Source organism: Larkinella arboricola, from assembly GCF_003259745.1.
Taxonomy (GTDB): Bacteria; Bacteroidota; Bacteroidia; order Cytophagales; family Spirosomataceae; genus Larkinella; species Larkinella arboricola.
The window spans coordinates 575,913-806,598 of sequence record NZ_QLMC01000003.1; the positions used below are offsets into that span (position 1 = coordinate 575,913).

A 230,686-nucleotide genomic window follows, 5' to 3' on the forward strand; every position below is an offset into this window, starting at 1 on the left:
AGTTGACCGTTGCTCCTAAAAGCGCCGTTAGAAAGAACGTAAAAAAACTTTTTACCTCCTTTGTTTTACGTCCACGTTCTTTCACACTGATCACTTGGTGCCGGGATTTTTGTTTGTCTGAATATTCAAAGGTAAAGAACTACGCTCTTGGATCTTTGTTTACCAGACGTTTTCGAGTAAATGGCTCCGCTGAACTCATAATAAATCCTGGAATAGTCCTGGAATAAGACCTAAAACGATGGTGATAACGGTAGCCGCAATCAGAACAAACCGGTAAAAGGGTGCCACCTGAATACGGGTTGAGGTCCCTTCCCGGAAGTACATCGCAATGACAACCCGGAAGTAGTAATAGATCCCGACCGCCGACATCAGTACTGCCAGCACCAGAATCCAGACCATTCCTTTATCAATAGCGGCCGAGAACACCATGAATTTACCCCAGAAGCCCGCCGTAAGCGGAATACCAGCCAGCGATAACATTGAGACGGCCAGAACGAACGCAAGTAACGGATTTTGCCGAGATAATCCGTTAAAAGCCGTATACGTATCGTCGGGCCGTCCGTCAACCGTGCGCTGTTTGGCCACGATGAGCAGAATACCGAATGCGGCAATGGTGGATATCGAATAAGCCAGCGAATAAAAGACCAGCGCCGGTTTGGATTGCTGGCCCAAGGCCACCAGACCAATCAGCAGATAGCCCGCGTGAGATATACTCGAATAGGCCATCATACGCTTAAAACTGTTCTGGTAAGCCGCCGTCAGGTTTCCGATCAGCAGCGTCAGCGCCGTAATAGCCGCCAGAATGACCCACCAGAAACCGTAGATAGACTCGAATGTAAACGAGAGCAATTGCAGCAAAGCCGCAAAACCAGCCGTTTTTACCACCGTTGACATGAAAGCCGTAAACAAGGTGGGGGCCCCTTCGTATACGTCGGGCGTCCAGAAGTGGAAAGGAGCCGCCGATACTTTAAACAGCATACCGATCAGTACCATCAGAACACCCATATACAGCAGCAGCGACGGACGTCCCTGCGCCAGCATAACATAGGCTTTAATGTCGGTTAATGTAAATGAACCAGCCGCACCGTACAGCAACGCCATCCCAAACAGCAGGATCCCCGTTGCGAATGACCCCATCAGAAGGTACTTCAAAGCCGCTTCGTTCGACCGTAAGTTCCGCTTGTCGCTGCCCGTCAGGATGTACATGGATACCGACAGAATCTCGACGCCAACAAAGAGCATGATCAGGTTTTCGAATGCAATCATCATGATGGCACCCACAATCGAAAAAAGCAGGATGGCGTAATATTCCGCTGGCTGCGCTGCCTCATCTTCCAGAAAATCGCCGGAGAGCGATACCACCATAAACGCCGATACCAGAACGATGCTTGTAAACAAAATGGCCAGATTACTCATCAGCAGCATATCTCCAAAATAGAGATACGATTTGTTCCACTCCGTGAATACGGCCCCCAGCGCGATCAGCAGAGCCAGCAAGGTAGCCGGTAATAGAACCGCCCGGGATTTAAGGAAGCCCAGGTACAACAGCACGATTCCAAATACAGACAGGAGTATAATCGAAAGCATATTTTAGATCGTTTGAGCTATAAGGTTTACGGTTTAACGGGTAACGTCTGAAATCAAAACGGGAACAGTCCTGAACGGTACACCACTCCGGCAAGCCGGCGTAAACTTGACACTATTTTATAAACTGTAATAAATTAGTAACGGCGGGTTCGGTCAGCTTCAAAAAGGAGTTGGGTGCCAGACCAATCCAGAAAACCATAATGCAAAGCGGAATAAACACCCAGCTTTCGCTCCCGGATACGTCGCTGAAACCGGTTGTCAACTTGCTGGTTTGCCCGAACATGGCTTTCTGAAACATCCGCAGCATATACACCGCGCCGAAAATGATGGTTAGACCCGCGATGGCACCGAGAATCGTGTGTCGTTCGAACACGCCCGCCAGCAGCAGAAACTCCCCGACAAACCCGTTGGTTAGTGGCAAGGCTACGCTCCCCAGCAACAGAATCATGAAATAAACCGTCAGTTTTGGGGTTGTGCGGGTAATACCGCCTAACTGATCCAGAAAACGGCTATTTGTACGCGATGCGATGATGTCGGCAACGAAAAACATTCCGACAACATTAATACCGTGGGCCAGCATCTGTACCAATGCGCCCTGAATACCGTATGTCGTTTGAGAGAACACTCCAGCCGCCATCAGACCCACGTGGGAAAACGATGAGTAAGCAATCAGGCGCTTGATATCGCGCTGACGGATGGCAATAATGGCCCCATACACAATACCGATCACAGAAAGAACAATGGCCGTGGTTCCCCACAGGGCGACTCCTTCCGGAACAATGGGCAACAACAGGCGAATAACACCGTAAACACCCATTTTTAGCATGATTCCCGCCAGCAACATGGTCGCCGGAGTTGGCGACTCCACGTAAGTGTCGGGCTGCCAGGTATGGAACGGGAATACCGGCATTTTAATGGCAAAGGCAACAAAAAACGCCCAGAAAATCCAGGTTTGTTCGGTTGCGCTCAGTTTCAGGTTATACAGATCGGTGATGGCCGAGGAGTGAAGCCCCGTTGCGGACGAGGTCTGGAAATACAGATAAACCAGCGCCACCAGCATGAAAAGGCTCCCGAAAACGGTATACAGGAAGAACTTGAACGTAACCCGAATGCGGTTTTCGCCCCCCCACGAAGCGGCCAGAAAGTAAATGGGAATCAGGGCGGCTTCGAAAAAGAAGTAAAACAGGAAACCGTCGCGCGCCGTGAAAACGCCCATCAGCGCAGCCTGCATGAAAAGAATGAGGGAATAAAAAGCCGACGGCCGCTCATAATTATGCTGAAAACCCGACAGAATGATCAGCGGTGTCAGCAGGCCCGTCAGCACAACCAGCAGCAGACTGACCCCATCAATTCCGGCGCTGAAGCGGATGCTGCCCGCTGCCAGCCACGGATAATCGAAACCGAATTGGGAAGTGGCATCCGGAACAAAGGAAAAAAAGGCATAAGCCGATAGGCCCAGTTCGACCAGCGCACCGACGAAAGCGATTTGTTTAGCCTGTTTGCCTCCCACCGTCAGGACCAGCAAAGCCGCCAGAATTGGGAAGAGCAGAAGAGAAAGTGTAAGCATCGACAAACTTATAATGAGTGATTGTTAACCAACCCGCCTATTAACTAACTAAAACCGTATAAAAAACCGAAACCACAGGATGACGGCAATACTTACCGCCATTGCGAACACATAGAAACCAATCGAACCGGTTTGCAATTTCCGCAACTGTCCGGAGGTTTCTTTGACCACCCAGGCCGTAAGCGCGACAACGCCATCGATTATGAATTCGCCGAAACTATACAGCGCATCGGATAAACCCCGAATCGGCTTCACAATAACCGCATCGTAGAGTTCATCAATGTAGTACTTGTTGTACAGCACTTTTTGCAGGACCGGGCGCTCCACGGTATCCGCTTCGGGCAGATTAACACGTTGGATGTACATTACGTAAGCCACGATCAGAGCCAGAATAGCGACACCCGATGAAATGCCCATCAGCATGTATTCTTCACTATGAGTCAGCAGCGTTTCACCGAAGGAATGCGGGCTTACTTTACGCGACAGGTCAAAAATCGGGTTCAGGAACTGAGCCAGTTTAGCACTGCCGCCCAAGGCTTCCGGAATATTAAAGAAACCGCCGATAACCGACAATACCGCCAGTACCAGCAACGGTACGGTCATGGTAGCGGGCGATTCGTGCAGGTGTTCGCGGGTATGTTCTGAGCCACGGAACCGTCCGAAGAACGTCAGGAACAGCAGGCGAAACATATAGAAGGATGTCATGGCCGAGCCAATGACGCCCAGCACCCAGAGGATTTTGTTATGCTCGTAAACGTGCATTAAAATCTCGTCTTTCGAGAAGAAGCCCGCAAACGGCGGAATACCGGAAATGGCAATCGTGGCAATCAGAAAGGTCCAGTACGTAACGGGCAGGTATTTGCGCAGCCCGCCCATTTTCCGGATATCCTGCTCGTCGGACATGGCGTGGATGACGCTACCGGCCCCCAGGAACAGCAGGGCTTTGAAGAACGCGTGGGTCATGACGTGGAACATACCTGAGGTATATCCCATTACGCTTAAACCCAGGAACATATAACCCAACTGACTTACGGTTGAATAAGCCAGCACTTTCTTGATATCGTTTTGCACCAGACCGATTGAGGCCGCCAGCAAGGCCGTCGCAATGGCGATTCCGCCCATGATTTCCAGCGTAATCGGCGACAGGGTATAAAGCACGTTGGACCGAACCACCATATAGATTCCGGCCGTCACCATCGTTGCTGCGTGAATCAGGGCCGAAACCGGGGTTGGACCGGCCATTGCATCAGGAAGCCAGGTGTAAAGCGGAATCTGCGCCGATTTACCCATCGCTCCGACGAACAGCAGCATCGTAATGGCTACCACCGTGGGGTCGCTGATCGGGAAGCCCGCAGCCTGCTCGAACACCTCCCGGTATTCGACAGAGCCAAACGCACCCATAATCATGAAAATACCGAGCAGAAAACCCAGGTCACCGATGCGGTTCATGACGAACGCTTTTCGGGCCGCGTTGTTGTAGCTGGTGTTGGTATTCCAGAAACCGATCAGCAGGTACGAACAAAGCCCCACGCCTTCCCAGCCAATGAACATGATGACGTAGTTGGAGCCCATCACCAGCAGGAGCATGAAGAACAGGAACAGGTTCAGGAACGCCATGAACTTGCCGTATCCCTCGTCGTGGTGCATGTACCCGATGGAATAAATGTGGATCAGCGAGCCGACCCCCGTTACAATCAGCAGCATAATCAGCGAGAGCTGATCGATCTGGAAGGCAAACGGGATGTTGAGGTGGCCGATGGTGATCCAGTCAAATAAAACCGTATGGATGGGGTCCGTAAAACTGGTGAAGAGGAGAAGCACGCAGGCAAAAGCGGCCAGGGGGCCTGCACTAGCAATGATTCCGACCAGTCCGTTGGGCACTTTCCGAAATCCAACTCCATTAATAATGAATCCGATTAAGGGCAACAGCGGAATCAAGAGTATCAGTAAATCCGTCTGCATATTTGAGCTATAGCGATTGTTTAAATGATGGGTGATGAGGTATAAATGATGAGTTATGAATCAAATGCGTCAGGCTATTCATACCTCATCATTATAACTTACCACTTCAGTTTATTGAGCAATCCGATGTCAATCGAACGGGTATTGCGGTAAATCATCACAATAATGGCCAGTCCGACGGCAACTTCCGCAGCGGCCACTGCCATGATGAAAAAGACAAACACCTGACCGGTTGGATCGGCCCGGTACGATGAAAAAGCAATGAGTAACAGGTTCACGGCATTGAGCATCAGCTCAATCGACATAAAAATAATAATGGCATTGCGCCGGGTCAGGACGCCAATGATGCCGATTACGAACAGGGCCGTGCTGATAATGAGGTAATATTTCAAGTCGATCAGTTGAATGACTTCGGGAACTTGAAGCGGCACTTGGGTTGGCTGCATACTCTCTGAGGTTCGATTACTATTCGTTACGGTCTGATCGGGACATCTGCCCCTCTGCCGAAAAAAGACCCGACAAAGTTAAGTATTATTCCCGCTTACTCAAACGGTTTGGAAATTTGGAGTTCGTACAGGTAATCGGGTACGATTCTCCGGTTCTTTCACCGTTTGTTGAACATCCGGAGTTTGATCTCCGTCAGCTTCCGTTTGGTATCGAGCGGAAAATCACTCTTCAGAATCCAGTCGTAAAACGACGGTTCTTTTTGCAGCACATCGACCACCAGTGCGCCTTTGTGCTTTCCGAAATTGACCACTTCTTTACCGTCCTTGTTGTACACCATGTGCCCCCGCAGATCGACGTTATTGTTCATCATCAGCTTGTTAAGCACATCAATATCGTTGCCGATGATGATTTCGTTGCCTTTTTCGTCGGTAGCGATGGCCCCATCATAGCGAACCAGCATCGACTCCAGCACTTCAAACGTCGCTAATGTATCGGCTTCGGCGCTGTGGGCATTGATGAGCTCTTTGCCGCAATAAAACTTATAGGCGGCTTTCAGCGTACGCGGTTCCATCATGTGAAAAATCCGCTGTACATCAATCAGCCGCCGGTTTTTGAGATCAAAATCGACGTTAGCCCGCAAAAACTCTTCCACCAGCAGCGGAATATCGAACCGGTTGCAGTTGTAACCGGCCAGATCACAGCCGTCTAAAAACTGCGCCAGGTTCCGGGCTACGGTTTTAAAAGTGGGTTGCTCCTTGATATCCTCATCGTAAATACCGTGAATCAGGCTGGTTTCGATCGGAATCGGAACCGTGGGATTGATCCGCTGGGTTTTCACGACCACGTCACCGTTAGGCAACGCCTTGGCAATACTGATTTCAACGATTCGATCTTTCATGGGATCGACACCCGTCGTTTCCAGATCAAAGAAAGCCAGCGGTTTTTTAAGAAAAAGAGAATGCGTCATAGCCGGGTTACGTACAGTCGTACGTGGGTAAGGCTACAAAAATACAAGGAGTATGCTCTCTGTCTGCTTATGGGAAGTGAATTAATTCACTTCCCGGCAGAATACGATTAGTTTTCCCATCCAAATGATCGTTCAACGGCTTTTTGCCAACCCCGGTATAACCGCTGTTGGTCGGCTTCGGCCATTTTTGGCTCAAACGTCCGGTCGATTCCCCAGTTCTGGCGTAAGTCATCAAAATTACTCCAGTAACCGACCGCCAGACCAGCCGCATAAGCCGCTCCCAACGCCGTGGTTTCCGTCATTTTTGGCCGGATAACCGGCACCCCCAGCATATCCGCCTGAAACTGCATAAGTAATTCATTAACCGTCATTCCGCCATCAACCCGCAATGAACTAAGCTGAATACCAGCATCTTTCTCCATTGCCTGTACCACATCCAGCGTCTGGTAAGCCGTTGCTTCCAGCACCGCCCGGGCCAAATGCCCCTTGTTAACAAACCGTGTCAGACCGGCAATCACCCCGCGCGCATCCGCCTTCCAGTAGGGCGCGTACAGACCCGAAAAAGCCGGGACAAAATAGGCTCCACCGTTGTCGGACACAGTCCGGGCCAGCACATCCACTTCGGCGCTGCTTGAAATCAAACCCAGGTTGTCGCGCAGCCACTGCACCAGCGCACCGGTAATAGCCACGCTGCCTTCCAGTGCATACTGAACGGGTTGGTTGCCAAACCGGTAAGCCACGGTTGTCAGCAAACCATAGGTCGAATGGCGCAGTTCAGAGCCGGTATTCATGAGCAGGAAGCAGCCGGTTCCGTAGGTATTCTTGGCCTGCCCCGGTTCAAAGCACGTTTGCCCCACCAGAGCCGCCTGCTGATCGCCCAGGATTCCGGCAATGGGAACACCCGGTAAAACTTCGGAAATAACGTTGCCATACACTTCGCTGCTCGACCGGATTTGAGGCAGCATGGCCCGCGGAATATCGAAAGCCTGTAACAATTCGTCGTCCCAGTCGAGCGTTTGCAGATTCATCAATTGCGTACGGCTGGCGTTGGTTACGTCGGTAATGTGCAATCCGTTGTACGTACCGCCCGTCAGTTGCCAGATCAGGTACGTATCCATGTTGCCAAACAAGGCCATTCCCCGTTCGGCATCTTCCCGCACCTCCGGAACGTTATCCAGAATCCACTTAATTTTCAGGCTACTGAAATAGGTTGCCATCGGCAGCCCCGTTGCGGCCCGGAAGCGATCCTGTCCGTGTTCGCTGGCATACTTCGCGACCAGATCGCCGGTTCGGGTGTCCTGCCAGACCAGAGCGTTGTAATACGGTTTGCCGGTTTTGCGGTTCCAGACCACGGTGGTTTCGCGCTGGTTGGTGATGCCGACAGCCGCAATGTCGCTGGCCTGAAGTTGTGCCTTGATGCGGGCCAGGGCAATGACCTCCTGCGTATTACGCCAGATTTCTTCCGGATCATGCTCCACCCAGCCGGGTTGTGGATAGATTTGGGAGTGTTCTTTTTGTCCAATAGAAACAATGGTTCCCTGACGGTCAAAGACGATACAACGGGTACTGGTGGTGCCTTGGTCAATAGCAGCGATGTAGGAGGGCATAGGAATTAAAAGATGAATTCCCTGCAAATGTCAAAATTTTCTCAATAAAAGGCTGAGGTCGCCCGACTAATTCCGCGAAAAATACTGAACCAGAACAATCGTAAAGGAGGTAAACAAGGTACTGGCGAGGATTTTAACCATAGCCGGGAGAACAAGAAGAATGTTGTTGGCTTCGATCAGGAAGAGCGCAAAGTGATGGATAAAGGTGAGACTCATCACGTAATACAGAAAATCACGCACCCCCATTTCGCGAATGGAAAAAACGAATCGGCTCTCAAAGCCGTGCTGAGCCTCCTGAAGCCGGATGACCAACGGCCGGATGTAAGCCATCAGCACCGTCGCGGCTGCGTGCATGCCCAGCGTATTGTAAAATGTATCGACGATAATGCCTACCCCAAAAGCCGTCAGCAGCGTAGCCGACAAGCTCATTTCCGTGGGCAGCAGCAGAATACAGGCCACATAGATAAAGCAAAAGCCAACATCGAACAGCACCATATTCCGGACCAGCAGAATCTGCAAAGACAGGTACAGCAAAAATAGAAACGTAACATTCAGTATTTCGCGTAGCGTCATTGGTGTGGACTTTGGGCGTTTCGGGCAGTGACGGTGGTTTGCCGGTTTCTTTAACGGTTATTTTTTTTCAGGTTCGGTGGTCTGTTCGAGCTTTTCCTGTTCGCCCTGTAATTTATTCTCGACTATGTAAACAAAAGACAGGTTGTTAAAATCCGTTCCGATGGACAGGGTAACGTCATGAAACGTTTGAGACGGTGTTTCGCGAACGCCGATGACGCGGCCCACCAGAATACCCGAAGGAAACGTCGAGTTGTATTCCGATGTAACAACCGAATCGCCCCGGTACATTTTTGTGTTCCGCGAAATGTCCAGCATTTTCATCCGGGAGGGATTGATACCGTCCCACTTGGCCGACCCGATCACCCCCGCTTTCACGAGTTTCGAAGAAATCATGTAATTGGAATGCAGGATGGACGTAACGATGCAAAGGTGCTCGGAACAGCTTTTGACCTTACCCACCACGCCCGTCGGCGAAATCACACCCATACCGGGCCGAATCCCGTCGGCCGTTCCCTTGTCCAGCGTAATGTAATTATTGGGGTGCTGCGTCGTGTTGTTAATTACCCGCGCGACGGTGTACTTAAACCGGGTTGCAAAGATGGAGTCGGTTTTGTAGCTCGTCGGCGCACTCGGTTTCAACTGCTGAAGCTGGGTAACGAGCGCATTGAGCCGCCGGTTTTCTTCGGCCAGGTCGTTGTTTACCTGGCGTAACTGGGCGTATTGCTTCGCCTTGTTCGACCAGTCCAGCACCTTCGCCACGTAATAATTCGACGTGTTGAAATACCGTATACTCCAGTAGTTGTTATTATTGATGATGAAATAAAAGCTCAGCACCTCCAGCAGAACAAACAAGATAATGTTCCGGCTTTTGATGATGAACTGGACTAACTCAAACATAGAGGAGTTAAAAGTTAAAAGTTAAAAATTAAAAGTCAGCTGCCGCTACGACTCCTAATTTTCAACTTTTAACCGCACGGGCGGCCCCGTTTTAATTTTTAACTGATTAAGACAGATTTGTACATATCGAGGTTTTTGATCACCTCGCCGGTGCCTTTCACGACGGCTTTCAGCGGATCGTCGGCGACGTGGATAGGCAGTTTGGTTTTAGCGCCAATCCGTTTGTCCAGACCGTGCAGCAATGCTCCCCCACCCGTCAGGTGAATACCGTTCGTATAAATATCAGCCGACAGCTCCGGGGGTGAAATTTCCAGTGCTTTCATGACGGCTTCTTCAATTTTCGAAATAGACTTATCCAGTGCGTAGGCAATTTCGCTGTACGTAACCTTGATCTCTTTCGGAATACCGGTCATCAGGTCGCGGCCCCGAATTTCGTAGTCGGCCGGGGGCGCGTCCAGTTCCGGCAGGGCCGACCCCACTTCCATTTTAATCTGTTCCGCCGACCGCTCACCGATCAGCAGGTTGTGCTCCCGGCGCATATAATCGACAATGTCGCGCGTAAACACGTCACCGGCAATCCGGATCGACTGTTCACAGACAATACCCGACAGAGCAATGACGGCAATTTCCGTGGTTCCGCCACCGATGTCAACGATCATCGTTCCGTTCGGTTGCGTAATGTCAATACCGATTCCGATGGCCGCAGCAATCGGTTCGTGTACCATGTATACTTCCTTGGCTCCGGCGTGTTCGGCTGAATCCTTAACGGCCCGTTTTTCTACCTCCGTAATGCCCGACGGAATACAGATGACCATCCGGTGAGAAGGCGAAAACAGACGGCTGCCCGTATCGATCATCTTAATCAATCCGCGAATCATCAACTCAGCCGCCGTAAAGTCGGCAATAACACCGTCTTTCAACGGGCGGATCGTTTTGATGTTTTCGTTCGTCTTTTCATGCATCTGCATTGCCTTGTGACCAATTGCCAGGACCCGGCCGTTGACCTTGTCCATTGCAATGATCGAAGGCTCATCCACCACAATCCGATCCTTGTGAATAATTAGCGTATTCGCTGTACCGAGGTCAATTGCAATATCGCTGGAGAGAAAGTTAAATAGTGCCATTCGTTAATTTTGTGCAAGCACGGGGTAGCATCTGGTTTTTCGAGGTGCAAAAATATAGATAATTTGAGATAACTTCCGAGCAGTAAATACCTTTTTGTTACTTTTTATAGATGACTTTTTGTTCATGTCTTAGCTGGAAAGATCACGGGTAGGCCAAAACGACCACCGGTTTTCCGGAAGTTGGTTACACGGTATTGCATTCAGGCTACATTCGTTTAAAACTTGTTAACTTTGCAGGCTATGGGAATCCGATCAGTTTTGAGCAAACCACTGGCACAATTTGTCGTCCAGCGGCAGCAGGAATGGATGCACCGGCCCGGCGAAACGCAGCAACGGTGGTTCCGGGCCCTGCTCGACGGTGCTCAGCATACCGCTTTTGGCCGCGATCACCGGTTTAAAGACATTCGTTCATACGCCGAGTTTCGGCAGGCCGTCCCCATTCAGGATTACGAAGGGCTAAAACCGTATATTGAACGAATTCGGGAAGGCGAATCGGATGTGCTGTGGAAGGGCAAACCGGTTTATTTCGCCAAAACTTCCGGTACTACATCCGGCACAAAATACATTCCCATTACCAAAGAGTCGATTCCCAACCATATCAATTCGGCCCGCGACGCCCTGCTGAACTACATCCACGAAACGGGCAAGTCGGCTTTTCTGGACAAGAAACTCATCTTCCTGTCGGGCAGCCCGGAGCTGGTTGTCAAAAACGGCATCAACATCGGACGGCTTTCGGGTATCTCGAACCACCACGTTCCGGCCTACCTGCGGACCAACCAGTTGCCGTCGTACGAAACCAACGTTATTGAGGATTGGGAAACCAAGCTCGAAAAGATCATTGACGAAACCATCACGCAGCCCATGTCGCTCATTTCGGGCATACCGCCCTGGGTGCAGATGTATTTCGACCGGATTCAGGCCCGAACCGGCAAGAAAATCAAGGATGTTTTTCCGGACTTTTCGCTGTTTGTGTACGGCGGGGTGAATTTTGAGCCGTACCGGGCCAAATTATACGAATCCATCGGCCGGAAAATCGACAGCATTGAAACGTATCCGGCTTCCGAAGGTTTCATTGCCTTCCAGGATACCCAGACGGAAGAAGGGCTGCTGATGATGCTGAACAGCGGTATTTTCTTTGAATTTATTCCGGCCGAAGAGTATTTTTCCAGTAACCCCCGCCGGTTGAGCATCGATCAGGTTGAGCTGGGCAAAAATTACGCGGTGGTAATCAACAACAACGCCGGATTATGGGGTTACTCGCTCGGCGATACCGTCAAGTTTGTTTCCAACGACCCTTACCGATTACTGGTCACGGGGCGGATCAAGCACTTTATTTCGGCGTTTGGCGAACACGTCATTGGCGAGGAAGTGGAAAAGGCGCTGCAATATGCCATGAAGCAGCACCCGGGAACCGAGGTGGTGGAGTTTACGGTAGCGCCGATGGTGTCGCCCACCGATGGATTGCCGTACCACGAGTGGTTTATTGAATTTGCCACGCCCCCGAACGACCCGGAAGCCTTCGCCCGCACTCTTGACCAGCGACTAACTAAGCTGAACACGTATTACGACGATCTGATTTCCGGCAGTATTCTGCGCCCCCTCAAACTGACGGTTTTGCCCCGCGACACCTTCCGCAATTACATGAAATCGCAGGGTAAACTGGGTGGACAAAACAAGGTGCCCCGGCTGGCCAATGATCGGGTAATTGGGGAAGGATTGTTGCAGACTATGCAAACGGTATAGACTATGAAAATAACCGGACTTGAAATCGGCGACGCCCATCCAAAATATCAAGCTTGATTTTACGTATTATCCAAGAATGACTAATCCCCAAAAACGCCATATCGCCATCCTTGGCTCGACGGGCTCCATCGGAACGCAGGCTATCGACGTGATCCGGGCACACCCAGATGCTTTTGAAGTCGAGGTACTGGTCGCCAACACCAACGCCGACCTGCTGATCGAACAAGCCGCCCTGGTTCGCCCCAATGTGGTGGTGATCTGCAACGAAGACCGGTATGATCAGGTATTTGCAGCTCTCGATCCGCTGGGTATCAAGGTGTACGCGGGCGCCAAAGCCGTGGCCTCGGTTGTGCAGATGGACAGCATTGACATCGTGCTGACGGCTATGGTGGGGTACGCCGGTTTGCTGCCGACCATTAAAGCTATTGAGGCCGGAAAACACATTGCGCTTGCCAATAAGGAAACCCTGGTTGTGGCCGGTGAACTGATTACCAGACTGGCTCAGGAAAAGGGCGTCAGCATTTTACCGGTCGATTCGGAGCATTCGGCCATCTTCCAGTGCCTGGCGGGGGAATTTCACAATCCCATCGAAAAGATTATTCTGACGGCTTCCGGCGGGCCGTTCCGGGGCAAATCCCGCGATTTTCTGAAAACCGTCACAAAAGCTCAGGCACTCAAACATCCAAACTGGACGATGGGGGCCAAAATTACCATCGACTCCGCTACCCTGATGAACAAAGGTCTAGAGGTGATTGAAGCCAAATGGTTATTCGGACTGGAACCCGCGCAAATCGAGGTGGTGGTACATCCGCAGAGTATTATCCATTCGATGGTACAATTCCGGGATGGCAGTATCAAGGCCCAGATGGGTTTGCCCGACATGCGGCTGCCGATTCAGTATGCGCTGGCGTATCCAAACCGGTTAACGTCGGATTTTCCGCGGTTCGACTTCCTAAATTATCCGTCCCTCACATTCGAACAGGCTGATCGTGAAACATTTCGTAACTTGCAATTGGCTTTCGACGCGCTGGAGCGGGGCGGTAATGTTCCGTGCATCGTTAACGCAGCCAACGAGGTTGCGGTTGCGGCTTTTCTGCACGACGAAATTGGCTTTCTGGAGATTTCCGAAATCATCGAAGAAGGCATGCAGAAAGTCTCCTACGTTGCTCATCCGACGTACGAGGACTACGTCCGGACTGACGAAGAAACCCGGCGGATTGCTACGGCACGAATTAAAAGTCTTGTTTAATTGTTTTTTAGATAAACCACCATTAAATAGACAACTTGTCGGAAGTTTTTTCATCACTCATCGTTATTGATATATGGAATTCTGGGTTTGGTTTATCATCGGATTACTGATCGGTTTCCTGCTGCTGAAAGTCTTTAAGAAAAAAGTATAAGCATACGACCTCTGCGGATTCTGAAAATTTAATACAACAACTTATCAATTAAAAAAGCCGTCGGTTTACCGATGCAATCAGTTTAGACGAATGGAAATAGCAATCATGGCGGGACAGCTCATTCTGGGCCTGTCAATTTTAGTGGGTTTGCACGAATTGGGGCACTTGCTGGCCGCCAAAGCATTCGGGATGCGGGTAGAGCAATACTTTATCGGTTTTCCCCCAAAAATCTGGAGCATCAAGCGTGGTGAAACAGAATACGGCCTGGGTGCTATTCCCCTGGGCGGTTTCGTCAAAATCACCGGCATGATTGATGAATCACTCGATACGAAAACCATGCAGCAGGAACCACAACCCTGGGAGTTTCGCTCGAAACCCGCCTGGCAACGGCTGATTGTGATGCTGGGTGGTATTATCATCAACATCATTACCGGTATTGTCATTTTCGTTATCCTGACCTACAAAAACGGTGAAACGTACCTGGCTGCCCGCGATGCTGAATACGGTATTGTTGCCTACGATCTGGCTAAGGGAATCGGCCTGAAAACCGGTGATAAGATTGTTAAAATCAACGGAAAAGATTTCAACGATTTCAGCGATATCCGGAGTTCGGAGGTTTTCTTAGGTTCCGACAGCTATTATACTGTGGAACGGAAAGGACCGGATGGTAAAATTCAACAGATCGACATCGACATTCCGAACGATTTTCTGGACAAATTATCGGATAAAAAGAACGCCGGGCAATTTCTGGAAGCTGCTCAGCCCTTCCGGGTTGGGGAACTTGTGCCGGGAATGCCCGCCGAAAAATCTGGACTGAAAAAAGGCGACATTATTACCGCCGTCAACGGTCAGCCAACGCGCTTCTACCATGAGTTTCAGGCCATCGTGAAGGCCAACGTCAACAAACCGATTACGCTGACGGTCAATCGTCCGGGTGCTTCCCAGCCGGTTACGCTTAAAACGACCGTTACGGAAAAAGGCCAGATTGGTTTTGGCGCAGAGACACTGTTAAAGAAAACGCATATTGATTATACCTTCGGCCAGGCGCTGGTAAAAGGAACAGAACAGGCTTTTGGTGTTTTTTATGATACCATCAAGGGCTTTGGTAAAATTTTCCAGGGGAATGTGTCGGCTTCCAACGCCCTGAGCGGCCCCATCGGAATTGCACAAAACCTGTTTGGTGGCATCTGGGAGTGGAACCGCTTCTGGTTCGTCACGGGGCTGCTATCCATGTCGCTGGCGTTCTTCAACGTTCTGCCGATTCCGGCGCTGGACGGCGGGCACTCGACGATCCTGCTCTACGAAATTGTATCGGGCCGTAAACCGTCTGACCGGTTCCTGGAAGGAGCTCAACGGGTTGGGATGGTGATTCTGCTCGGATTGATGGCGTTTGCAATCTTCAATGATGTATTTAAAGCTGTTTTTTAAGTTGTTTGGGTTATTTGGTGAAGGTAAGCAGAGCTTGAAGAAGGTAAGCAGAGAACCGCTCCGCTTGCCTCTTCTTTACTCTGCAAAGCTCCGCCAAATAACTTTTTCGCTTCTTGTTCTTTTGGTTTTCGCAGCCGGGCGGCCCGCGCATCCGGTGCATACCAGCGTTACGCAGATGCAATTCAATGCCGCCGAGAAAACGTTTGAGGTGAGCCTGCGGGTGTTTACCGACGATCTGGAAGAAGCCTTAACCAGAGAGAATAACAACCAGCCTGTCCGGCTGAACGATAAAGACGCGAATAACCCACTGGTGGAGCGCTACATTCGCAAACATTTTGGACTGATTAACGCCAGCCGCCAGCGCAAACCATTTCGTTATCTGGGCAAAGAACAGGAAATGGACGCTACCTGGATTTACGTAGAGGTTCCTTACAGCGAACCCGTTGAAGGAAGTATTTTGCAGCAGTCGTTGCTAACGGAATTGTTCGACGATCAGATCAATCTGGTCAATGTGTCATACCTGTCACAAAAGAAAACCGTACTGTTCCGGAAAAGCAGTACGCAACAGGTTTTGACCTGGCAATAACGTATTATAAGATTGGCTCTGCCACGTTTTGAGTTTCATTTCCTTTTACGTTATTTGTAATCAGTACCGGTAGATCAGCCGTTTTTTATTGATAATCGTTTGGCACACCCCTTGCTCTATTTATAAATCTTTGTTTCTCAGCACCTCTTACAGCCTGTAGATGGCAATAATACTGCCACTTTGGCAGGCACCTAACTATGAGTATAAGTAATAGAAATAAATACGATACCCAATTATGGCTGGCTGAGTCGGATCTGGACAATCTTGAAATTGTTCCGCTGGGCTCAGCGGATGATGCCGACGAAGATTATATCGTGCCCAGCGACCTGTCCATCCTGCCCGTTCGGAATACCGTACTGTTTCCGGGCATGGTTATTCCCGTGACGGTTGGACGGCAGAAGTCGATTAAATTAGTAAAGAGAGCCTATAAAGGAAATCGCATCATTGGCGTGGTGGCGCAGTCGAATCAGCAGAAAGATGAGCCAACCGCCGACGACCTTTACCGCCTGGGGACCGTTGCGTATATCATCAAAATGATTACGCTGCCCGACGGGAATATTACGATTATTATTCAGGGTAAGAAACGATTTGAGATTATCAATTTCCTACAGGAAGAGCCGTATCTGACGGCCAACGTCCGGCAAATTGACGACCACTTTCCGAATCCAAACCGTAAGGAGTCAAAAGCCCTGATTCAGTCCCTGAAAGAATCGGCCTACAAAATTCTGCGTTTAAACCCGGAGATTCCGCAGGAAGCCCGCATTGCCCTGGATAACATCGAAAGCCCGATGTTTCTGATGCACTTTCTCTCGTCGAATATCGAGGGAGAAGTAGCTGATAAGCAGAAATTGCTGGAAACCACCGAAGGTGCCCAGCAGGCCACGCTTTTGCTGGAATTCATGCTGCGGAATATCCAGTTGCTGGAACTGAAGCGTGAAATTCAGACCAAAGCCAGCTCGGACATCGACCAGCAGCAGCGCGATTATTTTCTGCGGCAGCAAATCAAAGTATTGCAGGACGAACTCGGGATGGACAGCCCCGACCGCGATCTGGAAGAAATCCGGCTGCGGGCCGCCCGCAAAAAGTGGCCAGCCTCGGTTCATGCCCACTTTGACAAAGAGTTGAATAAACTCCAGCGGATCAACCCGATGGCCCCCGAATACCCGGTTACGATGAACTACATCGAACTGCTGGTTGAACTTCCCTGGAGCGAGTACTCGAAAGATAACTTCGACCTCAAACGGGCGCAGAAAATATTGGATACCGATCACTTCGGACTGGAGAAAGTGAAAGAACGGATCATTGAATACCTGGCCGTTCTGAAACTGAAAAATGACCGGGCTTACGAAGGCATGAAAGCCCCGATTCTGTGTCTGTACGGTCCTCCGGGCGTTGGTAAAACATCGCTGGGACGGTCGGTGGCCAAAGCGCTGGGCCGGAAGTATATCCGGATGGCATTGGGCGGGGTTCACGACGAAGCCGAAATCCGGGGACACCGGAAAACGTACATTGGCGCCATGCCGGGTAAAATCATTCAGAACATTAAAAAAGCCGACTCATCGAATCCGGTTTTTATCCTGGATGAAATTGACAAGGTGAGCTCCGACTTCCGGGGAGACCCGTCGTCGGCCCTGCTCGAAGTGCTCGATCCGGAACAGAATTCAACGTTTATTGACAATTATCTCGAAGTCGAATACGACCTGTCGAAGATTCTGTTTATTGCGACGGCCAACTCGCTTGACACCATTCATCCGGCCCTCCGCGACCGCATGGAAATCATTGAGTTGACGGGCTATACCGTGGAAGAAAAAATCCAGATTGCCAAGAAATATCTGATTCCGAAACAGCGGAAAGAACACGGTTTGAAGCCGAAAGACCTGATGGTTGATGATAAGGCCATTCAGCGCATTATTGAAGGCTACACCCGCGAATCCGGTGTCCGGTCGCTGGAGCAGAAAATCGGCGCACTCGTTCGTAAGATCGCTAAATCCATCGCGCTGGAAGAAGATTATCCGAAAACCATCAAACCGGCGGATGTTGCCAAAATGCTGGGGGCCGAAATCTTCGACCGCGATCTGTATTCTGACGACGACATTGCCGGTATTGTGACGGGCCTGGCCTGGACCCAGGTTGGGGGCGAAATTCTGTTTATTGAATCGAGCCTGAGCCGCGGCAAAGGCAACCTGACGCTGTCGGGCCAGTTGGGCGATGTCATGAAGGAGTCGGCCATTACGGCGTTGTCGTACCTGAAAGCGCATTCCGAGCAGTTGGGTATCGATTACAATGTCTTCAATCACTACGATCTGCACGTTCATATCCCGGCGGGGGCGGTCCCGAAAGACGGTCCTTCGGCGGGGATTACGATGCTGACATCCATGGCGTCGATCTTCACCCAGCGACGGGTACGGCCTTTCCTGGCGATGACTGGCGAAATCACGCTTCGGGGTAAAGTATTGCCCGTTGGCGGTATCAAAGAGAAAATTCTGGCGGCCAACCGGGCGGGCGTAAAAGAAATTCTGCTCTGCTCGAAAAACCGCAAGGATGTAGAGGAAATAAACCCAAGCTACATCAAGGATCTGACGTTCCATTACGTCGATACCGTCGATCAGGTACTGGAAACGGCTTTGCTGCCGCAGCAGGTTTCCAAGCCCATGAAGTTTGTTTTCCCGAAGGAGAAAGAAAAGGAAACCGAATCAACACCCGAGAAAATAACGGTTGTTTAAGCAACTCCTTTTAAAACTATACCCCCCGCCCGACTGGATAGCCAGTCGGGCGGGGGGTTTCTTTTAGGGAGAATAAGCCCCGTCATTTAATCCACATCCCAGAACAAACGGGTTGAGAAGACATCAACGGTTCCCTGAGCGCCGACGTTGGCGCTGTTTGAGCCAGCCTCGGTATTTGGATAGAAAAGCCGTACCGGGCGTTTGTCATCGTCGGGCACCTGAATGCTTTGCGGAGTAGCAGGCAGGTTTGTACGACGGTATTCCGTCCAGGATTCCAGACCGCTGAAATTCGTCAGGGCAATCCACTTCTGAATGGCGATGGCCGCCAGCTTATCCGTAGAGGCATCCCAGTCGTAGTTATTGATTTTACTGCCTTTGTAAGCAGCCGCACCGGCAACATTGGCTCCGAACGCCCGAAACGACTGGACAATTCCTTCTTCAAAATACGCTTTGGCCGTGTTAGGCAGCGTTACGTCGCTGTAGCGTTGCTTGGCTTCGGCCAGCAGAAACTGGACTTCGGCTGCGGTCATGATAATAAAGGGACGGTTATATTCACCTTTAACAATCAGGCTCGGTCCCAGCGAGGTCGTGTTGGCGGGCAGATAACCGGAGCTTACGCCAAAAGGTGTACCCGTGTAATTTGCCGAGATTTCCGGCAGGTTGCTCGTACCCGGCGCGGAACCGTTTTCACCGCTGTTGGCATACGCAATTCGCTTCATCCGCAGCGTATCGCCGGACGCTTTCAGGCTGTTAATCAGAAACTGCGTTAAACGCGGATAATTATTCAACGCTCTTTTGGCTCCGTTCGCGTCATATCCCCAACGATCATAAACGGGGTTTAGCTTTCCGGCCGTTGCCAGATAGAAGAAAGACCCGCCCGCGCCAACATCTTCGCCCGTGATGAACCCAGATCCTTCGGTTACAATCTTGTTGATCTCCGTTTTAATATAAGCTTCTCTGCCGGTAACCCGGGCCTGACGAATCAGAATCCGCATTTTCAGCGAATTGGCAAACTGCGCCCACTTGGTCGTATTCCCTCTGAAAACAATATCGGAACCGGTAAAGGCGCTGGCAAACGGATTGGCTTTTAAATCGGCAATGGCTTCATCAAGCAGTGTAATCAGCGATTCATAAATGGCTTTCTGATCATCAAACTTCGGGGCCAGTACCGTACCTCCTTTCAGAGCTTCCGTATAAGGTACGTTGCCGTAGAGGTCAACCAGTTGCTGAAACATCATGGCCTTCATGACCTTGGCGGGACCTTTCAGGTATTTCTGGTTGTTGGCGTCGGCGTTGTCGATCACGAACTGATAATCCTGGAGGTTATCGTAGTAGCTGTCCCAGTAATTAAAGTCTCCGTTGGTAAACTGGTAAGCAAACGTGGTGGTTGAAATGATATAACCGTTTCCCTGCGACCAGTGACCTGACCAGTACTCGCCGGTTTCGTTTACCGCCAGCATGTTGGTGGTCGTCGTATTGAGAGCATTCGTCAGCACAAAGCTTGGCGATGCCGTGGGCAGGGTGTTGGGGTTGGTATTGATGTCCAGAAAGGATTCCTTACAAGCCGTCCCAACCAGCGCCAGAAAAGCAAATACGAATATGGATTTTAATTTCATGTCAAGACAAGTTCAGTAATCTAGAAAGTAATGTTAAGATTGACGCCATACTGACGCACCGGCGGGGTCTGGCCCGTTGTATTGATACCAATACCGATGGCCGAGGTGGTGGTTGGGGTAGCGGTACTGCCCGGCGAAGCACTGCCCTGATAGCTAAATTCCGGGTCGGTGTAGTAATTCAGCTTGTCGACAATCGTAAACAGGTTTCGACCGTAGATGGCGATGCTAGCCCCTGAGATGAACCGGGTTTTGGCGAGCAGATTTTGCGGCAGACGATACGCCAGGTTTACATCCCGTAGTTTGATGAACCAGGCCGGAGTTACGAAGTTTTCGGAAATCAGCCGGTAGTTGTCAACCCACAGGGCGTATTCCGGCTCACGAATCTGAACGGTCGTATTCGGAACAACGGTTTTACCGTCCGTGTCCAGATAAGCCGAGTTTGGGAAAATATGCGGGGCACGGTTTTCGGTCCATTTACCGGTTCCGGTAAAGGTCATCTGGCGGCCCAAATCACTGAACATAACATTCCCACCGCGATATTCGAAGTTGAACGTAAAGCTAACGTTGCCGTAATCCATTTTTGAGCCCAAACCGGCAATGTGCCGGGGCAGCACACCGCCCCGCGCCGATAAGGTGGTCTGGCGCAACGGATAACCCGTGGCGGAGTTGACCAGCACGCGGCCCGACCCGTCAGAAGCATATTGATAACCGTCGGTTTTCAGAATGGGGAAACGTTCGCCTTTAATGACGTTGGTGTTTGCGTAGGCAAAGCCGCCGTACTGGAACTCCGTGATACCCGGATACAGGTCAATTACTTTGTTATCATTGAACGAATACCGCACGCTGGCATCCCAGGTAAACTTACCCTCTCTGAAGATCAGGTACTTCAGATCCGCTTCGTACCCCCAGTTTTTCGTTTCTCCAACATTGATCAACAGGTTATTGAAACCGGTCGAGTTCGGAATTTTAACGGTTATTACCTGCCCTTTTGAGGTTTGCGTATATGCCGACACGTCCAGGTTTATGCGGTTGTTCAGCAACTGGAATTCACCACCAATTTCGGCGGAGTAGACCTGTTCGGGCCGTAGGTTGGCATCCGGCAGGATGTTACCGACGGTCAGACCGACTGTATTGCCATACGGGAAGTTGGCTCCGTTGTTATACACCAGATCCAGACCGTACAGCGGAATGTTGTCGTTGGCATTTTTGTTTGCGTTCAACCGGATTTTCGCATAGTTCAAAAACTGGTTCCGTATGGTAGGAAAGGCGTCGGTCGGAATAAACGAGAGGGCTGCACCGTAATACGGATACGACCAGGTGTTGGCGGGGCGATCGGGCTTATAGAAGCGGGAAGTTGCATCGAACCGGAACGTACCGTTCAGAATCAACCAGTTCTTGTAATTCGTGGTCAAGTCGGCGTAGTAACCAAACCGGCGTTCCTGGGTGCTGATTTCCCCGCCCGTTAGTTCGCCCTGGCGGTTTGCTACGTTATACACATCCGGAACAACAATGGAGCTTGAGCCTACCGCAATGGCTTTGGTTGTGCGCTGGTAAACGCTGCTTCCGAGAATCAGCTTGTTCGAAAGCGGGCCCAAGTCTTTTGCCAGTTGAATCTGGAATTCATTGTTGACGACGTTTTCGGTACCGGAATAATCGGTTACCCCGCCCAGCACATCGGTAATGGCCCGGTAAATACCGGTACCGTCACCTTCGCGGAAGAAGGGCGCCGGAATAAAGGCTTTGGATTTGGCCCAGTCGCTGTATAAAAACTTACCGGTGGTGTTTTTTCCGGTCCGGGAGTTATTCATGATTCCGAGACGCTCGGTAAACGTCAGCCAGGTGGTGGGCCGGAAACTCAGGTTTACGTTTCCGTTCAGGTTAGCATCCTTGTACTTCATCCGGCTATTATCGGCATTGAAATACGGGTTGTTGTAATAATCGTTGTAATACCCGTTCGGGTTGGCAAACTGATCGGTTTGCCAGTCGCGCAGGTCGCTCAAGGGCAAGTTGGCGGGCTGGTTGAGTACATCGTTGTAGAAGTCCGACGAGGTGCGGTCGTAAGCCGCCTGGGTGTAAGCCGCATTGAAACCGGCAGTTACCTTTCCGTATTCTTTGGTAGCCGACAGACGAGCGCCCGTCCGTTCGCTCTTATCATGCGGCACAATTCCGCTGATTTTTTGATTCTCAACCGACAGATAAAACGAACTCGTTTCGTCGCCCCCCTGAAAACTGATCTGGTTGTTCATTGACACACCGGTATCGAAAGCCTTCCGGCGAGCGTCCTTGATCGCCGAGTACGGAAGCATGTATTGGCCGCCGGCTTCCGTGGTCCGGCCCTGCATCCGGATGGAGCCGTCGAAGGGGTCACCGTACTGCTGGTTTTCGTACGAGCGCCAGTTGTCTTTCATGCGCTCCAGATAGTCTGTCTTATAACCGGCTGCCCCGTACGACGTTGAGTAGTGCGATCCGGAGCCGTATTTATCCTGAATCTGCGGCAGGAAGCTAATCTGCTCAAAGTTTGTACTGTTGGAGTACGATACGCGCAGTTTTCCCTGTGCTCCTTTTTTGGTTGTAATAATCAGAGCCCCGTTGATACCGGCTGATCCGTACAGGGTAGCGGCCTGACCACCTTTCAGAATCGACACACTTTCAATGTCGTTTGGGTTGATGGTAGCCAATATGGTAGAGGTCGTCTGCATACCATCCAGTACCACCAACGCTTCGTTGTTACCGGTCAGCGAACGAAAACCCCGTAACACGACTTTTACGGCCGGGTCTACGCTGTTGTTCACATTATACACCGCCAAACCCGTCACTTTTCCGGACAGCGCCTGGGCGAGCTGGGGAGAGCGGCCAACGGTCACATCGTCTGTACTTACCTTGGAGTACGCATACCCAATCTCCCGCTGATTTTTCCGGATCCCCTGGGCCGTTACCACAATCTCCTGTAATTGAGAAGCGTCCGATTGCATGACAACGTTAATTGTCGTCTGGGCTCCGACCGTAACACTCTGGGTCACAAAACCGATAAAGCTATACTGTAAAACGGTACCTTTCGATACACTGATCTCGTAAGTCCCATCAGCATTACTGGTTGCTCCTTTGGTAGAACCTTTCACAACAATGTTTACGCCCGGAAGCGGAGAACCGTCTTCAGAAGCCGTTACCCGGCCAGACACGTTGATGTTCTGCGCCAGCAACGGCAAACAGAATACGAGCGACAGTAGCCAGCTACTGAGTAAAAGTTTTTTCATAGAAATGGTGACAATTAGTTTGGTTAATTCAGGAGTTGATACAGTCTGGTATTATTTTCTTATAGAGTAAGCGTGGCAACACCGGGAAGGAAGAGCAAACCGGGAAGACCGTTATTCAGAGTCGGCGGGGAACCGTCTTTACCCGAAAACCCTGTGCTGGAGAAGGGCCGTTTTGGGGCATAGAAAACTTGTTCGGATGTGCTGTATAGACACAACCGGCTAATGGGTACATGTTTATGCATAGGTAGCTTAGGTTAATAAATGCCACCTAAGTTAATCAAAACAAAATACCAGTCAATAAATGAAACTATAAAATTTTCTCCTGACTATAATAAAATATACGGTATATCGTACTACACATTTCCCAATATCCTACTTTTAACTAAATTTCTATAAACTATAGATTACATGGTCCTTATTTCATTTTAGCTGGCAACTAAACAAAAAAGCGCCCTTGTCTGACCGTCAGACAAGGGCGCTTTTTAAGAGCGATAGCTTAGCGTGCTTATTGCTTGTCCCACCAGACGCGGGTGTACTGCGTATCTGGACCCTGGCTGGCAATAACGGCGTTGTAATTAGTCGTGTTCAGCGTTCCTTCGGTTGTCACCGGATACGCTAACCGACGCGGAATAGCGGTACCCCCGTTCAGCGGGGCAGCCGCCGGTTTCAGGACCGGATATCCCGTCCGACGCCATGAGTTCCAGGCCTGCGTTCCCTGGAAGAACAGAGCGATCCAGCGTTGCGTAGCAATTTGCTCGATGGCTTTCGCGTCTGAATACGCTACATCGGGCTGAGCAATGTAAGCGGTATAGGCAGCATCCGTGTAAGCCGTTCCCATCCATTGTTGCAGCGAAGCTTTCACAGCCGATTCGTACAATGCCTTTGCATCGCCGGTAATCCAGCCTAATTTAGCCGCTTCGGCCTGCGCAAACAGGACTTCTGCATAGGTTACGACATTAACCGGAGCATTTTGCGCAGAAAGTGTTGTAGCTGCCAAAGAGAAGTTCTGAGCGGGTCCGGCCGGCGGGAAAGCAGCGTAAGGAGCACCCGCATAATCACCAACCTCATTTTTAGCCGCTATATAAGGCAAACGCGGGTCGTTTACTTTCTTCAGGTAATTTACAAACACATCACTGACGGCGAAATCTTTCCGGTTGCTGCGTACATAATTTGTATACAACGGATTTTCGTTGTTCGCATCTGCCAGGAAGGTATAGCGTACATTGTCAGCATTTGAAGCTAAGACGCCATCCGCCAGCGCAGCCGTAAACTCGGCTTTGCCTTTCGTCGGATCTACCTTCGACAGTTGCAGGGCCATCAGCATCCGCTGGGTAGCCGCAAATTTTTTCCAGTTGGTGGCATTACCGTTCAGCAAAATATCGCCTTTCACCGCGGTTCCGCCATCAAACTGAGCAGCCGCTTCTTTGAACTCCTTAAACAGGTCGTTGTAAATATCCTGTTGTTTGTCGAAGGCTGGTGAAAAGTTTTCGGCACCTTTCAACGCTTGTGAATACGGAATATCGCCCCAACGGTCCGTCATCCACCGGAAAATGTACGCTTTCAAGATCCGGGCAACCGCAATCTGGTTGTTGTTCGATCCGTACGTAGCCACGCTGGCTCTCGTAGCAGGGTCTGTATTCTGATCGATAATAGCCTGGAGGTTCACCAGCGGACCTGAGTATAAACCGTTGTAGCTAAAGTTGATGGTTTTGTAGCGCGAATCCTCGATATACGTAATATCACTGAACTGCTGCACGTACAAGGCCGGAGCAATGTTGAAGCCGCCCGGGCCTACCTGGCTATTGGTCGTACCAACGCCAGTCCGAATGGCAGCCGTAAACAAGCTAGCGGTGTTAGGCAACAACGGGCTGTTTGGGTTGACATTCATTTCTTCGAAGTTGTTACAGGCTACTGTAGACAACATCAACCCTGCCAGAATAAAGGGCTTATAAAATTTCATAATGTCTGTTTTTGAAAAAGTTTGTTGGGCTTTGAAAATCAGGATAGAAAGCTCATATTTCATAACGAAATTCTGAGCTTTTTCTATCCATAATTTCACATTTATTAGAGGCCAAGACGCAGGTTAACACCGAAGGAGCGAACCGGCGGCAACTGACCACCTTCATACCACAAAGTCTCTGATTCCGAGATGTCAATACCACCACCCACGGCGCTATAGATCAGGAGCGGGTTACGGGCAATCAGCGAAACGTTAGCCGATTTGATAAATTTCCCCAGCATGTTCTTCGGCAGGTTGTAACCAACTGCAATCTCACGCAGCTTGATGTACGTTTTATCGTAGATCCAGTACTCATTCAGCGCAAACAACCAGTTTTCATACAGGTTTTGAGTTTCAACCCGCGTCTTGTTCGGCTGGCCATCTTCGGTTACACCTTCCAGCAGAATACCACCACCGGCCGATACCGGATCACGCTTGGGCTTGCCCAGTTCGTTCAAACCAGCGGTTTCGGCACCCAGACCCGAGTAGTTATTGAACATTTTGGTCGTTGAAAAGAACTTACCACCCGCAATGAAGTCGGCGTTAACACGCAACGACAATCCTTTGTACGTAAAGGTGTTCAGGAAACCGCCTTTGAATTTCGGCAGAACCGAACCCAGGGGCACGTTTTCTTCCTTGATGTACAAGCCGGCGTTAGGACCGCTGCCATACACCATGCGATTACCATTGGCATCTTTCTTAATTCCCTGACCAACCAGTAAACCCCAGTCTTCACCTTCGCGGGCGTTCAGGGTCAGTGTCCGCCATTGTGATCCCTCCGGAATTTGGTAGTTTGTTAAACCGTCCTGCAGTTTAACCACTTTCGAGCGGTTGCGGTCCAGGTTGATATCAAACTCCCAGGTAAAACCGGAAGCGGACCGGACCGGTACTGCGTTGATGTGTAACTCCAGACCGCTGGTCTGAATCAGACCCGCATTAATAACGGCATTTGTATAACCACTGGTTGGCGTAACCGGGATCGGGATGATCTGATTCTTGTTGTCGTTACGATAGGCCGTAAATTCAAAACCCAGTCGGTTACTCAGGAAACGCAGGTCAATACCTCCTTCATACGATGATGAAAGACCGGGCTGCAAAGCAGCGTTTGGCAAGGTTGTTGGCAGCGTCAGGGTAGCGTTGCTTCCGTAAGCCGTACCTGAGTTATAGGCCAGGGCCGTTTGATAAGGGCCTATGTCGGTACCAACCTGTGCGTAACTGGCACGGATTTTACCATATGACAGGATGCTGTTCTGCGGAATCAACTCGGAGAACACAAGACCGGCAGAAACCGAAGGATACAGGTACGAATTGTTGGCTTTTGGCAAAGTAGAGGCCCAGTCGTTCCGGATCGAAGCTTCTACAAAGACGAAGTCTTTATACCCGATGCTGACGTTTCCGAAAAGGCTGTTTACCTGCCGCTCGTACAAGTAGTTATTTGATATAGGCCGGTTGATCGAAGCAGCAATGTTGTAGAAGTTCGGTGCAGAAAGCCCACCTACGGTTGCCTGGAACTGGCCACTGATGCGGTTATAGCGGATGTTACCCCCTACGTTTGCCACCAGTGAGAAATCTGCGATGTCCTGATTATAGCTTACCAGAGCTTCATAGTTGTTTTCCCGGGAGTTGGCGCTCAAAGTAGCATAGCCCCCCTGACCACCTTCATTCAGCGTTCCCTGTGCCACACGCGACTCCTGGCTAAAGTAGTTCTGATCGCGACGAACGGTGGCCGATGCTTTCAAGAAAGGCGTAAACTCATACGTTAAGCCAAAGTCCCCGAAAAGTCTGTCACTCCGGTTGTTGTTGGTATTTTCGTAAACCTGCGTATAAGGGCTATCCCAGTATTTCGGGCGTGGGTCTGTAGGGCCACCGATGTTCCAGCTCCGGAACGTTCCATCCGGGTTTTTATAGTTACGCAGATCATCAATGCTCAGCTGACGCTGGAACCATTGGTTAAATGAACCAACCGTTTGGTTGTATCCATTCAAGGTTGCGTTCGAAATACCCAGCGGGCTGTTTGAAGGCGTTCTACCACCGCTCGATCCGTAGTTATCAGCCGGCAGGTTGGTTGTCTTGAACGCCGTATAATTGATGTTCAGGTTAGCTGATAGCTTCTCGGCAAACTTGATTGTGTTTTTGGCGCTGACAAAATCCCGGGTCTGCGATGAGTTCGGAATAATACCGTTGTTGATAATGTGCGAATACGAGATCCGGCTCTGGAACGCTTCGGTACCGCGCGAGAAGGCAATGTTAGTGTTGTTGCTGATCGGCTTGGCAAAGAAGTCACGTACGTTATTCGGATTGGCCGAGTAAGGCGTTAGCTGACCAAATTGCGGTCCCTGCTGCCAGGAGGCCGCCGAACGGTGCGGTTGACCATCCAGCCGGGGGCCCCAGCTTTCATCGGCAGAGTAATCCAACATGCGCTGTCCTTCGTAACTGGCCCAGGAAGCCGGATGGATGGCGGGATTGAATTTAAAAGTTGCCCAATCCTGCGAGTAACCACCACCGTATTCGTTCTGGTATTTCGGCAGCATACCCACCATATCAAGCGTCGTGCTGTGGTTGATATCCAGGCGGGTTTCACCGGCTTTGGCGCGCTTGGTCGTGATGACGATAACCCCCGCCGAAGCCCGGTTACCGTACAGAGCCGTTGCGGAAGGTCCTTTCAGAACCGAAAGGTTTTCGACATCATCCATGTTCACCTGGCTCACGTCGGTCGGTGTACCGTCCACCACGTACAGCGGATCTCCGCCCGTCAGGGAGTTAACACCCCGAATCCGGATGCTCGGGCTACCGAATTTAGCTCCCGACTGACCCAGAACCTGCACCCCGGCGATTTTACCAGCCAGTGCGTTGGCTACGTTCTGATCGCGGGCAATGTTCAGTTTCTCCTGTTTCAGTTCCTGAACCGAATAGTTGAGGGCTTTCTTTTCCCGCGAGATACCGAGGGCCGTAACGACAATTTCCTGGAGTGTCGAAGCATCCGGTTGCAGTACAACATCAACGGTAGTGCGGTTACCAACAGAAACGTCAGTCGTTTTAAATCCAATAAAGGAGAACGATAAAGTTTGGGCATTGTCCGGTACACTGAGGGAGTAAGTACCATTGACATCGGATGTGGCTCCGCGGGAGGTTCCCTTTACCACAATGTTAACACCGGGAAGGGGCGAGCTGTCTTCACCTGAGGTCACCTTGCCAGTAATCGTACGATTCTGGGCATAAGTGATGCCCACTGTACCAAGCAGGCACAGCGAGGCCATCAGTAAACGTTTTAACATGTTTTTAGCTTAGGTTAATGAACAATGTAATCTTATTCAAAAGTGAAATTACTACAAAATTTTCTTTTGTCAATATCCAAAAAGCCAATAGGCTTCGGAAGGCTAGCCAATAAACGGCAAAAATACCACCCTGATTGTAGATTAAATTCTAATTAAATTACTGTTAATCAACAGCTTTATAAAAGCTAGAATAACGTAATAAATTGATAAAATTTTGTGCATTAAATTTTCACTCATTATTACTAAGAACTTCGTTAAATTATATTTGCCCAATGATTGATACGCTGTTACCCACGTCCTTCCGCCAGCAAATGCAGCAGCAATTGGGCGTCGACTACCCGGCCTTTCAAACCGCGCTGCAACAACCTCCTCCAGTAAGTGTTCGGGTCAATCCGCAGAAGAAAATTCTGTTGACGAATACGCTACAGTCCGTACCCTGGTGCGCTGAAGGATTTTATTTGCCCGAGCGCCCGGTTTTTACGCTGGACCCCCTGTTTCAGGCCGGTGCTTTTTACGTTCAGGAGGCTTCGTCCATGTTGCTGGCTGAAGCTTTGCGCCAGACGGTCCGGCTTCAGCGGCCATTGCGGGTTCTGGATTTATGTGCGGCTCCCGGTGGGAAAAGCACCCTGCTGGCATCACTGCTGAGTTCGGACAGTCTGCTGGTTTGCAACGAGGTAATCCGCAGCCGGGTGCCGGTTTTAAAAGAAAACCTCGAAAAATGGGGCTTTCCGAACGTAGCTATCAGCAACCACGACCCGGAAGATTTCCGAAATCTGAACGGTTTTTTCGATGTGGTGCTGGTTGATGCGCCCTGTTCGGGCGAAGGGCTGTTCCGGAAAGACCCCGAAGCCATGCAGGAATGGTCGGAAGAGAACGTACGGATTTGTGCGGCCCGGCAGCAGCGCATCTTAACGGCTGCGGCTCCCCTATTGTGCGACAATGGTCTGCTGTTCTACAGTACCTGTACCTATAATGATGCGGAGAATGTTCAGAATGCCCAATGGCTGACCGCTAACGGTTTCGAAAACGTCACGCTGGATTTGCCCGTTTCGTGGGGAATTGTGGATAAAGTTGTGGATAAAACCGTCGGCTACCAATGTTATCCACACCGGGTCCGGGGTGAAGGCTTTTTCCTGAGTATATTTAAAAAGAAGCAACGGTCCGGCACGGTCATGGCCGTACCGCGCGGATTCCGATCATTAAAACCCGTGCCAAACCGTCAGGAGAAGGTTTTGCAATCGTTTCTGAAACAACCCGGCGACTTCTCGTTTTACGTCAAACCAAACGGCGACATCTTTGCCCTTCCGGAAGCCCTCTCCGCCGATCTGCGGATTCTGGATACGGCTTTATTCAATAAAGGTTTCGGGCTGGAAATGGGAACGTTTAAAGGAAACGACTTCATACCGTCGCACGCACTGGCCCTGAGCACGGCCATCGCCGAAAACCTTCCCGCCGTTGATCTGTCAAAAGAAGATGCCATACGGTATTTCAAAAAAGAAAACCTGGTGCTGGCGGATTCTGTGAAGGGCTGGCTGCTGGCCCGCTATGAAGGATTGAACCTGGGATGGCTCAAGGGCGTTGGCAATCGGGTCAATAATTACCTGCCGAAAGAATGGCGCATCCGGATGGATATCAAAGAATATTAGCGTTGATCGCTAATGACACTATTCTACTGACTCAGAAGGGCTTTCCGAAAACAAACGACGCGGGGCGGCTGCGATACCGGTTTTTATGCCGTTGGTATTCCAGCAAAAAAAGTAGTTACTTTGCGCCCTTCCGAATCGATATAATCACCCCAAAAAGCAACTTTTATATTCATGGCTTACGGATTATTGAAAGGCAAGCGAGGAATCATTACCGGAGCATTGGACGAAAAATCCATTGCCTGGCAGGTCGCACTGAAAGCAAAAGAAGAAGGTGCCACATTCACGCTTTCAAACGCACCAATTGCGATGCGAATGGGTGCGATCAAACAACTGGCGGACCAATGCGAAGCCGAGATCATTTCGGCCGATGCCACGTCTTTAGAAGATATTGAAAATCTGTATACGAAGTCCATCGACGTGTTGGGCGGCAAAATCGACTTTGTGCTGCACTCAATCGGCATGAGCCCGAACATCCGCAAGAACCGTCCTTATGGCGATTTGAATTACGAGTGGTACCAGAAAAGCATCGACGTGTCGGCGCTGTCGTTCCATAAAATGATGCACGTGGCCGAAAAGCTGGATGCCATCAACGAATGGGGTTCGGTTGTCGCCCTCAGCTACATTGCCGCTCAGCGTACCTTCCCGTTCTATACGGATATGGCCGACGCCAAAGCCGTACTGGAATCCATCGCCCGGGGCTACGGCTACCGCTACGGAAAAGCCAAAAACGTCCGCGTTAATACCATCTCCCAATCCCCGACAATGACCACGGCGGGTTCCGGCGTTGGCGGCTTTGACGTTTTCTTCCAGTACGCCGATCTGATGTCTCCGCTGGGCAACGCAACCGCTGAAGACTGCGCCAATTACGTCATTACGCTGTTCAGCGACCTGACCCGTAAAGTAACGATGCAGAACCTGCTGCACGATGGCGGTTTCTCCAGCGTCGGTATTTCGGAAGATATGGCCGATAAAATGATTCAGTTGCAACAACAACAGCAGCAATAATTTCTGAACTGGGATTACACGGATTAACAGGATCGTATTAGACCGCCTAGCCGTCTTGGTCAATCTTTAAACCGTGTAATCCCAGTCCAAGACCGTTACAGTTCCAGAACTTTAATTTTGCTGTTTCCCTCCATTCCTTTCTCCACCTGAATCTGTACGCTGATCCGCTCCTTGATCTCGTGACGGTGGGAGATGATTCCGATTGTTTTTTTGCTATCGTGCTGGAGCTTTTCCAGCATGGCAATGGCCGTATCGAGCGCATCGGGGTCGAGGGTTCCAAAGCCTTCGTCAATGAACAGGCTCTCGATCTGGACGTTCTGGGAGGCCAGGTCTGACAGGCCCAACGCCAGCGCCAGACTCAGCGTAAACGTTTCACCGCCGGACAAACTGGAAACCGTGCGTTCGGTGCTGCCCTGGTACAAATCCACCACGTAGAGTTCGTCCTGCCCGTCGCGCGGCTTCAGGAGCAGATAACGGTCCGAGAGGTCTTTTAGCCGGCGGTTGGCCAGACCGATGAGTTGGGCCAGCGTCAGCCCCTGCGCAAACTTGCTGTAATCGTCGCCTTTCGCGCTGCCGATCAGCCGGTCCAGTTCGCGCCAGGGCCGGGCGTCGGCTTCGAGTCGGGTTAGCTCGCTGGCTAATTTTTTCTGGATTTTCCGGCTGTCCCTGTCGGAATCGATCTGGTTTTTGAAATAACCGACCCGCTCAATTTTCTGCCGTTCTTCCGTCTTCAATGCTTTCAGCTTCTCAGCGATTTCCTCCGCCGAATCCTCCGTTTTCCGGTTCTGAACTGCTTCCTGCCGTTTGCTGCTTTCCTCCTGCCGTTTTCGGCGGATCTCGTTCGCTTCGTTTTCCAGTTCCTTTTTCTGATCCTGCAACCGGCGCAGGGTTGCGGGGTCCAGCAGCCAGGCGCGGGCGGAGTCTACATCGTTCAATCCCCGTTCTTCGAGCGCCGGTTGAAGGGTATTGGCAGAAGCCGTATACTGCTGATCAAAAGCCGTAAAAGCCGTAACGGCATTGGTGAGCAAATCGGTTTGGGTCGCAATCTGCGTATTCAACCGACCGAACTGCCCCGTCAGACGTTCGCAGACCTCCCGAATGTCGTCGCCCGCATACAGTTTTTCTTTCTCCCGCTTCAACTGCTGCCCTTTGGCGGTACTTTCCAGCACCGTCTGCAAATCCGTTTCCAGTCGTTTCAGGGTGTCTTCCTGTTCCCAGAGGCTCTGGAGTGTACTCAGTTCCTCGCGCTGAATGCGGTTTAACTCCTGCTGATCGAGAATCTGCTCCGGCGTTAAACTGGCGTCCAGGGCCAGGGCCGTCAGATTTTGGGAGATTTCTGTTCGTTTCTGCGAATAGAGTTTTCGCAGTTCATCCCGTTGCTGGGTATACGATGCACAGTCCGACTCGGCCTGAATCAGCTTTTTATTTAGTTCGTCGTATTCTTTCTTTTTGGCTTCCCAGTCACGGGTTACCCATTGAAGCTGCAATTCCAGCGTTCCCATCTGATTGATGTAATGCTGCGCATAAGGATGTTCTACCGAACCGCAGAGCGGACACGGTTTGCCATCCTGCAAGGCTTTCCGGAGTTCTTCCAGATTGGCTTCCTGCGACAGCCGGACTTTCTGTTCATCCAATTGCTTCTTTTTGCCCTCCAGTTCCCCGAGTTCATCGGCCATCTGCTGACGCAACGGTTCCTGGTTTCTGATCAGTTCGAGCTGGCTTGTAATCCGGTCATTGAGGTTCATCCCGTCAAGAAGCCGGTCCTGCTGCTGTTTGAGGATGGTATAAAGGCCGGTCAGGTGGTTATTCTGTTCAATCAGCCGGTTTATTTCCGACCGAACGGTTTCGAGCGTCAGGGCCGGATAATCCCGTTCCAGTTGCACCAGATGTACGCCGATCTCCTGTTTCTTTTCCTTAACCTGCTGGTAGGTTTCGTCAATGTTTCTCGTATCAAGCGCCCGTAACCAGCCATGTTTAGCATCTTTAACGGTTTCTTTAATCAACTCGAGTGGTTGTCTGACTTTATCCCGTTCGGTATTGATTTGCTGCGTTACTTCCAGCACCCGACTGCGAAAGTGATCAACCTCCTCTACCAACGTTTGGGCAGTCAATGTCGGCTGGTGCGTCAGGATTTGCGCTTTTCCGACAAGCTCGGCAAGTTGCTGGTTCAGGGTGGCCAACTGCGCCTGAGCCGCCCGCTGATTGACGGCTTCCCGCTCCCGGTTTTTCTCAATATGCGTCAGATCAACCAGGTCTGTCGCCAGATCCGCTACCAGTTCATGGCGGTGCAGGCGCTTTGCTTCATCGGCAAAGGCGTTTTGTTTCGTTTCCAGAAGCTGTTCCCGCTGATTGAGAACGGCGAGCTGGCTCTCCGCTTCGGCCATTCTGCGAAGCAACGCATCCTCGGCGGCATAAAGCTCAATTTCGTTGGATACTTCCTTCAATCGTCGCTCAACGGCTTTCTGTTCCTGTTTCAGTTGCTCAACCTCCTCCTCGGTCAGCGTCTGGATCAGCCGTCCCTCTTTCTGTTTATCCGCAATTTTCAGTTCGTATTCCCGGTTCACCTGGTGCGCGCGCTGGCTTAGTTGCCGGTAAATTTCGGTGCCCGTAATCCGCTCCAGCATTTTGCTGCGCTCGGCGGCCCGGGCCTTCAGAAACTGGTCAAAGGCACCCTGGGCCAGCACAATCGACCGGATAAACTGGTCGTAGGTCAGGCCAATGAGTTCTTCGTTCTTCTTCGGAAATTCGCTTAAGCCTTTAATTGGTAACAACTGACCTTCGGTTTGCCCTTCCGGGAGAAAGGCAATTTCCATTTCGTAGTTGTTCCAGTTTCCGTTACGGTTTTTCTTGATCGACCAGCGCGACCGGTAGGCTTTGCCGCCCACTTCATATTCAATTTCGGCATAAGCCGCCGTACCGGGTTCCAGAGCCGCCTGCTGATTCACCAAAATGCCTTCCTCGATGATGCTGGAGTTGGAGATAGCACCCGAAATCCGCGGTACCCGGTTGAACAGGGCCAGCGTGATTACATCCAGCAAGGTTGATTTTCCCGCGCCCGTTGGCCCGGAAATGACAAACAGGCCGGTGGTACTCAACAGTCCTTCGTTAAACTGAATTGGCGGGTGCTCGCCGTAAAAGGAATTGATATTACGAAAGCGTATTTGTCGGATTTTCATGCAATTGTACGGGATGGGCCGCCTGTTCCGTAACCAGCCGATAGAGTTCTTTATAAGCTTCGACCAAGGTAGTCCGCTCCTCCCCTTCGACCAGCGAGGCATCGAGCCGACGGTTAAACACGTCGAGATACGAAAGGTCCTGTAAATTCGTGTCAGCCACGTACAGGGAATCCAGCCCTTTTAATTTGTTACGAAACGTCAGCCGGGATTTGGCAATCTGGAAAGGCGCACTGGTGTAGTCGCGCTGTAGTTTTTCGAAAAGCTGCCGAACGGCCAGGCTTTCATTTTCTTCTTCCACCAGAATTTCCACCAGCGTGGTCAGTTCGTCGTTTCCTTCTAATGTTTCCAGCGTCTCGCGCACGGCGTCCAGCGTTCCAGCCACCTGCCGCAATGACCGGAAGCGCGGCACTGCCACGGTTTCTACGGTATTGATTTTTCCGTTTTCGACGGTTATTTCCAGCACCTGATGCCGATTGTCGCGTTCGCCAAAGCTCAATGGAATCGGCGAACCGCTGTAACGCACGGTTTCCACCGCACCAATTCGTTGTGGAACGTGAATGTGTCCCAGCGCTACGTAATCGAAACCGGGTGGAAAATGCTCGGACGAAAAAGCCGCCTGTCCGCCCACCGCGTGAATCTCCCGTTCGCTTTCGGGCGAGATGGTCGCGCCGTTAACATACAAGTGGCCCATTGCCAGCACCGGAGCGTTCCGGTATTCAGTCTGGCAGTGATCAACAATGCGTTCGTAATGATTCCGGATGCCCATCCGCACGGCCTCAACACGGTCTTCGTAGGTCTGGCCGGAAATGGATTGGCGAAGATCACTGTCGCGGAGGTACGGAACGGCGGCCACCAGCAGATCGGTAGAACCGTTTGCCAGCCGGATGATTTCTTCGGTGCAGTCGCCGGTTGTGCAGCCGATGACGTGCATATTCAGATGCCGGAGCAGTTGGCGGGGCGCATTGAGTTTAGTGGGCGAGTCGTGGTTACCGCCGGTAATGATGATCTTCCGTTCCAGTGGCAGCATTCGGGTTAGAAACTGGTAATACAGTTGCATCGACCCGTCGTTGGGGTTGGTGGTATCGAACACGTCCCCCGAAATCAGCAGCACATCAATTTCCCGGCTTTCGATGGTTTCGGCCAGCCAGTCCAGAAACTGAACGTGGTCTTCCCGCAAATCGTGTTTGTAAAGCCGTTTCCCCAGGTGCCAGTCTGCGGTATGCAGAATTTTCATAGTTGCCAGTACTTCTAAACCGGAAGTTAGCTAAAATTTCCGGAAGCTGACAAGTTCTTTTGTCGGGAAAAGCCGGAAGTCAGTTGAGATAAATGGCGGGTAACGACGCTACCTTTTCCGGTTCACTGCTCTAATACAGCAGGTTTCAGCTACCGTTGTAATCTTCCAGCAGGGCGCCCGGCGACTGGGGAGCCGCCCGAATTCCTGTAAATCAGTTTGCCGAATGGCCGGGTAGTAAATAGGGCCGCCAACCGCGCCGTTGCGAATTAATTTCTGCCAGGTGTAGTACTTCAAAAAATCCGTTACTTCTTTTGCCTTCAAACCGCGCGTTCCGAAAGAGACATCCGAAATGACAATTGGTCGAAACTGGGTGGTGTGTTTCAGGTCCGGAACGACACATTAACGATGGTCGCTGTTTCCGCAATTTTACCGCGTTGCAAACTTTTTCGGACAGCTATGCGGTTTGTTAACAATACCATACTAGTAATTCAAGCAACATGGAGAATCCGGTTCTCATTTTTGGAGCAGGCAGTCTGGGCCTTACGGCGCTGGATATTTTTCAGCGAAACGGCGTGGTCGTCTACGGTCTGCTGGATGACGATAAAAACGTACACGGCAAGGAATTCGGCGATGTGTCGGTACTCGGCGAAACCGACGACGACGGTTTCCTGAAACTCATCGGTCAGAAATGCGAAGCGTTCGTGGCGCTGGACGATACGCGTGTCCGCAAAAAGCTGGTCAAAATGCTGAACGACCGGCGGCATATTCAGCCTGTCAACGCCATTCACGACACGGCCACGGTTTCAACACTGGCGAACATCGGCCACGGAAACCTGATTGCGGCCCGGGTGGTGGTAAACCCGTTTGCCGAAATCGGGCAGCATTGCATCATCCAGTCGGGCGCGGTCATTGATTCGCAGGCCAAACTGGGCGATTACGTCCACATCGGAACGGGCAGCTTCATTAACTCGGGTGCGACGGTTGAAGAGGGCGCTTTCATTGGTACGGGCGTAACCGTAGTAGCCGGGGTGACCATTGGAAAGAACGCCCGGATTGGGGCGGGTTCGGTCGTGATCGAGAGTGTGGCCTCCGGAACAACGGTGTTTGGCAATCCGGCGCAGAAAGTGGGATAAAGAAGCGGATAGTTTCGCGGAGTTAAGCGGAGGTTCATAGAGTTACGCAGAGGCTCTGCTTCGCTCTAAAAATCTCCGCTCAACTTCGCGAAATAACTTTTCAACGCTTATTCCACATACAACTCCTCATTCGCCAGGAAATCCTGGTAGGTCATTTCCAGACCGTCTCTCAGTTCGGTGCGGTGTTGCCAGCCCATCGCGTGCAGCCGCGACACGTCCATGAGTTTGCGGGGCGTTCCGTCGGGTTTGTCGGTATTCCAGCGCACTTCGCCTTCGTAGCCCACGACCTGCCGCACCTGATCGACCAGTTCGCGGATGGTTACGTCGACACCCGTACCAATGTTGACAAACAGCTCGTCGTTGTAGTTTTCCATCAGGAAAAAACAGGCGTCGGCCAGATCATTGGCGTGCAGGAATTCCCGGCGCGGTGAGCCCGTTCCCCACACTTCTACCGAAGGCTGGTCGTTCATTTTTGCCTCATGGAATTTCCGGATCAGGGCGGGCAGCACGTGCGAACTCTGCAAATCGTAATTGTCGTTCGGACCGTACAGGTTGGTTGGCATGGCCGAAATAAAGTTACAGCCGTACTGGCGCCGGTACGATTCGCACAGCTTGATGCCGGTAATTTTGGCGATGGCGTACGGTTCGTTGGTTGCTTCCAGAAAACCGCTCAGCAGATATTCTTCCTTCAGCGGCTGCGGGGCCAGTTTCGGATAAATACACGATGACCCCAGAAACAGGAGTTTTTTAACGCCCGTTCGGTACGCCTGATGAATAATGTTGGCTTCGATCAGCAGGTTGTCGTACAGAAATTCGGCCCGGTAGGTGTTGTTGGCCACGATACCACCGACTTTGGCAGCCGCCAGAAAAACATAATCGGGTTTTTCGGTAGCAAAGAAGTCTTCGACAGCCGCCTGATTGCGTAAATCCAGTTCAGATGACTTACGAACCAGCAGATTCTCAAACCCTTCCGCCTTTAATTTTCGAACAATAGCCGACCCAACCATACCCCGATGGCCAGCAACATATATTTTCGCGTCTTTTTCCACAATTCGTTATTTTTAAACGAATTTATGCACGGTTTTTGACAAAATAAAACGAGACGACAAGCGTTTAACTATAGGATTATACGGCTGGGCCGCATAGGCCGACTTTACTGCTGCATGAAACAAATCACATTAATCGGGGTATTGCTGGTAAGCTGGCAGGTGGGCACGGCCCAGACGACTACCTCGCCGGGGCAAAACTCCTTTACAACCTCACAAGCTCCCGTTACCGAAAAATCAGCGAAAGGCGATAAAAACGGTCCTTCGTTGGTACCATCCGGGGTCGAATCGCTGGTGGGCGAAACCTTGCCGGATCTGGGCCTGAAAGTTAAACAGTTCAAGAAAGACCAGAAAGATAAATCCGAACGGCGGAAAAAACAGAAGCTATTGCGGACGGAGTATGAAGGCATCCCGATTGTGGAGCAGTATACCAAGTTCGGCAGTGGCGACCGCACCATTATTGAGAAATTTACGGTATTGAAGCAATACCGCGACCCCAATCCTTACGTCCGCGAAACCTACTGGTTCGACCCTAAGGCCCAGCGCGTTTCGTCGTCGCTGATCAAGGATAAAGAAAAAGTAATGATTCTGCACGGGCCGTATAAACGGTATCAGAACGGTATTCTGCTCGAAGAAGGGTACTATTATCTGGGCTCCAAAGATGGCCGCTGGGAGAAGTACGACGCCAATTACATGCTCCTCGATAAGCAAAAATGGAACCGCGGTTTCCCGGCTGAATCCGAAATCACCTACTACGATTCGGCCCACACGAAAGTGAAGGAAGTGCTGCCCAAAGAGTACGGACAAGTACACGGACAATACCTGGCTTTCTACGAAGGCGGCCAACTCGCGGCCGAAGGCAAGTACGACCACGGGGTAAAAGTGGGCCGCTGGACCGAATACTACCAATACCGTCGGCAGCGCAAGAAAATCACCCAGTATGCCCGCGACCGCTGGACCGAAGAATTTGAACCGTATGTGATCAGCGAATGGGACGAAAGAGGCAAAGTCACCTACGAGCGTCCCAAGGCAAAAGAACTGGCCGAAGACAACGATCAGTAAATTATAGTAATTTCTTCACCACGGGCAGGGCTTTTTCTGCCCAGAGACGGTATTGTTTCCCCGAAAAATGCAGACCGTCTTCGGCAATTTGTGAGGCATCCCCAGCCGCCGTGCGGGAGATTGGCGTAATGTCGATGTACACAATACCGGCTTTCTGACATTCCTCCTGCGCGACGGCGTTAAACGCATCAATTTCCCGGGCAATCTGCTGGCGATCACGCCTGGAATTGGCGGCATACGGTGTCATGCCCCAGTCCGGAATCGACAGGACAAAAACCCGCCCCGGCTCGTCTGCGGCAAACCGGATGGCCGTTTGTAACAAATCCCGAAATTCGGTCCGGTAGCGTCCGGTATCCTGCCCGCGGTATTGGTTGTTGACGCCAATCAGCAACGACACCAAACCGTACGTCTTCTGATTTCCGCTTCGTTGAATGGCTTCCGTCAACTCGCTGGTGGTCCAGCCGGTGCGGGCAATCAGGTCGGGGTCGGCCACATCAACGCCTTCTTTTCGGAGCAGTTCGGCGAGTTGCACACTCCAGCGGTCACGGGCTGGAACGCTTTCACCAATGGTATATGAATCGCCCAAGGCGAGATAGGTGTGCGCATGGGCGGAAGCATCGGGATTGATTACCATACCGTTGTCCTCTGCACCGGGTCGGGCGCAGGCCAGGAGAAGAACAAGCAAAAAGAGATTCACGAAGCCTTGCAAGAGAAACCGTTTACGTAGACCGTGTTAACGACCGTTTTCATTAAAAACATCACGGACCTAAACATCAAACGTCGTCTTTATGTTGGCTCGTTATGCATTAAACGTTAAAAATCGCCGGAGTAGAACGGACTGAATACGTAATAACTACTGTCGCGCTGGGCGCGTTTGGGTGCGGTCTGAATAAAAAGCACATACCGACTTTGGCGCTTAACGTTCCGCAGCCATAGCGTGTACGGCCGTTCGTGGGTGTACAGGCGGGCTACTTCCCGCACATGAACGGTTTCTACGTCCTTGGGGTCAACCTGAATACCGTTGATGAAAACATCAATGTCCTTCGCAAACTCATCCATTAGCTTCAGGTGCTGGTTTTTCGTTCGCTTGACGAAGGCATCCCGGTAGCCAAAAAAGGTAGCTTCGAGCAGCGTGTTCATCGTATACGTGTGCGAAACACCCTGTGGGTGGTCTGTAATAGCGGCCGCTTCCAGCAGAGCGACGAATTGCGACCGGCCCGGCACGTCCTCCATCGCATTGCCACTAAGCTGAATCAGAAGGCGGTACGGTTTCGGATCGCTATAATCCATGCCTTCAAACTCGTGCAGCACAAACAGTTCCTGGATGTAATCCATCCGGAGTTTGGCCAGCAGATCCATAGAGGCTTCTTTGCCGTTCAGGTAGATTGTTGTTTGATCGCGGTACGATTCGGCCAGGCTGAGGGTCTCTCCTTTCAGACGGAGAATCAACGGATCGCCAAATTCTAACGCAAATACCGGTTTACCCTTACCGTTTTTTTGATAAAAGCTCAACAGCCGTCCCCAGGCCCCGCCGGTTTCGATTTTATCGACCAGCGCGCGGGTTGGGTTAATCATCGGGAAATTGCGTTGGTACACGGTTTTCGTCTCTTCCTGGTCCTGCCAGTTCTGGCACGCCATCACGAGTATGACGGTCAGGACCCAGAGCAGGGCATAGCGCCACCAGCCCGCGTCGGACGACTCCATATTCATCATTTGAATACGGTTTTTCAAGCCCGTGTATTCAAAGCGGTTGGTGAATGAATACTGGTGGGAATGGCGTTTCATGGCTGATTCATAAACAGTTGGACATACCGTTTTTTTCGACCTGATCCGGAAGGCCCATCCTGAATGTCTTTGACAATAACCGTATGGAGTTCCTTCGAATCAACCTGGGTGACCTCACTGGTATTCATTTCCCGCCCGTTAATCAGGAGAGTCACATTCTCCGGCTGGTAGAGCTGGAGACGGTTTTCGGTATTAATAAAAACGCCCAGTTCCTCATTCCGACGGCCTGGATTATCGCGCAGCCACTGGCCTATTATCTGTCTGCTGCTACCCGGCCCGGACAGTTCGTTCTTTAAAATAAAGTATCGCATCCGGTTTTGGGCAATCAGTCCGGCTACGGCTTTTTCATCTTCTTCCGCAACCTGTTTTAAAGCCGAAGGGGTCCCCAAATTATCCGCGCCACTTACACCACCAATTCCTAGCTCACCCCGTTCTGTCCGGGATAAATAGCCGCCAATCGACTTGATGGGTTCATCGCTCTCATCGCCTTCATCCGTTGACCCTGAGCCTCCTTTTTCCTTGTGTACATTCACCTTGATGGCATCAATGTATAACTGGAACGGATCGAACTTAATCTCCGTAAAATCAAACGTGTACCGCGTATCATTTTCAATGATCTGTTTCAACTCCGCCAATTCCTTGAACGACATTTTGGGCGTAATAACCCAGTAAATCCGGTCGCCTTTCCGCACAGCATAGCGGCTTTGTTTCTCAATATCGGTTACCGTTACTCCGGCCAGATTACGCACGGAATCCGGAACCGTTGCCGGCCTTTCGATTAACGTTATAACGGGTTTTTCGACGGTTTTGGGATCTTTGCCGGGCATGGCCTTTTTCGGAATTGCCGAGCGCGTGATTACTGGCTTTTCCACGGGTTTTGCGGCAACGGGCGCCCCTGTTTTTCTCTTCTGTTTCACCACCGCGGCCATTGTCGTCACCAGACTGACAAGTGCTAGCAGAAACACGTAGACGGGCCACGACCGCCGGTATCTGGCCGTCTGATTCATCATCCGAATCCGGTTTTTCAGAAAGCGGGGTCCGAAAGGATTGACAAAGCTAAATTGCTCCGGACGATGCCAAAAGGCGGGTTTCTTTTTCATGACCGTAGGTTTAGGGAAAAACGGTTTACTCCGCCAGCAACTGGCGTTTGGTGGTAACAACAACCAGAGCTTCCGTCGAAAAAGACGGTTTGACAATACCAGCCGTTTTACGGTCAAAAACCGCTACGGCCAGTCGATCCGCAACCGGTACCTGCCGGAATTGCGCGTAGGTTCCGGGCTTGCCATCAATTAAAAACGTCATAGTCCGCTGCTGCTGTACGGTAAGCGGCTGTTGCTTCCAGAGCTGACGACCGGTTTCAAGCACCGACGGCTGAGTCGAAAAGATGGCATCAACAATGGTTCCGTCAATGATTGTTGCACCGTATTTTCCGGCCTGACCAAACTGGCGCACGGCTTCCTGAGCCGTCAGGGAATTACGTTTGAAATCGGGCTGTGTGCCAAAACCAAGCGGCTGGCCCGGCCGTAATTTGAGCAGACGGCCATTCAGGACAATGACCGGTTTTTCGTGTTCCCATAAGGCATACAGGGTGTCGGGCAGCAACATCACCTGACGGTTTGTCTGCACGACCAGCGGTTGCGCCTTCCGGGTTTGGCGGGCGGTTAGCACAAACGGCGGAATTTGCCGGATTGCCCGCGCCACGACCTTTGTACCCTGTTTAACCTCTACGGAAATGTAGTCGATCAGACCCGCCATATTCGTATCGGCCTGGTACTGCATCGTCATGCCCTTTTCAGCGAAAGCCGCCCGCATCACTTCCAGATCCTGATAATGGGTAGCCGCCGTAATAAGACCAAACACCCCAAGCTGATTGGAGACCACATACTTGGAGACGTTTTTCGGAGCAATAAAGGCGGTACAGGAAAATAAAATAACGCAGCCAAAAAAGAGGTAGGACCAACCGCTTGTTTTGGCCGGAGGCCGGTTCATCATCCTGATCCGGCTTTTTAACTGCTGCTGATTAAACGAATTGCTGGCGGGCCGAATCGGAACATCCGTGGAGAGGCTGGCTTTCAGCAGGTAATACTGATAGGCTTTTTTTTCAACACCTTCCTCCAGCACCTCCCGGTCAACCAGATATTCGAGGTTCTCCTGCACCAGCCGCTGATGCCACCAGGCAAACGGGTTGAACCAGAACGTAATCCGCAGCAGTTCGGCGATCAGTATATCCAGACTGTGCCACTGGCGGCAATGAACCCGCTCGTGGAGCATGATCTGATCGAATTCGTCCGGCTCGTACAGGGCCGGATTGAGAACCACCCAGTGAAAAAACGAAAAGGGTGCGCTAACATTTTTGTTGACAACCAAGCAGACGTCCGTTTCACGGAACCGTTCCGATCGAAAAATTAAATGGCCGAGCGACCCCAGTTGAACCAGAAGCCGCCCGGCCAGAAAGATTACCCCTGCCAGATAGAGCCATAACACCAGTTGCCGCCAGTTGACGGATGCGCTCTCCGGCTGAACCGTCGCCGATGCACTGGCCGTTGACGGCTGGACCGGTTGACGCTCAGCAACGGATGATTTCGATTTAAGCCGCGACCAGTCCAGCACCCGCAGATTCGGAACGGTTTGCTGCACCAGATGCCGGACGGGTTCGGGCCGGAAGTCGGGCAATTCAACCAGCGGCAGCACCAGGGCCAGGGCCACGTTCAGCGCGAGCAAATACCGATTCAGGGCGAACCAGGTGGCCCGACGGAGCAATAACCGATAACAAAGCGTCAGCACCGCCAGAATCAGGCCCGCTTGCAGGAGGTAAATCAACAGGCTCATGGCTATTGCCCCTTCTCGATCATCGTAATGATTTCTTTCAGCTCATCCACCGAAATTTTATCCTTTTTGGCAAAATAGCTCACCAGGTTTTTGTAGGAGTCATCGAAATAATCGGACACCACTTTTTTCAGCACGAAGCGGTTCTGATAGTCCTCTTTACTGATGATCGGATAGTATTGGTGCGTATTGCCGTACGCCTGATGGCCTACGTAGCCTTTTTCTTCCAGGTTGCGGATAATCGTCGAAACGGTATTGTAATGCAGCGGGGGATCGGTGAAATACGGTAGCATGTCTTTAACAAAAGACTGCTCCACTTTCCACAGCACCTGCATGATTTCTTCTTCTTTCGCAGTTAGCTTTTCCATTGTGCCAGTTATAGGTTAACATATTTCAGGTTGCCGGACGGGACTCCGGATGACATTTTAACGAATATAAAACGATTTGACTAGTTTGCAAACTATTTTTGTAGTTTTTTATCGTAGTGAACCCCGGTGCGTTTCGTTTGAAACTTATGATAACGGTCGTAGTTTTGTAGGAAGACCACGGGATCAATGAAGAAATTACAGGTAGGAATGCTGGCCGGATTATGGTGGCTGCTCGTAAGCTGCGATGAAAAGGCCATTTACAAAGGAATTGACGACATCAAAGACGGCAGGTGGTACATCAAGAATGCGCCCGAGTTTACGTTTGAAATTGAAGACACCACCGTTACCTATTCGGTGTACTACAACATCCGCAATACCGTTTCGTATCCCTACTACAACCTGTACATCCGCCGTTACCTGCTGGATAGCGCCGGGACAGTGCTGGAATCGAAGCAGGATGAACTGACGCTGCTTGACCCCAAAACGGGCAAACCACTCGGCGACGGTTTGGGCGACCTATTCGATCACCGGATTAGCATGATGAAAAAATACCGCTTTCCCAAGAGCGGAAAATACACCATACGATTGCGTCAATACATGCGCCAGAACCCCCTGCCGGAAATTTACGGCGTGGGCGTGACGGTCGAAAAAGATCTGTAGCATGGAAATTTATCTGCCTCTCTTCCCGCTGAATCTCGTGGTATATCCCCACGAAGAACTTAACCTGCACATCTTTGAAGAGCGGTACCGGCAATTGATCAGCGAGTGTCTGGAAACCGGAAATACCTTTGGCATTCCGGCGTTCATCAACAACAAACTGCCCGGTTTTGGCACGGAGATGCGCGTACTGGCGCTGCACAAACGCTACGACGATGGCCGGATGGACATTAAAACGATCGGGACCCGTATTTTCCGGATTGCCACGTTTGAAAACCCGGCTCCCGGAAAACTGTATGCGGGCGGCCTGGTAGAAGCCGTTGAGAGCGAACCCGAAATGGGCGACGACCTCGACGAACTGGTGGGCAAACTAACGCAACTGTATCGGCTGCTTGACGTTAAATCAGAGATCGACAGAACAACACCCCTGCTATCGTTCCGGGTTGCCCACAAAATTGGGTTGTCGGTGGAAGATGAATACAAACTACTGACCCTGGAGCACGAAAACGAACGCCAGCGGTTTCTGATTCGTCACCTCGACCGGGTATTGCCGGTGGTGTCGGAGATGGAACGCACCAAAGACCGGATCAAGATGAACGGCCACTTCAAAAACCTCGATCCGTTGAAGTTTTAATTTCCAGATGGAGCTTTTCCTCTTTTTTGCTAGTCCACCAGATCTTTCACCTTCTTCGGTATTTTGTCCGTAATATCCTTCACATTCAGCGGTCTGGTTTTCTGGCGCTCGGCTTCACCCAGCAGGAAACCGTAGGGCTTGAGCGGTTCTATGGCGTCGAAAATTACCTTCAGAATAGCCGTCATGGGCAGGGCCAGAATCAACCCCGTGACGCCCCACAACTGCCCCCAGAGTAACAGGACAATGATGGCCGCCAGCGGATTGATACTTACTTTGGACCCGACGATGTAGGGGGTAATAAAATTTCCTTCCAGAATCTGCACGAACGAGAAAACGCCGATAACGCCCAGGGCGATCAGGGGATTGTCGTTGGTCAGGAGGGTAAACAACGCCGGCAGCAACGACCCGATCAGAATACCGATGTACGGAATCAGAATCATAAACGCACCCAGAAAGCCGAAAAATACCGCATAATCAATTCCTAAAATCAGCAAACCAACGGTATTCAGAACCCCCACGATGCTGATAACCAGCACCAGCCCGACCAGATAATCTTTCACGACGGTATAAATCCGGCCAAATACCACATCAATTTTCGCCCGCTTCGTGGTGTTGAACACTTTATAGAAAAAAGACCGGAAGAAATCGCGGTACAGCATCAGAAAGAAGATGTACAGCGGAACGATGGAGATAGTAGACAGCGTGTTGGTCGTAGCCAGCAGCGTTGAGGTCAGGAAAGAACCGCTTTCCCGAATCAGGTTATTGAAGTAGTTTTTGGCTTCTTTCGTGATCTCGGACCTTTTAATGTGAAACCGGTCTTCGCCAAACGTCTGAAGGCGGTCCAGTATCTCGTTGCCGCGTTCGATGAGCTTGGGCGCTTCCTGCGTAAAACTGGCTATTTGCAGCGAAATCAGGTAAAAAAGCAGGTATAAAAAGCCAATCACAATGACCAGGCAAACCAGAATAGCCGGTACGCGCGGCACACCCCAGCGCTCCAGCCGGTGGTTGATCGGATACAGAATCATGGCAAACAGCACCGAAAAAACCAGGGGAACCAACAATTCCTGAATAGCCGATAGCCAGTAGACCAGAATCGTTGTTATAATCAGGATACAGGCCAACCGGACGTAAGAAGGAAGATTTACTTCGGCTTGTTTGTTTTCCATATTTTTGAGAAATGGGAAGATAGACGGGAGAAATAAATGCTTCCGGACCGGTCTTCTTAATTTACAGCGTATACAATGACCTCTTTTTTACTCTTTTTATTTTCCCTCAAAGTTGCCTTCTGCTCCTGCCAGACCGAGAACAAACGCAGTGGTTTTCGGAGCGGGCGAGCTCAGTACACGGTTTCGCGGGTTGGGCGGCTGGCTGCGGTGGTCAACGAAAGCTCGGGCCTGGTTTACCGTGCTGATCGCAACACGTTCTGGACGCACAACGACAGCGGAGGCCGGCCCACGCTCTACGAAGTGGCCCGCGATGGTTCACTCGTTGATTCGATGGCATTACCCTACCTGAAAAACCGGGATTGGGAAGCCCTCACGAGTCAGGATTCGACGGCTTTATTCATCGGCGACATTGGTAACAACGCTAACGCGCAAACTCAACTCAACATTTACCGGATTGACCCCAAAGTACCTAACCAATTTCAGGCAATAACGTTTCAGTACGCCAACCAGCAGCATTTTCCGGCCACGAAAGATACGCGTAATTTTGACAGTGAAGCGCTGGTTTTCGCCAAAGATAGCCTTTATCTGATCTCTAAAAACCGTTCGCAGCCCCGGCGGTTTGTCAACCTGTATAGAATGCCCGCCCGGGCTGGTCATTATGCGGTATTGCCCGTAGACAGCGTTTTTCTGAAAAGCATGGTGACGGATGCAGCCCTGAGTCCCGACGGGCGGACGCTGGCGGTATTAACCTACGGCAAAATCTTTCTGTTCGAGCAGGAAAACCAGCAAATCGACTTCCGGCACCCAACGCGCTGCCTGCGGATTCCGCGCGGGCAAACCGAAGGTATCAGCTTTGTTAGCAACACGGATATGGTGATGACCAACGAAAAGGGGAAGATGTTTTTGATCCGGCGAAAATGACGGCAAGGCCCCTACCCTCTACGAAGCCGTATGCCCAGTTCCCGTGTCAGATGAACAAAATGAACCCAAAGAGAGATTATCGTTTGGCGGCCTTACCTCAACGCTCCAAGGCGTACGCAATACCGTTATTTTATGTTAAGGTTTTGTTAACAATGCAGTTACCTTCGTAAAATTGCTGACACAGCGCGTAACTTCGGATGTAAATTCCATCAACATACTTGCCGAATGAGTGCTACCAAAACATCGCAACAACTACACCGGGTACTGGTCGTGGATGACGATCCGGATATTGTCGAGATGCTGCAATACAACCTGGAAAAAGAAGGCTACGACGTTCGTACCGCCCCCGATGGTCGCAAAGCCCTCGAAACGGCCCGCACGTTTGTTCCCGAACTGGTGCTGCTGGACATCATGATGCCGCAACTGGACGGTATTGAAACAGGCCGCCAGCTTCGTACCATGCCCGATTTACGGCAAACCTATATTCTCTACCTGACCGCCCGATCGGAAGAGTATTCCGAAGTAGCGGCTTTCGAGATCGGGGCCGACGACTATATTACCAAGCCCATCAAACCGCGCGCCCTGATGAGCCGCATTAACGCCCTCTTCCGGCGCGAAGCCCAGAAAGCCGATCCGGGCACTAAAATCGAAATCGGCGGACTCACTATCAACCGCCAGAATTATACCGTTACCACCGGCGACAAAACCGTTATTCTGCCCAAAAAAGAATTTGAACTGCTGTTTTTCCTGGCCCTCTCGCCGAACAAAGTGTTTGGCCGGGAGGAATTGCTGCAAAAAATCTGGGGGGTTGACATCTACGTTCTCGAACGTACGGTTGATGTCCACATCCGGAAACTACGGGAAAAGATTGGTGAGAACTACATCAAAACCCTGAAAGGTGTCGGGTATATGTTTACGAATGAGGGGTAAGAATTTTACCTTTACTTCATGTTTTTCAGCCCCCGTCTCATCGCGTTTCTGCTGGCTGGCCTGATTTCGGGCCTGACGGTTGCGTTTCTGGCCTTTGTCGAAGGCGTTACGCGCAGTATGCTGTTTGTGGTGGCGGTTTCATCACTCATCACGTCGTTTTTCCTGATTCTGTTTGCCATCGAAATTCTGGTATTCCGCGAGGTCAACAAACTCTACAAGACCATCCACAAACTCCGGATGCGGGATTTTTCGTTTTCGCGCAGCACCATCGTCAAAAGCAACAACCCGTTTCGGAAACTCAACGACGAGATTTTTGTCTACGTGGCCCGCAAACAGAAAGAAATTGAAGAACTCCGACGGCTGGAACAGTTCCGACGCGAATTTCTGGCCGATGTTTCGCACGAACTCAAAACGCCGGTTTTTGCCGCGCAGGGTTTTATTCATACGCTGATCGACGGGGCGATCGACGACGAGAAGGTTCGGGATAAATTTCTGTCCAAAGCCGCTAAAAGTCTCGATGGTCTGGACGCGCTGGTGAAAGACCTCGTGGCCCTGTCGCAACTGGAAACGGGCGAAATCAAGATGAATTTCGGGACCGTCGATCTGTATCAGATGACGCTGGAAGTATTTGAACAACTGGAAAATACCGCCAACACCCGCCGAACCTCCTTAAAAATCAAAGCCAATCCGCCGGGTTCCGTACTGGTTAAAGCGGACCCCCAGCGCATTGCGCAGGTGATGACAAACCTGATCGAAAACGCCATTAAATACGGTAGCGAGGGCGGCAAGGTGCAGGTCAGCTTTGAGGAAGAGAAAAAGCAATATGCCGTTCAGGTGCGCGACAATGGCCCCGGCATTCCGCCTGAACACCTCAACCGCATCTTCGAACGGTTTTACCGCGTCGACAAAAGCCGTTCCAAAGAGCGGGGCGGTACGGGCCTGGGCCTCGCCATTGTGAAACACATCCTGAACGCTCATAAGTCCAAAATTACCGTCATGAGCAAACTGGACAAAGGAACAAGCTTCAGCTTCAAGTTAGACAAAGCAGATTAACTACTCATTTTTAATTGTCCCATAACGGTTTAGCCTCCAGCACTTTTGGGTAAACCCGACACTCCGCCGAGTGTGCGCCCGGGAGGTAACCGATGCTCATTAAAAACTCATTCACGATCTCGCCCCCGGTAAAACGGAACGTCTTTTTAAACAGTTTCACCCATTCTGCTTTGGTTTTGGGATGATGCCGTTCGAGCCATTTCTCAAATGAACCGTATTCCTGCTGTAGTTTCTGGATGGTTCTGGCATTTTCGATAGCGGCATTGATTTTGAGCCGGTTGCGAATGATTCCGGCATCGGCCATCAAACGCGCCCGGTCGGCGTCGGTATAAGCCGCTATTTTTTGCACATCGAAGTTGTCGTACGCTTTCCGGAAACCGGCTTCCTTTTTGAGAATGGTTTCCCAGCTCAAACCGGCCTGATTGATTTCCAGTACCAGCCGGGCAAACAGTTCGTTGTCGTCGTGGATCGGAAAACCGTAGTGATAATCGTGATAGGCCTGGTGCAGGGCCTTTCGTTCAGCCGTCATGGTTTCAATAGCGCGGCAGTAAGACATAGCGGTGGAGTAACGGAGTGTGTACTGACGATAGCATCAGTGCGTTGAAAACCGTCAATAGCTGCGCAAAGTTCGTGCTGGAGCCTTCAGGCGATTTTGAGTAGGATGGTCCAGACCGTAAAGACACCAGCGAGTTTATGCACAGGGAATTTTTTCGGTTTGGATAGCATTCTGTTATACAGGACATTTGTACTATGAAGCTGAATTTTGAAGACCTGATTATTTTTGAGGACGACGACTATATCTTAATTAATAAGCCGCCCAACATTGCCTCCCTCGACGAACGAAGCGCCGACAGAACGCAGAGTATCTTACGGATGGCCAAAGCGTATCATCCTGATGCCCAGCTTGGTCACCGGCTCGACAAAGGGACTTCGGGGGCTCTGGCTATTGCGAAAAACCCGGCGGCTTACCGGCACCTGGCTATGCAGTTTGAGCACCGCGAAGTGACCAAACGGTATCATGCCGTGGTAGACGGTGTACACGATTTCGAGGGAATTTCGGTGTATCTGCCCATTTCGCCCGTCAAAGACGGAACCGCCGTAAAAATCGACCGGCAGAAAGGAAAAGACGCCGAAACCATTTTCAACACCTTGCAGGTGTTTCGGCTGCATACACTCGTGGAATGCATTCCGATTACGGGCCGGATGCACCAGATTCGGGTGCATTTGATGTGCCTGAAAGCGCCCATCGCCAACGATCCGACCTACGGCGGCAAACCGGTTTTTCTGTCGGAACTGAAGCGAAAATTCAATCTGAAAAAAGATACCGAAGAGCAATCGCTGATTCAGCGCGTGGCCCTGCACGCCCGCTCCCTGACATTCGACCTGCTGAACGGCGAACGAACGGTTTTTGAAGCGCCCTATCCGAAAGATTTCGACGTATTGGTGAAGCAGTTGGAGAAAAATAGTTAGTTTTCAGGCTCAAACCCGTTCACTAAAACCGTACCGGCGAACCGGTCGCGACGACACGTATGTTTGTTCATACCGTTTTTTTCTGGCTTACTAACCCCGGCAGCGACGAAGATCGTCAGGCCCTGCGCGCCGGTCTTGAAACGCTCAAAGGCATCACGCATTTTGAAGCCCTGTACATTGGCAAACCCGCCGATACCCGCCGTCCGGTGATCGATCATTCCTACGACTGGTCGCTGACGTACGTTTTCCGCGATAAAGCCGCCCACGATGCCTACCAGGTAGACCCCATCCACGAAAAGTTTGTGGAAAACTGCTCCCGGTACTGGCAACGCGTGCAGGTATACGATGCGGTGGAATAAAAGCCGTTGCTACAAACAACAAAACCCGGCCTTACGACCGGGTTTTGTTGTTTATTAATCAGGAAGCTTTCCCTTTCTCGGGACGACCGTTCGAAGCCGCCGGAGCAGCGGCTGGCCCTGCGCCCGGACCTGCCGGTTTTTTCTTTTTCCGTTTTTTCTTCCGATCGCTGCGGTCGCTGAATTTTTTGTCCAGTTTTTCCAGATCGCTGTTCAGAGAGGTAAGTCCTTTGGCGCCTTCTTTCTTCTCAGCTACCGGTTCCAGCAAGTCGAACGATTCGGGTATGATCCCTTTTTTGTTCAACTCCTGAATCTGCATGACGCGCTCAACGGGCAGCGGATACCAGGTGCTTTCGGTGCTGTAACCGAACCACATGATCCGGCGGAAAATATCGGTTTTCTGGAGCGACGCCCGACCCTTCTGGGTTTCCAGCGGTTTTTCGACCTGCGGAATATCGCGTAACGCATCTACATACGTTTCCAGTTCATAGTTCAGACAGCACTTCAACCGTCCGCACTGGCCGGATAGCTTGCTGGGGTTCAGCGACAGGTTCTGATACCGGGCCGCCGAGGTCGTAATGTTTTTGAAGTCGGTCAGCCAGGTTGAGCAGCAGAGTTCGCGGCCACAGGAGCCGATACCGCCCAGACGCCCGGCTTCCTGCCGCAGACTGATCTGCCGCATTTCAACCCGGATTTTAAACTCAGCCGCCAGAATTTTGATCAACTCCCGAAAGTCAACCCGCTCATCGGAGGAGTAGTAGAACGTCGCTTTCGTGTTATCCGACTGATATTCCACATCCGACAACTTCATGTTAAGCTTCAGTTCCTTCACGACTTCGCGGGTGCGGTACATGGTTGTCAGATCGCGGGCGATGGCCTGCTCGTGCTTTTCCATATCCTTCTGCGAAGCAATCCGGTGAATCACCTTCAGATCGTCGGAAAAAGGAATATTTTTTTTCAGCATCTGCAACCGGACCAGTTCGCCCTGTAGCGACACACAACCGATGTGGTACCCCGTCTGCATTTCGCAAACCACGAAATCACCGGTCGTCAGGTCGAGTTGATGCGGATTCCGGAAATATTCCTTGCGCCCTCCTTTAAATTTTACTTCTACGGCTGCGTCGTACCGGCGGGTGGAGGGCGTCTCCATATTACTCAGCCAGTCGAAAACATTCATTTTATTACAACCGCCGGTGCCACAGGCCCCGTTATTTTTACACCCTTTCACGGCTCCGGCTGCATTTTTCGTACCGCAGCCACCGGTCGTGCATGATTTGCATCCCATAACTCTTATATATAGTTAAGAGTCAAGAGGTAGGAGTTAAGAGTTATAACCGGTCACTACCTGTTTGAATAAAAGCAACAGCAAACCTTATTTTATAAACTCTTAATTCTTATTTCTCAACTCTGTCTGAGCCCGATTCCGGATCACATTTCATATAGATCCTGGTTCGGGAATGAACAATTATAAAACCGTTAGCGTAGATAGCAACGGCCAAAAGATAATTCTTACCCTAAATTAATAAAAAAAGGGCACAACTAATTGCACCCTTTCATTCAAGCTCTGGTTTTCTGCTTTACGAATCAACACAATCCTGCCAGAAAATAGGTCCATATCATAAAAAATGCCGGGTTTTCGAACCCGGCATGCTGTACTCAATTCCTTACAGGGCCTTTCCTTTGAGCAACACCTGATAGGATTTAGGCTCCGGCTCTTTACTGAAATCAACCGTACCACCGTTATCCAAGTCAATCACATACAACAGCATACCAGCAACAAAGGCAATATTCAATTCTTCGTCCGAGTGATTTGCTTTTGTAACGTCTACGTTTCTGGTCGCTAGCTCAATAGCCGTATCAGAAAGAGTATTTACCGTCATATCAGTTGTGGTCTTATCAATGTCAATCAACGTCAACGTTTTGCCATCCCCTGATAACTTCCACGTGCCAGCCTCAATAACTTTTCCATCTTCTACGGTAGAATATGTATTATTCGTATTGAAAGTTATGGTGTTGTCTTCACCAAAAAAGGAGGCTTCATCAGAAGGTGGGATTGCATAAGTCTTCGCGTTCGTTTTAACGCTAACTTCACTAAAAGACCATTTACGGGTTAGCAGACTCGTCGTCTCCGGCTTTACATCATCTTTGGATTTAGAACAGCCGAACAGCGTTGCAACACTCAGCGTAACAAGAATGAGGTAGTGGTTAATTTTCATAAAAAAATGAACAGAAGATAATTAATAAATTAAAAGAGATTTCAAATCTACACGGGATTATTATTTACTAAAAATAGAGTAAGTATAAGTTATTAATCGGAGTACTATTTAGTTACAACATGAGTAATTATACCAATAAAAGTTCACCATAACCGATTGATTATAAACAAAAAAAACCGCCCTTAGTAGGGCGGTTTAGAATAGCGTAAAGCTTTTTCAATCCGGGTACCGGAGCAGGTCCAGCCCGATATCCTTTCGGTAATATTTGCCCTCAAACTGTACCGCCCGGGCCGCTTTCTGCGACTTCATGACGGCATTTTCGAGTGAATTAGCCAATGCCGTTAAGGCCAGTACCCGGCCACCGTCGGTCAATACGTGCCCATTAAAACCCGGTTTGGTTCCCGCGTGGAAGGCCGTTACGTCCTCCAGCGTTGCCAGTTCCGTAATAGACTTTCCTTTCTCGTAGGCATCAGGATAACCACCCGACACCACAACGGTTGTTACAGCCGTTTGAGGAGAAACCTGCAACTGAACTTTATCCAGTTCCCCATCGGCGGTTGCAATCATTAATTCAACAAAATCAGTCTGAATCCGGGGAAGAACCACTTCCGTTTCGGGGTCGCCCATCCGCGCATTGTACTCAATGACGTAGGGTTCTTCCTTGACATTAATCAGTCCTACGAAAATAAAGCCCTGATAACGAATGCCTTCCTGCTGCAAACCCGCCAGTGTTGGCTTAACAATCTTTTCCTCGACTTTCTGCAAAAATTTGCTGGTGGCAAACTTGACAGGCGAAACCGCCCCCATACCGCCGGTATTCGGCCCGGTATCCTCCTCGCCGATCCGCTTGTAATCTTTGGCTTCGGGCAGAATTTTGTAGTTGACGCCATCCGTCAGCACGAATACCGACAATTCAATTCCCCGCAGGAATTGCTCAATCACCACTTTATGACCCGCTTCGCCAAACCGGCCACCGGCCAGCATATCGTTCAGGACGGTCTTGGCCTCGGCGACGTTTTCGGAAATGATAACCCCTTTTCCGGCGGCCAGTCCATCGGCTTTTAAAACGATAGGCAGGGAATGACTTTCCAGGTACGTAAGCCCTTCTTCCAGCGTTTCGGCCGTAAAAGTTCGTGAGGATGCGGTTGGAATACCGTACCGCTGCATAAACTGCTTGGAAAAATCCTTGCTGCCTTCGAGTTGAGCGCCCCGCTGATCGGGTCCGACAATCCGTAAGTTCGCCAGTTCTTTCCGGAGCCGGAGTTTATCAACCAGCCCTTTCACCAGCGGTTCTTCCGGCCCTACAATCAGCAAGTCGATTTTTTGTTCCTGAACAGCCAGCGCAATGGCTTCCGTATCGTTAAAGGAAATTGGCAGATTCGTTGCAATCAGGGCAGTTCCGGCATTACCGGGGGCAACAAACAGCTTGTGACATAGCGGACTCTGTGCTATTTTCCAGGCAAATGCATGTTCCCTACCGCCCGAACCAAGAATGAGTATATTCATTATGAGTTAAGAATCAAGAGTGAAGCGTAAAGAAGCAAGAGTCATTTCGTCGCAACTCCTGCTTCTTCTCCTTTCACTCTTCACTTAATTAGCTACTTCCGATAAAAACTTAATTCGCATTAACCGTACTTCTTCTTCTGAGAAATCTTCACCCGCAAATTCCCGCATGGCCACCCCAATGTTGTCGGTTTCGGCCCGCATGAAATAATCGTAAATATCCGCCTGCCGATCGCTGTCCATGATCTGGTTAATATAATAATCGAGGTTCAGGCGCGTACCGGAGTAACAGATATGCTCGATTTCCTCAATCAGATCTTCCATCGACAGACCTTTTGCTTCCGAGATTTCCTCCAGATCAACCTTCCGGTCGATTTGCTGGATAATGAAAATCTTGACCTTCGACTTATTCACCATCGACTTGACTACCACGTCTTTGGCCGTCTCAATGTCGTTTTCTTCGACGTATTTGGCGATGAGGTCGATAAACGGTTTGCCAAACTTAACGACTTTTCCCATACCAACACCGTTGATCTGGGCCATTTCTTCCCGGGTTGTCGGGTAAGTAGTGGCCATTTCCTCAATGGACGGGTCCTGGAAAATGACGTATGGTGGCAGATTTTTCTCCTTGGCAATCTTCTTGCGCAGGGCTTTCAGAAGCCCGAGCAGGGCTTCGTCATAGGCGCCCCCCGATGAGGCTGTGGTTTCTTTGTCTTCATCATCGGCCTTTTCCTCGTCTATCTCATAGTTGTGATCTTTCGACAAGGTAACCGGATACGGGTCTTCAATGTAATTCTGTCCTTTCTGCGACAGTTTCAGAACACCGTAGTTATCCACGTCCTTATCCAAAAAGCCGTAGATCGTGATCTGCCGGATTAGCGAGCACCAGAAATCAACGTTTTCGTTAAACTCTTTTCCTTTCCCGTAGACGGGTAAGTTATGGTGTTCGTAGCTGGTAACATACTGGTTTTCAGTAGCCGTCAGCACATCGGCCAGGTGAGGAGTATCGAACCGCTGGTCGGTTTGCAGCACGGCCTGAAGCGCCAGCACAATTTCATCCTGGGCCTTGAACCGATCCGTCGGCTTCGTACAATTGTCGCAGAAACCGCAGTCTTTATCCTGATACTCACCAAAATAGCTTAACAGTTGCCGACGGCGGCAAACGCCCAGGTTGGCGTACGACACCATTTCCATCAGCAGATGCTTGGCGTTGTCGCGCTCCGTAACGGATTTGTCCTTGTTAAACTTCTCCAGCTTGACAATGTCATCGTAGCTGTAAAACATCAGGCAGTTTCCTTCCAGACCATCGCGACCGGCCCGGCCCGTTTCCTGATAATAGCCTTCCAGTGATTTAGGGGCGTCGTAGTGAATCACAAACCGCACATCCGGTTTGTCGATGCCCATTCCAAACGCGATGGTAGCCACCACCACGTCCACGTCTTCGTTCAGGAAGGCATCCTGATTGGCCATCCGCGTCTGCGGGTCCAGCCCGGCATGGTACGGCAATGCCTTGATGTCGTTGACATTCAGCAACTCCGAAATTTCTTCGACCGTCTTGCGGCTGAGGCAATAGATAATCCCCGACTTTCCTTTGTTGTTTTTGACGTACCGAATCAGTTGCTTTTTGGCATCCGTTTTCGGACGGATTTCATAGTAAAGATTCTTGCGATTGAACGACGTTTTATAAATGTGGGCATCCTCCATTTGGAGGTTTTTCTGGATGTCCTGCTGCACTTTGGGCGTAGCGGTGGCCGTCAGGGCAATCACCGGCAGGTTACCGATGTTGTCGATAATGCCCCGGATTTTACGGTATTCAGGCCGGAAATCGTGCCCCCATTCCGAAATACAGTGCGCTTCGTCGATGGCGACAAACGAAATATTGGCTTTCTTCAGAAAGTCCAGGTTCTCTTCCTTCGTCAGCGATTCGGGGGCAATGTACAGCAGTTTGAGCGTACCGTTCAGAGTATCCTTCTTGACCTTGTTCATCTCCGCCTTGCTCAGCGTCGAGTTCAGAAACTGGGCATTGATACCAAAAGCATTCATCTGATCGACCTGATTTTTCATCAGGGCAATCAGGGGCGAAATAACAATGGCCGTTCCTTCAGAAGCAATGGCCGGGAGTTGGTAACACAGGGATTTGCCGGCTCCTGTGGGCATAATTACAAATGAATTAACACCCGCTAGAATATTGTGGATAATGGCTTCCTGGTCGCCCCGGAATTGACTGAATCCGAATATCTCTTTCAGTTTCTCTTTCAGAGATACCTGTACTGTTGGGTCTAGCTGCGTCGTCATCTCAAAACTTCGGAAGGTTACTGTACACGTTATTTGGTTGTATCTTTGCCTTTATAAAATTAGTTAAAAACCGATTGACAAAAGCACATTGAAATTAGTAAAAAAAAATATTCAGTCGATGGCCCGGGAGGTTTTGCTTGCTGAATCGGAAGCGATCCGGCGAACTGTTGACTGTATTGATGAACAATTTGAACTAATTGTTGATACCATCCTGCAAACCTCCGGTCGGGTGATTGTTACCGGTATTGGAAAGAGTGCAATAATCGGGCAGAAAATTGTCGCTACCCTCAATTCAACCGGCACGCCCGCCATTTTTATGCATGCCGCCGACGCCATTCACGGTGATTTGGGCATGATTCAGGCCAGCGACGTGGTTATCTGCATTTCAAAAAGCGGCAACACCCCCGAAATAAAAGTGCTCGTCCCCCTGCTGAAGCGCACCGGCGTTACGCTTATTGCGATGGCTTCTCAGACGAATTCGTACCTGTGCCAGCAGGCCGACTTCGTTTTAAAGGCGTATGCCGAAGCAGAAGCCGACCCGCTCAACCTGGTTCCTACCACCAGTACCATCGTTGCGCTGGCCCTCGGCGATGCCCTGGCGGTTAGCCTGCTCAACGCCCGGGGATTTACCAGTCAGGATTTTGCCCGATTCCACCCTGGTGGTTCGCTGGGTAAGAAGTTGTACCTAAAAGTTAGTGATATTTATCCACATCACGAAATCCCGACGGTTTCTCCTCAGGCCACTATGCGCGAAGTTATTCTTGAAATGACCTCCAAACGGCTGGGCGCAACGGCCGTTGCCGATGGAAACGGTCAGCTCACGGGCATAATCACCGACGGCGATTTACGGCGGATGCTCAACCGGTTTGACACCTTGCAACTCGAACAGCTTTGCGCATCTGATATCATGACCCCCTCGCCCCTGTGCATTCACCCCGACGAATACGCCACCCACGCCCTCGAAATCATGCAGAACCGCAGCATTACTCAGCTGATCGTGGCCGTCGATAACCAGATCAAAGGCTTCATTCACCTGCACGATCTGCTGAAAGAAGGACTGGTCTAGAGTTATGAGTGAAGAATTATGAATTAAGAGTTGGCTGACGCGTTCTTTTTAACTTTTAATTCTTAACTCTTAACTTCTAACTCTTTAGCGTAAGCGGTTGGATTCCTGAACCAGTTTTTCGTCCCGGCGGATGAAACGGTTGGCCAGCATATTGAAAATCAGGGCAGCAACGATGGCATAAAAACCAATCCCAAAATTTCCCTGATCGTCCGGGTTAAAGAAATCTTTGCCTTTGTAAAGCGTTAGATATAGGACAAAACCCATGATGGCCGTTAGTAAAATGGCGTTGATGGCACACATACCCATTTGCAGCAGCCGGTTCCGGTACTTGAAAAGGGTAAATAACGCAATGAGGGCCACCGCAATCGCCATGACAGCGAGGTAATAGACCGGCGTGATTTGTGAGGAGATTCCTTTGGTGTAAACCAGTTGCAGAGCCGTCAAACGGACTGTTTCAGCAGAACTCAGGCCGATTTTTTCCCAAATCGGGAAGCCGAGCAGCACGCCCATCGACACGGCAATCAGGAACAGAAATATGGTTTGGATGCGTTGAAGCATAATATGAAATTTTTGAGTTTGCGAAGATACAATGGGGAATATTGAAAAGAAAACAGAATCACGCGTCGTTTTGACCGCTGACGGTTCCAGTTCGGTTTATAATTCTGAATTTGACCAGCATTATCACTCCATTTTTGGAGCTTTGCAGGAATCGCAACGGGTCTTTATTGAATTGGGGCTGGAAGCCGCTCTGGAGCGTTTCACCGAAATCAGCGTTTTTGAAATGGGTTTCGGCACGGGTTTGAATGCCTTGCTGACGATGCTGGAAGCCGAAAAAAGTGAGCGAGCGGTTCGTTATACGGCCGTGGAAGCCTTTCCAATCCCCTTAGAAGAAGCCCGGCTGCTCAACTTCGACGAGTTGCTGGCGAGCCATGCCCTGAATACCCTGCACGAAGCACCCTGGGACCAGCCCGTAACCATCACGCCGTTCTTTCAACTCCTGAAGTATAAAGGCCGTTTGCAGGATTTTCGGACCGAAGAGCGATTTAATCTGGTTTATTACGATGCGTTTGCGCCGGAAGCCCAACCGGAACTCTGGACGCCGGAAATTTTTGAGCAACTCGCCACCCTGATGCTTCCGGGCGGCCTACTGACCACCTACTGCTCGAAAGGATATGTCAGGCGCAACCTGCAAGCTGCCGGTTTTGAGGTCGAAAAGCACCCCGGCCCAGCCCGCAAACGGGAAGTTTTACGGGCCATTAAGCGGTGACCGGCGGATAAAAAATCAATGAGGTAACAAGGACGTGATGAGCGCGGCCACTTTCTCCAGTTGCTGCACATCGACTTCGCTAAAATCATTCAGTTGGTCGCTGTCCACGTCCAGCACCATAGCAACCTCGCCGTTCCGGTCAAAAACCGGAACAACAACTTCTGACTTTGACAGGGAGCTACAGGCAATGTGTCCCGGAAATTGCTCCACATCCGGCACCAGAATAGTTTCTTTGCGGGCGTAGCTGGTTCCGCAGACGCCTTTTCCAAAGTGGATGCGCGTACAGGCAATGGGCCCTTGAAATGGCCCTAGTACCAGTTGCTCTTCTTTTTTGAGATAAAAACCGACCCAGAAAAAACCGAAGGCTTCTTTCAAAGCGGCCGAGATGTTGGCCAGATTAGCCGTTACATCCGGTTCGCCATCGGTCAGCGCCTGAAGCTGCGGCAACAAACTTTCGTAAATTTCCCGACGGTTAGCCGTTTCGGGAAGAATCAGCGTTTCGGCCATCGCTTTAGGCGGCTGTTGTTTTAAAATACCGTTTCAGCCATGAATCTTCAGCTTTAATTCGCCAGTTACCGGCCAATTCAGCTTTGGTGGCTACCAGGTTGTTGAAAACCGTCGTTTCGGGCGTAATGCGTCCTTCAGTTACGGCGGCTTTGATTTGCGGCAACGCTACGGTTTCAATGGCACCCTCAGCCGTTACAAAAGCCGCTGACCGATCAAAGAAATCGGTTTTCAGGGCCAGCCCGATTTCCCGCACCCAGCGCACCGACGCATCAATGGAGCACCCGCTCGGCAGGTGATGACCTTCATCGACACCCACAATCAGAAACCGGTTGTGCAGCAACTGCGCCGAACCCAGCAACGGTGTTCCGTGAGCAGCCCAGTTATCCACGGCAGGCTGCAATTCATTTTCAATGGCCGACACTTCTGCATCGGTCAGGGGGCGGGCCGACTGGTAAATCCAGACGCGCGCCGTATCGGGAAGTTGATTAAATGACGTCCACATGGCTAACTGTCCACGGTATATATCCGTGAGTCCTTAAAACGAAATAGATTGAATTCACGCCGTCCCACGGCCCGAACGGGAACGCCCGCCGGTGTGTGGGTGTGTACTTACAAACTCTGTGCTTTGGCAACGAGTTCCGCCAGATCATAGACTTTGACGGAATCTTCCCGGTCCTTGTTTTTAATACCGTCGGTCATCATGGTCATGCAGAACGGGCAGGCCACGGCAATGGTTTCGGCCCCGGTGGCCAGGGCTTCTTCCGTCCGCTCGACGTTGATGTCTTTGCGGCCCGGTTCCGGTTCTTTAAAATACTGCGCCCCTCCGGCTCCGCAACACAGCCCCCTGTCCCGGGAGCGCTTCATTTCGACCAGATCGGCGTCCAGAGCCTGTAAAACCTCACGGGGAGCTTCGTAAATCTTGTTGGCGCGGCCCAGGTAACACGAATCGTGGTAGGTGATCCGGTGGCCTTTGAAGTCGCCACCGCCTTTCAGGGTTACTTTGCCTTCGTTAATCAATTGTTGCAGAAACTGCGAATGGTGCAGTACCTCATACTTCCCACCCAGCTCCGGATATTCGTTTTTGAGTGTATTGAAGCAGTGCGGACAAGCCGTTACAATTTTTTTAATGCCGTAGCCGTCCAGCACCTGAATATTCGCCATTGCCTGCATCTGAAACAGAAATTCGTTGCCCGCCCGACGTGCCGGGTCACCCGTGCAGGTTTCTTCCGTTCCCAGAACGGCGAATTTGACGCCGACGTGGTTTAAGATTTTAACAAACGCAATAGTTACTTTTTTATAGCGGTCGTCGAACGAGCCAGCGCAGCCAACCCAGAAAAGTACTTCGGGACTCTCGCCGTTAGCGGCCAGTTCGGCCATCGTCGGAACACGGTAATTCGTTTCTTTATTCATCATCGGTTAGCGGGTTGATGGAAACTCTACCGGTGAGTTGGCAGCCTGGTAATGACCATGCCCAATGATCCGGTAGAGATGAATCATAAAATACACCAAACAGCCCAGGATTGCTACTTCCATACCGTATTCGATTAAATTTTCGCGGGAAAGCAAGTCGCTCCAGTTGGTAAAAAGCGGATTATGGATGCGCCACCAGTAGGAAGGCTGGATCACCACGAGCGCATTGAACAGAATCAATACGGCAAGCAATCGACGGTTTCGAAAATCCATGACGTTGATTAACATGGGCATCAGAAAGATAAACGCGTAATTGCTGAAGGAGTTTTTATGAATAAACATCATAAAGCAAAAACACAGCGTCCACAAAATTGGCAGGGCTTTAGCGTAATGCATCCGCTGTTTCAGTATAATGGCCCCCAACGACGTGACGACAACCGTTAACCCAATGCCAATCCAGAGCAGGGTGCGCGAGTAAGGCCGAAAATCACCAATAACCGGGCTCAGAACCGTCCAGAGATTGGGCGCAAAAGGCAATTCAGCAATGGACATCGGGGCCGTAAATTTCGTACCTACCAGCGCCACCAGCACCCCGAGCGCGGGAAGCCCTGCGACGGCCAGACCCACTGCATACCGAAACGGTTTATCGACCAGAAAAAACAACGGCAGCAGCAGCAAAACGGGCAACGCTTTCGTAACCATCAGGGCCAGCACCAGCACCACACCAATCCATAAGCTATCCCGCGTGCGCTGCCAGACCAGAACGGAGAGCGCCCCGAAAAACCACATCCAGATATCTTCCTGCCCACCCAGAACGCACAGAACCATCGGTCCAACCAGGGTAAGATAGATCAGCATCCGCGGAAAAATATCCCGGTATTCGGTCTGATAAACCCGCCAGGTCAGCCAGAGCGTCGCTCCTTCCACCAGAATCATCAGAAGAATGATGGCGTTTGGACTGTTCCAGAGCGGAAGAAAAATCGCCGTAATGTACGGAAACAGCGGGCTGTAGGGCGTCCAGAAATCACGGTAGACGACATCGCCCTGAAGGGCATGAAGGGCCGCATCATAGAAAACCGGTACGTCGGAACCCGATTCCTGCTTCAGCCAGATATAAACAATCAGAAACGGCACGATGCGCAGCAGGATAAAAGACGTCAGCATAACCGGCCCCTGCTGGCGAAAACTCAACTGGCTCAGCAGATGCCGGAACCGAACCAGCGCGAGGGTGACCAACGAGCCAAAAAATGCAATCGCTATCTTAACTAAGACTACTGACATACCAATAGGGAAACGCCTACCAGGCCCATAAATTTCCCCCCAAAACGTGTTGGAGCAGATACCAGCGTAAAAGTAGGCAGTTTTTTCGGTACGAAGCGGGTGCTGACCAAAATTCCAGTCGTTGATCAGCAGCCTATTGATTCACCTGCTCCGCCCAGTTGAACCGGTCGCCGGGCGAAAATTTCCACGGTGCCATGTTGTTTTCAACATTGCTGAACATGGCGTTCCAGGAAGCCGGTGCCTGAGCCTCTTCCATGATTTTATAACGCCGGAGCTGCACGATAATTTCCAGTGGATTAATGTTTACAGGACATTCCTGCACACACGCCTGACAGGTGGTACAGGCATTGATTTCTTCGGCGGTAATGTAGTCGCCCAGCAACGCTTTCCCGTCGTCGAAGTCCGGGCCGTTTGTTTGCCAGCCGCGCTGGATGTCTTCGAGCCGGTCGCGGGTGTCCATCATAATTTTGCGCGGAGACAGCTTTTTGCCGGTAATATTGGCCGGGCAAGCCGCCGTGCAGCGTCCGCATTCGGTGCAGCTATAGGCGTCCATCAGGTTTTTCCAGGTCAGATCCCGCACATCTTTTGCTCCAAAACGGCCCGGCTCGGCTGGTGTCTCGTCTGGATCGGCCTGCGTAATGCCCAGCATCAATTGCACCTCTTTGGTAATCTCCGGCATATTTTTCATCTCGCCTTTGGGCGCCAGATTCGAGAAATACGTATTGGGGAAAGCCAGAACGATGTGCAGGTGTTTGGAATAGGTCACGTATACAGCAAAGAACAGAATGCCCAGGATGTGAAACCACCACGTCAGCCGTTCACAAACCACCAAAGCCGTATCGCTCCAGCCCGCAAACAACGGCATCAGAAACTGGCTGATCACAAACGGCTCCAGTCCCTGTAACTCGGCATAATGACCAACGGCCCGTTGGCGCAGGACGGTATCCGACGCATTCCAGAGCAGGAAAGCCGTCATCAGCAGAATTTCGAAGGTCAGAATCAGCGTGGCATCGGTGCGGGGCCAGCGCCCCATTTCGCGGTGACGTTCCGGCTGGAAACGCGGTACTTTCGTTACATACCGCCGGATCAGGAAACCCGCACAAACGAGCCAGACGCCCAGCGCCAGCATTTCGAAGGTATTAATCAGAAACGGGTAGACCCCGCCGAGGTAGGGCGCAAAAAGCCGGTGGGTCCCCAGAATACCGTCGAGTATAATTTCCAGAACTTCAATATTTACAATGATAAAGCCCAGATAAATCACGAAGTGCATCAGCCCGACGGTTACGTTGGTCATCATCTTTTTCTGTCCGAATGCCACGCGGAGCATGATGTTCAGCCGTTCGCCGGGCCGGTCAGTACGGTCTTCCGGCTTTCCTAATTGGATGGCGCGTCGGATTAAATGAATGCGCTGCGTCAGGAACCAGCCGGTGGCTCCCAGGGCTACTAAAAATAAAATTTGTTGAAGAATTGACATAGTATTTGGTGTAATGAAAAATACTGCTACCTTTGCACCCACAAAAAAACGCCACTTGCGCTATCCGGTGATGTAGCTCAGTTGGTAGAGCAAAGGACTGAAAATCCTTGTGTCGGCGGTTCGATTCCGTCCATCACCACTAAAAACGAAGCAGTTACGACAAAATGTTGTAACTGCTTTTTTATTTTGGTACAACACGGTGGCTTATGGGTTTGTTGGTGAAAGAAGGCAGCAAATAAAATCAGACGGCCTTCCGGTGCAAATAAAGATTTAAAAGTTTTTTGTAAAATCGCTCCCGCTTCCTGCTTTCTGTTGGCCTGATTTCCCTCCTACACCCGCCCAACCGACAGACAGTCAGCTTCCTTCGCCAATTTCGAAAATAAGTCGGAACATACAGTTTTGAAACAGCAGTACGTTAAAAACAAAATAATCTTCTGATTAGCGAAAAGCTTTGGTATTTTTGTTCTAGTAAAACTATAGCCAATGAAACGCCGTACTGTATTAAAAAACCTGATTGCCGCAACCGGTAGTCTGGTCGCCCTGCCTGCCTGGGCTACTGGCTGGACACCCGAAACCGTTGGTCAGGCCACCTATGTATCGCTTAGTGAAGAACTAATGCTGGCCGAAGTGGTCGAGACATTCATCCCCGAAACCACAACGCCCGGCGCCAAAACCTTAAAGGTGCATCAGTTTGTTTTACGGATGATTAACGACTGCTACGATCCATCGGCGCAGGATGTGCTGAAGCAGGGACTCATTAAAACCGACGAACTCGCCCGGCAAACTTACAGCAAATCGTTCGCTTCCTGCGATACGCCCCAACGTACCGATCTCCTGCGACAAATGGGGTCGGCGTCGGACCCCACCACCAAACAATTTGCCGATCTGGTTAAAGGACTGACCATACGGGGTTATACCGGATCGGAGTATTACATGACGAATGTTCAGAAATACGTCATGGCTCCCGGTTTTTACCACGGCTGCGTGGATATTGTTTACAACTGATTCTTCCTCTTCATGTCATACTTCAATATTGATTCGGTCAAAGACCGCACTTTCGATGCCATTGTCATTGGCTCAGGCATTAGTGGCGGCTGGGCCGCTAAAGAACTTTGCGACAAAGGGCTGCGAACCCTCGTGCTGGAACGCGGTCGCGATGTCAAGCACGTCACGGATTATCCGACTACCATGATGAATCCCTGGGAATTTGACCACCTGGGGCAGCTTCCGAAAGCCATAAAAGACGCCAACCCGATTGCTACCCGGTGTTACGCATTTAATGAAGATACATCGCAGTTTTTTGTCAAAGATGCCGAACATCCCTACATCCAGGAAAAACCGTTCGACTGGATTCGGGGCTACCAGGTCGGTGGAAAATCATTGATGTGGGCACGCGGTACCCAACGCTGGTCGCAGTACGATTTCGATGGCCCGGCCCGCGACGGGTTTGCGGTGGAATGGCCCATCAGCTACGCGGATCTGGCCCCCTGGTACAGCCACGTCGAACGGTTTATCGGCGTAGCCGGAAACAAAGATGGTTTAGCGCAATTGCCAGACGGCGAATTCCTTCCACCCCACGAACAATCGTGCGTTGAAAAGCATTTTTCCGACCAGATGGCAACGCACTACAAAGGTGCCCGACCCATCATCATCGGTCGTTGTGCTCACCTGACCCAACCGAAAGAAATTCACTTCAAGCAAGGCCGGGGCCAATGCCAGAACCGCAACCTCTGCCAGCGCGGTTGTCCGTATGGCGGGTATTTCAGCAGCAACTCTTCAACCCTGCCGTGGGCGGCCCAAACCGGAAAATTAACGTTACGGCCGGATTCGGTGGTTCACTCCATTATTTTCGACGAGAAGAAAAACAAGGCATCGGGCGTGCGGGTAATCGACGCGCACACGAAAGAAACAACCGAGTACTACGCCCGGATTATTTTTGTCAACGCGGCTTGCCTGAACTCGAACCTGATTCTGCTCAATTCAAAGTCGAACCGCTTCCCGAACGGGTTGGGCAACGACAACGGGTTGCTCGGCAAGTACATGGCCTTCCATAACTTCCGGACAACCATTTCGGCCGAATACGAAGGCTTGCTCGACAAAACGACCGCCGGTATTCGCCCCAACGGCAGCTACATTCCGAGATTCCGCAACGTCTTCAAGCAGGAAACCGACTTTCTGCGCGGTTATGCTGCCGGATTTAGCGGTAGCCGGATGAATACCGCTGATACTACCGGCGTCGGAGAAGATTTAAAAGCGAGTCTTTTTAACCGCAAATACGGCAACTGGCGGGTTGGCTCACATATGATGGGCGAAACCATCCCCAAGGAAGAAAGCTACATGATGCTGGATTCGGAGCTCAAAGATGCCTGGGGCATTCCGCAACTGCGCGTATCTGTTGGCTACGATGACAACGACGAAAAAATGATCCGGGATTTCCACGAGCAGATGACCGAAATGCTGACGCTGGCCGGTTTCACCAACATTCAGACCCACGATAAACCCGACAAAGCGCCCGGCCTCGACATTCACGAGATGGGCGGTGTCCGGATGGGAAAAGATCCCAAAACGTCGCTGCTGAACAAGTGGAACCAGTTCCACAACTGCAAAAACGTCTTCGTCACCGACGGCGCCTGCATGACTTCCACTTCCACCCAAAATCCGTCGCTGACGTTTATGGCCATCACGGCGCGCGCGGCTAATTATGCGGTGAGTGAACTGAAAAAGAAAAATCTGTAATCTCGAACCAGCTTTATCAGCTAAAACGGTACCCCTGATTTTTGAAAGCCTCTTTCAAAAATCAGGGGTTTTATATTACAAACCGTTATTTCCACCAAACAGAAACCACGATAATGGAAAGTGCCAGCATTAACTGAACCAGTACCTTCATCGTAAAAGGCTGGCCATAATGGATCGGATACAGAATACTTCCGGCGATAACGCCGGTCACGAAAAACAGAAAGCGATTCGACCACATTGATCCATTAAACCCCGCGACGCCATATTCTGAAGCCTTTATCCAAATCCATGTACAGCCAATGGCCAACAAATAGGGAACCGGCGATCTAATCCATCGTTCCGACTTGAATTGCCAGTACATGATATACCAGTGTCCGAACGATCCCAGTAAGAACAGAAGCGTAGAGGCCAGGATTTTAAAATAGTTCATAACGTCGCGGAGCGGGATTCTTTCAGCCTGAAAAAATGAGAGCTACCTTCTCGAAAGCCGTCCTCATTTTTTAGCCAAACCTCGTCATTACTGCTTCGTGTAAAAAGGGTCCAGGAACAGATACCGCGCCCGGTCTTTCTCCGTCTCCAGCCGCGTATTGACATCAATCTGCATATACTGCACACTGTTGCCGCTGTTAATGGCAGGCCAGTTGGGTAACCCCGCCCCGTTTGGATTGCCGGTTTTGATGAAGTTGGCAAAGAAATTCTGCATCACTTCCGAGACTTTATGATCTTCAGGCGTCCAGGCATAGACTTTGTTTTTGGAAAGATTGCCCATCGCATATTCAATTTCTGCCGAATGAACCGCCCCCCGAGCGGGTGGAATCTTCACCGCGTTGGCATCCGTCGATTTTACCACCCCACCGGCCAGGCCCGGAGCGGCATTGCCCATTTCGGGCACCATCGCCGGACGCGGGCGGGAGTAATAATACCGGTAAACCGGTTTGCCACCCCCCGTTTTGCTCTGCAAATCCGCCCACTTCCAGGTACTGTAAGCCAGAAAACGATCACCGGCCAGCGCCGTCGCGGATTCCAGCACCTGCTCTTCCGTCGAACCCGGATATAGCTTCAACACTTCCTCGGCCCGGTCACCGTAGAGCTTTCTGACGGCATTGGCGTAATTCTCCGGGGTTGGTTGCTCCTGACCCAGAATGGCCCGGGCGTTCATTTCCTCTGAATTCCAGCCGACCAGCAGCGGCACGTGTGCCTGTTGGCCCGCCGTATAAATTTCGAGCGGTGCCTTCGGAAAGAAATAACCGTCTACGGTTGCGCTAAAGCGGGGGGCACCGGGTTTTCCGGTGGCTTCCAGCAACTGGTCGGCTGGCATGGCCCGTAACTCCGCCAGTGAATTAGCCCCGACGGCTTTGGCAAAGGCCAGACCGGTTTCTTCGCCCGACGTCAGCGGTACCGGGGGCAGGCCGCCCAGCAGCGAACCGCTTTCGCCAATCGCCCCATTAATCAGCCCCTTCGACAACGGCGACGCCATCAGGCCACTCACCGCAATTGACCCCGCCGATTCTCCGGCAATGGTAACCCGCTTGGGATCTCCGCCAAAGGCCGCAATGTTTTGCTGCACCCAACGCAGGGCAGCCGCCATATCCAGGTAGGCGTAATTTCCCGACGAGCGGTGGGGCGACTCCTTCGTTAGCTCCGGATGCGCCATAAAGCCAAAAACACCAAGCCGGTAATTGACAGTCAGGGCCACTATCCCTTTGGTCGCCATGCTTTCGCCGTCGTAACGTCCCTCCGAACCGTCACCAGCCATAAAACCGCCCCCGTAGAAATAGACCAGAACCGGCAATTTTTCCTTCGACGCTTTAGCGGGAGTCCAGACGTTCAGGTAAAGGCAATCTTCACTCATGCCATCCGAGCGGAAACCCATATCGCCGAAAATAGGCCGCTGCATGGCCCGGGGACCAAATTTGACGGTTTTCCGGACGCCCTGCCAGTTCTTGACGGGCTGGGGCTCTTTCCACCGTAATTCGCCGACCGGCGGCTGACCAAACGGAATTCCTTTGAAAGCACGGATACCGCTGGACTCGGTGACGCCCTCCACCACGCCATTGGCCGTTTTCACTTGCGGTCCTGTTGCAGCCGGGTTCGTCTGGGCTCCCACCGCCGACGCTAATAGAACACTCAATACCGTTGAGGTTAGCAGGATTTTCATGGTTTTTAGTTCGTGTAAAACGTAAGAAAGGCTAAACGCTGCTGCCAAGCCGACCGTTCGCCAACTTGTAGCGTGTTTAGGATTCCCTTTTGGAACAATATAAAACAATAATAGCTATTAAAGGCAAGAGCAACACAACAAGCTTTTTATTGATCAAAATGAATGCAATTCGTCTGGAGCTTACCACACCGGTTTACGACGACCGGCCGGTGTTTATCGCTGGTCATTTTTGCCAATGGCAGCCGGATGCCGCACCCTTTCAGTTACAGAAAACCGAACCCGGACGGTATTTTATTGAGCTTCCGACTGAGTTGATGGCGGAAAAGCCGCTCGAATACAAGTACACCCGGGGCGGCTGGGACTCGGTTGAACTGAGCACGGCTGGCGAGGGAGTACCCAACCGGATTCTCCAGCCCGAATCCAGCACCCGGCAGGATGTGGTTCCGCACTGGCGCTGGAACGGCCTGCCATTCAATCCGGATTTTCTACCCAAAATTGAGGTGGTGAGCAATGAATTTGGCATTCCACAACTTGACGCCACCCGCCGAGTTCAGGTGCTGCTCCCGTATGACTATGATACGACCGAAAGCCGGTATCCGGTTTTATACCTGAACGACGGGCAAAATCTGTTTGGTGAAGGGTCGCCTTTTGGCAACTGGAATATTGACCAGAAACTGGCGGTTTTAGCCCACCGCCATCACCACAAAATCATTGTTGTTTCCATCGACCACGGCGAGGACGAACGCATTGCGGAATATTTGCCGTACAATACCGAACTGGCACAGGGCCGGGGCCGCGCCTACCTCGACTTTGTGGCTCACACCCTGAAACCGTATATTGATGCTACGTACCGCACCCTGCCCGAACGAACCGCAACCGGAATGGGAGGCAGTTCGATGGGCGGTCTGATCAGCGTATACGCCGGTTTGCTGCACCCGACGGTATTTGGACAACTGATGGTGTTTTCGCCCGCCCTGTGGACGACGCCCAAAGTCTACGCCGATGCCTTACGGTTTCAGGCTCCCGAATCCATGCGTGTCTATCTGTACGGTGGCGAACAGGAATCGAAGTATATGGTGCCGACCATGGAGCGTCTGCAAAAATTGCTGCTGCGGAGAAACGGGCATGAAACGCTCGAAATCGAACTTTCTGTGGACCCGGAAGGAGAACACAACGAAAGCCGCTGGAGCCGGGAATTTCCGAAGGCGGTGGAGTGGTTGTTTTTCTGATTGTTACCTTTAGCGTATAATTCGTTCTTATGCAGATTCAACTTACTACCAGCCCATCACCAACGGCCGATACGCTGATCATTCCCATCCCGCAAACGGATGAATTAGCCGATACACTGAATACCGTAGCCAGCCGCTTCAACCTGAACGCTACGGTTTTGCAGCATGATTTTAAAGGCGACCTCAAGGAAAGCCTTCTTCTGTATCAACCCGAAGGACGGAAAGTTTATCTGCTTGGTTTGGGAAAACAACCAACTGCCATTGTCTGGCTGCGGGCTTTCCGGGATCTTTTTTTCCGGCAGAAGGCCCGGCTGAGTCAGACCGTCGGTGTTGATTTGAGCGGTTTTGATACCGACGTAGTGGAACCCGTTGTTTTGGGAATCCGCTGGGCTGGCTATAATCTGAAGCTACACATCTCAGACCAACCCGAATCAACAGATTTTTACACCGAGGAAGGGCAATTAACTATTCATGTGACCGACGATCAGCAGGTGGTTGCCGGGCAGGCCATCCAGCGCGCCGAAGCCATCGCCGACACGCACCGGCAGATGCTCGACCTGATGAATTCGCCCTCCAATTACAAAACTCCGCAAACGCTGGCCGACTGGGCCACGGCCTCCGGAGAACGCTACGGCTATTCAGTAACGGTTTTCGACAAAGCAGCCATTGAGCAGCAGGGACTTCATGCTTTACTGAGCGTCAACCAGGGCAGTGCGCTCCCGCCGGTTTTTATTATTGCCGAGTATAAACCAGCCAACCAGCCCGATGCTAAAAAAGTGGGGCTCGTTGGCAAAGGCATTACATTCGATACGGGCGGTATTTCCATCAAACCGTCGGCCAATATGCACCTGATGAAAAGCGACATGGGCGGGGCGGCTGCGGTATTGGGCACAATGGAAGTGGCCGCTAAACTTCAGTTGCCGGTTCACCTCATCGGTATTGTTCCTTCGACGGAAAACATGGTGGACGGTCAGGCTACCAAACCCGGCGATGTGATTGGCTCCTACCTCGGCAAAACCATCGAAGTGATTGATACCGACGCGGAAGGCCGCATTATTCTGGCCGACGGTCTGGGCTACATGGTGCGCAACTTCCAGCCCGACGTACTGATCGATCTGGCCACCCTGACCGGCAGCGTCATTTCGACACTGGGTTATCATGCCGCCGGATTGTTCAGCAACAACGACGAGCTGACGGCTCAACTGCTCCAGTCGGCCCGGCAGACCGGAGAGCAATTGTGGCCGCTGCCGCTCTGGGATGAATACAAAGAAGACATTAAATCGGATGTGGCCGATCTGAAAAACTTCAGCGGCAAGCCGATGGCGGGGGCCATCAGTGCGGCCAAGTTTCTGGAGGTATTTACGGAATCGCACCCGGCCTGGGCGCATATGGACATTGCCGGAATGGCTTTTGCCGATACCGAATTTGGTACACAGAAAAACGCAACGGGTTTTGGTATCCGGCTTTTGGTTGATTTTCTGCGAAATCTTCCGTAAGCCCCTGAACGTTCAGGGCGCGAAGTGGTTAAGTTGCTAGTGAGCAACCATTGACTTATCCTTTTATGAGCCAACTGTCCTTTCTCTGCATCTCGACGTACTTCAAAGGCGAAGCGTTTCTGAAAGCCTGCAAAGAAGCGGGCAATACCGTTTATCTGCTGACGTATGAGAAACTGGCCGACCAGCCGTGGCCCCGGGAAGCCGTCGACGAGTTCTTTTACCTGCCCTCGCAGGACAATTCGACGCAGAATCTGGACAATATGATCAAAGGATTGGCGCACACGATGCGCTCCCGGAAGATTGATCGGGTGGTGGCGCTGGATGATTTTGATGTGGAAAAAGCGGCTCTGGTACGCGAAACGTTCCGGATTCCGGGCATGGGACAAACCACGGCCCGGTTTTTCCGCGACAAACTAGCGATGCGAATGCGGGCGGCTGCCGACGGTATCCGGGTTCCGGCATTCAGCAGCTTGTTTCATAATGAAAGCATTACCGAATTTCTGCGTAGTACCGAAGCGCCCTGGCTTATTAAACCCCGCTCCGAGGCTTCGGCCACCGGCATTAAAAAGGTCCATTCACTGGACGAAGCCTGGCAGGTCATTCATTCGCTGGGCGACAACCGGCACCAGTTTCTGATCGAGCAGTTTAAGCCGGGGCGGGTTTTTCACGTCGATTCGCTCTCGCAGGACGGTCAAATTCTGTTTTCCCGCGCCAGTCAATACCTGGCCACACCGATGGATGTGGCCCACGGCGGGGGCGTTTTCCGAACAGCGGTTTTACCGTTCGATTCCGATGAAGTTCAGAGCCTCCACCAACTCAACGAAACCGTTCTGAAAGCGTTCCGGATGCAGTCCAGTGCCTCGCATTCCGAGTACATCCGGGGTGATCACGATGGCGAATATTATTTTCTGGAAACCTCTTCGCGCGTGGGTGGAGCCAACATTGCGGAGCTGGTGGAGGTGTCGTCCGGCGTCAATCTCTGGCGCGAATGGGCCAAACTGGAAAGCGCCATTGCCCGCAACGAACCGTATCAGTTACCGGAAGTACAAAACCATTACGCCGGTCTGATTATCTCTCTTGCCCGCCAGCAGTGGCCCAATACCGACGGTTTTACGGATGAAGAAATTGCATGGCGTATGAGCAAGGAGTACCACGTCGGCTTTATCGTCAAAGCCCCCGAACGGGAACGGGTTTTGCAACTGCTGGACGCCTACATGAACCGCATTTATCAGGAATACCACGCGTCAGCCCCCGTACCGGACCGCCCCACCAATTAGGCCGAACCCCGTTTTCCTGCTGCTAATTGCACCTTATTGGCGCTTTTGACGTCTATGGGTCATTTAGTACGAAAATCAAAAACTACCAGCCCCTAATTTAGTTATACAAACATATATTTATTGTAACAACGTTACCAACTCAACGTAAGCAGTGTCGTTTACGGCTTGTGATTTTGCTTGGTAACTACGTTTCCAACCAGGTTATTTTATTCATCAGCTATTTACTAATTCCTATGATCCTACCTGTATCAGCCTATGAAATCGTCCTTTTTTTATCTTCTCCTGTTCTATTTGATCGTAACGATCACCGACGCCAGTGCGCAGCATTTCTGCGCCCATTCTTCTGCTTCGGTCGAACAAATCCACCAAACCCGGTTGGTCCTGAAGCAGTATCAGGCAACGGTAAAAAATAAGCGGCTTGCCACCGGCCCCCTGACCTACATTCCCCTGAAAGTGCATTTGGTGCGGAATAACGACGGAACGGGTGGCGCTCAAGTTAGCAGTCTGATGACCGCACTGGCGGGCATGAATACACAATTTCTGCCCGCCGGAATTCAGTTTTATCTGGTTGGGGCCACTCCTAACCAGATTAATAATTCTTTGGCTTACAACCTTGAATGGTCAACCAACCAATCGTTTATTACCACAAATAGAGATCCGGCAGCAGCCAACCTGTTTGTGGTAAACTCACTCACCATCAACGGCATTAGTTACGGCGGATTTGGTGGCGATAACGTGATTCTAACGATTTCGAGCCTGACACCGGCGCTGCTTACCCATGAATTCGGGCATCATTTCAGCCTGCTTCACACCTTTGGCAACGGGCAGGAACTGGCTTCCGCAGCCAATTGTGCTACGGCTGCGGATTTGATCTGTGACACCCCCGCCGACCCCTGGGATTTGCCGGGCGGGGGTAATACCGACGATGGAAGCTGCACGTACAAAGGGGGCCTGACCGACCCGCAGGGACGTCCTTACCAGCCCATGATGGACAATGTAATGTCGGGCTGGCAATGTTCCCGCACACCCACAGCCCGGTTTACGGCGGGTCAGCAGCAGGTAATGACTGCCAGTCTAGCCTATTGGCTTCAAAATCCGACGCCTGCCCGTAACTATACCCGCGCCCCGGATGCCGTTGCGGCCCCGACTTTGCTCTCGGTTACAAGAACCAGCGGAAAAGCGCAGCTTACGTGGCAGGACAATTCCGCCAACGAAGCCGGTTTTTTAATTGAACGGGCCATAGAAACGCCCGAGAGTTTCAGCGCCATTGGTGGCGTTCCGCCGAATAGCACAACCTTTACCGACGCTGGAATTGCCTCCTCGAAAACGTATTATTACCGCATCCGGCCCGCTAACACCGCAACGGGCTCCCTCAGTAACACGCTGGCATTCAGCAGCGGTTTGCTCTACTGCGCGCCCCGGTATCTGTCGGCCTACCCCAGTTCACCCGCCAACGGCCATGTCGGAATCGACGATGTGGTACTCCGAAACGCGGCTAATACCGTATTGCTGAGTAATACCGGTTCCGGTTTTTCTACAGGCTCCTACGCCGATTATTCAGCGGGCATCGCCCCGGCCACGCTCACCGCCGGGCAAAGCTATTCGCTAACACTCAAAGGCAAATTTGAGGTGCTTAATCAGGCCAGTGCCGCCGTCTGGATTGACTACAACCGTGATGGTGTTTTTGGCCTAAACGAACGCGTGCTGGCACCGGTTCAGAAACTGGTATCCGGCAACAGCCTGACGGCATCGTTCACCGTTCCTCAAAGCGTTCCATCCGGCCCGACGTATATGCGCATCCGTATCGCCAGCCTGGTTCCGCCCGACCCCACGAAAGTCAACGATCCCTGTGGTTTGTTATACGGTAAGGGGGAAGCCGAAGATTATGCGGTTTCAATTCAGCCGGAAATTCCGCCCGGTATCAATATCGGCCCGGTAGCTGCGGTTTGCGCGGGGGCTCAACTCAGCGTTCCTTTTTCAACGACAGGTACTTTCCAGTCGGGTAACACCTTCAACGTACAACTCTCTGACGCTACCGGCAGTACTTTTACGGACTTACCCACGAGCGGTACAACCAGCCCGCTAACGGTGGTCATTCCCGCTACTACCCCGGCTGGCAGTGGCTACCGAATTCGGATTGTTTCTTCCAACCCGGCCCTGACCAGTCAATCCAGTGCGGCTTTCACCATTCAGGCACCAGCCACGGCCAGCATCGGCGGGAGCGCCACCATCAACAGCGGACAGAGTGTACCACTAGCCATTTCGCTGGGAGGTACCGGCCCGTGGAGTTTGACCATTACGGCCAGCACCGGAGAAACCTATCCATTCACGATGCCCATTCCGCAGTTTACCCTTTACGTGGCCCCCCAGCAGACAACGACTTATCAGATTGCGCAGGTGCGCAATAGCTGCGGAACTGGCCCGGGTTCCGGCTCGGCTACCATCATTGTTCAAACGCCCTGTCCGGTACCGACGGCTACACTACTGGGCAGCACAACCCTGACGGCCGGACAACGGGCAACGCTTCAGGCGGTTTTTAGAGGTGCAGCCCCTTATAACTTCACGCTGTCGAACGGGCAGACCTTCACGAACCTGACGCAAAATCCGTTTAGCTTCACCGTCAGTCCGACCCAAACCACCACGTATACCCTCGCTACCATTAGCAATGGATGTGGAACCGGAACGACCACCGGTTCGGCAACGGTTACGGTCATGGCTGGTGTGACGTGTCCGGGCTTAACAGCCAGCGTGGCAGGAAACACAACGATTACCAGCGGACAAAGCACACCGCTGGATATTTCGCTGACAGGTTCCGGTCCGTGGAGTTTAACGGTCAGCGCCAGCACAGGCGAAAACTTCAGCTTCACCATGCCCATCAACCGGTTTTATCTTTACGTAGCACCGCGCCAGACTACCACCTACCGGATTTCGCAGGTGCGGGCGGCCTGTGGTTTGGGAACGTCGGCGGGCAGTGCCGTCGTAACCGTCCGAGTGCCTAATGGCCGCACCGACGGGCAAGTTCCGCCTGCTTTTTTTGTTTCGGAGGTCCTCTTGTCAGAAGCACACGAGCTTTCAACCGGACCGACAGCCAAGGGTTTTAGAGCGGAGAAAAGTTTGTGGGTGCATCCTAACCCAGTCACCCGGGGGGCGATAACTATAAATTACCAGCTACACCAGGACGGCCCCGTGGCGCTTTATCTGGTCAATTCGTTGGGCGTTGTGGTTAAAACGGTGCTGGATAATACCGTATCAACGGCGGGAGTGCATACCCTTCCGGTCAGTCTGGCCGAACTGGCACCCGGCTCTTACATCCTGATACTGAAGCACAACGGCGTACTGAAATCGGAGAAGCTTATGATTATTCGGTAAGGGCGTCGTCCTGAATCTGAATACCAATCGACTGCATCAACTGGCTGGCATTAAAGCTCCGGCAAACACCGGTCTGCAACTGGTAGTCGAAATGCAGTTTGCCGTCAACCACATCGGACCGGAAGCTGTAGTTATGGACAAACGGATGGGTTGCCGCCAACTCGCCCAGTTCAACGTCGTGGGTCGATACAAAGCCGGATGCCGTCGTTTGGTGGAGTTGCAGAATCAGCGCCCGCGCGCCCCGGTGCCGGTCGGCGGAGTTGGTACCTTTCAGGATTTCGTCCAGAAAATACAGAACGGGCCAGTTAGACGATTGCCGGGTGCGGTCGATGAGTGTTTTCAGGCGTTTTAGTTCGGCATAAAACGACGAGGTGTTTTCTTCCAGCGAATCCTGCGTGCGCATACTGGTAAAAACCTGTACCGGCGAACAAACCAGCCGATCTGCCGCCACCACGGCCCCCGCCAGCGCCAGCACAACGTTGGTACCAACGGTCCGTAGAAACGTACTTTTCCCCGACATATTGGAGCCGGTAATCAGAATGGTTTGTCCATTGCCGTTAATTCTCAGCGAATTCGCCACACTTTGACCGGTTTTCAGCATCGGGTGCCGCACCTGCTGCGCGTCGAGTTCGAGCGTTTCCTCGTTAAATTCCGGAACGACATATTCCGGATGGGCGTAGGCCAGCCCCGCCAGACTGTTAAGCGCTTCGGCTTCGGCCAGCGCATCGAGCCAGTCGGCCAGGTGCGGACCGTAGACGCGCTTCCAGCGATCAAGCGCCTGCAAATAATGAATGTCCCAGAGGGTGAAAATACCGATCAGCAGAAAGAAGTACGGATTTCGACGAAAGTTCAGGTTTTCGACCAACTGACTCAGTTTTCCGATGGCATCGGCGGCCGAACGGGTGTCCAGACTGGTCACGGTTTGTAACCGGTGCAGAATAGCCGACTGAAAGCGCGGATTTTCGAGATGTTTTAACAAGTCGCGGTACGTTTTCAGCGCCTGCGACATGGCAAAGGTCTGCTCACTGGCATTTTTCGCCCGCTCGGCCACCTGACTCAGCAGCAAGCCGTGTGCCAGCAGCGAAACCGTTACGGCCCAGCCCGGTACCATGCCGCCCATCCACAACCCCACCAGAACCAGCGTGATGGCCGGAAACACCCAGCGTGCCACGGCCAGATAACCCGGCACCGGCTCGTCGGCTTTCGTAGCCCAGTTTTTCAGTTCATCGGGCGAATCGCCCACGGTCGGATTAAGGTAGGCCAAAGCCGCCAGTTCCTGCCGCCAGTCAAGCAACGGTTTTAACTCAGCAACGGCATCCTGCCGAAGCAGCACTTCGCTGATGGGTACGGGCGACAGCAGATAGGCAGCCAGTTTGCGGCTGCCTTCGTAGGTGTGCGTCCGGTTCAGGAGTCGAAAGAGCGAATGATTTCCAAACACATCGAGGTCGCCCGCGTAAGGATGAGTGGGATCAGCAAAGTCCGCACCGGTTTCGGGACGAAGGAATTTGCGTTCCAGCCGCTGGGCTTCGTCGCGGTTAATGAAAGCCAGCCAGCGGGCGCGATCCCGTCGGCGCTGTACGGCCTGATGGCGTTTCAGCAGAATCAGAAAGCCGGTAACCGCTAGCAGGCCAACCCCGATAGCCGCCAGGCTCTGCCCCCGATCCAGTAAAAGATAAAGTAGAAAAGCCGCGCCAACAAACCAGATGACCCGAATGATGGCCAACCGGTTATAAGCCGCCCGGCCTTTTAGTTCTTCCTGCAAAAACCGGGTTTCGCGTTCCGCAAAAATCGACTGGGGCATTAGAGCGCGGTGTTTTTATTGCAAAGCGAACACACGCCCTGAATGAGTAGATTGGTTTCTTTACGGCTATAGCCAGAAGGCAGGCTGACCGCCGGAATCAGGGTGTTTTCCAGACAGGTCGTCTGGCCACACTCCTCACATTTGAAATGAACGTGATCGTGATGGTGATCGTGCGCGCAGGCTTCGCGGCAAAGCGCATATTTCAACCCGCCTTCGTCGTCCAGTACCTTGTGCAGAATTCCTTTATCAACAAACGTTTTCAGGGTCCGGTAAATGGTTACCCGGTCGAAATCCGCTTTCAGACTCTCCTCAATATCGTGGTGGGCCAGGGCGTAGTTGGCCGTAAAAAAGGTATCCAGTACGCCTTCCCGACAACTTGTATGCCGCAGATGAAAATCATCCAGCGTCTGTTTAATAGCAGCGTTCATAAGCGTAAAAGCCGTTCCGGCGTTTTAACTATCCGTTGTTTCAAATTGTAATTTAACCAAATTCGCGTACAAACCGTCTTCCAGCGTGCTCAATTCCTCGTGCGTACCCGTCTCGCTGATCTGGCCTTCGCGAATGACATAAATGGTGTCGACTTTCCGGATGGTAGCCAGCCGGTGTGCAATGATAATGGTTGTCCGGTTCTGCATCAATTCGTCCAGTGCTTCCTGCACCAGCCGCTCCGACTCGGCATCCAGCGAACTGGTGGCTTCGTCGAGCACCAGAATGGCCGGGTTTTTCAGAATGGCGCGGGCAATGGCAATCCGTTGCCGCTGACCACCCGAGAGTTTCACCCCCCGTTCGCCCACAACCGTCTGAAACTTATCCGGAAAGGACTCGATAAAATCCAGGGCATTGGCTTTGCGGGCGGCTTCCAGCACTTCGGCTTCGGTGGCACCCGGTTTTCCGTAGGCAATGTTTTCAAAAATCGTTCCGCCAAACAAGATAACTTCCTGCGGAACGACGGCAATGTTCTGGCGCAGTTGCCGGATGTCGATGTCCTGAACAGGTCGGCCATCAACCGTAATGGAACCGCCGTTGATCGGGTAATACCGCAGCAGCAACTGCACAATCGTCGATTTTCCGGCGCCACTCTGGCCCACCAGCGCAATTTTATGTCCCGACGGTACCTGAAGCGAAACGCCTTTCAGCACCTCCACATCGGGCCGCGACGGATAGGAGAAATGGATATTTTCAAAACGAATATCTCCTTGTAACGGAACCGCCAGCGTCGGCTGACCGTCGGTGGGAATTTCCAGTTCAGAAGGCTCTTCCAGAATATCCAGAATCCGTTCCGAAGCACCGATGGTTCGTTGAATCTGGGCATAAAGATCGCCCAAACCGCCCACGGCCCCGCCGATGTACATGGTGTAAATCACAAACGTCACTAATTGCGCAAAAGTCAGTTCGCCCGCCAGCATCAGCCGCGCACCGTACCAAACCACCCCGACAATACCGCCAAAAAGCGCAAAAACGATGAAGGAAACAAAACCGCCCCGGAAGTTCGCCACCCGCAGGGAGTTCCGGACTACCTTATCCAGCGCCGTCGAATACCGTCGAACCTCGTAGGGCTCGTTCGTAAACGCTTTCACCACGTTGACCGATTGCAACGTTTCTTCCACCACGACGTTGGCCTGCGCCAGTTCGTCCTGCGCTTTCCGCGAGAGCTTCCGGATAAATTTTCCGAAGAAAATGGCCGCCACAATCACCACCGGCACCGTCGCCAGCATGAAACCCGTCAGTTTCAGGGAAGTAAATGAAATCAGGGCTATCCCAGCAAAGAGGGTGATGATCTGGCGGAGAAACTCGGCCAGCGTAGTAGACAGTACATCCTGCAACTGGGTTACATCCGACGATATTCGGCTGGTCAGTTCGCCCACGCGCCGTTGCTCAAAAAAGAATACCGGCAACGAAATGATTTTTTTGTACACCGCCCGCCGAACGTCGGCCATCGCCCGCTCGCTAACCTGCGCAAACAGGTAGACCCGCGCAAACGAAAAGGCCGACTGCACCACCAGCAGGCCAAACAGAATCAGCGTCAACTGGTTCAGCGATCCGGCTTCCAGCTTGTTTTCGACAACCTTCAGAATGTCGCCCAGCAGCTTCGGAAACACCATGGTGGTGGCCGACGACAGCAGCAGAAACACCAGACCGACGATGAAATACCACCGATACGGCCTGATAAACTGGAAAAGCCGCAGCGACTTTTGCAGGGCGTCCCGGGTTACCTTTACTTTTTTATCTTCTTCGTTCTCTTGCGAACTCCTTCCACGCTTTGCCATTCTCTTCTTCGGTCGGCTCGCCAACCCTATTTATTATCAAAATCTACTCTTCGTCTTTAAATCCTTTGTAACCCGATTGCTCAAAAATCTGCGGAGCATTGGGGTTATCCATCAGGGCTTTAATACCGGGGCCTTTTTCGTCAAAATACTTGCCGACAATCCGCCAGCCCAGCCAGCGGCCAATAGCGCCGGGGCTTTTGCTGCTGATTTCGGCCGTAAAAGGCCGCTCGGCCAAATACCGGTTTTTAACCGCCGGATTGACTTCAAACAGCAGTTTGGCATCAATGAAATACGCCCAAATGTCCGACTGCACGTTGTAAGTTTGCGTCAGTTGCTGTTCGGTATACCCAATAATCAGACTATCCGGCGTTTCGGGCAGCATGGCCTTCGTAAAAACGTACCCTTTCCCGTAATAAATCATATCGGCCAGCAAAGTCTGGTCCTGCGGATTCGACTTATTAAACCGCTCCGACTGCGTGTAAACGAGGGTTGGGACGATAAACTGTTTCTGATACCGACGCAAAATATAGGCCGGTAAACCCAACGGACGGTATTTGGCGCGGGGGCCCGCGAAATAATCCAATCCGATAACAATCAGGCTATCGCTCAGGACCAGATCCTGCCCCATGAAACCGGAAATCATTGTTGCAACCCGTGGTGGCTTATAATCCGGAAAGTTTTCCTGAATCCGGTTGAAGGCTTCCGTCAGCTGATCCCGAATGTCGCCCATCGTTCCAAACTCCGCATTGACCTGCTGATACAATACGCCAAGCTCCTTATCGTTAACTCGTTTAAGCAATTCATTCACCAATACCGTATCCTGATCAAAGCGGGTTGTTCCGAAGTAGAGCCGCGCAATATCTTTGTGATCGGCCAGCCACTGACGAACCTCTTCCGGCTTTCGGGCGCTAAAAAGCTCCTGCTCCGGCCGTTCGATGGTTACCAATTCCTCGGTTTTGGAACAGGCATTGAAAATGAGTATACTTACTATACAAAAAACAACAGACCAGATTTTCATTTTTAGCTAATGGGCGCTCTCTTGGAAACATACAAATTTATGAAAAAGTTGGGTTTATACCGGTGTTCCGGTCAGATGATTGCAACCGTGGCCCTGCTTTTAGGACTGACCTGCAACGCCCAGGGTCAGGGACGGGTGACGGTTCAGGAACGCAATAAATCCAACCAGACAACCGATGATGACGGTTGGGGGCGACCATCGCCCCGAAAAAAGAACCGCCAGTCCGACGACCGGCAGCGGACCCGCCGGGCCACAGATCGCGTGTTTGAGCGGATTCAGGGAGACGAGATTGACTACGCGCCCCCGCAAAAGCTTATCGAAATGAGTTTCCGGGTAGCTCCATCGGTAACATTCAACACCGCAGAAGGCTTTAATTCCTACGCCGGTTTTCGGCGAAACGGAGCCGCCCTGCGCATGAGCATCGGGCCAAGCATCGACTATTTCTTTTTCAAAGACCGGTATTCGTTCAGCTCGGGACTCTGGTACACCATCCATCGGTCGGGCTACCAGATTCCGGGGCAGTTTGGCCAGCCGATCTGGGACCCGGGTGCCAAACTTCAGCAGTCGTCTTACAACTTGCAGTATTTGCAGCTTCCGGCGTCGATCAAAATGTACGCCAACAACCTGTTTCCGAACGCCCGGTTCTACATCCAGACCGGTGGGCTGATTAACATCAAACTGGCCGAAAAACCGCTTGACCCGGCTCATAACGCCCTGTTTCAGTACGCAGAAGATGGCGGAAACTACAGTCGGCAATACAGCCGGGCAAGTCTGAGTCTGCTACTCGGAACGGGTATTCAATACCGCCTGAACCAGAGCCAGGCGCTGATCATGGGTGTCAGTTACCAGCGGGGGCTGACGGATGTGGCCCGGGCGCGGGATCTGGTTTCGAAAAACCACGTGATTTCGCTCGATCTGGGATTGAAGTTTTAGCGGCTGCGTCGATTTTTTAGCCAGAATCTGTTAAACTGCGCGTTGATCGACCTAACCCAACGCGCGCCATGCGAAACCGATACCCTTACCTCCTTCTTGCTTCGTTGTTTTTCAGCAGTCTCCGGGCCTTTTCGCAAACGGATGCCCAGCCTTTGTTTACATTTGGCGTGATGACCGATGTGCAATATTGCGACTGCGACAACGCCGGAACGCGGCATTACCGTTCGTCGCTGCGCAAACTGGACGAAGCCGTGCAGCTCTTCAATCAGAAAAAGGTAGCGTTTGTAACCCATCTGGGCGACTTTATTGACCACGATTTCCGGAGTTTCGACACGCTGAACACCATCATTAAGCCCTTAAAAAGCCCCATCCGTCATGTACTGGGCAATCACGATTTTTCGGTTCGGCGGGAGGAAATTGCCCGGGTTCCGGCGACGCTGAAGTTAAAAGGACGGTATTATTCATTTGCCAAACGTAACTGGCGGTTTATTGTTCTGGACGGCAACGACCTCAGCGTTTACGGAAACGTAACAACCAGCAAAAACCACGAACAGGCCACCCGCACCCTTGAAACCCTGAAAGGACAAAAAGCGCCCAACGCCCAGACCTGGAACGGCGGAATAGGCGAACAACAATTCAAATGGTTAAAGGACGAACTGCGTTCGGCGGCTAAGAAAAGCGAAAAAGTAGTAATTCTCTGCCATTTTCCGCTTGTACCCGCTAACGATCCGCACAATCTGTGGAATCATCAGGAGGTAAAAGCCTTACTGGAAAGCTATCCCAACGTGCGGGCGTATTTCAACGGCCATGCACACCAGAGCAGCTACCATACCGAGAAAGGCATTCATTACATCACGTTTCGCGGCATGGTTGAGCAGGAGGAAACCGGCTTCGCAGTCGTGGAGGTCTACAACGATCATTTAAAAATAGACGGTTTTGCTGCCGAACCCGACCGGATTTTAAAATAAGCGGAAGGCCCGCCGATGTCAGAAAATATACCCCATATCTTTCAAATCCTGTTCCGGCGCGTTAAGCAGAATCGTCCGCCCGCCCACAGTAAGGTAGTAAATGGAGTCACTCAGATCGAGGACATGCCGGTATAGATGATCGGACAGAAGAATGCCCTTCCGCGTGGATTCCTGCCGGATAGTTTGCAGAACCTGTTCGATCTGAAGGGGCATCAGGTGCGAAAATGGCTCGTCTAACAGGACAAAATCAGTCGCAGATTTCAGCACCAGCAGAATTTCGGTCAATCGTTTTTCTCCGCCCGACAACCGGCCTATTTTCTGATGCCTGAATCCATAAGTCGTTGGATACTCGTCGGCAATTTCGTTTATATCGACCCCATACCACCCAAAAGCCGCCTGAACCGTTAAGGTAGATGGCACAAACGGATGCTGGGGTAAATACCGAATCAAACCGGGCTGCTGGTACGCCTTCGCTACATAACGCCCATTGGCCCGCACCGACTGGGTTTCTGTCGGCATCAGCCCCATGATACTCCTCAGCAAACAGGATTTGCCGCACCCGTTACGACCCAGCAGACCCGTTATCCGGCCAACCTGTAAGTTGACATAAACGCTCTGGAGAATTTTCCGTCCGCCGAATTGCAGCCAGATGCCGTCAGCTTCCAGAAGGGTAGCGGATTGGTTCATAGAACAAGCAACAGGTGATAGGTAACCAGAATCAGTAAAAGAGCAATCAGCAGATCCAGCAGGAAAGCCCCGCCAAACAGGACGGTTTCTGACAAGCCCAGGTTGTGGTAAAACCAGAACTGCGCCCGGTAATTCTGGCGAACCAGATACCACACGGCCCCTTCAGATAGCAATTTAAACCACCAGAAATAGACAAAAAACAAGGGAAAGTACCGGACAATCTTTTCCAGACTCACAACGATTAATCCCACCGTGACGGCGTTGCTAGCTACCCAGAAGGTTCGGTAGAACATTACAATGGCCCGCAATTTTAAATAGCGCATAAGTGGCTGATTTTGGGCAAAATAGTTTAATCTGGTCAGTAAATAGAAACGGTTAACAAACTTTAACAGCCTGTAACAAAGCCGTTCATGCATCGGTATTTAAAAGAGCATACTGCCGTCTGTTTTTTACGGAACGAGTAGCATACCCGGGTTTCGCTGATCGAGGAAAATTAAGTATATTTGATTAGCAATATTTTTTATAAATTGTATTCTATACGTTCTTATCCCCCATGAAACACGGTTTATACACATTGCTCCTGCTGGCTTTAGGCTTTTTGGCTTCCGCTCAGACGGTCTACAAGGATTTTGAAGTAGATTCGGCAGCGCGGCCCATTGGAGGCTTACCCCTGCTGGAAAAATTCATTACGGTCAATCGACGCATGCCCTATACAGCCGAAGTAGACCGCACGAAGGGAATTGTCATTCTGTCGGGAGTGATTGAACCCAATGGAACCGTGTCGGAGATCAAGACGCTCCGCAGCCTCCGGCCCGACTGCGACCGGGAGGCCATTCGGCTTCTGGGTGGTTTTAATGCCTGGAAACCGGCTCTCAAAGCAGGCCAGCCGGTTCGGCAGCAGTTTACGTATACCATCCGGTTTACCCCAACGGTTAGCCAGCAAAGCGAGCCGGGCGCCCTCACGATTTATTATTCAAAAGAAGGCCATCAGATTGGCGACGAAGCGCAGGCCGTGTTTAAACTCATGACGCCGGTTGATACGCTGGGCCTGCCTAATGGCAATCCGGTGCTTTCGAAACGGGATGGTAACAAATGGCACAAGACGATTGAATATAGGTTTGAGAAAAAGCCGTTCATGCATACCAATACCGACGATCCATCCCTGCCGGATTCGATCCAATCTACTATCCTGACCATCAAAGACCCCGTGTTTAAATCCTTGAATGGCATCATTTATTCGCTTTATTCAGACGGAACGCCGATCTCCCGCTTAAATTACGTGGACGGTAAAGAAGAGGGGGAGTCGATCTATTATTTCAACAACGGGTTGGTCAAGCGGGTGGAGGAACGATTACAGGACGGTAAAATACAGGAATGGACCTGGTACCCGAATGGCCAGTTGCAACAGCTTTTAGTCAGAGCAGACAACGCCATCAAACCGGAAGAGACGGAATTTATCGCCCAATGGGACCTGAAAGGTAACCAATTGGTCAAGGATGGAAACGGTACAGCTCACTTGTGGTCGAAACACGACAATCAATGGATTCAGGAAACCGGGGCCATCAAAGACCGTCATAAAGAAGGAATCTGGTCCGGACGGCTTAAAAACGGCTCACTAGTTTACCGGGAGTCGTACCAGCAGGGCACTTGCTTATCCGGCGTGGCGTACTACGGAACCGATTCGGTAGCGTATACCAATGCCTGGCAAACCCCCGAATTTAAAGGGGGCATGAAAGGGCTGGGTAATTATCTGTCTATGAACATTCATTATCCGCCGGAAGCGGCCAAAGCCCAGATCGAAGGGAAAGTTTTTGTGAGCTTCGTTGTCTGCGAAGATGGGTCGCTCTGCGATTACGAAGTGATTCGAAGCGTTCATCCCAGTGTGGATCAGGAAGCCCTCCGGGTGGTGAAGGCTTCCAACGGGAAGTGGACACCGGGTTCTGTCAGAGGTCGCAAGGTTCGGGTAAAATACAATTTACCGATTAACTTCCTGCTTCAGTAAGATGAACAGCGGATGCCGTCAATCCGGCACCCCCAGAAAGCTCAGCGCTCCTTCGTGCATCATGACGCGAATGTCGCGGGGCTTTTTGGTACTCACCAACTGATCGTCCAGGTGCATTTCGATACCGTCCCACTTCGCCCGAACCGTACGGCCTTTCAGGGCGGTTCCCCAAAAATCGCCTTCAATGCCTTTAAGCCGGTTTTGTACATACGTTATCAGGCCCATTCGCTGGCTTTCCGAAACCAATACGATGTCAAACTGACCATCACCCGGATCAGCAGCCGGAGCCAACCCCAGATTGGGGCCGATGGAACGCGTATTCATCACCTCCACCAGCAGGTAATTTCCCGAATGGTCAACACCGTCTACTTCAATCTGACACGAACGGGCTTCGTAAGATTGAACAATCCCGGCCAGCACGTCCAGCGCCACTTTCATTTTCTCCTCCGGCGCATCCGTCGATTTTTCCTGCTGATCTTCCATTTCGTTCATCAACTGTGGAAAAACCCCGTAGCCAATACTTTCCAGAAAAAACTGCGGTTTCGGTAACCCCTCCACCAGCCCGACATCGAACCGTTTCCGCCAATCTGCTTTCCAGCTTCTTACAACGGCCTCCGGACGGTCGACAGGAATGCGTAACGCTCCGGCGATGTTGTTGGCCGTACCGCTCGGCAGCAAGGCAATCGGATACGGTTTTTCGATCAGTTTACGGTTCAGCAGGTGTTTAGCTACCCGCCGAACCGTACCGTCTCCGCCTGCCACAACCAGAAAATCGACATCGGACCTTAGTTCTTTCCAATCCCTTTTTTCTGTCGAGGCATACCGGCAATCGAAACCCTCCGATTTAATGAGGTCCATCAGGCCCTTTTTCGAATGATCTTCGTCGCCAGCGCCGGGGTTATGTAAGAGTTGAGCAATTTTCATAGTGTTCCCTGAATGACCTTATAAACATCATCGGCGGTTTTTCTGTTGGAATACTAGGACAAAATCGCCCATACCATGAGAATCTTAATCACCAACGATGACGGTATTTACAGTCCGGGGATTGCTGCCCTGGCCCGAATCGCTACCCGGTTTGGCGACGTACGCGTTGTAGCGCCCGATGTGGAGCAATCCTCTATGGGGCACGCCGTCACCCATTCCCGGCCACTTTCCTACCGGCCATCCCCCATTAAGTTTCAAGGAATTGAGGCTTATCGCGTCAACGGCACCCCCGCCGACTGCGTGGCTTTGGGAAGCCATATCGGCGGGCAGACGGACGTTGTATTATCGGGGATTAACATGGGGCCAAATCTGGGAAACTCTATGTGGCACTCCGGAACGCTGGCAGCCGCCAAACAGGCCGTTCTGCTGGGAATCAAAGGCATTGCGTTCAGTACACCGGTCGGCAAAACCGAACCGGATTTTGAGGCTCTGGAACCGTATGTCGAAAAGACCCTGGAACTGTTACTGAAAGATCCGGAACTGGCCCTCTACAACGTCAATCTCCCGCCCAATCCCACCGACATCCGGTGGACCCGCCAGTCGGTCCGGCTGTATGACGGAACAATTGTACCCGGCATGGACCCGTTGGGCCGAAAGCATTACTGGTTTACCGTCACGCCCCTGGAACCGGCAGAAGAAGGGACCGACCGTTGGGCGGTTGAAAATGGCTATGTATCGATTACTCCACTGCGGCTTGATTTGACGGACGAACGTGCGCTTCAGAAAGCGCTGGAACAAAAACCGATTACGGTATAAATGAAGATACAAAAAAAGCGCCCGGCTGGCCGGGCGCTTTTTTAATTTATGGTTTCAAAGCCGCAGTAGGGAACCAGTATCGGCGGAATCCGGATACCGTCCGGCGTCTGGTTGTTTTCCAGAATGGCGGCCAGAATCCGGGGCAGAGCCAGGGCAGAACCGTTCAGCGTATGCAAAAGCTGCGTTTTTCCATCGACCCGATAGCGGAGTTTCAGTCGGTTGGCCTGGAACGTCTCAAAGTTGGAAACCGAGCTTACTTCCAGCCACCGTTGCTGAGCCGCCGACCAGACTTCCATGTCGTAGGTCAGGGCCGACGCAAAACCCATATCGCCCCCGCAAAGCCGCAGGACCCGGTACGGTAATTCCAGCTTCTGCAACAGCGATTGCACGTACTGACTCATTTCCTCCAGCGCCTGATACGATTCTTCCGGTTTGCGAATCTGAACAATTTCGACTTTATCGAACTGGTGCAGCCGGTTCAGCCCGCGGACGTGCGCCCCCCACGAACCGGCTTCGCGCCGAAAACAGGGCGTATGGCCCACGTTTTTGATTGGCAGTTGGTCGTCCGACACAATCACGTCGCGGTAGAGGTTGGTGATGGGCACTTCCGCCGTCGGAATCAGATACAGTTTATCTTCCGTAGCGAAATACATCTGACCTTCCTTATCGGGCAGCTGACCCGTGCCGAAACCCGAATCTTCGTTGATCAGAATGGGCGGCTGAATTTCGAAATAACCGGCTTTGAGGGCTTCGTCGAGAAAGAAATTGATCATCGCCCGCTGAATCCGCGCTCCTTTTCCCCGATACACCGGAAATCCGGCTCCGCTAATCTTGTTGCCCAGATCGAAGTCGATAATTCCGTATTTTTTAATCAGTTCCCAGTGCGGCAAGGCGCTTTCCGGTAACGCCGGAATCTCCCCGTTTTGCAGCACCACTTCGTTATCTTCCGCGTTCCGGCCCTCCGGAACGCTGCTGTGGGGCAGGTTAGGCAGCGTAACCAGCACGTCCTGCAACTGCTGCTCAACAGTTTTCAGGGTTTCTTCGAGTTCCTTCGAACGCATTTTCAACTCGGCGGTTTCGGCTTTAGCGGCTTCCGCTTCGGCTTTCTGACCGGCTTTCATAAAGGCGCCGATTTCCCTGGCTTTGGCGTTGGACTGGGCCAGCACATCGTCCAGCTCTTTCTGCGTATCGCGCCGTTGCTGATCCAGCGCCAGCACCTGCTCAACGACGGCTTCGGCATTGGCAAAACGTTTCTTTTTCAGACCCGCCAGGGTGGTTTCTTTGTTTTCGCGGATGAAGGAGAGTAAAAGCATGTTTATTCAGGTACTAGCGGCACTCGGGCGGCTATAAATGGTTCGTTTTGGGATTCCGGGCGGCTTCAAAGCCACCCGGAACGTTTATTTTCAGGCTTCCACCAAATTGAACAACCCTTCGTTCAGGGCGTTCAGGGCTTCAGCTTTGTATCGACCGTGCATCAGCAGCGAAATGTTGTGCTCGGTACCGCCGTACGAAATCATCCGGATCGGAATGCCTTCGAGCGCTTTCAGGACTTGCAGGGCAATACCGGCGTGATCGGCGCTGAAATTACCCACGATGCAAACAATGGTCTGATCGTAATCCGGCTCTTCCAGATCGCAGAACGTGCGCAGTTCGGCCATCAGTTCGGGCAGGTTATCGGTTTTGTCGATGGTCACCGAAACCGAGACTTCCGACGTGGCAATTAAGTCAACCGGCGTTTTGTATTTCTCAAACACCTCAAAAATCCGACGCAGAAAACCGTAGGCATTCAGCATCCGCAGCGAGTGGATGTACAACGCGGTAATACCGTCTTTGGCGGCAACGGCTTTGAACACCTGATCGGACGTTTTGCTGGCAATAAGCGTTCCCTCCGCCTGCGGGTCCATCGTATTTTTCAGCCGCACCGGTACACCAAACATCTTCGCGGGTGTAATGGTGGAAGGGTGCAGAATTTTCGCCCCGAAGTACGCCAGTTCAGCCGCTTCTTCAAACGTCAGCGCCCGAATCGGGAACGTTTTCTTGACGATCCGCGGATCGTTGTTGTGCATCCCGTCGATGTCGGTCCAGATCTGAATTTCGTCGGCCCGGATGGCACCACCAATCAGTGAAGCCGTGTAGTCCGAACCACCCCGTTTCAGGTTATCAACTTCGCCCCGCGGATTCCGGCAGATGAAGCCTTGCGTAACAATGATTTTTCTGGCTCCATGCGCCCGCAGCAGTTCCCGCAGTTTCCGCTCCGTGTAATCCAGCTCCGGTTCTCCGTCGGCATCCACACGCATAAACTCCAGCGCGGGCAGCAGAATAGCATCCTCGTCGGCTTCCTCCAGGTAGGCCTGGAACATTTGGGTACTCAGCAACTCACCTTCCGCCACCAGTTCCTTTTCCTGTTTCAGCGTAAACGGCCGGATGCGCGTCAAGGATCGAATAAACGAAAACTCATTTTCAACGATCTTCTGCCCCTTCGTCAACCCGTCTGAGGTCTTATAAAGCTCACGTACAAACGAATCGTAATGCGCTTTCAAATGCTCAATCTTCTCCCCGGCTTCATCAGGCTGATCCGATTTCAGGGAATCAGCAATGGACAACAACGCATTGGTTGTACCGGACAGAGCCGACAGGACGACGATTTTCTGATGATCGTCGGAAGTAATCAGGTTGCGAATTGAATGCATCCGTTCGGGCTTACCCACGGACGTTCCGCCAAATTTCCAGACTTGCATGGTTTTAATGAGTGAATGAGCGGGTGAGCGAATGAGCGAATTATCGTGCTGGTGTCCAGAAGCTGCGAGCAATTCTCTCAGGGATTCATCTACCCATCCATAACTGATTAGAGTTTGGATTGAAAAGTATAAACTTGCTGCTGTAAGCCTAACATTTTAATGGCCGTCATGGCGGCTTCGTCGCCTTTATTGCCGTGGATACCACCGGCCCGCTCGAGGGCCTGTTGCTGGGTATTGGGCGTCAGAACGCCAAAAATGACGGGTTTTCCGGTTTGAAGACCCACATTCGTCAATCCCTGCGCAACGGCGTGGTTGATATAATCGTTGTGCTTGGTCTCGCCCTGAATCACACAGCCCAGTGCAATCACGGCGTCAATGTCGTCCCGTTGCGCAAACCAGCTTGCGCCCAGGCTTAATTCAAAACTGCCCGGAACATTCCCACGGACGATGTTGTCGGCCACCGCTCCGTATTGCAGCAGGGTTTGATAGGCGCCTTCAAACAGAGCCTCCGTCACGTCGGCATTCCATTCGGCCACCACGATGGCAAACCGTCGTTTACTGATGTCAGGCAGGTTTTCCGTCGAAAAAACACTTAAACTTTTTAACTCAGTGGCCATCTGAACTTGGATTACGATGATTAATAAGATTAACTAAGAGATTGATCGACGTTGTAAGCAGTGCGTTAGTTACAGCCCGGGAATCATTTAGACCCGTTAAAGCCTGGTCAAAAAAAAGGACAAAACCTCGGTCGGCTTTGTCCTTTCGCAATGGGTTTGATCAACGCTGCTTACGACTCACCGACCGTGCTTTCCAGCACGGATTTATACTTCTTGGCGTTGGCCGACTCAGCAGAGGTCGGGTATTTGTCGATGATCTGATTGTACGTATCAATCGCTTCCTGATTTTGCTTGTTCTGCTCGTAAGCCAGCGCCAGCTTCATCAGGTAAGCCGGAGAGAAATATGGATTAGGCTTATAATCAGCCGCTTTTTTGTAGTAGTCAATCGCGTCGCCGTAGGCTTTCTTTTCCATGTAGGCGTCGCCAATCAAGGCGTAAGCCCGGCCCTGCACCAGCAGGTCAGACGATTTGAAGCCTTGCAGTTTTTCGATGGCTTCATCGTATTTACCCTGCTTCAGTAAAGCAACCCCCGCATAAAAGCCTGCAAGGTTACCCGCCGGAGCCGCGCTGTATTCTTCTGAAATAGCCACCAGACCTTCGTTGGCCCCGTTGCCGTTGAGGGCTTTTTTCAGTGAGTCAGCTTCCCATTCATAAACAGACGGAAACATTGCTGTCTGCGCTTCTTCATCCTGGCTATCAACCCAATACCGGTATCCGATAAAGCCAGCAATGACCAGGACAATAGCGCCCAACAAACCCAGAACCAGATTCCGGTTTTTCTCAAAAAACAACTCCGCTTTCCCTAACGATCCTGATAACGTAGCAGGATCTTCCAGAAACTCCAGTTTGGAGCTAGTTTGTGTCTTACTCATTTATGAAAATCCAAAATTTTGGACTGCAAATTTAGGAAATTTCCGGAGAATAGAAAGCAAAACCCGGGACAAACTTTTGATACTAAAGGTGAAAAGAAAAAAAGCAGGGAAGAAAATAGCAAGGATTGAGCTGATAGCCGTTTTCCTTTCCTTTTTCTTCCCTGTCTCCTTCTAACCAGATAAGTATTAATCCATAATAAACGGATAATCCTTCTGCATGTAAACGTCTTTGAAGGCTTCCTCCGGCGCCGGATAAGGCGACTCTTCGGCAAACTTCACGGACTCTTCCACGATGCCTTTGATTTTCTGATCAATAGCCGTCAGTTCGTCTTCCGTAGCCATCTTCTGGTCCAGAATCCGCGCCCGAATCAGTTCAATCGGGTCGCGTTGTTTGTACTGCTCCAGTTCGTCTTTCGTACGGTATTTCTGCGGATCGGACATGGAGTGCCCCCGGTAGCGGTAGGTCCGGAATTCCAGGAACGTCGGACCGTCGCCTTTGCGGGCGCGTTCGGCAGCCCGGCTTACGGCTTCGTGTACGGCTTCTACATCCATCGCATCAACGGGCTCCGACGGCATGTCGTAGGCTTCCGCCAGCGTATAGAGATCGGTTACGTTCGAGGTCCGGGCCACAGACGTTCCCATTGCATAACCGTTGTTTTCTACGACGAAAACAACCGGCAGTTTCCAGGTCATGGCCATGTTGAACGTTTCGTGAAACGCCCCTTGCCGCACGGCACCATCCCCCATGAAACACATACACAGGTTTGTGGTCTTATTGTACTTCTCGGCAAACGCAATACCGGCTCCCAGCGGAATCTGAGCACCCACAATTCCGTGGCCGCCCATGAAATTTACTGACTTATCGAAAATGTGCATCGAACCGCCTTTGCCTTTCGATGACCCCGTTTGTTTGCCATATAGTTCAGCCATGATGGCTTTCGGATCAGAACCCAGCGCCAACGGAATACCGTGGTCGCGGTAGGCTGTAATCCATTTATCATCTTTCGTCAATGCCGAGTATGACCCTGATGAGCACGCTTCCTGCCCGATATAGAGGTGGCAGAAACCCCGGATTTTTTGCTGTCCATAAAGCTGACCAGCTTTCTCTTCAAACTTACGTTGCAGCATCATCGACTCGTACCAGTACAGGTAACGTTCTTTGGGATGCGTAGTTTTTGCCGCTGCTGGCGAAGCGTCGCCCGGCTTAGATTTTTCCTTTACACTGGCCATATGGTTCGTTGGGCGTAAAAAAAGGATAACCGAATGAAAACGGACCTCTTTGTGATACAGGCAACTGGTCCTTACGTAACAAACGACCTGTATCTTTGTTGCTTAAACACGTGGCCATTTTACCACGATGCCGCGAAAATACGCAATTCCTGCTAACAACCATACCGATGTATTTGGAAAAACTCAACCTGACCAACTTCAAAAACTACGAGGAAGGGAGTTTTACATTCAGTGAACAGATTAATTGCATCGTTGGCCCCAACGGCAGCGGCAAAACCAACCTGCTGGATGCCGTTTATTTTCTGTCGTTAAGCAAGAGCGCGTTTCATAACCAGGATGCCCTGAGCATTCATCATCAGAGTGATTTCTTTATCATCGACGGGGTTTTCCGGCTGGATGATAAGCCGGTTCAGATCACATGCAGCCTCCAGCGGGGCCAGCGAAAGGTGCTGCTGTCCGACAAAAAACCGTACGACCGGATCAGCGAACACATCGGGCGGTTTCCGGTGGTGATGCTGGCCCCCAACGATACCGACCTGGTGCGGGAGCACAGCGAGGAACGGCGGCATTTCTTCGACGGGGTTCTGTCTCAACTCGACCCCGATTACCTGCGCGACTACCTGTTTTACCACCAAATTCTGAAACAGCGCAACGGGACCTTAAAACTGTTTGCCGAACGGAATTACCTGGACGAAGAACTGCTCGAAACCTACAACGAACCACTGCTGCAACTCGCCGGACGCATTTACCAGCGCCGAAAACGGTTCATTGCCGATTTTCTGCCGATTGTTCAGAAGCATTACGCTTACCTGAGCGAAGCCCGCGAAGCCGTTGACATCATTTACGAATCGGAAGTGGGCAATGAGGAATTCCCGAAAGATTTCCGCCGGAACCGTCAACGCGACATTCAGTTGCAACGAACCAACAAAGGTGTTCACAAGGACGATTTTGTGTTTGAAGCCAACGGGGTTGCCCTGAAAAAATTCGGGTCGCAGGGGCAACAGAAAACGTTTGTCATTGCCCTGAAACTGGCACAATTCGAGCAGCTACAGGCGGAGAAAGGCGTTAAACCGATGCTGCTGCTGGACGACATTTTCGACAAACTCGACGACCGCCGGATCGACAAACTAATCACCCTGATGGAACACCATACCTTCGGACAGATTTTCATCACCGACGCCCGACCCGAACGGACGCGGGAACTGCTGACCGCCGTTAAAGCGGAGGTAGCGTATTTTCAGACGGAGCCGTAAACTCTATCCGGCCCAGTTTTCCCGGTCCAGACTCCGGTATTGAATGGCTTCGGCCAAATGCTCAATCTCGATGCTTTCACTTCCGGCCAGATCGGCAATTGTGCGCGATACTTTCAAAATCCGGTCGTAGGCCCGGGCCGATAAGCCTAGCCTTTCCATAGCGGTTTTCAGCAGCGCCAATCCCGCATCGCTGATCGCGCAGATTTCTTTGACCATCTGCGACGGCATCATGGCGTTGGAATAAATACCTGGCTGGCTTTCAAACCGTTCTGTCTGAATTTGCCGCGCCCGGATCACCCGCTCCCGGATGGCATCACTGCTTTCTGAAGGCCGGTTGGCGGTCATCTGATCGAACGAAACCGGTGTTACTTCTACGTGCAGGTCGATGCGATCGAGCAGCGGGCCGCTGATTTTGTTGAGATACCGTTGCACCACGCCCGGACCACACACGCACTCTTTTTCGGGATGGTTGTAATACCCGCACGGGCACGGGTTCATGCTGGCGATGAGCATAAAATTCGCCGGAAATTCCACGGCCCATTTGGCCCGCGAAATGCTTACTTTCCGTTCTTCCAACGGTTGCCGCATCACCTCCAGTGCCGTGCGTTTAAACTCCGGCAGTTCGTCCAGAAACAAGACTCCATTGTGCGACAGGGAAATTTCGCCGGGTTGCGGAAAGCTGCCCCCGCCCACCAGAGCCGCGTCGCTGATGGTGTGGTGGGGAGACCGGAACGGCCGGGTGGCAATCAGCGTGGCCCGGCTGCCCAGTTTTCCGGCTACCGAATGAATCTTGGTGGTTTCCAGGGCTTCGTGCAGGGTCAGCGGGGGCAGGATACTGGGCAGTCGTTTAGCCAGCATGGTTTTTCCGGCACCGGGCGGTCCAATCATAATCACGTTATGCCCACCGGCAGCCGCAATTTCCATAGCCCGTTTGATGTTTTCCTGGCCCTGCACGTGGGCAAAATCGGCATCGTAGGCATTCTGGGTGTTGGCAAACAGTTCGCGGGTGTCGGTTACCAGCGGCTCAATGGCCTTTTTTCCTTCAAAATACTCGACGGCATCCTGCATCGTTTCAACCCCAATCACGTCCAGGTTATTGACAATGGCGGCTTCCGGTGCATTTTCGGCGGGCAGCACAAAGCCTTTAAAGCCCCGTTTGCGGGCTTCGATGGCAATTGGCAACACGCCTTTAATGGGCCGCAGGTGTCCGTCGAGCGACAGTTCACCCATGATCACATAGTCTTCCAGCTTGCGTTCGGGTGCAATCTGTTCCGACGCCTGAAGAACGCAGAGGCCAATCGGCAGGTCGTAGGAAGAACCTTCTTTGCGAATGTCGGCCGGAGCCAGATTGACCACGACTTTCTGCCGGGGCATCCGGTAACCAAAATATTTCAGGGAGGATTCAACGCGTTGTTCGCTTTCTTTAACGGCGCTGTCGGGCAGACCAACGAGGTGAAAATGTAAGCCTTGCGCAACGGCAACTTCAATGGTAATGATGGTTGCGCTCACACCGTGGACGGCGCTTCCAAAAGTTTTGGCCAGCATGAAAAGCAGGTTTCTGTTTTCTTTGTTAGACGTCTAACGGACTGAAAGGACACACCGGCATCCGGACTTTCTTTGGGTTTACTCCGTTGATTGATCAGAATTTAGGCTGGTCAGTTTGTAAACTCTGAAAACGCAGCAAACTTTGCCGTAAATTGAAACTACGTCATTTAACACGATAGATAGGATGGTGGCTCAACACGATTACGCTCATCAGCTTTTGGCTGTTTTCCGTACGGAATTTAACCGAGAACCGGAGTTACTAGTCCGCGGCCCTGGCCGGATCAACCTGTTGGGCGAACATACCGACTATAACGGTGGCCTGGTGTTGCCCGCCAGCATTGATAAAGAAATCATTTTTGCCATCGCCCGGCGCGACGATCAGACGTGCCGCATCGTTGCCGAAAATGTAAATCAATCCTTCACCTTCGGGCTGGATCAACTGAATCACTCTCCGCTTGGCTGGCCGAATTACCTGATGGGCGTGGTTGATGAGTTGCAAAAGGCGAGGCTCCAGCCCGGCGGTTTCGAGCTGGTTTTTGGGGGCAATATTCCCGCCGGGGCGGGTTTGTCGTCATCGGCGGCTCTGGAGTGCGGTCTAGCTTTTGCGCTCAACAAGCTCTATGACCTGGGGCTGTCAACCCTCGACATGGTGAAACTCGGCCAGCGGGCCGAAAATCAGTTTGTTGGTGTCAATTGCGGCATCATGGACCAGTTTGCATCCATGTTCGGGCGCAACCAGTCTGTCATTCAGTTAGACTGCAAATCACTGCACCACGAATATTTCCCGTTTCAGACGATCAATTACGTGCTCATTCTGTGCGATACGGGCGTCAAACACTCCCTCGGCGACTCGGAGTATAACACCCGGCGCAGTGAGTGCGAAACCGGTGTTGGGATTTTGCAGCAGTACGACCCCACTATTCGCTTGCTGCGCGATGCCTCAACGGACCTGGTGGATGCCCACCGCGACGAAATGCCGGGAAAAGTATACCAGCGCTGCCGGTATGTGACGCAGGAGATTCAGCGGGTTCGGGAAGCCTGCGAATTTTTATTGCGAAACGACCTGACGGCTTTTGGCCAGAAGATGTACGAAACCCATGCCGGTTTACAGCACGAATACGAAGTAAGTTGCCCGGAACTGGATTTTCTGGTGGATCAGACACGGCAGGACGATACGGTATTGGGTGCCCGGATGATGGGGGGCGGTTTCGGCGGTTGCACCATCAATATCGTCCAACGCGAGGCTGCGGATGCGTTTGTGGAGCGGATGAGCGCGGCTTATCAGCAAGCGTTCAATATTGAACTGAAGTGCTATCCGGTGCGGATTACGGATGGAACGTCGGGGATTTCGATTTAACAATTATTACACAGAGTTAATCAGAGGTAACAAGAGGTAACCAGAGTTCTTCTCTGATACCCTCTGATAAACTCTGTGTTACAATCATCACTCCTTCCAGCGCCACTCGTTGGCAATCTGCAACGGAGTCCGGAGTCCCTGCGCAATCAGAAACTCCCGCGTTTTGGCGTCGTCCATGCGCCGGGTCGGAATCTCGTCGGCGTTGGCCAGGGCGTATAGCAGCATGGCCGAATAACGAACGGTATTTTTCATCTGGTCTTTGTTTACCAGCTTCATGTTGTCGCAATTGGCGTGGTAACAATCCAGTACGTTGCGTTCCAGATGCCCGCTCATGCCCACTACCGGCACCCCTTCCATCATAAACGGCTGATGATCACTGTGCAACCCCGCCTGATTTGAAATCGTATTCTGGAAGGCCGGTTCGACCAGCTTGATGGTTTCGCCAATTTCGGTCAGGAATGGCATCATTTCACTCCGGCCAAAGGCGTTCAGACCGTTGGGGTCGTTGGTCATGTCCAGATTCAGGATATACCGCACATTATCCAGCTGGCCGGTTTTTTTGAGGTCTTCCACCAGACTGCGCGACCCAAGCAAGCCCTGCTCCTCACCCATGAACATCACAAATTCAATGGTACGTTTCGGCTTTATTTTCAAGGCTTTAAACGTCCGGGCAATGTCCAGCACCGAGAACGACCCAATACCGTTGTCGATGGCTCCGGTCGCCAGATCCCAGGAATCGAGGTGACCGCCGATAATGATTTTTTCCTCCGGATATTTGGTGCCTTTCAGCGTGGCAATGACGTTCCGCGCCCGGATTTTCTTGCTCACATTGGCCATGTCGATGAGCGCGTGCAGGTTCTTTTCGGCCTGCATCCACTTCCGGATTTCCTGTCCGCTCTCCGACGAAATACAAACCGAGGGAATCGGAATCAGTTTGCCCGTTACGGAAGCCGTACCCGTCAGCAGCACATTGCCCGGCACCAGATTGACCATGATGACCCCACTAGCACCGTGCTGAATGGCCAGGGCCGTTTTTTCGGAACGGTGCAGGTTACGCGCCCCTTTTGTCGGAGCCGACAGTCCGATGTTTACCAGGGCAACTTTGCCTTTCAGCTTATCTTTTACAGCCGCAAAATCACCTTCCAGACCATTGCCAACGTCGACAATCTCGCCCTGCACGTGCGCTTCGACGGGCGAATGCGCCAGGGATACCACTTCAACATCCCGAAAATTATCGCTTTTGTTGGGTACCACTGCCAGCGTTACGGTATCGCGCATCCAGGATTCTACTTCAAAAGGCGCATACTGCGTATCCGAATAGCCGTACTGCTTTAACAGATTGTAGGTGTATTCTTCCGCCCGGCTTCCGTTGGTGCTGCCGGTCAGCCGGTGTCCGATTTTTTGCGTAGCCTCGGTCAGGGTTTCGTAAGCCCGGCTATTTTCCAGTACTTCCTGGTTAATCTTCGAAAATACTTTTTCCAGCGACGGGCGACTGGGTTCACCATCAATTCGAACATCCGATTTTCGCAGGGTGTGGGCACTCAGTAGATAAATACCGCCCGAAAGCAGTAAATAAACGTAAACTTTTTTGCGCATGATAAAGCTGACCGTATGGCACGTCAAAATAACAAAAAAGCCGCTGAATGCGGTTCTAAAGACTTAAAAAACTTTAAGTTTCTTTGCCAGCTTAAAATGGTTTAACGAATCCTGACAAAAAGGTGTTAATTGAATTCAGTATTTAGTACACTTGCTTTTATGACAAACGCGCAGACCACAGTGATTCCGCCCAGAGCAGCCGTTAAACCAACCGAACTGACTACCCACGGCCACACCCGCATCGACAATTATTACTGGCTCAACGACCGGGAAAATCCCGAGGTGATTACGTATTTAAAAGCCGAAAACGAATACCTGGAAACCGTTCTGGCGCCCGTTAAAGAATTTCGCGAGAAGCTGTTCGACGAAATGAAGGGCCGCATCAAGCAGCAGGACGAGTCGGTTCCCTATAAAGAAGGCAACTACTATTACTACACCCGTTTCCTGGAAGGGGGCGAATATCCGGTGCATTGCCGCAAACCCGGTTCACTGGAAGCGGAGGAAGAGATTATGCTGGATGTCAACGAAATGGCAAAACCGTATTCGTACTATGACATCGCTGGTCTGGAAGTTTCGGATAATGAAGAACTGGTGGCCTACGGCGAAGATACCGTCAGCCGGCGGATGTATACGTTGCGGATTAAAAACCTGAAAACCGGTGAAATCTATCCCGACGCCATCCCCGACACGGAAGGTGGAAGCTACGCCTGGGCGGCTGATAACCAGACACTTTTCTACATCCGGAAAGACCCGAAAACGCTGCTCGGCTACCAGGTTTACCGCCATACGCTGGGCACCGATCCGGAGCAGGACGTCCTGCTGTACGAAGAAAAAGACAACCAGTTTTACATGGGGCTGGGCCGGATGAAATCGAAGAAATACATCGCCGTGGTATCCGACCACAACGGTGTGGCAACGGAATACCGGCTGCTGGAAGCGACCAATCCAACGGGCGATTTCAAGGTTTTTCTGCCCCGTGAAAAAGGCCACGAATACGACGTTCAGCATCTGGAAACCACCTTCTACGTCCGGACCAACTGGAAAGCCCCCAATTTCCGGCTGATGGAGGTAAAGGAAAACAAAACCGACGACCGATCGGCCTGGAAAGAAGTGATTCCGCACCGGCATCATGTGTACCTGGAGCAGCTCGATGCGTTCAAAAATCACCTGGTGGTGGGCGAACGGAAGGACGGTTTAATCCACCTGCGGGTGATCGACCAGCAGAACAAACAGGATCATTATCTGGAGTTTGCCGACCCGGCCTACGTAGCCGGAATTGGCTATAACCCGGATTTTAATACCAATATCCTGCGGTTTGGCTATTCGTCGCTGACGACACCCAGCTCGACCTTCGACTACAACATGGACACGAAGGAAAAGACGCTCATGAAGCAGCAGGAAGTGCTGGGCGGTTTTGACACGGCTAATTACACCTCCGAGCGGTTTTTCGTCAAATCCCGCGACGGCGCGAAGATTCCGGTTTCGCTCGTATACCGGAAAGGCACACCCCTCGACGGCTCCGCCCCGCTATTGCAATATGCCTATGGTTCGTACGGGTACTCCATCGACCCTACCTTTAGCTCGACCCGCCTGAGCCTGCTCGACCGGGGCTTTATCTTTGCCATCGCCCACATTCGCGGTGGTCAGGAAATGGGCCGGAAGTGGTACGACAACGGGAAAATGCTCAAGAAGAAAAACACGTTCAACGACTTTGTGGACGTGTCGGAATACCTGATACAGCACAAATACACGAGTGCCGACAACCTGTTTGCGATGGGCGGCAGCGCGGGCGGTTTGCTCATGGGCGCGGTCGTCAACCAGAAGCCGGAAATTTACCGGGGCGTGGTGGCATCGGTGCCGTTTGTTGATATCGTAACGACCATGCTCGACGAAAGCATCCCGCTGACGACGGGTGAATTTGAAGAATGGGGAAATCCGAAAATCAAGAAGTATTACGACTACATGCTTTCGTATTCCCCGTACGATAACGTGAAAGAAAAGGCTTACCCAAACATGCTGGTGATGACCGGTTTACACGATTCTCAGGTACAATACTGGGAGCCCGCCAAATGGGTCGCCAAACTTCGCACGATGAAAACCGATGATAATCAACTGCTGTTGCACACCAACCTGGAAGCGGGGCACGGCGGGGCATCCGGACGGTTTGAAGCCCTGAAAGAGATCGCGCTCGAATACGCCTTTATTCTGAATCTGGTCGGGATACGGGAGTAGGTTTGCCTAACTTCCTCCGGCTGCGTACTTTGCAACCCATTTTCAATCTGAACCCCTCGTAGAATGTATCTTCTTGGATTTGATGTCGGCAGTTCGTCTGTAAAAGCCAGTTTGCTGGAAGTGGAAACCGGTACGGTGGTTGCTTCCGCGTTTTTCCCCGAATCCGAAATGCCAATCGACGCCCCCCGGCCGGGTTTTGCCGAACAGCATCCGGATTCCTGGTGGAACAACGCCTGTCTGGCATCAAAAACCGTTCTGTCGAAAGCCGGGGTGAAACCGGAAGATGTGAAAGCCATCGGAATTTCGTACCAGATGCACGGTCTGGTTGTTGTGGATAAAGACCTGAACGTACTGCGTCCATCGATTATCTGGTGCGACAGCCGGGCGGTTCCGTACGGCGAGAAGGCGTTCGAAACCGTGGGCCGGACGAAAAGCTTACAACACCTGCTCAACTCGCCGGGTAACTTCACGGCGGCCAAACTGGCGTGGGTAAAGGAAAACGAACCGGCGGTGTACGACAAAATTCACAAGTTCATGCTCCCGGGCGATTACCTGGCCACCCGCATGACCGGCGAAGTCGTCACCACCCCGTCGGGTTTATCGGAAGGCATTCTGTGGGATTTTCAGCGCGAACAACCGGCTGATTTTATGCTCGATTATTTCGGCTTCGATCCGTCGCTGGTTGCCACGATCAAACCGACTTTTTCTGTTCAGGGCGAATTAACGGCCAAATCAGCTAGCGAACTCGGTCTGGCTGCCGGAACGCCAGTCACGTACCGGGCGGGCGATCAACCTAATAACGCCTTCTCGCTGAACGTACTGGAACCCAACGAGATTGCCGCCACCGCCGGAACATCGGGCGTGGTTTACGGGGTTAGCGATCAGGCCAAGTACGACCCGCAATCGCGCGTGAATACGTTCCTGCACGTGAGTCATACGCCGGAAGCTCCGCGCTACGGTGTGCTGCTCTGCATCAACGGCACCGGTATTCTGAATAGCTGGCTGCGGAACCACCTGCTGCGGGGTACGGTCAGTTACGCCGACATGAACGATCTGGCCGCTCACGCGCCGGTTGGGGCCGACGGTCTGGTGTGTCTGCCCTTCGGCAACGGCGCCGAACGGGTGCTGGAAAATCAAGACCCGGGGGCTTCCTTCCACGGGTTGCAACTGACGCGCCACGGCCTTCCGCACTGGATTCGGGCCGCGCAGGAGGGCATTGTTTTTGCGTTCTACTACGGTATTCAGGTGATGGAACAGGTGGGTGTGGGCCTGAAAACCATTCGTGCCGGTGAAGCCAATATGTTCCTCAGCCCGCTGTTCCGCGATACACTAGCAAACCTGACGGGCGCTGAAATTCAACTCTTTAATACCGATGGAGCGCAGGGAGCCGCCCGGGGCGCCGGTCTGGGGGCCGGTATTTACAAAAACCGTCAGGAAGCCTTCACGGGCCTGAAAGTAACCCGGACCATCGAACCCGACATGCGTGCGCAGGAAGCCTACCGCGATGCGTACGAAAAATGGCAGAAGGCGCTTGTCGGATAACTATTTACACCAGTTCGCTCTGTTCCCGGACAATCAATTCGGGTTCGAGCGTTACTTTTTGTAAGTTTTCCGGATCGATTTTTCCGTTGATCACCTTCAGCAGAATATCGGCGGCCATAAAACCAATCTGATACGGGTGCTGCTCAACCGAAGCGAGGGGCGGGTGCTCCAGGTAGGTGTTGAGCGGCAGATTGGCAAAGCTGACAAACGCAACATCCCGGTTGACCACCAGACCGTAGCTCCGGCAGACCCGCATGGCATCCAGCGCCACGTAGTCATTGAACGCCAGTACGGCATCGGGCCTCGTCACGGACGATAGCAACTGGCTCATTTTCAACACCGTTTCGGATGTTGTCAGGTCGCTTCGCTTGATCAGGCAATTTTCAACCGGCAACCCTTCCTCTACCAAAGCCGTAATGTATCCCCGATAGCGTTCCTCGCTGGCGATCAGAGCGTGCGGGCCGTTCAGGAGCGCAATGCGCCGGTGACCCCGCCGGGCCAGCCATTTGGTGGCTTCATATGCCCCTTTTTCCATATTGCATTCTACCTGATGCGCAGCAATATGGGGCGGAATGCGGTCGAAAAGGACCAGCGGTATCTGCCGATCCTGCAATTCCTGAATATGATGAATCTGCTGCGTTTCTTTGGCAACCGATAGCAGCACCCCATCGACCCGGTTAGACGCCAGCATGGTCAGAATCTGCTTCTCACGATCAAACCGGTCGTGCGACTGGTAGAGCGCGACCGTCATGTGGTGTTCAAACGCCAGTTCTTCCACACCGTTGATGACTTCCGAGAAAAAATTCTCCCGAATTTCCGGCAATACCATGCCGATAACCCCCGTACGCCCCCGTTGCAGGTTGCGGGCCGTCGTGCTGGGGAGGTATTTCAACTGGCCAGCCAGCGCGTGAACAGCGTCACGGGTATGACTACTAATGCGCGGATGGTTTTGCAAAGCCCGGGATACGGTGGACGGCGACACATTCAATTGCCGGGCAATTTCCTTTATGGTTATAACATCCTTCATTGTGTGTCGTATTCAACCTTACAATTTACTTTATTTAGCCATCATCACAAAATTATCTTCGGCTCTGTACAAACGTTTGCACAAGGTTGCACAAACGTTTGCACAACACAAAACCATCAAAATCAATACGCTGGCTTACGCGTTCTGATTGATCGGGCGTCTGTTATTTCCCAAATTTCAGCATTGAATCCTAACCCGGTATTATCCTGATCAAACGCTTCTAATCCAAGATAACCTTATATGCCTATCTCCTCACGCCGTGAATTCCTGCGCACCGCTGCCCTTAGTTCGGCGGCTGCTCCGTTTATCCCTTCTTTGTTTGAAACGGCCACGGCAGCACCTAAACCTGCTCCCTTATCACAGGTTCGTCTGGCCTACATTGGAGTCGGCGCGCGGGGCCGCAGCCACGTCCGGCAGGGGCTTCTTCGCGATGATGTTGTCATTACCGCCATCTGCGACCCGGACCCCGAAGCCATCAGCCGTACCAGCGCCATGATTGAAAAAGCGGGCAAGAAAGCACCCGCAACGTATACCAAAGGCGGTGAAGATTTTCTGAACATGCTCAAACGCGACGACATCGACGGTGTGGTCATTGCCACCCCCTGGGAATGGCACGTTCCGATGGCCGTTGCTACGATGAAAGCCGGAAAATACGCGGGCGTGGAAGTATCGGCAACGGTGACGCTCAAGGAGTCCTGGGATCTGGTGAATACGTTCGAGAAAACCGGCTCACACTGCATGATTCTGGAGAACGTCTGCTACCGGCGCGACGTACTGGCCGTTCTGAACATGATCCGCCAGGGTATGTTTGGCGAAATGCTCTACGCCCACTGCGGCTATCAGCATGACTTGCGCAATATCAAGTTCAACGACGGCAAATCTCTGTCCGGGGTTGGTGCCGAATTCGGCGAGAAAGCCTACTCGGAAGCTCGCTGGCGCACCCAGCACTCGGTGGACCGCAACGGTGACTTATACCCCACGCACGGTTTGGGACCGGTGGCGCACTGGCTGAACATTAACCGCGGCAACCGCTTCACCCACCTTACCTCCACGGCTACCAAAGCCCGTGGTTTGCACAAGTACGTCGTCGATAAGGGCGGAAAAGACCACCCCAATGCCAAGGTCAATTTCAAGCTGGGCGATATTGTCACCACGGTGGTAGAATGCGCCAACGGCGAGAACATCGTTATCATGCACGACACCAACTCCCCCCGCCCCTACTCGCTTGGCTTCCGGGCACAGGGTACGCAGGGCATCTGGATGGACGACGGAAAAACGATCTACCTGGAAGGCGTCAGCCCCAAACCGCACGAGTGGGAATCGTTCGATTCGTATCAGGAAAAATACGACCACCCGCTCTGGAAACAACACGGCAAAACCGCCCAAAGCGGAGGCCACGGCGGTATTGACTTCTTCGTGATGCGGGCCTTCATCGAGTCCATCAAGGCGCAGACGGCTCCCCCGATCGATGTTTACGATGCCGCGGTCTGGAGCGCCATCAGCCCGCTATCGGAACAGTCCATCGCCCAGGGCAGCAAACCCATTGAAATACCCGATTTTACGCGCGGCAAGTGGAAAACCAACCGCCCGATTTTCGGTCTTAACGAGGTTTATTAGCATTCGGCTGGGGCGGAAGCGTACTGCTTTCGTCCCAGCCGAATGCTCATTCCTAAACCCTTGCCTGATTAACCCTTTTCACTTTTAACCAGCCTAAAACTCATGAAGCAATTTTCCGTAAGCTTACTTCTGTGGCTGTCGGTGACCCTGTGCGCGTATGCGCAATCCACCCTGCGTGGAACGGTTCGTGACGATGCCGGACAACCGCTGCCGGGCGCCACCATCATCGTCCGCGGAACGACGCAGGGCACTACTACCGACGATCAGGGCGCTTTTTCCGTACGCGCTAATGCAACCGATGTACTGGAAATCAGCTCGATTGGTTATCAGGGCACCACCGTTACCGTTGGAAACCGTACGACCGTGGAAGTATCCCTCAAAAAAGCCGATACCATGCTCGACGAGGTGGTCGTCATGGGATACACCACCACAAGCCAGCGTAACCTGGCGGGTTCGGCGCAGGTGGTTACAGCCAAAGAACTGAAAGACGTAACGGCCAACAACGTCGGCCAGATGTTGCAGGGCAAAGCCGCCGGGGTGTTTGTCGGCAGCAGCTCCGGCGACCCGCGCACCCCGCCGAAAGTACTCGTTCGGGGTATCGGTACGCTGACAGCCAGCTCCAACCCGCTGTACGTAGTCGATGGTGTGATTGGCGGTATTCCGAACCCCAGTGATATTGAATCCATGACGGTCCTGAAAGATGCTTCGGCAACGGCTTTGTACGGTGCGCGGGCTTCCAACGGGGTTATTGTTATTACGACCCGCCGGGGTGCCGCGGGTAAAACCCGGCTGACCGCCCGCTACAATCAGGGCGTCGGCAGTATAAGTCTGGGCAATTTCCGGCTGCTGAATGGTCTGGAGTTATACGACCTCCAGAAAAGAGTTTACCAGCGCGACCAGCCTAACGGCGATGTCAACAGCTACCTGCCTACGCCGGAAGCCAACGCCAATACCAACTGGATCGATCAGGCGTTCCGTACCGCCAGCAATACTCTGGCCGAATTGAGCGCGTCGGGCGGCAGCGAGAAAACCCGCTTTTTCCTGAGCGGCAACTACTACAAGGAACAGGGGATTTTGCAGGGAACCGGACTGGACCGGTTTGGCGGACGATTGAATTTCAGCCACGAAGTCAGCGACAAATTCCGGATAAGTGTCAATGGGGCCGGTCTGTACACGCGCGGCTACGACGACAGCAACGGCGCTTTATACCAAGCCTATACCAACCTGCCGTACGACGATCCCTACTACAACGGCCAGCCGTACAATCCGGTGTCGGGTGCCAAGAAATGGTACGGTCGTGACAATCAAAACGTTGTCTACACCCGCCAGTTCAACACGTTTCGGGAAAACACCTTGTCGGGCGATCTGCTGTTCAAGGCGGAATACGACCTCCTGCCCTGGCTGACCCTGACCACCACCAACCGGGCGCAAACCGCTTATTATGGAAGCCAGAGCAATCAGGACATGCGCGGCCCGAACGCGCTGGATGTACAGGGGCGGCTCGCAAATACGAGAACTCGTGACTATACCCTGCTGACCTCCAACCTGCTGCGCTTCCGGCACAGCTTCAGTGGTGGCCATAACATCGACGGTCTGGCCGGTTATGAATACCAGAACTATTACTACGAATCGCTGGGTGCGACGGGCAAGGGCATCTTCTCCGGTCTGGAAATTCTTGATGCAACCTCCCAGGCCGAAACCATCAGCGGTACCAAGCGCGATAATGCGTTTTCGTCATATCTGTTCCAGGCCAATTACGGCTACCAGGATCGCTACCTGATTACGACTTCCTTCCGCCGGGATGGCTCATCCAAATTCGGTCGGAATAAGAAATACGGGAATTTTTACGCTGTGGGCGTAACCTGGAATGCCTCAAACGAAGCATTCCTGCGCAGCAATCCGCTCATAACGAACCTTAAATTCCGGGCCAGCTACGGAACAACCGGGAACGCCGACGGTATTGATGACTATGCCGCCCAGGGCCTCTACAGCCTGACGGGTCAGTACGCCGGTATTCCGTCCGCGTTCCCGACCCGCATCGAAAACCCGAACCTGTCGTGGGAAGTATCCAACAACGCCAACTTCGGGATTGATGCCACGCTCTGGGGACGGCTTTCACTGACCGTTGACCTGTACAACCGTCTGACCAACAACCTGCTCTTCAACCGTCCGCTCCAGGCCACCAGCGGGTATTCATCCATCACCGAAAACGTGGGCGCGGTCCGCAACAAAGGGCTTGAAGTGGTTCTGTCAGCCGACATTCTGCAAAAAACGGCCCTGAAATGGCGCATGGATTTAAACGCCGGTCTGAACCGCAACCGGGTAACGGCCCTCTACGGCGACCGGATATTCATTGCCAGCGGACAGCGTCCTTACGCCCTCGATCAACCGCTCAATAGCTGGTACATGCGCCGGTGGATGGGCGTTGATCCGCAAACGGGCAACCCACTCTTTGAGAAAGTTAATCCGGATGGTACCAGCGCCACGACGAGCAACTACAACGACGCCACGCTTCAGTTTATCGGCAGCAACGCCAACCCCAAGCTGTTCGGCGGTATCCGTCAGGTGCTGAACTGGAAAGGGCTGGAACTGAATGCTTTCTTTACCTACAGCACCGGGGCCATTCTGTACAACGGCGACCGGGCCCTGTTCGACAGCGACGGCGCCTACGACCGCTTCAACATGATGGCATTGCAGGATGGCTGGACCCGCTGGGAAAAACCGGGCGACATTGCCACGCACCCCAAATACGTGATCGGTGGTAACAACAACGCCCAGCGCCCGTCGTCCCGCTACCTGGAAAACGGCAACTACCTGCGGCTGCGGAACATCAGCCTGAACTACGACCTGCCAACGGCCCTGGTAAGCAAAGCCAAACTGGACGGCGTTCGGTTATCGATTTCGGCAGATAACGTCTTTACGATCACGAAGTTTTCCGGGATCGACCCTGATGTAAACGAAACCGGCGAAGTAGGAACGAAATATCCGTTTAGCCGCAAGCTCATTTTTGGTCTCCAGTTAAACTTTTAATCATCAGCACCCATGAAAATCTCATTTTCCCGCTTATTGTTGCTGGGCTGTGTGGTGATGACCACCTCCTGCGAAATTGATACAACACCTTATAACGGTCTGTCCGAATCAACCATTTTGCAGGATGCTCAGGGCCTGCGGGCCGCCACCGACGGTAATTACACGTTTCTGAAAGATGCAGACTATACCCGTAACGTCTTCATCATGCACGAATATCCGGGCGACAACCTGACGGTCAGCGGAACCACCGGCGACGCCCTGTTTCTGACGTACACCTACCGGCATACGACCGATCAGGCCAATACACTCCAGATTTACCGCAAAGCCTACCAGATCATTGTGGGCTGTAACAAAGTGATCGGCGCAATTCAGGAAGGCACCTCGAAGGAAATGGACCAGATTCTGGGCGAGAATATCTTTCTGCGCGCCATGGTTCACTTCGACCTCGTGCGGATTTTCGGACGGCCCTACAACCAGAGTCCGGAAACGAACCTGGGCGTAATCATCAAAACCGATACCCAACCCGACGACAATGCTGCCCGCGCGACGGTGAAGCAGGTCTACGACTTTGTGGTTAGCGAGTTGCTGAAGTCGGCCAAACTGATGACCATCCCACGCACCAGCAGTTATGCCAGTGCCGCAGCGGCCAACGGTCTGCTTTCGCGGGTGTATCTGTACATGAACGATAACGCGAATGCCATTAAATATGCGGATCTGGTGCTGGCCGAAAACCGGTTTACGCTGGCGACTCCGGATCAGGTACCGAGCTTTTATACGCTGGAAAACGAGCAGAACAAGGAAGTGATTCTGGCGATTAAACATACGCTGAAGGACGACCGCGCCTGGGGTTCGCTGGGTTCCATGCTCTACACCTCACCGGGCGGTGTCGGCTGGGGCGAGGTGTACGCTTCGCAGGAATACCAGGATCTAATCAATAAGTATCCGAACGATAAACGACGCTCCTTCATGGTGCGCAAACTGACCGCCCAGGGTACGCAGGAGCAGCGGAACGGTATTGACAAAGTGTACGTCACGAAGTTTTCCAACCAGGGCGGAATCGCTACGCTTAGCTCACCTATTATTCTGCGGCTTTCCGAAATTTACCTGAACCGGGCCGAAGCCTACGCCAAAACCGGCCAGGCCGACAAAGCCATCGCGGATGTCAACCGGATTCGCCAGCGCGCGGGTCTGACCGGCACGGAACTGTTCTCAACAACCGATCTGAAAGGATTGCCGAGTGTGCTGGACGTGGTTTTGCAGGAACGGCGGCTCGAACTGGCTTTTGAAGGCCATCGCCCCTACGATCTGTACCGCAACGGCCGGAGTCTGGTCCGGAATTACCCTGGTTTTCATAATACCACCACTGGCCAGCAAACCATTCCTGCGGATGATAAACAAGTGGTCCACCTGATTCCGGAAGCCGAAATCGTGCTGAACCCCAACCTGAAACAGAATCCGTTGTAACGAGCTTCGAATGACTCTCCTAACCCAAATCCTTTTTTTAATCAGTATCCCGTTGTTTTTACCGGCAAGTGGTTCGCACGACGCGAATCGCTTGCCGGTTCCCCTCGGCGGCAACGCCTGGGTTTCGAATGCCTCCGACCGCTCCACCAGAATCACCAACGACGGCCTGACCGGCTGGACTCAATCCGAAACCGTCATTTCCACCTACATCCGGTTTGCCCGCGCCGGAACCCTCAAATTGTCGGCCACCCTGCGCGTTCCCGAAGGCGAAAGTGAAATCCGGGCGAGCTTACTAGGAAAATCGGTCGAATTTTCGGCCAGCGGCAATGCGGAAAAAGAATATTACCTGGGCGAGTGGAAAATTACAAAACCGGGTTACGTGAAGATCGATATGCAGGGGGTAACCCAAACGGGCGGTTCCTTTGGTCAGTTACGAGAGCTGGGTATCAGCGGAGAAGCCGTGGATGAAAAGACGGTTTTTGTCCGCAACAACGAAGGCAATTACTTTTACTGGGGACGACGCGGTCCGTCGGTTCACCTGAAATATACCGCCCCGGAAACCGTTGATTCGGAGTGGTTTTACAACGAAATTACCGTTCCCGAAGGCAGCGACGTACTTGGCTCCTACTTCATGGCCAACGGGTTTGCCGAAGGCTATTTTGGCATCCAGGTCAACTCGCCCACCGAGCGCCGGGTGCTGTTCTCGGTCTGGAGTCCGTTCAAAACCGACAATCCAAAAGAAATTCCGGACGATCAGAAAATCCTGCTGGAGAAAAAAGGCGAAGGTGTCACGACCAACGACTTTGGCAACGAAGGCTCCGGCGGACAAAGCTACCTGCGCTACCCCTGGAAAGCGGGCCGGACCTACCGGTTTTTGCTCCGGGCGCGTCCCACCGAAGCTAATTACACGACTTATACGGCTTACTTCTCCGACGCTCAGGACGCCAACTGGCAGTTGATCGCCAGTTTCAGGCGCCCCAAAACCACTACGTACCTAAAATCGCCCCACTCGTTTCTCGAAAACTTTATACCGAATACCGGCAACCTGGCCCGACAAGTGGCTTTTGGCAATCAATGGATTCGGAGCAAGGAAGGAGTCTGGCACGAATTAGTGGGTGCCCGGTTTACCGGCGATGCCACCGCGCGGAACGGCTTCCGGCAGGATTACGCGGGCGGTTTATTACCCAATAATCAGTTTTTTCTGAAAAATTGCGGCTTCTTCGACGATTCCGTCCCGCTCAATACCGAACTTACCCGAAAGCCGCTGAAGAAAACACCCGTCATTGATTTTTCTCAATTACCGTAGCCATTAATCGCACAATGTCTTTATCCCTTTCCGTCTCCACGCCTGGTCGCATTTGTTTGTTTGGAGAACATCAGGACTACCTGGGTTTGCCCGTCATTGCCGCTGCCATTTCCCGACGCATTCAGATTACCGCCGAGCCCACTTCCGGGTCTGAAGTCTATCTGGCGCTGCCCGATATAAATGCCGAAGAACGGTTTTCACTGACGACGTTGCCGTTACCGTACCAGCACGAGCGCGATTACTTCCGAAGTGCCGTCAATATTCTGCTGCGCGAAGGCTTCCAATTTTCAAACGGTATTGAGGGCGAAGTTCGCGGCAACATTCCCATCAATTCCGGTACGTCCAGTTCGTCGGCCCTATTGGTAACCTGGCTGGCTGTGCTGACCCAACTGGCCGACAATCCGCAAACGCTGTCGCCCAAGCGCCTGGCCGAACTGGCCCATCGCGCCGAAGTACTGGAATTTGGCGAACCCGGCGGGATGATGGACCACTACGCAACGGCTGTCGGGGGTGTGATTTACCTGGAATCAACGCCCAAAATTCATCTGGAATCCTTTCAGCCCCAGCTCGGCACGTTTGTTCTGGGCGACTCACTCCAACCCAAAGACACCATTGGCGTATTGAAGCACGTTAAATTCGGGATGCTGGGCGCTATGGAAAAAATCCGGCAGTATGATCCCACGTTCGCGCTTCCGTCCTGTCCGCAGGAAAAAGCCGATGAATACCGCCATTTGCTGACCGCAGACGAATTCATTCTTCTGAAAGGCAATCTTTCTGACCGCGATGTGCTGCGCGAAGCGCTGACGATGTTCCAAACCAAAACGGTTGATCACCAGCGGCTGGGCGCGTTGCTGAACATTCACCAGACCAGCCTCCGGGATGCCAAGCGGGTTTCGACGCCCAAGATCGACCGCATGATCGACGAAGCCCTCAAAGCGGGTGCCTACGGCGGTAAAATCAACGGTTCGGGCGGGGGTGGCTGCATGTTTGCCTACGCCCCCGAAAACCCCGAAGCCGTGGCCGAAGCCATCGAACGGGCGGGCGGCAAACCGTACATCATCCGGGTTGATCAGGGGGTTTCGGTTCAGCCTAAAGCCGTTTCGGTTGACGAGTAAAAAGAGTAGATTCGTTCAGATTTCGCGCATAACGCATGAACGCTTTTCGTTTAAAAAAATACGTCGGAGCCGTTTTTAGTCTGTTGACGGTGTTGGTGGCGGGGTGGTTTCTGGTCGGGTATACGTCCAAAGCCCCTGCCGTACGGCCCAACATCATTTACATCTACGCCGATGACCTGGGTTATGCCGAACTGGGCTGTTATGGGCAACAAAAAATCCGTACACCCCACCTCGACCAGATCGCGCGTGAAGGGATACGGTTTACGCAGCATTATACCAGTATGCCGGTTTGCGCCCCGGCCCGCTGTATGCTCCTGACCGGCAGGCACGGCGGTCATTCGTACATCCGTGGAAACTACGAAATGGGTGGTTTTGCCGACTCGCTGGAAGGAGGTCAGATGCCGCTTTATCCGGGGGCGTTCACCATCGGCAGGATGCTTCAGCAGTCGGGCTACCGGACGGCCTGCATCGGCAAATGGGGGTTGGGCATGGCCAATACCACCGGCAACCCGAACGAGCAGGGCTTCGATTATTTCTACGGTTATCTCGATCAGAAACAGGCCCATAACTTTTACCCGACTCACCTCTGGGAAAACGGCAAACCCGTCCCGCTGAACAATCCGGTCATGGACGTACACCGCCGGTTAACGCCCGAAACGGCCACGCCCGAAGCCTTTGCGTATTACCGGGGGAAGGAGTATGCCATCGACAACATGGCCCAGAAAGCCCAGGCGTTTGTACGCGAGAACAAAAACCGCCCGTTTTTTCTGTATCTGCCCTTTACGGTTCCGCACGTCTCGCTCCAGGCCCCCGAAGCCGCCGTTCAGGAATACGTTGGGAAGTTTGATGACCAAGCGTATCTGGGTCAGCGAGGTTACGCGTCAACACCGTATCCGCGGGCTACCTATGCCGCCATGATTACGTACATGGACAAGCAGATCGGTGCGCTGATGCAGTTGCTCAAAGAGTTGAAACTTGACGACAACACGATTGTGATGTTCTCGAGCGACAACGGCACGACGTTCAACGGCGGGGTCGAAGCGGCTTATTTCAAAAGCGTTGGCAACCTGCGGGGTCTGAAAATGGATGTGTACGAAGGTGGTATCCGCGAACCGATGATTGCCCGCTGGCCCGGCAAAATAACTGCCGGAAAAGTAACCGATCACGTCTCGGTGCAGTACGATCTGCTGGCGACGCTGGCCGAACTCGTCGGCTATCAAAAACCTTTTGTCACCGACGGTATTTCGTTTCTGCCCACGCTACTGGGGCAGCCGGCCAAACAGAAAAAACACGCGTATATTTATTGGGAATACGCCGAAAAAGGCGGGCAACTGGCCATTCGGATGGGTAACTGGAAAGCCGTTAAGACCGATGTGCGCAAAAACCGGAACGGCCCCTGGGAGCTGTACGACCTGAGCAAAGACGAAAGCGAAACCACCAACTTGGCTGCCAGCCACCCCGGCTTACTCCAACAATTTGATGCGATTGTCGCCCGCGAACACGTTCCGGCGCACATCAACGACTGGGAGATTATCAACCCCAAAACGACGGTTCTTACAAAACAATAAGTCTTCGAACCGTTCGCCTGATCAGATTTAGAGTATCACAAAAAAGCAAGTAAGGGTAGCGATTGGGTGTAGCGTCGAAAAACAATACCCTACAAAAAATATAGATTTAGTTTGGAAAATAAAAAGCGACCTTTTACCTTTGCATTATCATCTCAATTACTTCTTCACGGAGTATTTCCGGGGCGATGAATTTATAAAGAAAGGGGGAGAGACAGGCTCGATGAACCCTTAGCAACTTTCCGAACGATCCGTTGGAATAAGTGCTAACCTGCCTAAAACAATTAGGAACTATAAATTAACAACCATCATGAAAAAGCAAACTTCGTATCAGCGTTGCGACCCCGATCAGGATTGGCATTTGGCCCCGATTCGGTAATCCACAGATCTCTCAACCAAGAGATAGCCAGCGGTAGTCAGCGCTGGCTATTTCGTTCTCAGACGGTTTTCGATTCAATACGCCAACAACCGCCCGCAGGCAATCGTTGCCAGCCACACCACCATCGAGCAAATGGCCGCGGCTTTGGCGCCGGGCGGTGTTTTTCCACCCTGCCAGCCCGTCGATGACCGAAAGGTAATCCGGTGGAAAACGGCTACATTAACGCCAGCGACTACAATCAGAATCATTTTCAGCCAGAACATCGGATCATTCCCCAGCGATTCGGCGTTTGTGCTGAACAGCAGCAGACCCGACGGCACAACGAGCAGCAGGCCCCGGCGCGACCACGGCAAAACATGCGTCGCCAGGGCCGCAACCGGTATTCTTGGTGAAAAATTCAGCAGCCGCAGATCAAACAGAAACGCCCCGCCCACCAGCAGCACAATCCCGACGATGTGAACAATTTCAAGTCCGGGATACAGCCAGTTCGATTGCCGGATGGCAGCGGCCAACCCGGTATTTTCGATATGTTGCAGCCATTCGACGGGAATAAGCCCGCTCATCGACGGAGTTCGTATTTGGTACCGTCAATAAAGATCCGCTCGGCCCGCATTTCATCTTTGACTTTCTTGTGTGGATACCCTACCACCCGCACTGAACCGCCTTTTTTGAGCATCTCCGCACTAACACCCCGCTCCTGCATCCGGCTCGTCGGAGCCAGCACCACCAGCCAGGTTTTATCTTTGTCTTTCACCCTGGCCGTTGCGTGCGGGTTTTCATACTTGGCGTCCTCAATGGTACCGGTATAATCCAGCGGTTTTGTCTGGTCATAATCCACCCAGCCGTGGTGCAGGGGCGCAAAAGCCGTTCCCAGAAAAAGAAACAGCGCAAATAGTGAAGTTTTTAATAAAGCCATGATTTTGGGGTTTAGAGAGTTAAGAATAAAGGGAGACAAGAGACGTTAGACAAAAGATATAAGACATTAGAAGTTAGACAGGGGACGGAAAGACAGGAAACAGCAGTTTATCCTCCCTTGTCTATTCTCTCCGGTCTAATCGCACGGGCAGGTGCCGAATCCGTTGACCGCAGGCCCGATAAATGGCGTTGACCAGTGCCGCAGCCGTTGGTCCCTGGGCCGCTTCACCCGCGCCCAATGGTTTTTCGTCTGGGCGGTTGATGACGACCACCTCGGTTTCCGGCACATCACTAAACCGAAAAATCGGGTACGACGACCAATCCCGGCTGCTGACGTGCTGTTTATCAAACTGAACTTCTTCTTTCAGCGTCCAACTCGCGGCCTGAATCATACCGCCTTCCGTCTGGTTCTTCACACCGTCGAGGTTAATCACCTCGCCCGCATCAATCACCGACCACATTTTCAGCACCTGTACCTTACTGGTTTTCGGATCAGCCAGCACCCGCGCGGCTACGGCGCAGTAGGTGGCCACATTTTTATACCGGGAAAACGCGTAACCGATTCCCTCGCCGGGTTTCCCTTTTTCGGACCGGGTCAGTTCCTGCAACTTTTTAACGACCGCAATCGCCCGCTCATCCTCCAGATGCCTGAGCCGGAATTCGAGCGGATCTTTCCCGGCTTTTTCGGCCAGTTCGTCCATAAACGATTCGATGGCAAACACATTTCCGTAAGCACCCAGACTGCGCAGGGCCGACACCCGAAGCGGGCCTTCAAAAAAGTGTGCGTCTACCTTCAGGTTTGGAATGGCGTAATACGGCTCTGAATTGCGGTAACCGCCCCCACTGTATCCCGACGACGGTTGGGAAAACGGTTTTTCAATCGACCGGGCCGCCAGCAAATTGCCGGGTTCACCGCCCGGCCGGGTGCTGTGCGAGTCGGTCCAGACATCATACCGCCAATGGGTGATTTTTCCCGAAGCGTCCAGCCGGGCTTCGGCTTCCATCTGCATGGCGCTGCCGTACGGTTCCCAGCCGTGTTCGTCGTCGCGCGACCATTGCAGCCGCACGGGTTTTCCGGGGTAGGCCATCGCCAGCAGAGCCGCATCAGCCGCCACGTCATCCGCTCCGTTATGACCGTAACAGCCCGAACCTGGAACGCCCACCACGTGAACCGCTTCTGTGGGCAGGTTCAGCATTTTTTTTACGGCTTCCTGCAAGGGATAAACACCCTGGCTGTGGGTCCAGATATGCAATTTTCCGTCCTGATACAAGGCTACGGCGCAGGACGGCCCAATCGAACCGTGCATATGATACGGTTTGAAATAACGGGCTTTCAGCGAGCTTCCCCCCGACGATTCCAGCGTTTTTACGTCGCCGGTTTCCTTGACCGTCCGGCTTTTAGATGGAAGTTTTTTAATGAATTCCGCCAGGTTCTGATTATCCGGTAACGGTTTGGTCGTTTCCCATTTGGTTTGTTCCCGGGCCATCAGTTGCGCCTGCACGGCTTCGTATTCTTCGGTTGTGATGATGCCCACGAAATTACCGTTAATGACGGTTTTCAGAATGCCCGGCACGGCTTTCTTTAAAGCCGCTTCGTCGAAAGAACGGAGCCTGGCGCCGTACGCCAGCGGACGTACCACCCGCGCGTGTACCATGCCCGGCAGGCGCAGGTCCTGCACATACACCGGTTCGGCCCGCACCATTTTTTCAATATCCGCCCGGGGAACGGCTTTCCCGACCCAACGGTATTCGGACTTCGGTTTTAGCGTCACCGGCAGCCGCACCTCGTCGGTCAGTTGCGTGCCGTTCAGCAGTTGCGCAAACGTAAGCTGGTCCTTTCCGCCCTCAATCTTTCCATCGGCCAGGCGGAGTTGCTCAACGGGCTTATTCCAGCGTTGGGCCGCCAGCGCCAGCAGTTTTTGCCGGGCGGCTGCGGCTGCGTAGCGCACCGACATTGCGCTGTTTTCGATGGAACCGCTCCCGGCGGTGTAGCCTTCGTGCGGGGTTCGACCGGTTTCGGCCAGATGCACCTCGACGTGATTGGAGTCCATATCCAGTTCCTCGGCGGCCACCTGCGCAATGGCGGTGCGAATGCCCTGCCCCAATTCGAGTTTACCGGTCAGAACCCGGACACGACCGTTTTCCAGCACTTCCAGCCAGGCGTTGATCTGCGGTTGTTGCCGCAAAGGCCCCGGCAGCGAATCCTGCAAGGGTGGTTGGGGCGCTGCCGACAACGGATGACAGGCAAACGAAAAGCCGATGGAGAGGCATCCGGCGGTTTTCAGGAAATCCCGTCGCGACAGAGCGGGGGTTGTCGTGGGCTCGTTCATGGCGGAAAGGATGCGGTTTTATGGATTGGATTCGTTAGCCGCCTGGCGGATCGCCCGGAGAATGCGCGACTGGGTACCACAGCGGCACAAAACCCGCTCCATTCCCTTGCGGATGGCGGTTTCGTCGGGATGCTTTTGTTCGGTCAGCAGTGACACGGCGGAGATCACCATCCCGTTCAGGCAATAGCCACACTGGGCGGCCTGCTGCTCGACAAACGCCCGCTGCACCGGATGTAGTTTGCCACCGGGCTGCGTCAGTCCTTCCAGCGTGACAATGGCTTTTCCGATACTGGTTTCAACGGGTAACAGGCAACTGGGAGTGGCTTTTCCGTCCAGCAAAACCATGCAGGCTCCGCACTGCTCCAGACCGCAACCGTATTTGGGGCCGTTTAGCTGGAGATTGTTCCGTAAAACGTAGAGCAACGGCGTGGCCGGATCGACCTCAACGGTGTGCCGCTTCTGGTTTACTTCGATGGTGAGCCGGGCTTTCATCCTCTTGCTTTTATTCGCTGGTAAGTAAACAAACAACCCGCTAAAAAGCAATTTGTTAACCGTGGATACGAACAGGCTACCCCTTTTCGGTCCGGGTTTGTTCCTGAACCAGAAATTCCTTCAAACAACCCCGGATGGCGACGATCAGGTCATACTCGGTGGCTTCCAGCACAAACGCTTCCGGAAGCTTGCAGAACTTCAGAAAAGCCGTCAGACGCTCTTCTTTTAAATCCGTAATGCGCGAAATCCAGACGGGGTCCAGCCGCGTCAGGTAGCGTTGTTTATTACTTTCAGCCTGATGGAATTGTTGCAGTTTACGCTCGTTTTTGGCCTCTTTGCTGAATTTGCCATACAGGGCAGAAACCGGGCCTTTCAGCGTCATTTTGGGAGCCAGGGTTTTGTAATCGTAGCCCATCCGCCCGGCATTTCCGAGCTGTACACCGGCCAGTTCCGGAGCCGTTTTAATCTCAATGACGGGTTTGTCGTTGTGGATATTCAGCTTTAAAAATTCTTCCTTAAAGCGGCTTTCCGTCCAGCCTTTGATGACTACTTCGTTCAATTGTTTTATCTCCTGAACCATTTCTACCAGCAATTCGGATTCGTCGGCCGGAACGACGACGCGCTCGGTTTTGTAACCGACACAGGAAATCAGCAGTGTATCATTCGGAGAAGCTGTAAGCCGAAACTGCCCGGATTCGGTACTCATCACCGCCCGGCGAAGGGAAAGGTTCTGGACCGTGGCCAGCGCAACGGGTTTTCGGCTGACCTTATCGACCACCGAACCGCTCCGGACGTTTTGCGCCATACCGGTCAACGTCGTCAATAGGGCTAATAGCAAGAAGAGTGAGACTTTTTTCATACCACGGCAGTCCGGAAATAGCTACCTGCAAGCTAGCCTTTTTCAAACAGCTTACCCGGCTTTTAACATTTTTTAGGCTTTCCCGAACCGGTGGTTCACCCCCGTCAGTCCTGAATAAAGCTCCTGGCTTTCCGGATGTTGGCGTTAACCCGGTCGGTTTCGACCAGACCGTCGCGCAGTCGGACAATCCGGTGGGCGTATTCGGCAATGTCTTCTTCGTGCGTTACCATGATGACCGTATTGCCTTTGCTATGAATCTGGTCGAACAGATCCATGATTTCGTACGACGTCTTGGTGTCGAGGTTTCCGGTTGGTTCATCGGCCAGCAAAATACTGGGATCGTTGACCAGCGCCCGCGCCACAGCTACGCGTTGTCGCTGCCCACCCGATAGCTCATTGGGCCGGTGGCTGGCCCGGTGGTCCAACCCAACGTTTTTCAGGGCCTGCATGGCTTTCTCGGTCCGATCGGCTTTGCTGTAGCCCGCATAAATCAGCGGCAGGGCGACGTTTTCCAGCGAAGTTTGCCGGGGCAGCAGGTTAAATGTCTGAAACACAAAACCAATTTCTTTATTGCGGACTTCCGCCAGCGCGTTTTCGCTCATGTTACTCACGTCCTGTCCGTTCAGAATATAGGAACCGGAAGTCGGCGTGTCCAGACACCCCACAATGTTCATCAAGGTGGATTTGCCCGAACCCGATGGCCCCATGAAGGCTACGTATTCTCCTTTTTTGACGTTAATTGTCACCGATTTTAGCGCTTCGATGACTTCACTACCCATCACGTATCGTTTGGAGATCTCGTGGGTTTCAATAATATTTTTGCTCATAATCAGTTGAAAACGGCCTGCACGGTATTCTAGACAAGGTAAAGACGGTTAGGTAGTGGCGATTTTTCGTTTTCGCAGGAAATAATTCCGAACAAACAACCCCGTCAGAATCAGCATTTCGGCATTGGGCATTTCGGTTACCAGTTCAATGGTTCCTTCGTCGGTCAGAAACTTCCGCGTGCGGTCGTAATGAACAAGTTCGCGTTCGCTCCTCGTGTCGGGATCATCAGCGACCAGACTCCATTCGTGCATCATAAAGTTTTCCCGTCGCCAGGTATACTTTTCGCCGGTTTCCAACAGCACATTCGCGCCATTGAACACCCCGAAATCAATTCGGCCGATGATTTTGTCACCGGCGTTTTTGTGGTGAATGTTGACCGAATGCACCAGAAAACCCGTAACATCAAAGAAAATATGAACATGGTTCAGATAGGCATCAACATCCCGAACCAGCAGGTCGCGGTGCATCCCACCGACGACACGGTCACCGTCCATAATCACGACCTGACGACTGAACGCTTCTTTCACCCAATGCAGCTGCTTTTCCATAAAAGCCAGGAATTTAAAACAACTGTTAAACTTACTAAATTATTGGAATGACTCCCGTTGTTTTTCAATCAACGCACGTTTGGCCTGATAGCTTGTCAGAAACGCCTGATAATCGGCGGGCGAGGTGGCCGCCCGAAGCCGGGCCAGGCTTTCTTCGGCATAGTCGGTCAACCCCTGATCCAGACACAGCAAGGTATAGAGTTTCAGCAAATCCGGGTTTTGCTCGTTCAGCGGCAAAGCCTCCAGCACCAGATTATACGCCTTTTCCGTCTTGCCGTTCTGCCGTTCAAACGAAGCCGCAGCCGCCACAATTTCGGCATTGAAGGGCGCCCGCCGAAGCGCCTTTTCATAAGCCTGCCGGGCCTGGGCGACCTGTCGCCGGCCCTGATAAGCCTGCGCAAGAATGAAATCCTTCTCCGCCTGAAACGCGGGTATAACGGTCTGGCGGCCATCAGAAATGGTCTGATCAAACTGCCCCTGAGCGTTGCGCAGCCGCAGGTAAGCAACCGTCATGGCTGCTCCGGCGTATCCGTTCAGTTTGGCCTCCTGCGGGATCTGCTCATACCAGCTTTGGGCCAGAGGCTGCTGGTTGGCGGCTAAATACCGTTTTGCCAATGCCGATGCTACAATGGTTTTCAGGTTATCGTCGCGCAGGGACGCATACAGGGCCCGTTGTTGCCCGGTCTGATCGAGCAGGGGGTCATACAGCAGGGCAAAGGCTTTTTCGAGATCCGTAGCGGGTTGTTTTTTGCCGTACAGGACCTCCGCCAGCGTCCGCACGGCGGGGTCGGTGCGCCCGGCATTTTCCCAGAGCGACTGGGCTATGAACGAATCCCCGGTCTTGGTGATCGCCAGCGCCTGGTAATACATTGAAAGTGTGTCGGTATTCTGAGCCAGAATGTCGGCGGCTTTCCGGTTCAGGCCCTGCTCCAGCATCCAGAGTCCCGTTACCGAGTTGTAAAACTCACCGGTCCGCTGGTTATCGTTAGCGAGCTGATCGGTTAGTTCAAAAGCCGTGCGTTTGTTAGCGGTATAATAATTGGCAACGGCCCGAGCAAACAACAGATCATCCGTAAAATCCTGATTAGCCGGGTTCTCTCCCATCCGATGCAGTACTTTCAGCAAGGTGGTATCCGTGGTCCGATTACCGACGGCGTAGTTATACAACCGGGCAAACCGCCCCACGCTCAACCCGGCATCCGTCAGGGGTTCGTCGAGCCAATCGGGGCGTTGAATCGTCACACTGTCGGCATTGGACCGGAAAAAAGCCAGCGCCGACCGGTTTGCTTCGTAGGACTCATACGAGCGCGCTTCGGAAGCATTGGCCAGCGAATCGAGCGAAACCAGTCGTGGATTTCGTGCCCAGAAAGCCAGCAGATTGGTCTGCGGCACCTCCTCGCGGGCGGTGTTACCGGATGCTGCGGCCAGGTAATAATACGCCGAGTCGGCTACGCTGGTCCGGGCGTAGAGATACCCCAGATTGTTCTGCAACTCACCGTTTTGCGGAAAAGCCCGGATGCCCCGCTGCAACATCTTGACGGCTTCAAAAAACAGATTATCATCGAGCAAAACCGATGTCAGCCCGGCATACGCCTGCGGGGAGGGTTGTTTCAGCAACGCCCGCTGAAAATAATAAGCCGCTGTCACCTTGTCGCCCTGCTTCAGGGCCAGCGACGCCATGGCGTAATTGGATTTGTGGTTCTGAAATTCGGCGTTCAGGGCCAGCCCGTAATATTGTTCGGCAATCCGAACCTCGCCTGTTTCCGTATGAAAATCGCCCACGGTATTGAAATAACCGGCCATGGCCTGATTCAGCGGGAAGAAATTCTCCACCCCCATGATAACCACGGTCAGGATGGCCGCTACCAGCCGGATTTGCCACAACGAAAACCGCGTCGGTTTGTACAGCACCCTGTAGACCGGCAGGGCCTGGCGGTAGAGCGGCATAAAGTTGAAAATGACATAGGCCACAAACACTGCCCCGGTTGCCAGGTGGGTGTAAACAATAACGTCTTCCAGTGCTTCGACCAGCGGATCATTGGCGGAAGCAAACGCATACGTGATGGTCAGGGTGGTGATAAGCGCCATACCCAGATACAGAAACGCCCCGCCGTCGTGAAACGACATGAAGTTTTCGCTCTGCCGGAGTTGTTGCCGGAAGCCCCAGAGCCCCAGCACCAGCGAGATCAGAAACAGGATAAACGGACTGACCACCACCGGATTCCAGTCGATGACCTTTGTATTGCTCAGCCAGATCAGTAGCAGGTTGGCCAGATACAACAGACTGATAAACAAAAAATTACTCAAACCCAGCGGGCGGCCCGACCCATCGCTGCGGTTAGTCCGGGCTACGGAGGTAACGTACACCAAAGCCGCAATAATTTCCGCCGAAATCCAGAAGATAAAAGCCAGCGACAACACCAGCAAACCCGGCAGGGCGTACCCCATAAACGCCAGCGCCGGCACTGGTTGTCCCGCCAGTCGATCAACAGCCAGCCAGCCCAGTCCGGCCAGCCCCGCAAAAACCAGCAACCGAACAGGTAAGGAAATCTCGATGCGAAAGGCATGAAAATAATAGCTGACCAGGCCCAGCACCAGCACGACCGCCATAAAGGGTAATCGGCCGCCCAGAGCCGTTGTCAAAAAGCCGGGTAGTTGCAGCACCTCCAGCCGGAAGGTTGCCACCAGAACAATCAGGGCGCCCATCGACACCAGATAATACCAGCGCGGCAGCCGGGAAATGGCCGCCAGCACCAACACCAGCCCCGTGCAGACACCCAGCGTTGTCAGCCGGGCCGCCAGTCCGTTGGCCTGCATGGCCGAAGCCACAAACTGTTCTGTGACAATATAGGTTTTGCCCGTAATGGCATAATCAAACAAACCATCCGTAAAGGCACCGATGGTAGCGGGCAGCTCGATGAGTTCGCTCAGAACATCCCAGCGTACGACGTTCTGCAAGCCCTGCATCCAGGCCCAGACCATGCCAATGATGGCCGTGCAGAACAAAACCAATCCCGTTAGATAGGCCGTTCGATGGCCTGTATTCCAATTTTTCCAGAAAAAGAGCATAGAATTAAATACCAACCGGCCAAGTTAAAAAGCTTGCGGTTAAACTACTCATAGCAACGCTGCGACAGATTAGTTAGTGCCTCGTGTTCAAACCGATTCAATAAAACCGTTTATTTTATAAAAAGCCTGATTTTATTACCAGAAAGAGCCTGATTATCTTATCTATTGACTCCTCCTCTTTTTTGCGAACCGGTTAATAAGATTGACTTTAGGCAAATTCTTTGTTTTGTGCAAACGGCAAAAGTGAGCCTGAAAGCTGCAAACTAACTGTAACAAAAACAATTTGGGCTTTTAAAACTTAAAACTAGATTAAAATGGAACTTGGGTTTCAGCAAATTATCAACTAATTTTGCAGGCGCATTTAACACGCTTTTCCTATTTAAATTTCTCAACTTCATAGCATGACAACTGCAACAGCAACGAATACGGGTAAAATCACGCAAGTGATCGGCCCGGTTGTTGACGTGAGTTTTGAGGGCGAAGGGTCGCGGCTACCGGCGATTCTGGACGCTCTGGAAGTCACCAAAGCCAATGGCCAAAAAGTTATATTGGAATGCCAGCAACACCTTGGTGAAGACCGGGTTCGCACGATTTCGATGGATGCTACCGAGGGACTTGAACGCGGCATGACCGTGGCTCACCTGGGTACGCAGATCACCATGCCGACAGGCGACGGAATTCGCGGACGGCTGTTCAACGTCGTCGGAACGGCCATCGACGGTATTCCACAGCCTCAAAGCACCGGCGGTTTGCCCATTCACCGGAACGCTCCGAAGTTTGAGGACCTCGCTACGTCAACTGAAGTTCTTTTCACCGGGATTAAGGTTATCGACCTGCTCGAACCGTACGCCAAAGGGGGTAAGATCGGTCTGTTCGGTGGTGCCGGTGTAGGAAAAACGGTATTGATCCAGGAATTGATCAATAACATCGCCAAGGCTTATGCCGGTCTGTCGGTATTTGCCGGGGTGGGTGAGCGGACCCGTGAAGGAAATGACCTGCTGCGCGAGATGATCGAAGCCGGCATTATCAAATACGGCGACAACTTCAAACACTCGATGGAAGAAGGCGGCTGGGATTTATCACAAGTAGATTCTGAGACGCTGAAAGAAAGCCAGGCGACCTTTATTTTCGGACAGATGAACGAGCCTCCCGGCGCCCGCGCCCGCGTAGCCCTTTCTGGTCTGACGATTGCCGAGCACTTCCGTGATGGTGACGGTACGGGCCAGGGCCGTGACATTCTGTTCTTTATCGATAACATCTTCCGGTTTACCCAGGCGGGTTCCGAAGTATCGGCTCTTCTGGGCCGGATGCCGTCGGCCGTAGGGTACCAGCCCACGCTGGCGACGGAAATGGGAACGATGCAGGAGCGCATTACGTCGACCAAACGCGGTTCGATCACGTCAGTACAGGCCGTTTACGTACCTGCCGATGACTTAACTGACCCGGCTCCGGCCACGACGTTTGCCCACTTGGATGCCACAACGGTATTGAGCCGGAAAATTTCCGAGTTAGGTATCTACCCTGCGGTTGACCCACTGGATTCAACCTCTCGGATTCTGACCGCCGAAATCGTGGGTGATGAGCATTACAACACCGCTCAGCGCGTGAAGGAGATTCTGCAACGCTATAAAGAATTGCAGGATATCATTGCCATCCTCGGTATGGAAGAGCTTTCGGAAGAAGATAAACAAACCGTAAACCGGGCACGTCGGGTACAGCGTTTCCTGTCGCAACCGTTCCACGTAGCCGAGCAGTTCACCGGTTTGAAAGGGGTTCTGGTACCGATCGAAGAAACCATCCGTGGTTTCAACGAAATCATCGACGGTAAATGGGATCACCTGCCCGAAGCGGCTTTCAACCTGGTTGGAACCATCGAAGATGCAGCCGCGAAGGGCGAGCGTCTGATGAAAGAAGCCGCCAAATAAAATAGATTAAAAGAAAAGAGACGTGAGATAAGAGACCGCTACCACCCTGGTAGTTGTCTTTTGTCTCACATCTTCCATCTTTCCTCTTAAGCATACGAAAAAATGCATCTGGAAATCATTACACCGGATCGGAAAATCTTTGCCGGCGAAGCTACAGCGGTTACCTTTCCGGGCAGCGAAGGTCAGTTTCAGGTTTTGAACGACCACGCTCCTATCGTCAGCACGCTGGCCCGCGGACCGGTCACGGTGGCTACCAGCGCCGGAACTCAGACGTTTACCGTAGACGGTGGCGTGGTTGAGGTGCTGAACAACAAGGTATTGGTTCTGGCCGAAGCCATTATTACGGCCTAAACCGGTTCGTACAGAATAAACCCCCGAAAAGGCCGTTGCTGGCTTTTTTCGGGGGTTTGTTTTTAGCGGCTATGCCTCCGGCTGGAAACGGTACAGGTAAGGCGCTTTGTTGGCCGCGCCCGTAAATTTCTTCTCCAGACGTTCTAATACGTTCAGTTCCAGCATTTTTTTCTGAAAGTTGTTTCGGGCAAACGGTCGGTCAAAAATTGCCTCGTAAAGTTCCTGCAACTCCTTCATGGTAAACGTTTGAGGCAACAGATTGAAAGCAATCAGCTTTTGGTCGAGATTCAGCCGCAAGGTTTCAAGAGCTTTTTCCACCATTTCGTTATGGTCCATAATCATTGTGGGCAACTCCTTAATGGAATACCATCCGATGGATGCGTCCAGTTCACTTTGCTGGGGAACCACCTTACTAATATCAACCAGAGCGTAATAGCCAATTGACACAAACCGGCGGGTAATCCAGTCAAACTCTTTCCGGTCGAACCGTTTATCCCCTAACTCGTTCTCATTGAGTTGAATCAATCGTTCCAGCACCTGGATATTGGTTCGTCGGGCATCGCCAAACACCCTGAATTGCTCCAGGTAAATGTCTTTGATACCGGTTCTGCCTTCCAGAATCCGGCGGGCAGCCTGGTCGATGTTTTCGTCCTGATAGATAAATCCCGCTGGCAACGCCCAGAAGTCACCTTTGAAATTCATCTTCGGTACCAATACCTTGAGTTGCTTTTCCTGATAACCAAAGATGACGCAATCAATTGAAAGCTGCTGAATATAGTCCTGTTCATTAAAGGCATGCATACGCTGTGGGTTAATATCCGCAAGTTGTTCAGTCTCAAACTCCGTGTTTCCTCCCTTCTTACGAATAAGAATGTCTATGTTCTGAGCCAGCCTGATCTCCGAAAAACGGCATGGCCTACAAAGAAAATGGAATTAATCTTGCTGGCAGCGTTACGAGTCGTAACCAAACCATAAATTGCACAACAAAAATATATAGTTAGATAAAATTTATTGTCTAAAAAGTAGACAATAAATTTTAATTTTTAACTTTGCTTAACAACCGATAACCCGTTGCCTGAATGAAAGCAGAGTTACTCCTGATCAGCCGCCCCTTATTCATGTCCAGGCTTCCCGTTGTCATAGCTAAACGCCCTCATTAAAAATGACCGTCGTTACCCTCCCAACCTTTAACCTGTTTTTATGAAAAAGCTAACCCTCCTGGCCTGGATGCTCCCGGTATTGGCGGTTGCGCAGCCTTCAGCTCTCCAGAAAGCCTTTCAGGGGCCACCCAATGCGGCCCGGCCCCGCGTCTGGTGGCACTGGATGAACGGCAACATTACCAAAGAAGGCATTACGAAAGACCTGGAGTGGATGAAGCGCGTGGGCATTGGCGGTTTTCAGAACTTCGACGCCAGCCTGATGACGCCCCCGGTTACGCCCAAAAAGCTGGTATTCATGACGCCCGAATGGAAAGATGCCTTTAAGCACACCACCGATCTGGCGCAGAAACTCGGCCTGGAAATGGCCATTGCCGGTTCGCCCGGCTGGAGCGTGACGGGTGGACCGTGGGTGCCGGCCAGCGACGCCATGAAAAAGTACGTCTGGACTGAAACCCGTGTAACGGGCGGGCAGGCTTTTTCGGGGAAGCTACCCCAGCCACCAGCCACCACCGGTAACTTTCAGAATGTTCCGATGCCCACCGGTGAAGGGCTTAGTGGTCAGGAGCCAACAGGTGAACTGCCTACGCATTATGCGGATGCCTCCGTTATTGCCTACCGTGTACCGGCCACCGAAAAGCCCTTGGCCGCATTCAATCCCAAAATCAGTTCAAGCGGAGGTACGTTCAGCCTCGCCCAGTTAACCGACGGCGACCTGGGCAAAACAACACTGTTACCACCGGCAGAAATTGGTCAGGACGGGTGGATTCAGTACGAGTTCGACAGTCCGCAAACCTTCAAGGCGTTTACCATTGTGGGGGCCAGCAGCGGAGGTCCGCTGGCTGAATTTCGGGGCGCCCCCGACAACCGGGCGCTGAAGGTGAGCGACGACGGCGTAAACTTTCGGGATGTTGTGGTTATCAGGGGCAGTACGGTGCCGCAAAACACCATGAGTATTGTGCCCACCACCGCGAAGTTTTTCCGGTTTACGTTTAAAACGCTGGAACCGCAGGGCAATCCCTTTGCTGCCTTGTTTGGGGGCAGTGCGGCTCCCGGCAAGCCGGAAGGGATTCCGGTGGCCGAACTGGTGCTGCACAATACCGACCGGGTAGACCTTTATGAAGAAAAAGCCGGTTTCAGCCCCTGGAAAGAAGACACCCATTCGCTCATTAAGACCGATGCCGACGCGATTCCGACCGAAGATGTTGTGGATCTGACGGCTAAAATGGGCCCCGACGGTACGCTGAACTGGACGCCCCCCACCGGCAACTGGGTGGTGATCCGGCTGGGCTATTCCATAACGGGGCGCAAAAACCACCCCGCATCGCCCGAAGCCACGGGACTGGAAGTGGATAAACTCGACAAGGTAGCCGTTCGGAAATACATTGACACTTACCTGGACCTGTACAAAGAGGCCACTGGCGGAAAAATGGGGACGCAGGGCCTGGAGTATATGGTGCTCGACAGCTATGAAGCAGGCCACATGACCTGGACGAAAACCATGCCAGAGGAGTTTGCCAAACGGCGCGGGTACGACATCAAACCCTGGCTGCCGGTATTGACGGGTCGGGTTGTGAAGAGTGCCGAAGCCAGCGAGAAGTTCCTGTGGGATTTTCGCAAAACCATCGGCGAGATGATCGTCGAAAACCACTACGAAGTAATCGGCGACGCCCTGCACGCACGCGGAATGAAACGCTACACCGAGTCGCACGAAAATGGGCGGATTTACCTGGCCGACGGAATGGACGTCAAGCGGAAGGCCGATATTCCGATGTCGGCCATGTGGACGCCGGGTAGTCTGGCCGCGGGCCCAAACGAGGAAGTCCGCAGCGAAGCCGATATTCGGGAAGCCGCTTCGGTGGCGCATATCTACGGCCAGAATCTGGTGGCCGCCGAATCAATGACGTCGGTTATGAACGCGTTTAGCTGGCATCCGGAAAAGCTGAAGCGTACGGCGGACTTGGAGATGGCGTCGGGGCTAAACCGCTTCGTCATTCACACGTCGGTTCACCAGCCGCTCGACGATAAGAAACCCGGCCTGTCGCTGGGGCCTTTCGGCCAGTATTTTACCCGACAGGAAACCTGGGCCGAGCACGCCAAACCCTGGGTAGACTACCTGAGCCGGAGCTGCTTTCTGCTGCAACAGGGCAAACCCGTCGTGGATGTGCTGTATTACTACGGCGAAAACCATAACATCACGCAGGCATTCGCCCAGAAGCTGCCAGTCGGGATGACGGGCTACGCGTTCGACTTTGCCAACGCGACGGTGCTGAAAGAAGCCCTAAGGGTGCAGGGCGGCAGACTCATGACCCCAAGTGGTCAGTCGTATCGAGTGCTTGTTCTGGATGCCACGGCAGAAACCATGACGCTGCCAGTGCTGAAAAAACTGGGCGAACTGGTCAAAGCGGGGATGAAAGTAGTTGGTGCGAAACCGGAACGTTCCCCCAGCCTGAGCGACAATCCGGCGGAATTCACCGCCCTGGCGAATCAGATCTGGAGTAACCCGAACGTATCGACGGAGCCAGTCGAGAACGTGCTAAAGCAAATAGGCATCGCAAAAGACGTGGACATAACGCAGGCCAGGGCTGATCTGATGTACGTACACCGTCAGACGGCCGACACCGATCTTTACTGGCTTGATAACCGCAGCGAAGACCAGAATAGCGCCACTGTTAGCTTCCGCATAACGGGTAAAGTGCCTGAACTATGGCATCCCGAAACCGGAAAAACCGAGAAGGTGTCTTACCAGATCAAAGAAGGGCGCACGGTGGTGCCGCTTAGGTTTGAGCCGTGGGAAGCTTACTTCATTGTTTTCCGCACCAAGGCAACGGCAGTCGCCTACACCAAACCCGCCGTTACGGAGTCGGCGGTTGCCCAGGTTGACGGTGCGTGGACCGTACGTTTTCAGGAGGGCCGGGGCGCTCCCGCGCAGGCCACCTTCAATACGCTGACCTCATTGTCCGGGAATACCGATCCGGGAATTAAATATTTTTCTGGTACGGCTGCTTACACCAACGCATTTGAACTACCTTCTTTGAACAAAAACGGGGCTTATTTTCTTGATCTGGGCGACGTAAAGAACATCGCCGAGGTACTCGTAAACGGCAAAAACGTGGGCACGGTCTGGAAGAAACCTTTCCGGCTTGACATCACCCAATTCCTGAAACCGGGTCGCAATACCGTACAGGTGAACGTCACCAACCTGTGGGTAAACCGCCTGATTGGTGATGCCCAGCCCGGCACGACCAGCAAAGTTACCTTTACCACTTTACCATTCTACCGGGCCGATTCCCCGTTGCTTCCCTCGGGTCTGCTGGGGCCGGTTCGCGTGCTGGCAGCTACGACGGCGTCAACTCAGGCAAAGCAATAAATCGAAAAGCAAACCATCTAAATTTCACTTAACTCTATTTCAATCATGAAAAAAGTAAGCTTTTTCCTCGTCATGGTATTAGTAAGTGTTGCCTTGCGAGGCATTTCACAAGCGCCAGCACCCGAAGACTTCTTCGCTGGGAAATGGGAAATTAACGTCGCCGGAACGCCCAACGGTGACGCCCGATTCGTAACGGACCTCGTCCGCAAAGACGGTAAGCTCACCGGCGAACTCACCGACCCCACCGGCACAATGAAGGAGAAAATACCGCTGACCAGCATTGAAGAGAGCGCCGACAAAATAGCCCTTTATTTTACGACTCAGGGCTATGATGTTAACATTGATCTGACAAAAGTCGATGATGATAACCTGAAAGGCTCTCTGATGAATATGTTTGAAGCTAAGGCGAAGCGACTGAAGGAATAACAACTTCCTATTTTGTCTTAACAGGAAAGCAGGGCGGTGAGTGTTCACCGCCCTGTGTTTTACAAGCTACTTCCGGTTTGTGCCCCGGCCTGCTTTCCGGCCAAAGCGCAAACTCGGGTTCGGGAAAGCGGTAACCCTATGGCCCAATGAAGCAGAACGACTAGAGCCTGATACCGTTACAACCGGACCATTATAGGTTTGGAATCAGCTACTAAGCGGGCAATCCAGACGATATGTTGACAAAAAAACTGGTCAAAATCACTCACCGTTGCGGCTGCGATTTTGACCAGTTTTTATATTAAATGGTTATGGAGACTCCTATATATCCGCAATCACGGTTACTCCACCCTTCGTTTTCTCACCAATTTTCACTTTAACATCGGCATCCAGCGGCAGGAAAAGGTCGACACGGGAGCCGAATTTGATGAAGCCCAGCTCGTGGCCCTGCTGCACCTGCTGGCCTTCTTTGGCATACCAGACAATTCGACGGGCCAGCGCACCGGCAATTTGACGAAGCAGGATTTCAGCGCCGTTTTTAGCCCGGATCACTACGGAAGTCCGTTCGTTTTCGGTGCTCGATTTCGGGTGCCAGGCCACCAGGTATTTGCCCGGGTAATATTTTACATACTGAACGGTACCGGTGACGGGATGGAAATTGATATGAACATTCAGAGGAGACATGAAGATGGATACCTGCCGACGCGGCTCCTTGAAATACTCCGGCTCGTTGACTTCTTCAATAACAACCACCGTGCCGTCGCAGGGCGAAATGACGTGTTGATCGTTTAGCGGAGTAGACCGGCGGGGTTTGCGAAAAAACTGGAGAATCAACAGAAACAGCACCAGACTCGCTGCCAACACCAGCGTAATCGCGGTTTCATTGCCATTGAACAGGTACGAAGTGGATAAGATGTTGACTGCTAGCAGAATCAACACGGTCCAGAACAAAATTTGATATCCTTCCTTGTGGATGGTCATACGTGTGGAAAATCAGTTGCGACGTAGAAAGCGGAGTTGGAGCGCGAAGGTACGAAACAAACGCCATTGACTCCAATTCGAACCGTTACATTCCCCCTGCTTAACCCATGCGGTTCCAGGCCGGTTAACCAGCCTGGAACCGCAATCGGATCAATAGCCGCCCCGGTATTTATACGTGCTGGCCACTTTGTCGATGGCAACGATGTAAGCCGCCAGCCGCATGGAAACTTTATATTTTTGTGAAGTTTCAAACACGCGATCAAAGGCGTCTTTCATGTTGCGGTCGGCCCGGCGGTTGATGCGGTCGAGGGTCCATTTGTAACCAATACGGTTTTGTACCCACTCAAAATAGGAAACCGTCACCCCACCGGCATTGGCCAGAATATCCGGCACCACCATGATTCCTTTCTCATTGATGATGTCGTCGGCACTCGCCGATGTGGGGCCGTTGGCACCTTCCACAATCATTTTTGCCTGAATCGAATCGGCATTTTCGGCGGTAATTACGTCTTCCTTGGCCGCTGGCACCAGCACATCAACCGGCAACGCCAGCAATTCTTCGTTTGTTATCCGCTCAGCACCTGTATAACCGTCGAGGGTGCCATTGTTGGCGTTTCGGTACGCCATAGCCGCACCAATGTCCAGTCCTTTGTCATTATAATAGCCGCCCGTTACGTCGCTGACTGCCGTAACCGTCACGCCCCGTTCGTGCAGCAACTCAGCCGCAAATGACCCCACATTTCCAAAACCCTGAATAGCCGCCGTCGAACGGTATGGGTTCATTCGTAATTTATCCATGGCCGACAAAGCCGCCACCGTCACACCCCGGCCCGTAGCCTCGGTGCGCCCCAGCGAACCGCCCAGCACGAGTGGTTTACCCGTTACGACGGCATTGATGGTCATGCCGCGGGATTTTGAGTATTCGTCCATCAACCATGCCATTTCGCGCGGGCCAGTACCCATATCAGGCGCCGGAATGTCGCGGTCGGGACCGAAAACATCGAGCATCGCCACGGTATAGGCCCGCATCAACCGCTCGATTTCACCGGCCGACATTTCGCGCGGGTTGCAGGCAATACCGCCTTTGGCTCCGCCATACGGGATATCGACAACGGCGCATTTCCAGGTCATCCAGGCTGCCAGGGCCCGCACTTCATCGAGCGTGACCCCCGGATCAAGCCGGATGCCTCCTTTGGAAGGGCCTAAAATAGTGGAGTGAATAACGCGGTGTCCTTCAAAAACCTTGATGGAGCCGTTGTCCATCGTAATGGGTAAACCGACGGTAACCTGCCGGGCCGGTACTTTCAGAATGTAGTACATTTCTTCGGTAATACCGAGCATTTGCGCAGCCGCATCGAATCGTGACATCATCGACTCAAGCGGGTTTTCTGTATCTTTTATGGGAGCTGGTTCTATGTAAGCCATAATACTATTTTTTTAGTTGGCGAGTTCAATGGTGTGCCGTAACAAACTTACCAAAAAAGACAACGCTATGTGTTAAGAGCTATTTTTTCGTGGTTTTGTATAATTTTAATCTTCAAAATCATTTATGTCTGGCATCCCTTTCGTCCAAACATCGCCACATCAACCGACCATTAAGCCAAATTTTTATTGGCATTTATGGGTAATTACCAATAAGTGTTTTTTGAACTTTTTTTTAAACGGTAAGCGTTATTCGTTGAAAAAGAATGAATCGAGTTGTAATTTTGTTGTTTCATCGACGGAAACATTTTCACCCACTTAACTAGCTGATCAGTACGATGGTTCAGGAAGAAAAGAAAAGATACTCGGAAGAGGAGCTAAAAGAGTTCGAGGTGCTGATTACTCAGAAACTGGAAGCCTCCCGCAGCGAGCTAAACTACATTAAAGAAACGCTTAGCAAGCGAAATGACAGCGGTACGGATAATACGTCGGGTACCTCGAAGTTACTGGAAGATGGCGCCGACACCAGTGAACGCGAAAACTTTAGCCAGTTGGCAGCTCGTCAGCAGAAGTTTATTCAGCAACTCGAAGCGGCTTTGATCCGGATCAAAAATGGTACCTACGGTATCTGCATCGACACCGGCCGGCTGATTCCCAAAGAGCGACTGCGTGCTGTACCCCACACCCAGCAGACGATCGAAGCCAAACTAAAACGGGCGTAATTCTGCTCAGTGACTTGAGGAAAATATTTTTAATAACCTGCCCGCTCTATCCATATGGAGCGGGCTTTTTTATGCGCCCCGAAACAGCGGTCGGCATTATTTAATCCAACCAAAAGTAAAAACTAGGCTGAATGTCAAAGTTTTTCTAAACAAAACGGACAATAATTGGTAACTACTACAGCAGCCACAAATGATGAACGTTATGCTAGAGAAATTGGAAGAAATCAGAGAAAGCATTTTTAAATACCTGGAAGCGCGGATCGAATTATTTAAACTGGAAACCCGTAGTCAGGTCGAAAATATTGCTTTGAAGGCCGTACATGGCATCGTGCTTGGTTTTTTGATAACCATCACTACTATTTTTCTGTTTTCCTTACTGGCCGCTTACCTCAACGAAGTGTTGGATAGCCGGTATTTGGGATTCCTGATTGTAGCCGGTTTTTTCCTTTTGCTGACCTTAATCTGGGCCTTTGCAAAAGGTAGTATTGAAAATATGCTTCGGAAAATGACGTATAATATGATTAAAAACCAGCAGGAGAAAAAAGCGGAGGAACGGGCCGAAGCCATCGAGGATCTGATGTCCCAAACGCGCCAGTCACTGCGGGAAAACGGCCCGGTGAAGGAGTAAACAACCAGCCACTTTTTTCAAAATAATAACTAAGTAGGACGTATTTTTCACAAGTCAATCCATTTTTTACTAATTTTAGAACGCTCTTTTTATGGATACGAATGTGCCCTTTTCAGATACTGCGGCCCGCCGGGCGGAGTTGATGGAAGCCACCGAGCAGTATAAAAGTTCGATTGAGTCCAACGTCAACGCCTTGAAAGAGGATGCTACCCAAGTCGGTAAAACGGTGGCGCTGGTCGCAGGAGTTTGTCTGGCAGCTTACGTTGTAGCCAGCATTGTATTGCCTAAGTCTGATAAACACGACGAAGACGACGATGCCGATTACGACGATGCATACGCTAATGGTAGCACCCACGCCCACGTGCGACGGGCCGCCAAAGCCGCCGAGGACGCTCCCAGAAAATCGGCAATCGGTGGGGCTATTACCGGGATTGTGACGTCTATTTTGACCAATATCGCCCGGCAGCAGCTAACTGAGTTTATTTCGCGTTTACGTCAGAATAATGCAACCACACAAACAGAACCAGGCCAATACCCGTAACTCGCTACTCAATACCCTGTATCACCGCAAGGAAACGGGGCAAAAATCATTTGCTGTCTTGCTCGATCCTGATAAGATCGAGCAAGACGCATTTAAAGACCTGCTGATCCGGAGCGTCGAAAACCGGGTCGATTTCTTTTTCGTGGGTGGTAGCCTGATTACCAACTTTATTCTGAAGGAAGTCACTGACACCATCCGGACCTATACAAACATTCCGGCCATTCTCTTCCCGGGTAACAGCCTGCATATTGAACCCAGCGCCGACGCCATTCTGCTGCTTTCGCTTATTTCGGGGCGGAATCCGGAATTTCTGATCGGGCAACACGTCATTGCGGCCCCGCTTCTGAAAAAAAGTGGCCTGGAAATTCTCTCGACGGGTTATATGCTCATCGACAGCGGTGCCCAGACAACCGTTTCCTACATTAGCAATACCACCCCAATTCCGCACGATAAACCGGGTGTAGCCGCCTGTACTGCGATGGCGGGCGAGATGCTGGGACTGAAATTAACCTACATGGACGCGGGCAGCGGAGCCCGGTGGCCGGTTTCGCCGGAGATGATCGCAACCGTCCGTAGCTGTGTCGATACCCCCATTATTGTCGGCGGAGGGATTAACTCCATCGAACGCGCCCAGGCCGCCCTGCAAGCTGGTGCAGATGTGATTGTGGTTGGCAACGGCATCGAAAAAAATCCGGAATTACTACCCGAAATTGCGGCTGTCGTTCAGGAAATGAACCGCCAGTTGGCGTAACCGATACTCCCTGAAGGCGTGGAGAAGAACCCAGGTTCTTTCTGGCCTTGTGCTTGTTATCCATGTATAGTCAGGCCGGAAAACTGATTGAGGCCCCTCCCCGGTTCGCGGCTTTACTTTGCCGTTTCGCTGCTCACAAACCGATTAAATAAATCCGGAAGCTGGTAAACAATCAGCGTGAATACCACGCCCCAGAACAGGGCGCTGATGAGCATATAACTGAAAATCAGGGAACGACTCACCCGAAATGACACGGCAAGGATGGTCCCGCCGATGGGCGTCAGCAGCAAGGGTGTCAGGAAGGCAATGCCCACCATTCCGGATCGTTTCCAGACCCGAACCGCCAGCCGGGTCCGGGCGGTAAAACGCCGGGGTGCCGAAGGTCGGTAACGGTTCCAAAGCGTCCGCAGAGCCGCCCCCGCATAGGTAACCAGAACGACACTGGCCATCATACCGGCTGCCGTAAAGAGCCAGGTCTCGACCCAGGATAGCCCCACGGCAACGCCGGTTACCGGACCGCCGATGAACTTTACCATACTGGCCACTAATACCGATAGATATTTTGCAATTTCCATAGTGGGAACCAACCAGATCAAATTTAGTTAAAATAAACAGCATTCACGACTAAATAGTTATTCCATGCCGGTTCTCCGACAGTCTTCTTTTCCCGGATCACCTCGCTACCAGATTAACGGCCATTTGCAAACCATTTTTCCCAGCGTTCTCCGGAAGGTGGAGGGGGTGGTGTATGAACGCGAACGAATTACCTTATCCGACGGCGATTTTCTGGACCTCGACTGGATTGACCGGAACAGTGACAAAATCGTGATCATAACGCACGGTCTGGAAGGCGACTCGAACCGGCATTACATCAGAGGCACCGCCAAGCTCTTTGCCCAGCAGGGCTGGGATGTGCTGGCCTGGAATTGCCGCTCGTGCAGTGGCGAAATGAACCGGGCGTTCCGGCTGTATAACCACGGCGAAATTGGCGACCTTGGCGAAGTGATCAGCCACGTGCTGCGCACCAAACCGTACCGCCAGCTGGTATTGATTGGCTATAGCATGGGTGGCAATATTGCCCTGAAATACGCGGGTGTGCACGGCAAAAATCTGCCGGATGCCCTCCAAAAGGTGGTGGCGGTGTCGTCGCCGACGGATCTGGAAGCCAGTGCCAAACTGCTCGACCGACCGCAAAACCGGTTTTACCGCAACCGGTTCATGAAAAAGCTCATCATCAAATTACAGCAGAAGGCCGACCTTTTTCCGGGGAAGCTGGATATGACAAAGTTGCAGCACGTACGGCTCTGGCGTGATTTTGACCAGCATTTTTCGGCTCCTGTAAACGGATACCGTGATGCCGACGATTTTTACACGCAGGCTTCGGCCGTTAATTTTATGAATGGTATTGCCGTGCCGACACTGCTCATCAACGCCCAGAATGACCCGATCCTGTCGCCCGAATGCTCGCCCGCGTGGCTGGCCGAAAAACACCCGAACATTTACCTCGAAACGCCCCGAACCGGCGGCCACGTGGGGTTTTCCGTTCGTGACGATGAATTTACCTGGGCCGAACGACGGGCACTGGAGTTTGTCAGTCAGGACGGGCGGTGATGCTTTTTTTACCGTATCTTTCGCATTCAACAACCCTTTCCCATGAATCTCGTTTTCGCAGACGCCTACACCCTCAATCCCGGCGACCTCGACTGGACGCCCCTCACCTCCCTCGGCAGCGTTACGCTGCACGACCGTACCGCACCCGACCAGTTGATCGAGCGCCTGAAAGATGCCGATATGGTGCTGGTTAATAAAGTAAAAATGAACCGCCAGACACTCGAGCAGCTGCCGAACCTGCGGTACATTGGCGTCACGGCTACCGGCTACGACATCATCGACTGGAAAGCCGCCCGGCAGTTGGGCATTGTCGTTACCAACGTCAAAGGCTACAGCACCGAGTCGGTGGCACAATTGACCTTTGCGCTTCTGCTGGAACTCACGCACCGGGCAGGTTTGCACGCCGACAGCGTTCGGGCGGGCGACTGGGCCCGGAATCCGGACTTCTGCTACTGGAAATCTCCGCTGGTCGAACTGGCCGGAAAAACGCTGGGCCTTGTCGGTTTCGGTGACATCGGGAAACGTGTAGCGGATATCGGGCGAGCGTTTGGCATGAACATTCTGGTCAACCGCCGACATACCGACGAGCAACCGCCGGAAGGCATCCGGTACGTGGATCAGACCACCCTCTTTGCCGAAAGTGACGTGGTATCGCTCCATTGCCCGGCCACCGACGAAAACCGGGGATTTGTCAATACCAGCCTGCTCAGGCAGATGAAGCCAACGGCTTTTCTGCTTAACACCAGCCGGGGGGTGCTCATTAACGAAGCGGATCTGGCAGAAGCGCTCAACAACGGTCAGTTGGCGGGGGCCGGTCTGGATGTGTTGGGTACCGAACCGCCTGCGGCAGACAATCCCTTATTTTCGGCCCGCAACTGCCTTATCACTCCTCATTTAGCCTGGGCCAGTCTGGAGGCCCGCCAACGGCTTCTATACGAAATCGTCGAAAACATTCGTGCCTTTTTTGCCGGTCAGCCCCGCAATGTGGTGAATTAAGCCCCTTCTTCAAAAACCTTATCGATGGCCCTGCAACACGTTGCGGGGCTTTTTTGTCTTGTACCATGTACCGTTCCGTCAATTTGGTAACAGGTAGTGGTGTTACCGGTGGCAACTTTGTATCTTTCTAATCAATAAGTTACGGTTTATGCTTCAACGTTTTACCAGGTCTGATAATGGATATGTTGTTGAATCGGCGCACGGTTGGACTTTCCGTGTTCCACTGCCTTCAGATTGCCTTATGTAGTCTGTCACTGGACCTCATCACCACCCCGGACGGTTATGGAAAACATATATACGGGGGAGAAATGAACCTCCAGGCAACCGCCCGCCAGAACTACTCTACCCTGACGCTGACCCTCTACCTGGATCAGGCCAACGCGACTCCCACCGACTACGAACAACACATAGACCTCTACATTTTCCGGAAAAGCGATCATGAACGCGTTACAACAGCCCGTGTTCATCAAACGGCTTCCCAACGGGTTCGCTACGAAAACCAGGCCTGCGCCGACCTGCGGAATCTGAGCGTGCTGGCGATGAACTACAGCACCGAACTTTATTTAAACCCCAATACCTTCAGCGATCCCGGTGGCTATTACGTCGTCTGGGACCGTTGTTGCCGGAGCGCCGACATCAGTAACATCCAGGACCCGGGGTCCGAAGGCATGGTATTCTATATGGAATTTCCATCCGTCCGGCGCAACGGGGCCGCTTTCACCAACTCCAGTCCGCAATTCAGTTTTCCCAACGGCGACTACATCTGCGTCGGCAAACCTTTTCATCTGAATTTTGCAGCAACCGACGCCGACGGTGATCAGCTCCGGTATTCGCTCGTAACGCCACTGGCGGGATATACTAATAACACGGGTTTCTTTACGGTGGGCGATGGCAATTCGCACGCTACCTATCCAGAAGTGAACTGGCTACCGGGTTATAGTGCCACCAGCGCCATTCCCGGCAATCCCGCACTGAGCATAGACCCACAAACCGGGCAGCTACGTGTAACAGCCCGGCAAACGGGGCTGTTTATTTTTGCAGTTCTGTGCGAAGAATACCGTGATGGTGTCCGGATTGGGGCCGTCCGGCGGGAATTTCAGATGCCGGTGGTCGATTGCGGGACCAACACCCCACCCCCGCCGGTAATCAGTTACAACAACGTCGAAATCCTCGACTTGTCCATTTGCGAGGGCGGAACCGTTACCTTATCCACGGAAGCCGATTCGCGCTGGTCGTATCAGTGGCAGCATAACGGGGCTAACATTGCGGGTGCTACATCGGCCACCTTAACCGTCAGCGAACCGGGCGATTACGTGGTGGTCAAGAGCTTTGCCTCTATCTGCGGCAACGACACCACCTCAAAAGTAACCAAAGTGCAGGCGCTACCACCCCCAGCCGCCAAAATTACGCCCGACAGAGAACCAAAACTCTGCGAAGGCGAATCATTGGTGTTATCGATTCAGCCGGAAAAAGGTGTAGTCTACCAATGGACGGAAAACGGTACGGCTCTACCAGCTGCCACCGGTTCATCGCTCACGGTTCAGAAAGCCGGGTTATACGGCGTGCGGGCTACATCGTCACTGGCGTGTGCCAACCGCGACAGCCTCACCGTGATTGTCAACCCAACTCCTGCGGTGACGCTAACCAGTTCGGCTTCGGCTCTTTGCCAGGACGGCGAAGTACAACTGGCCGCCGTTGGGGGCACCAACGTTCAATACGAATGGCGGCTGGACAATACCGCGCTGGGCACAGGTACTGCCGCAACAATGCAGGCTCGTCAGGCCGGTGCGTATCAGGTGCTGGTTACCGACGTCAACGGTTGTCAGGCGCTTTCGGCCCCGTTGATGTTGTCCATCGTTCCGCGCCCGGCTATGCAGTTCGATACCGTCGCTCCGGTTTGTGTTAGCCGTCTGGAACCGGTGCCGCTCGTTGCCAGTCCAACCGGCGGAACCTTTTCGGGAGCGGGCGTAACCGGCAATCAGTTTGATCCGGCAAAAGCCGGGGCCGGTTTGCACACCATTACCTACACCTATGCCGGAAACTCGGCCTGCCCGACCGTAATAAGTCGGCAGATTCGGGTGGAACCGGCTGTTGTGATCGCGATGCCGGAACGGATTACGGTGTTGATGGGAAACGCGGTAACGCTGAAACCAACCGTCACCGGACAGGCGATCCGCTACTTGTGGGAACCACCCGAAAGCCTTTCTGACCCAGCAAGCCCGAATCCGACGGCCAGCCCCACCGCACCAACAACCTACAAGCTGACGGTAACCTCATCCGGTGACTGCCGGACCGAAAAAAGCGTGCAGGTTGATGTGTTCAGGCAGATGTTTATTGCCGACGCGTTTTCGCCCAATAGCGATGGCATTAACGATGCGTTGGAAATTCGCAATACCGACCAGTTCCCGGACTGCGAAGTGACGATTTACAACCGTTGGGGCGAAGTGGTTTTTTATTCAAAAGGCTACAATAAACCCTGGGATGGCACCTACCTCAGCCAGAAAGTACAGGCAGGCTCCTACTATTACCGCATCAAAACCAAACAGCCCGTAATGCCCGAATACCGCGGGGCCGTTCTGGTTACGTATTAAACCCAGCCAAACCATACCCCTCAACTTTTATAGAAATAGACTTCCTCCAGCTACTTTATGGATTTATTTTGTACTTTTCGAGGTCGCTGGAAAGGTGCAGCGGGTGGAATGAATCGACTCGATTGACACGATAGAGAAGTCCAGTTTATCAGCTTTGAAAAGGATCGAATCCGGAATGGGGGCCTTCACCTCCAAATTACCGTGGGTTGGAACGACCATCTTTACGGTTATGTCGAAATTGGCAAACGAAGCGGGGGCCATTAACCTGTCGCAGGGCTTTCCGGGCTTCGACTGTTCGCCGGACCTGGTGGCGCTGGTGGAACACTACCTGAAAACAGGATTTAACCAGTATGCCCCGATGACCGGTGTACCGGCCCTGCGGGAAGCCCTGGCGCAGAAAACCGAGCAGTTGTACGGAGTCTGTTACCATCCGGAAACCGAAGTAACCGTTACATCCGGTGCTACCGAAGCGTTATTTGCGGCCATTACGGCGGTGATCCGCCCCGGCGACGAGGTAATCGTCTTCGAACCGGCGTACGACAGCTACGTTCCGGCCATTGAACTGAACGGCGGCATACCGGTTTTTGTAACCCTGACGCCACCCACTTACGCCATCGATTGGAACACCGTTCGGGCAAAGATTACCGAAAAAACACGGCTCATCATTGTTAATACGCCCCACAACCCCACCGGACGCGTCTGGACGGCGGATGATCTGGAGCAACTGGCCGCGCTGGTCAAACACCGTGACATCTGGATTGTGAGCGATGAGGTTTACGAGCACATCCGCTTCGACGGCCGACCGCACCGGTCGCTGGCAACCCATCCGGTTTTGCAGGAACGTACGTTTGTCTGCGGCTCGTTCGGTAAAACGTTTCACATCACCGGCTGGAAGATTGGTTACTGCCTGGCCCCAAAGGAACTGACCACCGAATTTCGAAAAATCCACCAGTACCTAACGTTCAGCACCGTTACACCGATTCAGCACGCGCTGGCCGATTACCTGAAAAATCCGGAACACTACGAAACCCTGCCCGATTTCTACGAGCGGAAGCGGGACCTGTTTCTGGACAGCATTCGCGGATCGCGGTTCGGGTTTCAGCCGACCGAGGGGAGTTTCTTCCAGACCGTTTCGTACCAGGCCATTACGGATGAATCGGATTACGATCTGGCGGTCCGGTTAACCCGGGAGATTGGTGTCGCGTCGATCCCGGTTTCGGTGTTTTACAATCAGAAAAACGATTACAGAATCCTTCGTTTCTGCTTCGCCAAAGACGACGAGACGCTGCTCCGGGCTGGTGAGCGGCTGAGCCAATTGTAACCTACCCCGTCTGTCGGCAAACGAAAAAAAACAGGCCAGAGAAAATGCTCTGGCCCGATCTTAAAACTGAATACGGCCCAGCACTTTATCCAGTTCAACGGTAGCCGTCAGGTAGTCGTAAATGGCCTGTAAGTAATTGGATTTGGCCTGCGTGAGCGAGAGTTCGGCGTCGGAGAGATCCAGCCGCGACGCGATGCCCTGTTTCCAGCGGTCGCGCGTAATGCGATACCCCAATTCGGCCACGGTAACGGTTTGCTGCTGGGTGGCAATGCGCAGCCGGGATTCCTCTACAGTCGAAAGGCTGATCTTCACCTGAGCGCGGACAATTTCCTTTAAATTGAGCAGTTGCGTTTCGCTTTGCTGACGGGAAATGACGGCCTGCTGAATCCGCGAAACCGTCCGGAAACCGCTAAAAATCGGAATGTTTAGCTGCAAACCAATATAGGAACTAAGCGGCCAGCTATACTGATCAACGCGGAGATGATTGGCCTGCGCCTGCGATTGCAGCAAGCCAATGGCCGACAATTTGGGCGCCCGCTCAGCGGTTTGTAAGGCAATTTGTTCCCGGTTCAGCTTTTCCGTTAACTCCAGCCGATGCACTTCCGGCCGGGCCTGAACGGCATCCAGAAAAGCATCGGTTCCGGGCGCAACAAACGCGACCGGATCGTAGTTCAGCGAATCCTGAAGCTCCACGGTTTCGCGTTCGTCCAGGCCCACGGTTCGTTTCAAAACCGTCTTGGTAATTTCAACCCGGTTGGTCAGGCGGATGATTTCCGGGCGCAGATTTTCAACCGATACAAATGCCCGCAGCGTGTCAACCCGCGAAGCCCGGCCCTGGGCTAGCAGCGACCGGGCATCTTTCAGGGCCTGTTCGTTCCGCGCCAAACTCTGCTGCTGAAGCCGAAGCTGTTCCTGCGTAATGAGCACATCCAGGTAGGCTTTCTTCACGTCGGTCACGACAGTAGCCCGAACTTCGTTGCGTTCTTCCGCCGAAGCCTTTTCGAAAATCTGCGCGGCCCGGATACCCGAACCAATGCCCGCCTGAAACAACGGCTGCGAAACCGCCACTCCGCCCAGCAAGGCGTTTGATCCACCCACCCGGAAGGTGGCCAGGTCATTTTCGCCCAAACCGACAAAACTTCCCGGTAAAAAAGACACCTGTTTCAGCGGAAAATACATATACTGGGCCGAAGCCGATACCGTGGGGAGAGCATAACTGCGGGCTTCGCGCACTTTCTCGGTCGCCCGGGCGGTTTCCAGCGTCGCTACCTGGAGGTCACGGTTTTTCTCCAGGGCCAGCCCGACGGCGCTCTGCATGGTTAGCGAGCGAGGCTGCGCGGAGGCTGGCAGGGCGCTGATCAGGCGTAAAGTCAAAAAAATAAGTAGCGTATGATACGGTTTCATGATACGTTTCGGAGGAGTTTAAACAAGTTCCGGCACTTCTTCGGGCTTCGGTTTCGGAACGCGGGAGAAGTATGAATACACCGCCGGAATGATATAAAGCGTTAGCAGACCGGCGAACAGCAAACCGCCAACGATTACGGTGCCGAGCGAATTGCGGCTGTTTTCGGTCAGCGCAATCGGAATGGCCCCGAAGATCATGGCGAGGCTGGTCATCAGGATCGGGCGGAATCGGGAGGCTGCGGCCACTTTGGCGGCTTCCAGCGTATTCAGGCCCTGTTCTTTGCTCTGGTTGGCAAATTCCACGATCAGAATACCGTTCTTCGTAATCAACCCAATGAGGGTGATGATGCCGATCTGACTGAAAATATTCAGCGTTTGCCCGAAAATCCAGAGACTCAGCAGGGCACCCGTCATGGCCATCGGTACGGTCAGCAGAATAATGAACGGGTCGATGAGGCTTTCGAACTGGGCCGCCAGAAGCAGGTAAATCAGCACCAGGGCAAAAATGAACGCGAACAGCAGACTCGACGAGCTTTCCGAGAAATCGCGCGATTCGCCGGCCAGCGAGGTTTTGATGCTCGGCGGAAGCACTTTTTTGGCAATCCGGTTCATCTCGGACACACCATCGCCAATGGTTTTTCCCGGTGCCAACCCGCCCGATACCGTCGCCGAAATGGCCTGATCGTAGCGGTAAATGGCCGCCGGACTAACACTTTCCCGGAACGAAACCAGGTTGTCGAGCGAAACCATGTCACCGGTTCGGGTGCGGACAAACAGGGCTTTCAGGTCGTAGGGCGTGTCGCGTTCCTGCCGTTGCAACTGCCCGATTACTTCGTACTGCCGGTCGTTGTAAATGAAATACCCGTAGCGTTGACCACTCAGCGCCAGTTGGAGACTGCGGGCAATTTCGGCCACCGAAATTCCCAGCTCAGCGGCTTTGTCGCGGTCAATTTTCAGCACCAGTTCGGGCTTGTTTACTTTCAGATCCGAATCCACAAACCGCAGGACATCGCTCTTGCGGGCCTCGGCCATAAATTTGGGCAGCACATCGGTCAGGGCCGCCAGATTCTGGGCCTGAAGGACATACTGCACGGGTTGCGCCTGACCAAACCGGCTGCCGATGGTGGGCGGCTGAACCGGAAAAACCATCACACCACGGAATTGCTGGGCATTGCGGGAATAAATCTCAAACACATCGGCCTGCGTGGTGGTCCGCTCACCGGCTTTTTTCAGAAACGTGTTCTGAACGGCAATGTTGACCGGCGCGGGTGGGCCAAACGTGAGCGCCAGAATCGAATACGTCTGAAACAAACCCGGTGTTGAATCGACCGAAAACCGGGCAATCTCGTTCATGTATTTTTCCGTATACTCATACGAAGAACCTTCGGGTGCCAGCACCGCCAGACTGATTTGCGAACGGTCTTCCAGCGGAGCCAGCTCGGACGGTAATTGCCGACCAATGATATAAATCAGCCCGAACGTAGCCGCCAGCGCCACAAAAGCCGTCCAGCGATACCGTAAAAACCAGCTCAACGATTTTTCGTAAGCCCGGTTTAAGGCGACAAAATACGGCTCGGTTTTGCGGTACAGCCAATTCGGTTTTTCCTGATGTTTCAGCAGGTACGCACTCATCATCGGCGACAGCGTGAGCGCCACAAAAGCCGACACCAGCACCGAACCCGCTACGACAATGGCAAATTCCTGAAAGAGTTTGCCGGTAATACCGGGTAAAAAAAGGATCGGCAGAAAAACAGCCGCCAGCGTGATGGTGGTCGAAATGACGGCGAAGTAGATTTCCGACGACCCTTTGAAAGCCGCCTGAATCGGGCTCATGCCTTCTTCAACTTTGGCGTAGATGTTTTCCAGCACCACAATGGCGTCATCCACCACCAGCCCAATGGCCAACACAAGCGCCAGCAGGGTCAGAATGTTGATGGAATAACCGGCCACGTACATGATGAAAAAGGCCGAGATGATGGAAACCGGAATGGCAACAACCGGAATGATGGTCGAGCGCCAGTCGCGTAGGAAGATGAACAGGATTAGAATCACCAGTCCGAAGGCAATGAACAGCGTTTCTTCCACTTCCGAAATGGACGCCCGAATGGGTTCTGTAAAGTCTTTTCCGATGGTCAGTTCATAATCAGACGGTATTTCCCGGCGCAACTCTTTCAGCCGCCGGTAAAACTCGTCGGCAATCGCAACGGCATTGGCACCCCGCTGCGGCTCAACGAACACCCCAATGGTGGGCGAATTTCCTTTCAGGCTGTTCAGAATGGCCGTCCGTTCGTTTTCGGCTCCCAGTTCTGCGTAGCCAATGTCTTTAAACCGGATGATGGTGCTGCCCTCCTGGCGAATAATCATGTTGTTGAAATCCCTTTCCTGCGTCAGACGGCCCAGCGTCCTGACGGTTAGTTCATTCTGATCACCTTCCACCCGACCCGACGGTAAATCCACGTTTTCCTTGCGGAGCGCCTGTTCAATGTCCGAGGGCGTGAGCTGATAGGCCGCCAGTTTGGCCGGATCAATCCGTAACCGCATGGCGTACTTTTTCTCCCCGGCAATCCCCACCCGTTTTACCCCGGGAATGGTCTGCATCCGTTCCTTAATGACCGTTGAAGCGATGTTACTCACCTCCAGAATGTTACGGGTTTTGCTTTCGACGGCCATAAAAATTACAACATCGCCCGCATTGGCTTTTTCCACAATCGGCGGGTCCACGTCGCCGGGCAGCAATCGCCGGGCTTTGGTTACTTTGTCGCGTACGTCGTTGGCGGCCGCTTCCAGATCGGCATCGAGGTTAAACTCAACGGTAATCACGCTGGCGGCTTCGCGCGAAACCGACGAAATGGTTCGAATACCGTTGGCTTCTCCGATGGATTCTTCGAGCGGTTTCGTAATCTGGTAGGCAATGACATCGGGGCTGGCCCCCGGATAGGTGGTCGTGACAGTGACAATGGGCGAATCCGTCACCGGATATTCCCGGACTCCCAGGTATGAAAACCCGACGATTCCGAACAGAATAATCAATACGGAGAGTACACCGGCCAGCACGGGCCGTTGAATACTAATTCCTGATAAACTCATGATTGTAGTGATGTGATGGCCTTTTGATCGCGTAAAAAAGGCCGTGGTTAAATACCGTAGCTAGCTATACGTCCTCCATTCAGTTCACGTTAGCGGCTCTGACGGCAACGCCCGGTTCCAGACGCAGCAGGTTGGTGGTCAAAACGGTATCGCCCAGGGATAAGCCTTCCAGAATCTGAACGGTTCCTTTGGAGCGGCTGCCCGTTTTCAGTTCCCGCTGCTCGGCTTTGCCGTTTTTAAGGGCAAACGATGAATAGCCTTTGGCGTTGGGAATCAGGGCCTGCGTGGGAATCAGAATACCGTCGGTGCTGGTGCGCAGGGTGAATGCAATTTTCGCCGATGAACCGGGGACTAATTTCCCGTTGCGGTTTTCGCTAATAGCTTTTACCAGCAAACTCCGGGTGTTCAGATCGGTTTTGGGCTCGGTTGCAACGACGCTGCCCCGGAACGGCTGGTTGCTGTTTTCGGTGGTAAATTGTATCGTCTGGCCAATTCGAACGGCAGAAGCGTATTTTTCGGGAACTGTAAAGGCTACTTCCACCCGGCTGACATCATCCAGCGCCGTCAAAACCGTTGACGGTGTTACGTAAGCGCCAACATCCACTTTGTTCAGACCCAGTCGGCCGGAAAAGGGCGCGCGGATTTCGGTTTTGGCCAGTTCTACGTCTACAATGGCCATTTCCGCCTGCAATACACTCAGGTTGGTAGCAATCTGATCGTACTCCTGCTGATTCACGGCCTCGGTCGCCAGCAGTTCGCGAAACCGTTTTTCGTCCAGACGGGCCAGCTTTTCCTGTAGCGCGATTTTTTTCTTTTTCGCCAGCAAATCGGCATCATCCAGCTTAAACAGCAGCGTTCCCTGCGTCACGTAACTTCCTTCCCGGGCGTAAATCCGGGTTAACTTGCGGGCCACTTCGCTCACCAGATCCACTTCCTGATTGGCCGCGATGGTGCCGGTGGTTTGCAGCTCATCGGTAATGGTCTCCGCTTTCACCACAAACACGTCCGCCGGAATCCGGTGATCGTCGGGCGCAACGGCTGCGGTGGTTAGTTTTTTGACGGGCTCGGCTTTGTTGGAAAAAAGCTTAGGGGTAAACACGAAGAACGCTATCGTCAATACGAAGATGCTGATCATCAATGATACGGTCCGAATCGATTGTTGAGATTCCATGAGGAGAATTTTTTATTGTTTCAATGTTCTACAAATATCGAACTTTAATTGTTTTATGGTTTTCGAACAAGGCACTTGAAAAATGGGTTCCATCGTTTATAAAAAAAGACTTGAATTTTTTTTACGCTAATAATCGTTGTATTAGCAACTCATGTAGCTACTTCTTTCGGGAAGGGGCCACACTGGAAATCGAAAAACTAAAATGAAACAATATCAACATCCGACCCTCGACCAGATTACCCTGACGGGCATCCTGCATGCCCTCAGCGATCCGGTTCGTCTGAATTACGTCCAGTGTTTAGCCCGCGAACTGGATGAGCGCCCCTGCGGGACCATTCCCACCCCGGTGGCTAAATCAACGATGTCTCATCATTTGCGCGTTCTGCGCGAAGCGGGACTGGTTCGCATTCGAACCGAAGGAACTCAAAGTTTAACGTCTCTGCGATTAAACGAGGTGGAGTCTAAATTTCCGGGTATTCTGAAAGCGGTTTTGAAAGCGGCCAGTCAGGAACAGCCGCTCGAAAAATAGCGGCACACCGAGGGAATAGCCCAGTTGCCGGTCAAAGCTTGCGTATCAACCCTGGCAAAACCACTTATATCTACTCTATATATTTTATAGTGATTCACCTTAAAAACAGAGCCAGAAAAACCTCTGGCTCTGTTTTTACAAACGCTTTCCATCCTTTTTTTTCAAACTCCGGCGTTATGCTGGTCTGAAATCCGGATACTCCCGAATGGATGGCGTATTATTTTACACGGACACAGCGAAATCCCAGGTTGTTGCTCCCGCTGCTTACCTCGCCTTTGCCCCGGCTTCCGGCCTTGTAGCGAATGCAATAGTCATCACTGCACAGAAACGAGCCACCCCGCTGCACGTACTTCACCGCGCCGGGTTCGTCGGGATCGTAGCTATCCTGCGGCCCCGTTGGATTACTCTTCGGACTATTTCGGTAATAATCAGGCCGGTACAAATCCTGACACCACTCCCAGACGTTGCCGTCCATGTCGTATAACCCGTACGGATTGGCCGGAAACGACTGAACCGGTGCGGCTGCGGCATAGCCGTCTTCCTTCGTGTTTTTACTCGGAAAATCGCCCTGGTAAATATTGGCAATCCACTTGCCGCCCGGTTTGAGTTCTTCACCCCAGTAATAGGTACGGTTTCCTTTACCGCCCTGGGCGGCAAACTCCCATTCGGCTTCGGTCGGCAGGCGCTTCCCGGCCCATTTGGCATAGGCGGCAGCATCTTCGTAGCTTACGTGCACGACCGGCAAGTTTTCGCGGCCTTTGATGCTGCTGTTCGGTCCTTCGGGATGCCGCCAACTGGCTCCACTGACGTACTCCCACCATTGCAGCGGGTTATCCAGCGATACTTTCTGCATCGGGGGCGTAAACACCGCCGATCCCGGCACCAGCTTATCCGCCGGAACGCCCGGATAATCTTTCGGATTCAGCGGACGCTCGGCCACGGTGACGTAATTCGTTGCGGCCACAAAACGGGCAAACTCAGCGTTCGTGACTTCGTGTTTATCCATCCAGAACCCGTTAACCGTCACGGTATGCAGCGGGCGGGCATCCGGAAACTCGTCGGAACCCATCTGGAACGTGCCACCCGGTATCCAGACCATATCGTCCATGCCGCCTTCCCCGGCGGTTGCGGTAACAGAAGCCGCCTGCCGGATAGCCGCCGACCGGGATGGCATTCCTTTCGCAACGCAATGCGCTCCGCTGTCGGTTTCGGCCGTTTGTTCAGCGGTCGATTTCTTTTCCGAATTACAGGCTGTAAACCCTGCCAGAAAAACGCTGCAAAACAGCATTCTCATCAGGCACTTGCACACTGTTTTACTCCCCGCCTTCCACAATCCTGAGCGCTTCATCGTCTTTATACTTCCGAATTTGGTCTTTCAGTTTATTCTTCAAATCGGCGGCAATCGCTTCATATCCTTTAACACCGTACAGATTCCGGAGTTCCTGCGGGTCTTTTTTCAGGTCGTATAGTTCCCAATAGTCTTTGGGGCCATAGAACCGGACGATTTTGTACTGGCTGGAACGCAGGCCAATGTGGGGTGCAACGCGGTGCGGTTCCGGATATTCGTAATAATGGTAATAGGCTTCCTGCCGCCAGTTTGTCTTCTGGCCTTTCAGCAACGGCAGAAACGACACCCCCTGAATGTCCTTGGGAATGGCGGTTCCGGTCAGGTTGAGCAGCGTCGGCGCCCAGTCGATGTTGGAAACGAGTTGGTTTACCTGCGTACCCGGTTTGATCACACCCGGATAGCGAATAACAAACGGCGTTTTCAGCGATTCTTCGTAGATAAACCGCTTGTCGAACCAGCCGTGTTCGCCCAGGTAAAAGCCCTGATCGGATGCGTAAATAATGACGGTATTTTTGGCCAGTCCGGATTTATCCAAATAATCGAGCAGTGTGCCGATGTTGCGGTCCAGCGAGTTGGCCGTCGCCAGATAATCCTTCAAATACCGCTGAAATTTCCACTCCACCAATGCCTTGCCGCTGAGTTTTTTCTCGTCAAACTCCTTGCTGATCTTATTTTCGTAGTAGTCGTAAAACTTCTTTTTTTCTTCCGGCGAAAACCGGTTATACGCTCCTCTTTTATCGTAATCAAGGTGCACTTTCAGGTCTTCTTTCAGGCGCATCGTTTTGTCGATGGTCATGTCCTGATTTTTGGCCGCATCCCGGTTTTCGTATTCATCATAAAACGTTGCCGGTAGCGGGAACGTCACGTTATCGTACGCACCCAGGTCCTGGATATCGGGTAGCCATTCGCGGTGCGTCGCTTTGTGCCCCACCACCAGAAAGAACGGTTTCGATTTGTCCCGCCCATTCAGCCAGTCGAGCGACAGTTTGGTGGTGACATTGGTGACATAACCCGGATAGCGGGTGGTATCGCCCTTACCATTTACAAAATCCGGGCTGTAATACTGTCCCTGACCGGGCAGCACATTCAGGTAATCAAACCCGTGCGGCAGAGCCCCCAGGTGCATTTTTCCGATCCAGGCGGTTTGGTAACCGTTTTTCTGTAACTCTTCGGGAAACACCGGCTGATTGATTTCAAACTTCCGTTCGTTCACTTTGTAGCCATTCAGGTGGCTGTATTTCCCGGTCAGCAACGTTGCCCGGCTGGGGCCGCAGATGGAATTGGTTACGACGTTATTGTGCAGAATCGCGCCTTCCCGGGCAATCCGGTCAATGTTCGGGGTTTTTGCCAGTTTACTGCCGTAGGCACCGATGGCCTGATAGGCGTGGTCATCGGAAAAAATAAAAATAACGTTGGGCCGGGTTGTTTGCTGCGCTTCCGACTCCTTCGGTTTATAACCAGGAACCGTCACCAGTAAAGCCGCCAGCACCGCTGCTGCACTAATCATACTTACGCCAATTCGTAGATTCATTTCAGTTACTATTTATTTAATTGAGTTACTGCTTCTTCCGGCCATAACACCGGTTTTCCAGTGTTTTTAAACGTAGGCATCTGGGCATTCCAGGTCTTTAACTGTTTAGTAAGCAGCAAAGCCAGTTCTTTTACTTTTTCTGGTTGTTCGTCCGCGCGATTTTTTAGCTCGCCAATATCATCCTTCAGGTTGTAAAGTTCCAAACCCGCCGTCCGGTGGTCATACACCAGTTTCCAGTTGCCCTGCCGGATACCGCTGGCCCAGTGCAGCATCGGCCCTTCGGCCGCAATCCAGCGGTTCGGGTGGTGCCAGACCAGTGCACGGGTGTCGTCTTTCAGCGTCGGGTTTCGGAGCAGCGGCAGAAACGACTGACCGTCAATAGACTGAACGGTTGACGGTTTCTGAACGCCCGCAATTTCCAGAATCGTCGGAAAAAAGTCTTCAATAATCAGGTATTGCTCAGCCACCCCACCCGGTTTGACGACGCCCGGCCAGCGCACCAGCATCGGCTCCCGGATACCGCCCTCGTATACCGACCCCTTACCCGCTCGCAGCGGCAGATTGTGTGTGTGTTCCGGGCCGCCCCGTTGCGGTTTGGTGCTCAGGCCGCCGTTGTCCGACATAAAAATAACTACGGTATTGTCGGCAATCTTACGTTCGTCCAGAAAATTCAGCAGGTCGCCCAGGCTCTTATCCATGCCTTCCACCAGCGACGCGTAGTTGGCTTCGATGCTATCCAGACCGGCTTTCCGGTACTTTTCCACAAACCGCTGATCGGCCATGATGGGCGTATGAACGGCGTACTGGCCGACATACAGAAAGAACGGCTGTTTGCTTTGAATCGGTTTATCCAGCGCCCTGATGGCTTCGAGGGTTAGGGCTTCGGTCAGGAAAACGTCTTTGCCGTGGTAGGCTTCCAGTCCCGGAACGGCATTGCGGTTCGGTTTTCCGTTGGCCGGTCGGTCATAGTTTTCGGTTCCTAAATAACTGGCCGGGTGCCCGATTTCACTGCCGGCAATGTTCACCTGAAAACCCAGATTCTTCGGGTCCGCGCCGGGCGTTCCCGCCGAACCAAAATGCGCTTTTCCGGTGTGAATGGTATAATAACCGTTCTGGCTCAACAAGGCGGGCAATGGCGTTGCGTGGAAGGTGTGTTCAATACCGGCCACCGGGCTCAGACCGTTGATGTTCCAATCCACCGAATTCAGGGTGGAATCCGCATAATCCGTGTTTTTGTTCCTGTTGGGCGAAGTCCAGTGCGTAATTCGGCTATGGGCCGTGTTCACACCACTCAGCAGGCTCGTGCGGGTGGGTGTACAAACCGGCTGGGCGTACGCATTCGTAAATTTCAGTCCTTCCTTCGCCAGCCGTTCCATGTTCGGCGTGCGATACCGGCGGTTCAGATCAGTTACCTGCTTCCAGAATGGTACGGACGTATCCTGCCAGCCCATGTCATCGACCAGAAAAACGACGATATTAGGCCGAGCCGGTTTCTGGGCAAAACCCCCGTTCCCGGCGAAAAGCAGCAAACCGATGAGCGCCCAGGTTTTTAACAAAATGTTACCCATACATTAAAAATTTAAACTTACCTCCACCGAACCTGAAAGGCCTGGGGCGGAGACGAGCCTTTGGGGCATACTATCCATCCGTTATTTATAGCCTTCGTTCTGCTTCAGGTTCGGGTTCCGGTCAATTTCGCTCTGCGGCAACGGAAACAGAACCTGGTAATCAAACGCTATTTTACCCCGCGCTTTGGCATATTCGATGAATTTGCCGTGACGGATCAAATCCTGCCGACGGAGTTCTTCCGAGAAAAACTCCCAGCCGCGCTCCTTCAGCAAATGCGCCCGCAGCGTTTCTTTGGACGCAAAATTGCCAGGTTTGAGCGCAGCCACACCCGCCTTCGCCCGCACTTGGTTGATCAGGTCGATGGCTTCCTGCGTGGGGCCGCTTAGTTCGTTGAGTGCTTCGGCGCGAGTCAGCAGAATATCGGCGTAGCGGTACACCGGGAAATCGTTGCCCATCACCTCGCCGGTCGCGCTCAAATCCTCCCTGAACTTAAAGCTACGAACATCATCGGTTCCGAGCTTAATAATTTTGCCGTTAATGTCCTCGTATTCCGTAATAATGGCCTGACGCCGTTGGTCGGCGGGATCAAAGGTATTGTAAAAAGCCGACAACGTTTTTAACTGCGTGGCATAATTGGTTTTGGGTGCCGTTCTGAATTTATAGTTTGGCGGGGCGGCATGGGGCATATAATTGTCGCCTAAACCCGGCTGCGCCAGACTGGGCCGGATGTAGATAAACTCGCTGTTTTTCTCGTTGGCAATGTCAAATAAATCCGTCCGATTCGGGCCACTGAACAACTGATACACGTTCAGGTCGATGACCTTTTTGGCGGTTTCGGCGGTTTCCTGCCACTTTTTATTGTTCAGGTAAAACCGGGTCAGCAACGACAAAGCCGCTCCTTTGGTCGCCCGACCGTACTGGCTGGCAACAGTCGGTAAAATATCGGCAACGGCTTTAAACTCCGTTTCGACAAACCGGATAAACTCCTCCTGCGTCGCCCGGCCCGGGCGGTCGTCACTGCTGGTGGTACTGCTGGTAATCAGCGGAACCGGCCCGAAAAGCTCGTACAACGTCTGGTAGGCACTGGCCCGCAGAAACCGGGCTTCGGCCAGAATCTGGGTCTTCCGGGTTTCATTCATCGAAATAGCGGGTACCTGATCCAGAATCAGATTGGTCCGGTAGATGGTGCGGTAATGTAGCGACCAGGCGGTTTCGAAAAACTCATGGGCGGCATTCCAGGTGAAGTCTTCCAGCGGCTGGGCCAGACTCCGTAAACCGCCTTCCCGATCAATCAGCAGGTCGGTTGTTACCTCGGCCATCAACAGGTAATTCCGGAAACCCCGGCGTTGCTCCACCGAATAAGCCGAGTTCAGCAAGCCTTCGGCATCGTCGGCTTTCTGGAAAAAATTGTTAGGTCCGAAGGCGGAATAGACTTCTTCCTCCAGTGGGTTTGCACAACCCGTCAACAGGCCAATCAGGGCGAAATAGAGTATCTTCTTCATGAAAGTTCGTAGTTAAAAAGTAAGGTTCAGGCCCACGGTATAGGTTCTCGTCAGCGGATACGCATTGTAATCCGCCCGGACATTCGAGGTACCAAATGCGCTCACCTCGGGATCAGAACCGGTGTAGTTTGTGATCGTGAACAGGTTCTGGCCCGTTACATAAAGCTGGGCACTTCGGATAAACTTCACGCTCGTAACCGGGATGTTGTACGCCAGTTGAACGTTTCTCAGCCGAATGAACGAAGCATCTTCCACGGCCCGGCCGTTGATGTTGGTTGCATAAGCCACCTTTGGCGGAATGCCGGATGAGTTGGCGTTGGTCGGATTGGTAGGCGTCCAGCGGTCGGTATAGGACTCGGCCAGTCGGTTGCGCCGGAACGAGATCGGGTTTTCGGATTCGGTACGGTTCAGGTTGAACACGCTGCTCCCCTGCACCCCCTGCAAAAAGAACGACAGCGTCAGCGGCCCGTAGGAAAAGTCGTTGTTGAAGCCAAAGGTGTAATTTGGAAACGGTGACCCCAGAATGGTCCGGTCGGCGGTGGTGATCTGGCCATCGCCGTTGATGTCGCGGTACCGGTATTCGCCGGGGTTGGCCAGCGGTTGCGGAGACGATTTGATGTTGTCGCCCAGTTGATAAACGCCGTCGATCACGTAGCCAAAAAACGAGTTCAGCGGCTGCCCCTTCTGAATAATGCTGAAATCTTTCGAGAAACCGGCTTCACCCTGAAGGATGTACGGCAGTCCGGCCAGATCGGTTACTTCGTTGCGAATCAGCGTGAAATTAACCGACGACCGCCAGGTAAACGGTTTCTGAATGTTGATGGTATTCAGCGTGATTTCCAGACCGTTATTTTTCATGGCACCCACGTTTTTGAAGGTGGTAGAAAAACCAGTCGTGCGCGGTACGGGAAGCTGGAGCAGCAGGTCCTGCGTGTTTTTATGGAAATAATCGATAGAACCCGTCAGCCGGTTGCCAAACAGGCCAAAATCCAGACCAAGGTCAAGCTGGGCGGTGGTTTCCCACTTCAGATCGGGGTTCGGCAATTGCGTAGTCGAAACGCCCACGTACGAAACACCGTCGAAAATCGCATTGCCCTGTGGCCCGAGCAACACCAGCGATTTGTAACTGCCAATGTCCTGATTCCCCGTCAAACCGTAGCTGCCACGCAATTTCAAATCTGATAATACCGTGATGCCTTTCAGAAAGTCTTCTTCCTTAATTCGCCAGCCAAGCGCCACCGACGGGAAGAAGCCGAATTTGTTGTTCTGCCCAAACCGCGACGAACCGTCGGCCCGGAACGAAGCCGTCAGCAGGTATTTGTCCAGCAGGTTATAATTGACCCGGCCCAGATACGACTGAAGCTGGTTCTGGTTCCGGCCCGAACCCACGTCAAACGTCGTGCGGGCACCGGCTGCCAGGTTGTTGGACAGCAGCGCGTCGGACGAAAAATTCTGCGAACCCGCCCCGACGTAATCATTCTGAAATTCCTGATACGTGTAACCGCCCAGCACCTCAAGCCGATGGGCCTCGTTGAAGGTTTTGCTATAGCGGGCCGTCAGCTCGATCAGGTAGTTGCTGGCATTGCTGACCTGCACATCGGCGATTCCGTTTGTGGCCTGACCGCGCCGGGTCTGGCGGGAAATGTAGCTGTCGCGCCGGGCGCTCTGGCGGTCGGTTCCGGCATTGATTTTTACCGACAGTTCGGGCAAAATGAAGTATTCCGCGAAGAGATTTCCGAAGGTTCGGTTGGTTTCGGCCACATCTTTTACTTCGTTGGCCAGCGCCACCGGGTTTTCGAGGTTCACGATGAGCGTCTGGGCGTAGGTTCCGTCGGCGGCCCGGATGGGCAGCGTCGGGTCCTGAAAAATGGCGGTATTGACCACCCCGGCCCCTTCGTTGATGCTGACGCCGTTCGGCACAAAATCGTCTTTGACCAGACTCGTGTTCAGGTTCAGCCCGAACTTGAATTTGTCGTCGTTGTAGGTCAGGTTGGCGCGACCGATGTATTTTTTGAGGCCGGAGCTGATGATGACGCCCTTCTGATCGTAGAAATTGACCGATGCGTAGTAGTTGAATTTATCCTGCCCGCCCGAAAACGCCAACTGGTGGTTGCGGGTGTAGCCCGAACGATAAATCTCTTTCTGCCAGTTGGTTCCGTTGCCAATAGCCGCAATTTGTTCTGACGTAAACTCCGGGGCCAGGCCCTGATCTTTCTTCAGATCGTTCAGCAGGCTGATGTACTGCTGCGTATTGAGCATCGGAATGGTTTTGGCTACATGCTGAAAAGCCGTGTAGGCGTTGTAATTGACTTTCAGCTTGCCTTTCGTCCCCTTTTTGGTGGTCACCAGAATAACCCCGTTGGCGCCCCGCGAACCGTAAATCGCCGTGGCCGATGCGTCTTTGAGCACTTCAATGGATTCAATATCCGCCGGGTTCAGCGCATTCAGCGGGTTACGAACCGCCCCGTCTGTGATGACCGGCGAGTTGGGCACCACGGGCGAGTTGTCGATGGGCAACCCGTCGATGACATACAGCGGCTCGTTGTTGGCGTTGATCGAGTTAGCCCCCCGGATACGGATGGTGACCCCGCCACCGGGTTCGGCGCTGGCCTGCGTGATCTGCACCCCGGCAGCCCGGCCCGCAATGAGTTGATCCACCGATGTCTGAACGCCTTTGTTAAACTCCTTCGAATCCAGCGAACTCACAGCCCCGGTCAGGTCACTTTTCTTCTGGGTACCGTAGCCCACCACGACCACCTCGTTCAGTTGCCGTGTGTCTACAACGAGCTTTACGTCAAGTCTGCTTTTACTATTTACGGCAACTTCCTGCCGGATAAAACCAACGCCTGAAAACACCAGCACCGCATTCGGGGCGGCTGGAAGCTGGTAATTCCCTTCCGCATCCGTGACCGTACCCTGCGTCGTGTTCCTGATCAGCACGTTAATTCCGGGAATACCGTTCCGATCGTCTTCGGACGTAACTTTCCCTCTCACCGGGCTTTGCGAATAACCCGTCAGTTGCAGGAAAAGCCAAAAAGCCGAAAACAGCCGAACGCTGGGCCGTTGCCTGTTTATACGATATAAGTAATTCATGAAGAAGGTAATTTAGGTTTACTTTATAAAATCCAGAGAATTAGAAGATTAATAAAAACAAACTAAAAACCGTCCTGGCGTTATACCAAAACGTCAACTGTTATGGAAGATCAGATAGGGGAAGTAAATCAGCGACAGCAACAACAGCCAGAAAAGAACACGGCTGTTGAGTGAGGGAAATGGATTCGCGCGGACGGTTTTTCGGCCCGTCGGTACGATCGGCTTAAAAGCGTAGAATGTTTCATGATGCAGGCTCCAGCTAGTGGTGCAATCAAATCCTTCTTATTCCAGCAACTTAGTGGAGTAACAAAGGAATGCGATCCGTTAAACAAAACCAACAATCCTTTAAGAAAAATCTGGATAAAGCAATACATTGTTTGCATTGTGCAAATTCCTGGGCTTTGGACGGACAAAAAGTTATTTCGCAGAGTTTAGCAGAGACGAGTAGCGGTCAGCAGAGGCTCCGCTACTCGTCTCTGCTACGATACAACCAACACATATACCGTGCATAAAACAGACTTTGACGCCATTGTTGTCGGTTCGGGTCCGAATGGGCTGGCGGCTGCCATCACCCTGCAACAAGCCGGGCTTTCGGTGCTGGTGCTGGAAGCAAAACCGACCATCGGTGGGGGGCTCCGTTCGGCGGAGTTAACGCTACCCGGTTTTGTGCACGATGTCTGTTCGGCCATTCATCCGCTGGCAATCAATTCGCCGTTTTTTCGGACCTTGCCCCTTGCGGACCACGGATTAACGTACATTGAACCACCGCTGGCGGCTGCCCATCCGTTCGATGACGGAACGGCGGCTATACTGACCCGGTCGCTGGACGAAACGGCCCGGTCGTTGGGAGCGGATGAATCGGCGTATCTGAATCTGTTCAAAACGCTCATGGACCAATGGCCCCGCATCGACGCCGACGTGCTAGGCCCGTTGCGGTTTCCGAGCCACCCCGTTGATTTTGCCCGTTTCGGACTCAACGCGTTACCGCCATCAACCTGGCTGGCCCGTCGGTTTAAGGCCAAACAAGCCAGAGGGTTATGGGCGGGCATGGCAGCTCATTCCATTCAGCCGTTGTCGAATCTGGCTACCTCGGCTATGGGCCTTGTGCTGATGCTGTCGGCTCATGTGGGGGGCTGGCCGTTACCAAAGGGCGGTTCGCAGCAGATCGCCAATGCCCTCGCTTCGTATTTTTGTTCGCTGGGCGGCCAGATCGAAACAAATTGTTATGTCACTTCGCTCGCTCAACTGCCCTCGGCGAAGGCGGTTTTGTTTGATGTGACGCCCCGGCAGCTTCTGCAAATTGCCGGGCACCGGTTTTCCGCTCTTTATCAATGGCAACTGAAACGATACCGGTATGGCATGGGTGTTTTCAAAATCGATTGGGCGCTGGATGGACCGGTTCCGTTTACCGCCGAACACTGCCATCAAGCCGGAACGGTGCACCTGGGCAACACGCTGGAAGAAATTGCCGCATCCGAACAATGGGCGGCCCGGGGCCATCATCCCGAGAAACCGTACGTCCTGCTGGCTCAACAAAGCCGGTTTGACGACACCCGGGTGCCAGCGGGTAAACACACGGCCTGGGCCTATTGCCACATTCCCAACGGTTCGGAAGTGGACATGACCGAGGCCATTGAAAAACAGGTCGAACGGTTTGCACCGGGTTTCCGCGACCGGATTCTGGCCCGGCACACGATGAACCCGGCCCAGATGGAAGCGTATAATCCGAATTACATCGGGGGCGATATTAACGGCGGCATCATTGACATTGGCCAGTTGTTTACCCGGCCCGCCCTGCGCTGGTCGCCCTACCGGACTTCGGCCAGAGGGCTTTACCTCTGCTCCTCGTCTACTCCACCGGGGGGCGGGGTACATGGCATGTGCGGCTATCATGCGGCCCGGCGGGCGTTGAAGGATGTGTTTGGCCGGTAATTCCGTTTTTCTCCTTAACTTGGCTATTTGATCAACGCAATTACTGCCGTTAACCCGGATATGAAAACCGTCTTAACCTTCACGAGTTTATTTCTTGCCTTTTCTTCTTTTGCTCAGGATAAATCTGACATTCCGGCAGAAGCCCGCGCGGCTGCCCAGTCCGTAAAGCCGGAAGCGATTAAGGCCCATATGCGGTTTCTGGCCGACGATGCTATGGAAGGGCGCAAACCGGGCACGCGAGGCTATCGGCTGGCGGCCAATTATGTGATCTCCCAATTTGAAGCATTAGGGTTGCAACCAGCGGGCGACGGCCAGACGTATTTGCAGAAAGTACCGCTGCGTCAGTGGCGGGTTCAGGAAGAAGGCAGTTCGCTGGCGTTCATCGGGAAAAACGGAAAGGAACAACTGCTGACACTCGGAAAAAATTACACGCTCAGCCCGGTATACGGCGACGAAACAAGTGAAATAACCGCGCCGGTCGTTTTTGTCGGTTTTGGGGTAACGGCCCCTGATCTGAATTATGACGATTACAAAAATGTAGACGTTAAGGGGAAAATCGTTGCGTATTTCAACGGCGCTCCGGCGGCTTTTCCGTCCAACCAGCGGGCCTACCACGGTTCGGCCAAGCTCGAAAATGCAGCCGCCCACGGTGCCGTTGGGGTAATTTCGTTCAGCCTGCCTACCGACGTTCGGAACCGCCTGGAAGCCTCGTCGGCGCGGGCGCGGCAGGGAACGTACCGATGGATCGGCAAAGATGGTAAACCGCAGCGGGTTTTTCCGGAACTGAAAGGAATAGCCTCGTTGGGCGATTCGACGGCCCGGACGGTTTTTGCCCAATCGGGTCGTTCGCTGGCCGACATTATTGCAGCCGCCAACAAGAGTATCCCGCAGTCGTTTCCGCTCAATTTCTCGGTTCGGATAAAGACCGAAACCCGTTCTGGGGGTGATATTGCCGGTTATAACGTGGTGGGCGTACTGCCCGGCACCGACCCGGTGCTGAAAAATGAGTATGTGGTTTATGCATCCCACCTCGATCACCTCGGCATTGGTCGGCCCGTCAAAGGCGACTCCATTTTTAACGGGGCGCACGACAACGCATCGGGCGTGGCCATCAACCTGGAAGCGGCCCGGATGTATGCCGCGCTGCCCACCAAACCCAAACGTTCCATCCTGTTCGTGGGCGTAACGGCGGAGGAAATGGGCCTGCTGGGTTCCGATTATTTTGCCAGCAACCCAACGGTTCCGAAAGAAAACATTGTGGCCAACCTGTGTCTCGATATGCCGTTTTTCTTCCACCCCTTAGTGGATATTGTGCCCTATGGGTCGGAGCATTCCAGCATGGCGAAGGAGGTAAATACCGTAGCGAACTACCTGGGGGTAAAAGTAGCCAAAGACCCCATTCCGGAGCAGGTGGTGTTTATGCGCAGCGATCATTTCAGCTTTGTCCGGCAGGGGATTCCGGCGATTTACATCAAAAGCGGTACCGAAGCCGGCAATCCGCAGCTCGACGGCCTCAAGCTTAACCTCGATTGGCGGGCCACCATCTACCACTCTCCGCAGGACGAAATTGATCAGCCGTTTGATTTTAACGCGGCTGCCAAACACGCTCAGCTCCAGTTTCTGATTGGTTACCTCACGGCCCAGAATCCGAAACGCCCTACCTGGAATCCAGGAGACTTTTTCGGCACGAAATTCGGAACCAAACAGACCGTTAAATCGCAGAACAATAGCGGCAAGTAAATTAATCCGGCATGAATACGCTCAAAGCCCTCGTAACGGTATTGGTATTGGCACTCCTGCTCGGCTCGTGTGAAAAACCGGATTGCCAGGCTCCACCGCCTTCGTACAGTTTCGCGTTTGTGGACACACTGGGGCAGCTTCTGACTGACACCACCCTGGCCCAGTCGGTTAAGCTCACCTACGCGGCAGCTTCCGGAACGCAAATGGATGTAAAAGAAAATGATTTCAAGGTTCACTCTTCCAGTCCGTATCCCTATACCTACGAAGCTTCCTACAAGTTGCTCGTCCATGCGGCCGAACAGGGAAAGGGCGACTACACCGTTGAAATAGGCGGAAAACCACGCGGAACGTTACATCTGAAAACATACGTCAATCGCAATCCCTGCAATGGCTGGTACGATCTGGCAGAGGTTCGCTACAACGATAAGGCCGTCAGCCCCATGATTGGCAACGGGGTTACGTACGTTGTTCTTGTCAACCTGTAAAGAGGAAAGCGGATTGCGATAATCGTTTCAACAAAAAACCACCCGGCCGGGTGGTTTTTTGTTGAAACGCAAGTCATTAAACGTTCATCAGCGACTCCCGACGGCGCATTTTACCGGCCGGAATACCGAACATCATCTTGAACCGGCGACAGAAATAGGCCGTATCCTTGTAACCGACTTCAGCGCCGATTGCCCGGATGCTTTTCTTCGACGTGCGGAGCAGGCCAACGGCAGCTTCCATACGCTGGTATTCAATATAGTCCTGCGGATTGATACCCGTCAGCATTTTAAAATACTGTCCAACGTAATCTTCTGAAACGTTGGCAACGTTAGCCAGCACTTTGTTCGACAAATCACCGCCAAGGTTGTCTTTGATGTAAGCGAAGATGTCGATCAGACGCGGATCTTTGAAGTACGTACTATTGGTAACCAACTGCTCAACGAACAGACGGTTTTTCAAAATGTAACGGATAACTTCAATAACGATTTCTTCAGTTTTGATTTTGATAATCCGTCCTTTACCGGCCGTATCCAGCATATCTTCCGCCAGAATCTGGTTGATGGTCTGCACCAGCGAATCTTCCCGCTTGATAATAAACGGCGGTACGTCCAGCGAGTTGAAGAAGTTTACCGAGTCAAACACTTTCGCTTCGAACGACACATACCCGAACGAGTTGGGCATGTTGGCGATTTTCTGCGGATCCCGGTTGGCTTCGAAATACTGCTCCCGGTGAATCATGAACTCTTCGTTCGAGACGGTTTTGGGTTGCGAGGCATCCCCGTACGTTACGGTAACGTGCTTACCACCGGGAATAAATAACATATCACCCACATCGACCTTTACTTTTTCTTCGCCGAACGATACTTCGCCGTTGTAAAGAACGGTCAGCGTATTTTCAACGTCGTAATAGTTCTTGATGGTTATGGGTTGTAAAATACGGATGTTGCGAGCCTTAATAAACTTCACACCCAGCGATTCGATTATTTTATTATAGTCTTCCATAGGGGAAAGTGATGTACCTACATTGATTATTTTGCAAAGTTGCACAAATCTAATAAATTGTACAAATCTAATAAAGCTCTCACTCTTGCGAAAAGATAAAAAAAATAGCGCGATACCCATAAAGTATCGCGCCAAATTTTTGAAAAATTGTGCTACCGCTGAAAAAGTTCTATTTAACGAGCTCCCGGGCAATAACTAGTTTTTGGATTTCCGATGTACCTTCATAAATCTGCGTAATCTTCGCATCCCGCATGAATCGCTCCACGTGATATTCTTTTACGTATCCGTAGCCTCCGTGAATCTGAACGGCTTCTGTCGTTGCCCACATGGCTACTTCCGACGCAAATAATTTAGCCATGGCGGCAGCCTGCACAAAATCGTTGTGTTCGTCTTTCAAACGGGCGGCTTTATACACCAATAGCCGGGCGGCTTCAATTTTGGTCGCCATTTCGGCCAGCTTGAACTGAATAGCCTGGTGATCAAAAATTTTTTTTCCGAATGCCTGCCGTTCCTGCGAATACGTTAAAGCCCGCTCGTAGGCCCCGGCGGCAATGCCGAGTGCCTGAGCCGCAATGCCAATCCGGCCTCCGTTCAGCGTCGACATCGCGAATTTGAACCCGAAACCGTCGTCGCCAATGCGGTTTTCTTTCGGCACCTTCACATCGGTAAACATCAGGGAGTGGGTATCGGACGCCCGAATGCCCATCTTGTCTTCTTTTTTTCCGACCGCAAAACCGTCCTGCCCTTTTTCAACGATCAGGCAATTGATGCCCCGGTGTTTTTTTTCAAGATCGGTTTGCGCGATGACCAGATAAACGCTCGCCGACCCGCCGTTTGTAATCCAGTTCTTGGTCCCGTTCAGCAGGTAATGGTCTCCCTTGTCAAGGGCCGTCGTATGTTGCGAAGTCGCGTCCGAACCGGCTTCCGGCTCCGACAGACAGAAAGCGCCGATGACTTCACCCGTGGCCAGCCGGGTCAGGTATTTCTGTTTTTGCTGTTCACTACCAAACTCCTCCAGCCCCCAGCAAACCAGCGAATTATTGACCGACATAATCACCGAACAGGACGCATCGACTTTGGAAATCTCTTCCATTGCGATCACGTACGAAACCGTGTCCATGCCGCCCCCGCCGTAGTCGGGCGACACCATCATGCCCAGAAAGCCCAGTTCGCCCATGCGCCGGACCTGCTCAGTCGGGAATTTTGCCGCATTGTCTCGTTCAATCACGCCGGGCAGGAGCTCCGTTCGCGCAAAATCCCGCGCGGCTTCGCGCACCGCCTGCTGTTCTTCGGTAAGGTTAAAATTTAGACCTGATAATTCCAGTGTGGATGACGCCATACGTATTGAAGTGTTAAATCCGTAACCGTTTTTCTCATGAAGAATTGACGAGTTCTTTCCGCCCACCAACTCTCCTGAATTTAATAAATTCTAATTAAAATACATATTTAAGGAATAACGACGACCTTGCCCAGCACCTGCCGGTTCATCATGTCGCGCAGGGCCTGTGGTGCTTTGTCGAGCGGGTACTGCGCCTGAATGTGCGGTTTGATTCGTCCCTGTTGATAAAACGCCAGCAATTGCTGAACATTATCCTGGTTGTCCTGCCGTTGTTTTTCGGCAAACGCGCCCCAGAACACGCCCACCACCGAACACCCTTTCAGCAGCGGTAGATTTAACGGAATGGCGGGAATCTGTCCGGCGGCAAACCCCACTACCAAATACCGTCCCTGCCAACTGACGGAACGAAGAGCCGCTTCGGTCAGAGGGCCGCCAACGGGGTCGTACACCACATCGACACCCCGCCCGCCGGTAATCTGCCGGAGTCGTTCGCGCAGATCCTCGCGGCTGTAATTGATTGTATCGCCAGCGCCCACCTGCCGACAAAGCGCCAGTTTCTCATCGGTCGAAGCCGCAGCAATGACGTTGGCGCCCATCATCCGGCCCAGTTCAACGGCGGCCAGTCCCACACCCCCGGCGGCTCCCAACACCAGCAGGGTTTCGCCGGGCTGGAGGTCGGCGCGGTCTTTCAGGGCGTGGTACGACGTGCCATAGGTATACATCATGGAAGCCGCCGTGTCATACTCCATCCCAGCCGGGAGCGGGAACGTCTTGAAACCGTCGGCCAGCGTTTCTTCGGCAAAACCGCCAAAACCGGTGAGCGCAAACACCCGGTCGCCGGGCTTCAGGTGCGTAATGCACTCGCCCACTTCCTTCACGATCCCGGCTACTTCGCCCCCAGGCGAAAACGGAAACGGCGGCTTAACCTGGTATTTTCCCTGAATCATGAGCGTATCAGGGAAATTGACTCCGCACGCTTTTACCTGAATCACCAGCTTCCCGGTGACGGCTTTCGGCGAGTCGGTTTGTTCAACGGTCAGCGTTTCGGGCAGACCATACTGGCGACAAAGGACGGCTTTCATCGTTTACTTATACATCACAATCAGCGCAGCACCGGTAACCATGATAACCGCGCCGACGAGTTTCTGAATGATATTTTTTTCCTTAAAAAATTGATACCCAAACAGGACATTCAGCAGGGCCGAAGTCTGAAACAGAGCCAGCACATAGCCGACCTGCATACCGTCGAACGCGACGTTGGTAGAAAACTGCATGCAACCTGTTGATACAAACAGGGCCGCGCAGGTTCCTTTCTGCGCCGAAAACACCCGGATCTGCTCGCTCAGGCGATTGCGCAAGGTAAGGATAATCCAGCCAAAGGAGAACAGAAAACCGAGGACGCACCAGAGTACAAACGTGGTCATGGGCGACGACAGCAGCATGGCGCGCTTGATAAAAACCGCTTCGATGGCCGAGCAGACGAGCGCGATCAGTCGAAACTGAATTTCCGGTTGTTTCAGAATGTCCAGCGAAAACCCGCGCCCCTGATTGCCGGAACCCAGAACCACGTAGCTACCCGCCACAATCAATGCAACACCCCCGGCTCCCATCCAGCTTGGAATTTCGTTCAGCAACAGCATACCGAATACAATACTGACCACGGATTTATAGGCGTTGACCGGCCCCAGCACCGACAGTTCGCCCGTCCGGATGGCTTTGATCAGAAGCACATTGCCCAAAACGCCGATGGCATTAAAAACAAGGACGTTCCACCAGAACTCGACGGGCAGGTTGTCCAGCTTTAATTCGGGCCAGAAGGCAATCGTCAGGATGCTCAGAAACCCGTAGGTGGCCGAGGAAACAAACAACGGTTCGGCTTTGCGCTGGGTAAGCTGTTTCTGAAAAACGTTCGATAAAGGACTCGAAACAATGCGAACAACAATGGCAATGGTAGTTAGGGTAAGAATGAGCAATAGCATGGATTTCGTATTCTTGTGAAAAATTTCACTTTATGACTCGCTTCGGGCTTCTGATCAGTTTGTGCTTCCTTGTTTCGTCCCTATGGGCTCAAAAGAGGATGGTTATCACCGTCGACGATCTGCCGGGCGTTACACAATACGACCGAACGCCCGACGGCAAGATCGCGCTGAACCAGCGGCTGGTCCGGCATTTTACCACCCACCGGGTTCCGGCCATCGGTTTTGTGGTTTCGCAGTGGTTGTATGGCAATGGCGCGCCCGATCCGAAGCAGGTCAATGTACTAAAAATCTGGCTTGACGCCGGACTGGAACTCGGAAATCACACCTACTCACATAAAGATTATACGGGCATCACCATTCCGGAATATCTGGACGATGTAGTTCGTGGTGAGCAGATTACCAAACAATTGGTGGAGCAACGGGGTAAACCGTTCCGTTTTTTCCGGCATCCGTTCCTGCGCAAAGGTGAAACACCGGCAAAAAAAGATTCTCTTGAACGGTTTCTGGCCCGGCAAAAGTATCGCGAGGCACCCGTGACCATCGATAATTACGATTTCATGTTTTCGCAGGCTTACGATAATGCGCTCCTGAAAGGTGATACCGCATTGGCGGCTGTGGTGGGGCGGGATTACCTGGATTACATGACGGCTTACGTGCGGTATTACGAAGCGCAGTCGGATTCGCTCTTTGGGCGACCAATCCCACAGATACTTCTGACGCACGCCAACACGATCAACTCCGCCTGCATGGGGGCGTTACTGGATCGGCTGGAGGACATGGGTTACACGTTTATTTCGCTGGACGAAGCCCTGAAAGACGACGCTTACCGCTCGGTGGATGGTTATATTGGCAAGGGCGGCATTTCATGGATTCACCGCTGGGCGCTCACGCGTGGGAAGAGAGGGGCATTCTTCAAGGGCGAACCGGAAGTGCCGGCGATGATAACCCAACTGGCCGAAGAGAAACCACGATAAACAGTTCAATACGCGTCCCTTCCGGTTCAAATCATTTTTCGGACCGTTTTGCCCGAACAGCGTTGCTTTGCCGACGGTTTTCGGGCAATTTTGGGGTACCATGCGCACCCTCATCCGCTACCTCCGCGAACACCTGAAAGCCGATTTTCGCGTTGACCTCTACGCTCTGGCCGCCCTGTTTCTGGCCGTTTGCATCAGCGTCAATTACTACCTGGATTTTGAAGACAGTTACATCGATGCGTACCGGGGCGACAACATCCGGATCGTCTTTTACTTTCTGTTATACGCCTTTGCCTACTATTCCGGAGTCGGTTTGTGGACCCGTTTTCACGGGCGGCTGGACGTCTGGCATCGGCGGGATTTCTGGATTTACAGCCTGACGGGCCTGGGTATTTATAGTTGGTACGCCGGGTATTACGGTTTTAACGAATGGAGCCATGTTGTCTTTAACGATCAGATTTACGCTTTTGCGTTTTACTGCCTGCGCAACTTGCAGTCGCTGATGACGGTTATTCTGCCGCTCATGCTGTTTTACTGGTTTGTGGAGAAAGAACCAAACGGTTTTTACGGGATGCGGCCCAAGTGGAAAGGGCTGCAAATTTACTTTCTGCTACTGCTGTGTATGGTGCCGCTGATCACCTACGCATCGTTTCAGCCGTCGTTTCTGGAATCGTACCCCACCTACCGCGACACAAACGCCAACGAGTTTTTCGACGTGCCGGAATGGGTAACGGCCCTGATCTACGAGCTGGCTTACGGCTGGGACTTTGTGCCGACCGAATTGATGTTTCGCGGTTTTCTGGTGATTGGAATGGCCCGGATTCTGGGCCGGGGGGCGGTGCTGCCGATGGTGATTACCTACGCGTTTATCCACTTTGGCAAGCCACCCGGCGAAACCATCAGCTCCATTTTCGGCGGTTACATCCTGGGCGTTATTGCGCTCCAGACCCGCAGCATCTGGGGCGGTATCATTATCCACCTCGGCGTGGCCTGGCTGATGGAACTGGCGGCTTTCATCCAGTTGGGGCTGTAAAAAAAAGGAAGTAACGAATACCGTAGCCATCCGTTACTTCCTTAGACACTTCAAAGTAGCCGACTACTTCACTTCCCCCGACAGCGGCACAAACCGGGCCGACAAATCGGGGTCTTTCATGTCTTTATCAAGCGGAAACATCGGCCGCTGAATCCGCTTGTACGGTAGCCGAAACAAATCCTGATCGACTCCGCCGGGGGTCAGGGCCATAATCCAACCCGCCTGCATATTGTACAGTTCGGGTTCGAGGTAGCCAATTTTCACGACCACAATATCGGCTTTCCGGGGTTCTAGTCCCAGCCGGGTAAAATCAGCCTCCTTGTGATACGGTTTGCGTTTCTGGGTAACAATAATGTGGACGCTGCCCACTTTTACAACCACCTCTACCTCAGCATCCCTATCGCCCCTGACAATTGACTGAACCGTGCCTTTGAGCGGAACCGGGGGCGCAAACCGGGCGTCTACCATCGCTCCCGCTTTACCTTCCACCTGCCCACCAACGCCAACGGCCATTGCTTTTTTCACCAGTTCCGGGTCCGGAATAGACGCGTAGATCAGCGCAGGACCATCGGCCCGCTTGAACTCCGGACGAGCCAGAATCTGGGTGAGCGTCCAGGTAACATCACCCGCTCCACCCGCCGTCGGGTTGTCACCCGTATCGCTGATAAAGAACGGATGTTTTGGGCTGGTCAGGGCCTGCGCCAGCGATTGTTCGAGCGTACCGGTCGGTGCAACAAAGTCGAAGTTTGTGCGCACCTTCCAGAAATGCTGGGCCAGTTTCTCCGCCGATTGGGTTACCTTGGCTTTATCATCGCCCACCACCATAACCACGGCATGATTGCGCGGTTCGTCGGCCCAGGCGTAGCCAATCCAGATGGCCGCATCTACAATCCCTTCCTGTTTGTCGGCCAGAGGAGCCACCTGCTGATACAGACTCTTGCCCGGTTCAATCCGGGTGCTGGTTTTTTCGCCCGGCAGCAGAATCGGGACCGGAATCCAGGCTTTATAAGCGGGTTTGCCTTTGCCGCTTTTTAGCCGCTCCAGCAGGTTGACCACGGCGCGTTCCTTGGTTTGCATGGCGTCTTCGTGGGGAGCCAGCCGGTAACACGTGATCAGATCGGTATTTTGGGCCAGTCGCCACGACACATTCCCGTGCAAATCCATCGACGTGGAAATGAGCGTTTTATAACCAACCACTTTCCGAATCCGGATCAGAAAATCACCTTCCGGATCGTCGAGTCCCTGAACACTCATGGCACCGTGAATGTCAAAGTATAAACCGTCGTAGGGACCGTATTTCCTAAGCGTATCCAGCGTTTTATTGACCAGCGATTCGTAGGCTTCCCGCGTTACGGCCCCGCCCGGCAGCGACTTGCCCACCACGGCGGGTAGCCAGAACGCCTGTTTGCGCAGGGGCGATATGGGCATCATGAACGGATAGGCGTTAAACACTTCCGGGCCGTAGCGGGCGTGGAAAGCCGGTTCGAGCGTAACGGCTGGCGAAAACGTACTGGATTCAATTCCTAAACCGGCAATGGCAATGCGTGGTAACGGCTTTTGAACGGCGTTCAGTGTCGATTGGGCATAACCTGAACAGGCAGTAAGAAACCAGGTGGCAAGACCTAAGAAGAGCTTTTTCATGGCTACAATTTAAATTATTTTAAAGAGTAGACAAGGGTTTTCAGAGCGGCCCGGCAAAACCGTCTGCTAGATGCTAAAAATTCAGAATGTTGTCCAATTTGTGAGCCGATTGGTTGTTCTCTACACTAAGATTGTCGGAAACCTGTGTATATTTCTGCATTACGGGTTCTTTCTTGAACAGGCCACTCACCGACATGCCAGAACGTTTAATCAACCACCTGACTAGATTCGTAAACGTACCCGACGAAGACCGCGCGACGATTTTGCGTTATTTTAGGCCCGTCACCCTGAACAAGAAAGAAAATCTGCTGGAAGAGGGGCAGGTGTGTCAAGCCAATTACTTTGTCCTGAAAGGCTGCCTGCGTATGTTTTTTGTGAATGAGAAAGGCGTCGAACATACCACGCAGTTTGCCATTGAAAACTGGTGGATGACGGACAACATGGCTTTCCAGCAGCAACGCCCCTCCGATTTTTACATTCAGGCCGTCGAAAAAACCGAGGTGCTGGCCATTAATTTCGAGTCACAGGAGCAGCTTTGCGCCCGGCTTCCCCAATTCGAACGGTATTTCCGGCTGGTTTATCAGAAAGCCTACGCTGCGGCTCAACTCCGGATTAAATACCTATACGACTTTTCGCGCGAGGAGCTTTACCACCACTTCAATGACCGGTATCCTGACTTCATCCAGCGCGTTCCGCAGTATCTGCTGGCGTCATTTCTGGGCTTTACACCCGAATACCTTAGTGAAATCAGGAAGAAAAAGCGTTCTTAAACCAGTTTAAGTTTTTCCGGCGAGCCGCTGTCTACTTTTATTCCACCATCAAAACAGCGTATACAATGGAAAAGCGAATCAATGTTCAGTTCGTTGAGCCCCAGGCTTATAAAGCGATGCTGGGGTTAGAAGGGTATTTGCAAACCGCCCAACTCACCAAAACGCATAAACACCTGATTAAAATCCGGGCCTCCCAAATCAACGGGTGCGCTTTCTGCATCGATATGCATACAAAGGAAGCCCTTAAAGACGGCGAAACCACACAGCGCATCTTTTTGCTGAACGCCTGGCGAGAAACCGACCTCTTTACCGAAGAGGAAAAAGCCATTCTGGCGCTGACGGAAGAAGTCACCCTTATTCATCAGGCCGGTGTACCGGATAGCGTCTATCAGCAAGCCGAAAAACTGTTTGACAGCCACTACCTGGCGCAGATCATTATGGCCATTGTTACCATCAACGCCTGGAACCGGATTGCCATCAGTACGCGTCTGGAAGTGGGTAAATAAACCCGAAGGGCCATTTTATCACTTGAAAACCGGCTTCCGGCGGAGAAAGACAAAACCGGCCTCTTCCCGAATAATCTCCAGATTCGGATTGTAACGGTACTGGTCGATGTTGATGTTACGGGTTACGAAAAAAGTTGGTTTATCAACTGGCCCGTTCATCAGCCAATCTTCGCGGTAGCTGTTGGGGTTGGTCGGCGGTTGTTTCCGGAAATAGAACAGGTGGGCGTAACTTTTATACCCGATGGGTTCGATGTAGACATCCTGCCCCTGTTTGGCTTCGTAAAAGTCAATAACCGCTCCCTGCGTATACCGTTCTATTTTGGGAGCAATCGTCGGCAACACAAACCACAGCAGCAACGGTGTGGCCAGAAATAAACCCACGACGCTCCGGATGGGCTGCGTCCGCCGAAACCACAGAATCGCAGCAATGGCCAGCCCATAAGCCGTTCCGATGATCCACTCCCACCCCGCCCACTCAACCGGCGCGGTCAGGTTAGCGGCTGCAAAACGGTCTTTGATGTGCGGAATAAGCTCAGCGGCATTCAGGCCCACCAGCGGTAAGGCGGCAATCAGCAGACCCAATACGCCACCGATAACGGCGATACCGACGGTCAGCCAGCGGTTCCAGTTTAACTGCCCCTTCAGATAGCCGTACAAAACCGTAGCGGCCAGGTACGAAACCGGAAACCAGGCCATCGACGAGTAATGAACAATCTTGGTCTTGACGATGGAGAACAGAATCATGACCACCCAGAACAGAATGACCATCCAGCGCCGGAAGAAAACCGTTGCCTCGGCCTGGCCCTCGGTTGAACTCGGAAAAAAACCGCGAATCGCCAGCAGCGACATGGGAAAACACCCCAGCAGGATGACCACAAAATGGTAGTAAAACGGCTGCTGATGCCCGGCGTCGGGCGTCGAGAAAAGGCGAATCTGGTAGCGAATAAATTCTTCGAAAAACCACCAGCCATTCTTGATCAGTTCCAGACCGAACCAGACGGAAGCCACCGCCAGCGCACAGGCGAAAAAGGTCAGGCCGTTCAGAAAACTCAGGATGGGCCGAAACCGCTGAAGTGCCCAATAGATCAGAAACGTCAGGCCGAGCAGCAAACCGCCCACCGGACCTTTGGTCAGCACCGCCAGCCCGACAAACAAGCCCGACAATACCGCCTGCCCGATTGCTTTAGAAGTGCCGTAAGCCGACACCGTCCGCGCCATAAACCAGACACTCAGGAAGATAAACAGATTAAACGTCGGGTCGATGATTCCGGTTTTGAAATAGAGGTGGGGCGTCAGGGAGCCGAAATAAGCCAGCGCCCACAGGAGCCCAAACCGTTCGTCGACGAGTTTTTTACCGATTGAATACAGCACCAGCAAGGTTGCGATGCCCACCACCGCGTTCGGAAAACGGGCGGCAAACTCGCCAATGCCGAATGCCTTCATCGCCAGCACCTGCAACCAGAAAAACAAAGGCGGTTTTTCCCAAAAAGGCTGAAAATTAATCTGAACCCGGGTGTAGTTGCCCGTCACCATCATTTCCCGCGCTGATTCCGCGAAGTTAATTTCGTCCCAATCGAACAGGTGAACGCGGCCCAGAAACGGGAAATAAAACAAGGCGCCGACCAGAATAATCAACAAGGGAATAAAGCGTGACGGAATTTGGGGCATAGCGTTGGGATTGATTTCGCAAAAGTACGGAAACTCCCCGTTCGGTAGTGCGGCAGCGTGTATCTTTGCGGCTTCATCTTACCAAGGCTTCTTCTGATGGCAACCCAAATTCGCATTGGCGTGATTAACGTGTCCGACCGGGCCAGCGCAGGCATTTACGAAGACATTCCCGGCAAAGCCGTAGTCAGCTTGCTGACGAAATACCTCAACTGCGCGTGGGAACCCGTGTACCGCGTCATTCCTGATGAACAACCCCAACTGGAAGCCACCCTGACCGAACTGGCCGACACGGAAGGCTGCTGCCTGGTGGTGACGACAGGCGGGACCGGTCCGGCCCTGCGTGATGTAACCCCGGAAGCCACCGAAGCCGTTTGTCAGAAAATGCTGCCGGGATTTGGCGAACTGATGCGGCAGGAAAGCCTGAAATACGTACCAACGGCTATTTTATCCCGCCAGACCGCCGGTATTCGTAACCAGACCCTGATACTGAATTTACCCGGTAAACCCACGGCTATTGAGCAATGCCTGTCGGTGGTGTTTCCGGCCATCCCGTACTGCATCGACCTGATCGGCGGCCCCTACCTGACCACGCACGAAGACGTGATGAAGGTTTTCCGGCCCAAAGCAAGCTGATTTATAATTGATTGCCGAGGCCGTCCAGTTGGTCCTCGATCCAGTCCATTCCCCGGCCCAGCAGCGCCTGCATAAGACAAACGCGGTTGTCGAAATCCTCGTTGCCGGTTTCCTCGTTGTTCATAAAATCGCGGACCAGCCGGGCATTCTCGTTCACCTGCAAATTCGTTACAATATCGTCGCCGTCGGTGCGGTATTCGGCAAAGGCCGGGAGTTCAGAGTCGAAATGCTGATAGAAAAGATGCCCGCGGGCCGTCCGGACGGCGCACAAAATACCGCTGCCCCGGCTGGTTGAAGGGGCCAGACTGCCTTCCAGTCCCTTTTTCAGAACAATAACGGCATCAAAACCGGCCATGAGCGCCAGTTCCGCCATTTTTATCTGAGACTTTACCTGAAAAACGGAGGTGACCAGAATGCGGGCGCTGCACGGATTCAGGATTCGTTCGAGCGTCGACAGGAACGGGCGTTTCAGGATAACCCGACGGCGATCAACCCAGCGATTCAGGGCGGGCGAGAGTGCTTTCTGATCGAGCACCCAGCCAAACGGTTCCGGTGGCGTATTGATTTCGTGGTTACTCTGCAACATCTGACACCCCAGATACAGATAAAGATCGTGGGCGTTGAGTGTATATTTCGGGCCCGGCGTTCGGCCCACGACCGACAGGGCACCGTAGCCGCGCTGTTCGAAAAAATGGGCCAGCAGGGGGGTAATCAGGTACGTATGTTCAACCCCGTCGAACGGTTCGGCAATCTGCACCAGCGGCCGGTCCATACAGCTTAACTGCCGAAAACCGGGTGTAATGGTTTCCATGGCGGCATTGTACAGCCCCCTATATTCGTCGTTGGTTTCGTTTCGTACGCGCAAAATGCTGGTCGCCATGCCTTTGAACGTCTCACAATCATCGTTCAGAAACAGGAAGTTGCCCAACTGATGCGCTTCGCTCGAACGGAGCATGTGGCCTTTCAGGAGCTTTGTAGCAATCGGGAACAGACTGGTGGGTAAATCAGGACAAACTTTATTGATGAAAAAGGCGGGATTCAGAAAAGCATCTTTCCCAAAAATCAGTTCCAGTGACCGTTCTTCCGGGGTAGGGCCTTTCGCCAGCAGAGCCCCCAAAAAAGCCCCTTTCTGCAAAGGATCGGCCTGATCCGACAGCAGAATCTGGCGGCATTCTTCCACCAGAGCGGGCGGTAGCGGACGGCTATTTTGCTTACCGATTCCGATATGCTGAATACCCCGCCCCAGCGCAGTTGCGGTAGGATCGGCGAGGGATTGCGGTTGATACATAAGCAATGGTCACCTTGGAATTACAGCCGAATTTATAAAAAGAGCGATAGCTTACCGAAAAACCTTATAATATTTAAGCAGTATTTTCAATAAATACCAATTATTTATTGGCATATAACTATTCTATCAATTTATTTTTTTGAAAAAAGTATATTTCACAAAATTACCGGCTATAATTACAAGACGCGTTAAAATAGGGTTAATAAGATAAACGTAATTCGTAGGTGAAAGGCCGTCTATCCGACTATTTACCGCTCCTATGTAATTATTTTAAGAAAAAATAAGAATAGGGTTTCAGGAACGCCGAAACCGGATACGTCGGCTATGCCAGGTTTTCGGGTGCTGGTCCCAATACCGGCTTAGAAGCAAAAAGACGACAACCGATGAAACCGTCCCGATGATGGAGCCCACGTAGACATCTTCGACAAAGTGCTGGAAGAGATAGACCCGCGAATAAGCGGTGATGATGGCCATCAAAGCCCAGAACCAACCCCGGCTTTTCCGTTCATCGAGTAGAGCCAGCAGACAGAAAATGGCAAAAGCCGTGGTAGAATGCCCCGATGGAAAACTGTTGTAGCTATGAATATCAAGCCCTTCGATGACCCGGTATTGCCAGTCCGAATGCTCAAAATACTTCAACGGCCGCAGGGAACCCGCAAAAACCAGCTGTTTCAGCACCCGGACGATGGCGGTAGAAAGCAGAAAGGAGGCAGCCCCCATCAGCGCAAAGCGAAACGAGCAGAACGCCAGCGCCACGGTAACGATGACGGCAAAGGCTCCATCGCCCAGATACGTCACATTGCGGAAGAACACATCGGCACTGGGTGTGTGGTGGGCATTGACCCATTGCATCAGCTCCGTCTTGCTGTAAGTCAGCATCCCTATACTGACGAGAATAAAGGCACTCAGATAAACGAAAAAAAACGAGCGGTTTCGGGCAAGTATATTCATAGGGTACAAAATTAAAAAGCAGACAAATTAAAGCGCAGTAGGCTGTAAATTACCTGCTAATCTTTTATGGTTCAGAAATAGTTTGTAACTTTGCGGACTATTTTGAGAAGAGCGTGAAGGAGCTGCAAAAATACGACATCCAAATCAGTAGCCTGGAAAACAAATCGTACGAGTTTGACTTTGAATCCGGCGATGCGTTTTTTGAGGCTTTGGAACAGGAGCTAATTCAGCACGGATCATTCAAGACGCACCTGGTTTTAACCAAGTCGTCGTCCATGATTCTGTTGAATTTCCATATCCACGGTACGGTGGAATTGATTTGCGACCGGAGTCTGGACTCTTTCGATGAGCCGCTCGATATTCAGGAGCAATTATTCCTGAAATATGCCGACCACGCGGAAGAGCTGACTGACGAAATTGAGTTGATCCTGTGGGATACGCAGCAAATCAACATTGCACGGTACCTGTTTGATTTTATCGTGCTGTCATTGCCGATGAAAAAATTGCATCCTCGTTTTCGTGAAGAAGAAGCCAACGAGGATGAAGAGCAGGAGGGTAAGGTGGTATACCGTTCGGAGCCGTCGGCCGAAAATCCGGATGACGAAACCAGCGAACCGCCCATTGATCCCCGTTGGGAAGCATTACGAAAACTGAATAATAATTAATTCCATTTGTTATCGCTTCCGGGCCAATCCGGCAACCGGAGAAATGACAAGATTAGACTGACAATTGATCCAATAAAGTTATGGCACATCCCAAACGCAGACACTCTAGCACCCGTCGGGACAAGCGTAGATCACACGATAAACTGACCGCGAAGGCACTGTCTTTTGACGCAACAACGGGCGAAATCCACGTTCGTCACCAAGCACACGTATTTGAAGGTAACCTGTATTACAAGGGTAAGATGGTTATCGAAAATTACGCACCAACGGCCTAACGGTTTATCCCTCCCCTGTAGGGGCTTTTTCCAGCATATCGAAAACTTCTATCAGGAGGTTGGGGTTAACAAGTATTTCACAGGAATCTGCACCGGATGAACGTGAAATACTTTTTTATTGCCGGGCAACTAGTATTTTTACACGTTTGTTTTCCAATTCAGCGCACCCAAACCTGGTTCAATGAGAATCGCAGTCGACGCTATGGGTGGTGATTTCGCTCCGGATGCTATTGTGGAAGGAGTCGTGATGGCCACTAAAGAATTACCGAGTGACGTTACCATCGTACTGGTGGGCCAACAGCCGATAATTGAAGATCTTCTTCGAAAATATGACTATGCTGGCTCCGGCGTGGAAATTGTTCATGCCGAAGATGTGATCGAAATGGGCGAGCACCCCACGAAGGCGCTCTCGCAAAAACCCAATTCCAGCATCGGAGTTGGGTTTAAACTTTTACGTGACAAATCGGTAGACGCCTTTTGCAGTGCGGGAAATACCGGTGCCATGCACGTGGGGGCCCTCTTCAGCATTAAGGCCATCGAAGGCGTTCTGCGGCCCGCCATTGCCGGATTCGTTCCGCAGTTGAGTGGCGCTTCGGCCGTTATGGTTGACATTGGTGCCAATGCCGACTGCAAGCCGGAGATGCTGCTGCAATTCGGCGAAATCGGTTCGATCTACGCCCAGTATACCTTTGGCATTGAAAAACCGCGCGTCGCCCTGATGAACATCGGCGAAGAAGAACAGAAAGGTTCGCTGGTAGCGCAGGCCGCCTATCAATTGCTAAAGAATAGCCAAAAAATTAATTTTGTCGGCAACATGGAAGGCGTCGACTTTTTCCGCGACAAAGCCGATGTCATCGTAACCGACGGTTTTAACGGCAACATCCTGTTCAAAATGGGCGAGTCGCTGTACGAGATCACCAAAGAACTGGGCCTGAAACACGACTTCATCGATAAAACGAATTACGAGTCGGTTGGCGGCAGCCCCATCGTTGGTGTTAATGGCAACGTCATTATTGCCCACGGCATCTCGTCGCCCCTGGCCATTAAGAATATGCTTAACCTGGCGAAAAGGCAGGTAGAATCCAACGCCTATACAAAAATTGCACAGGCTTTAAGTTGAAATTAAGACAAGCGATCAAAGACATGAGACAAAGGACCTGCGACACTCAATTATTTATGTTACCACGCCCCGGCTCCCTTGTCACACGTCTATCCTCTTTTGTCTACCAAATCGATTGTATCCCCGCGTATGAACAATAAAGCGGCAATTACGGGCGTATTCGGCCATGTACCGGACTACATCCTGACCAACGCGGAGTTGGAGAAAATGGTGGATACCAGTGACGAATGGATCACCAGCCGCACCGGTATTAAAGAACGGCATATTCTGAAAGGTGAAGGACTGGGTACGTCGCACATGGCGGCCAAAGCCGTTGAAGGGCTGCTGGCCAAAACGGGTACTACGCCTGAAGAGGTTGAACTGTTGATTTGTGCCACCACGACTCCCGACTACGTATTTCCGTCTACGGCCAATCTGATCTGCGACATGACCGGTATCCGGGCCGTCGGTAGTTTTGATATTCAGGCTGCCTGCTCAGGATTTCTATATGCTTTAACCATTGGCTCTCAGTTTATTGAGACCGGGAAGTATAAAAAAGTCGTTGTTGTAGGAGCGGATAAAATGTCGTCTATCATCGATTATACCGACCGAACCACGTGCGTCCTGTTTGGCGACGGAGCCGGTGCCGTTCTGCTGGAGCCCACCACCGAGAACTACGGTATTTACGATTCCATCATTCGCTCCGACGGCTCGGGCCAGAATCACCTGGTTCAGAAAGCGGGCGGAAGCCGTTACCCACCCACCCACGAAACCATCGACAAACGCTGGCATTACGTTTACCAGGATGGGCCATCGGTCTTTAAATTTGCCGTCAAAAATATGGCCGACGTCTCCGCCGAAATTATGGAGCGCAACCAGCTGACCGGTAACGATATTGCCTGGCTGGTGCCTCATCAGGCCAACAAACGCATCATTGAAGCCACCGCCAACCGCATGGGCCTGGGTATGGACCGGGTCATGCTGAATATCCATAAATACGGCAATACCACCGCAGCAACCATACCGCTTTGCCTGTTCGACTACGAATCACAGTTGAAAAAAGGCGACAACCTGATTCTGGCCGCTTTTGGTGGCGGATTCACGTGGGGAGCGGTTTATTTAAAATGGGCAATTTGATTATCTGAACCAACATTACGCCGATTTCAGATTTAATATGATTCATAAACCGATCATTGAAACCGCCGAAATACGGGTAATCGCCATTCAGGATAATCCTTAAAATCAGTGTAATCATAGTTCAGAAATTATGGCAACGACCGCAGATCTTCGGAACGGACTTGTGATTAATTTTAACCACGACCTGTTTCAAATTGTAGAATTTCAACACGTTAAGCCCGGAAAAGGCGGAGCATTCGTTCGGACGAAATTGAAAAGCCTTACGTCAGGCAAGGTACTCGATAATACATTCAATGCGGGTGTAACAATTTACCCGGTACGCGTAGAGCGTCGGAAGTTTCAATACCTCTACAAAGACGAAGCGGGTTATAACTTCATGGACAACGAAACGTTCGATCAGATTAATCTGACGGATAAACTCGTTGATACGGCCGATTTAATGAAGGAAGGCCAGGAGGTTGAAATTCTGATCAACGCCGAAACAGAAACCCCACTGACCTGCGAAATGCCGCCTTTCGTCGAACTCGAAGTGACCTACGCCGAGCCGGGTATTCGGGGAGATACGGCTAACAGCCCCAAAAAGAAAGTAGAAGTGGAAACCGGTGCCACCATTATGGTACCGCTGTTTATCGAACAGGGTGACAAAATCCGGGTCGATACCCGCACGTACGATTACGTTGAACGAGTAAAATAAGTTTAAGAATGATGAATGATGAATAAAGCGGGAGACGGTTTACCCCCTCCCCCCTCGTTCATCATTCATCGTCGCACCGGCGACCCGGTCATCATTCAAAAAGAGATGGACACGAAAGACATTCAGAACCTCATTGATTTCATCGCCCAGTCGGGCTTGGATGAGGTCAACATTGAGACCAACGAACTGAAGCTGAGCGTAAAACGGTATGGCCAGACTTCGGTTGCCCCCAGCCAGCCGGCTGCCCAGCCGACTCCTCAGCCAGCCGCGCCCGCTGCCCAGCCAGCCGCTTCGGCTCCAGCGCTACCACCCGCCAGCCCGGCTCCCAAAGCGGATACGTCGAACTACCTGACCATTAAATCACCGATGATCGGTACGTTTTACCGCTCGTCAGGCCCAGACGTAGCTCCCTTTGCGGAAGTAGGCGACGAAGTGAAGCCCGGCAAAACCGTGTGCATTATCGAAGCGATGAAACTCTTCAACGAAATCGAGTCTGAAGTAGCCGGCCGTATCGTTAAAGTTCTGGTTGAAAACGCTACGCCGGTTGAGTATGACCAACCATTGTTCCTTGTCGAACCTGTTTAATGGTGAATAAGCGAATGAGTGAATGAGTGAATAGGTTCGCAGGGATCTGCTTCTGGCAAAACTATTCACTCATTCACTCATTCGTTCATTTGCTCATTCAGAAAATATGTTTAAAAAAATACTTATCGCCAATCGGGGCGAAATTGCGTTGCGGATTATCCGGACGTGCCGCGAGATGGGCATTAAGACCGTAGCGGTTTATTCGACCGCCGATCGTGACAGCCTGCATGTACGGTTTGCCGACGAAGCCGTCTGCATCGGTCCTCCGCCCAGCCGCCAATCCTACCTGAATATTCCCAACATCATTTCAGCCGCCGAAGTAACCAGCGCCGACGCCATTCACCCGGGCTACGGTTTTCTGTCCGAAAACGCGGAGTTCTCCCAAATCTGCGCCGATTACGGTATCAAGTTCATTGGAGCTACCGCCGAGCAAATCAATGCAATGGGCGATAAAGCGACGGCGAAAGCCACAATGAAAGCTGCTGGTGTACCCGTTATCCCGGGTTCCGATGGCCTGCTGGAATCGGTAGATGAAGGGAAACGCCTGGCAGCCGGAATGGGCTACCCCGTCATTATTAAGGCGACAGCCGGGGGCGGGGGCCGCGGTATGCGGATTATCCGAAGCGAAGCCGAATTTGACAAAGCCTGGCTCGACGCCCGCATGGAAGCCGGAGCCGCCTTTGGCAACGACGGGTTGTATCTCGAAAAATACGTTGAAGAACCCCGCCACATCGAGATTCAGATTGTCGGAGATCAATACGGGAAAGTCTGCCACCTGTCGGAACGGGATTGTTCCATCCAGCGTCGGCACCAGAAACTGGTCGAAGAAACGCCTTCGCCGATCATCAGCTCCGAACTGCGGGAACGCATGGGAGAAGCGGCTATCAAAGGGGCCTCGGCCATCGGGTATGAAGGGGCCGGAACCATTGAGTTCCTGGTTGACAAGCACGGCGACTTCTATTTCATGGAAATGAACACCCGGATTCAGGTAGAACACCCGATTACGGAGGAAGTAACGGATTTTGACCTGATCAAGGAGCAGATCAAAGTAGCCGCCGGAACGCCGATTTCGGGCAAGAACTACACGCCGAAAATTTACGCCATGGAATGCCGCATCAACGCGGAAGACCCCGCCAACAATTTCCGGCCATCCCCCGGTAAGATCACAAACCTGCACTTCCCCGGTGGCCACGGCATCCGGATCGACAGCCACGTATACAGCGGCTACACCATCCCGCCGAATTACGACTCAATGATTGCTAAGGTCATTGTATCGGGCCAGTCGCGCGAGGAGGTCATCACGCGGATGAAGCGGGCGTTGCAGGAATTTGTTATCGAAGGCATCAAAACCACCATTCCGTTCCACATCAAACTGATGGACGATCCTAAATTCCAGTCGGGTCAGTTCAACACCTCATTCCTGGAAGGGTTTGACTTTAGTACCTTATAACGCACCCACAGGCTATACGCCGTGAGTAACTATTAAGCCGGAAGCTGTTTTCAGTTTCCGGCTTTTTTATGCGTATTTATTTCTTACCCAGGCTTTTTCCCTAACAATTTCTCTTCCCGCTTGTATCTACTGGAGAGAAGTGGACTTTTGAAGTATTAATTTTCCAATCTAAAATTGTCATGTCAAAACTGAAACTCACGCTGGGCGACAAAACCTATTTCCCGTTTGTCAAGGACCCTATTCCTTACGAAGGTCGCGAATCCGATAATCCGTTGGCGTTTAAATGGTACGACGCAAACCGCTCCATCCTGGGCAAACCCATGAACGAACTGTTCCGGTTTGCCGTCGCCTACTGGCACACGTTCTGCGGAACCGGCGCTGACCCATTCGGACCGGGTGTTAAACAGTTTCCGTGGGATGCCAACGCCGACCCGATGGCGGCTGCCTACGAAAAGATGGATGCGGCTTTTGAGTTTATTACGAAAATGGGGATGGAATATTACTGCTTCCACGACGTGGATGTAGCCCCCGAAGGCAATTCCAATTCTGAATTTGAAAGCAACTTCCGGAAGATCGTCGATTACGCGAAACAGAAGCAGCAGGCCAGCGGGGTTCAATTGTTGTGGGGAACGGCCAATCTCTTCTCGCATACCCGTTACATGAACGGCGCAGCCACTAACCCGGACTTTCACGTTCTGGCGCACGGCGGCTGGCAGGTGAAGAACGCCATTGATGCCACCATTGAGCTGGGTGGCTCCGGCTATACCTTCTGGGGCGGTCGTGAAGGATATATGTCCCTGCTGAATACAAACATGAAGCGGGAGCAGGAACACCTCGGCCGTTTTCTGACGATGGCCCGCGATTACGCCCGCAAGCAGGGTTTTAAAGGAGCCTTCTACATTGAGCCGAAGCCCATGGAACCGACCAAACACCAGTACGATTTCGACGCGGCTACGGTCATCGGTTTCCTGAATAAATTCGGTTTGCAGGATGATTTTGAACTGAACCTGGAAACCAACCACGCAACGCTGGCAAACCATACCTTCGCGCACGAATTACAGGTGGCCGCCGACCACAACCTGCTCGGCAGCATCGACGCCAACCGGGGTGATTACCAGAACGGCTGGGATACCGACCAGTTTCCGATGGACCTCTACGAACTGACCGAAGCCATGCTGGTGATTCTGGAAGCGGGCGGCCTGAAATCGGGCGGGGTCAACTTCGACGCCAAAACCCGCCGGAACTCCACCGACCTGGAAGATATTTTCATTGCTCACATCGGCGGGATGGACGCCTTTGCCCGGGCCGCCATCGTGGCCGAAGCCATCCTGGGCAAATCGCAGTACAAAAAACTGCGCACCGACCGGTATGCCAGCTTCGATAGCGGTGAAGGCTCCCGTTTTGAAAAAGGCGAACTGACGCTCGAAGATCTTCGTGACTATGCGCTGACCAACGGCGAACCAAAGCAGATCAGCGGTAAGCAGGAATTGTACGAAATGATTATTAATCAGTATATTTAGAAGCCGATTACAGGTGCTACGGCTTTCGGTCGTAGCACTATTTTAACGAATTCATAAACCGTCGTGAACCATGATTGCTCTCGTTAGCCTAGGAGGCATCGAACTCCTGCTTCTTTTACTGGCTTTTGTTATCCCGGTTATCGCACTGATCGACATTCTGCGCAGCGATTTTCGTGGCTCCTACGACAAGCTGATCTGGGTTATCGTGGTGTTATGTTTAAATACGGTCGGCGCTCTTCTGTACGCCCTGATCGGACGCAGGCAACGTGTCGCATGAAATCCATTTTATTTCTTCTCCTGTTCGCCCCGCTGGCTGCGGCTTTTGCGCAAAGCGACGACGAGAAAGCCGTTCGGGCCACCATTACCCAGATGTTCGACGGTATGCGGAAAGCCGATACCACGCTTTTCAAAGCCGTTTTTGTACCGGGGGCATCGCTACAGAGTGTTGTCAAAAACAAAGACGGCCTCGCCAGTGTGCGGAATGAGTCCATTGCTGGTTTTATAACGTCGGTTGGTAAGCAAAAACCGGGTGTTCTCGACGAACGGCTTTCTGCGTACGACGTAAAGATCGATGCCGAACTGGCTATTGCCTGGACTCCGTATGTCTTTTATTACAACGGCCAGAAAAGCCATTGCGGGGTGAATGTATTCACACTGGTGAAATTGCAGGACGGGTGGAAAATCCTGTCGATTATCGATACCCGCCGGCGGGAAGGCTGCCCGGATTTGAAGTAACTCCTTACTCACCCCGCCACGTTGGCGCTCGCTTTTCCAGAAACGCCGTCATGCCCTCCCTGGCATCGGCAGTTTGCTGAATCTGCTGGAATTGCTCGTACAGAAAGGCCTGTTGTTGATCCACAGGCAGGCTTTTCAGTTGTTGAAAGGCGCGCAGACCAAATTGCATGGCCGTGGGCGAATACTGTTTGAGTTCTTCCGCTAACCGTTCAACGGCTTTTTCCAGGTCATCGGGCGAAACAACTTCCGTCACCAAGCCGATTCTTAGTGCTTCGGTCGCCGATAGCGTCCGGGCGCGAAGGCACAAATCCAGGGCCGTCCGGGCGGGCATAATTTCGATCAGGCTGGCTATCACCTGAAAGGGGAATAACCCCCGTTTTACCTCCGGCAAACTAAAGGTTGCCGTATCGGCTGCAATGACGTGCGTACAACCGCCGATCAGCAGAAAACCGCCGGCATAGACCGCCCCCTGCACCCGGGCCAGACACGGTTTGTGCAGACCCGCCAATAACTCCGCCAGCCGGACCGGGCCGGACGGCGGAGGAACGGTTTCCTCTCCCCACTCACCTGCCGACAGGCTTTTTAGATCCATCCCGGCGCAGAACACATCGCCCACCGCGGCCAGAACCACCAGCCAGACATCCTTTTCGTAATGCGCGTAAGCCAGCGCAAACGCCAGTTCGTTGAGCAAGGTCGGGTTCAGGGCGTTTTTCTTTTCCGGTCGGTCGAGCGTCAGCGTCAGCACATGATCGTTCAGTTCTGCCCGCAAATGTCGGAACGTATATGTTGAAAAACTGACCGTTTGTTGGGAGGTGTAAAGCATTATCTTTCAGATAAATAATCCGAACGAATGGCCGCCGGATGTAATACTACAAAATTGCGTTTTCCGTTTCAACAATACATGATCAAGCCCGTTTTTCATTCCGCCAATTCTCTTTCGCTATGAAAAAAGTTGCTACGTTGTTGCTGATGCTGAGCGGGTTTCCGGTATTCAGTACGCACCTAATAGGAGGGTATATCCAGGCGGAACGGGTTTCGGGTTCGCTCACGTTTGAATTTACCGTGAATCTATACATGAATGATACCGGTGGCAATGATCAAACTGATCCTATTCAACTTTGCCCAGGCGATGGTGCGGGCCCTATAGCGATGCCACGGCAGGCTCAACTGCGGGTTGGGAACAGTATCATCCGGAGTATCTATAAAATCCGGCATACCTATAGCGGGACGGGTTCCGGGACCTATACCGTATCGGTACAGATTGCCAATCGTTCTGAAGTGAATAACCTGCCCAATTCCATTCAGACACCGTTTTATCTGGAAACTACTTTTTCGTCAACCGTTGTCAATAACCTGCCGGTTTTTCAGGGCCCGGTTCCTGAGAGCCTGACCGTGCCGGTCAACCGGAAAGCGGTTTACAACTTTCTGGCAACGGATACCGACGGCGACAGTGTGGCACATTACGTCATCCGGCTCCGGAACGGGGAGTGCCAGAAAAGCAGCCAGCAACTGCCCGACTATGTTTTCCCGAACGATGTTTCACGCAAAGGAACGTTTAAAATTGACCCTAAAACTGGACTGGTTACCTGGGATGCGCCGACGGAAGTCGGCCTGTATAATTTTGCGGTAGTGGCCGAAGAGTGGCGAAACGGGCAACGCATTAGCACGACGGTTTTCGATATGGTAACCCGCGTGGTCGATCAGCCGGGCGGTAATCCAGACGCGATTCCACCCTATGAACCGGTGCTCGAACGGGGTTTACTAACGGCCGTAGAAGAACGAATCGACGAGCCAGCGCTAACCGTTACGGTTTCACCAAGCCCATCGGAAAACCGTTTTCTGGTAAGGATGAAAAGCCGTACACCCACTACCGCCACCTTTCAGTTGCTGGACAGTCAGGGCAGATTGATGCAGGAAACCACCACCCGAACGGCAGTGCTGGAAATTGAGCAGGCCCTTGGCCATGAAAAACTGGCGCCGGGTTTGTATCTGATCAGGACATCAGCACGCGGACGGGTTTATTCAACTAAAGTAATTAAACGGTAGGTTTTTCACCAATCAAAATAGCTGTTTCCAGGTTCCTTTGATGCGGTTGTATTTCAGAGTGCTCGGCAGAGCTTTCCACCAGTACCGGTTCATTTCCACTGCAAAGGAAGGCTGCATGTAGCAATTGATCGCGCAGCCTTCGCAGCCCGGCAACCGCCCCTCCAGCGCCACCAGCTTCTGCACTTCCTCCGAGCGGTACAGATTGTACAAATTGCCCTCAATCGGAAAGTCCTTCAGACCAAGGTGATAACAGGGCAACACCAGTTTATTTTCGGGCGAAATGACGAGCGTGGTGCTGCCTGCCAGACAAACCGGGTCTTCGACGTGATTGCCGCCATCGCGCCGAAGCTGAATGAACGCATCGTTGATGTACACGTTCTTCTGCTTGCCCCACCACGTCATTTCCTGCAACGACTTCTCCGAAAACCCTGCTCCGGTTTCAACCTCATTGTATTCGAAAACCGGGTTCAGAATCAGCACCAGATTGTTGGGCAGGCAGATTTCTTCGTGCAGTTGTTTGATCTGGTGAACGTTGTGCTCAAATACCGTAAACAGAATATCCGGTCGTTCGCCGAGTTGCCGGGCCAGGGCGATGGATTCCATCACCTTGTCAAAACACTTGACACCCCGCGACTGGTCGTGTTCCTCGGCAATCGGCGAGTCCAGCGAAAAATGCAGCATATCAACCAAACCACGTAACCGTTCTGCGTATTTCGGATACAACAGACCGTTGGTGGTAATGGTGGTGATCAGACCGAGGTTTTTGGCTTCACGAAGCAGTTCGTCGAGCTGGCGGTGTAACAAGGGTTCGCCCCCCGTAAAATCCACTACCCGAACGCCCAGTCGCTTCAGATCCCGCAGGTTATCGCGCACGTTTTCCAGCGTCACATACGGCGAAGGACGCTCCCAGATGTCGCAAAAACTACAACTCGCGTTACAGCGGTATGTAACGTAGTAATTGCACAAAACGGGGTGGGAAACAAGGCGCATGAGCTTTTACTGCAACATTTTAAACAAAGCCGTGAGCTTTTCTTTCAGGTCTTTGCGGTCAACAATAAAGTCCAGAAAACCGTGTTCAAGAACAAATTCGGCGCTCTGGAAACCTTCGGGCAGGTTTTTACCAATGGTTTCGCGAATGACGCGCGGCCCGGCAAAACCGATCAACGCACCCGGTTCGGCGATGTTGAAATCACCCAGCATCGCGAAAGAAGCCGTAACCCCCCCGGTGGTTGGGTCGGTGAGCAGCGAAACATACGGTATTTTTTCGTTCGCCAGCAGGGCCAGTTTGGCCGACGTTTTGGCCATTTGCATCAGCGAATAACCGGCTTCCATCATCCGGGCGCCCCCCGAGCGTGAGATCATCAGGAACGGTGTCCGGGTTTTCAGGGAATGGTCAATGGCGCGCGCAATTTTCTCGCCCACAACCGAGCCCATCGAGCCGCCAATGAAGTTGAAATCCATACAGGCCACGGTTACATCCAGATCATTCATCTTTCCGTAAGCCGACCGAACCGCGTCTTTCAGGTTGGTTTTCGCGATGCTGGCTTTCACCCGCTCCGGATAGGGCTTCGTATCGACAAACTTCAGCGGGTCGGCGGAGGTCATGTTCGCATCCAGTTCCGTAAACGCTCCGTCGTCGAAAAGCAGCGCGAAGTAGGCATCCGAACCAATTTTCTCGTGGTAATTGCAGTGTACGCAGGTATAAGCGTTAAGCTTATGTTCCCGCGAGTGCATAATTTTCTTGCAATTCGGGCATTGGTACCACAAACCGTCCGGCGCTTCGCGCTTCATTTCGGTCGGTGTATTGATGCCTTTTTCTTTACGGATAAACCACGACATAGGGTGTCAGTCTCCAGTTAACAGTTCGTATTCAAGAATTTGCTTATAAAGCAGGGGGCAAAGATAATAAGAAAACAACTGGCACGGTTAAAGTGCGAGATAGTACTTTCGGCGGGCGGGTTCAAACCGCTCAATTGCATACCGCAAAGCCGTGCGCGGAAACCGTCCGGCGTGATCATGCAAAAACTCCTCAAGGGCGTCCGGATTTTTCTTTCCCACCTCCCGCAACATCCAGCCAACAGCCTTGTGTATCAGATCGTGCCGGTGAGTGAGTAACATTTCCGCCAACTGAAACGTGTCCAGAAACTGGTTTTTCCGGATAAAAGCGAGGGTTGACACCATTGCGATCCGCTGCGACCACAGATGATCCGTCTGCACCAGCTCATATAAAACGTTGCGGTCTTTATCCAGCAGGTAGTTCCCGACAATTTCCGGACAACTGGTATCCACCAGGTCCCAGTTATTAATAAACGATTTATTCCGAAGATAGTATTCAAAAATAAGCTTCCGGTTTTGATCGCCCGAGCGTTTGGCCTGGCTGGTCCAGATAATCAAGCCGGTCAGACGGCATTCATGAAACGGATCACGGACAAGCTTTTCGGTTTCGTCTACGGGCAGCAATCCGTACTTTTGGGCAATAACGCGCTGGGGCGGCACGGCTATACCCAGAAATTGATCCCCTTCCCCATATTGCCCCGGACCCGTTTTGAAAAACCGCTTAAAAAAGACGGCTTTTTCGGAATCTCCCAGCGCCAGCAAATCGGCTTTAACGTCTTCGTAAGTCATTGCGGTCCTCGAACTAAAACTAGCATAGGGTGTTTATTGAAGCAACCGAACACCTCGGCTGAACGAATAATAAGCGGATGAATACAAACCCTACCGAACCGATAAGCGAAAGTTCCATCCTCATCATTGTCGGTACCAATCGAAAAAATTCGATGTCGCGTCACATTGCCGACTATTACTACGGTATTTTGCAGCAATTGGGCGTATCGGGTGAAATTCTCGATCTAAGCGGCCTCCCCCCCGATTTTGTAACGACGGCTTTGTACGAAAATACGGGAAAAAATCCTGAATTCAACCGGTACAAAGAGGTGGTCGAGCGGGCAAAAAAGATGGTGTTTATCGTTCCCGAGTACAACAATTCATACCCCGGTGTCCTGAAGGCTTTCATCGACGGCCTGAGCTATCCCAGCGGCCTGGCGAACAAAAAAATAGCACTGGTTGGTCTTTCGGCCAATCACCAGGGGGGCGCTCTGGCACTCAGCCATTTAAACGACATTTTTAGCTACCTGAACTCCAATACACTGGCGTTGCGCGTGAAACTGGCCCAGATCAGAAACTACTGGAAAGAAGGTACGCTGGACAACGATTTGTATAACACGCTGTTGCGGCAGCAGGCCCAGCAGCTAATTGATTTTTAAATCACTCGCGACCTAAACGAAAAAGGAGCCCGTCTGGAGCTCCTTTTTCGTTGAAAGCGCTTAAGAATGAAACCCGCTTTAATCATTCAGCCGACTCCGGATAAAGTCTTTTTCGTTCAGGAGTGGTAGCTCATACAATGTCACTTTCTGACGCGCAAAGGCCGGGGTTTCCAATTCCCGTTCCCGGTCGGAATAGCGAACCTGTACAAAACTTTCGACCATTTTCTGGATTTGCAGCAGATCATCTTCCCGCTTTTCCTCTACCAGAAAGCCTTCATCGAAGTTAGGATAGTCACCACGCGTTGGTGTTTCGTCATAAACCGGAACAGGCGCGGGCGCATGGATATCTCCGGAAGTCTGCGTAAGCGGATTTTCAACCTCATCCACCGTTTGCATCTCCGGCTTTATTTCCTCCTCAACAAGCGGAAAGTCATCCAGCACTTCTTCCTGCCCCTTCATGGGTGCCCGTTGCGACCAGTCTTTAGGCGGAAAATCCGGCCGTTCCGCCGGCAGGTCGAAGCCAGCCGCAATAACCGTTACGCGAAGGTTTTTACCCAGTTTTTCGTCCTTGATGGTTCCATATTTAAACAGATGCGCCTGTTTATCCTTTCCAATTTTCTCCTTAATGTAACCCGTAATAACCTGCAATTCGCGCATGGTGGTACGAGCCTCCGGCCCGGAAGCCATCGTAAGCAGAATCCGTTTCGCTCCCCGAATGTCGCGGTCGTTGAGCAGGGGTGAGTTCAGGGCGTCCTGAATAGCCGTTAAAGCCCGGGTTTCGCCAACAGCATCGGCAGAACCCATTACGGCCTGACCGGCACCTTCCAGCACCCGCTTCACATCCATGAAATCGACGTTGATTTCGCCTTGCACGGTAATGATTTCGGCAATGCTTTTAACGGCATTGGCCAGTACATCATCGGCCTTGGCAAACGCCTGATCCATCGGAAAATCTTCGAAGATTTCCGCCAGTTTATCGTTCAGAATGACCAGTACGGTATCGCAGTATTCTTTCAACTCATCAATACCGCGCATGGCCTGGTCCAGCTTCTCGATGCCTTCAAAGTCGAACGGAGCCGTTACGACGGCAATCGTTAGCAAGCCCATCTCCCGGGCAATCTGCGCAATAACCGGGGCCGCACCCGTACCGGTTCCTCCACCCATACCGGCCGTAATGAACACCATTTTGGTGGGTTCATTCAGGACTTTCCGGATATCTTCGGCGTTTTCCAGAGCCGCCTGACGACCTACTTCCGGGTTGGTCCCGGCACCCAGACCAGACGTCAGCAACGCCCCCAGTTGAATTTTCGTTTTAACGGGGCTGTTGGTCAGGGCCTGACGGTCGGTGTTGCAAACAATAAAATCGACATCATTAACGCCCATCCGGAACATGTGGTTGACGGCATTGCTACCGCCCCCACCGACGCCGATTACTTTAATAATTGGTTCTTCTTCCTCGTCGGCGAATTCGAACCTTATGCCGTACTCCAATGCCTCTGGCATACCTTTTAATTTTTGGTGCGCTAATGAATATCTATTCAGTAACTCCCGGGCAGGCCCGGGAGTTTACCTCCCAAAGTTACAGACTTATTGATTGTACCGGTCGTCGGGACCAAGATCTTTACTAATATCATCAGTCAGGACCTTCCGGAACCAATCCAGGAAACCACCTCCTTTTTCCTTTTTCTTTTCGGGTTCTTTCGTGCTTTTACCAGCAGCCTGCCCCACATTGACGTGTCCGTTGGTAGAATACCCGGTCAACGGTTGCAAGACCGCCGTGTGCAGCGGAATCCGGTCATCGAGCCGTTTGAAACCGGCCCAAACCAGCCCAACCGCCGTAGCAAAAGCCGGGTCGCTGACCAGATCGGCTTTGACGTTGTGCTCGAGTTGATCCGGGAAACCAATCCGGACATCCAGGCTCGTAACGCGCTCAAAAATACGCTCAATACCCGAAATGGCGGCAGTACCACCCGTCAGAACAACGCCCGCAACCAGTTTATCCCGATAACCGGACCGAATGATTTCGGCCTGTACCATAGCCGCAATCTCTTTCAGACGGGCTTCGATAACCAGCGCGACGTTTTTCAGGAGAATATCTTTCGGCGGTCTGCCGCTCAGATTCGGTACGGCCACCACCTCATTCAACCGGAAATCGCTCGGATCAGCACTACCGAATTTGGTTTTCAGCAGTTCAGCCTGCGTCGGCAAAACCCGGCAACCAATTTCGAGATCCGAAGTCAGGCTGTTTCCGGCATACGGGATCACCGCAACGTGCCGCAGGACGTTTTTGTGGTAAATAGCAATTTCGGTCGTGCCGCCCCCAATATCAACCAGCGCAACACCGGCGTGTTTCTCCTCTTCGGTCAACACGGCCAGGGCCGATGCCAGGGGCGCCAGCAGAAATTTATCGTTTTCCAGCGGTTCGCGGCCGGGCGATACCGACCGGGCCCGCTGAATACACTTCCGTGTATACGAAGCCGAACTCGTCTGAGCCGTGATGACCTGAAAATCAGCTTCCAGCTTGACGCCAATTCGCCCTACGGGATAGTCGATGTTGGATTCGCTGTCGACCGTAAAATCCATCGGTAATACGTGCACGATTTCCGAACCGGCAGGCAGTACCGAACGGTACATATCGCCGACCAGGTGATCGATGTCATCGGCCACCACCTCATCGCCGGGTGAAGTACGCGTGATGCTTCCGTGCTGCCGACGGGCCGTTATGTTCTGCCCCGAAAAGCTGACATTAACAACGTGAATATCGATGTTGGCTTGCCCGGCGGCTTCTTCAACGGCACGGTTGATGGCTTCGACGGTTTGACCAATATTAACAACGGAACCTTTCGTAACTCCTTTCGAGATGGCTTTTCCCACGCCCAGAACATCCAAACGGGCGTGATCGTTATTGCGGATAAGACGGCCAGCCACGGCGCACACTTTGGTGCTGCCAATGTCCAGTCCTACTATAATTTCTTCCTGCTTGGGTATCATTCGCACACTATCTGGTTACGGTACTGTACACTTACCTTCCGGTATCGGTCCCAGCCTTTCAGGGGCAGGATGTGTTTGTAAAACAATTTTATTTTCTCAAATTTCATCTCCAGATCAACCGGTTGACCAATTTCAATCAGGCAGTCGCCCACCTGCGGAATCAGTGTCACTTCCCGGTTTTTATCGACGACCACCTGAGCCACCTGCGCTTTCCAGAACGGATCTACTTCGATCTGCTTCAATAGCGCCAGCAACGGCGCGTATTTTTCGGTGGTCAGCGACTGCCGCTGGCTGAAATATGAACCGGATAACAAAACGACCCGCGCCGTGTAATTCATCGAAAGCGGAAACCACCGGCCTTCTTCCGTCAGGTAATAACCGGCAAAAGCCGACTTGTCATCGTCGCCGTCGGGCACCAGCCGGGCTATTGGCCGTTGCTGTTTAATATCGACGATGAGCGTTCCCTTCAAGTCACGAAACAGTTCACAGCTCTTTACCAGACCGTTCCGTTCCAGCCGTTTTTCCAGCCGCTTCAGATTCATGTTGGCGTAATGATCGCCCAACAGTGGATCAGCACCGTCGTTGGTCAGTGTACGCATCACGTCGTTCCGGTTCAGAAACCGATGGCCGTCCACTTCATCCATCCGGATGTCAATCCCTTCGCACCGCCGATGCGTTTGCCGGTGCTCGGTAAAGGCGATTAGCCCCACCAAAACGGCAAAACCCGCTACGGTTAGCAGGAAGGTTCTATTTATGGGCAAAATAGAAAACATCCGTCTTTATTAACTCTAAAAAAGATTTATTTTTATTGATTGGTCTGAAATAAATTCCGCAGTACCGGAATCATCTGATCAATGTCGCCCGCACCGATGGTAGCGACCAGCTCCGGCGGATCGTTGCGCAGAATGTCGGGCAATTCGGCTTTCGTACACTGAATTTTGCTTTCAGACTGAATCGATTTAAAAATCAGATCGGCACTCACTCCTTCGATGGGTAACTCCCGCGCCGGGTAAATATCGAGCAGGATCACGCGGTCGGCCAGCGAAAGACTTTCTGCAAACTCATCGGCAAAATCCCGGGTTCGGCTGTAAAGGTGGGGTTGGAAAATCGCCGTCACCCTGCGCTCCGGATACAGTGCTTTCAATGAGGACAAAAAGGCAGAAACCTCCGCCGGATGGTGGGCATAATCGTCGATAAATATAACGTTTTTTGATTTGAGTATATATTCAAAGCGACGTTTCACCCCCTTATAATTTCCGAGTGCCCGCCCGATTGCTTCGGGTTCAACGCCCACCTGAAGGGCAGCAGCCGCAGCCGCAACGGCATTTTCGACGTTATGAAAACCCGGCACCTGCAAGCTTACATTCTCAATAACTCCCTCAGGGTAAACAACATCGAAAACAAAGCATGCATTCTCAATCCGCAGGTTCCGGCTGTGGTACGCGCCTTCGTTGAGAGAATAGTCGTACACCGTGGCCGGTGTGTGATCAGCCAGCGCCAGCCCTTTTTTCATGAAAAGCGCCCCGCCCGGCTTAATTTGTCCGACAAATGCCCGAAAAGACGTCAGCACGGAGTCATGATTCCCGTAAATATCGAGGTGGTCGGCATCGGTTGAGGTAACAATGGCAACCTGCGGAAACAAGGTCAGAAACGAGCGGTCAAATTCGTCGGCTTCCACCACACAAATGACTTTCGACAGATCATCGGTCGGTTCGTTGAGCAGGAAATTCGTGCCGTAGTTCTGGGTAATCCCGCCCAGAAAAGCCGCGCAGTTCACCCCGGAATCTTTTAGAATATGGGCTACCATCGACGAGGTGGTGGTTTTGCCGTGCGTTCCGGCAACGGCCACGGTCGTCATCCGACCGGCCAGTAAGCCCAGCACCTGCGAGCGTTTTTGCAGCGTAAATCCCTGTTCGGTCAGGTAAATGTATTCCGGGTGGTTTTTCGGGACGGCGGGCGTGTAGATGACCAGCGTTTCGGAAGGGTTTTCCCGAAAGTGAGCCGGAATCTGTTCGACATCTTCCACAAAATGGATAGCCATGCCCTCCTGTTGCAGCGTGTCGGTCAGGGGTGTGGACGTTTTGTCGTAACCGGCCACTTCATAGCCGTTCACCAGAAACCAGCGCGCCAGTGCACTCATACCGATTCCACCAATTCCCAGGAAATAAACGTAACGAATGTTGTCTAAAGTCATTTTTTTACAAAAAGAGAAGCCAATTCCTTGATCGGCTTTTTCTTATTTTATCAATCTCAATACTTCTTCTGCAATTTCGCGGGCGGCTTTGGGCCGGGCCAGACCGCTGATATTTTGACTGAGCGCAACCTGCTGCCCGGCATCTGCCAAAAGCCGCAAAGCTGCCGGAACCAACTCCGTCGAAGCGTCACGGTCTTTGACCAGCAAGGCCGCATTTCGGTTCACCAGACTCAGCGCGTTTTTCGTCTGATGGTCTTCGGCCGCCGTCGGCAACGGTACCAGAATGGCGGGTTTTGCCACCAGGCAAAGTTCGGAGATCGAGAGCGCGCCCGCCCGCGAAACCACCACATCGGCAGCCGCATAGGCCAGATCCATCTCGTAAATAAAATCAAAGGCTTTGATCCGATCGGTTCCCGCATCAGCAATGGCCTGGCGAGCCCGCTCGATAAATGCCGTACCGGTTTGCCACACGACCTGATAACCGGATTCGATCAGCAAGTTCAGGTCTTTCTCGACACTTTCGTTGATGGTTCGGGCACCCTGGCTTCCGCCAATAATGAGCAGCGTTTTGCGCTCCGGTTCCAGTTGAAAAAACGAGAGTCCTTCGGTCCGTTTCATACCGGCCTGCATAATATCCGTGCGGACAGGATTGCCGGTCAAGGTGAGTTTTTCTTCGGGAAAAAACGCGTCCATACCGGGGTAGGCCACACAAATGGTCCGGGCCCGGCGCGACAACAGTTTATTGGTCAGACCGGCGTAGGAGTTTTGTTCCTGAATCAGCGTGGGAATGCCTTTTAACGAAGCCGCCAGCAAAACCGGGCCACTGGCATAGCCACCTACGCCCACGGCCACATCCGGTCTGAAATCACGGACAACCTGCCGGGCTCGCCAGAAACTCCGGCCAAGCTTGAACGGAAAAGCCAGGTTTTCGGCCGTTAACTGGCGCTTGATACCCACCACCGGTAGCCCAATGATCTGGTAACCGGCCCGGGGCACTTTTTCCATTTCCATCTTCCCCTCCGCCCCTACAAACAGGATTTCAACGGTTGGATCGATGGTTTTCAACTCATTGGCAATGGCAATCGCCGGATAGATGTGTCCGCCGGTTCCACCGCCACTGATGATAACGCGTTTTGGCATATAGAATTACGATTGTGATGAAACGGCCCGTTAACAGATCATGAATCAGGCTGTTTTCATCAAATTACTTTCGTCGGCTTCACCCCGGCTGACACTGATAATAATTCCGATGGCCGTTCCCGTAAAAAGCAGCGACGTACCGCCCATACTCAGCAACGGCAGCGGCTGGCCCGTTACCGGAACCAGACCCACCGAAACCGCCATGTTAATCATCGCCTGAATAACGATACTGAACGTCAGCCCGGCCGACAGCAGACCGCCATAAGCCCGGTTGGCCTTTCGGATGGCCCGCATCCCCCGCCAGAGCAGGTAGAGGTAGGCCATGATAATAACGACGCCCCCGATCAAACCGTACTCTTCCACGATCATGGCAAAAATAAAGTCGGAGTAAGAATGGGGCAGGTAATTCCGCTGGTGACTGTTGCCGGGGCCTTGTCCGTAGATACCGCCATGCGCCAGAGCGATGTACGATTGTTCCACCTGAAATTCGGGAGGCCGCCTGCCGTTGAAGGTTTCCCAGTAATTGGTCAACCGGCTGCCCGATGTTTTGGCCCGCTGGCCGAGCAGCAGGGCAAAGCTGCCCATGATGATGCAGAAAATCACCATGCCGGCCAGATACTTCATGGGTACGCGGCCAATGTACATCAGCAAAAAACAGGTTGCCGCCAGCAAAGCCGCCGTCGACGCGTTACTCAGCACAATACAGGCACAGATCAACCCGATCCAGATAATCATGTTGGTCAGGATGCTGGGGTCGTATTCTTCGCGCTTGATGTGTTGCCGTTTGGCGAGCATGGCGGCCAGGTTGGAAATTAAGGCCAGTTTAGCCAAATCCGACGGCTGGAAAGTCTGGTTAATCAGCGGAATCGTGATCCAGCGCGACGCTTCGTTGAGGTTGGTTCCCTTGAAATAGGCCCACAGCAATAGCGGCACCGAAAGCCACATGCCAAACCGTGAAAGCCGGGCGTAATAGATGTAATTAAACCGGTGAGCAATCCACATACACGCCAGTCCCAGCGCCACCAGCGCACCGTGTTTGAAGAGGTAATACTCCGTCGATTGCAGCTTCTGGTACGCCATCGTACCGGTTGCGCTGTACACAACGGCGATACTCATAATCGAAAAAAACAGCACCACGCCCCAGATATGGTAGTCGCCCTTGATGTTTTTTCTTAACCAGCCAGTCGGTGAAATAATCATCGGAATGAATTAAGAGTTAAGAATTAAGAGTAATAAGTTGAAGGCAGCCAGGCCGCTTAATTCATAATTCGTTTAACTGCTTCTTTAAACCGATTCCCCCGGTCTTCGTAGTTGCGGAACAGATCAAAACTGGCGCAGGCCGGAGAGAGCAGAACCGTATCACCGGGCTTGCCCCATTCGAGTCCTTTAGCAACGGCTTCGTTGACATCCTGCGTTTCAAACAGGGCCGGAACCCGGTCTGCGAAATAGCTAACCAGCTTCTGATTGTCTTTTCCCAGACAAATTAAGGCTTTTACTTTTTCGCGCACCAGCGCAGCCAGTTGACCGTAATCATTGCCTTTGTCGAGGCCGCCCGCAATCCAGATCACCGGCGTTGTCATGCTTTCGAGGGCATAATAGACCGAATCGACATTGGTTGCTTTGGAGTCGTTAATAAACTGAACGCCCTTGATTTCGCCCGCCGGTTCGAGCCGGTGCGGAGCATTCTGGAACGTCATCAGTCCCCGGTGCAGGGCTTCCGGCCCCACGCCAACCGCCTGAGCGGCTGAGATGGCAGCCAGCATGTTGATGGCATTATGTCTGCCTTTCAGGGGCAGTTCGGCCATATTCGCCTGGAATGGCTGATGGCCGTCGGCCAGAACCAGCAAACCGTCGTTCAGGTAAGCACCGGGCTGCGGGGAGCCGATTAGCGAAACGGGCCGCACTTGCACCGCCGGTTGGCGGTCAGTCAGTTCTTTGCTGATCACCGGATCTTCCTGATAATAGATCAGCGTATCATCCGGCGTCATGTTCTGCAAAATGCGGAACTTGGAATTCGTATAGTTCTGAAACTGGTATTCGTAGCGATCCAGGTGATCGGGCGTTATGTTGAGCAGGATGGCCACGTTCATCCGGGCGCGGTACATATCGTCCAGTTGAAAGCTGCTCAGTTCCAGCACATAAAAATCGAATGAATTTTCGAGAACCTGCCGGGCGAAGCTGTCGCCAATATTTCCGGCCAGACCGACGTTGAACCCGGCGGTTTTCAGCAGGTGATAGGTCAGGAGGGTTGTGGTGGTTTTGCCGTTGCTGCCCGTAATACCGATCAATCGGGCGTTTGTATACCGGGTTGCCAGTTCAATTTCCGAAATAACCGGGATGTTTTTTTGCCGCAGCTTCTGAATAATAGCGGCTTTTTCGGGAATACCGGGACTTTTGACCACTTCCTGAGCCTGAAGAATCTGTTCTTCGGTATGTTGTCCCTCTTCAAACGGAATACCGTGCTGAAGCAACATATTCCGGTAGGTTTCCTGCAAAAGACCCCTGTCGGACAGAAAAACGGTGTATCCCTTTGCTTTTGCGAGCAACGCGGCCCCAACGCCACTTTCTCCACCGCCCAAAATGACCATCAACGGCATTTTAACTTCCATATCGTTATATGCAAACCAGAAACAAAAATAGAGGTTTCGCCGTAGTCTGTCCGTTCCCCGGGCAATCTTTTTGAGAATAAAAACAAACCCCGCTCATGAGCGGGGTGGAATGGGTGGGTACAGCGGAAAGGTCACTCTTTTTTTTCCAGCGATGTCGATACGCGTAATCGGTTGGCTGCCTTCACAATAAGAAACACGACCCAGGCAATAATTATAAATTGAATCACAATATTGAGGAAATTACCGTATCGAATGGCCACTTCCGGGGTATTGCCGACGGCTTCTCTCAGAACGATCTTCAAATCGCTGAAATCGATTCCACCGGTTAATATACCCAGAATCGGATTGATAATGTCTTCAACCAGTGAAGTCGTAATTTTTCCGAAAGCAGCACCGATGATTACACCCACGGCCAGATCAAGGACGTTACCCTGGGCAATAAAGATTCTAAACTCTCGCAGCATGGCAGTTACGGTTTGATTCGCGGGAAGTTATAAAATGTAACTATTTTGTCAAATTTATTCACAAAATAAATAACAGCCTTATACGCCCTTCCATTTTTCTGCAAACCGAAGCCTATTTCTTCTCCTCTACCCAAACCCTCATCCCCTGTAGGGTCATCGGGCCGTATTGGGTGGCCAGGGCCACGTCGGCGGCATCGCGACCATAGGCGACCACAATCCGGTTACCGCGTGGTTCTTTCTGGGTGGCATCGAAGGTATACCACCGTCCATCAATAAAAGCCTCAAACCAGGCATGAAGATCCATCGGATCGAGTTGGTACAGATACCCGACCACCATCCGGGCGGGAATGCTCATGCTTCGGCAGAGTGCGATGCCCAGGTGCGCAAAATCACGGCAAACTCCCATTCGCTTCTCGGCGGTATCAACGGCGGAGGTGGTCGCATCGCTCGTACCGTATTGATACGTAATGTGGGCCTGAATCCAGCTTCGGATGGCTTCCACCTGGTCGTAGCCGGGTATAGCGCCTGCCGTAATATCCAGAGCCTGAGGCCCCAGCCGGTCCGACTGGCAGTATCGGCTCGGCAGCAGAAACTGCAACGTATCGTCGGGCAAGTCCTGTACCGGAACATACGGAGCCCCGGGTGCTACGTCGATTGCGTCAGCGGTTTCGGCGGTTAACGAAATCCTGATTTTGAACGGTCCAGCCGGGGCCACAAGCCGCTGGCAGAGATTACCATAGGTATCGGTGTATTCGACAACCGGCGTATGGGGTTCAATTTCATATTCTTCGGAGATAATCCACTGCCCGGCGCCGGAGCGGGGGCGTAACATCAGCACAACAGGTGCCGGGGCCGGAACGTCGTAAATGAGTTCACAGCCAGCAAAAAGCTTCATACGTGAATAAAAAAAGGGAATGATTTAAGGTTGGGCAGGCGAATGGCCAGCTTAGCACGATCTAACTTCTTTAAACCAAAGGCTTCCGGAATTGTTGGCGCAGCTTGCCACAAAACATACAGGAACGTAGCGGGCCATAAAAAAACCGTCGGATTTCCGCTTTTTGACGGTATCCAGACGGTTCTTGTGCGCCGTTGCCAGCAGCTCTGGTTATAATTTTACCGAATATTTCTTAGTATACGTTGTCGTCTTAAACTGTTCGAAGGGTTCAGATTTGTAATGATCACCACCGATGAACGTAATGATCTGGTGAAAAACCGGCGGCTTCATAAAACCGGGAACGGGCTGAATTGCCTGAAACTTCTCGTTCATAAACACCACCGTGGGGTAGCTAAGCTGGTTCTGCAACAGGGCCGCTGCCAACTGATGATACCCCCGGTTGCCCTGCGCCACGTACACAAATTTATCTTTTCCGAGAACGATGTCCTCTTTCTGTTCGGCGTTGAGCTTGACGGCGTAATAATTCTTATTGATGTAATCGGCTACGGAAGGATTGCTGAAGGTTTCGCGGTCCATGACTTTACACCAGCCACACCAGTCGGTATACACGTCAATGAAAATCTTTTTAGGGTTCTTCTGGTTCAGCGCAAAGGCTTCTTCAATCGTGAGCCACTTGATTTTGGCTTCTTCCTTAACGGCTTCGGGCCGGGGTCGGAAGGCAACCAGCGTGACAGCCACCAGCAAAAACGTGAGGATCAGGGAGAATGGCTTATTCATACGTTTAATGATTTACGCGAAACCGTCTGGAGTCGCCTTACCGATTGAATAACGAACAGTAACGAATTAACAATATGCCATACCCGCAGGTTCATGGCCTTATTTTGACTTATAAATTCTATCAGGGTAACAAGATTGGCTCTAAAATAGAGCGATCCTATCAAATTAACGCATTCAGAACGGATTTTGGTCGTCGTGCAGGTCTTTAATGGAGCCAAAACCGATGACATCCCGGAAAACCGGATTATCGCGCAGTTCAGTGGCCCGCATCAGCTTGTCGCTTCCGAATTTCGCTTTGACTTCGTAGACGGCTTTCCGGAGCGTGTTTTTGCGGGTATTGTCTTCAAACAAGCTAAATGGAACCAGTTGGGCCGGTATGAACCGAAACACACTGACGCTCATGCTCCGGATGGACCGGTTCAGGATTGGTTCGCACCGGTTGACGTGCTGAAACCGTTCAAAGCGCTGCCGGATCAGGTTATACAGTTCCATGCCGTCCTGCCTGGGCTCCGGCAGTTTGATTTCATCGCCGTAATTCCTACTGTCGTGATACCGGCAGGAAAATGTTACTTCCTGACAGAAAACATCCTGCTTCATCATCCGGCGTTCGAGCGTCAGACAGAGCGATTGCAGCAGTTCATCCAGTTGCTCCGGCGACTGCCGCTGGCTGGCCGAAACGGTCCGCATGGCCTGCATACTCTTGTAAGCACTAGTTTCCAGATCCACCTCGCCCCCGAAGTTCAGCCGCAAATGCCAGTGCCAGCCAATAATGCTTTTGCAAACCGCCCGCAGCCGCTCCGGCGACGCATACCGCAGATTCAGGGGCGTCAGGATGCCCTGGTCCTGCAACCGTTTGGCCATCCGCTGACCAATGCCGGGCAGGTCGGTTAGGTGCAGATCTTTCAGTACATCGTCGATGGTTTCGGGCGTAATCATCACCAGACCATCGGGTTTGTGGAGGTCGGAACCCAGTTTGGCCAGAAACGCGTTGGGCGCAATGCCGATGGAACACCGCAGCCAGTCGCCCACTTTCGTCCGGATATCGCTTTTGATCTGGAGCGCCACCTGCCAGACATCCTTATACATGAGCTGACAGCGGGTTAGGTCAACCACGGCTTCGTCGATGCTTTTGGGAAACACATCGGGCGTAAACTGCCGCAGGACATCAATAATCGCGACGTGAAATTCCCGGTAGCGTTTGGAGTTGATCTCCACCGGCACCAATCCCGGACAAAGCTGCATGGCCTCATCCAGCCGCATCCCCAGTTTTACTCCGAGCCTTTTGGCCTCAACGGACGGAGCAATCACACACCCCTGCTTACCGGTATAGACACAGACCGCAACCGGCCGGTCGCGCAGGTAAAAGTTGACCTGTTGCTCACAACTGGCAAAAAAGCTATTCATGTCAACGAACAAAACCGTTGGCTTTGTATATTGCCCTATCCGCTTCATTTTATGATTTAGCTAGCATATAATATTATTCTGGCAGGTTTCATCGGATTTGTTGTTTTATTTAGTAAATTTGATCACAATATATAATACTTATATTATAACAGTCAACAAGTATATCATGTTTAGCGAACCGGGAAAATCGTTTGAGGAGGGTCTAGAACCGATTCAGGAACGGCTGCGGCAGGTGTTCGACGCCCTGGAAATCAGCATCTACCAGGCCGCTAAAGACCTGGGTGAGAACTCATCGAAATTTTACAACATCCTGAACGGGCGCGCCAAACCGTCGTATGACACCATCATGCGGCTTCTGGAGCAATATCCGCAGGTACGGGCCGACTTTCTGTTGCGGGGCCAAAAACCCGTGATCGACGAGCCGGAGCAAAATGGAAAGATTATTGAACTGGAGGTGCGGTATACCGACCTTCCGTTCGTACCGACGCGTTTCTACGCCAGCTTTATTGAAACCTATACCGAAGGAATCAGTATGGCCCAGATGGAAACGTACCGCGTTCCGGTTCACATGATCGGGAATTACAAAAATCCGGTCATTATCGAAATTTCCGGTAATAGCATGACCCCGCAACTGGCCAACGGCGCGAAAGTCTTGGCGGTGCTGGTTGACCCCAATAATTGGGAATACCAGTCGGGCGGTATTTACGCGGTAATTTACCGGGACTTTTTTGTCGTTAAACGCATCAAAGACAACGAACTGCTGACCAAACAACGGTTAACGCTGCACTCCGACAACCCCAACGGCGGTAGCGTGACGGTTCCACTGAAAGACATTCGCGGTATCTGGAAAATTGTCCGGGTAATCGATTCGCCGGTGGAGTAACGATTTCAGATTTCATAAAAAAGCGGGTTGGAATAAGGTCCAACCCGCTTTTTTATAAGGCTACCGCTCGTTTTTTATTTCAAACGGTTCATCGGTGGTTAGCCACGAAAGCCATTTATTCTGCGCCTTCATTACCTGTTCAATCAAATCCCGAACGGCCCCGCGCCCACCCGCAACCGGTGACACATAGTCGCATACGGCTCTGATTTCATCGGCAGCATCGGCCGGGCATGCACTGAGCAGATCCGGTCGGGACAGAATCTGAAAATCCGGAATATCATCGCCCATATACAGCACTTCCGCTTCGTTGATCTGCTCACGATTCAGGTAACCAAGGTAGGCATGAAGCTTCTGCTCCGTCGGCCCGCCCATGAAAATATCTTTGATTTTCAGAAACTCCAGCCGTTTCCGAACGCCCACCTGATTACCCGCCGACAACACCGCCACCCGGTAGCCCGAATGCACGGCCCGCTCGATGGCATAACCGTCCCGAATGTTGAACGTCCGGAATTGTTCGCCCGATTCCAGCGCGTTGACACTGCCGTCGGTCATAACGCCGTCGACATCGAAAATAAACGTGGTTATCTTCCCGAATCGCTCCTGTAATGTACGCATACGCTCCTTGCTCGTTTTGGCTAAAATACGGGCTAAATTTCCGTTTGGCCTAATTTTCTCCTAGTTTTAACGTCGGTCAAGGATTGTTGCATACGCGAATGGAATTCAGTAAACTGGCTGCACATTACCAGGAAAGTCTTTTTCGGACGATCATCCCGTTCTGGATCAAACACAGCCGCGATACGGTTTGTGGGGGATACTATAATGCGCTAACCAGCCAGGGCGATGTGTTTGATACCGACAAGGTTATCCCGTTACAGGCGCAGCAAGTCTGGGCGTTTTCCTTTTTATACAATCAGGTCGATGCCCTCCCTCAGTGGCTGGAACTGGCACGGCACGGTGCCGATTTTCTGATTCAGCACGGCCAATACGAAAACCGCTGGCTCGGCGTGGTCGACCGGCGCGGGCGGCCCGTGGCCCCGGCCCTTACCGTTGAGCCAGCCTGTTTGGTTGCGATGGCGTTTGCCCAGTTTTACACGGCAACCGGCGAACCGGAATATGCCGATATGGCCCAGCAAACCGTACTGACGGTTGTGTCCGACCGTCAGCAACAACACGAACAATGGGAAGAGCAATTGGGCGGCTTTCGGCCGCTAAAGCACCTCCGCGAACCGATGGCGCTTCTGAAAGCCCTGCTCGAAACCCGTTCGCTGCTGGACCCGGATTTTTACAAACAGGCCACCGAAGCCGTTATTAACGAAATTCAGAACGAATTTTTCGATAAGCGCATTACGGTGCTGCGCGCACAGGTGCTGCCCGGCGGATCGTTCTGCGACAGTCTGGCGGGTCGGCGGCTGCACGGCGGTTACGGTTTTGAAACCGCCAATTATCTACTGGAGGTGGCCGACCTGACCGGCAACCGGCGGCTGGCGCAGCAGGCAGTTCAGATGGCGCTTCATCTGGCGGACCTGTGCTGGGACGAACCCTCGGGTGGTTTTTTCCAGTATGCGGACCTCAAAGACCGGCCCAGCGTTGACAGCGAGTGGGACCGCAAACTCTGGTGGATTCATTCGGAAGCACTGGCGATATTTTCGCGGGGATACATTCATACCCGCCAGAACGACTGCCTGAAGTGGTTTCGGAAAACGCACGAATACACCTGGCAGCACTTCCCGGACAAAACTCATCAGGAGTGGTTTGCCGTGCTCGACCGCAAAGGGCAGCCGGTTGTCAGCAGCAAGGCCACGCCCGAAAAGGGGTGTTATCACCTCATCCGGGGCTTATACGAAACCTGGCGGGCGCTGGAAAGCGCGGCTGCTACCGATCAGAACCGTCGAGAAAGCCGGTTAGAAACGCGTCTGGGCCGCCGGATTGGTTAAGACCGTTGCCGAATACCGTCGGACAGCGTCCGGTACAGGTTTAGCAATTCCGGGCGGCTGGCTAAATAATCCATATGCAGGCTCAGTGTATTAAGGTCTCCGCGCCGGGCGGGGCCGGTCTGTACCAGGGCCGGATGCCGGGCATCCAGTGCTTTCTGAACGGTTTCTTCAATCAGGGGCTTCAGCAGATCAAACTCCAGGTTTTCCGAATCCACCAGGTCTTTGGCAACGCCGAACAGGTAATTGGTAAAGTTACAGGCCACTACGGCAGCCAGATGCAGCACCATCCGTTCGTGGGAATTCACTAAATAGACAATCTTACTAAGCTCCTGCCCCAAGGCCACCAGTTGCGCTTCCGACTCGGGATCGCTGGCTTCGATGCACAACGGTATTTCTTCGAAATTCAGTACGCGGGTACCTTTACTGAATGTTTGCAGCGGATAGAAAACGCCCGTCCGAACCGGCACATCGCTGTAAATATCCATCAACCGACGCAGCTTCTCCAGCGATTTGCTTCCCGACGTATGCACGACCAGCGCATTTTCGGGCAACACCAACTGCGCGGCTACCTCCTCCATCGCATCGTCGGGAATGGCCAGCACAAACAACTCCGACTCGCTCTCGGCAAAATTCAGGTCGGGCTGCAACTGGGCATCGTATAACATCGAAATGAGGTCTCGGGCGTTCTTTTCATCCCGGCTATACACCTCACGAATCAGGTGGGCGGCATTTTCGAAGGCCATTGCCAAATGCCAGGCCAGATTTCCGGCCCCAATGAAGGACAGTTTCATGCGATAAAGATATTTCCGGAAAACAAACAAAAAACCAATCCCGCGGTTTTTTCGAAGGTTAGTTTAGAGCGAGTACAACATATGGAGGTGATTATTATACTACTTTATGCACTGGTCGTTTTGTTGCTGTTCGCATATAACTGCGGCCAGCTCAGTCTGATCATTAGCTACCTCCGCTCCAAGCGGAGACAGAAAGCGTTTCGGCAGTATTCAACCCGGCAGCCGCATCCGCTGCCCGTGGTAACGGTTCAGCTACCGGTTTATAACGAACTTTATGTAGCCTCCCGGCTCATTGACGCGGTCGCCAATCTTAACTATCCGCGTTCGCAGTTCGAAATTCAGGTACTGGACGATTCGACGGACGAAACCGTTGCGATTATTGCCGAGAAAGTAGCCCAGTATCAGCAGCAGGGTATTGATATTCAACACATTCGTCGGCCCGACCGCAAAGGCTTCAAGGCGGGGGCACTGGCCTACGGACTGGACCAGGCCAAAGGGGAATTCATCGCCATATTCGATGCCGACTTCATGCCTGATCCGGACTTTCTGCTGAAAACCGTTCCGCATTTTGAAAACCCGAAGGTGGGAATTGTGCAAACCCGCTGGACGCACCTCAACGAAAACTATTCTGTGCTGACGCAATTGCAGGCATTCGGGCTCAATGCACATTTTTTCGTTGAACAGGGTGGGCGCAATGCCGACGGTTATTTCATGAATTTCAACGGCACGGCGGGCGTCTGGCGAAAAACCACCATCCTCGACGCCGGAAGCTGGAGCAGCGATACGCTCACCGAAGACCTCGACCTCAGCTACCGCGCCCAACTGAAAGGCTGGCAGTTTGTATACCGCGAAGACATCGGTTCTCCGGCGGAACTGCCCGTGGCGATGAATGCGCTCAAATCCCAGCAATACCGTTGGATGAAAGGAGCCGCCGAATGCGCCCGGAAGCTCATATTCAAAGTCTTACGCGCACCGAACATACCGTTCCGGATTAAGCTGCACGCATTTTTTCACCTGCTCAGCAGCTCGACATTTATCCTGATTTTTTTGCTCGGTTTGCTGAGTGTGCCCGTGCTGTACATCCGCATTAACCATCCCGAATACCAGTTGGTTTTTCTGCTTCTCGGCTTTTTTCAGGTCAACCTGATCATTCTGCTCCTGTTTTACGGTATTCCGTTCTGGCTCGAACGGCGGGAGAAACTCGAACAACTGGGGTATTATTTTCCGATGTACTCCTCGCTCATGATGGGCCTTTCTCTGCACAATACTATTGCTGTAATCGAAGGGTTTATTGGCCGGAAAACACCTTTTGTCCGAACGCCAAAATTCAACGTCAAAACCGGCAGCGACAATTGGCGCAAGAACAAATACATCAGCCTGGACCTGAACCCGTCCATCAACTGGCTGACGCTGTTTGAAGGCTTTCTGATGCTTTATTTTCTGTTCGGAATTGGGCTGGGCTTTTATTTTCACCAGTACAACATGATGGTTTTCCACGTCATGCTGGCCATCGGTTTCGGGCTGGTCTTTCTCTACAGCGTGTTTCATTCGCGGCTTGACTCCTGAACATAAAAAACCCGCAACGCTCTTTATAGCACTGCGGGTTAAGAGTTACATTAACCTAACTAATCTCAAAATCTTAATTCGGGACGCAGTTTCGAATCAACTGCTTAAAGGCTTCGGCGACATAACGGCCTTTTTCAAGGTCGCCGAGCTGAATTTTTACCGTGTGGACGTAATCGGAAGGCTTACCGTCTTTGGAGGTTTTCACCAGTTTTTCTTTTCCTTTCGTCACCAGACTGACGTATACGGTTTTACCGTCAACATCAAAGCTGGTCGCGTCGGCATTGAAATCTTTCAAGGCCAGATCATATACAAGTTCCGACGTCTTGCGGCCACTCTGCGTCACGGTCAGTTTCAGGTCGCAGGTACCGCTTTCGTGGGCCAGTGAATAACTTGTCAATTCTTTTTCGCCCAGATCTTTCGGCAACTGCTCCCGGATCCAGTCCAGACGCGCCTGCTGACTGGCGGTTGGCACCGGGCTTTTACGCGATTGCGCGCATATCTGAACGGCTTTCTCAAACGCCTGCGCCATATACCGGACATTCTCCAGATTGTCGGCGGCCAGTTCCAGGCTGGAGACGTAATTCTGACGAACTCCGTTTTTAGTGTAACCGATCAACTTGCGGTTGTCGCGGGTTTTCAGATCAATGGCATACAGTTCTTTATCCACACCCAGTTTGGCCCCTTTTTCCGCCAGATCGGCCAGGTTGAATTCGTAGACTTCCTCCGTATTGTTCTTGTTGTCTGTTTCGCGCCGGGTGTAGGTGCAGATGCAGTCCGGTTTTAGCGTTTGCTCAATTGTGCGGTTATCGGCCTTAGCCGTTATCACGCTCGCTTCGAGGTACTTCTGGGCGCTGGCCATGCTGGCAAATACCGGTTTGCGGGACTCCAGTTGCCTGATGGCCAGCGGAATTAATTTACGCCAGGCTGCGGCTATATCCCGAATCCTGTCGGCATCCCCGCTGATGATTTCAAATGACTGAACCACGTTATCCAGCTTGCCGTTTTTGGCGTAACCCATCAACTTTTGCTTCTGCTGAGCCACCAGCGACAGTTCAAACCGTTTGCCTTTGGCCTCGACCTGCAATCCATCCAGTCCCAGATCGCCGAGGTTGAACGAATAGGTTTCGGTCGAAGCCGATCCTTTAGCCCCCACTTCGCTCCGGCGAAAAACCGCCCGTAACGGGTTGCCCTGATCGAACGTCAGCGTCTGTTCGTACTTGTCGGAGCCGACCGCTTCGGTACCGATGTTGGTTTTGAGCCATTGGCGAAGATCGTCCAGCGACTCGGGTGTCCGGGCGGGTTTGTAGGCTTTTTCAGCCGCCACAATGACTTTTTTCAGGGATTCGACCAGGGCTTTGGCAATGTCCGGATTGTCGGCATACAGTTTCACCCGGTCCGTCAGGCTTTTCAATTCGCCGTTTTCGCTGTAGCGGACAAATTTGCGGTGCTGTTTAGTGTCTGCCATGACGGCAATCACGTCTTTTTCCACCTTGTAGGTAACGCTCGATACGTCCAGATCCGACAGGTTCAGAAAATACGTGCCTTCGTCGCCGTTGCCTTTGTCGCTTGTTTTAGTGACCGAAAACGTGGCCCGGTAGTTGGGTTGCGACGCTTCCAGCTTCTGGACAAACTGCGCATTCCCGGTCTTAACGGGTTGCAGTTGCGTCGATACACTGGCCAGCGGGCCGGTCATGAGGTCCTGGGCATTCGCGGCCACGCAAAACGTAGCCGCCAACCAGATCAGTACTGGTCTTTTCATAATCTTCAATTCGTATTTGTTGTTGCTGGGCGGCTTCGGAAACCGTAGGACAAAGATAGGTACGTGAGAACGGGCGGAAAGGGGAGTTGTCAGCAAACGGAATTTTCGATTTCTCAATTGCCTATTTTGGTGCCTGAACCGTAAACAAAGAACCCCGCCAGAAACAGGTCCGGGCGGGGTTCAGCTATTGAAATGCGGTTGACTTAGAGGTGAATCGCTTCGCCGTAAGCCGCTTCCGTGGCATCCTTGATGGATTCCGAAATGGTCGGGTGCGGGTGAACGGCTTTCAGGATTTCGTGGCCTGTCGTCTCCAACCGGCGGGCCGTCACCACTTCGGCGATCAGCTCGGTTACGTTATAGCCGATCAGGTGAGCGCCCAGCCACTCACCGTATTTTTTATCAAAAATCACTTTCACAAAGCCTTCCGGTGCGCCAGCGGCTTTCGCTTTTCCCGAAGCCGACAGCGGGAATTTGCCCACCAGAATGTCGTACCCGGCTTCTTTGGCGGCTGCTTCGGTGTAACCAACGGAAGCAATTTCGGGTGAGCAGTACGTACAACCCGGAATGTTGTTGTAGTTCAGCGGCTCGACGTGATCCAGACCGGCGATTTTTTCCACGCAGATGATGGCTTCTGCCGAAGCAACGTGCGCCAGTGCCTGACCTTTTGTACAGTCACCGATGGCATAATAGCCTTCTACGCTTGTGCGGTAGAAATCGTCCGTTACAATTTTGCCCCGCTCGGTTTTGATACCGGTTTCTTCCAGACCGACGTTTTCGATGTTGGCGACCACACCAGCCGCCGACAGGACGACATCAACGTCGAAGGTTTTCTCACCGTCCGGCGTTTTAACAAATACTTTACAGCCTTTGCCGCTCGTATCGACCTTTGTTACTTCCGAACTGGTGTAAATATCGACGCCCAGCTTCTTGTATTGCTTGGCGAGTTCTTTCGAGATTTCCTCGTCTTCCACCGGCACAATGCGCGGCAGGAACTCCACAATGGTCACTTTGGTACCCATCGAAGCATAGACGTAGGCAAACTCCACCCCGATTGCGCCGGAACCGATCACCAGCATGGATGCCGGTTGGTTCGGCAGCGTCATGGCTTTGCGGTATTCAATCACTTTTTCGCCATCAATGGGCACGGCGGGCAGTTCGCGGGCGCGGCCACCCGTCGCGATGATGATGTGCTTGGCTTCGTATTCGGTGGTTTTGCCGTCTTTATCCGTTACGTCGATTTTCTTACCCGGTTTTACTTTTCCATTACCGTTCAGAACGTCGATTTTATTTTTCCGCATCAGGAACGTAACCCCTTTGCTCATGGAATCGGCTACCCCCCGGCTGCGCTTGATGACGCCCTCGAAATTGGGCTTCGCTTCGCCGTTGATGGTAATACCGTAATTTTCCGAATGCTTAATATATTCAAAAACCTGAGCGCTTTTCAGCAATGCTTTGGTGGGAATACAGCCCCAGTTCAGGCAGATTCCACCCAGACTTTCGCGTTCGACAACGGCCGTCTTAAAACCCAGTTGCGACGCACGAATAGCAGCAACGTAGCCTCCAGGACCGCTGCCGAGAACAATTACATCATATTGTGATGCCATAGTAAGGAATGTTAATGAACGATGAGGATAACCGCGCGAGCGGCCCCGAACACTCTCTATTGAGGAACACAAAGTTAGACCGAAAAGTTGAATCTGCGGGCTCGCGACAAAAAACCGTAACGGATTTATTCATCTGTTTAACCAGGAAAATAGCCGGACCCGAGAAAGAGTGGTTTTAGATTGGCGTTTCTGCCGTCTAAGCGCCTGTTTAATAAGCAGGTTCATGCGGTAATTTCCTATTATTTCTCTAAACTTGTAGCAGAGACTCGTATTCCTTATGCTGATGAAAATCAGTATGTCTTTCTTTAAGCCGGTGGAATTTTATAATCTGATGCTCTGTTGACGTATATGGAACAACCGCTCCAGATGAAAGCATCGTATTATGAATGTGTGTTTTTGGTCGATGACGATGAAGACGATCAATTTCTACTCCAGCAAGTTTTTCAACAGTACAGTCCTGACTGTACAATCAGACTCCTAAGCAACGGTGTCGAATTACTCGATGCGTTAGAAACAACCTGTTCGCTTCCTGCTTTGGTCATGCTCGACCTGAATATGCCGTATATGAGCGGTTTTGAAGCGCTGGAAGCCATCCGGAAAGATACCAGGTATAAATCTCTCCCTATTGTTATCCTGACCACGTCGGATCAGCCGGTCGATCAGCAGCGGGCCATCCAGCTCGGCGCCAATGATTTTATTACCAAGCCTACCCTACTGGCGGACTATAGTCAGGTGGTGCTGAAACTACGGAAAGAATGGCTCGTCGGACGCTGTGTCCGGTAAACGCTCCTAACCCCGTTACCAGATTCGGCTGGCAATCAAGTTGATTAGTATATTGACAATGAACGCCAGACCGAATGCCGCAGCTACGGAAAACTCCCCCAACAGAAAGGCTTGCAGAAACAAAAAGGTGGTAAAACCCAGCAGGCCCATCACCAGCCCGCGCAACGCCGTAATGGCAGCATTGCTTCCCTGAAGACTATGCGAAAAAATCGCCAGAATGGACGTCTGAATCGGAAATGGCGTTAAAATGCCGCTCCAGTTTGGCCCCAGCACGCGCGCTAACCCAGTGATCACCAACACGAATAACGTTGTAATAACCATCCGGATTGGAATATCGAACGGCAGCCGCCGGACCTGGAAAGGTTCTGTGCCGGGCTTCGGGAAAAACCGCAACGCCACCAGAATTGCGCCCATAACCAGGGCGTAACTCAGGTACAAATTCAATTGTAAATAGTAGAATAGTAGGGCTGTGCCGGTATAGGCCGCATACGCCACCAGAAGCGCGGGCAACCAGGACCATTTTCGGGAAAATACCGAGTAGCTGAAGCAAAAAGCGATTAAGGCCAGAATACCGGTCATCACGCCCTGAATCGACCGAATGCCAAACTCCTTACCCTGTTCCATAATGAAAAACAGCAGAATAGGTCCGGCAATCCAGGGCATACTGCCAATCAATCCCCCTATTTTATTTCCCCACTTCCGAATGGCCAGAGTAATCAGGGCCATGACGGAAGGCATCAGCGTGATTTTAAGAAGAAGAATATTCATCAGCGTGTTACGTACGGTCCGAAGCCGGATGGGTTACGGCCTTGCCCACCGTCATAGTTCGTTTCCGGAAACCGTACCCTCAGAAAAAGCCTGAATGTTCTGGCAGGTTGTCTGGGCAATACTCGTCAGCGCATTGCGGGTAAAAAACGCCTGGTGGCCCGTAATCAGAACGTTCGGGAACGTCAGCAACCGCATAAAGATATCGTCCTGAATGATGGTATCCGACAGGTCTTCGAAGAAAAGGTGACTTTCTTCTTCATATACGTCCAGCCCCAGATAACCAAGCTGACCACTTTTAAGGCTTTCAATAACCGCCTGTGTATCGATCAACGCACCCCGGCCCGTGTTGATCAGCATGGCTCCTTTCTTCATCAGCTTGAGCGTATCCTGATTGATGAGGTGGTACGTTTGTGGCGTCAGCGGACAGTGCAGGGAAATGATGTCGGATCGGTTCAGGAGCTCCACCAGCGAAACGTATTCAATGCCAATCTGCCGGGCTTCTTCGTCTTCCACCAGATCGAACGCCAGCAGGTGACAGCCAAATCCTTTTAGAATCTGAGCCGTTACTTTGCCGATTTTTCCCAGACCCACCAGCCCCACCGTTCGGCCAAACATATCGAACCCCATCAGTCCGTCCAGCGCAAAATTACCTTCCTTCACCCGGTTATAGGCCCGGTGTGTTTTGCGATTCAGCGCCAGAATCAGCGCCAGGGTGTGCTCGGCAACCGAATACGGCGAATAAGCCGGAACGCGCACCACACGGATGCCGCATTGCCGGGCCGCTTCCAGATCGACATTATTGAAACCGGCACATCGGAGTGCAATTAGCTGAACGCCCTGACTGGCCAGCTTGCGGATTACGGCGGCATTGGCCTGATCGTTAACAAACAGACAAACCACCGGCGAATCGGTCACCAGTTCGGCGGTTGTTTCATCCAGCGGAACTTTCAAAAACCGCAGATTAAAGCCAAAACCGGCATTGGTTTGTTCGAAGAAGGTACTATCGTACGGTTTGGTGCTAAAAAAAGTGACGTTCATAGGACCTCGGGTTTACGGACTGACCAAAACAAAAAAACCGTAATCAGTCGATTACGGTTTTTTGCAGTGCCGAAGGCGAGACTCGAACTCGCATGAACTTGCGTTCACACGCCCCTGAAACGTGCGTGTCTACCAATTTCACCACTTCGGCATTTTTCCCATGAATTGGGACTGCAAAGGTGTAGTATTTACAATTTATATGCAAGTCCGTTAGCCAGTTTTTTTTAGGATTTTAGTGGTTTTATAGGCGCGTGACGGCTTTATGGCTGATTTTCAGCACTTATAAATCCACCGACTCGTAGAGAGACGGAATGGATACATTCTGATAGCCCGCGCTCTGGAGTTTCTGACGGAAAACCACCTGCCGGTCGTACTCGCCGTGAACCAGAAAAATTCGCTTTACCAGCGCCGGATTCTGACAGGACAAGAAATCGAGCATTTCGCGGTAATCACCGTGGGCGCTGAACGAATCCATCACTTCCACATCGGCCCTGACCTGATACGTTTCGCCAAATATCTTTACCTCGGCATCACCCCGTTTGAGCGCACCACCCAGCGTTTCCGGACCACAGTACCCCACGATCAGAACCGTACACCGTGAATCCTCGATGTTGTTTTTAATGTGATGCTTGATGCGCCCGGCTTCGGCCATGCCCGACGATGAAATAATAATGCAGGGTTCGTCGCGGGTGTTGATGGCTTTGGAATCTTCTACATCCGACACGTAATGCAGATTCGGAAAGGCAAAGGCATCGCCGTCTTTTTCGATGTACGACAGAATTTCCGGATTAAAACATTCGTCGTGCTCCTTCATCAGGTGCGTTGCTTTCACGGCCATTGGGCTGTCGATGTACACGTTCAGGCGCGGCAGGTCCCCGTGGTTGGCAAGCTGGTCGAGTGCATAAATCAACTCCTGCGTCCGGTCGACGGCAAAGGCCGGAATGATGAGCTTCCCTCCGCGTACTACGCAGGTTTCGTGCACAATCCGGAGCAAATGGGCACGCATGTCGGGTTCGGGCTCGTGGAGTTTGTCACCGTAGGTCGATTCACAGAGAATGTAATCGGCCTGCGGAAACGGCTCCGGCATTTTAAGTATCTTGTCGTGCGGTCGGCCAATATCACCACTAAAAAATACCCGTTTCTCCACGGTTTCGCCGTTGGTGTCGGTTTCGCGGACGGTCAGGCTGACGGCGGCACTGCCGAGCAAATGCGCGGTATCGGTCAGCAAAACACCCACTTCGTCGTGGTTGAGCCAGAACGTTTCGCCATAGTTGACCGGTTTCATGCGTTCGAGGGCGCGTTCCACATCGCTGGCTTCGTAAAGAATGTCGAGCAGCGGTCGTCCCTGGCGCTCCCGGCGTTTGTTTACCCGCTCCAGGTCTTTCTGCTGAATGTGGGCGCTGTCGAGCAGCATGATGCGGCACAGATCAACGGTAGCGGGGGTGCAATAAATCGGACCGTTGAAACCCTGCCGAACCAGACGCGGAATCAAACCGGCATGGTCAATATGAGCGTGGGACAGAATCAGATAATCGACTTCAGCGGCATTGAACCGGAAATCCTGGTTCAGATCGTCGGTATTGATTCCCTGGAACAAACCGCAATCGAGCAGGATGCGCGTTCCGCGCTGGGTGGTAATCAGGTGTTTCGTACCCGTCACGGTGCGGGCTGCGCCAAAAAACTGAAGCTTCATAAACGATCTTTTTACACGGTAAGCCCTGATCGAATTTAAACTACCTATCGGAAAATGTACGCCCGATCATCACGCAGGCTCAAACCCCGTCAACGTACCTATTACCCCTAACATCGTTGAATTGTTTTGGATACTCCACCTGTCGATTCTGAAACCCGGTTTGCTCCCCATTTGCTCTGCCGACGGCCAAGGCCGCCCTATCAATATCCGGATTTTAATTCGGGCGGAGGAAAGGACGGTTAATTTTTACGGAACGAACTTTCAAAACAGCTATACTTCATTAGATTTGTGCAATCTCTTCCTATGACAAGAGCGCACAGAGAAAAGACTTAAGACTTCCATTTCTTATCCACTTCTAATCTCTTTAACCTTGCATCCGCATGGCTACTAACCGACGTGATTTTCTACAAAAACTTTCAAAAGGAATCGGCGCTTCGGCGCTCTCATTACCGTTGGCGGGTTATGCCGCAACGCTAAATCAGCAGGATCAGTTTGCGCGGATCAACACGCTGGTTTCGCATCTGGGCGAACCGTTACAGCCGGAACGCAAACTGGGCATGGCGCTGGTCGGTCTGGGCGGCTACGCCAAAAATCAATTGGCACCGGCCCTGCAACAAACCAAGCATGTCCGGCTGGCCGGTATTGTAACCGGTACTCCATCCAAAGCCGAGGAATGGACTGCTAAATACAACATTCCGAAAGCAAACGTCTACGATTACAAAACGTTTGACCGCATCATTGATAACAAGGACATCGACATTGTATACGTTGTGCTGCCGAACTCGATGCACGCGGAATACGTCATCCGGGCGGCCAAAGCGGGCAAGCACGTGATTTGCGAAAAACCGATGGCCATTACGGTGAAGGAATGTCAGGAAATGATTGATGCCTGCAAGAAGGCCAATCGCCAGCTTGCCATCGGCTACCGGCTCCATTATGAACCCTTTACGCAGGAAATGATGCGGCTGGGCCGCGAAAAAGTTTTCGGCAACCTGAAGTTTCTGGAAGCCAGCGACGGTTTTAAAGCCGGTGACCCCAACCAGTGGCGGCTTAAGAAAGCCCTGGCGGGCGGTGGTCCGATGATGGACGTGGGCATCTATGCCATTCAGGGCGTCCGGCTGGTGACGGGTCTGGAACCGCTTTCGGTAACGGCTCAGTTTGGCCCCAAAACCGATCCGCAGAAGTTCAAGGATGTTGAAGAAACGATGTACTGGCAGTTTGAATTTCCAAACGGTATTACGTCAACTTCCACCACCAGCTACGCTGCGGGCGTGGAGCGGCTGTATGCGTCGGCAGAAAACGGCTGGTTTGAGCTGCGTCCGGCATTTGGCTACGGCCCGCTGAAAGGGATGACGAGCAAAGGCCCGATTGAAAAACCGGTGGTCAATCACCAGGCGATGCACATGGACGGTATTTGCAAGGATCTGATCGACGGAAAACAACTGCCGAAACACATCACCGGCGAGGAAGGCATGCAGGATATGAAAATCATCACGGCCACGTATCAGGCGGCTGAAACCGGTCGGAAGATTAAGATTGCTTAAGTTGTTACACAGAGTTAATCAGAGGTTATCAGGGCTTATCAGAGTTTTCTCCGGTTACCTCCGATATTCTCTGATTAACTCTGTGTAATAATCATTTTTTGCGTCCCATTGCGTACTTGATTCCGCCCAGCACGTGCGCCATAAACTGCGGGTCGCTGTAGGACTCGTCGGTATGGCCTCCGCCGGTATAGAAAGACCGCCCCCCGTCGAACTCCCGGTACCAGATAAACGGGTGGTTGTCACCATTTTTCCCTCCTTTATAGGTTTTCTCGTCCAGCTTACCCAGCACCTTGATGCCCGGCACAATGCTTTTGTAGTCATACCACTCGTCAAACCGTTTCCAGCGGTCGGGCAGCATCTTGGTCGCCAGGTGCTTTTTATCCACGATCTCGATTTCGGCGTTTTGCTGACTGGGGTGGCTCAGGAAGTAAGCGCCCACCAGTTGATTATACCAGGGCCACTCGTATTCGGTATCGGCAGCCGCGTGAATTCCCACGTACCCACCGCCTTTTTTGATGTATTGCTCGAAAGCCGCCTGCTGCTGATCGTTCAGCACGTCGCCGGTGGTGCTCAAAAAGATCACGGCTTTGTATTTTTTCAGGTTATCGGTCGTAAAAAGACCTGCGTTTTCGGTAGTATCAACGGCAAAATCGTTCTCCTGGCCTAATTTTAAGAGCCCTGCTTTGCCCGCTTCAATCGATTTGTGCCGGTAGCCTTTGGTTCGGGAAAAGACCAGAACGGCGTCTTTGGTTTTGGCGGGCTCTCCCACGTTCGGCTCTTCGGCTGAAGTACAGGCTATTAAGATAAAGAAGCTAAAAAGGGTTAAAAGAGTTTTCATAGACAAGTTTGGAAGTGTACTATAAAAGTATTGGTTTTACCGTACTTTACTGCTCACGTTTCACCAATTTCTTACCCTATTATGAAAGTTCGGCCTGCGATGCTGCTGATTGAAAATAACCATGTATTGCTGATGCACTACCGCTACGGCGAGACGGATGTGTTTGGTTTACCGGGTGGCAACCCCGACAAGGGCGAGACGCTGGACCAGACGGTGATCCGGGAATTGCAGGAAGAATTAGGTGTGGAAGTTGAAATCGGGCCGGTTGCGTTTTTTGGCGAAGTGATGATGCCCGAAAGCAAAGCAGACGTGTTGCACGTCCTTTTTCTGGGTCAGCTTATTGGGGGTATTCCCCGACTAAATCCCGCTGAAACCAGCGCGCTGGCCGTCGCCTGGAAACCCATCAGCGACCTGGACGTTCTGAATCTATATCCGAACGTGGGCCGACAAATTCAAAGCTTATTTACGTCACAAAACAGTCCAGGCTATATCGGGAAAATCGATCAGGCCTTTTTCTGACGTAGATTACGGCTTTTCGTGATTCTTACTCGGAAACACGGCACCGGTGATCATTCCTGCCGTGCTGGCCAGTAGTCCGTAAACCAGCGCCGGGTATTCGGTTTCAATCATCAGACAGATTAACCAGACCCCAATGCCACCGATCATCGACAGCAGGCAGCCGAGCGTATTGGCCCGTTTCCAGTACAGCCCGGCCGTGAGCGGCACGAACAGCGACACCAGACTAAAAGCCGATGACTCCCCGACCAAATCAAAAATGTTGACATCGCGGGCCGCCGTCATCCAGACACAGATAACGGTAATGACGGCCACCGCCAGCCGGATGGTGAGCAACAGCGTTTTGTCGCTGATGTCGGGGCGGAAAAACCGGAAAATGTTTTCGCCAAAAACCGTGGCCGGGGCCAGAATAGCACCACTCGACACGCTTAAAATGGCTGACAATAAAGCCCCGAAAAACAGAATCTGCAACGGCATACTGCCCTGCCGCAACACCATGTTCGGAATCAGCATCTGGTTGTCCTGACCCAGATTCGGATACAATTGCTTCCCGGCCAGACCAATGAACAGCGGCAACATGGCAATGGTGATGTACAGAAACGACGCCAGATACGAAGCCCGGACGGTCGTTTGCTCGTTTTTGGCCGACATCACGCGCTGAAAAATGTCCTGCTGCGGGATAGACCCCAGGCCGATAGTGATCCAGGCAGCAACCCACTCCACGCTGTCTTTCAGGGTCGGCGGGGGCAGGAAGCGGAAAAAGCCGGGTTTGGTGTTCTGAACGATACCGGAAAGGCCGTCGGTCTGGTTGTAGAGAATAACCGCAATAATGACCAGCGCAATGATAATGATGATGTTATGAACAAAGTCCGTGATGGACAGCGACCACATACCGCCCATCATGGTGTAAATCATCACGATGGTGGCGCTGGAGGCAATGCACCAGAAAACCGGCAGACCCGTTACCAGATTGAGCACAATACCAATGGCGATGAACTGGGCCGCAATCCAACTGAAGTACGACGGAATCACCAGAACCGCCGAGATAAACTCCGCCGAGCGGCCAAACCGTAGACTGAAGTAATCCGAAAAGGTCGTAATCCCTAATTTATACAAAGGCCGGGCATAGAAAGCGCCCACCAGAAACAGGCACAACGCCGAGCCGAACGGTTCTTCAATGATGCCCAGCACCCCCTTATCCACAAAGATGGCCGGAGCACCCATAATGGTTTCGGAGCCAAACCAGGTGGCAAACGTGGCCGAAGCCGCCAACGCCAGCGGCAGGCGCCGACCCGCCAGCACGAAATCCTGACTACTGCTTACTTTGCGGGCGGCCCAGGCCCCAATGGCAAGGTTGGAAAGAAGGTAAAGGGCAATAAAGAGGAGGAGCATCCGGCGAATCAGCTTGTATTCGTCCAAATCTAACAAAAAAGCCGGTGTCATGACACCGGCTTTCTGTATCGTTAACCCCCACGAACGGTTTTACAACCGAATCGTTGCGGGCAGGTATTTGGCAATCAGGTCTTCGTAATACGGCTTCAGTTCCGAAACCACCGGCGTAACCGGGCTTTTCGAATACAGGTCATACGGGTTGAATTTGTTTACCCACTTAAACATCTCGCGGTCGTGGTCGTCCATCAGGTGATCGTAGGCATTCTCGCGGTGTTGCGCGTAGAACGAGTGGTACCGGATCATGTACAGGGCCGGTTCGGGCAGATGATCCTTCGTAATGTGGTACAGATACTCGTCGTGGCCCCACGACATGGTGACATTTCTCAAGCCGCAGTTTGGCTCATAAACGCCGTATTTGGTGTTATACCGTTTGTCTTTCGAATCCGGGTTGTTCTGGAAAAATTCCGGGTACACAATCCGGTCGGAATGGGCACAGCCTACCGGGAACGTATCGCCTACCACGGCCCACTGCGGCTCTCCGAACAGACACAGCACCTTGCCCATGTCGTGCAGGAAACCCGTCAGGACAAACCAGTCGGGATGACCGTCGGCACGGATGGCCTCAGCGGTTTGCAGCAGGTGTTGCAGCTGGTCGAGTTCAATATCCGGATCGGAGTCGTCGACGAGCGTATTTAGAAACTCCATAGCACCCCAAACCGGAATTTCTTTTTTATCGAATTTCAGGAATTCCGCCCGCTTCTGCTGCACGAAATCGTACGTCTGGTACGTGTGATTCAGCCGGTAAAACTCGCGCACCGTGTCGCGGCCCGGATTATCATAATTACGGTACTCTTCTTTCGCTTTGTGTTCGGGTTCGGGATAGCGGACCAGCAGGTCGTCTTCCCATTGTTCCAGGCTGCTGAGGGGATTACGTTCAGTTTCGGTGAATGCCATAGCAAGATAGCTGTTAGTTAGCCAATTATAGGGTTGTAAAGATACTGATTCCCGCCATGATTACAAGCGTCATATATTCGAAATAGCCAGTCAATTCGTCAGATTGTGCAACGCCCAGACATCCCCGGAAAGATTCATATTGGCCTTCAGGACGTTCAGCACGTCCGCAAAAGGCCGGTGATTATCAGCGAGGTTGGAGAACAGCACGACCAGCGTTTTCTGCTCCGGAATCCAGACCACGCAATTGCTGAAACCGCACGTACTGCCGGAATGAAACAACTCCTTCCCTCCACCCTTTGTTTGGGTAAAAAACCACCCCAACCCATAAAAACCGTCTGGCTGTCCGTCGAGCGGCTGGTTGACGCGTTCGAGTTGTGCTTGCAGATCGACCAACCTGTTGGCAGCCAGGGCCTCATTCCATTTTTTATAATCCGTTAGGGAAGTGTAAACGCAGCCGTCGCCCTGGGTGCCGCTCGTTATGCTCTGGTCCGAAAACCGGATGGTGTTGTCCGGATTCCGCGCGTAGCCCATCGCCCGGTTCGGAATGGTGCGGGTGGGTTCATATAGCGTCGTCTGGTTCATTCCCAACGGCTTGAAAATGTTTTCGGTAATAAACTCCAGATACGGTTTTTTCGCCACTCGCTCCACCACCTGCGTCAACAGGCAGAACGCGGAGTTGCTGTACCGAAACCGGCTGCCCGGTTCAAAATAGGTCGAGTCCTGCGGTTTCAGCAGTGCCAGTACCTCCGCATCAAAAATCTGATTGTTCCGGTTGGGCGACAGCCGGGATTCGTAATCCAGCACACCGGATGTATGAGTCAGCAAATGCCGCAGTTTAATTTTCCGCCCGACGCGCGGGTTGAAATCCGGGAAGAACGTGAGCAGGTTATCGTCAACGGAAAGCTTCTTCTGTTTTTCCAAGAGCAGAATAGCCATCGCCGTAAACTGCTTGGACACCGACGCCATCCGAAAATTGGTTTCTGGTGTAATCGGCGTTTTCGTCTCCAGATTCGCCAGCCCGACGCCCCGATTGTAGACGGTTTTGCCATCGATTACCACCAGCAGTGCCCCGCCGGGCTGATCGGTCGGAAAATTTCGGCGCATCACGGAATCAAGCGCGGCTACGGTTTTTTGGGCCAAAACAGTTTGAGCGGTAAGCCACATAACATACGCGAATGCAACGATTTTCATTCCGGTAATCTACGAAAAGATGCGATAGAAACATCAGCAAAATGCCCACACCTGATCGGGCGTGATACAGCCATCCAGCGGAATATCGCCCTCAAAAACATCCGCAATCCGGTCGACCGGATCAAACAGCGACAGGCCGATTTTCAGGCAATCCGGGCGGCATTCGGGCAAAAACCGGTCGTAAAAACCGCCCCCGTAGCCCACGCGGTGGCCGCGCTGGTCGAAAGCCAGAAGCGGAACGAGAATCATATCAAATGCTGAATGATGAACGACGAACGAGGACGTGGGCGACGGTTCGGGAATCCCGTAGCGGTTTTGGGTAAAAAGCGTCGAAGGAGTGATCTGATAATGCGTGAGCGTACCGGTGTCCAGCGCCGTGACGGGCGCAGCCACGAGCGTCTGCGGAGCGTTTCGCCAGAGTTGCCGAACCAGGAACCAGGTGTTGACTTCCTTTCGGGTTTCGATAGGCAGAAATGTGCTGATGGCCGAAACCGGGTTTTGCCAATGAAAAGCCTGTTCCGAAAAAAACAAGGCGGTAATGGCTTCACAACGGCGTTGCCAATCGGCCTCCGACAACGCCCGGCGCTTCCGGCCAAACTCGGCCCGCAGTTCGGCTTTGATCATGCGCTTAATCTTTGAGTACCATCATCTGGTAAGCCAGCGGGTCAAAAACTGTCAGCAGTTTCTGGATAAACTGCGGGTCGTTGAGCTGGAAGTTGAGGTAATTTTCGGTACGCTCCTGAATGCCGCCGTTCGGAAACAGTTTGTGTTTCAGCGTCATCAGTTGGTTTATCGTCGTTTCGTAGTTCCGTTCCTCGGTTTTCTTGAGCCGTTTTTCCAGATGGTCGATGGTGTGCATCAGCCGAGCCTGTTCGGCCAATACGGCTCCTTCCAGCGATTTATCCACCCTTACGGACTTATTCAGAATCTCCGCAAAACATTGTTGCAAACACACTTTCTGCTCAGAAAGGTCCAGGGATTTTTCGCTGATTCGCTCGATGTACGACCGGCGCAGCTTCACTTCATCCCGGAAAAGTTCTTCGGGCAGAACCCCCAGTTTTTCCATTTTTCTGGCGCTGGCCGGATTAACGTAAAGGGCAAAATTCCGGGGCATCAATAACGGAAACGGAATCTGAAAATGGTCAAAAACGCCTTTCAGTTGCAGCCAGTACGGCACTTCCGACGGGCCTCCAATGTAAGCCAGATTGGGCAGAATCACTTCCTGATATACCGGGCGCAGCACCACGTTCGGGCTAAACCGTTCAGGGTGTTCATCGAGCAACGTCAATAATTCCTCCTGCGAAAACTGCAATTCGGTATTCAGCACCTTGTACGAAACCGTTTCATCGGCGCCGGTTTCGGAGACAATCCGTTCGCGGAGTTGATCGCCCAGGTAAAAAAGGTTGATTTCGCGGGGCGTCACCTGTGTTTTGTACCCCATTGCTTCCAGTTGTCCGCTGGTTTCGGTTACAATACCGCTGGTGGGCTGATGGAGCAGTTCGTCTTTGATAACCGGAGCAAAAAGCCGTTTCAGGTCCGCATCATCGGCGTCCAGACAAATCAGTCCTTCCTTGCCCAGCAGTTCGTTGACGTACCAGCGCACGGCGTCGGAAAGCGTATCGTGTTTGAGGTAAGCCTCTTCAAACAGAAACAGCTTCTCCGGCATCTGGCTAAAGACGGCTTTCAATTCTTTCGGGTTCATACGCCCAACGGCCCCTTGCTGCTCCGTTTCCCAGGTATAACTTTTTCCGAAAAGCGTAAAGTGGTTAATTTCCGCAAAATCGTGGTCTTCGGAGGCCAGCCAGTAGATCGGCACAAACCGGTATTCGGGATACGTTTCGGCCAGTTTTTTAGCCAGGTTAACCGTTGTAATCCACTTGTAGAGCACGTAGAGCGGCCCCGTAAAAATATTGAGCTGATGGCCCGTTGTCACCGTAAAGGTGTTCGGTTGCGCGAGTACAGAAAAATCCGGTTTGTTGGGAATGTGTTGATACTGCCGTTCCAGCACCTCCACCAGCGTCCGGCGTTTGGCCTCGTCGAAAGCCCGGTTTTTAGCCTGCTCAGCAAACGCTTCCAGCGTCGGAAAGCGGTCGTAATAAGGTTGAAGGGTTTCTTTTTGAGAGATATAATCAAGGAATAGCGTCGAAAACTGGCCGGTAGCGGTGAGCGGGAGGTACTGACAGTCCATGAAAACGGGATTTTTGACTGTCAACACAGAATTGCCTGTCAAGGTTCGGACGAGTTGGCAGGATTATAGGAATGGCCGTCAACTTTCGTTAGGCTAGGGATAACAAAACCCTGAAAAAGCCCAATTCCATCAAGCTAGGCCGGTTTTCGGAATTTGATTCCAGAGGTGATTTCGGGTAGTATGAATTTCTTCCAACGCCCGCGTTCCGCCCACCGTCACCGTAAAAAACCGTTTCCGCCGACCTCCGCGCTCGGCTGTAGCCCCTCCCATTTTGGAGGTCAGGTAGCCTTTTTCTTCCAGCCGTTGCAGCGTCGCATGAATCGCGCTCAGGCTAACCGTCCGACCGGTTTGCTTCTCAATTCCTTCGAGAATGGCTACCCCGTAGGCTTGCCCGTTGAGCATGGCAACAGTCAGCAACACCAGTTCTTCAAACTCCCCGAGATACGGACGATTCATATTTGTTTAGGCTTTGTAAAACAAATATAATCCGTTTCGCTCAGCAGCCAAGAACCGTTCCGTAAATCATCAATGCCCGTCCATTTCCGCCCCGGCAGACAGAAAACTCCCGAAAGGTCGACTATAACCTTCCGGGGGTGTTGGCCTTCGTCTTTAGATGATTACATGGCCCAGCCCTGGCGGTAATCGCGTTTCAGGTAGGGGTTCAGTTCGGGAGCGTTGGTAAACTGCATGGTTTTGGTGTCCCAGTTCAGCTTGGTTCCCTGCTTGTAGAGGGCGACGATGCCCAGCAACATGGTTTCGCAGAGCGGCCCGGCGTATTCAAACGGCGAGACGGCTTTTCCATTGCCTTTGCAGGCTTCGGCCCAGTTCCGTTCGTGGCTCATGCCCACGCGTGGAATGGTCTGCGCCGGGCGTTTGTACGAATCCATCTTTTCCTTGGGCAGCAGCCGGGGTTTGGAGCCGTAGGTTTCGTGAAAGAGTTTTCCTTTGGTGCCAATGTACAACACCCCACCGCTTTTCGGAACAGGTTCGTCGCCAAACTCCAGCGGCTTGGGCGGCAGAATACCGCCGTCGTACCAGGTCATGACAAGCGGCTTTTTCTTGTCTTTGCTTTCAAATTCGTAGGTTACCATCGACGCCATCGGGTAGCTCTGCTTGTTGAATGGTGTCGAGGACGCTTCCACGCTAATCGGCGGGTTAAGCCCCAGCGCCCAGTACGGGTGATCGACCAGGTGAGCCCCCATGTCGCCCAGTGCCCCGGCGCCATAATCGACCCAGCCGCGCCATTTGAACGGGGTGTAGGCCGAATGGTAAGGCCGGTGCGGAGCGGGCCCCAGGAACAACTCCCAATCGAGCGTCGAGGGAGCATCTTCGACTTCTTTGGGCACATCCATGCCCTGCGGCCAGATGGGGCGGTTGGTCCAGACGTGCACTTCCTGAACTTTGCCAATGGCTCCGTCGGCAATCCATTCGTTGATCAGCCGGGCGTCGTCATTCGAGTGGCCCTGATTGCCCATTTGGGTGACTACTTTCGGATTTTCCTTTGCCAGTCGGGCCAGTTCGCGGGATTCCCAGACCGTAACTGTCAGCGGTTTTTGTACGTAAACGTGCTTGCCAAGCTTCATGGCCGCCGATGCAATCACTCCGTGCAGGTGGTCGGGCGTGGCAATGACCAGGCCGTCAATGTCCTTCTGGGCTTCCAGCATTTTGCGGTAATCTTTGTACCGTTTGGCATTCGGGTATTTTTCAAAAACCGGTCCGGCGTATTTTTCATCGACATCGCAGAGGGCGACAATGTTTTCGGTGGGGGCCAGCGCATTGAGGTTGCTTTTGCCCATCCCGCCAATGCCGACACCGGCTACGTTCAGTTTATCAGACGGGGCAATGAAGCCCTTTCCGCCTAAAACATGCCGGGGCAGAATGGTCACTCCGGCCAGCGCCAGCGACGAGGCTTTGACAAATCCACGACGACTAAGCGGCTGATCTGCCTTGTTTTCCAGATTGCTCATAGTAAAATACGACGTTAGTTAAGGGGTGAAATTCGATTGAGCCAAAAGTACACAATCGCTGCTCTCATAGTACTACATTATCGCATTTTCATACCATTAAGCATATCGATAGATACAGGCGCAGCTACTTCGCCAGAGGTGTCCATCCTCCGACTATTATTGGAGCTTCTTCGGATTGATTCGCCGGATCACCTCCCGTTTTTTAAACGTTACCCGCCAGATGACAAACGACAGGGCCGCATCGTCCGTACAGGTTTTGCAGATGATATCATCGACCGGAACCGGCGAGTTGTAGACAAAAAGTGTATCATGCACCTTTTGAATGTTATCAATCTGCTCCAGCTTATTCAGGGCGTTGTACCGATAGGCCAGCAGCAATTCGCGCTCCTTGGCGTCCAGAGCCTGATTCGCGGTATCTTTGCTACTGAGGAGATCAATCGATACGGCGTATTGTTTCTCCAGTTTTTGAATGGCCGGAATGCCCTCCAGCGAACAAAGCGACTTATCATTCGATTTTTTAGCCAGTTCCGTAGTCAGGGCTTTCCGGGAAGTCTGCACAATGGCTTTTCCCCAGTCGTCTACGGTAACCGTCAGTTGGGCATCGGTTACCCGTTTGATTTTCCGGTCGTTCATTTCCCGGGCCAGTTCCTTCGAACTCTGGTTCTGATCGAGGCCGCAGGATGAGAAAAATGCTATCGTGAGAAGAAGTGCGAAAACTGAAAAGATGCGGTTCATTGCGAGGAACTTAGTGAAGTAAATTCTTGTCATCTATCTGGATAACGTTGTGATGCGTCGTTTCGTTGACAAAAGTAAGACGGAACGGTTGACTGACCGAATTTTCGTAGATTTGTCTTAAAATACGACCGGACGCCATCGTTTACCGATTGTCCTGAATCTATACCAAACCATGATTGACCAATTAGAAGCCATAAAGGAGCGGTTTGAGGAGGTTTCTCAGCAGATTATGATGCCCGAAATTGTTTCGGATCAGAAGAAGTACACGAAGCTGAGCAAGGAATACAAAGACCTCGACAAAATCGTCAAGCAGTATCTGCACTACAAAAAGTTGTTGCAGGATATCGAAGGTGCCAAAGAAATTCTGGCGACCGAGCGCGACGAAGACCTGCGCGAACTGGCCAAAGCCGAACTGGATGAGCTGCAACCCCAGCGGGAACCGATGGAGGAAACGCTGAAAGAAATGCTTATTCCGAAAGATCCAAACGACAGCAAAAACGTCATTCTGGAGGTTCGGGCCGGAACCGGGGGCGACGAAGCTTCCATTTTTGCCGGCGACCTCTTCCGGATGTACCAGCGTCTGTGCGACCGGATGGGCTGGCGGATGTCGCTGATGGACTACACGGAAGGCACGTCGGGCGGTTATAAAGAAATTATTACTCAGATCGAAGGCGAAGACGTTTACGGCAAACTGAAGTTCGAATCCGGTGTTCACCGCGTACAGCGCGTACCGGCCACCGAATCGCAGGGCCGTATTCACACGTCGGCGGCCAGCGTAGCGGTATTGCCAGAAGCCGAAGAAGTGGACGTTCAGATCAACATGAACGACATCCGGAAAGATACGTTCTGTTCGTCGGGCGCGGGTGGTCAGTCGGTAAACACCACGTATTCTGCCGTTCGATTGACGCACATTCCAACGGGTCTGGTGGTACAGTGCCAGGATGAACGCTCGCAGTTGAAAAACTTCGATAAGGCCCTGACGGTATTGCGGTCGCGGATTTACGAAATTGAATTGCAGAAACACAACGACGAGATTAGCTCGCAGCGCAAGTCGATGGTGGGCAGCGGAGACCGTTCCGACAAAATCCGGACGTACAATTATCCGCAAAGCCGCGTGACCGATCACCGCATCGGTCTGACGGTTTACAACCTGCCGTCGGTGATGGATGGCAACATCGATGACTTCATCGACCAGCTCCGCATCGCCGAAAACGCCGAGCGCATGAAAGAAGCCGCCGTGGTTTAAATGGTCTCCCGGACTAAAGCCGTACCGCTGGTTCTAGTCCGGGAAGAGTCTCATTACTTATACCTGAGCTGTTTTCAGGCGATCGCGCAACTGAAACAGTTCGTCCCGCAGTCGAGCCGCTTCGAGGAAATCCAGTTCCTTGGCGGCTTTTTCCATTTTGGCCTGCGTATCCTTAATGACCTGTTCCAGATCGTTTTTACCCATATACTGAACCACGGGGTCAGCCGCAATCCGGAACTCGTCGGGTTCAACATAATACTGCTTGGCCTCCGGTCGCGAATCGGCCACTTTAGTCTGACCCATGATGGCTTCGCGGGATTTCAATACCGTCTTAGGCGTAATGCCGTGCTCGAGGTTATAGGCCGTCTGGATTTCCCGCCGTCGGTTTGTCTCGCTGATGGCTTTGTCCATCGAACCCGTAATGCGGTCGGCATACATCAGCACCTTGCCGTTAGCGTTCCGGGCAGCCCGGCCAATGGTCTGAATCAGCGAACGGATGTCGCGCAGGAACCCTTCTTTGTCGGCGTCCATAATTGCGACCAGTGACACTTCCGGTAAATCCAGTCCTTCGCGCAGCAGGTTAACGCCCACCAGCACGTCAAAAACGCCCAGCCGCAATTCCCGCAGGATTTCCACCCGATCCAACGCTTTGACTTCCGAGTGAATGTAACGGCCTTTAATACCGACCCGCTCCAGGTATTTGCTTAGTTCCTCGGCCATCCGTTTGGTCAGCGTCGTGACCAGCACCCGTTCGCCCCGTTTGATGCGGCTGTCAATTTCCTCGAGCAGATCATCAATCTGGTTCAGGCTCGGCCGCACTTCAATTTCGGGGTCAAGCAGACCCGTCGGGCGAATCAACTGCTCCACCACCACGCCCTCGCTCCGGCGCAATTCATAATCGGCGGGTGTGGCGCTGACGTAAACGGTTTGCGAAGTTAATTCCTCAAATTCCTGAAACGTAAGCGGGCGGTTATCCAGCGCCGACGGCAACCGGAAACCGTAGTCCACGAGCGCTTCCTTGCGGGAACGGTCACCGCCCCACATCGCCCGGATTTGCGGCATCGTCACGTGGCTTTCGTCCACCACCGTCAGAAAATCGTCCGGAAAGTAATCGAGCAGACAGAACGGCCGTTGCCCCGGCATCCGGCGGTCGAAATACCGGGAGTAGTTTTCGATTCCGGAGCAGTAGCCCAGTTCGCGCATCATCTCAATATCAAACTCGGTCCGCTCCTTGATCCGCTCGGCTTCCAGATGGCGGAATTCCGATTCGAAATACCGTATCTGGGCTACCAGATCATTCTGGATTTCACCGATAGCCATGTTTAGCGTATCGCGGCCCGTCACGAACAGATTCGCCGGGAAGATGGCAATCATGCGGTCGTCAGCAATCTTTTTGCCCGAAGCCGGGTCGATGCGCTGAATGGCTTCTACTTCATCGCCGAAGAATATGATGCGGTAGGCAAAATCCGCGTAACCGGGAAAAATATCGACGGTATCGCCCTTCACGCGAAACGTCCCCCGCGTAAATTCCACCTCAGTACGGCTATACAGGATTTCGACGAGTCTGAACAGAAACTGGTTCCGGCTGATGGTGTCGCCGACCCCCAGCCGCACGATGCTTTTCTGGTATTCCGTAGGATTACCGGCACCGTAGATGCAGGAAACCGACGCAATTACGACAATATCCCGCCGACCGCTCATCAGGGCCGATACCGCAGCCAGCCGCAGTTTGTCGATCTCTTCATTAATGGCCAAATCCTTTTCAATGTAGGTATTGGTCGTCGCGATGAATGCTTCGGGCTGATAATAGTCGTAATACGAAATAAAATAGTGAACGGCGTTTTCGGGAAAGAACTGCTTAAACTCGCCGTAGAGCTGGGCCGCCAGCGTTTTATTGTGGCTTAATACGAGCGTCGGGCGGTTGAGTTGGGCGATGACATTGGCAACGGTATAGGTTTTTCCACTTCCCGTAACCCCCAACAACACCTGCGCCGGTTCGCCTTCCTGGATTCCTTTGACCAGCTTTTCAATGGCCTGTGGCTGGTCGCCAGTCGGTTTAAATTCTGAAGTCAGCTTGAAATTCATAACAAGCTAAGATACGAAAAAATAAGAATGGAAACAAGGACGGTTTTAAAGATAACAACGCGCCAACCCGTTTGTTAGCACTCGTACCAATTCGTCGTTTTCCTGAACAACTTGCCTGCGTGTCAGTTATTTTACCAGTTACTCAACGTCATCAACAATGAAAAACAACCTGAAAGATGGAAGCCGAAGCCTAACCGCGGGGTTAGGAGTTCTGCTGACCGTATTTTTTTTAAGCTGTAATTCCAAAACAGAAAGCACCGAATCCAATGCGGATTCAGCAGCCGCCACCGATACGAGTGTGATGGGCCTTCAGGGGGATACGACCAGCAACTCACTGGATGCTCCGGCATCCGCCCCGAGTGATACCGCTGCCGGGCAAAACCTCCCGGAAATGCGGGCTACCAAGAAAGAATAAACGCTTCATCAACGCTGACAGCACCGGATGCCACCCGGCTACGGTGTTGTCAGTGCTGATCGTTCAGCCAGCGAAGACGGTTTTCCAAACCTTCCGGATCGTCAGGCTGAACGAGAAAAACCGCTGGGGTATTCACCGGATCAATGGCGTCGGACTCCAGCCGCAGCCCAATAAAAGCCAGGTAATCGTTCAGGAGCGGTTCAAGCGGTTCGTTGCCAGAAATGCAGCGGTCGTAATACCAGTCGAGCGGCTCACCGGCCACTTCCTCCGTCACGGCTCGATAGTCGTCGAGCGTATAGCCAATAAACGGTTTCCCAAACCGTTCCCACATGAGCCGCATCACGTCGTCGAGTGATCGGGCATGATTCCACTTTCTTCGAATGTGCAAATCCAGTATCAGCGCAACGGTGGCCCCTTTGTTGTAAACCGACACTTTCCGGTTGGGTACGCCTTTGTCATAGCCGTCGAGCCACAAATCCCAGGACGATTCGGTCAGTGACTGGAACGCCCGTCCATTAGCTTCAAAATGCCGTTTCAGCAGCACCTGAAGCTCTTTCAAATAGGCAGCATCGTTAAAAACACCCGACCGCCGAAGCATCAGATCACCGTAGTAGGTGGTAACGCCTTCGGCCACAAAGCAGGTTGTGAAGTAATTTTCTTTCGTAAAATCGTATGGTAACAACTCCGCCGGACGAATCCGAATCACGTTCCAGGCATGAAATAATTCGTGCGACGAAACGCCCAGCAAATCCGTGTATAAACCTTCGCCCTCGTCGTTCGGCCCCAGCACCAGCATCGTAGAGTTGCGGTGTTCGACGCCGTGGTAGAAGGGTGTGGTTAGAATCAGGGTCAGAAAATGGTAATCCTTTTCCGGGAATTCACCGAAAAGCCGCATTTGCGCTTCCGAAAACTGATAAAAGTCGCGCCGGATTCGCTCCCAGTCCGGTTGAATGTTTCCATTGATCCAGATGTGAAAAACCGTTTCCCCAACTTTGTACGTTTCATGTTGCAAATCCGGCGAAGCGATCAGCGGACAATCGACCAGTTCGTAAAAATCCGTTGCACTCAGGATGTTGGGGGACGTCGGCGTTAACCCACAGGCAATTTCCCAATGGTCCGGAACGTCCAGTTCGAGCGTACACGTCTCGTGCAAACGGTCGTCGGCATACAGGCACAGGTTGACGGGGTTGACGTACAGCAGCCGGTCGTCGGCAAAGCTGGTTCCGGCATTGACGGTATTGCTGTAATAGGTATAACGAGCCACCAGCTCCGAAACACCTTCGGTTTGCACCCGCCAGCGGTCTTTGGTTATCTTCTGGAAAATGAGCGGGTTACCGGTCTGGTCAAAGAGTTCAAAACGCTGAATGTTCTTGGCAAAATTCTGCAATTCGTAGCGTCCGGGGCGCCAGGCGGGGAGTTGCAACTCAACCGTCGGAGC

The 230,686-nt window shown here is 52.3% G+C and carries 191 protein-coding genes, 2 tRNA genes and 1 riboswitch (2 of these 194 only partly in view); of the genes, 80 read left to right on the plus strand and 113 right to left on the minus strand.

Going from position 1 to position 230,686, the window contains the following annotated elements:
* The 10 genes from LX87_RS13780 to LX87_RS13825 form a co-directional block, all read right to left on the minus strand.
* Nucleotides 1-94 carry the start of a GtrA family protein gene (locus tag LX87_RS13780; protein ID WP_111628813.1) on the minus strand. Its footprint begins 392 nt before the window's first position, so the window shows 94 of its 486 coding nt (coding positions 1-94); the start codon lies at nt 92-94; its stop codon lies off the left edge, out of view.
* Between the two features lie 101 nt (nt 95-195).
* Nucleotides 196-1,587, minus strand: a complete 1,392-nt coding sequence (locus LX87_RS13785) for an NADH-quinone oxidoreductase subunit N (protein ID WP_111628814.1) — start codon at nt 1,585-1,587, stop codon at nt 196-198.
* Nucleotides 1,588-1,699: 112 nt separating this feature from the next.
* The gene (locus LX87_RS13790) at nt 1,700-3,154 is read right to left on the minus strand and encodes a complex I subunit 4 family protein (RefSeq protein ID WP_111628815.1); all 1,455 of its coding nucleotides are present in this window, start codon (nt 3,152-3,154) and stop codon (nt 1,700-1,702) included.
* Between the two features lie 48 nt (nt 3,155-3,202).
* A complete protein-coding gene (gene nuoL, locus LX87_RS13795) occupies nt 3,203-5,116 on the minus strand; it encodes an NADH-quinone oxidoreductase subunit L (protein WP_111628816.1) in 1,914 nt (637 codons plus the stop codon).
* 98 nt (nt 5,117-5,214) lie between these two features.
* Nucleotides 5,215-5,562, minus strand: coding sequence for an NADH-quinone oxidoreductase subunit NuoK (gene nuoK / locus LX87_RS13800; RefSeq protein ID WP_111628817.1), 348 nt, complete (start codon nt 5,560-5,562; stop codon nt 5,215-5,217).
* Nucleotides 5,563-5,720: 158 nt separating this feature from the next.
* Nucleotides 5,721-6,530: a 3'-5' exonuclease gene (locus tag LX87_RS13805; protein ID WP_111628818.1), complete on the minus strand. Its 810-nt coding sequence runs from the start codon at nt 6,528-6,530 to the stop codon at nt 5,721-5,723.
* Between the two features lie 107 nt (nt 6,531-6,637).
* Nucleotides 6,638-8,137, minus strand: a complete 1,500-nt coding sequence (gene glpK / locus LX87_RS13810; RefSeq protein WP_111628819.1) for a glycerol kinase GlpK — start codon at nt 8,135-8,137, stop codon at nt 6,638-6,640.
* Between the two features lie 66 nt (nt 8,138-8,203).
* The gene (locus LX87_RS13815) at nt 8,204-8,710 is read right to left on the minus strand and encodes a hypothetical protein (protein ID WP_111628820.1); all 507 of its coding nucleotides are present in this window, start codon (nt 8,708-8,710) and stop codon (nt 8,204-8,206) included.
* A 57-nt stretch (nt 8,711-8,767) separates the two neighbouring features.
* Nucleotides 8,768-9,607, minus strand: a complete 840-nt coding sequence (gene mreC / locus LX87_RS13820) for a rod shape-determining protein MreC (RefSeq protein WP_111628821.1) — start codon at nt 9,605-9,607, stop codon at nt 8,768-8,770.
* 98 nt (nt 9,608-9,705) lie between these two features.
* Nucleotides 9,706-10,731 (minus strand): rod shape-determining protein, encoded by a 1,026-nt coding sequence (locus tag LX87_RS13825; RefSeq protein ID WP_111628822.1) that lies wholly within the window; start codon nt 10,729-10,731, stop codon nt 9,706-9,708.
* Nucleotides 10,732-10,971: 240 nt separating this feature from the next.
* Between LX87_RS13825 and LX87_RS13830 the strand changes: the two genes are divergently transcribed.
* From LX87_RS13830 to lon, 5 genes are all read left to right on the plus strand, one after another.
* Nucleotides 10,972-12,474, plus strand: a complete 1,503-nt coding sequence (locus tag LX87_RS13830) for a GH3 auxin-responsive promoter family protein (protein WP_111628823.1) — start codon at nt 10,972-10,974, stop codon at nt 12,472-12,474.
* Between the two features lie 76 nt (nt 12,475-12,550).
* Nucleotides 12,551-13,723 carry a 1-deoxy-D-xylulose-5-phosphate reductoisomerase gene (locus LX87_RS13835; RefSeq protein ID WP_111629199.1) on the plus strand — a complete coding sequence of 391 codons (1,173 nt, stop codon included), beginning with the start codon at nt 12,551-12,553 and terminating at the stop codon, nt 13,721-13,723.
* Between the two features lie 241 nt (nt 13,724-13,964).
* Complete coding sequence (gene rseP, locus LX87_RS13840; protein WP_111628824.1) at nt 13,965-15,302, plus strand: RIP metalloprotease RseP; 1,338 nt, start codon at nt 13,965-13,967, stop codon at nt 15,300-15,302.
* Between the two features lie 154 nt (nt 15,303-15,456).
* Nucleotides 15,457-15,888 (plus strand): DUF6702 family protein, encoded by a 432-nt coding sequence (locus LX87_RS13845; protein WP_229310654.1) that lies wholly within the window; start codon nt 15,457-15,459, stop codon nt 15,886-15,888.
* Nucleotides 15,889-16,085: 197 nt separating this feature from the next.
* On the plus strand, nt 16,086-18,611 hold the full coding sequence (gene lon / locus LX87_RS13850; protein WP_111628825.1) for an endopeptidase La: 2,526 nt from the start codon (nt 16,086-16,088) through the stop codon (nt 18,609-18,611).
* An 86-nt stretch (nt 18,612-18,697) separates the two neighbouring features.
* Here the strand turns inward: lon and LX87_RS13855 are convergent, their stop codons facing one another.
* The 4 genes from LX87_RS13855 to LX87_RS13870 form a co-directional block, all read right to left on the minus strand.
* Entirely contained in the window at nt 18,698-20,227 is a 1,530-nt protein-coding gene (locus LX87_RS13855; protein WP_111628826.1) for a SusD/RagB family nutrient-binding outer membrane lipoprotein, read from the minus strand.
* Nucleotides 20,228-20,247: 20 nt separating this feature from the next.
* Nucleotides 20,248-23,481 carry a SusC/RagA family TonB-linked outer membrane protein gene (locus LX87_RS13860; RefSeq protein WP_111628827.1) on the minus strand — a complete coding sequence of 1,078 codons (3,234 nt, stop codon included), beginning with the start codon at nt 23,479-23,481 and terminating at the stop codon, nt 20,248-20,250.
* A gap of 505 nt (nt 23,482-23,986) precedes the next feature.
* Entirely contained in the window at nt 23,987-25,441 is a 1,455-nt protein-coding gene (locus tag LX87_RS13865; RefSeq protein WP_111629201.1) for a SusD/RagB family nutrient-binding outer membrane lipoprotein, read from the minus strand.
* 104 nt (nt 25,442-25,545) lie between these two features.
* Nucleotides 25,546-28,755, minus strand: coding sequence for a SusC/RagA family TonB-linked outer membrane protein (locus LX87_RS13870; RefSeq protein WP_111628828.1), 3,210 nt, complete (start codon nt 28,753-28,755; stop codon nt 25,546-25,548).
* Between the two features lie 272 nt (nt 28,756-29,027).
* Between LX87_RS13870 and LX87_RS13875 the strand changes: the two genes are divergently transcribed.
* Both LX87_RS13875 and LX87_RS13880 read left to right on the plus strand, forming a co-directional pair.
* Nucleotides 29,028-30,401, plus strand: a complete 1,374-nt coding sequence (locus tag LX87_RS13875) for a methyltransferase RsmF C-terminal domain-like protein (RefSeq protein WP_111628829.1) — start codon at nt 29,028-29,030, stop codon at nt 30,399-30,401.
* A 171-nt stretch (nt 30,402-30,572) separates the two neighbouring features.
* Nucleotides 30,573-31,406 (plus strand): enoyl-ACP reductase FabI, encoded by an 834-nt coding sequence (locus LX87_RS13880; RefSeq protein WP_111628830.1) that lies wholly within the window; start codon nt 30,573-30,575, stop codon nt 31,404-31,406.
* A gap of 95 nt (nt 31,407-31,501) precedes the next feature.
* Here LX87_RS13880 and LX87_RS13885 read toward each other — a convergent pair whose 3' ends face one another.
* Both LX87_RS13885 and LX87_RS13890 read right to left on the minus strand, forming a co-directional pair.
* Nucleotides 31,502-34,582: an AAA family ATPase gene (locus LX87_RS13885; RefSeq protein WP_111628831.1), complete on the minus strand. Its 3,081-nt coding sequence runs from the start codon at nt 34,580-34,582 to the stop codon at nt 31,502-31,504.
* Nucleotides 34,554-35,816, minus strand: a complete 1,263-nt coding sequence (locus LX87_RS13890) for an exonuclease SbcCD subunit D C-terminal domain-containing protein (RefSeq protein WP_111628832.1) — start codon at nt 35,814-35,816, stop codon at nt 34,554-34,556. Before LX87_RS13890 ends, LX87_RS13885 begins: the two co-directional genes overlap by 29 nt.
* A gap of 497 nt (nt 35,817-36,313) precedes the next feature.
* Between LX87_RS13890 and LX87_RS13900 the strand changes: the two genes are divergently transcribed.
* Entirely contained in the window at nt 36,314-36,949 is a 636-nt protein-coding gene (locus tag LX87_RS13900) for an acetyltransferase (RefSeq protein ID WP_111628834.1), read from the plus strand.
* 107 nt (nt 36,950-37,056) lie between these two features.
* Here LX87_RS13900 and fcl read toward each other — a convergent pair whose 3' ends face one another.
* Nucleotides 37,057-37,998, minus strand: coding sequence for a GDP-L-fucose synthase (gene fcl / locus LX87_RS13905; RefSeq protein WP_111628835.1), 942 nt, complete (start codon nt 37,996-37,998; stop codon nt 37,057-37,059).
* Nucleotides 37,999-38,112: 114 nt separating this feature from the next.
* On the opposite strand from fcl, the gene LX87_RS13910 reads away from it, so the two are divergent.
* Entirely contained in the window at nt 38,113-39,057 is a 945-nt protein-coding gene (locus LX87_RS13910) for a toxin-antitoxin system YwqK family antitoxin (RefSeq protein ID WP_229310655.1), read from the plus strand.
* A gap of 1 nt (nt 39,058) precedes the next feature.
* Here the strand turns inward: LX87_RS13910 and LX87_RS13915 are convergent, their stop codons facing one another.
* From LX87_RS13915 to LX87_RS13935, 5 genes are all read right to left on the minus strand, one after another.
* A complete protein-coding gene (locus LX87_RS13915) occupies nt 39,059-39,691 on the minus strand; it encodes an SGNH/GDSL hydrolase family protein (protein ID WP_111629203.1) in 633 nt (210 codons plus the stop codon).
* A gap of 179 nt (nt 39,692-39,870) precedes the next feature.
* On the minus strand, nt 39,871-40,842 hold the full coding sequence (locus LX87_RS13920) for a hypothetical protein (protein ID WP_229310656.1): 972 nt from the start codon (nt 40,840-40,842) through the stop codon (nt 39,871-39,873).
* Nucleotides 40,839-41,942, minus strand: a complete 1,104-nt coding sequence (locus LX87_RS13925; RefSeq protein WP_111628836.1) for a hypothetical protein — start codon at nt 41,940-41,942, stop codon at nt 40,839-40,841. The genes LX87_RS13920 and LX87_RS13925 overlap by 4 nt, the downstream gene beginning before the upstream one ends.
* A 25-nt stretch (nt 41,943-41,967) precedes the next feature.
* A complete protein-coding gene (locus LX87_RS13930; protein ID WP_111628837.1) occupies nt 41,968-43,671 on the minus strand; it encodes a M56 family metallopeptidase in 1,704 nt (567 codons plus the stop codon).
* Between the two features lie 2 nt (nt 43,672-43,673).
* Nucleotides 43,674-44,036 (minus strand): BlaI/MecI/CopY family transcriptional regulator, encoded by a 363-nt coding sequence (locus tag LX87_RS13935; RefSeq protein WP_111628838.1) that lies wholly within the window; start codon nt 44,034-44,036, stop codon nt 43,674-43,676.
* 186 nt (nt 44,037-44,222) lie between these two features.
* Here LX87_RS13935 and LX87_RS13940 point away from each other — a divergent pair, with 186 nt between their 5' ends.
* Nucleotides 44,223-44,696 (plus strand): gliding motility lipoprotein GldH, encoded by a 474-nt coding sequence (locus tag LX87_RS13940; RefSeq protein ID WP_111628839.1) that lies wholly within the window; start codon nt 44,223-44,225, stop codon nt 44,694-44,696.
* A gap of 1 nt (nt 44,697) precedes the next feature.
* Nucleotides 44,698-45,327 carry an LON peptidase substrate-binding domain-containing protein gene (locus tag LX87_RS13945; protein ID WP_111628840.1) on the plus strand — a complete coding sequence of 210 codons (630 nt, stop codon included), beginning with the start codon at nt 44,698-44,700 and terminating at the stop codon, nt 45,325-45,327.
* Nucleotides 45,328-45,356: 29 nt separating this feature from the next.
* Here the strand turns inward: LX87_RS13945 and LX87_RS13950 are convergent, their stop codons facing one another.
* On the minus strand, nt 45,357-46,493 hold the full coding sequence (locus LX87_RS13950) for an AI-2E family transporter (protein ID WP_111628841.1): 1,137 nt from the start codon (nt 46,491-46,493) through the stop codon (nt 45,357-45,359).
* A 75-nt stretch (nt 46,494-46,568) separates the two neighbouring features.
* Here LX87_RS13950 and LX87_RS13955 point away from each other — a divergent pair, with 75 nt between their 5' ends.
* From LX87_RS13955 to LX87_RS13965, 3 genes are all read left to right on the plus strand, one after another.
* Entirely contained in the window at nt 46,569-47,414 is an 846-nt protein-coding gene (locus tag LX87_RS13955) for an SdiA-regulated domain-containing protein (protein WP_111628842.1), read from the plus strand.
* 225 nt (nt 47,415-47,639) lie between these two features.
* The gene (locus LX87_RS13960; protein WP_111628843.1) at nt 47,640-48,344 is read left to right on the plus strand and encodes a response regulator transcription factor; all 705 of its coding nucleotides are present in this window, start codon (nt 47,640-47,642) and stop codon (nt 48,342-48,344) included.
* Between the two features lie 18 nt (nt 48,345-48,362).
* Entirely contained in the window at nt 48,363-49,397 is a 1,035-nt protein-coding gene (locus LX87_RS13965) for a sensor histidine kinase (RefSeq protein WP_111628844.1), read from the plus strand.
* 10 nt (nt 49,398-49,407) lie between these two features.
* Here the strand turns inward: LX87_RS13965 and LX87_RS13970 are convergent, their stop codons facing one another.
* A complete protein-coding gene (locus LX87_RS13970; RefSeq protein WP_229310657.1) occupies nt 49,408-49,926 on the minus strand; it encodes a DNA-3-methyladenine glycosylase I in 519 nt (172 codons plus the stop codon).
* A 221-nt stretch (nt 49,927-50,147) separates the two neighbouring features.
* Here LX87_RS13970 and LX87_RS13975 point away from each other — a divergent pair, with 221 nt between their 5' ends.
* Nucleotides 50,148-50,867: an RluA family pseudouridine synthase gene (locus LX87_RS13975; protein ID WP_111628846.1), complete on the plus strand. Its 720-nt coding sequence runs from the start codon at nt 50,148-50,150 to the stop codon at nt 50,865-50,867.
* A 59-nt stretch (nt 50,868-50,926) separates the two neighbouring features.
* Nucleotides 50,927-51,226 (plus strand): Dabb family protein, encoded by a 300-nt coding sequence (locus LX87_RS13980; RefSeq protein WP_111628847.1) that lies wholly within the window; start codon nt 50,927-50,929, stop codon nt 51,224-51,226.
* A 58-nt stretch (nt 51,227-51,284) separates the two neighbouring features.
* Here LX87_RS13980 and LX87_RS13985 read toward each other — a convergent pair whose 3' ends face one another.
* The 4 genes from LX87_RS13985 to recQ form a co-directional block, all read right to left on the minus strand.
* Nucleotides 51,285-52,508, minus strand: coding sequence for a PSP1 domain-containing protein (locus tag LX87_RS13985; protein ID WP_111628848.1), 1,224 nt, complete (start codon nt 52,506-52,508; stop codon nt 51,285-51,287).
* Nucleotides 52,509-52,887: 379 nt separating this feature from the next.
* Entirely contained in the window at nt 52,888-53,439 is a 552-nt protein-coding gene (locus LX87_RS13990) for a lipocalin family protein (RefSeq protein ID WP_111628849.1), read from the minus strand.
* A gap of 216 nt (nt 53,440-53,655) precedes the next feature.
* Complete coding sequence (purD, locus tag LX87_RS13995; RefSeq protein WP_111628850.1) at nt 53,656-54,945, minus strand: phosphoribosylamine--glycine ligase; 1,290 nt, start codon at nt 54,943-54,945, stop codon at nt 53,656-53,658.
* An 84-nt stretch (nt 54,946-55,029) separates the two neighbouring features.
* Nucleotides 55,030-57,237 carry a DNA helicase RecQ gene (gene recQ / locus LX87_RS14000; protein WP_111628851.1) on the minus strand — a complete coding sequence of 736 codons (2,208 nt, stop codon included), beginning with the start codon at nt 57,235-57,237 and terminating at the stop codon, nt 55,030-55,032.
* 88 nt (nt 57,238-57,325) lie between these two features.
* Here recQ and LX87_RS14005 point away from each other — a divergent pair, with 88 nt between their 5' ends.
* Nucleotides 57,326-58,303, plus strand: coding sequence for a KpsF/GutQ family sugar-phosphate isomerase (locus tag LX87_RS14005; RefSeq protein WP_111628852.1), 978 nt, complete (start codon nt 57,326-57,328; stop codon nt 58,301-58,303).
* 84 nt (nt 58,304-58,387) lie between these two features.
* On the opposite strand, the gene LX87_RS14010 is transcribed toward LX87_RS14005, so the two are convergent.
* Complete coding sequence (locus tag LX87_RS14010; RefSeq protein WP_111628853.1) at nt 58,388-58,861, minus strand: DUF4293 domain-containing protein; 474 nt, start codon at nt 58,859-58,861, stop codon at nt 58,388-58,390.
* 31 nt (nt 58,862-58,892) lie between these two features.
* Here LX87_RS14010 and mnmC2 point away from each other — a divergent pair, with 31 nt between their 5' ends.
* The gene (mnmC2, locus tag LX87_RS14015) at nt 58,893-59,570 is read left to right on the plus strand and encodes a tRNA (5-methylaminomethyl-2-thiouridine)(34)-methyltransferase MnmC2 (protein ID WP_111628854.1); all 678 of its coding nucleotides are present in this window, start codon (nt 58,893-58,895) and stop codon (nt 59,568-59,570) included.
* A gap of 15 nt (nt 59,571-59,585) precedes the next feature.
* Here mnmC2 and msrC read toward each other — a convergent pair whose 3' ends face one another.
* From msrC to LX87_RS14040, 5 genes are all read right to left on the minus strand, one after another.
* On the minus strand, nt 59,586-60,077 hold the full coding sequence (msrC, locus tag LX87_RS14020; protein ID WP_111628855.1) for a free L-methionine (R)-S-oxide reductase MsrC: 492 nt from the start codon (nt 60,075-60,077) through the stop codon (nt 59,586-59,588).
* Between the two features lie 4 nt (nt 60,078-60,081).
* On the minus strand, nt 60,082-60,579 hold the full coding sequence (locus tag LX87_RS14025) for a hypothetical protein (RefSeq protein ID WP_111628856.1): 498 nt from the start codon (nt 60,577-60,579) through the stop codon (nt 60,082-60,084).
* A 107-nt stretch (nt 60,580-60,686) separates the two neighbouring features.
* On the minus strand, nt 60,687-61,487 hold the full coding sequence (locus tag LX87_RS14030; RefSeq protein WP_111629205.1) for a (Fe-S)-binding protein: 801 nt from the start codon (nt 61,485-61,487) through the stop codon (nt 60,687-60,689).
* Between the two features lie 6 nt (nt 61,488-61,493).
* Entirely contained in the window at nt 61,494-62,768 is a 1,275-nt protein-coding gene (locus tag LX87_RS14035; RefSeq protein WP_146624485.1) for a hypothetical protein, read from the minus strand.
* Between the two features lie 133 nt (nt 62,769-62,901).
* The gene (locus tag LX87_RS14040) at nt 62,902-64,242 is read right to left on the minus strand and encodes a 4Fe-4S dicluster domain-containing protein (protein ID WP_111628858.1); all 1,341 of its coding nucleotides are present in this window, start codon (nt 64,240-64,242) and stop codon (nt 62,902-62,904) included.
* A gap of 66 nt (nt 64,243-64,308) precedes the next feature.
* On the opposite strand from LX87_RS14040, the gene LX87_RS14045 reads away from it, so the two are divergent.
* The 3 genes from LX87_RS14045 (at nt 64,309) to LX87_RS14055 (ending at nt 66,978) form a co-directional block, all read left to right on the plus strand.
* A tRNA-Phe gene (locus LX87_RS14045) sits at nt 64,309-64,381 on the plus strand.
* A 344-nt stretch (nt 64,382-64,725) separates the two neighbouring features.
* Nucleotides 64,726-65,247 (plus strand): gluconate 2-dehydrogenase subunit 3 family protein, encoded by a 522-nt coding sequence (locus tag LX87_RS14050; RefSeq protein WP_211325311.1) that lies wholly within the window; start codon nt 64,726-64,728, stop codon nt 65,245-65,247.
* Nucleotides 65,248-65,259: 12 nt separating this feature from the next.
* A complete protein-coding gene (locus LX87_RS14055) occupies nt 65,260-66,978 on the plus strand; it encodes a GMC oxidoreductase (protein ID WP_111628859.1) in 1,719 nt (572 codons plus the stop codon).
* Nucleotides 66,979-67,063: 85 nt separating this feature from the next.
* Here LX87_RS14055 and LX87_RS14060 read toward each other — a convergent pair whose 3' ends face one another.
* Complete coding sequence (locus tag LX87_RS14060) at nt 67,064-67,408, minus strand: hypothetical protein (protein ID WP_111628860.1); 345 nt, start codon at nt 67,406-67,408, stop codon at nt 67,064-67,066.
* A gap of 87 nt (nt 67,409-67,495) precedes the next feature.
* Entirely contained in the window at nt 67,496-69,136 is a 1,641-nt protein-coding gene (locus LX87_RS14065) for a carboxylesterase/lipase family protein (RefSeq protein ID WP_111628861.1), read from the minus strand.
* 158 nt (nt 69,137-69,294) lie between these two features.
* On the opposite strand from LX87_RS14065, the gene LX87_RS14070 reads away from it, so the two are divergent.
* The 4 genes from LX87_RS14070 to LX87_RS14085 all read left to right on the plus strand — a co-directional run bounded on the left by LX87_RS14070 (nt 69,295) and on the right by LX87_RS14085 (nt 76,507).
* Complete coding sequence (locus tag LX87_RS14070; protein ID WP_111628862.1) at nt 69,295-70,365, plus strand: alpha/beta hydrolase; 1,071 nt, start codon at nt 69,295-69,297, stop codon at nt 70,363-70,365.
* 29 nt (nt 70,366-70,394) lie between these two features.
* The gene (locus LX87_RS14075) at nt 70,395-71,861 is read left to right on the plus strand and encodes a leucyl aminopeptidase family protein (protein ID WP_111628863.1); all 1,467 of its coding nucleotides are present in this window, start codon (nt 70,395-70,397) and stop codon (nt 71,859-71,861) included.
* Nucleotides 71,862-71,926: 65 nt separating this feature from the next.
* The gene (locus LX87_RS14080; RefSeq protein WP_111628864.1) at nt 71,927-73,138 is read left to right on the plus strand and encodes an ATP-grasp domain-containing protein; all 1,212 of its coding nucleotides are present in this window, start codon (nt 71,927-71,929) and stop codon (nt 73,136-73,138) included.
* Nucleotides 73,139-73,393: 255 nt separating this feature from the next.
* Complete coding sequence (locus tag LX87_RS14085) at nt 73,394-76,507, plus strand: zinc-dependent metalloprotease (RefSeq protein ID WP_111628865.1); 3,114 nt, start codon at nt 73,394-73,396, stop codon at nt 76,505-76,507.
* Here the strand turns inward: LX87_RS14085 and LX87_RS14090 are convergent.
* Genes LX87_RS14090 through gldB form a run of 4 tightly spaced genes read right to left on the minus strand, consistent with a single transcriptional unit; the run spans nt 76,497 to nt 81,593 of the window.
* Nucleotides 76,497-78,308, minus strand: coding sequence for a MutS-related protein (locus LX87_RS14090; RefSeq protein WP_111628866.1), 1,812 nt, complete (start codon nt 78,306-78,308; stop codon nt 76,497-76,499). The two genes, LX87_RS14085 and LX87_RS14090, sit on opposite strands and share 11 nt — an antisense overlap.
* Nucleotides 78,308-78,736: a Fur family transcriptional regulator gene (locus tag LX87_RS14095; protein WP_111628867.1), complete on the minus strand. Its 429-nt coding sequence runs from the start codon at nt 78,734-78,736 to the stop codon at nt 78,308-78,310. The genes LX87_RS14090 and LX87_RS14095 overlap by 1 nt, the downstream gene beginning before the upstream one ends.
* Nucleotides 78,737-78,760: 24 nt before the next feature.
* Nucleotides 78,761-80,575, minus strand: coding sequence for an ABC transporter ATP-binding protein (locus LX87_RS14100; RefSeq protein ID WP_111628868.1), 1,815 nt, complete (start codon nt 80,573-80,575; stop codon nt 78,761-78,763).
* Nucleotides 80,576-80,618: 43 nt separating this feature from the next.
* On the minus strand, nt 80,619-81,593 hold the full coding sequence (gene gldB / locus LX87_RS14105; protein ID WP_111628869.1) for a gliding motility lipoprotein GldB: 975 nt from the start codon (nt 81,591-81,593) through the stop codon (nt 80,619-80,621).
* Nucleotides 81,594-81,632: 39 nt separating this feature from the next.
* Here gldB and LX87_RS14110 point away from each other — a divergent pair, with 39 nt between their 5' ends.
* Together LX87_RS14110 and LX87_RS14115 are read left to right on the plus strand one after the other, a co-directional pair.
* Nucleotides 81,633-82,526 (plus strand): porin family protein, encoded by an 894-nt coding sequence (locus LX87_RS14110; RefSeq protein WP_111629207.1) that lies wholly within the window; start codon nt 81,633-81,635, stop codon nt 82,524-82,526.
* Between the two features lie 68 nt (nt 82,527-82,594).
* Nucleotides 82,595-83,494: a metallophosphoesterase gene (locus LX87_RS14115; protein ID WP_111628870.1), complete on the plus strand. Its 900-nt coding sequence runs from the start codon at nt 82,595-82,597 to the stop codon at nt 83,492-83,494.
* Between the two features lie 18 nt (nt 83,495-83,512).
* On the opposite strand, the gene LX87_RS14120 is transcribed toward LX87_RS14115, so the two are convergent.
* Nucleotides 83,513-84,181, minus strand: a complete 669-nt coding sequence (locus LX87_RS14120; RefSeq protein ID WP_111628871.1) for an ATP-binding cassette domain-containing protein — start codon at nt 84,179-84,181, stop codon at nt 83,513-83,515.
* Nucleotides 84,178-84,504 (minus strand): hypothetical protein, encoded by a 327-nt coding sequence (locus LX87_RS14125; RefSeq protein ID WP_111628872.1) that lies wholly within the window; start codon nt 84,502-84,504, stop codon nt 84,178-84,180. The genes LX87_RS14120 and LX87_RS14125 overlap by 4 nt, the downstream gene beginning before the upstream one ends.
* A 230-nt stretch (nt 84,505-84,734) precedes the next feature.
* Between LX87_RS14125 and LX87_RS14130 the strand changes: the two genes are divergently transcribed.
* Entirely contained in the window at nt 84,735-86,183 is a 1,449-nt protein-coding gene (locus tag LX87_RS14130) for a TonB family protein (RefSeq protein ID WP_111628873.1), read from the plus strand.
* 18 nt (nt 86,184-86,201) lie between these two features.
* Here LX87_RS14130 and LX87_RS14135 read toward each other — a convergent pair whose 3' ends face one another.
* The gene (locus LX87_RS14135) at nt 86,202-87,107 is read right to left on the minus strand and encodes a diacylglycerol/lipid kinase family protein (protein ID WP_111628874.1); all 906 of its coding nucleotides are present in this window, start codon (nt 87,105-87,107) and stop codon (nt 86,202-86,204) included.
* A 75-nt stretch (nt 87,108-87,182) separates the two neighbouring features.
* Here LX87_RS14135 and surE point away from each other — a divergent pair, with 75 nt between their 5' ends.
* Entirely contained in the window at nt 87,183-87,923 is a 741-nt protein-coding gene (gene surE / locus LX87_RS14140; protein ID WP_111628875.1) for a 5'/3'-nucleotidase SurE, read from the plus strand.
* A 41-nt stretch (nt 87,924-87,964) separates the two neighbouring features.
* Here the strand turns inward: surE and serS are convergent, their stop codons facing one another.
* The 5 genes from serS to pdhA all read right to left on the minus strand — a co-directional run bounded on the left by serS (nt 87,965) and on the right by pdhA (nt 93,380).
* The gene (serS, locus tag LX87_RS14145; protein ID WP_111628876.1) at nt 87,965-89,236 is read right to left on the minus strand and encodes a serine--tRNA ligase; all 1,272 of its coding nucleotides are present in this window, start codon (nt 89,234-89,236) and stop codon (nt 87,965-87,967) included.
* Nucleotides 89,237-89,326: 90 nt separating this feature from the next.
* Nucleotides 89,327-90,661 carry an aspartate kinase gene (locus tag LX87_RS14150; protein WP_111628877.1) on the minus strand — a complete coding sequence of 445 codons (1,335 nt, stop codon included), beginning with the start codon at nt 90,659-90,661 and terminating at the stop codon, nt 89,327-89,329.
* Between the two features lie 107 nt (nt 90,662-90,768).
* Nucleotides 90,769-91,278 (minus strand): 6,7-dimethyl-8-ribityllumazine synthase, encoded by a 510-nt coding sequence (gene ribH / locus LX87_RS14155; protein WP_111628878.1) that lies wholly within the window; start codon nt 91,276-91,278, stop codon nt 90,769-90,771.
* Between the two features lie 170 nt (nt 91,279-91,448).
* Nucleotides 91,449-92,150, minus strand: a complete 702-nt coding sequence (locus LX87_RS14160; RefSeq protein ID WP_111628879.1) for a tetratricopeptide repeat protein — start codon at nt 92,148-92,150, stop codon at nt 91,449-91,451.
* Nucleotides 92,151-92,336: 186 nt separating this feature from the next.
* Entirely contained in the window at nt 92,337-93,380 is a 1,044-nt protein-coding gene (pdhA, locus tag LX87_RS14165; protein ID WP_111628880.1) for a pyruvate dehydrogenase (acetyl-transferring) E1 component subunit alpha, read from the minus strand.
* Between the two features lie 167 nt (nt 93,381-93,547).
* Between pdhA and recF the strand changes: the two genes are divergently transcribed.
* Nucleotides 93,548-94,633 carry a DNA replication/repair protein RecF gene (gene recF / locus LX87_RS14170; protein ID WP_111628881.1) on the plus strand — a complete coding sequence of 362 codons (1,086 nt, stop codon included), beginning with the start codon at nt 93,548-93,550 and terminating at the stop codon, nt 94,631-94,633.
* Between the two features lie 3 nt (nt 94,634-94,636).
* Here the strand turns inward: recF and LX87_RS14175 are convergent, their stop codons facing one another.
* Nucleotides 94,637-96,178 carry a YifB family Mg chelatase-like AAA ATPase gene (locus tag LX87_RS14175; RefSeq protein WP_111628882.1) on the minus strand — a complete coding sequence of 514 codons (1,542 nt, stop codon included), beginning with the start codon at nt 96,176-96,178 and terminating at the stop codon, nt 94,637-94,639.
* 184 nt (nt 96,179-96,362) lie between these two features.
* Here LX87_RS14175 and galK point away from each other — a divergent pair, with 184 nt between their 5' ends.
* Nucleotides 96,363-97,535 carry a galactokinase gene (gene galK / locus LX87_RS14180; protein WP_111628883.1) on the plus strand — a complete coding sequence of 391 codons (1,173 nt, stop codon included), beginning with the start codon at nt 96,363-96,365 and terminating at the stop codon, nt 97,533-97,535.
* Between the two features lie 87 nt (nt 97,536-97,622).
* On the opposite strand, the gene LX87_RS14185 is transcribed toward galK, so the two are convergent.
* Nucleotides 97,623-99,131: a M20/M25/M40 family metallo-hydrolase gene (locus LX87_RS14185; protein WP_111628884.1), complete on the minus strand. Its 1,509-nt coding sequence runs from the start codon at nt 99,129-99,131 to the stop codon at nt 97,623-97,625.
* A 159-nt stretch (nt 99,132-99,290) separates the two neighbouring features.
* Between LX87_RS14185 and LX87_RS14190 the strand changes: the two genes are divergently transcribed.
* Both LX87_RS14190 and LX87_RS14195 read left to right on the plus strand, forming a co-directional pair.
* Nucleotides 99,291-101,363: a S9 family peptidase gene (locus LX87_RS14190; RefSeq protein ID WP_111628885.1), complete on the plus strand. Its 2,073-nt coding sequence runs from the start codon at nt 99,291-99,293 to the stop codon at nt 101,361-101,363.
* A gap of 63 nt (nt 101,364-101,426) precedes the next feature.
* Nucleotides 101,427-102,905 (plus strand): xylulokinase, encoded by a 1,479-nt coding sequence (locus LX87_RS14195; protein WP_111628886.1) that lies wholly within the window; start codon nt 101,427-101,429, stop codon nt 102,903-102,905.
* A gap of 4 nt (nt 102,906-102,909) precedes the next feature.
* On the opposite strand, the gene LX87_RS14200 is transcribed toward LX87_RS14195, so the two are convergent.
* Nucleotides 102,910-103,932 carry a LacI family DNA-binding transcriptional regulator gene (locus LX87_RS14200; RefSeq protein ID WP_111628887.1) on the minus strand — a complete coding sequence of 341 codons (1,023 nt, stop codon included), beginning with the start codon at nt 103,930-103,932 and terminating at the stop codon, nt 102,910-102,912.
* A gap of 240 nt (nt 103,933-104,172) precedes the next feature.
* Between LX87_RS14200 and LX87_RS14205 the strand changes: the two genes are divergently transcribed.
* From LX87_RS14205 to LX87_RS14230, 6 genes are all read left to right on the plus strand, one after another.
* On the plus strand, nt 104,173-105,549 hold the full coding sequence (locus LX87_RS14205; protein ID WP_111628888.1) for a Gfo/Idh/MocA family protein: 1,377 nt from the start codon (nt 104,173-104,175) through the stop codon (nt 105,547-105,549).
* 102 nt (nt 105,550-105,651) lie between these two features.
* The gene (locus LX87_RS14210) at nt 105,652-108,579 is read left to right on the plus strand and encodes a SusC/RagA family TonB-linked outer membrane protein (protein ID WP_111628889.1); all 2,928 of its coding nucleotides are present in this window, start codon (nt 105,652-105,654) and stop codon (nt 108,577-108,579) included.
* 12 nt (nt 108,580-108,591) lie between these two features.
* The gene (locus LX87_RS14215; RefSeq protein WP_111628890.1) at nt 108,592-110,043 is read left to right on the plus strand and encodes a RagB/SusD family nutrient uptake outer membrane protein; all 1,452 of its coding nucleotides are present in this window, start codon (nt 108,592-108,594) and stop codon (nt 110,041-110,043) included.
* Between the two features lie 10 nt (nt 110,044-110,053).
* Nucleotides 110,054-111,349 carry a DUF3472 domain-containing protein gene (locus tag LX87_RS14220; protein WP_111628891.1) on the plus strand — a complete coding sequence of 432 codons (1,296 nt, stop codon included), beginning with the start codon at nt 110,054-110,056 and terminating at the stop codon, nt 111,347-111,349.
* A 14-nt stretch (nt 111,350-111,363) separates the two neighbouring features.
* Nucleotides 111,364-112,464 (plus strand): GHMP family kinase ATP-binding protein, encoded by a 1,101-nt coding sequence (locus tag LX87_RS14225; RefSeq protein WP_111628892.1) that lies wholly within the window; start codon nt 111,364-111,366, stop codon nt 112,462-112,464.
* 35 nt (nt 112,465-112,499) lie between these two features.
* Nucleotides 112,500-114,032: an arylsulfatase gene (locus LX87_RS14230; RefSeq protein WP_111628893.1), complete on the plus strand. Its 1,533-nt coding sequence runs from the start codon at nt 112,500-112,502 to the stop codon at nt 114,030-114,032.
* Nucleotides 114,033-114,220: 188 nt separating this feature from the next.
* A riboswitch (SAM riboswitch) is annotated at nt 114,221-114,329 on the plus strand.
* Nucleotides 114,330-114,482: 153 nt separating this feature from the next.
* Here the strand turns inward: LX87_RS14230 and LX87_RS14235 are convergent.
* The 8 genes from LX87_RS14235 to LX87_RS14270 all read right to left on the minus strand — a co-directional run bounded on the left by LX87_RS14235 (nt 114,483) and on the right by LX87_RS14270 (nt 123,392).
* Entirely contained in the window at nt 114,483-114,971 is a 489-nt protein-coding gene (locus tag LX87_RS14235; RefSeq protein WP_111628894.1) for a DUF6644 family protein, read from the minus strand.
* Entirely contained in the window at nt 114,968-115,324 is a 357-nt protein-coding gene (locus LX87_RS14240) for a DUF6152 family protein (RefSeq protein WP_111628895.1), read from the minus strand. The genes LX87_RS14235 and LX87_RS14240 overlap by 4 nt, the downstream gene beginning before the upstream one ends.
* 121 nt (nt 115,325-115,445) lie before the next feature.
* Complete coding sequence (locus LX87_RS14245; protein WP_211325312.1) at nt 115,446-117,653, minus strand: xanthine dehydrogenase family protein molybdopterin-binding subunit; 2,208 nt, start codon at nt 117,651-117,653, stop codon at nt 115,446-115,448.
* Between the two features lie 18 nt (nt 117,654-117,671).
* Nucleotides 117,672-118,145, minus strand: coding sequence for a (2Fe-2S)-binding protein (locus tag LX87_RS14250; protein WP_111628896.1), 474 nt, complete (start codon nt 118,143-118,145; stop codon nt 117,672-117,674).
* Nucleotides 118,146-118,221: 76 nt separating this feature from the next.
* On the minus strand, nt 118,222-119,004 hold the full coding sequence (locus tag LX87_RS14255) for a carboxypeptidase-like regulatory domain-containing protein (protein ID WP_111628897.1): 783 nt from the start codon (nt 119,002-119,004) through the stop codon (nt 118,222-118,224).
* 104 nt (nt 119,005-119,108) lie between these two features.
* Nucleotides 119,109-119,831 (minus strand): ABC transporter ATP-binding protein, encoded by a 723-nt coding sequence (locus LX87_RS14260; protein WP_111628898.1) that lies wholly within the window; start codon nt 119,829-119,831, stop codon nt 119,109-119,111.
* A 48-nt stretch (nt 119,832-119,879) separates the two neighbouring features.
* Nucleotides 119,880-120,380, minus strand: a complete 501-nt coding sequence (locus LX87_RS14265) for a hypothetical protein (RefSeq protein ID WP_111628899.1) — start codon at nt 120,378-120,380, stop codon at nt 119,880-119,882.
* 39 nt (nt 120,381-120,419) lie between these two features.
* Entirely contained in the window at nt 120,420-123,392 is a 2,973-nt protein-coding gene (locus LX87_RS14270; RefSeq protein ID WP_229310659.1) for a hypothetical protein, read from the minus strand.
* Between the two features lie 458 nt (nt 123,393-123,850).
* On the opposite strand from LX87_RS14270, the gene atpD reads away from it, so the two are divergent.
* Nucleotides 123,851-125,374 carry a F0F1 ATP synthase subunit beta gene (gene atpD / locus LX87_RS14275; RefSeq protein WP_111628901.1) on the plus strand — a complete coding sequence of 508 codons (1,524 nt, stop codon included), beginning with the start codon at nt 123,851-123,853 and terminating at the stop codon, nt 125,372-125,374.
* 102 nt (nt 125,375-125,476) lie between these two features.
* Nucleotides 125,477-125,725 carry an ATP synthase F1 subunit epsilon gene (gene atpC, locus LX87_RS14280; RefSeq protein WP_111628902.1) on the plus strand — a complete coding sequence of 83 codons (249 nt, stop codon included), beginning with the start codon at nt 125,477-125,479 and terminating at the stop codon, nt 125,723-125,725.
* 69 nt (nt 125,726-125,794) lie between these two features.
* Here the strand turns inward: atpC and LX87_RS14285 are convergent, their stop codons facing one another.
* Nucleotides 125,795-126,526 carry an NUDIX hydrolase gene (locus LX87_RS14285; RefSeq protein ID WP_111628903.1) on the minus strand — a complete coding sequence of 244 codons (732 nt, stop codon included), beginning with the start codon at nt 126,524-126,526 and terminating at the stop codon, nt 125,795-125,797.
* A gap of 399 nt (nt 126,527-126,925) precedes the next feature.
* Between LX87_RS14285 and LX87_RS14295 the strand changes: the two genes are divergently transcribed.
* Entirely contained in the window at nt 126,926-130,252 is a 3,327-nt protein-coding gene (locus LX87_RS14295) for a glycosyl hydrolase (protein ID WP_111628905.1), read from the plus strand.
* Between the two features lie 45 nt (nt 130,253-130,297).
* Nucleotides 130,298-130,678, plus strand: a complete 381-nt coding sequence (locus tag LX87_RS14300) for a hypothetical protein (protein ID WP_111628906.1) — start codon at nt 130,298-130,300, stop codon at nt 130,676-130,678.
* 318 nt (nt 130,679-130,996) lie between these two features.
* Here the strand turns inward: LX87_RS14300 and LX87_RS14305 are convergent, their stop codons facing one another.
* Both LX87_RS14305 and LX87_RS14310 read right to left on the minus strand, forming a co-directional pair.
* Entirely contained in the window at nt 130,997-131,656 is a 660-nt protein-coding gene (locus LX87_RS14305; RefSeq protein WP_111628907.1) for a phosphatidylserine decarboxylase family protein, read from the minus strand.
* Between the two features lie 150 nt (nt 131,657-131,806).
* On the minus strand, nt 131,807-133,081 hold the full coding sequence (locus tag LX87_RS14310) for a Glu/Leu/Phe/Val family dehydrogenase (protein WP_211325313.1): 1,275 nt from the start codon (nt 133,079-133,081) through the stop codon (nt 131,807-131,809).
* 335 nt (nt 133,082-133,416) lie between these two features.
* On the opposite strand from LX87_RS14310, the gene LX87_RS14315 reads away from it, so the two are divergent.
* From LX87_RS14315 to LX87_RS14330, 4 genes are all read left to right on the plus strand, one after another.
* Nucleotides 133,417-133,800 carry a TraR/DksA family transcriptional regulator gene (locus tag LX87_RS14315; protein WP_111628909.1) on the plus strand — a complete coding sequence of 128 codons (384 nt, stop codon included), beginning with the start codon at nt 133,417-133,419 and terminating at the stop codon, nt 133,798-133,800.
* Between the two features lie 202 nt (nt 133,801-134,002).
* Nucleotides 134,003-134,428 carry a phage holin family protein gene (locus tag LX87_RS14320; RefSeq protein ID WP_111629209.1) on the plus strand — a complete coding sequence of 142 codons (426 nt, stop codon included), beginning with the start codon at nt 134,003-134,005 and terminating at the stop codon, nt 134,426-134,428.
* Between the two features lie 103 nt (nt 134,429-134,531).
* Nucleotides 134,532-134,969: a hypothetical protein gene (locus tag LX87_RS14325; protein WP_229310660.1), complete on the plus strand. Its 438-nt coding sequence runs from the start codon at nt 134,532-134,534 to the stop codon at nt 134,967-134,969.
* Nucleotides 134,932-135,720 carry a phosphoglycerol geranylgeranyltransferase gene (locus LX87_RS14330; protein ID WP_111628911.1) on the plus strand — a complete coding sequence of 263 codons (789 nt, stop codon included), beginning with the start codon at nt 134,932-134,934 and terminating at the stop codon, nt 135,718-135,720. Before LX87_RS14325 ends, LX87_RS14330 begins: the two co-directional genes overlap by 38 nt.
* Nucleotides 135,721-135,833: 113 nt before the next feature.
* Here LX87_RS14330 and LX87_RS14335 read toward each other — a convergent pair whose 3' ends face one another.
* Nucleotides 135,834-136,295: a hypothetical protein gene (locus LX87_RS14335; protein ID WP_111628912.1), complete on the minus strand. Its 462-nt coding sequence runs from the start codon at nt 136,293-136,295 to the stop codon at nt 135,834-135,836.
* A gap of 64 nt (nt 136,296-136,359) precedes the next feature.
* On the opposite strand from LX87_RS14335, the gene LX87_RS14340 reads away from it, so the two are divergent.
* From LX87_RS14340 to LX87_RS14355, 4 genes are all read left to right on the plus strand, one after another.
* A complete protein-coding gene (locus LX87_RS14340) occupies nt 136,360-137,331 on the plus strand; it encodes a YheT family hydrolase (protein WP_111628913.1) in 972 nt (323 codons plus the stop codon).
* A gap of 42 nt (nt 137,332-137,373) precedes the next feature.
* Nucleotides 137,374-138,327: a D-2-hydroxyacid dehydrogenase gene (locus tag LX87_RS14345; RefSeq protein WP_111628914.1), complete on the plus strand. Its 954-nt coding sequence runs from the start codon at nt 137,374-137,376 to the stop codon at nt 138,325-138,327.
* 176 nt (nt 138,328-138,503) lie between these two features.
* Complete coding sequence (locus LX87_RS14350) at nt 138,504-140,918, plus strand: T9SS type B sorting domain-containing protein (protein WP_111628915.1); 2,415 nt, start codon at nt 138,504-138,506, stop codon at nt 140,916-140,918.
* Nucleotides 140,919-141,093: 175 nt separating this feature from the next.
* The gene (locus LX87_RS14355) at nt 141,094-142,239 is read left to right on the plus strand and encodes a methionine aminotransferase (protein ID WP_111628916.1); all 1,146 of its coding nucleotides are present in this window, start codon (nt 141,094-141,096) and stop codon (nt 142,237-142,239) included.
* Between the two features lie 60 nt (nt 142,240-142,299).
* Here LX87_RS14355 and LX87_RS14360 read toward each other — a convergent pair whose 3' ends face one another.
* The 3 genes from LX87_RS14360 to LX87_RS14370 all read right to left on the minus strand — a co-directional run bounded on the left by LX87_RS14360 (nt 142,300) and on the right by LX87_RS14370 (nt 147,901).
* On the minus strand, nt 142,300-143,643 hold the full coding sequence (locus LX87_RS14360; RefSeq protein WP_111628917.1) for a TolC family protein: 1,344 nt from the start codon (nt 143,641-143,643) through the stop codon (nt 142,300-142,302).
* Between the two features lie 18 nt (nt 143,644-143,661).
* Entirely contained in the window at nt 143,662-146,730 is a 3,069-nt protein-coding gene (locus LX87_RS14365) for an efflux RND transporter permease subunit (protein ID WP_111628918.1), read from the minus strand.
* Between the two features lie 79 nt (nt 146,731-146,809).
* Nucleotides 146,810-147,901, minus strand: a complete 1,092-nt coding sequence (locus tag LX87_RS14370) for an efflux RND transporter periplasmic adaptor subunit (protein WP_111628919.1) — start codon at nt 147,899-147,901, stop codon at nt 146,810-146,812.
* A gap of 202 nt (nt 147,902-148,103) precedes the next feature.
* Here LX87_RS14370 and LX87_RS14375 point away from each other — a divergent pair, with 202 nt between their 5' ends.
* Nucleotides 148,104-148,430, plus strand: coding sequence for an ArsR/SmtB family transcription factor (locus LX87_RS14375; RefSeq protein ID WP_111628920.1), 327 nt, complete (start codon nt 148,104-148,106; stop codon nt 148,428-148,430).
* 217 nt (nt 148,431-148,647) lie between these two features.
* On the opposite strand, the gene LX87_RS14380 is transcribed toward LX87_RS14375, so the two are convergent.
* The 5 genes from LX87_RS14380 to LX87_RS14400 form a co-directional block, all read right to left on the minus strand.
* Nucleotides 148,648-149,724 carry a formylglycine-generating enzyme family protein gene (locus tag LX87_RS14380; protein WP_111628921.1) on the minus strand — a complete coding sequence of 359 codons (1,077 nt, stop codon included), beginning with the start codon at nt 149,722-149,724 and terminating at the stop codon, nt 148,648-148,650.
* Nucleotides 149,725-149,743: 19 nt separating this feature from the next.
* Complete coding sequence (locus LX87_RS14385; RefSeq protein ID WP_111628922.1) at nt 149,744-151,309, minus strand: sulfatase family protein; 1,566 nt, start codon at nt 151,307-151,309, stop codon at nt 149,744-149,746.
* An 8-nt stretch (nt 151,310-151,317) separates the two neighbouring features.
* A complete protein-coding gene (locus LX87_RS14390) occupies nt 151,318-152,877 on the minus strand; it encodes a sulfatase (protein ID WP_111628923.1) in 1,560 nt (519 codons plus the stop codon).
* Nucleotides 152,878-152,958: 81 nt separating this feature from the next.
* Nucleotides 152,959-154,380: a RagB/SusD family nutrient uptake outer membrane protein gene (locus LX87_RS14395; RefSeq protein WP_111628924.1), complete on the minus strand. Its 1,422-nt coding sequence runs from the start codon at nt 154,378-154,380 to the stop codon at nt 152,959-152,961.
* Nucleotides 154,381-154,392: 12 nt separating this feature from the next.
* A complete protein-coding gene (locus tag LX87_RS14400) occupies nt 154,393-157,473 on the minus strand; it encodes a SusC/RagA family TonB-linked outer membrane protein (RefSeq protein WP_111628925.1) in 3,081 nt (1,026 codons plus the stop codon).
* Nucleotides 157,474-157,977: 504 nt separating this feature from the next.
* Between LX87_RS14400 and LX87_RS14410 the strand changes: the two genes are divergently transcribed.
* The 3 genes from LX87_RS14410 to LX87_RS14420 are packed head-to-tail and all read left to right on the plus strand — an operon-like array spanning nt 157,978 to nt 161,630.
* Nucleotides 157,978-159,405, plus strand: coding sequence for a phytoene desaturase family protein (locus LX87_RS14410; protein ID WP_111628927.1), 1,428 nt, complete (start codon nt 157,978-157,980; stop codon nt 159,403-159,405).
* 60 nt (nt 159,406-159,465) lie between these two features.
* A complete protein-coding gene (locus LX87_RS14415) occupies nt 159,466-161,145 on the plus strand; it encodes a M28 family metallopeptidase (protein WP_111628928.1) in 1,680 nt (559 codons plus the stop codon).
* Between the two features lie 11 nt (nt 161,146-161,156).
* Entirely contained in the window at nt 161,157-161,630 is a 474-nt protein-coding gene (locus LX87_RS14420; protein WP_111628929.1) for a hypothetical protein, read from the plus strand.
* A gap of 76 nt (nt 161,631-161,706) precedes the next feature.
* On the opposite strand, the gene LX87_RS14425 is transcribed toward LX87_RS14420, so the two are convergent.
* The 4 genes from LX87_RS14425 to LX87_RS14440 form a co-directional block, all read right to left on the minus strand.
* Entirely contained in the window at nt 161,707-162,633 is a 927-nt protein-coding gene (locus LX87_RS14425) for an AraC family transcriptional regulator (protein WP_111628930.1), read from the minus strand.
* A 169-nt stretch (nt 162,634-162,802) separates the two neighbouring features.
* On the minus strand, nt 162,803-163,972 hold the full coding sequence (locus LX87_RS14430) for an acyl-CoA dehydrogenase (protein WP_111628931.1): 1,170 nt from the start codon (nt 163,970-163,972) through the stop codon (nt 162,803-162,805).
* Between the two features lie 107 nt (nt 163,973-164,079).
* Entirely contained in the window at nt 164,080-165,054 is a 975-nt protein-coding gene (locus tag LX87_RS14435; RefSeq protein ID WP_111628932.1) for an NADPH:quinone oxidoreductase family protein, read from the minus strand.
* Between the two features lie 3 nt (nt 165,055-165,057).
* Nucleotides 165,058-165,951 (minus strand): DMT family transporter, encoded by an 894-nt coding sequence (locus LX87_RS14440; protein ID WP_111628933.1) that lies wholly within the window; start codon nt 165,949-165,951, stop codon nt 165,058-165,060.
* Nucleotides 165,952-166,049: 98 nt separating this feature from the next.
* Between LX87_RS14440 and LX87_RS14445 the strand changes: the two genes are divergently transcribed.
* Nucleotides 166,050-166,925 (plus strand): polysaccharide deacetylase family protein, encoded by an 876-nt coding sequence (locus LX87_RS14445; RefSeq protein ID WP_229310661.1) that lies wholly within the window; start codon nt 166,050-166,052, stop codon nt 166,923-166,925.
* 100 nt (nt 166,926-167,025) lie between these two features.
* Nucleotides 167,026-167,958 (plus strand): CPBP family intramembrane glutamic endopeptidase, encoded by a 933-nt coding sequence (locus tag LX87_RS14450; protein WP_111629210.1) that lies wholly within the window; start codon nt 167,026-167,028, stop codon nt 167,956-167,958.
* A 63-nt stretch (nt 167,959-168,021) separates the two neighbouring features.
* On the opposite strand, the gene LX87_RS14455 is transcribed toward LX87_RS14450, so the two are convergent.
* Nucleotides 168,022-169,599 carry a M81 family metallopeptidase gene (locus LX87_RS14455; RefSeq protein WP_111628935.1) on the minus strand — a complete coding sequence of 526 codons (1,578 nt, stop codon included), beginning with the start codon at nt 169,597-169,599 and terminating at the stop codon, nt 168,022-168,024.
* 194 nt (nt 169,600-169,793) lie between these two features.
* Here LX87_RS14455 and LX87_RS14460 point away from each other — a divergent pair, with 194 nt between their 5' ends.
* Nucleotides 169,794-170,369, plus strand: a complete 576-nt coding sequence (locus LX87_RS14460) for a Crp/Fnr family transcriptional regulator (protein WP_111628936.1) — start codon at nt 169,794-169,796, stop codon at nt 170,367-170,369.
* 65 nt (nt 170,370-170,434) lie between these two features.
* A complete protein-coding gene (locus tag LX87_RS14465; protein WP_111628937.1) occupies nt 170,435-170,875 on the plus strand; it encodes a carboxymuconolactone decarboxylase family protein in 441 nt (146 codons plus the stop codon).
* 18 nt (nt 170,876-170,893) lie between these two features.
* Here the strand turns inward: LX87_RS14465 and LX87_RS14470 are convergent, their stop codons facing one another.
* The gene (locus tag LX87_RS14470; protein WP_111628938.1) at nt 170,894-172,543 is read right to left on the minus strand and encodes an ArnT family glycosyltransferase; all 1,650 of its coding nucleotides are present in this window, start codon (nt 172,541-172,543) and stop codon (nt 170,894-170,896) included.
* A 96-nt stretch (nt 172,544-172,639) separates the two neighbouring features.
* Between LX87_RS14470 and mog the strand changes: the two genes are divergently transcribed.
* The gene (mog, locus tag LX87_RS14475; protein ID WP_111628939.1) at nt 172,640-173,176 is read left to right on the plus strand and encodes a molybdopterin adenylyltransferase; all 537 of its coding nucleotides are present in this window, start codon (nt 172,640-172,642) and stop codon (nt 173,174-173,176) included.
* A gap of 1 nt (nt 173,177) precedes the next feature.
* On the opposite strand, the gene LX87_RS14480 is transcribed toward mog, so the two are convergent.
* Together LX87_RS14480 and LX87_RS14485 are read right to left on the minus strand one after the other, a co-directional pair.
* Complete coding sequence (locus LX87_RS14480; RefSeq protein WP_111628940.1) at nt 173,178-174,464, minus strand: anthranilate phosphoribosyltransferase; 1,287 nt, start codon at nt 174,462-174,464, stop codon at nt 173,178-173,180.
* A 294-nt stretch (nt 174,465-174,758) separates the two neighbouring features.
* Nucleotides 174,759-175,415, minus strand: coding sequence for a phosphatase PAP2 family protein (locus tag LX87_RS14485; protein ID WP_229310662.1), 657 nt, complete (start codon nt 175,413-175,415; stop codon nt 174,759-174,761).
* A 113-nt stretch (nt 175,416-175,528) separates the two neighbouring features.
* On the opposite strand from LX87_RS14485, the gene LX87_RS14490 reads away from it, so the two are divergent.
* The 10 genes from LX87_RS14490 (at nt 175,529) to LX87_RS14535 (ending at nt 183,575) form a co-directional block, all read left to right on the plus strand.
* Nucleotides 175,529-176,080 (plus strand): YceD family protein, encoded by a 552-nt coding sequence (locus LX87_RS14490; protein WP_111628942.1) that lies wholly within the window; start codon nt 175,529-175,531, stop codon nt 176,078-176,080.
* A gap of 80 nt (nt 176,081-176,160) precedes the next feature.
* Complete coding sequence (gene rpmF, locus LX87_RS14495) at nt 176,161-176,355, plus strand: 50S ribosomal protein L32 (protein ID WP_111628943.1); 195 nt, start codon at nt 176,161-176,163, stop codon at nt 176,353-176,355.
* Between the two features lie 181 nt (nt 176,356-176,536).
* Nucleotides 176,537-177,475, plus strand: a complete 939-nt coding sequence (gene plsX / locus LX87_RS14500) for a phosphate acyltransferase PlsX (RefSeq protein ID WP_111628944.1) — start codon at nt 176,537-176,539, stop codon at nt 177,473-177,475.
* A gap of 129 nt (nt 177,476-177,604) precedes the next feature.
* Nucleotides 177,605-178,591, plus strand: coding sequence for a beta-ketoacyl-ACP synthase III (locus tag LX87_RS14505; RefSeq protein WP_111628945.1), 987 nt, complete (start codon nt 177,605-177,607; stop codon nt 178,589-178,591).
* 130 nt (nt 178,592-178,721) lie between these two features.
* Nucleotides 178,722-179,285, plus strand: coding sequence for an elongation factor P (efp, locus tag LX87_RS14510; RefSeq protein ID WP_111628946.1), 564 nt, complete (start codon nt 178,722-178,724; stop codon nt 179,283-179,285).
* Nucleotides 179,286-179,390: 105 nt separating this feature from the next.
* Nucleotides 179,391-179,870: an acetyl-CoA carboxylase biotin carboxyl carrier protein gene (gene accB, locus LX87_RS14515; protein ID WP_111629211.1), complete on the plus strand. Its 480-nt coding sequence runs from the start codon at nt 179,391-179,393 to the stop codon at nt 179,868-179,870.
* 106 nt (nt 179,871-179,976) lie between these two features.
* A complete protein-coding gene (accC, locus tag LX87_RS14520; protein WP_111628947.1) occupies nt 179,977-181,320 on the plus strand; it encodes an acetyl-CoA carboxylase biotin carboxylase subunit in 1,344 nt (447 codons plus the stop codon).
* A gap of 179 nt (nt 181,321-181,499) precedes the next feature.
* Complete coding sequence (xylA, locus tag LX87_RS14525; protein WP_111628948.1) at nt 181,500-182,840, plus strand: xylose isomerase; 1,341 nt, start codon at nt 181,500-181,502, stop codon at nt 182,838-182,840.
* Nucleotides 182,841-182,910: 70 nt separating this feature from the next.
* Nucleotides 182,911-183,117, plus strand: coding sequence for a PLDc N-terminal domain-containing protein (locus LX87_RS14530; RefSeq protein ID WP_111628949.1), 207 nt, complete (start codon nt 182,911-182,913; stop codon nt 183,115-183,117).
* Nucleotides 183,114-183,575, plus strand: a complete 462-nt coding sequence (locus LX87_RS14535; protein WP_111628950.1) for a nuclear transport factor 2 family protein — start codon at nt 183,114-183,116, stop codon at nt 183,573-183,575. The genes LX87_RS14530 and LX87_RS14535 overlap by 4 nt, the downstream gene beginning before the upstream one ends.
* A 4-nt stretch (nt 183,576-183,579) precedes the next feature.
* Here LX87_RS14535 and LX87_RS14540 read toward each other — a convergent pair whose 3' ends face one another.
* Entirely contained in the window at nt 183,580-184,398 is an 819-nt protein-coding gene (locus LX87_RS14540; protein ID WP_111628951.1) for an enoyl-CoA hydratase-related protein, read from the minus strand.
* 119 nt (nt 184,399-184,517) lie between these two features.
* On the opposite strand from LX87_RS14540, the gene LX87_RS14545 reads away from it, so the two are divergent.
* Complete coding sequence (locus tag LX87_RS14545; RefSeq protein ID WP_111628952.1) at nt 184,518-185,621, plus strand: T9SS type A sorting domain-containing protein; 1,104 nt, start codon at nt 184,518-184,520, stop codon at nt 185,619-185,621.
* Nucleotides 185,622-185,633: 12 nt separating this feature from the next.
* On the opposite strand, the gene LX87_RS14550 is transcribed toward LX87_RS14545, so the two are convergent.
* The 3 genes from LX87_RS14550 to LX87_RS14560 form a co-directional block, all read right to left on the minus strand.
* A complete protein-coding gene (locus LX87_RS14550; RefSeq protein ID WP_111628953.1) occupies nt 185,634-186,611 on the minus strand; it encodes a radical SAM protein in 978 nt (325 codons plus the stop codon).
* A 6-nt stretch (nt 186,612-186,617) separates the two neighbouring features.
* Nucleotides 186,618-187,460: an acetyl-CoA carboxylase, carboxyltransferase subunit beta gene (gene accD, locus LX87_RS14555; RefSeq protein ID WP_111628954.1), complete on the minus strand. Its 843-nt coding sequence runs from the start codon at nt 187,458-187,460 to the stop codon at nt 186,618-186,620.
* An 87-nt stretch (nt 187,461-187,547) separates the two neighbouring features.
* Nucleotides 187,548-188,246 (minus strand): DNA alkylation repair protein, encoded by a 699-nt coding sequence (locus LX87_RS14560; protein ID WP_111628955.1) that lies wholly within the window; start codon nt 188,244-188,246, stop codon nt 187,548-187,550.
* A gap of 77 nt (nt 188,247-188,323) precedes the next feature.
* Here LX87_RS14560 and LX87_RS14565 point away from each other — a divergent pair, with 77 nt between their 5' ends.
* Nucleotides 188,324-188,884, plus strand: a complete 561-nt coding sequence (locus LX87_RS14565) for an NADPH-dependent FMN reductase (RefSeq protein ID WP_111628956.1) — start codon at nt 188,324-188,326, stop codon at nt 188,882-188,884.
* Nucleotides 188,885-188,962: 78 nt separating this feature from the next.
* Here LX87_RS14565 and ftsZ read toward each other — a convergent pair whose 3' ends face one another.
* The 11 genes from ftsZ to LX87_RS14620 all read right to left on the minus strand — a co-directional run bounded on the left by ftsZ (nt 188,963) and on the right by LX87_RS14620 (nt 201,358).
* The gene (gene ftsZ / locus LX87_RS14570) at nt 188,963-190,387 is read right to left on the minus strand and encodes a cell division protein FtsZ (protein ID WP_111628957.1); all 1,425 of its coding nucleotides are present in this window, start codon (nt 190,385-190,387) and stop codon (nt 188,963-188,965) included.
* A gap of 84 nt (nt 190,388-190,471) precedes the next feature.
* Entirely contained in the window at nt 190,472-191,875 is a 1,404-nt protein-coding gene (gene ftsA / locus LX87_RS14575) for a cell division protein FtsA (protein WP_111628958.1), read from the minus strand.
* A complete protein-coding gene (locus tag LX87_RS14580) occupies nt 191,872-192,636 on the minus strand; it encodes a cell division protein FtsQ/DivIB (RefSeq protein WP_229310663.1) in 765 nt (254 codons plus the stop codon). The genes ftsA and LX87_RS14580 overlap by 4 nt, the downstream gene beginning before the upstream one ends.
* A 44-nt stretch (nt 192,637-192,680) precedes the next feature.
* Nucleotides 192,681-194,069, minus strand: a complete 1,389-nt coding sequence (gene murC / locus LX87_RS14585) for a UDP-N-acetylmuramate--L-alanine ligase (RefSeq protein ID WP_111628960.1) — start codon at nt 194,067-194,069, stop codon at nt 192,681-192,683.
* A 42-nt stretch (nt 194,070-194,111) separates the two neighbouring features.
* Nucleotides 194,112-195,209 carry an undecaprenyldiphospho-muramoylpentapeptide beta-N-acetylglucosaminyltransferase gene (murG, locus tag LX87_RS14590; RefSeq protein ID WP_111628961.1) on the minus strand — a complete coding sequence of 366 codons (1,098 nt, stop codon included), beginning with the start codon at nt 195,207-195,209 and terminating at the stop codon, nt 194,112-194,114.
* A gap of 45 nt (nt 195,210-195,254) precedes the next feature.
* A complete protein-coding gene (locus LX87_RS14595; protein WP_211325314.1) occupies nt 195,255-196,409 on the minus strand; it encodes an FtsW/RodA/SpoVE family cell cycle protein in 1,155 nt (384 codons plus the stop codon).
* Nucleotides 196,410-196,465: 56 nt separating this feature from the next.
* Nucleotides 196,466-197,818: a UDP-N-acetylmuramoyl-L-alanine--D-glutamate ligase gene (gene murD, locus LX87_RS14600; protein ID WP_111628962.1), complete on the minus strand. Its 1,353-nt coding sequence runs from the start codon at nt 197,816-197,818 to the stop codon at nt 196,466-196,468.
* Between the two features lie 131 nt (nt 197,819-197,949).
* A complete protein-coding gene (mscL, locus tag LX87_RS14605; protein ID WP_111628963.1) occupies nt 197,950-198,282 on the minus strand; it encodes a large-conductance mechanosensitive channel protein MscL in 333 nt (110 codons plus the stop codon).
* Between the two features lie 112 nt (nt 198,283-198,394).
* Entirely contained in the window at nt 198,395-199,177 is a 783-nt protein-coding gene (locus LX87_RS14610; protein ID WP_111628964.1) for a transglutaminase family protein, read from the minus strand.
* A gap of 210 nt (nt 199,178-199,387) precedes the next feature.
* Nucleotides 199,388-199,954 (minus strand): thioredoxin family protein, encoded by a 567-nt coding sequence (locus LX87_RS14615; protein ID WP_111628965.1) that lies wholly within the window; start codon nt 199,952-199,954, stop codon nt 199,388-199,390.
* 174 nt (nt 199,955-200,128) lie between these two features.
* Nucleotides 200,129-201,358, minus strand: a complete 1,230-nt coding sequence (locus LX87_RS14620) for a DNA polymerase Y family protein (protein ID WP_229310664.1) — start codon at nt 201,356-201,358, stop codon at nt 200,129-200,131.
* 166 nt (nt 201,359-201,524) lie between these two features.
* On the opposite strand from LX87_RS14620, the gene LX87_RS14625 reads away from it, so the two are divergent.
* The gene (locus tag LX87_RS14625; protein ID WP_111628967.1) at nt 201,525-202,241 is read left to right on the plus strand and encodes a LexA family transcriptional regulator; all 717 of its coding nucleotides are present in this window, start codon (nt 201,525-201,527) and stop codon (nt 202,239-202,241) included.
* 60 nt (nt 202,242-202,301) lie between these two features.
* Here LX87_RS14625 and LX87_RS14630 read toward each other — a convergent pair whose 3' ends face one another.
* Nucleotides 202,302-202,856 carry a KdsC family phosphatase gene (locus tag LX87_RS14630; protein ID WP_111628968.1) on the minus strand — a complete coding sequence of 185 codons (555 nt, stop codon included), beginning with the start codon at nt 202,854-202,856 and terminating at the stop codon, nt 202,302-202,304.
* 98 nt (nt 202,857-202,954) lie between these two features.
* Between LX87_RS14630 and LX87_RS14635 the strand changes: the two genes are divergently transcribed.
* The gene (locus tag LX87_RS14635) at nt 202,955-204,175 is read left to right on the plus strand and encodes an AGE family epimerase/isomerase (protein ID WP_111628969.1); all 1,221 of its coding nucleotides are present in this window, start codon (nt 202,955-202,957) and stop codon (nt 204,173-204,175) included.
* Here the strand turns inward: LX87_RS14635 and LX87_RS14640 are convergent.
* Nucleotides 204,172-204,966: a Rossmann-like and DUF2520 domain-containing protein gene (locus LX87_RS14640; protein ID WP_111629213.1), complete on the minus strand. Its 795-nt coding sequence runs from the start codon at nt 204,964-204,966 to the stop codon at nt 204,172-204,174. The two genes, LX87_RS14635 and LX87_RS14640, sit on opposite strands and share 4 nt — an antisense overlap.
* An 81-nt stretch (nt 204,967-205,047) precedes the next feature.
* Between LX87_RS14640 and LX87_RS14645 the strand changes: the two genes are divergently transcribed.
* Nucleotides 205,048-206,532 carry a cellulose synthase family protein gene (locus LX87_RS14645; protein WP_111628970.1) on the plus strand — a complete coding sequence of 495 codons (1,485 nt, stop codon included), beginning with the start codon at nt 205,048-205,050 and terminating at the stop codon, nt 206,530-206,532.
* Between the two features lie 73 nt (nt 206,533-206,605).
* On the opposite strand, the gene LX87_RS14650 is transcribed toward LX87_RS14645, so the two are convergent.
* Nucleotides 206,606-208,291, minus strand: a complete 1,686-nt coding sequence (locus LX87_RS14650; protein WP_111628971.1) for a hypothetical protein — start codon at nt 208,289-208,291, stop codon at nt 206,606-206,608.
* 203 nt (nt 208,292-208,494) lie between these two features.
* A complete protein-coding gene (lpdA, locus tag LX87_RS14655) occupies nt 208,495-209,895 on the minus strand; it encodes a dihydrolipoyl dehydrogenase (protein ID WP_111628972.1) in 1,401 nt (466 codons plus the stop codon).
* A 366-nt stretch (nt 209,896-210,261) separates the two neighbouring features.
* Here lpdA and LX87_RS14660 point away from each other — a divergent pair, with 366 nt between their 5' ends.
* Nucleotides 210,262-210,678 (plus strand): response regulator, encoded by a 417-nt coding sequence (locus LX87_RS14660; RefSeq protein WP_170139366.1) that lies wholly within the window; start codon nt 210,262-210,264, stop codon nt 210,676-210,678.
* Nucleotides 210,679-210,693: 15 nt separating this feature from the next.
* Here LX87_RS14660 and LX87_RS14665 read toward each other — a convergent pair whose 3' ends face one another.
* The 4 genes from LX87_RS14665 to LX87_RS14680 all read right to left on the minus strand — a co-directional run bounded on the left by LX87_RS14665 (nt 210,694) and on the right by LX87_RS14680 (nt 214,177).
* Nucleotides 210,694-211,446 (minus strand): hypothetical protein, encoded by a 753-nt coding sequence (locus LX87_RS14665; RefSeq protein ID WP_111628974.1) that lies wholly within the window; start codon nt 211,444-211,446, stop codon nt 210,694-210,696.
* A gap of 51 nt (nt 211,447-211,497) precedes the next feature.
* The gene (locus LX87_RS14670) at nt 211,498-212,484 is read right to left on the minus strand and encodes a 2-hydroxyacid dehydrogenase (protein ID WP_111628975.1); all 987 of its coding nucleotides are present in this window, start codon (nt 212,482-212,484) and stop codon (nt 211,498-211,500) included.
* Between the two features lie 67 nt (nt 212,485-212,551).
* Nucleotides 212,552-212,635 (minus strand) — tRNA-Leu (locus LX87_RS14675).
* A gap of 129 nt (nt 212,636-212,764) precedes the next feature.
* Nucleotides 212,765-214,177 carry an MBL fold metallo-hydrolase RNA specificity domain-containing protein gene (locus tag LX87_RS14680; protein WP_111628976.1) on the minus strand — a complete coding sequence of 471 codons (1,413 nt, stop codon included), beginning with the start codon at nt 214,175-214,177 and terminating at the stop codon, nt 212,765-212,767.
* 380 nt (nt 214,178-214,557) lie between these two features.
* Between LX87_RS14680 and LX87_RS14685 the strand changes: the two genes are divergently transcribed.
* Entirely contained in the window at nt 214,558-215,721 is a 1,164-nt protein-coding gene (locus LX87_RS14685; protein ID WP_111628977.1) for a Gfo/Idh/MocA family protein, read from the plus strand.
* Nucleotides 215,722-215,812: 91 nt separating this feature from the next.
* Here the strand turns inward: LX87_RS14685 and LX87_RS14690 are convergent, their stop codons facing one another.
* Nucleotides 215,813-216,559 carry a ThuA domain-containing protein gene (locus LX87_RS14690; protein ID WP_111628978.1) on the minus strand — a complete coding sequence of 249 codons (747 nt, stop codon included), beginning with the start codon at nt 216,557-216,559 and terminating at the stop codon, nt 215,813-215,815.
* An 81-nt stretch (nt 216,560-216,640) separates the two neighbouring features.
* Between LX87_RS14690 and LX87_RS14695 the strand changes: the two genes are divergently transcribed.
* Entirely contained in the window at nt 216,641-217,078 is a 438-nt protein-coding gene (locus tag LX87_RS14695) for an NUDIX domain-containing protein (RefSeq protein ID WP_111628979.1), read from the plus strand.
* 6 nt (nt 217,079-217,084) lie between these two features.
* Here the strand turns inward: LX87_RS14695 and LX87_RS14700 are convergent, their stop codons facing one another.
* From LX87_RS14700 to LX87_RS14735, 8 genes are all read right to left on the minus strand, one after another.
* Nucleotides 217,085-218,467: a high affinity choline transporter 1 gene (locus LX87_RS14700; RefSeq protein WP_111629214.1), complete on the minus strand. Its 1,383-nt coding sequence runs from the start codon at nt 218,465-218,467 to the stop codon at nt 217,085-217,087.
* A 90-nt stretch (nt 218,468-218,557) separates the two neighbouring features.
* On the minus strand, nt 218,558-219,421 hold the full coding sequence (locus LX87_RS14705) for an inositol oxygenase family protein (protein ID WP_111628980.1): 864 nt from the start codon (nt 219,419-219,421) through the stop codon (nt 218,558-218,560).
* Nucleotides 219,422-219,511: 90 nt separating this feature from the next.
* A complete protein-coding gene (locus LX87_RS14710; RefSeq protein ID WP_111628981.1) occupies nt 219,512-220,612 on the minus strand; it encodes a serine hydrolase domain-containing protein in 1,101 nt (366 codons plus the stop codon).
* Between the two features lie 33 nt (nt 220,613-220,645).
* Complete coding sequence (locus tag LX87_RS14715; protein ID WP_111628982.1) at nt 220,646-221,236, minus strand: 5-formyltetrahydrofolate cyclo-ligase; 591 nt, start codon at nt 221,234-221,236, stop codon at nt 220,646-220,648.
* A 4-nt stretch (nt 221,237-221,240) separates the two neighbouring features.
* Nucleotides 221,241-222,800, minus strand: a complete 1,560-nt coding sequence (gene bshC, locus LX87_RS14720; RefSeq protein WP_111628983.1) for a bacillithiol biosynthesis cysteine-adding enzyme BshC — start codon at nt 222,798-222,800, stop codon at nt 221,241-221,243.
* A gap of 129 nt (nt 222,801-222,929) precedes the next feature.
* A complete protein-coding gene (locus tag LX87_RS14725) occupies nt 222,930-223,256 on the minus strand; it encodes a PadR family transcriptional regulator (protein ID WP_111628984.1) in 327 nt (108 codons plus the stop codon).
* Between the two features lie 161 nt (nt 223,257-223,417).
* Nucleotides 223,418-224,767 carry a Gfo/Idh/MocA family protein gene (locus LX87_RS14730; protein ID WP_111628985.1) on the minus strand — a complete coding sequence of 450 codons (1,350 nt, stop codon included), beginning with the start codon at nt 224,765-224,767 and terminating at the stop codon, nt 223,418-223,420.
* A gap of 156 nt (nt 224,768-224,923) precedes the next feature.
* Nucleotides 224,924-225,502 (minus strand): hypothetical protein, encoded by a 579-nt coding sequence (locus LX87_RS14735; protein WP_111628986.1) that lies wholly within the window; start codon nt 225,500-225,502, stop codon nt 224,924-224,926.
* Nucleotides 225,503-225,674: 172 nt separating this feature from the next.
* Here LX87_RS14735 and prfA point away from each other — a divergent pair, with 172 nt between their 5' ends.
* A complete protein-coding gene (gene prfA / locus LX87_RS14740) occupies nt 225,675-226,748 on the plus strand; it encodes a peptide chain release factor 1 (RefSeq protein WP_111628987.1) in 1,074 nt (357 codons plus the stop codon).
* A 57-nt stretch (nt 226,749-226,805) separates the two neighbouring features.
* Here the strand turns inward: prfA and uvrB are convergent, their stop codons facing one another.
* Nucleotides 226,806-228,833 carry an excinuclease ABC subunit UvrB gene (uvrB, locus tag LX87_RS14745; RefSeq protein ID WP_111628988.1) on the minus strand — a complete coding sequence of 676 codons (2,028 nt, stop codon included), beginning with the start codon at nt 228,831-228,833 and terminating at the stop codon, nt 226,806-226,808.
* 157 nt (nt 228,834-228,990) lie between these two features.
* Here uvrB and LX87_RS14750 point away from each other — a divergent pair, with 157 nt between their 5' ends.
* Nucleotides 228,991-229,248 (plus strand): hypothetical protein, encoded by a 258-nt coding sequence (locus LX87_RS14750; RefSeq protein WP_111628989.1) that lies wholly within the window; start codon nt 228,991-228,993, stop codon nt 229,246-229,248.
* Nucleotides 229,249-229,297: 49 nt separating this feature from the next.
* Here LX87_RS14750 and LX87_RS14755 read toward each other — a convergent pair whose 3' ends face one another.
* On the minus strand, nt 229,298-230,686 hold the 3' portion of the coding sequence (locus tag LX87_RS14755; RefSeq protein WP_111628990.1) for a M61 family metallopeptidase. Its footprint extends 75 nt past the window's final position; only the last 1,389 of its 1,464 coding nucleotides appear in the window; the start codon falls outside the window, past its right edge; it ends in the stop codon at nt 229,298-229,300.

What these genes read in the sequence shown, in the direction of transcription:
- pdhA (WP_111628880.1), bottom strand. Translation starts at nt 93,380, where the DNA reads ATGGCCAGTGTAAAGGAAAAATCTAAGCCGGGCGACGCTTCGCCAGCA.
- LX87_RS14040 (WP_111628858.1), bottom strand. Translation starts at nt 64,242, where the DNA reads ATGTCAATTCTTCAACAAATTTTATTTTTAGTAGCCCTGGGAGCCACC.
- LX87_RS13855 (WP_111628826.1), bottom strand. Translation starts at nt 20,227, where the DNA reads ATGAAATTAAAATCCATATTCGTATTTGCTTTTCTGGCGCTGGTTGGG.
- LX87_RS13875 (WP_111628829.1), top strand. Translation starts at nt 29,028, where the DNA reads ATGATTGATACGCTGTTACCCACGTCCTTCCGCCAGCAAATGCAGCAG.
- LX87_RS13950 (WP_111628841.1), bottom strand. Translation starts at nt 46,493, where the DNA reads ATGGAAAACAAACAAGCCGAAGTAAATCTTCCTTCTTACGTCCGGTTG.
- LX87_RS14010 (WP_111628853.1), bottom strand. Translation starts at nt 58,861, where the DNA reads ATGCTTCAACGCATCCAAACCATATTTCTGTTCCTGATTGCCGTGTCG.
- LX87_RS14380 (WP_111628921.1), bottom strand. Translation starts at nt 149,724, where the DNA reads ATGAGAATGCTGTTTTGCAGCGTTTTTCTGGCAGGGTTTACAGCCTGT.
- LX87_RS14360 (WP_111628917.1), bottom strand. Translation starts at nt 143,643, where the DNA reads ATGAAACCGTATCATACGCTACTTATTTTTTTGACTTTACGCCTGATC.
- LX87_RS13900 (WP_111628834.1), top strand. Translation starts at nt 36,314, where the DNA reads ATGGAGAATCCGGTTCTCATTTTTGGAGCAGGCAGTCTGGGCCTTACG.
- LX87_RS14400 (WP_111628925.1), bottom strand. Translation starts at nt 157,473, where the DNA reads ATGAATTACTTATATCGTATAAACAGGCAACGGCCCAGCGTTCGGCTG.
- galK (WP_111628883.1), top strand. Translation starts at nt 96,363, where the DNA reads ATGGTGGCTCAACACGATTACGCTCATCAGCTTTTGGCTGTTTTCCGT.
- LX87_RS14025 (WP_111628856.1), bottom strand. Translation starts at nt 60,579, where the DNA reads ATGTGGACGTCATTTAATCAACTTCCCGATACGGCGCGCGTCTGGATT.
- LX87_RS14330 (WP_111628911.1), top strand. Translation starts at nt 134,932, where the DNA reads ATGCAACCACACAAACAGAACCAGGCCAATACCCGTAACTCGCTACTC.
- LX87_RS14050 (WP_211325311.1), top strand. Translation starts at nt 64,726, where the DNA reads ATGAAACGCCGTACTGTATTAAAAAACCTGATTGCCGCAACCGGTAGT.
- nuoK (WP_111628817.1), bottom strand. Translation starts at nt 5,562, where the DNA reads ATGCAGCCAACCCAAGTGCCGCTTCAAGTTCCCGAAGTCATTCAACTG.
- prfA (WP_111628987.1), top strand. Translation starts at nt 225,675, where the DNA reads ATGATTGACCAATTAGAAGCCATAAAGGAGCGGTTTGAGGAGGTTTCT.
- LX87_RS14615 (WP_111628965.1), bottom strand. Translation starts at nt 199,954, where the DNA reads ATGAATAAGCCATTCTCCCTGATCCTCACGTTTTTGCTGGTGGCTGTC.
- LX87_RS14110 (WP_111629207.1), top strand. Translation starts at nt 81,633, where the DNA reads ATGAAAAAGTTGGGTTTATACCGGTGTTCCGGTCAGATGATTGCAACC.
- LX87_RS14395 (WP_111628924.1), bottom strand. Translation starts at nt 154,380, where the DNA reads ATGAAGAAGATACTCTATTTCGCCCTGATTGGCCTGTTGACGGGTTGT.
- lpdA (WP_111628972.1), bottom strand. Translation starts at nt 209,895, where the DNA reads ATGGCATCACAATATGATGTAATTGTTCTCGGCAGCGGTCCTGGAGGC.
- LX87_RS14065 (WP_111628861.1), bottom strand. Translation starts at nt 69,136, where the DNA reads ATGAAAATCCTGCTAACCTCAACGGTATTGAGTGTTCTATTAGCGTCG.
- LX87_RS14130 (WP_111628873.1), top strand. Translation starts at nt 84,735, where the DNA reads ATGAAACACGGTTTATACACATTGCTCCTGCTGGCTTTAGGCTTTTTG.
- LX87_RS14700 (WP_111629214.1), bottom strand. Translation starts at nt 218,467, where the DNA reads ATGCTCCTCCTCTTTATTGCCCTTTACCTTCTTTCCAACCTTGCCATT.
- LX87_RS14440 (WP_111628933.1), bottom strand. Translation starts at nt 165,951, where the DNA reads ATGCTATTGCTCATTCTTACCCTAACTACCATTGCCATTGTTGTTCGC.
- ribH (WP_111628878.1), bottom strand. Translation starts at nt 91,278, where the DNA reads ATGGCCACTGAGTTAAAAAGTTTAAGTGTTTTTTCGACGGAAAACCTG.
- LX87_RS14680 (WP_111628976.1), bottom strand. Translation starts at nt 214,177, where the DNA reads ATGAAGCTTCAGTTTTTTGGCGCAGCCCGCACCGTGACGGGTACGAAA.
- accB (WP_111629211.1), top strand. Translation starts at nt 179,391, where the DNA reads ATGGACACGAAAGACATTCAGAACCTCATTGATTTCATCGCCCAGTCG.
- LX87_RS13805 (WP_111628818.1), bottom strand. Translation starts at nt 6,530, where the DNA reads ATGACGCATTCTCTTTTTCTTAAAAAACCGCTGGCTTTCTTTGATCTG.
- xylA (WP_111628948.1), top strand. Translation starts at nt 181,500, where the DNA reads ATGTCAAAACTGAAACTCACGCTGGGCGACAAAACCTATTTCCCGTTT.
- LX87_RS14595 (WP_211325314.1), bottom strand. Translation starts at nt 196,409, where the DNA reads ATGATTATTTCACCGACTGGCTGGTTAAGAAAAAACATCAAGGGCGAC.
- LX87_RS14350 (WP_111628915.1), top strand. Translation starts at nt 138,504, where the DNA reads ATGGATATGTTGTTGAATCGGCGCACGGTTGGACTTTCCGTGTTCCAC.
- mscL (WP_111628963.1), bottom strand. Translation starts at nt 198,282, where the DNA reads ATGCTGCGAGAGTTTAGAATCTTTATTGCCCAGGGTAACGTCCTTGAT.
- LX87_RS14235 (WP_111628894.1), bottom strand. Translation starts at nt 114,971, where the DNA reads ATGAGCGGGCTTATTCCCGTCGAATGGCTGCAACATATCGAAAATACC.
- LX87_RS13835 (WP_111629199.1), top strand. Translation starts at nt 12,551, where the DNA reads ATGACTAATCCCCAAAAACGCCATATCGCCATCCTTGGCTCGACGGGC.
- gldB (WP_111628869.1), bottom strand. Translation starts at nt 81,593, where the DNA reads ATGAAAATCTGGTCTGTTGTTTTTTGTATAGTAAGTATACTCATTTTC.
- LX87_RS13910 (WP_229310655.1), top strand. Translation starts at nt 38,113, where the DNA reads ATGAAACAAATCACATTAATCGGGGTATTGCTGGTAAGCTGGCAGGTG.
- LX87_RS13930 (WP_111628837.1), bottom strand. Translation starts at nt 43,671, where the DNA reads ATGAGCCTGTTGATTTACCTCCTGCAAGCGGGCCTGATTCTGGCGGTG.
- LX87_RS14260 (WP_111628898.1), bottom strand. Translation starts at nt 119,831, where the DNA reads ATGAGCAAAAATATTATTGAAACCCACGAGATCTCCAAACGATACGTG.
- LX87_RS14310 (WP_211325313.1), bottom strand. Translation starts at nt 133,081, where the DNA reads ATGGCTTACATAGAACCAGCTCCCATAAAAGATACAGAAAACCCGCTT.
- recQ (WP_111628851.1), bottom strand. Translation starts at nt 57,237, where the DNA reads ATGACGACGCAGCTAGACCCAACAGTACAGGTATCTCTGAAAGAGAAA.
- LX87_RS14690 (WP_111628978.1), bottom strand. Translation starts at nt 216,559, where the DNA reads ATGAAAACTCTTTTAACCCTTTTTAGCTTCTTTATCTTAATAGCCTGT.
- LX87_RS14265 (WP_111628899.1), bottom strand. Translation starts at nt 120,380, where the DNA reads ATGGAAAAGCAGCTGCATTGGGTGAAAGAAGCGTTCAGTCGTCAGGTC.
- LX87_RS14100 (WP_111628868.1), bottom strand. Translation starts at nt 80,575, where the DNA reads ATGGCAAAGCGTGGAAGGAGTTCGCAAGAGAACGAAGAAGATAAAAAA.
- LX87_RS14085 (WP_111628865.1), top strand. Translation starts at nt 73,394, where the DNA reads ATGAAATCGTCCTTTTTTTATCTTCTCCTGTTCTATTTGATCGTAACG.
- LX87_RS13975 (WP_111628846.1), top strand. Translation starts at nt 50,148, where the DNA reads ATGAAGCTGAATTTTGAAGACCTGATTATTTTTGAGGACGACGACTAT.
- mog (WP_111628939.1), top strand. Translation starts at nt 172,640, where the DNA reads ATGGCAACCCAAATTCGCATTGGCGTGATTAACGTGTCCGACCGGGCC.
- LX87_RS14200 (WP_111628887.1), bottom strand. Translation starts at nt 103,932, where the DNA reads ATGAAGGATGTTATAACCATAAAGGAAATTGCCCGGCAATTGAATGTG.
- LX87_RS14250 (WP_111628896.1), bottom strand. Translation starts at nt 118,145, where the DNA reads ATGAAAGCCCGGCTCACCATCGAAGTAAACCAGAAGCGGCACACCGTT.
- LX87_RS13940 (WP_111628839.1), top strand. Translation starts at nt 44,223, where the DNA reads ATGAAGAAATTACAGGTAGGAATGCTGGCCGGATTATGGTGGCTGCTC.
- LX87_RS14175 (WP_111628882.1), bottom strand. Translation starts at nt 96,178, where the DNA reads ATGCTGGCCAAAACTTTTGGAAGCGCCGTCCACGGTGTGAGCGCAACC.
- uvrB (WP_111628988.1), bottom strand. Translation starts at nt 228,833, where the DNA reads ATGAATTTCAAGCTGACTTCAGAATTTAAACCGACTGGCGACCAGCCA.
- LX87_RS14160 (WP_111628879.1), bottom strand. Translation starts at nt 92,150, where the DNA reads ATGAGTAAGACACAAACTAGCTCCAAACTGGAGTTTCTGGAAGATCCT.
- LX87_RS13870 (WP_111628828.1), bottom strand. Translation starts at nt 28,755, where the DNA reads ATGTTAAAACGTTTACTGATGGCCTCGCTGTGCCTGCTTGGTACAGTG.
- LX87_RS14340 (WP_111628913.1), top strand. Translation starts at nt 136,360, where the DNA reads ATGCCGGTTCTCCGACAGTCTTCTTTTCCCGGATCACCTCGCTACCAG.
- LX87_RS14080 (WP_111628864.1), top strand. Translation starts at nt 71,927, where the DNA reads ATGAGCCAACTGTCCTTTCTCTGCATCTCGACGTACTTCAAAGGCGAA.
- LX87_RS14230 (WP_111628893.1), top strand. Translation starts at nt 112,500, where the DNA reads ATGAACGCTTTTCGTTTAAAAAAATACGTCGGAGCCGTTTTTAGTCTG.
- LX87_RS14295 (WP_111628905.1), top strand. Translation starts at nt 126,926, where the DNA reads ATGAAAAAGCTAACCCTCCTGGCCTGGATGCTCCCGGTATTGGCGGTT.
- LX87_RS14190 (WP_111628885.1), top strand. Translation starts at nt 99,291, where the DNA reads ATGACAAACGCGCAGACCACAGTGATTCCGCCCAGAGCAGCCGTTAAA.
- LX87_RS14245 (WP_211325312.1), bottom strand. Translation starts at nt 117,653, where the DNA reads ATGAACGAGCCCACGACAACCCCCGCTCTGTCGCGACGGGATTTCCTG.
- LX87_RS14630 (WP_111628968.1), bottom strand. Translation starts at nt 202,856, where the DNA reads ATGCGTACATTACAGGAGCGATTCGGGAAGATAACCACGTTTATTTTC.
- LX87_RS14645 (WP_111628970.1), top strand. Translation starts at nt 205,048, where the DNA reads ATGGAGGTGATTATTATACTACTTTATGCACTGGTCGTTTTGTTGCTG.
- LX87_RS14135 (WP_111628874.1), bottom strand. Translation starts at nt 87,107, where the DNA reads ATGAAAATTGCTCAACTCTTACATAACCCCGGCGCTGGCGACGAAGAT.
- murG (WP_111628961.1), bottom strand. Translation starts at nt 195,209, where the DNA reads ATGCCAAAACGCGTTATCATCAGTGGCGGTGGAACCGGCGGACACATC.
- LX87_RS14610 (WP_111628964.1), bottom strand. Translation starts at nt 199,177, where the DNA reads ATGAAGCTTTTTGCTGGCTGTGAACTCATTTACGACGTTCCGGCCCCG.
- ftsA (WP_111628958.1), bottom strand. Translation starts at nt 191,875, where the DNA reads ATGATACCCAAGCAGGAAGAAATTATAGTAGGACTGGACATTGGCAGC.
- lon (WP_111628825.1), top strand. Translation starts at nt 16,086, where the DNA reads ATGAGTATAAGTAATAGAAATAAATACGATACCCAATTATGGCTGGCT.
- surE (WP_111628875.1), top strand. Translation starts at nt 87,183, where the DNA reads ATGAGAATCTTAATCACCAACGATGACGGTATTTACAGTCCGGGGATT.
- purD (WP_111628850.1), bottom strand. Translation starts at nt 54,945, where the DNA reads ATGAATATACTCATTCTTGGTTCGGGCGGTAGGGAACATGCATTTGCC.
- efp (WP_111628946.1), top strand. Translation starts at nt 178,722, where the DNA reads ATGGCAACGACCGCAGATCTTCGGAACGGACTTGTGATTAATTTTAAC.
- LX87_RS14300 (WP_111628906.1), top strand. Translation starts at nt 130,298, where the DNA reads ATGAAAAAAGTAAGCTTTTTCCTCGTCATGGTATTAGTAAGTGTTGCC.
- LX87_RS14460 (WP_111628936.1), top strand. Translation starts at nt 169,794, where the DNA reads ATGCCAGAACGTTTAATCAACCACCTGACTAGATTCGTAAACGTACCC.
- LX87_RS14185 (WP_111628884.1), bottom strand. Translation starts at nt 99,131, where the DNA reads ATGCGCAAAAAAGTTTACGTTTATTTACTGCTTTCGGGCGGTATTTAT.
- LX87_RS13815 (WP_111628820.1), bottom strand. Translation starts at nt 8,710, where the DNA reads ATGACGCTACGCGAAATACTGAATGTTACGTTTCTATTTTTGCTGTAC.
- LX87_RS14695 (WP_111628979.1), top strand. Translation starts at nt 216,641, where the DNA reads ATGAAAGTTCGGCCTGCGATGCTGCTGATTGAAAATAACCATGTATTG.
- LX87_RS14560 (WP_111628955.1), bottom strand. Translation starts at nt 188,246, where the DNA reads ATGACTTACGAAGACGTTAAAGCCGATTTGCTGGCGCTGGGAGATTCC.
- recF (WP_111628881.1), top strand. Translation starts at nt 93,548, where the DNA reads ATGTATTTGGAAAAACTCAACCTGACCAACTTCAAAAACTACGAGGAA.
- LX87_RS14315 (WP_111628909.1), top strand. Translation starts at nt 133,417, where the DNA reads ATGGTTCAGGAAGAAAAGAAAAGATACTCGGAAGAGGAGCTAAAAGAG.
- LX87_RS14420 (WP_111628929.1), top strand. Translation starts at nt 161,157, where the DNA reads ATGAATACGCTCAAAGCCCTCGTAACGGTATTGGTATTGGCACTCCTG.
- LX87_RS14545 (WP_111628952.1), top strand. Translation starts at nt 184,518, where the DNA reads ATGAAAAAAGTTGCTACGTTGTTGCTGATGCTGAGCGGGTTTCCGGTA.
- LX87_RS14115 (WP_111628870.1), top strand. Translation starts at nt 82,595, where the DNA reads ATGCGAAACCGATACCCTTACCTCCTTCTTGCTTCGTTGTTTTTCAGC.
- bshC (WP_111628983.1), bottom strand. Translation starts at nt 222,800, where the DNA reads ATGGACTGTCAGTACCTCCCGCTCACCGCTACCGGCCAGTTTTCGACG.
- LX87_RS14450 (WP_111629210.1), top strand. Translation starts at nt 167,026, where the DNA reads ATGCGCACCCTCATCCGCTACCTCCGCGAACACCTGAAAGCCGATTTT.
- LX87_RS14390 (WP_111628923.1), bottom strand. Translation starts at nt 152,877, where the DNA reads ATGGGTAACATTTTGTTAAAAACCTGGGCGCTCATCGGTTTGCTGCTT.
- LX87_RS14095 (WP_111628867.1), bottom strand. Translation starts at nt 78,736, where the DNA reads ATGAACGCTGCTATTAAACAGACGCTGGATGATTTTCATCTGCGGCAT.
- LX87_RS14445 (WP_229310661.1), top strand. Translation starts at nt 166,050, where the DNA reads ATGGTTATCACCGTCGACGATCTGCCGGGCGTTACACAATACGACCGA.
- LX87_RS13830 (WP_111628823.1), top strand. Translation starts at nt 10,972, where the DNA reads ATGGGAATCCGATCAGTTTTGAGCAAACCACTGGCACAATTTGTCGTC.
- LX87_RS14480 (WP_111628940.1), bottom strand. Translation starts at nt 174,464, where the DNA reads ATGTATCAACCGCAATCCCTCGCCGATCCTACCGCAACTGCGCTGGGG.
- LX87_RS14255 (WP_111628897.1), bottom strand. Translation starts at nt 119,004, where the DNA reads ATGAAAAAAGTCTCACTCTTCTTGCTATTAGCCCTATTGACGACGTTG.
- nuoL (WP_111628816.1), bottom strand. Translation starts at nt 5,116, where the DNA reads ATGCAGACGGATTTACTGATACTCTTGATTCCGCTGTTGCCCTTAATC.
- accD (WP_111628954.1), bottom strand. Translation starts at nt 187,460, where the DNA reads ATGTCGTGGTTTATCCGTAAAGAAAAAGGCATCAATACACCGACCGAA.
- LX87_RS13925 (WP_111628836.1), bottom strand. Translation starts at nt 41,942, where the DNA reads ATGAAAAAGAAACCCGCCTTTTGGCATCGTCCGGAGCAATTTAGCTTT.
- LX87_RS13965 (WP_111628844.1), top strand. Translation starts at nt 48,363, where the DNA reads ATGTTTTTCAGCCCCCGTCTCATCGCGTTTCTGCTGGCTGGCCTGATT.
- LX87_RS14715 (WP_111628982.1), bottom strand. Translation starts at nt 221,236, where the DNA reads ATGATCAAAGCCGAACTGCGGGCCGAGTTTGGCCGGAAGCGCCGGGCG.
- LX87_RS13860 (WP_111628827.1), bottom strand. Translation starts at nt 23,481, where the DNA reads ATGAAAAAACTTTTACTCAGTAGCTGGCTACTGTCGCTCGTATTCTGT.
- LX87_RS14730 (WP_111628985.1), bottom strand. Translation starts at nt 224,767, where the DNA reads ATGAGCAATCTGGAAAACAAGGCAGATCAGCCGCTTAGTCGTCGTGGA.
- LX87_RS14225 (WP_111628892.1), top strand. Translation starts at nt 111,364, where the DNA reads ATGTCTTTATCCCTTTCCGTCTCCACGCCTGGTCGCATTTGTTTGTTT.
- LX87_RS14215 (WP_111628890.1), top strand. Translation starts at nt 108,592, where the DNA reads ATGAAAATCTCATTTTCCCGCTTATTGTTGCTGGGCTGTGTGGTGATG.
- rseP (WP_111628824.1), top strand. Translation starts at nt 13,965, where the DNA reads ATGGAAATAGCAATCATGGCGGGACAGCTCATTCTGGGCCTGTCAATT.
- LX87_RS13920 (WP_229310656.1), bottom strand. Translation starts at nt 40,842, where the DNA reads ATGAAACGCCATTCCCACCAGTATTCATTCACCAACCGCTTTGAATAC.
- LX87_RS14735 (WP_111628986.1), bottom strand. Translation starts at nt 225,502, where the DNA reads ATGAACCGCATCTTTTCAGTTTTCGCACTTCTTCTCACGATAGCATTT.
- LX87_RS14455 (WP_111628935.1), bottom strand. Translation starts at nt 169,599, where the DNA reads ATGAAAAAGCTCTTCTTAGGTCTTGCCACCTGGTTTCTTACTGCCTGT.
- LX87_RS14220 (WP_111628891.1), top strand. Translation starts at nt 110,054, where the DNA reads ATGACTCTCCTAACCCAAATCCTTTTTTTAATCAGTATCCCGTTGTTT.
- LX87_RS14635 (WP_111628969.1), top strand. Translation starts at nt 202,955, where the DNA reads ATGGAATTCAGTAAACTGGCTGCACATTACCAGGAAAGTCTTTTTCGG.
- mnmC2 (WP_111628854.1), top strand. Translation starts at nt 58,893, where the DNA reads ATGGGGAATATTGAAAAGAAAACAGAATCACGCGTCGTTTTGACCGCT.
- LX87_RS13915 (WP_111629203.1), bottom strand. Translation starts at nt 39,691, where the DNA reads ATGGTAATCAATCCCGATGCTTCCGCCCATGCGCACACCTATCTCGCC.
- LX87_RS14670 (WP_111628975.1), bottom strand. Translation starts at nt 212,484, where the DNA reads ATGAACGTCACTTTTTTTAGCACCAAACCGTACGATAGTACCTTCTTC.
- LX87_RS14345 (WP_111628914.1), top strand. Translation starts at nt 137,374, where the DNA reads ATGAATCTCGTTTTCGCAGACGCCTACACCCTCAATCCCGGCGACCTC.
- murC (WP_111628960.1), bottom strand. Translation starts at nt 194,069, where the DNA reads ATGACTTTAGACAACATTCGTTACGTTTATTTCCTGGGAATTGGTGGA.
- LX87_RS14060 (WP_111628860.1), bottom strand. Translation starts at nt 67,408, where the DNA reads ATGAACTATTTTAAAATCCTGGCCTCTACGCTTCTGTTCTTACTGGGA.
- LX87_RS14665 (WP_111628974.1), bottom strand. Translation starts at nt 211,446, where the DNA reads ATGAATATTCTTCTTCTTAAAATCACGCTGATGCCTTCCGTCATGGCC.
- LX87_RS14370 (WP_111628919.1), bottom strand. Translation starts at nt 147,901, where the DNA reads ATGGAATCTCAACAATCGATTCGGACCGTATCATTGATGATCAGCATC.
- LX87_RS14535 (WP_111628950.1), top strand. Translation starts at nt 183,114, where the DNA reads ATGAAATCCATTTTATTTCTTCTCCTGTTCGCCCCGCTGGCTGCGGCT.
- LX87_RS14565 (WP_111628956.1), top strand. Translation starts at nt 188,324, where the DNA reads ATGAATACAAACCCTACCGAACCGATAAGCGAAAGTTCCATCCTCATC.
- LX87_RS14120 (WP_111628871.1), bottom strand. Translation starts at nt 84,181, where the DNA reads ATGAACCAATCCGCTACCCTTCTGGAAGCTGACGGCATCTGGCTGCAA.
- atpD (WP_111628901.1), top strand. Translation starts at nt 123,851, where the DNA reads ATGACAACTGCAACAGCAACGAATACGGGTAAAATCACGCAAGTGATC.
- LX87_RS14335 (WP_111628912.1), bottom strand. Translation starts at nt 136,295, where the DNA reads ATGGAAATTGCAAAATATCTATCGGTATTAGTGGCCAGTATGGTAAAG.
- LX87_RS14365 (WP_111628918.1), bottom strand. Translation starts at nt 146,730, where the DNA reads ATGAGTTTATCAGGAATTAGTATTCAACGGCCCGTGCTGGCCGGTGTA.
- LX87_RS14625 (WP_111628967.1), top strand. Translation starts at nt 201,525, where the DNA reads ATGTTTAGCGAACCGGGAAAATCGTTTGAGGAGGGTCTAGAACCGATT.
- LX87_RS13885 (WP_111628831.1), bottom strand. Translation starts at nt 34,582, where the DNA reads ATGAAAATCCGACAAATACGCTTTCGTAATATCAATTCCTTTTACGGC.
- LX87_RS14660 (WP_170139366.1), top strand. Translation starts at nt 210,262, where the DNA reads ATGAAAGCATCGTATTATGAATGTGTGTTTTTGGTCGATGACGATGAA.
- LX87_RS14305 (WP_111628907.1), bottom strand. Translation starts at nt 131,656, where the DNA reads ATGACCATCCACAAGGAAGGATATCAAATTTTGTTCTGGACCGTGTTG.
- mreC (WP_111628821.1), bottom strand. Translation starts at nt 9,607, where the DNA reads ATGTTTGAGTTAGTCCAGTTCATCATCAAAAGCCGGAACATTATCTTG.
- LX87_RS14750 (WP_111628989.1), top strand. Translation starts at nt 228,991, where the DNA reads ATGAAAAACAACCTGAAAGATGGAAGCCGAAGCCTAACCGCGGGGTTA.
- serS (WP_111628876.1), bottom strand. Translation starts at nt 89,236, where the DNA reads ATGCTTTTACTCTCCTTCATCCGCGAAAACAAAGAAACCACCCTGGCG.
- LX87_RS13865 (WP_111629201.1), bottom strand. Translation starts at nt 25,441, where the DNA reads ATGAAATTTTATAAGCCCTTTATTCTGGCAGGGTTGATGTTGTCTACA.
- LX87_RS13790 (WP_111628815.1), bottom strand. Translation starts at nt 3,154, where the DNA reads ATGCTTACACTTTCTCTTCTGCTCTTCCCAATTCTGGCGGCTTTGCTG.
- LX87_RS14195 (WP_111628886.1), top strand. Translation starts at nt 101,427, where the DNA reads ATGTATCTTCTTGGATTTGATGTCGGCAGTTCGTCTGTAAAAGCCAGT.
- accC (WP_111628947.1), top strand. Translation starts at nt 179,977, where the DNA reads ATGTTTAAAAAAATACTTATCGCCAATCGGGGCGAAATTGCGTTGCGG.
- LX87_RS14035 (WP_146624485.1), bottom strand. Translation starts at nt 62,768, where the DNA reads ATGTCAGTAGTCTTAGTTAAGATAGCGATTGCATTTTTTGGCTCGTTG.
- LX87_RS13970 (WP_229310657.1), bottom strand. Translation starts at nt 49,926, where the DNA reads ATGACGGCTGAACGAAAGGCCCTGCACCAGGCCTATCACGATTATCAC.
- LX87_RS14415 (WP_111628928.1), top strand. Translation starts at nt 159,466, where the DNA reads ATGAAAACCGTCTTAACCTTCACGAGTTTATTTCTTGCCTTTTCTTCT.
- LX87_RS14540 (WP_111628951.1), bottom strand. Translation starts at nt 184,398, where the DNA reads ATGCTTTACACCTCCCAACAAACGGTCAGTTTTTCAACATATACGTTC.
- msrC (WP_111628855.1), bottom strand. Translation starts at nt 60,077, where the DNA reads ATGGCCGAAACGCTGATTCTTCCCGAAACGGCTAACCGTCGGGAAATT.
- LX87_RS14465 (WP_111628937.1), top strand. Translation starts at nt 170,435, where the DNA reads ATGGAAAAGCGAATCAATGTTCAGTTCGTTGAGCCCCAGGCTTATAAA.
- LX87_RS13890 (WP_111628832.1), bottom strand. Translation starts at nt 35,816, where the DNA reads ATGAAAATTCTGCATACCGCAGACTGGCACCTGGGGAAACGGCTTTAC.
- plsX (WP_111628944.1), top strand. Translation starts at nt 176,537, where the DNA reads ATGAGAATCGCAGTCGACGCTATGGGTGGTGATTTCGCTCCGGATGCT.
- LX87_RS14650 (WP_111628971.1), bottom strand. Translation starts at nt 208,291, where the DNA reads ATGAAAAGACCAGTACTGATCTGGTTGGCGGCTACGTTTTGCGTGGCC.
- LX87_RS14620 (WP_229310664.1), bottom strand. Translation starts at nt 201,358, where the DNA reads ATGAATAGCTTTTTTGCCAGTTGTGAGCAACAGGTCAACTTTTACCTG.
- LX87_RS14425 (WP_111628930.1), bottom strand. Translation starts at nt 162,633, where the DNA reads ATGGAAGACTATAATAAAATAATCGAATCGCTGGGTGTGAAGTTTATT.
- LX87_RS14705 (WP_111628980.1), bottom strand. Translation starts at nt 219,421, where the DNA reads ATGGCATTCACCGAAACTGAACGTAATCCCCTCAGCAGCCTGGAACAA.
- LX87_RS14075 (WP_111628863.1), top strand. Translation starts at nt 70,395, where the DNA reads ATGCAGATTCAACTTACTACCAGCCCATCACCAACGGCCGATACGCTG.
- LX87_RS14375 (WP_111628920.1), top strand. Translation starts at nt 148,104, where the DNA reads ATGAAACAATATCAACATCCGACCCTCGACCAGATTACCCTGACGGGC.
- LX87_RS14640 (WP_111629213.1), bottom strand. Translation starts at nt 204,966, where the DNA reads ATGAAACTGTCCTTCATTGGGGCCGGAAATCTGGCCTGGCATTTGGCA.
- LX87_RS14030 (WP_111629205.1), bottom strand. Translation starts at nt 61,487, where the DNA reads ATGAATAAAGAAACGAATTACCGTGTTCCGACGATGGCCGAACTGGCC.
- LX87_RS14435 (WP_111628932.1), bottom strand. Translation starts at nt 165,054, where the DNA reads ATGAAAGCCGTCCTTTGTCGCCAGTATGGTCTGCCCGAAACGCTGACC.
- glpK (WP_111628819.1), bottom strand. Translation starts at nt 8,137, where the DNA reads ATGCCCTCCTACATCGCTGCTATTGACCAAGGCACCACCAGTACCCGT.
- LX87_RS14430 (WP_111628931.1), bottom strand. Translation starts at nt 163,972, where the DNA reads ATGGCGTCATCCACACTGGAATTATCAGGTCTAAATTTTAACCTTACC.
- LX87_RS13980 (WP_111628847.1), top strand. Translation starts at nt 50,927, where the DNA reads ATGTTTGTTCATACCGTTTTTTTCTGGCTTACTAACCCCGGCAGCGAC.
- LX87_RS14685 (WP_111628977.1), top strand. Translation starts at nt 214,558, where the DNA reads ATGGCTACTAACCGACGTGATTTTCTACAAAAACTTTCAAAAGGAATC.
- LX87_RS14710 (WP_111628981.1), bottom strand. Translation starts at nt 220,612, where the DNA reads ATGAAAATCGTTGCATTCGCGTATGTTATGTGGCTTACCGCTCAAACT.
- ftsZ (WP_111628957.1), bottom strand. Translation starts at nt 190,387, where the DNA reads ATGCCAGAGGCATTGGAGTACGGCATAAGGTTCGAATTCGCCGACGAG.
- LX87_RS14090 (WP_111628866.1), bottom strand. Translation starts at nt 78,308, where the DNA reads ATGCCCCAGTCGATTTTTGCGGAACGCGAAACCCGGTTTTTGCAGGAA.
- LX87_RS14210 (WP_111628889.1), top strand. Translation starts at nt 105,652, where the DNA reads ATGAAGCAATTTTCCGTAAGCTTACTTCTGTGGCTGTCGGTGACCCTG.
- LX87_RS14550 (WP_111628953.1), bottom strand. Translation starts at nt 186,611, where the DNA reads ATGCGCCTTGTTTCCCACCCCGTTTTGTGCAATTACTACGTTACATAC.
- LX87_RS13880 (WP_111628830.1), top strand. Translation starts at nt 30,573, where the DNA reads ATGGCTTACGGATTATTGAAAGGCAAGCGAGGAATCATTACCGGAGCA.
- LX87_RS14205 (WP_111628888.1), top strand. Translation starts at nt 104,173, where the DNA reads ATGCCTATCTCCTCACGCCGTGAATTCCTGCGCACCGCTGCCCTTAGT.
- LX87_RS13990 (WP_111628849.1), bottom strand. Translation starts at nt 53,439, where the DNA reads ATGAAAATTAACCACTACCTCATTCTTGTTACGCTGAGTGTTGCAACG.
- murD (WP_111628962.1), bottom strand. Translation starts at nt 197,818, where the DNA reads ATGGAAGTTAAAATGCCGTTGATGGTCATTTTGGGCGGTGGAGAAAGT.
- LX87_RS14725 (WP_111628984.1), bottom strand. Translation starts at nt 223,256, where the DNA reads ATGAATCGTCCGTATCTCGGGGAGTTTGAAGAACTGGTGTTGCTGACT.
- atpC (WP_111628902.1), top strand. Translation starts at nt 125,477, where the DNA reads ATGCATCTGGAAATCATTACACCGGATCGGAAAATCTTTGCCGGCGAA.
- LX87_RS14385 (WP_111628922.1), bottom strand. Translation starts at nt 151,309, where the DNA reads ATGAATCTACGAATTGGCGTAAGTATGATTAGTGCAGCAGCGGTGCTG.
- LX87_RS13945 (WP_111628840.1), top strand. Translation starts at nt 44,698, where the DNA reads ATGGAAATTTATCTGCCTCTCTTCCCGCTGAATCTCGTGGTATATCCC.
- LX87_RS13985 (WP_111628848.1), bottom strand. Translation starts at nt 52,508, where the DNA reads ATGGGATGCAAATCATGCACGACCGGTGGCTGCGGTACGAAAAATGCA.
- rpmF (WP_111628943.1), top strand. Translation starts at nt 176,161, where the DNA reads ATGGCACATCCCAAACGCAGACACTCTAGCACCCGTCGGGACAAGCGT.
- LX87_RS14470 (WP_111628938.1), bottom strand. Translation starts at nt 172,543, where the DNA reads ATGCCCCAAATTCCGTCACGCTTTATTCCCTTGTTGATTATTCTGGTC.
- LX87_RS14285 (WP_111628903.1), bottom strand. Translation starts at nt 126,526, where the DNA reads ATGCATGCCTTTAATGAACAGGACTATATTCAGCAGCTTTCAATTGAT.
- LX87_RS14150 (WP_111628877.1), bottom strand. Translation starts at nt 90,661, where the DNA reads ATGCAAGTCTGGAAATTTGGCGGAACGTCCGTGGGTAAGCCCGAACGG.
- LX87_RS14240 (WP_111628895.1), bottom strand. Translation starts at nt 115,324, where the DNA reads ATGGCTTTATTAAAAACTTCACTATTTGCGCTGTTTCTTTTTCTGGGA.
- LX87_RS14055 (WP_111628859.1), top strand. Translation starts at nt 65,260, where the DNA reads ATGTCATACTTCAATATTGATTCGGTCAAAGACCGCACTTTCGATGCC.
- LX87_RS14355 (WP_111628916.1), top strand. Translation starts at nt 141,094, where the DNA reads ATGGGGGCCTTCACCTCCAAATTACCGTGGGTTGGAACGACCATCTTT.
- LX87_RS14320 (WP_111629209.1), top strand. Translation starts at nt 134,003, where the DNA reads ATGCTAGAGAAATTGGAAGAAATCAGAGAAAGCATTTTTAAATACCTG.
- LX87_RS14530 (WP_111628949.1), top strand. Translation starts at nt 182,911, where the DNA reads ATGATTGCTCTCGTTAGCCTAGGAGGCATCGAACTCCTGCTTCTTTTA.
- LX87_RS14070 (WP_111628862.1), top strand. Translation starts at nt 69,295, where the DNA reads ATGAATGCAATTCGTCTGGAGCTTACCACACCGGTTTACGACGACCGG.
- LX87_RS13960 (WP_111628843.1), top strand. Translation starts at nt 47,640, where the DNA reads ATGAGTGCTACCAAAACATCGCAACAACTACACCGGGTACTGGTCGTG.
- LX87_RS14505 (WP_111628945.1), top strand. Translation starts at nt 177,605, where the DNA reads ATGAACAATAAAGCGGCAATTACGGGCGTATTCGGCCATGTACCGGAC.
- LX87_RS13935 (WP_111628838.1), bottom strand. Translation starts at nt 44,036, where the DNA reads ATGGAAAAGCTAACTGCGAAAGAAGAAGAAATCATGCAGGTGCTGTGG.
- LX87_RS14125 (WP_111628872.1), bottom strand. Translation starts at nt 84,504, where the DNA reads ATGCGCTATTTAAAATTGCGGGCCATTGTAATGTTCTACCGAACCTTC.
- LX87_RS13955 (WP_111628842.1), top strand. Translation starts at nt 46,569, where the DNA reads ATGACCTCTTTTTTACTCTTTTTATTTTCCCTCAAAGTTGCCTTCTGC.
- LX87_RS13785 (WP_111628814.1), bottom strand. Translation starts at nt 1,587, where the DNA reads ATGCTTTCGATTATACTCCTGTCTGTATTTGGAATCGTGCTGTTGTAC.
- LX87_RS14485 (WP_229310662.1), bottom strand. Translation starts at nt 175,415, where the DNA reads ATGAATATACTTGCCCGAAACCGCTCGTTTTTTTTCGTTTATCTGAGT.
- LX87_RS13825 (WP_111628822.1), bottom strand. Translation starts at nt 10,731, where the DNA reads ATGGCACTATTTAACTTTCTCTCCAGCGATATTGCAATTGACCTCGGT.